The following is a 230,686-nucleotide window of genomic DNA, read 5'->3' as shown; positions in this document are numbered from 1 at the left end:
AGCCGATCCTAAACGTGTGTTTGACCGTGATGCTATTCGCGCCTTAAGAAAGTGGAAGTACAAGCCAAAAATTGTCGATGGTAAAGCCATTCGTCAGCCAGGCATGACTGTACAGCTTGATTTCAGTCTTAATAAAGACGGAGGTAGATAATGCGCAAAGTTAACCAAATTGCTAGCGTACTAATACTCTCTCTTTGTGGTGGCGCATTTGTGTCATCCAGCGCGTTTGCTGCTGCAAATTGTGAAATTGATAAACGTCAGTCTAAAGCCGTCGGCGAAAGTGTCGGTAAAAAGGTGCAGAAGTCTTTTGAGGCTTACACTAATGGTGAACTGGATAACGCCATAGGCCTTTTGCTTGAAGTCAATCCTAAAGGCGGTTTTGACAAAGCCTATGTCGATCGTATGCTTGGCAACTTTTATGCCGAAAAAGGTCAGATGAAAACTGCAGTTAAGTACCTTAAAACTGCTGTAGAAGCTGATATTTTAGGTGGTGTAGACCACGCAGGTACCATGCGTCTTTATGCTGATTTATTACTTCAAGAGAAGCAGTTTAAAGAATCTATTCCTTACTACTATAAGTGGATGGAATTTACCTGTAAGTCAGATGCACAGACTTATCGTCGTATCGGTATTGCCTATAGCGAGCTTAAGGATTGGAACAAGGTGCTGCAGGTTGCAGATAAAGGATTATCTTTATCTACTGAGCCTGATAAAAGCCTTTACCAAATGAAATTAACTGCATACTTCAATCAAAAGAAGTATAAAGATGCAGTTAAGGTTCTTGAGGTTATGGTGCCCTTGTTCCAAGACGATAAACGCCTTTGGGTTCAGCTAGCTCAGTTTTATCTGATGACAGAAGACTATGATAAAGCCTTAGCGACCTATGACTTATCTTATAAGAATGGTTTCCTTGAGACTGACAGTAACATTACGCGGTTATCGCAGTTATTGGCGCAAAAAGGATCACCTTATAAAGCAGCAGTCATTTATGAGAAGCATATGAAATCAGGTTTAATTAAAGAATCTGAAAAAACACTTTCGACTCTGGCCGGTTTTTTCCAGAATGCGAAAGAGTTTAAACAAGCTGCTCATTATTATGGTAAAGCTGCTGTTTTAGGCCGCGATGGTGAATTATACTTAAAGCAAGGTCGTTTATTATCTTTAGATGAGAATTACTCTGCAGCCATTCCAGCACTTAAAAAGGCATTGGATGCGGGTCTTAAGCACCCTGGTGAAGCGCAATTTGAATTGGCATTGGCTTATTTGAGTCAAAAGAAATACAAAGCTGCATACCAGAGAGCCGTTCTTGCTGCTAAAGACAAGAAAACTGAACGTAGTGCCAACAGCTATATTGCTTATATAAAAGAGAAAGCTCGGATATATAACATATCTTTGTGATCTTGATATAAGCGTTTATGTCGAAATAACAAAGCCCCTGAAAAGGGGCTTTTTTGTTTTACGGGTTCAGATAGATTGAATAATCTGATAGTAAAGCTCTCATACTATATCTAGCTTAATGGAGCTGGAGTAAGGCGTGCCGTGTGTCTTGGCTGTTTTCTAATTCCATTGATAATTGTTCAACATTTTTGAACAGGGTTTCTATTTTTTTATCCTGAGTTGGGGTGCATATCCCTGCAGCTAACTTGTAATTTATGGTGAAATTATGGTCTCTACCATGCTTAATCATAAACTCATCGATTTGTTTAGCTATTCTCTCTAGCACAACTTGGGTTCCTTCACTGTCTACATTAAACAAACCTAAGGCAAAATGAGTCGTGTCTATCCTTGCCAAGAGATCAGTTGTCCTTAATAATGCTTGTTGTATTTGATGAGTAAACAATTCGAGTAAATGATCTTGTTTTATAGTTTCATGTATATGTGGGCACAAAAATAACAATGCCAATGTTTGATTATCTCTTTGGTGACGATGCCATTCTCGATTAAATACCTCCATAAAATAAGTTTGATTGTAAACACCTGTCTCAGGATCTCTAAAACCTGAGTTACGAAATGAATAGATCATAGCGATACTCCCATTAGCGTTCAGATCTAAGTATAGAAACGATTTTGCAAAGGAAGAAAATAATAATGAAAAAAGCCGTAATTGCTTTGACTATTGCCAGCTTGTTTAACGTCCAGGCCTGCTCAAAAGCCCCTGAAAACAATCCGACTTTGGCGGCCGAATCGTCTCAAGCGCAAGCTGAAATATCAAGCTCTGCTCAGTACCAAGCCTTAGCTGATAGCTTCTTTAAAGACTATTTAGCACTCGAGCCAATCTACGCCACTTTTGTGGGGGTTAATGACCACAACAGTGAATTCGGCGGCGATTTAACTGAGGCATACCTTAAGGCGCGTCACGAGCTGAATACGCGCTATCTGGCTAAGGCTATGGACATAGATGTGGCAACACTGCCCGATGATCTGAAACTAAGTCATGATATGTTTGTGTACGACAGAAAAATTGAATTAGTGAATGAAACCTTTCCTGAGCGTTTTATTCCTATAAATCAGTTCTACAGTAACCTTATCACTATGATCCAGTTGGGGAGTGGCGAAAGTGCACAACCATTTGCCACAGTTGAAGATTATCAAAATTGGTTGTCGCGCCTCGAAGGGTTTGTTGAGTGGATAGCATTGGCTCAGCAGCGGATGAATGAAGCCATCGCCAGTAAGGTGGTGTTGCCGAAAGTACTGGTCGATAGGATCATTCCACAGCTTGATTCGCAATTGGTTAATGATGCAAAACAAAGCCTATATTATGCACCAATCAATCAACTGCCTGTTGAATTTACCGCAGAAGACAAAGCCAAATTAACTGCCGATTTTCAGGCCATGATCAACGGCAAGTTATTGCCGGCTTTGACTGGGCTGCGTGATTATTTCAAGACCACCTATTCTGCCAATGCGCGTGCCAGCGATGGTTGGTGGGGACTGCCTAACGGAAAAGCTTGGTATCAGCATTTAGCCAACAAACACACCACGACGACTATGCCAGTGGAAGAAATCCATCAGATGGGCCTTAGTGAAGTGGCACGAATTTTAACTGAAATGGATAAAGTACGTGAACAAGTCGGCTTTAAAGGCGATTTAGCCGCATTCTTCAACGAATTATCTTCTAACGACAAATTCTTTTTTAGTGACAGACAAGACCTAGTTGACGGTTATATGGGGCTTAAAGACAAAATTAATGCCGTTTTGCCGGCGTATTTTAATGTCATGCCAAAAGCGGATTATGTGGTCAAGCCAGTTGAAGATTTTCGTGAGAAATCGGCCGCGGGCGCCTCTTATGAATCACCAGCTGTAGATGGCTCGCGCCCTGGGGTGTTTTATATCAACACTTACAATTTAAAGGCACAACCTAAATGGGGCATGACGACACTGTCATTGCATGAAGCCGCGCCAGGGCACCATTTTCAAATAGCTATCAAGCAAGAGTTGGAATCTGTACCTGAATTCCAACGTTTTCAAGGTTACACGGCATTTGAGGAAGGCTGGGCACTTTATGCCGAGTACTTAGGCATGGAAATGGGGCTGTTTAGCGATCCTTATCAGTACTTTGGTAAGCTTTCTGACGAAATGCTTCGTGCCATGCGTTTAGTAGTGGACACGGGTCTTCATGCTAAGGGGTGGAGCCGTGAGCAAGCAATTCAATATATGAAAGACAATTCCCCAATGGCTGAAACTGACATAGTGGCAGAAGTCGAGCGTTATATGGCAATCCCCGGTCAGGCGCTTTCTTACAAGGTAGGTCAGCTCACCATACTAAAATTAAGAGCTGAAGCCGAAGCTAAGCTTGGCGAAAAATTTGATATTAAAGCTTTTCACGACCAAATTTTGACTAGCGGTTCATTGCCCATGGCTGTTATGGAGCAGAAAGTCGGTCGGTGGGTGAAAGCCGAATTAGCTAAGTAAGCTCAATAGTATAAGTACACTGGTCGTAGTGGCCATATAAAAATATTTTTTATCAGTAATATTGTTAGGAGTAAAACATGGTTCAAGCAACGGCGCGTCATCTTTTAGTGAGCACTCAGGTTGAGTGTGAAGACTTAAAGCAACAAATTATTGCGGGTGCAGATTTTGCACAAATTGCTCGTGAGCATTCATCTTGTCCATCGGCTGCCGAGGGCGGTAACTTGGGCTCATTCGGTCCTGGCATGATGGTGCAAGAATTTGATGCGGTTGTCTTTAGTGCTCCACTAAACGAAGTGCAAGGCCCTGTAAAAACTCAATTTGGCTACCACTTATTAGAAGTGACTCAAAGAGGCTAATACAGCTAAGGCGAATATAAAATGGCAGCCTTGGCTGCCATTTTTTATTCACTAAGGAGTGAAGATGATAGCGCTTTATTCAGAACGGTTAAGATTAAGAAGCCTAACCTCATCGGATTGGGCGAATTTCCTTGCCATTAACCAAGATAGCGAAATCAACATTTTTGTACGCCAGGTGGAATCAAGTGAGGAAATAAGAACTAAGTTTGAACAAAGACTCTTGCCTTGGGTATTTGAGTCTGGGGCTTGGTTAACCTTAGTGATTGAAGAACTGAGTACTGGTGAATTTGTTGGCTTCAGCGGTTTTCATTGTGTTGATTTGATGCTTAAACGCGCTGAAGTGGGTTATTTATTGTCGTCAAAGTATCAAGGTAAAGGCTACGCCACTGAAGCGCTGCAGTGTGTTATAGACTGGGGAGCGCTTGCCTTTGATATACACAAGTATATTGGATTTTGTGATGTCAGAAATACTGGCTCTGCCAACGTGATGATTAAGTGCGGTTTTAAGCAAGAAGGTCTATTAAGAGAGAATAGCAAAATCGGTGAGTCATGGTCAGATGATTTTTTTTTGGGTTATTGGTTAAAGAGAGAGTTTAGCATTTGCTTATCAGAATAGTCATGAGAACCCTCGAGTCCTGTGAAGGCTGTTAAACAGACAGACTTTAGTTCGACTTTCGACTGTAAAAAGTGGCTTTAGCTCTATATTATCTGCGGTATTTATCACATAATAGGAAACACAATTGAAAACTATTATCGTTACCAGTTGATAATTTGATCTAGCCAGTATTCATAGAATTTAAGTTAAGCTAGAATCACACCGTTTTTTTACACACTGCATGCAAGGTAACAGCTTGATGAAACTCAGTGAACTTAGCCCAGGCGATCAAGCTATCATAGCTCAGATTGGTCAGTTAATCCTGCCACAAACCGTGAAACGTAAATTATTGTCTATGGGGATCACGCCCAACACTAAATTTTCTATGGTACGCCGTGCCCCTATGGGCACAGGTGTAGAACTAGATTTACGTGGCACTAAACTGTGTATGCGCCAAGAATTAGCAGATATTATCGAGGTAGTAGTAACTCATGACTAAGCAATTTCATTGCGTTACTGTTGGTAACCCTAATGCAGGAAAATCGACACTGTTTAATGCCCTTACAGGCTCGAACCAACAAGTAGGTAATTGGGCTGGCGTCACTGTTGAGAAGAAAACAGGGACCTTTACATTAGACGATACCCAAGTTTTTTTGACTGACTTGCCTGGCATTTACGACTTGCTCCCTGCGGGTAACAATTGCGACTGTTCTTTAGATGAGCAGATTGCTCAGCAGTTTCTTGCCAATGATCGTATCGATGGCATTATAAATCTTGTCGATGCGACCAATATTGAACGCCACCTTTATCTTACCATTCAGCTGCGAGAGCTTGGCCTGCCTATGGTGCTGGTGCTGAATAAAATTGATGCCGCGAATAAACTCGGCATTGAAATTGATATCGCAGCGATGGAGACCGTTCTTGGCTGCCCTGTGATAGCTGTGTGTTCTCGTGAGCAAGAAGATGTCCGCTTAGTACAGGCTCAAGTATCTCACTTATTAACAGCGACCGTAGCTGTAAAACCACTCATGCTTAATTATGCATCGAGCATAGAAGCTGCCATCAGCCAACTTCAGGTTCATGATAATAGCTTAAATCGTGGCCGCGCTTTAGCCCTACTTGCCAGTGGTCAGGATAGCTGTCGTCCGGTGAGCATTGATGAGAAAAATGGTGATTCGAATACACTCAATCGTAGCCAAGATCAGTGTGGTACTAAGACGAGTGCTCATGATAGTGACTTGGAAATCTCGCTGGCCACCACACGTTTTGATTTTGTTGAGACGGTTTTTGAGCAAGCGGTAAAACGTGGCACAGTACTTAGGTTGAGCGATAAACTCGATAACCTTGCTCTGCATCCCATTTTGGGCATTCCAGTATTCCTATTTATCATGTATTTGATGTTTATGTTCAGCATCAATGTGGGCAGTGCCTTTATTGATTTCTTCGATATCAGCGCGGGCGCTATTTTTGTCGATCACTTCGGTGCACTGCTTAGCAGCATGGGCTCTCCCGATTGGCTAGTGACGATTCTAGCTGGCGGCCTCGGGCAAGGAGTACAAACTGTTGCGACCTTTATTCCTGTCATTGCGGCCTTATTCTTAGCTTTGTCTGTGTTAGAGGCTTCAGGTTACCTTTCAAGAGCGGCGTTTGTTGTGGATGGTTTGATGCGCCGCATCGGACTTCCTGGTAAAGCGTTCGTTCCCATGATAGTCGGATTTGGCTGCTCCGTACCTGCGATTATGGCTACACGCACCTTAGGCAGTGAGCGTGAGCGGATTGTCACAGGTATGATGGCGCCTTTCATGTCTTGTGGTGCCCGCTTACCTGTGTACGCCTTGTTTGCTGCCGCATTCTTTCCTGAATCGGGTCAAAACCTTGTATTTTTGCTGTATATCATAGGTATTTTCGCCGCTATTGGTACAGGTTTGCTGCTGCGTAGTACGGTATTACCTGGCACCAGCAGCGCCGTCGTAATGGAGCTACCCAGCTATGAACTTCCTAAGATAAAGGCTGTATTGGCTCGCACGGCGAAGCGGACTAAGAGTTTTATTTTAGGTGCAGGTAAGACGATTGTGCTAGTAGTGACTTTCCTTAATTTCATCAATGCAATAGGTCTTGATGGCAGCTTCGGTCATGAAGACAGCCAAGCCTCATTATTGAGTGTGGCAAGTCAAAAGGTGACGCCTTTATTTGCCCCCATGGGGATTGAGCAAGATAATTGGCCTGCAACCGTTGGGATCATCACAGGTATTTTTGCTAAAGAAGCCGTGGTTGGTACCTTAAACAGTTTATACAGCCCAGTGGGCGGCCAAGATACAGAGTTGACTCCATTGGGAGAAAGCTTTGCAGAAGCGCTAGCGACTATTCCTGTGAACTTATTTGGTATCGCCCCTGATGACCCTTTATCCATGTCAGTGGGTAACGTAGAAAGCATTGATCTTGCAGCTGAAGAGCAGGGCGTTGATAAGTCCACCTTTAGCGCGCTACAAGCAGGATTTAGCGGTCAGCTTGCAGCATTCTCATATCTACTGTTTATCTTGCTCTATACCCCTTGTGTGGCGGCTATGGGTGCATTGGTGAATGAGTTTGGTGTTAAGTGGGCTAGGTTTGCGGCATTATGGACCTTTGCACTGGCATACGGCACAGCAACAGTGGTGTATCAAGGTGCAACCTTTACTGAACATCCAATGCAGTCTTCGGCGTGGATAGGCTTCTTTATGCTGGCGTTACTGGTGTTTTATTTCTGGCTTAAACGTCAAGGCAAAAAAGCACAACAGATTATTCCGGGTATTAGAATCGTCACAGAGTAGGTTTATCGGCCCATAGAATCTAATAAACCCAGCATTTGCTGGGTTTATTTTTGTGATTTCTGTAACTTTTCAAGCTGATCAGTTGTAACTCTAGTTGATCTGTAGGATCATCTGTATCTTAAAAATTTTGCCATCTTAAGCTAAGAGGAATTCCATGAGCCATATGGACAGCGAAGTACGTCCAAGTAACTTCATTCGTAATATCATAGACGAAGACCTAGAAAGTGGTAAGCACACTCAAGTCCAGACTCGTTTTCCGCCAGAGCCTAATGGTTATTTGCATATAGGCCATGCTAAGTCTATTTGTTTGAACTTCGGCATTGCTAAAGATTATCAAGGTCAATGTAATTTACGTTTTGATGATACTAACCCTGAGAAAGAAGACATAGATTATGTGAATTCTATCCAGCAGGATGTGTCTTGGCTTGGTTTCCAATGGAGTGGTGATGTTCGTTACTCATCAAACTATTTCGATCAACTGCACGCCTATGCGGTGGAGTTGATTGAAAAAGGCCTAGCTTACGTGTGTTTCTTAAACGGCGAACAGACCCGTGAATATCGTGGCACGCTTAAAGAGCCGGGCAAGAATAGTCCTTACCGTGACACTCCGGCCGCTGAAAACTTAGCCTTATTTGAAAAAATGCGTAAGGGCGAGTTTAAAGAAGGTGAGTGCGCCCTGCGCGCTAAAATCGATATGGCATCACCTTTTATGTGCATGCGCGATCCGATTATTTATCGTATTCGCTTTGCTCACCATCATCAAACTGGTGATAAGTGGTGTATTTATCCTATGTACGACTTTACTCATTGTATTTCTGATGCAATTGAAAACATCACTCATTCAATCTGCACCTTGGAATTCCAAGACAACCGCAGACTCTACGATTGGGTATTAGACAATTTAAACGACTTCCAAGCACCTAACCGTACCCGCCAGTACGAGTTTTCTCGTTTAAATCTTGAATATACCTTGATGTCTAAGCGTAAACTTAACGATTTAGTCACACGTAAGTTAGTGACAGGTTGGGACGATCCACGTATGCCAACCATCGCAGGCCTTCGCCGCCGTGGTTATACCGCGGCCTCGATCCGTGAATTTTGTTTGCGCATAGGCGTGACCAAGCAAGATAACTTAGTCGAAGTGGGTATGTTAGATGCCTGTATTCGTGAAGAATTAAATGAATATGCGCCGCGTGCTATGGCTGTACTCAGACCGATTAAGGTCATCATTGAGAACTACCCCAACGCGACGCCTGAAATCATTAACGCTGCTGTACATCCAAATAAAGAAGACATGGGTACTCGTCAATTAGCCTTTGGCCGTGAACTCTTTATTGATGCAGAAGACTTTAAAGAAGAAGCCAATAAGCAGTTTAAACGTTTAGTCATGGGCAAAGAAGTACGTCTTCGTAATGCTTATGTGATTAAAGCCGAACGTTGTGATAAAGATGAGCAAGGCAATGTGACCACCATCTACTGTACGTATGATGCCGACACCTTGGGCAAAAATCCTGCAGATGGTCGTAAAGTGAAAGGCGTTATCCATTGGGTTGAAGCCAGCACAGCTGTTGCGGCAGAGTTTCGTTTGTATGACAGGTTATTTACTGAGACAAATCCAGCCGTGTTTGAGACTGTGGATGAAGTGCTTAATCCTAACTCATTAGTGGTGCTTCATGGGGTTGCTGAAGCTAACCTTAAGCATGCTAAAGCTGAACAAGCCTATCAGTTCGAACGGGAAGGTTACTTCTGCGCCGACAGTAAGGATTCAAGTTCGGATCGTTTAGTGTTTAACTTGACTGTGCCGCTACGGGATTCTTTCGCGTAGAGAGACTGTCAGTGTAAAAAGAAAAGGCGCCCTAGGCGCCTTTTTTGTTGAGATTTTTTTAACGTCTAGTTTCTTACTTGGGCCAGATAATTGTTTTATTGCAGCATAGGACCAAAGCCTAGGCTCCATAGGATCACACTCGAGCCCATCAAGGCAACAAGCAGAACAAGGCCTGCGGTAACCACAGAACTTGCGTAAATAAAGCCCTTCTCTTCTGGAATATTCATGATGATTGGCACCCCTGCATAGAGCAGATACACAGAGTAAGAAACGCCAACTAAACCAATAAGCATGATAAACCAGAGCACCGGATATAAAGCGGCAAACCCAACCATAAACAGCGGTGTCGCCGTGTAGGCTGCGAGCTCAAGTGCTTGTGTGTAAGTGGGGTTAGCATCGAAAGTATGGGCCATCCAGTAAGCAAGGTAAGCTAAGGCAAACACGCCGCCTAAGAGGCCAAAATACATGCCGACTGACATGAACATGGCACTTTGACTGGTCAGAAATAATAGTTCACCGACACCAGGATTCCAACCTATGTATACCGTGGCGATATAAGCGCATATTGCGGGAATAAGTGCGATAAGCAGTACATGGCTTAAGCTACTTTTAACCGCTTCGTGATTTTTTTCAATTGTATGCCACTCTTCTTTTGGATGAGTGTAGAGTCCCATTAAGTGATTCAATATCATTATAATTATCCTTTTTTAGCGTGAAACACTAAGCTCGACAATTGCTGTATAGAAATTTACAGCTTGTAAATCAATCACCCAATTTGGCCCTACGCATACTTAACTGTCTAAGTAATCACCTCATCCCAATTTGAAGTGTATCCAATTCAGGGGATTGTTATAGTTTATATATTGAACAAAAAAATAACTTCGTCAAGTACTAATAAATGAGATGTTGCTTTTATGTGAGTAAATAGGCTTAAGAAGGGCCTGTTTTTGAGGTTGTTTTTGTCTGACTTTCAGTTTATTTTGCCCAAAACCGCTTATTTGTTATATTTTTGCCTACAGAACTTACTGTTCTGAAAGTTTTGTGTAACTTGGCTGGGGTCTCAACCTTAAGCTTGTTATAATCGCCGCGAGTTAACCGATTGAACATTTTTTGGAGTATGTCAGTTCCGCAGAGAACAAAGTAAAGACAGCTCCTGTGCCCTACATAACACTGACTATGGAGTTAATATGGAAGTTCATGAATACGAAAGCGCTTATTACCAAGTGAAAGATGATGTGTTAGCGTCTTTACCAGCAAATGAAGAATAAGCAGAGTGAACGAGCATTAGCTCAATAAAATAAAAAAGCAGCTTAATTAAGCTGCTTTTTTATTAGTGTAATTTAGGCTTATTCCTAACCTTGCGTTTTGCCTTTTTCCGGCAAAATATCCACGATAATCCACGATTTACCGCGTTTATGCAGTCTAATGGTCCTGTCGTCAATCCAATGTTTCCCGCCTTTTAGTCCGACCATTTTTATGATTACAGTAACGTCATCGGTAAATTTTCGAAAAAAGTCGATATCTATTTCATCGATGGACATGGTGACGTCCGTCATCGACAGGCCTAATACATGACGTTGCACAGAGGCCGCAATATAATAATGTTCTAGTAATTCTTGCAGATCGGCATCTACGTATTGTTTGGCTTTTTGCACGTCACGGTCAACGTAAATGGCGGTGAAAAAACCCAGTGAGACGGCTTCTGGGGAGAGTTGAACCTCTTCGACTTGCTCGCAAGCTTGCAGCAAAAAAAACAATATGATGATAATTCTGTACATAGATATGTTCTTATTTAAATGAGCAGATTGGGATTGGGTTCCGTTCAACCTCAAGGTTTTTTTGCAGTTGTTACGGGCTAAATTGACCTAAGCCAATGGTGTCACTGTGTTAGTATCCAGATTTCCACAGGCTATAGCAAGTTATGCCCACGAAATACGAGCTCTTTTGCATATAATGTTTGCACTTAAGTATTAAATCGATCATTTGTAGATTGACTTAAGATACAATTAATGACATACATGGATGAAGGCAAGGTAGACACCTTAAGCCTTGGCTCTGAATGGCTAATGTTATCCACAGAATCTGTGGACAAGTGTGTTGAATACTAATAACAACTTATCTAAGTTGATGTTATCTCTTTGATTTATTTTTTGGTTAATTTTTACCACCCCAAGTTTCCGCACAATTTATCTACCCATTTTTAATCAGTAAACTGTATTCCTTGTCCTAATAGAAGCATCATCTCAGCATTTAAAAAAAGCACTGCAATGCAGTGCTTTTTGATGTCATCAGAAATATTTTTAAAGTGTATTTTTCCGGTAAAAATGAGCAACTCTAGGGCTATGTTTAGGTTAATTTTTAGATAATGGCTTGACGTCCAAGACTAATTTAGCTTCATTTTGCGCCGCTTGAATGGCTGTTAAGGCGATAGTGTAGACAATGTCATCCACTAATGCGCCCCGTGATAAGTCATTCACAGGTTTTCGCATGCCCTGAAGCATAGGGCCTATGCTAATTAAATCTGCACTACGTTGCACCGCTTTATAGGTGGTATTGCCTGTATTCAAGTCTGGGAATACAAATACCGTGGCTTTACCTGCTACGGGGCTGTCTGGTGCTTTAGACCGCGCCACATTTGGCATCACGGCGGCATCATATTGCAGTGGGCCATCGATAATTAAATCTGGGCGTTTCTCTTTTGCAATCCGGGTGGCTTCACGGACTTTATCCACATCTGAGCCTGTGCCTGAATTACCCGTTGAATAACTTATCATGGCAACTCTAGGCTCAATACCGAAGGCTTTGGCGGATTCTGCCGATTGTATGGCGATATCGGCAAGTTGCTCGGCATTGGGATCGGGATTAATGGCACAATCACCGTAAACCAAAACTTGATCTGGCATCAACATAAAGAAGATGGAAGACACTAAGCTCGAACCTGGCGCCGTTTTAATTAACTGCAGTGGTGGGCGAATAGTGTTTGCAGTGGTATTGATGGCGCCAGAGACGATACCGTCAACTTCATCTTGCGCTAGCATCATGGTGCCGAGCACCATATTGTCTTCTAATTGCTCCTTGGCGACCACCTCAGTTAGCCCTTTGCCTTTACGCAGTTGCAGCATAGGTGCCACGTAGTTATCTCGAACGTTTATGGGATCGATTATCTCTATCCCATCACCTAAGATTAAATCCTGCAATGAGGCTAAACGCTCAATTTCTTCTTTGTTACCCAAGAGCACACATTTGGCAATGCCGCGTTCGGCGCAAATAGAGGCGGCCTTGATGGTTCTAGGTTCTTCACCTTCAGGCAGTACTATGGTCTTTTTCGCGGCTCTGGCAAGTTCTGTCAGCTTGTAGCGGAAGGCTGGCGGTGACAGTCTGTGCTCACGAGGCGAATCTTGGGTGACACTTTCTATCCAATTTTGATCTATGTGGCTGGCGACAAACTCCTGCACTTTCTCGATGCGAACGGCGTCATCCACTGGGACTTCATGATCAAAACGCTGAATGTTTAATGAAGTTTGCCAAGTGTTGGTATCGATAAGAAACACTGGCAGGCCAGTTTCAAAGGCTTGCTCGCATAACTTCATGATTTCGGGCTCGGGCTGATAGCCTCCAGTGAGCAATAAAGCACCGACTTTGACACCATTCATAGCTGCAAGGCAGGCAGACACTATCACATCGGAGCGATCCCCAGAGGTCACCAGTAAGGAGTTGGTTTTAATGTGAGTCACCATATTGGGGATACTTCGGGCACAGAAGGTGACTTTACGCATACGGCGTGTGTCCATTTCACCGGCATTGATGATGCGGGCATTTAAATGCTTAGCCAGATCTGAGGCCCGTGGCGACACCAGATCTAGGTTGTATGGCACGCTACCTAAAATACGCAGTGGGCTCTTACCTGGTAGCTGAAACATACCGGCTGTATCGGAATGCTTCACTCCTTGATGATCAAAGACTTCTGATAAATCGGGTCTGGCACGGCCTTCTTCATCTACTGGCGCCCCTATCTTGTTGATGATGGCGCCAATTAAGCGCTTATTCTTATTACCCCCCCATGAGTTATAGGCAATCTCCAAGCGATTCATTAGGCCGTTGGCCGTATCATTGCCTGGGGTTGCGATAAACACCACATCGGCATCCAGGGCTTTGGCAATTTCATAGTTAATATCATCAGAAAAAGGGTGTGAGCGCGTCGGCACTAGCCCTTCAATGACTATGATTTCCGTGTTACTGGCACACTCTGCGGCCCTTGCAATAATTTGCTCCATCAATACATCGGTTTGCTCGGCGCGAATTAAATTTTCAGCATGATGCATGGAGAAAGGTTCAAGGGGATTCACCGAGGGGGATTGGCTCAAAATGGTGGTTGAGCGTTCGGGACCTTTATCGCCAGTGCGTATTTGGGCTATGGGCTTAAAGAACTGTACCTTAACCCCTTTACGTTCCAAGGCGCGAACCATACCTAAGCTTAAGGAGGTTAAACCCACTCCTGTGCCTGTTGGGATCAGCATAATATTACGTGACATGAAAACCTCTATTGCTTAATTTTGACTGTTAAAATTGACCGTTTGCGTCAATGGATCACAGATGATGTTTACCAGCCAAATATTTATGCCGTGACTAATTTCATGGCATCTTCTGCGATAACCCATTCTTCATTGGTGGGGATCACTATGGCCAAAGGACTGCCCGTTTTACTGATTATGCCTTGCTTGCCAAAACGGGCGGCTTTGTTTAATTCACTATCGACGCTGAAATTAAAAATACCCAATAAATTAAGCACTTTTTCACGAATAAGATCTGAATTCTCACCAATCCCACCGGTAAAAATCACCGCATCTAAACGGCCCAATGGCACAGTATAAGCGGCAATGTACTTGGCTAAACGGTAGCAGAAGATTTCCAGCGCTAAGGTGGCGCCTTTGTGGCCATCTTGATAGCCTTGTTCAATACCGCGGCAATCGTTGGTGAGCTCTGAAATCCCCAACAAGCCACTTTGTTTATTGAGCAAGTTATTGACTTCATCTAAGGTGTAGCCAAGTTGTTTAACAAGATGATAGATGATAGATGGGTCAAGATCGCCGCAGCGAGTGCCCATGACTAAACCCTCAAGTGGGGTTAAGCCCATAGACGTGTCTACGCTCTTGCCGCCTTTGATGGCAGTGACTGAGGCGCCATTGCCTAAGTGGGCGCAGATAACATTGGTGTCACTAATGTCTTTACCCATTATTTTGGCGGCTTCACGGCTAACGTATAAGTGACTGGTGCCATGCATGCCATAACGGCGAATACCATGCTCGCGATAAAGCTTGTATGGCAGGGCGTACACATAGGCTTTTTCTGGCATGCTTTGATGAAATGCGGTATCGAACACGGCCACTTGAGGCAGTGTCGGGAAGGAGGCCATGGCGGCGCGAATACCAATCAAGTGAGCAGGGTTATGCAGCGGCGCCAGTGACGCGCAATCTTCGATGCCTTGGATAACGTCATCATTGATAATAACCGAGCGGGTAAATTTCTCACCGCCATGGACGATACGATGACCGATGGCATGGATTTTTGCTGCAAGCTCAGGCTGAGCCGCGAGGATTTTATTAACGATAAACTCCACCGCTTCTCTGTGTGCAGTAAAGGCGCCGAGTCTTGCCTCTGATTTTTCACCGTTAAACTTCCATTTAATCCGCGAGTCTTCTAAGCCAAAACACTCAGCAAGGCCTGAGATATGGTCGTCACCAGTTAGGGCATCGATGACAGCAAATTTTAATGATGAGCTGCCGCAATTAAGCACGAGTACTAATTTATCTGACATATTTACGCCTTCTGAAATAGATAGTTTAAAATTGAAAATCATTGATTAATTTATAAAAGAATTCTTATTCATTGCTCCACAAACCTGTCCTTGTCCCTCTTGCCTTAGCTTGAGCATTTGGGGCTATTCCTAGAGCTATGCTATTGTAATGCTATGGTTCGCAACTAGGGTGACCTTGATTGAGTCTTTCTTCCCTTAAGCTGTTAGGCGATGGTCGCCGTTACATGAAAACTTGGCCCCTGGTCAAACAATTGGGGTTTTACTTCCCCGAATACCGTGTGGTAAAAGCCACACAATTAGCACTGAACATCTTGCCGTTACTTGCTGTTTTAATTGCATGTTCCCAAGTCTACCTTCTTGGTTGGGATTTCCTGCCTCAAGCCATCGCTATGCTACTGTTTATCATTAGTTTACCTATTCAGGGTTTACTCTGGCTAGGTTGGCGTGCTCGTCATCCACTGCCATTAAGCTTATTCGATTGGGGCAATCAACTGAGTGATAAACTCATCGCCATGGGCATTGCCTGTAAACCCTTGGGCGCTAAAGCCTGTTATCTGGACATGGCTCAAATCCTGAAATTGGCGTTTGAACGCTTAGATAGTCATTACTGGGAACAATTATAAATCAGCTTATGCTTAACTGAGGCTAAATTTACCTAAGTCATGACTTGATACTGACTAATAACTGGCATTAATTCCTCGCGCGTTAAAGACACCGCAGATCCTTTCCATGGTCTCCTTACTTGGCGGACTGACATGGGATAAGCTGTAGCTTTCCCCAAATGCTTGCCATTTATGGGCACCTAGCTGGTGGTAAGGCAGTAACTCTACTTTTTCAACATTCGTCATGGGCTTGATAAAGTCAGCCAATGCGATGGCTGAGGCTTCATCGGCGGTAAAACCATCGATAACCACGTAGCGGATCCAGGTTTTTTGGCCGCGTTTAGCTAAATATTGAGCAAACTCTAAGGTGCGCTGGTTACTTACCTTAGTTAGCGCTATGTGTTTATCATCAAACATTTGCTTGATATCCAGCAGCACTAAGTCTGTGTTATCCAGCAATTCGTCGATGATTGGGATGTATTTACGCACAAAACCATTGGTGTCTAAGCAAGTATGGATGTGATTGTCTTTACAGGCTTTAAATAATTCAGCCACAAATTCAGCTTGCAGTATGGCTTCGCCGCCGCTTGCGGTAACACCGCCGTTACTGGCGTCTAAAAATGGCTTGTAGTCGATGATTTTGGCCATAAGTTCAGCCACGGAGACTCGGGTTCCACCGTCCAGATCCCAGCTGTCGCGATTGTGACAATATTGGCAGCGCATCAGGCAACCTTGCATAAAGGCAATAAAGCGTATGCCTGGCCCATCGACTGTGCCAAAGGACTCGGTTGAATGTATTCGACCTAATGTCATATTGAAGGTGTTCCCACAGATTAAAACAAAGCGCTGCACTCAATGAAAAGCCGCACTTAATGAAAAGTGCAGCTCATTTTAACAGTTTCTACAAGCCTTGGGTGAAGGTTCGAGTGACTACATCTTGTTGCTGCTCTGTGGTTAATGAATTAAACCTCACCGCATAGCCAGACACGCGAATGGTAAGCTGAGGGTACTTGTCAGGATGAGCAATAGCATCGACTAGCATTTCTCGGTTCATCACATTGACGTTTAAGTGTTGCCCACCTTCACGACTGGGGCCACTGCTAAAGTAGCCATCCATCAAGGCGGCTAAGTTGACACTGCGGCCAGCATCATCTTTTCCTAAGGCATTGGGTACGATTGAGAAGGTATAAGAAATACCATCTTGAGCGTGAGCAAAAGGCAGTTTTGCAACCGATGTTAGTGAGGCAATGGCTCCATTCTCATCTCGGCCATGCATAGGGTTCGCCCCTGGGGCAAAAGGCGCGCCTGAGCGGCGACCATCTGGCGTATTGCCGGTTTTTTTACCATAAACGACGTTTGAGGTGATGGTTAAAATTGACTGGGTTGGTATGGCATTGCGATACATTTTCTTATCACGAATTTTCGCCATAAAACGTTCAACTAAGTCACACGCTATGTCATCGACTCTGGCATCGTTATTACCAAATTTTGGATAATCCCCTTGAATATCAAAATCGATGGCGATGCCGTTCTCATCACGAATGGGCTTCACTTGGGCATATTTTATAGCCGATAAGGAGTCAGCTGCGATGGACAAACCTGCGATACCGCATGCCATGGTGCGGCGCACATCCCTGTCGTGAAGTGCCATTAATGCCGCTTCATAAGCGTATTTATCGTGCATGTAGTGGATTGAGTTCAGTGCTGTGACATATTGAGTGGCTAACCACTCCATTAAGTTGTCTAAGCGGGTCATCACATCATCGAAATCGAGCACATCTGTTGAGATAGGTGCCGTTTTTGGCGCCACTTGAATGTTAAGTTTTTCATCCACGCCGCCGTTAATGGCATATAGCATGGTCTTGGCTAAGTTTGCTCGCGCGCCGAAAAATTGCATATGTTTACCCACTATCATAGGGCTTACACAGCAGGCGATAGCATAATCATCTGAGTCGAAATCAGGACGCATGAGATCATCGTTTTCATATTGAATTGAGCTAGTGTCAATCGACACCTTAGCGCAATAGTTTTTGAAAGCCTGTGGCAGTTTTTTCGACCAAAGTACGGTGATGTTTGGCTCAGGGCTTGGGCCCATGTTGTACAAGCTATGCAGGAAACGAAAGCTTGATTTGGTCACAAGGGTTCGGCCATCAAGTCCCATGCCGCCGATTGATTCGGTTGCCCAAATTGGATCGCCAGAGAATAGCTCATCGTATTCAGGGGTGCGTAAGAAGCGCACCATACGCAGTTTCATCACGAAATGATCAAGCATTTCTTGAGCTTGTTGCTCTGTAATGATGCCGTTTTTAAGATCGCGCTCGATGAAAATATCGAGGAAACTTGAGGTGCGCCCTAATGACATGGCAGCACCATTTTGGCTCTTAACCGCAGCTAAATAACCGAAATAGGTCCACTGAATGGCCTGTTGCGCGGTTACCGCTGGCACTGAAATATCGAAACCGTAAGTGCTTGCCATCTGCTTCATTTGTGCAAGCGCACGGTACTGCTCAGAGATTTCTTCCCTTAATTGAATCACTGCAGATAAGTCTTCACCTGCTTCAAACTGTGCTTGTAAGGAGGTGAATTGGCCGAGCTTGTCTTGCATCAAGTAGTCGATACCGTAAAGCGCGATACGGCGGTAATCACCAATAATACGACCACGGCCATAAGCATCGGGTAGACCGGTTAATACCCCGGATTTCCGACAGGCCATGATTTCAGGGGTGTAGACATCGAATACTCCCTGATTGTGGGTTTTGCGAAGTTCGGAATAGATATAGTTGATATCAGTATTGAGCTCACGGCCATAGGCTTTGCATGAGCTTTCAACCATGCGAATGCCGCCATTAGGTAGCATGGCACGTTTAAGTGGCGCTTCGGTTTGCAAGCCGACTATGGTCTCTAAATCTTGATTAATGTAGCCCGCAGCATGGGAGGTAATGGTGGATACCTTATCGGTATCAAAATCCACCGGAGCATGGGTTGAATTTTCAAGCTTAATGCCTTCCATGACCTGGTCCCATAACTGGGTGGTGGCCTCGGTAGCATCGGCTAAAAATTCATCATTGCCTTCATAGGGAGTGTAGTTTTGCTGTATGAAGTCGCGGACATTGACTTGAGTCTTCCAATTGCCGGCACTAAAACCTTCCCATGCCTTGGCGAATACTGTGGTGTTGTCTGTCATCTGCTAACCCTCTGGTTGATTTACAGCGGATGCCTAGTCATTTCAATGGACTGAAACTGAACATGAGGCAAACCGTAAAGTTTTAGAATACTGTTGCCTAGGGCGTGTCACTAGGCAGGTGAGTGCGGCTACTCTTAAAGTTAATCTTTATTGGTAAGACCAATTAACCATGAAAAAATATTAGCATAACTAGAGAAGGCTGACACGAGGAAACGTTTAGCGATAGCCGACTAAACCTTGAAACTGTTAACTGGCTAGCAAAATGGTGAAAAAGCGTAAATAAAGCAGCGTAAAAACACAGTGTAAACGAGGAAAAATTTGCGCTAAATAAAAAAGCAGCGAAACCCAAAAAGTTTCACTGCTTTTCCAAAGTAATATTGATTTATAGCAACGCTGGAATACCTTCTATCATGCCAACCGCCAGCATGGCTGCAAGGCAAGTGATAAAAGCAAGTCCAGGGAACACTATGCGATCGGCAAAAGAAAGGCTTTTAGGTCTTTCCTTATCGCCGATTAAGCCATTGTTATCCAAAAGCATAGTCAAAGCCCAAGCGAGCACGGGGTTGGCAACGAAGGCGGCAAATATACAAATACCGGCGGCTTGGCTGCTGGTGGTGTCTTTCACCATTTGCAGCCCAGCTTCAAGTAATGGCAGAAATACCCCAACCAGGAGCGCGATTGACATGACAGGGCGCCACACTGTGACATCCATAGGGTAGCCTATGATGGCAACGATAATGCATAAGCCACCTAAGAGTATGGCGCCCGCGGGGATAGGGCGCTTAGCGATGGCTGCTGGGATCATATAGGTCCCCCAGGAAGAGGTAACATTACCGCCGCCAACAGCGGTGCCGACGATTTGTCTGATTGAACAAGTCGTCATAGTATCATCAACATCCATCAGCACTTTCTCAGCCCCTTTGGGGTAGTTAAGCTCTTGGAAAATACGGTGCCCCAAGAAGTCCGGTGACCACATGGCCACGGCTAAAATGGCAAAGGGCAGAGAGGCAATAAAGTGGGCGGCATTGGGTAAGCCTAGCATCCAACCTTGCTCGGTTGAGCCCCACCAATAGACAGGATTGAGATTTGGGATCCCTGGCGCCGTGGTGAATTGCAAATCAAGCCCGGCGCCAAGCGCAAATGCTAATGCGATAGCTGTGACAGAGCAAAGTGGGATAGCAAGCCAGCGTTTACCGTATTTGGCCAGCGCCGCATAGAGAATGACATTCACTAGCAAGATGGCAAAGGCCACGTACCCTAAGGAGTAATCTAGGCTGTGTTTAGTTTGCAAACCACCGGCCCAATCAAACAAAGAGCTTATTTGACTCTTGGCCCCCATAAAGCCCAGAAAGACCAATAAACCGCCGGCGACCCCACTGCTGGTGAGATTAACAAGTTTAGATCCCCCTTTAAAATAGCTAAGGATAAGCCCGAATATACCTATTAATATGGCCAGTGCTAATGGATGAGCCCCCGCAAGGGCTATGGTGCCAATAAGCGGGATCATAGGGCCATGGTTGCCACCTAAGTTAGCCCTAGGGTTAATAAAGCCTGAGCTAATAATGCAAAACAGCAGTGCTGGAATGAGCATTTCCACTCGGACAATTTGAATGGCGAATTCGGCGCCTAAGTTAACATGTTGCCATTTCTCGCTAAGGCCCGCCGCCCATGCGGCCATCACGGCCGAGTACATCACAGTGATCCCTATGGTGCCAGCAATAGCGGGGACTAGATCTTCCCACTCGAAGCGAAAATCACGCCCAGGAAGGTTTATGCCCCAGCGCCGTGGTTGCATGATTTTTAGCTCGTGCTCTAAATAATCCTTGCGGCTGACAAACTCACGGGCGGGTCGATGAAGTTCATTGTAACTTGGGGTTGCAGTCACATTTTCTGAATTACTGATGGTATCTGACATTGTTTCTCATTCTCCGAGAAGAAGATGTAATGCCATCATTATGATAATGATGGTGTTTTCCATTAATCAAACCTCGACCATCCTGGTACTTGTTGTTTTAGGGACTATTCATTAGTTTGCATAGGCGAATAGGAGCCTTGGTGGCTAAACATTGCCCTGCGCTTATTGGTAAGACCAATTTACCTGAGAATGTTAGCATAGTGATGTGAGTGACTCATAAAGGGGAACGCTAAAAATGCGGCAAAGATCGCTAAATTGAACGCGAGTTAACAGCTTTGCTGTTACAACCTAGACGATTGCATGAATTGCTGGTGGATTTAAGCTTGATCTAATGATTGAAGGGAAGGTGTTGTTGCAATAAGAGAAGCCAAAGGATATGTCATTAAGGCATAAAAAAAACAGCCCTATAAAAGGGCTGTTTGTGGGAGAACATTACATAAAAAAATATTAGAATTTCTGTGTGTAAGTCGCGGTAAATGTACGGCCATAAAGGTTATACAGTGATGAATCATATTCTAAGTCAGAATCAAGCACAGGATCTTGATTAGTTAAGTTACGAATACCTAAGCCAAATTTACCATCCCAAGATGTATGGTAGCCATAGCTAACATCGAAGGTCGTTTGTGACGATAAATTGCCAACTTGTGAGAAGTCAGTTGGGTTCGTTTTTTCACTTTGGCCGTCAATATACTGAGTTAACAATGACGCTGAGTGATCGCCATAGCTCCAGTCTAACACCCAAGTAAAGCGTATTTCTGGCTTGCCGTTACGACCAATCTTGTCGTTTACAGGACCGTCAAAATATTCTTCATCGTCATATGACAGCACATACGTTAAGTCATAGCTGGTGCCAAACTCACCAATTGCAGTTTCAAATCCACTGTAGGTGATGTTGAAATCTATACCTGTCGTATCGAAACCTGTGCCATTGGCCTTAGGTGTAGTAGCCGATAATAGTTTGCCGTTAGGGTTATTATTAACACGTTTAATTTCACCACGGCTTAAGTTGCCGTAACCGACTTTTTGCTCTTCTTTTAATAAAGAGTCTAAAGACACGAAGGTGATGACGTTATCGATACTTAGGTTGTAATACTCAACCTTAGTGCTTAGGTTATCTGTGATATCCCAAATAACACCTAAGTTATAAAAATCTGATGTTTCAGGCTCTAACTCTGAGTTAGCTTGGCGTGTAACGTCATACTGCTTTGCTTTACAGTCAGCAACTGCAGTACCCAACACATCACAGTATGAGTAATCAGTTGCCATATCAGCACTCAGAGCATCGGCTGCTAGCAAGTCAGACAGTGATGGAGCGCGAAAGCCTTGTCCCCAAGAGGCACGAACAACAACATCTTCAAGAGCTTGATATCTGATGGCTACCTTTGGCGTAGTAGCAGAACCGAAGTCAGAGTATTTGTCATAACGGTAAGCAAAGTTAAGTTCTACATCTTCGCTTACTGGCACGATAGATTCAGCAAATACCGCATACACATCGCGATCGCCTTGTGAGCCATTGCCAGAGGAGCCAATAACGTCACCGGCTGCAGTTTGCGCGTCAACCTTGGCGTCATACTTATACTGTGAAGCTTCGGTGCCTAAGTACCAAGATACAGCACCAGCTGGAAGCTCTAAATATTCGAAGTTTAAGCCTGCGTTGATACTCTGGAACTTCATAATATCTTGTTTAAGTGTGTTGTGAGCTATGTCTGCAATAACTGATTGTGAGTTACCCTCTGGTCCAAAGTTGAATATACCGTCCTTTACATATTGTTCAACCGTTGGACGGTGCACATAACCAGTACCTGAGTTAGTGTTTTCAGCAAGGTTGTAGTGATAGGTCACATCCCAGCCAAAATCATCGTGAGAACCGACGAGTGCTAGCTGAATATCAGTGCTGTAATCAGTCGTGTTTCCGTCACGAGTGCCGACATCGGTGAAACGGTAGTATGCCTTGCCCGCATTTGGGTTTTTAGAGACGCCGGTTAAGTTACCTGCAGCATCAAAGTTTTGAATGTCTAGTTGATTTGCTGCCACATTAAACCAGCCTGCTGCCGGCGCGTAGCGACCAAAGGTCTCATTACGTGAGAATAGGCCTTGACCTTGGAATACCACTTCATCTGACAATTCATATTCAGAGTTTACGTAGCCCGCTGTATAGGTGCGAGAAGCATGATCGGCGGCTTCTGAAGTGTAGTCATAGCCACATACACGGTCTCCACCCCCAGCATCATACACATGACCAGCGCCAACCATCTTAGGGTTATTACAAGCCGCCATAGGGCTAAATTGGCCCGTTTTTCCGTCTAAGAAATTACGGGCATATTTTGAAACACCAGTAGCATCATCAAACTTAGGCGCTAAAACATTAGATGAACTCGTGAACCAACGATCGCGCTGGTAAATGATTTCACGGTTTAAATGCTCGAACGAGAAGGTCATGCTGCCTTTATCACCAGTCAAACCGCCAACGATGTGAGTCTTCCACTCTTCACCACCACCTTGCACCGGGTCGGTCGCAGTAGTAGACACTTCAACACCATCAAAGTTTTTCTTAGTGATGATGTTAACCACACCTGCTACCGCATCAGAGCCATAAACGGCAGATGCACCATCGGTAAGTACTTCGATGCGCTCGATAGCAGCAGTAGGGATAGTGTTTAAGTTAACCGCGGTACCACCAAGTGTCGGTGAACCTGGCATACGCTTACCGTTTAATAAGACTAAAGTACGATCAGAACCTGCGCCACGTAAGTTAATTGTTGCTTGTGACTGCTGGGCACTGCCAGAGTTTTCAGAGGTCGAACCGAAGGTGTTTAGGTTGCTGCGACGCAGTACGTCCGCCATGCTGAGCTCACCGGTTTTTTCGATAGCCGATGCATCGATAGTGGTGACTGGAGATGAACCTTCCATATCGGTACGCTTGATACGTGAACCTGTCACTTCGATACGTTCTACTTTAGCTTGGTCATCGGCAGCTGTGGCGACAGAGGCTGATAATGCCGCAGTTGCAGCACCACCAATTAGCGCAAAGCGAACCGCTTTGGCTAATATTGAATTAGTTTGCATTTCATAACTCCCAGAAAAATCTATATATTGTTATACGGTAATATCATTATGATTTTTACGTCATAGAATTACTCGGACAGGGATATAACCACAGGGGTAGAATGAAAGGCAATAAGGTGGCAGTTAGTTGATTTAAAACATGATTTAACATAAATGTACTACTTGCGTATCATGTAATAAACAATCTTACTATGTAAGGTGCTTGATTGTTTGCGATTTGTTTCGTTTGTTGATGTTTATATTTGTAACGGTAGAATGATTGTGTTTTTATTCACGTTGATAACCAATAAATACATGAAATTTGTTGATTTAGTGTTTCTAAAAAAAAGGTGATTATTTTTCACTTTAGGTCTGACTGTCGAGAAATCGAGCTATGTTCTTCCTATACCCGCAGAATCAACACCATATACCGTCTCGGGGCTTAACGTTTATTGAGAGCTTAAGAGAGATGTTACTTACCCTAATTTCACTTTAATTTGGCTGTATGACTCTATGATAGCATTCAGTGCTGCTTGGCTGTGGCTTTGCAAAGTCACAGAGCCCGTACACATTTGTTGGGTAAATTCATGTCCCCTGCCATCTAAAGCTGCACTATGGCGCAGCATGTTGCGGTAATGGGTTAAGGTGCGGTTAAGGTATGCTTGGGATATGTTGATGTCTTGTTGCCAAAGTTTGTCACCTTGGGCCGAAAGCTCAGTGCTTGACTGACTTGACACATAAATCAGCTCATAGAAACGCCGATTTTCAACAATCAGTTGCTCATCCACTAAGCCCAAATTTAATGCTTTTAATCCTTGTCTTAGCTCAAATTGATGATGCACAGGGCAAAGCAGAAAATCTAACGCTTGCTGTGGGTATGCCAAGCGTATCGCTTGAACCAGTTTGAGGGTCAAGGCGCCGCCAACACCGGCAATAATAATCAACTGACGACTGTTATCTGTGATGATTGGCAGTTGGCTTACATCCATGCAGTGAACTTGCCAGCTAATGCCGTGGTCTGAGTCAGGCTCTTTATTGCGGGAGGCTTGCTTGCTCTGAGGAAAAAAGCGCTGTAGTTTATCCTCGACTTCCTGCATTAGGCTGGGAATAATGTCGACAAAATGCACGCTTGTTTGCAAAGAAGCATGGGTTTGTAAAGGTGCATAGGTTTGCGACGGGGGAGCCGCCTCAGTGGCCAGTGAAAGTGTCTGTAGCTCAGTCAACAAGGCCGCCCCTAATAGACCGTGATCGCAGCAGCAATCCCAAATATGTCGATAAGGATGCTGGATCATGCGTTGCAAACTGGTAAGTCTGTGGCTAAGTTTCAATGTTTCATACCTGTAAAGAGCCCTAAAAAAGTCCTAAACCAAGTTTTAAATCAAGTCGTTAACGCTGGTTTGTAACGTATCTACTCAAGATTAAGGAAAACCTATGCTGGCATCAATCATAGCGCGATTATTTCGCTTCAAGACTGCCTTGATACTCTTTTCTTTTGCCGCTTTATGCTGGCTGGCCGTTAATTTTATCGGTAGCACAGTCGATAGCCAAGGAATATTACATGAGCCATTCTTTTTAGTGCCCATAGGTTGGCTGTTTATCTTTGCAGGCTTGTTCGCTGCATTAGGTGCTAGCCTAAGAAAATTGATGACAGGCTAGAATAAAAAACATTAACAACAGACACGAATAATAAATAACAAATAACAAATAACAATTAATGAAATAAGGATTTTTAGTGAATAAGTCACCCTTGCGCCGTTTTGCGCCTAGTTTAATGGCCTCTTTGGCACTGAGTTCCGCTTTAGTTTTCGCCCATACGGATAAGGCTGAGTTTTTAGATTTCAGCAATCTCACCCAATATCGTCAAGATGTTAAAACCTTAGCGAGCGATGCTTTCGAAGGCCGTGCACCTTTGTCAAAAGGGGAGACCTTGACCTTAGATTTCTTGGTGAACGCCTTTAAAGAGATGGGGCTGGCACCAGGTTTTGGCGACAGTTATTTACAAGCCGTACCTATGGCCAAGATAACGGCTAAACAAGATATGCAGCTAACGATAGGGGCACTTAAGTTTACCCATGGCAAAGATTTTACCGCAAGAAGCCAGCAAATAAAGCCACATATTGCACTTAATAACAGTGAGGTGGTGTTTGTCGGTTACGGCATTAATGCGCCAGAGTTTGGCTGGAATGACTATGCCGGCATAGATGTTAAAGGTAAAACAGTCATCATGCTGGTGAATGACCCAGGCTTTGCCACTCAAGATAACAAGCGCTTTAAAGGCAATGCCATGACCTATTATGGCCGCTGGACCTACAAATACGAGGAGGCTGCTCGCCAAGGCGCTGCAGCAGTATTTATCGTCCATGAAACCGCGCCAGCGGGCTATGGTTGGGGTGTGGTTGAAAACTCTAACACTGGCAGTAAATTTACCTTAGTGGATGACAATAACAACCTAAGTCAAATAGCGGTGATGGGCTGGTTACAACACAAGGCTACTCAACAAATTTTCGCAACGGCAGGGCTTGATTTCGACAGCCTTAAACTCAGTACTCATAAAGCAGGTTTTAAGACGGTTGATCTTAATCTCAGCGCTAAACTTAATCTAGACAACAGCATAGAAATGGCCAAGTCTCATAATGTGCTTGCTCTACTGCCTGGCGCGACTGAGTTCGACGGCAAGCGCAATCCACAGCAAGATGAACTGGTGGTGATGCATGCTCATTGGGATCATTTAGGCAGTAAGACCCATCAAGATGGCAGCCAAGAAATCTTCAATGGCGCGGTGGATAATGCCTCAGGCACAGCGGGTGTATTGGCCCTAGCCAGAGCTTTTAAAGCCAAAGCTAGCGTCACGCCATTTAAGCGCTCGATACTCTTTAGTGCTTTTACAGCAGAAGAAACCGGCTTGATTGGCGCCCAGTATTTTGCCCAGAACCCTAGCGTACCCACTAAAAATATTGCCGCATTTTTGAATATTGATGGCATGAACGTTAACGATGGCGTTAGCTACATATTACAATACGGGCAAGGGGTATCTGAGCTGGAGGATTATCTAGAGGATGCCGCTAAGGCGCAGCAACGCACGGTTAAAGCCGATCCTCTGCCACAAAATGGATTAATGTTTCGCTCAGATCATTTTGCACTGGCCCAAGAAGGGGTGCCGGGATTACTGTTTATGAGCCTAGGGGACACAGATCCAAATTATATCGACGCTAAGTATCATAAAGAGGCCGATGATTATGATGCCAATTGGTCGCTAGGAGGCGTGAGTCAGGACTTAAGTTTGATAGGCAGCATATTAGCGCGGCTTGCTAACAACAGCGATTGGCCTAAGTGGCTCGAAGATTCAGATTTTAAAACCCGCCGAAGTGAAGACAATAGATAGCTAGTACTATTACTTAGGGTATAAGTTGCCATCAAAGGCTAACTAGGTTAAATTGCACTGTAATTACATACAGTGCTTTTTTTTGGGTAAACTATAATGCGACTCTACATTGCCGAGAAACCAAGCCTTGGGCGGGCCATCGCCGATGTGCTGCCAAAGCCCCATAAGAAAGGCGATGGTTTTATTACCGCCGCCAATGGTGACTGCGTGTCTTGGTGTATTGGCCATCTATTAGAGCAAGCGGAGCCAGATGCCTATGATGTGGCGTTTAAATCCTGGAAATTGGAGCACTTGCCCATTATCCCAACCCAGTGGCAGCTAAAACCTAAATCATCGACCCGCAGTCAATTAAGCGTGCTTAAAAAGTTAGTTAAACAAGCCACTCACTTAGTAAATGCGGGAGATCCAGACCGAGAAGGTCAGCTGCTGGTGGATGAAGTGATTGCCTATCTTGGGGTCAAGGGGGATAAGCTCAATCAAGTGCAGCGGTTGCTTATCAGTGACTTAAACCCGCAAGCTGTACAGCGAGCGCTAAATCAACTCAAGAGTAATCGAGATTTTATTCCGCTGTCCACCTCGGCCCTTGCCCGCAGCCGCGCCGATTGGCTCTATGGCATGAACATGACTCGGGCCTACACAATTCAAGGCAAGAAAGTGGGTTATCAAGGCGTGCTCTCGGTGGGGCGAGTGCAGACGCCTCTGCTTGGGTTAGTGGTTAGGCGAGATGAAGAAATTGAGGCTTTTGTGCCTAAGCCTTTCTATGAAGTGTTAGCCCATTTATTAACTGATAAGCAGCAAGGCTTTACCGCTAAATGGCAACCAAGCGCGGCCTGCGAGCCCTATCAAGATGAAGAAGGCCGAGTGTTAGTGAAGGGCTTAGGGCAGAATGTAGTGGAGCGCATCAGCGGCCAGCCCGCTCAAGTCACAGGGCTTGTGGCTCAAGATAAGCGTCAGGCGGCGCCCTTGCCTTATAGTTTGTCTTCCTTGCAAATCGATGCTGCCAAGCGTTTTGGCTTAAGCGCTAAAGAGGTGCTAGATACTTGCCAGAGCCTGTATGAACGGCATAAATTGATTACCTATCCGCGCTCAGATAGCCGCCATTTACCTGTGGAGCAATTCTCACTTGCCCCAAGTGTGATTAACGCTGTCATTAAGGGGGCGCCAACGCTGATTAGTCACACCGATGCGCCTAACCCTAAGCTTAAATCTAAAGCCTGGGATGATAGTAAAGTTGAAGCCCATCACGCTATTATCCCTACAGAGAAAATCGCACACTTATCGGCCTTGAGCATGAATGAAGCGCGGCTGTATCAGCACATCGCTCGTCAATATTTGGCGCAGTTTTATCCTGCTTACCAATACGCAGAAACCCAGGTTGAAGTCACGATTGCTGGCGGGATATTTACCACTAAGGCAAGGCAGAACAAGTCGTTGGGATGGAAGAGCTTATTTAGCAACAATAACAAAATTGTGGAACATAACACTGAAAATAATCAAGAGGGAGAGCCAGAGTCTCAAACCTTGCCCGCACTCAAAAAAGGTCAATGGCTCAACTGCGAACGAGGAGAACTGCTTGAGAAAATGACCCAAGCACCGAAGCATTTTAGCGATGCAAGTTTACTTAGCGCCATGACGGGCATTGGCCGTTTTGTCACTAATGTAGAGATAAAAAAAATCTTAAAAGACACCGACGGTATAGGCACTGAAGCCACACGAGCTGGGATTATCGAATTATTATTTAAGCGCGGTTATTTATTACGCCAAGGTAAGTCTATCTTGGCTACGCCAGTGGGCCGGGGGCTGATAAATAGCCTGCCAATGAGTGCGACCACCCCAGATATGACAGCATTGTGGGAGGCAAGCCTTGATAAAATTAGCCATAAGACCATGCGCTACCAAGCGTTCATGGCGCCACTGATCCAGCAGCTTAGCGAGCTCATAGGACAAGCGGCGAGCGAGTTACCCAGGGCCTTGCAAGGGCTTGCAAGTCCATCAAAGGGTAAAGGTTTCCCTAAGAAAAAATCGGCTTACTCGACTAAATCAAGCGGGAAATACAAGGCGAAAAATGCCAAAGCGGGCACGGTAGCAAAGAAAAAATCATAGCGTCTTCAATTGACCGTCTTAAGGTACACAGGGCGTAAAAGCGTGTCTTCTGGCATCTGGGTAGCCACAGAAGCTAGGCTTCTTGGGCTAAAAACTCGATAATTTGCTGCATATCCAGCTCAAAGTCATCGGCCCTAACACATTTGACGATTTGCTCGTCAGCGGCAGAAGATAAGTCAACATCAAGGCCTTTTTCAAATAACTTAGGATCGAGGCGATAGAAGGGACGGACGTTAGGACGGATTGGGTCGGCAATATTATGGCTTTCCACTATGGCAAGGCGGTTAGAATCTAGCTGTACCACGGCGCCCACAGGGTAGACACCCATGCATTTAATAAACTTGTCCACCAAATCTATATCGAGTTCATTGTTTTCTGCCAGCTTTCGCAATATGCCAAAGCATTTTACTTGAGGGTAACCTTGCTTATAACAGCGGGTGGCAGTAAGGGCATCGAAGATATCACAGATACTACTCATGCGGCCATAAAGGGAGATTTTGTCGCCTTTTAAGCCTAAAGGATAACCTTTGCCATTGAGTTTTTCATGATGCTGGCCAGCAACCTCCATACTGATGGCACTGATCCCAGGGGTTTTTCTCATTATGCTGACTGAATGACGAGCATGAGATTTCATCACAAAAAATTCATCGTCAGTGAGTTTGCCCGGCTTGTTGAGGATATTGTCCGGCACCATTATTTTACCGACATCATGTAAAAATGCCCCGATAGCCAATTGATTCACTATATCCCTGTCAATTTTTAAATATAAGGCAAACATGGTCATCAAGATGGACACTGATACTGAGTGCTCTAACAGGTATTCATCTTTATTGCGGATATTGAGCACGCAAGCGAGGGCATTAGGATTATTAAAAATAAGATCCGTTGATTCTGAGGTGATCTTACACACAGACTCCATCTCTAGCGGTAAACCACGCTGAGCATTGTGAAATAATTTGGCTTGTATCGCCTTAGATTCAGCGAATACTTGTTTTGCTTTAATGACCTCTTGATTGAATTGGTACTTAGTTCTAACGGAGGCTGCTTTTGGCTTAACACTTTCTGAGGAGGTTTTAGTGCCTTTCTTTGTTGTTACTGAAGGGGTTGCTACTGAAGGGGAGGGAGTCGTCGCGTTTTGATCCGCTACAATGCGAGTTTTACTGGCATCGATTAGCACCTTTTCGACGGATTTACTTTTCAAGGCATCGATAATACGCTCATTATCTAGCCATCCCTGTTTTGCTAAACGAAATTTATTTTTAGGGACTGTGATTTCGATAATATACATGCCGACACGAACGTCAGAAATATCATGTTCAACAAGCATAATAATGGATTTCCTTAAAGATAAAAAAGGTCCTGTTCAGCATCTTCATCTTGAGTTAAGCATGGAACTAAGCATGGAGCTGAGAATAGATGCACATATGTTGGCTTTAATGACCAGCGGCGCAGAACGAGAAAAAAATTAATGATTTCGCCAATCGATAGATTATGACCAATTAAAATACTCGAAACAAATCATTTTTATGAATCAAGTATTGAGCATTGAATGTAATGACTAGAGCCGTTGAGTTTTGGAGTTGTATTTAGCCCTCATATTTGACGTTAACATAGATCTTACTGTTAGTTTTTCAGGGCTGTTAATCCTAGGTTTTAATGTTCAATTTTTCCGCTCAGATAGGCGAAGTTTGGTGTTTTTCTCGGGTTTTCGTTCCGTTTATTTTTGCCTTGTCATTAGATCATAAATGGCAATTGCTTTTCCCTAAACTCAGCGTATGATGCGCGAAAATTTAGCTTACTTGGAGCCTCCATTGAGGATCGCTATTCTATCTCAAGGCCCGCAACTCTATTCCACTAAACGTCTGGTGGAAGCCGCACAGGCACGGGGTCATGATGTTCACATTATCAATCCGTTAAAGTGTTACATGAACATTAATATGCGCCAACCTAGCATTCATATTGCCGGTAAAGAATTGCCGCAATTTGATGCCGTCATTCCGCGCATTGGAGCCTCTATCACTTTTTACGGTTCGGCCGTGCTACGCCAATTTGAGATGATGGGTGTGTATACCATCAATGATTCAGTGGGCATTTCTCGCTCACGAGATAAGCTGCGCTCGATGCAACTATTGTCCCGCAAGGGCATAGGCTTACCTATCACAGGGTTCGCCAATAAACCCAGCGACATCCCCGATCTTATCGACATGGTTGGCGGCGCGCCCTTAGTGGTTAAATTGCTCGAAGGCACCCAAGGGATAGGGGTGGTGCTCGCTGAAACCCGCAAGGCGGCAGAAAGCGTGCTTGAAGCCTTTATGGGCCTTAAAGCCAATATTATGGTGCAGGAATACATAAAAGAAGCCAATGGTGCCGATATCCGCTGCTTTGTCTTAGGCGATAAGGTTATAGCAGCCATGAAACGCCAAGCTAAGGCCGGTGAATTTAGATCTAATCTGCACCGCGGCGGCACTGCGACCTTAGTAAAATTATCCCCAGAGGAGCGCACCACAGCGATTCGTGCGGCTAAAACCATGGGGCTAAGTTTGGCTGGGGTTGATTTATTACGCTCAAACCATGGCCCTGTGGTGATGGAGGTGAACTCATCTCCAGGTCTTGAAGGGATTGAAGCGGCAACGCAAAAAGATGTGGCCAATGCCATTATCGAATTTATCGAAAAAAATGCTAATAAAGCCAAGAGCTAGTTAATTCAATACGAGTTTGGCCATAGTAAGTGTTCAGCGGGAAGGGGAAGCGCCCCCTGCTCGAGATTAACTTTCAGTCCAACGCACTATTATCGAGTTAAGCCACACGAGAATGTGGCTGATTTGTGGCTGGTGACAGTTTTATATTGCCGTGAGGGGATATTTTGCGCATTATCCCCCCATGAAAGTAGCTAACTTGTTTATTTATTGTTCCCATGTCGACTGAAAATATATTTAAGCCCCAGCAACAGCGCAGCCAAGATACTCAGCGTAAGTTAATGGCCGCGCTGCATTTGTGCCTAAAAGATAAATTTTTTGAGCACATCAGCATTAAAGAACTTGCCGATCATGCTGGGGTCTCGGTAGGCACTTTTTATCGGCGTTTTAAAGATAAAGAATCGTTATTGCCTCTGCTATACCAAGATTTTGGCAATGAGTTAAACTTGTGGGTCACTGAGCTTGAAAGCCGCAAATTTACCAGTTTAAGGCAGGCACTTATTTGTATCAGCCAGGAGACGCAGCAGTTCTTGGTGTCCAAAAAATGCGTGTTTCGCACCTTGCATTTAAATTCGCGCTTGCGCTCGGAAATCTTAGTGGCCGACAAGGTGGTGGACCGCAAGCAAGTCTATCGCCGTTTGGCGACGATATTTGTTAACGCCAATCAAGGGCCTGCTAATTTATATGGCCAAGAGCTGTCTGAAGCGCTGCAGTTAGCCTTGCTTAAAGCCGATACCGCTGTGTATATCATGGTCAACACCTTGCTCGATAAAGTGCTATATCCAGAATTAACTCCAGCCATCGCCTGTGAGCTGGATGCTGAAGCCTTCAGTGGTGAACTTTCAACGGTATTGCTGGCCTACCTTCAAGTGAAAACTGTTGCTATACCGAGTTAACTCCATTAATTTATTGTAAATTTTTATATGCATTAGGTGCCTTTTTGCGGCATTGAAGGGATGGGGTAATGCGGTTATCTAGGATGTTTTCACTCTTAGGCCCAGGTATTGTCTGGGCTGCCACCAGTATTGGTGTATCTCATATAGTCCAGGCGACTCGCGCTGGCGCCGATTTTGGTTTTGCGTTGCTCGGCTTTATTATTCTGGCCCACGTTATCAAATACCCCTTCTTCCTGTTTGGCCCTAAATACGCGGGGTTAACCGGCAAAAGTTTACTCGATGGCTACAAATCTGTGGGCAATTGGGCCTTTTATTTGTTTTTAATACTCACCTTTATCACCATGTTCTTCATTCAATCTGGAGTCACAATCGTGACCTCAGCCCTCGCCATGAACCTCTTCGGCGACTTTTTATCCTTATCTCAATGGGCGGCGCTCATTCTCATTGTGGTGGGGGCCGTGCTGCTGATTGGCCATTACAAAACCCTAAATGTGCTGCTTAAATGGATGATGCTGGTGTTAGCTGTGTGTAGCTTGATTGCCTGGTTTGCAGCCATTGGCCGTTTAGGATTTATGCCTACCGCACAAGGGCCCAGCATAGTGCTGACATCGGCGGCGAGTATCGCTTTTATTGTGGCGCTTATAGGCTGGATGCCCACCGCCATCGAAGTGTCTGTGTGGCACTCCTTATGGGTGTTGTCTAAAAAGCAGCAGGCAGGCGCATTGCATGCGAAACGGGCTGTGGCAGATTTTAATATCGGTTATGGCACCAGTTTTATTCTGGCAATGGTGTTTTTGTGGCTAGGCGCCTTGTTGATGTTTGGCCAAGGCCAAGGTTTTGCCGACTCAGCCGCCGCTTTTGCGGGGCAGCTCGTGGGCATTTACAGTGCAGCGCTCGGTGAATGGAGCTGGGTATTAATGGCGCTGGTGACCTTTGTGGCATTATTTTCAACCACCTTTGCCGTGGCGGACGGATTTCCACAAGTGTGGAAGCGGGCGTTAAGTCTCGTATTAGGCGAGGCCCATCCTCAAGTTGAAACTCGTGCCAATTGGGCCTATTTGATTACCTTAGTGTTATTGTCGTTAGGCAGTTGGTGGATCATTGAGTTTTTTACCGCCGACATTAAAGGCTTATTAGATTTTGTCACCACAGTGTCATTTGTGAGTGCCCCCTTATACGCTTGGCTTAATTACCGAGTCATGATGGGGGCTGACATCGACGATGAGCACAAACCCCAAGGAGTATTTAAAGTCTATACCTTGACGTGCCTAAGCCTTCTTACAGTATTTAGTGTGTTTTATTTGTGGTGGACATTTTTAGCTTGATGATTAGCTTGGGCCATCAAGCAAGGCCGCCGGTATCAAATCAGTCAATAGTGAGTTATAAGGAAATAGCATGAAAATTAACGGTACTTGTCATTGTGGTGAGCTGGCTTTTGAAGCCGAAATCGATGCAGAAAAAGTGCTTGTTTGTCACTGCGATGATTGCCAGATGCTGTCCGGGAGTGCTTTTCGCTCCGTGGTGATGTCCAAACCTGATGGGCTCATGTTTACTCAAGGCACGCCCAAGGAATACATTAAAACCGCCCAAAGTGGTAACCTACGGGCACAGGGGTTTTGTGGCAATTGTGGCTCAGCCATTTACGCTACCTCGGTAGGCGAGGGCGCAAAAATCTACGGCATTCGCTTGGGGACAGTTGCACAGCGAAATACCTTGGTGCCAAAATTTCAGATTTGGTGCAGTTCGGCGCAGCCTTGGCTCAACCAACTGGCTAGTCTGCCTGCATTCCCAGCAGGACCCAATGTGGATCATAATAAAGTTTGATCATTGCTAGCAATTTTATCCAAAAGTTAGATGATGGATGTCCAAACAATAACATCCATATTAAAAAGCCAGTTCGGCATCTGATATGAATGGATTAACGAATGCCGTGATAGCAAGGATGCTATGGAACTGCCGTGCCTCTCGCTCATAAGCATAATCACCCAAGGTGATTATTCATCACCGTTTGGATTAACGTGGCAGGGTTCCACTCCCCCATTAAAAAATGTGGCCACCCACAATAAATAGCATGATATAGCTCCATCTACTAAACTCTATAAAGTTGTAAATGTTGGAGTTTGCTATGCCACGCCCTAGAAGAACTCAGATCAGTGTCGAAGACACTCCTTTCTATAGTTGTTGCAGTCGCGTTGTTCGTCGCGCATTCCTCTGTGGCGATGATCAGTACTCGGGACAAAATTATGACCATCGTCGTGGCTGGATCGAATCGCGACTGTTTGAACTCGAAGCCGTTTTTGCAATCGATGTGGCCGCCTTTGCAGTGATGTCTAACCACCTTCATGTGGTGTTACGCATTGATATTGAAATCGCAAATCGCTGGACAGATCGAGAAGTGCTCGAGCAGTGGCACAAACTATTTAACCTCAACTCGGGTTAAGAGATGAATAAATGGTGTTGAAACAGCCTAAATTCAACATCTAGCACTCAAACTTGAACTTTGCACTGATAACAAGGCGAGTTTACGCGCCAATAGCTAGCCTATTGCAAGTGAACTCAACGCAGTTAGCGGTGCAAAGAGCTGTTTGATATACATTTATTATCCCGAGCTGAGGTTATTTAATGGTGATGAAATAACCCAGAAATTTGTTAAAGGTGAAGTCGTTGAAGCGCATGAAGTGCTCAGATTAAAGCACTCCATCGCCACTTATCGAAGCAGACTGTGCGACATCAGCTGGTTCATGCGCTGTCTTAATGAGCCGATTGCACGGCAAGCAAATCAAGAAGATAGCTGTACAGGCCGCTTCTGGGAAGGCCGCTTTAAATCGCAGGCCCTGCTAGATGAGGCCGCAGTGTTAGCCTGTATGGCCTATGTCGATCTCAATCCAATTAGGGCCAAGATGGCAAGCACCCCTGAGCAATCAGACCACACCAGCATCCAGCTGCGCATTAGGGCTGCATTAAAAGGCGAACAACCTAATAACTTGCTGCCGTTTATTGGCAATGAACGGCAATTTCAGCCCAAAGGTATTACGTTTGCATTGAAGGATTATCTTGAACTGGTTGATGATACTGGACGTATTATTCGCAATGACAAGCGCGGTTCAGTCAGTGCTAACAGCGCTAAGTTACTCACGAGATTGAATATCTCTCAAGAAAATTGGCTCAAACTCACCACTGAATTTGGCAAGCTATTTCACGGACCAGTGGGCACGCTTCAAGAGTTGACCAGCTATTGCGAGCATCTAGAAAAGCGTCGACGACATTTCGCCAGTTGTTGTCAGCACTTAAAAGCTGGCTAATCTAAAATTACTTGTAATAACAATGTTTCTAAATCAGCTTAACTCTTTAATGAGTTGGGCTATTGTGGCTAAAAATCACTGTTTTTGAAGGAAATCCGCCGATTTAGCCAATTCGCTTCCATAAACTCCAGCGATATCGACTTTCTTGCAACACACTCTCACAATCTCGCTTGAGCACATGTCGAAAATGCATTATGTTATTGTTTTATAATGGCTGGCCAGATTTTTGTGCTCACAATCTCGCTTGAGCACATGTCGAAAATGCATTATGTTATTGTTTTATAATGGCTGGCCAGATTTTTGTGATTGTTTTATAATGGCTGGCCAGATTTTTGTGAACAGACATTGACGAAGGTGAGCATATGCCACGCCCTAGAAGAAGTCAGGTGAGTGTGGAAGACACTCCTATGTACCATTGTTGTAGTCGCGTTGTTCGCCGTGCTTTTCTCTGCGGCGATGATATGTTTTCTGGTAAAAATTACGACCACAGACGTGCTTGGGTAGAAGCTCAACTGCTTAAATTAGCGGAGATTTTCGCTATTGATGTGGCAGCTTTTGCAGTGATGAATAATCATTTGCATGTTGTGCTCAGTATCGACATCTATCAAGCTAACAGCTGGTCTGATGTTGAGGTAATAAACCATTGGCATCAGTTGTTTAAGGGTACTGATACAACCAAAAAATTTGCTCAGGGTGAAACGCTTGAAGATTATGAACAGTTGCAGCTTAGCCACACAGTTGCTTTATATCGCAGCCGATTAAGCGATATTTCTTGGTTCATGCGATGTCTAAATGAGCCAATAGCACGGCAAGCAAATCAAGAGGATAGCTGCACGGGCCGTTTCTGGGAAGGCCGCTTTAAGTCGCAAGCCCTGCTTGATGAAGCTGCTGTGCTTGCCTGCATGGCTTATGTGGAGCTCAATCCCATAAGAGCCAAGATGGCAGACACGCCGGAGCTGTCAGACCATACCAGTATTCAACTGCGCATCAGGGCAGCTTTGAAAGGAGAACAACCCGGTAATTTACTGCCTTTCATTGGCAATGAACGCAACCATCAACCCAAGGGTATAGCGTTTTCGCTGCAAGATTATCTTGAGCTGGTTGATGATACTGGACGTATTATTCGCAATGACAAGCGCGGTTCAGTCAGTGCTAACAGCGCTAAGTTACTCACGAGATTGAATATCTCTCAAGAAAATTGGCTCAAACTCACCACTGAATTTGGCAAGCTATTTCACGGACCAGTGGGCACGCTTCAAGAGTTGACCAGCTATTGCGAGCATCTAGAAAAGCGTCGACGACATTTCGCCAGTTGTTGTCAGCACTTAAAAGCTGGCTAATCTAAAATTACTTGTAATAACAATGTTTCTAAATCAGCTTAACTCTTTAATGAGTTGGGCTATTGTGGCTAAAAATCACTGTTTTTGAAGGAAATCCGCCGATTTAGCCAATTCGCTTCCATAAACTCCTGCGATATCGGCTTTCTAGCGACAAACCCTCACAATCTCGCTTGAGCACATGTCGAAAATGCATTATGTTATTGTTTTATAATGGCTGGCCAGATTTCTTTTGATGGGCCAGATTTCTTTTGCTGGCCAGATTTCTTTTGCCAGATTTCTTTTTTGGCCAGATTTCTTTTTTCTAGCCGCATGCTTAAAGTCATATAAATGTGGGAAATTGAATTGCACTTAAAATCTAACAAGAAGCTGATGTATGTAGCACCACTATATTACACACCAGCGGGTGTATTTTTTATACTACTATTACCGGCCTTATTTGAATATAAAGAAGGAGAATATATATTCAGTGATTTCATTCCATTCTTCATCATTTGTACTTTTCTGATACTCATTCATTTAGCTATACATTTTTTTATACTAGTTCCTATTGGGAAATGCGATATCACAATAGACAGGACAGGTATTTGTAGCGATAAAATTAAGTGTAAGAGTTTTGCAGGGTATATCGACTGGAAAAGTATTGAAAGCGTTTACATTTTTACCCTAGGAAGAGGCCCAAACTATATTTACCTATATTTGAACTCAGGTTACAGCACTCAAAAAATAAGGATTCCTTTCGACTTTGTTACTGAGTCCACACGAGAAATAGAAGAGTACATTGCTCAATATGCAAAATTGAGACGAAATTATCTATAAGCGCTAATAATTACGATAAGAAATAACGTGATTGAGCCTGCTGGGCAAGAGTGCGAACGTTTATTGACCAATGCAAGCTGGTAGTTGACCTAAAGGCCTGCATATGAACAGACTCTACCTTTTTCAAAAAATTTACGGTGGCCCCATTGTTAAATGTTGGGTGTAGTCTTTTGAGTTAAAAGGTTACGCTAATACTAAAAAGGTGAACCATGGCGCTTCACTAGGAGAAAGGCGAGAAGACCGTCCATCCCATGGCAGCTCTCTGGCATCTGAACCATAAGGATGGTAAATGTCATTATGATGTCTGGAACATCATTGACCATGCCATCGCGGCATTTGTGAGTCCCTTCACATCAGACGGGATGTTCGAGCCCTCAGGGATGGCTCTTGATCTCACAAGAAGTCGGCGTGTCGTAGAGCGAATGCCATGGCAAGCCTGTATGCAGAAATTTCAGTGGCAGGTTTATGGGTCTTGAACTCACAGAAGTTGGCGTGTCGACGAGACTTTTTATGAAAGAAATAGACCATGACAAGCCAGTATGCAGGAATGTCAGCGACTGGATTTTCAGACAAGTTCAGTGGAAATTTTCTAGCTCATATGTCCAAAAACGAGTTTGAATTGGATACAGGGGAAGGGCTTATCGGTTATTAACGTCGCATCACTTTTGAATAGGGATTACCCAAAAGTGGTTGTGGGTTTAGTGATGCAGTGCTCTGTTGGTGGCGGGGTGATGGTTAATACTTTCAACCCTTTAGGTGATTCAAACCTGTGCCACACGCCTTGAGGCACGACTAATAACTCGCCTGGCATCAATCTGTTTTTATGCTCAATACCACCTTTAAGCAACACTAAGGTGGTTTCGCCTTCAATGACTTGCACGAGTTCATCTCCCGCGGGATGGCGCTCCCACTCACTGAACCCCGAATAGTGGCTGAGGTAAATGGCACTGCTATCGAAATCACTAAGTTTGATAAATGCGTCCTTCATGGCTTCAGTGGAAGAGACAGGTGTGCGATTTTCAAAGCCGTTAATCTTGGTGAATTCTTGCTCGATGGATATTGCTGCAGACTTGGTCACTGATGACTCCCTGTAATAAAGCGTTTAGCAAGGGGGCGCGTTACTGCGCTGGCCTGCTAAACGGTTTCCGTGCTTTCAAGATGACTTAAGTCATTGATTCGAATAATCCTATATCTATTAAGCAGATGAAGTAAAGCGCCATCGACCCAGTAGAGACTATTTTTTGATGCTTAATTCATGCTTTCAAATCCACTTCAAGCCATCTCTTTAATCAATACGGCGGCTAATGTTAGCGTAAATTGCCCCCGCTTGGTGGGATAACACTAGGCATTGACAGTTAAATTACGTATAATCCGCGCGAATTTTTTAATCTTGAACTTGCTCACATTAAGGAAGCTAGTTATGGCGATCGAACGCACATTTTCTATTATCAAGCCAGATGCAGTTGCTAAAAACCACATTGGCGCTATCTACAACCGTTTTGAATCAGCGGGTCTTAAGATCATCGCTTCTAAAATGGTTCACCTGACTAAAGAACAAGCTGAAGGCTTCTACGCTGAACACAGCGCACGTCCTTTCTTCGGCGCGCTAGTGTCTTTCATGACTTCAGGTCCAGTAATGGTTCAAGTGTTAGAAGGCGAAAACGCTGTTCTAGCTAACCGTGAAATCATGGGTGCAACTAACCCAGCTGAAGCGGCTCGTGGCACTTTACGTGGTGACTACGCAGCGAGCATCGACGAAAACGCAGTTCACGGTTCTGATGCACTTGAATCAGCAGCTCGTGAAATTGCTTACTTCTTCAGCGCTGATGAAGTGTGCCCACGCACACGTTAATCTGCATAGATTGAAGATAAAAAGGAGCCCTAGGCTCCTTTTTTTGTTGCTTGCTTGTAGCTGTCAGTTGCTTAATGTCTACCGTCTACCGTCTACCGTCTACCGTCTACCGTCTACCGTCTACCGTCTACCGTCTACCGTCTGTTCATTCATCTATCAGTGATCTAGGCGCAGCTCTTGCCTGTGCTGGCGATGATATTTGTTATCGCAATGATTGCAGCGCTGCGCAGTGGGATCTTGGCTTAATCGTGCGGCCTCAATTTGGGTTTCACAATCGGCGCACAGGCCATAAAGCCCCAACTCCAGCTGACAATAGGCCGCATCTAGTTGCATAAGACGCTGACACAGTGAGTGATGGCCAAGTTGCTGCGCTGTCATCCATTCAATGAGCTCACTCAGGCTGCGGGTTATGAAATTATCTCGTGGCTGACTGTCTAACTGACGTTCCCATTGAGTGTTAGCTATGTCTTCGAATAAGTCTTCGAATATGTCTTCGAATGTGTCATTGAATAAGTCATCGAACTCCTGTCTTAACGAGGCTTCGAGTTGCAATAATCTGCTGTGTCTATCTTGATTGCTCACAAAGGCGTCCTAAGTTAATGATCTTAGTGTCAGTTTATGGCGTTCATAGTTTAACGCCATGACAAAGATCAAAACTTAGTGGCTTTTCTGGCCATCATTGAGGTAGGGAGCTGGCCAACTGCAATTGAGCCTTAGCTTCATGGGGTGGCGAGCAATGCCCTGTGTGCCTTATCGAGCACGGCGCGGATTTCATCCGTGGTTTTAAATACCCTAAGTTCACGAAACAGTGCATCGGCCTCTGGATATTGACGATTTAAATAGCAAAACCACTGTTTGATTCGCGCGGGATAATAATCTGATTTGCGGCCATTGAGCTCAAGCTCTGAATAGCTCATCAATAGGGATAAGGTCTGTTCCCAAGTGTAAGGCGCAGCGCCTGTTTTTATGGTATCAGCAAGGTTAGGCAGTGAGATGGCGCCGCGGCCAATCATCACGCTATCGCAACCTGTGACTTCAATGCAGCGCCGCGCATCTTCAGCGCTCCAAATTTCGCCATTGGCTATCACAGGTATAGGCAAGCGTTGACGGACTTCTGTGATGTATTCCCAATAGGCAGGTGGCTTGTAGCCATCAGTTTTACTGCGGGCATGTATAGCAAGTTCGGTAGCGCCAGCCTCATAAACGGCCAGTGCGTTTTCCATGAATAAGGATTTATCTTCATAGCCTAAGCGAATTTTGGCGGTGACAGGGTGTTCACTGGACACAGCTTGGCGCATGGCTTTGACTATGTCGTGCACTTTATCAGGGCATTGCAATAATACCGCGCCGCCTTTACTGCGGTTGACCATTTTTGCTGGGCAGCCAAAGTTAGCATCGACACCATTTGAGCCAAGTTCAATGGCACGAACGGCATTTTCGGCCATGCATTGTGGCTCTTGACCTAATAGTTGCACCCGAACTGGGGTGCCATTGGCTGTCATGCCTTGCTGATGTAACTCAGGACACAGCTTGAGAAACACTTTTTCAGGTAGCAGTTGATCCACCACACGGACAAATTCGGTAACCAATAAATCATAAGGGTTAATTTTCGACAAGATGTCACGCATCAAAGGGTCAACAACCCCCTCCATAGGGGCTAAAATTACACGCACTGGCATACTACCTAACAACAAAAAGTGGCGTATTTTAACGTCTTTGTGGTTTAAGTTATATGGATCTGAAAAAATTATATTTGTAACGATTATGTAAATAATCATAAAAATCAGTTTGATAGTTTAATTAAATCCACTAGACTTATTTTCGAGCCTTTTCGCCTAAGGGTTATTTTTTGAAAATAAAGTGACTAAACGCAAATTTATTGAAATAAAAGTGATTGCGCTTAGGTCTTATAAGGCAAGCCAGCAACAAACATAGTGTTGGTCCCTATTATTAGAACAAAAGGAAGATAATTATGAACTCAATCAAACAAACCAGTGTTGCTGTTGCTTTAGGTGCTGTTGTTATGACTGCGGGTTTTTCTGCTGCAGTAGAAGCTAACCCATTTGGTTTTGAGCAATTAACCGCTGGCTATCAGTTAGATGGCGGTGAAGGTAAGTGTGGCGAAGGCAAGTGCGGTGAAGGCAAAATGGCCGAGAAAGCCAAAGAAGGCAAATGCGGCGAAGGCAAGTGCGGTGCTGACAAAATGGCCGACAAAGCGAAAGAAGGCAAATGTGGCGAAGGCAAGTGTGGTGCTGACAAAATGGCAGACAAGGCCAAAGAAGGCAAATGCGGTGCGGATAAAGCCAAAGAAGGTAAATGTGGCGGAAATCAATAATTTATCTCTAAGATAGATGACTGCCACAGCTTGAGGAGCACATAGCCTCAAGTAACAGTGTAAACATAAGGCCTGATTTTCAGGCCTTATTTGTTAAATGTGTTGCGTACAGCATGGAGGGCTTTGATGCCGTCAAACAAGATAAAGCGTTCGTCATCCATGGTTGGCTTGGGGCTAAGGCGAGAAATGTTGACAGAGTTTTGCACTCATAGCCCAAAAGAAATTGAATTTTTTGAAGTGGCTCCAGAAAACTGGATGACCTTAGGCGGTAAGTATGGCCGTCAGTTTCGACACTTAACTGAGCAGCATCCTTTTTTTTGCCATGGTTTATCTTTATCCATCGGCAGTCCTGCAGCGCTGGATGTCGACTTTGTTAAAAGGGTAAAGGCCTTTCTCGATAGCCACAAGATAGACATCTACTCAGAGCATTTAAGTTACTGCTCAGGCACGGGTCATATGTATGATTTAATGCCCATCCCCTTTACTGAAGAAGCTGTCAAGCACGTTAGCCAGCGCATTAAACAGGTTGAAGATATTCTTGAACGGCCCTTTATTCTAGAAAACGTGTCTTTTTATGCCGCCCCTGGGGCGCAGATGAGCGAGCAAGCGTTTGTTAATGCCGTGCTCAGTGAGGCCGATTGCAAATTGCTGCTTGATGTGAATAACATCTATGTGAATGCCATTAATCATCACTACGATGCCAGTGAATTTTTGGCCGCTATGCCCACAGATCGCATCGCCTATCTGCATATAGCCGGACATTACCAAGAAGACGTGGACTTGATGATTGATACTCATGGGGCGGATATTATCGACCCAGTGTGGGCATTATTGCAGGACTGTTATCGACTTCATGGGGTGCATCCCACCTTGCTTGAGCGTGATTTCAACATACCTAAAACCCCTGTGCTGCTTCAAGAAATCAATAAAATACATGAATATCAGACACAGGCTTTAGCCCAGTTTAATAGTGCTCAGCCAAGGAGTGGTCAATGATGTTTAAGCAAGTTCAACAAGACTTTATGGATTATATTCGCGATCCCAATCAGCCCCTACCCAAAGGGATTGAGCCAAGGCGAATGAAAATATACCGTGATTTATTTTTCAATAACCTAGATGGGTTTGTCTCTAGCGCGTTTCCTGTGCTCAAGAGCTTGTATGCTAGCGATGACTGGCAGCTGTTAGTGCAAGCGTTTTTTGTGAACCATGACTGTCAAAGCCCCATCTTTATGGACATCGCGGCTGAATTTCTGCAATTCTTGCAAACTGAGTATCAAACCAAGGAAAGTGACCCTGGCTTTATGCTTGAGCTGGCTCACTATGAATGGCTAGAACTGGTTGTGGCAGTCGCACAAGAAGATGAACAGCTGATGACCTTGAGTCAAGATGAAGTTAAAACGGCAAAGATGTGCTTAAATTCCACTGCCAGAGTGGCCCAATATCACTTCGATGTGCAGCATATTAGTGTTGATTATCAACCTGTTGAACCCACACCTCAGGGGCAGTTTTTCTGTGTTTATCGTGATAACGCCGATGAGGTGGCCTTTTTACAATTAAGTCCCCTAAGCGCCCAAGTGCTGGCCTACCTTGAGCAGTCACAGCAATCTACATTGCTTGAACTTTGCCATTGGTTAGCAGGCCTGTACCCAAATATGGCCACAGAACAGCTTAATCAGGGGGCTTTTGGCTTGTTGGCACAATTAGCGGATAAAGGCATAGTCAAAACCAGAGCCTAAATCTGCGTGTCGATAGAAGGTATTTAAAGGGCTAGGCTTGACCTTGATTTAGTGCTCACTCATTAAGCGTCGGCAAAATTATAGTTTCCATTATCAGGTGAAATGTCTACAATGACGGCCAAAATGTGATCCAGCTCAGCTTTTGACTAGCTATCGGCGCTAATCACTACACCAACATTGTCATCTGCGTTAAGGAAATATCATGGGCGAGCCCTTTAAAGATCCGTATAACATATTGCATTTTATTGGTTTTATTTTGGTTTTGCTATTGCCAACCTTACCAGCTTCTTTATCATGGCTTAAGTTTGCCGGCTTGATTTAAGCCCGCAATACAGCGAGTTATGCTAATCATCAACCACTCGTCAGAGTGGTTTTTGTTTTTAGCCCTTTTTTAGACGTTAAAGAGGTGGTGCTGTGGCATTAAAGCGTGGCTTTTTCCTACTCATTGGCTTAAGCAGCCTATTGCTTGGTTTGTTAGGCATAGTATTGCCTCTGTTGCCGACCGTGCCCTTTATCTTGCTTTCGGCTTATTGTTTTGCTCGCTCAAATGACAGGCTTCATGCTTGGTTAATGGCTCATCCTTGGTTTTCAAAAGCCTTGCTCGATTGGCAAACCCATAGATCCATGGAGTCAAGGCTTAAACGCCGTGCGGCGTTAATGACCTGCATCAGTTTTTTGATAAGTATTCTTGTGGTCAGTCAGCTGTGGCTTAAAATCATGTTAGCGTGCATGTTGACAGGATTACTGATTTTTTTGTGGCAGATCCCAGATTCTACAGCTCAAGCAAGAGAATAAGCACAAGATCCAAGCGAGTCTACTGCAGTACAGTTGCAACTCTTGCCAAACCCGCTTAAGATCCATCTGAATCAAGCCTGCATTTGGCTGTGATATCGAGTCCACCTAGGTGGGCTTTTTTATTCACGTCATTTTGTAAGCCCACCTAAGTTTTATAATTGAGTTACCTATGACTATGACCATGAATAAAGACAGCTTGGCCCTGATTAAACAGAGCATAAAAACCATTGCGGATTACCCAAAACCGGGCATCATGTTTCGTGATGTGACTAGCCTGTTGGAAGATGCCAGTGCATACCAAGCCACCATCGCATTATTTGTAGAAAAGTATCAGGGAATGGGATTCACCAAAGTCGTGGGAACTGAAGCCCGTGGCTTTTTATTTGGCGCGCCACTGGCGTTAGAGCTAGGCATAGGGTTTGTTCCTGTGCGTAAGCCTGGCAAATTGCCTAGAAAAACAATCGCCCAATCTTATGAGTTGGAATATGGCATGGATACCTTAGAAATCCATGTTGATGCTATCAAGCCTGAAGACAAGGTATTGGTCGTTGATGACTTATTAGCCACAGGTGGCACCATTGAAGCGACAGTGAAACTCATTCGGCAGCTTGGTGGTCAAGTAGAACACGCCGCATTTGTGATTTCTTTACCTGATATTGGCGGTGAGAAGCGGTTAGCAGGCCTGGGTCTTGATGTGTTTGCTTTGTGCGAGTTTGAAGGCGAATAAGCAAACATAAACCGTAAATGGAGAGATAGCCTGTCACAGTGTGGCGTGCTATCTTGGCGTTTACGGTGCAGCAAGACTTAATCGAGTTTTGCACGTAAGATACAGTAAGTGTTGGCTTTTTTGTGACTTAGGGGAGTGTTATGTCTTATCAGGTGTTAGCTCGAAAATGGCGCCCAGCCAAGTTCGAACAGATGGTGGGACAGTCCCATGTATTATTGGCATTAACTAATGCCCTAAGTCAGCAAAGGTTGCATCATGCGTATTTGTTTACTGGGACCCGAGGGGTGGGAAAAACCAGTTTAGCCCGGCTGTTTGCCAAGGGACTAAACTGCGAGACTGGCGTCACTGCGAGCCCTTGTGGAACCTGTTCCAGTTGTGTTGAAATTGCTCAAGGTCGATTTGTCGATCTGATTGAAGTGGACGCCGCCTCCCGCACTAAAGTCGATGACACCCGAGAACTGCTGGACAATGTGCAATACAAGCCTGCCAGAGGGCGCTTTAAGGTCTACCTTATTGATGAAGTGCACATGTTATCTCGTAGCAGTTTTAACGCCCTGCTTAAAACCTTAGAAGAGCCACCAGAGCACGTTAAATTTTTGCTGGCGACAACGGATCCACAGAAATTGCCTGTGACTGTGTTGTCTCGGTGTTTGCAATTTAATCTTAAAAGCTTATCTCAGGATGAAATCTCTCAGCAGCTGGAGTTTATTCTTGGCCAAGAGCAACTTCCTTTCGAATCCCAAGCGCTGACATTATTGGCAAAAGCGGCCAATGGCAGTATGCGTGATGCCTTGAGTTTAACCGATCAAGCCATCGCATTTGGAAGCGGTCAAGTGATGCTTACTCAAGTGCAGACCATGCTCGGCAGCATAGATGAGCGTCAAGTGATAGGTTTACTTAAGAGCTTATGTGATGCCGATATCGCCCATTTGATGCAAACCACGGCGCAAGTCTTGTCTTTTGGCGCCGATGCCGATGAAGTGCTGCGCAGCCTGCTTGAATTATTGCACCAGATAACCTTAAGCCAATTCGCCCCAGCCGCGGCGCAGCATTCACTCTATAGTGAACAAATTTTAGCATTCGCAAAGCAGCTTAAGCCTGAGCAAGTGCAGTTGTATTACCAAATTTTATTGACTGGCAGAAAGGAGCTGGCGTTTGCGCCTGATCCAAAATCCGGTCTTGAAATGGCGCTGCTTAGGGCGGTTGCCTTCGTGCCAGAAAAAACCGTTAACCGTTGGGTTGTGGACGATACAGCCACACTCGAACTCCCCAATGGCACAAGTAAGGCGGCAGCCAAAACAAAACCTGAGCCAGACGTGAAGTTGAGCGCTGAAACGACTGAGGTGACTGAAGCGACTGAAACCCTTGCTGTTTTAGGCACGCCTGTAGCACAGACAATAACGGCAGAGGTGGCATCCCTTGAAGTAAAGGATACACCCAGTGACACTGAGCAAGTCATCGAAGATGATGAAGGTGCACCATTAAAGGCACTAACAGCCGAACAAGACGTGCTACTCAGCCAAGCTGCTAGCATGGGATTTGAGCCGCAAAACAGCAATGATGACAGTCCATCATCAGATGTTGTCGTTAATGATACTTCATCAGCTCAAGCTAACGATGATGCCAGTGTGACTGATGAGTACGCAGATTACATGCACTATGGCTTTGATGAGCAAGTGTCAGAGGCGCACCCTGACGCCTATCTACAAGAGCCGACCTTAGATAGCCATTCAGCAGAAGAAAGCCTGTTAGTCGCAGAGGGTGTATCTGTCGATGGAGCGGCATTATCTAGCTCAGCCGTTTTAAATCCAGAGGTAAGCCAAGAGGCGTTGACACTTGCAGTGTCAGATGAAGCATTAGCCCCTGTGGTTGATGACATTTTAGATGCCGTGCTTGCCAGTCGTGATGCGTTAATCGCAGATGTGAGTGCGATTAATCTTGCCAATAATGCTGAGCCAAATGCTGGCAGCATTAAGGTAGGTGTTGCAAAAAAGCCACTGGGGGCTCCTCAAGCTAGCACCCAGGTAGAAAGTGTAAGGCCGCAGGCTGAAACTGAAGCTCAGAATCATGCACCACAAGCATTAGTGACTCAGGAAGCGCCTCTGTTAGACAAAGTGTCCACAGATGCTGATAGGCCGCCATGGGTGGCAGCAAGTGATGGGTCATCACAGTTTGACCCACTAAAACTTGCCCAAGATACGCCATTGTCCCATGCTCAAGATAATAGGGTGAGCAGTGTAGGGATGGAAGACAAGACCACATTGGACTCAATACTTCCAGTCATTGAAGCACTGCCGGCTATCGAAGCAGAAGCGCAAGGGACAGGGTATGCTGAGAAAATGCTTGATACAGCCATGCCTGCTAAATTAATGTCCGATGTAGCAGATGATGATTCTGGCATTGACGCTCAGCTGATTTCAGAGCATCAGATAAGCGGTCATGAGATGGATTTGCATTGGTATAAAATGATGGCAGAAGTTAAAATTGGCGGGCGAATAAGACAGCTTGCCGTTAACTCTGTCTGCCAAGGCTTAGCGTCACCTTTCCCTTTATTGCTAAAGCCAGATCAAAAACATTTAGGCGCGGATGTGGCGGTAAAACAGCTGGAAGCGGCGCTGAGTGAATACTTGCAACAAGATGTCAGTATTGCCGTCAATGTGGGATATGATGAACACAGAGAAACGCCGCTGGAATTGCGAAAGCGATTTCATCAAGAGTTATTGCAACAAGCAAAACAGCGTTTAATCGGCAGTAACAAGGTACAATGGCTACTTAGCCAATTGGACGCCCAGCTTCAAGAAGACAGCTTAGTCTACCCAGCTGAGCAGTTACAGCAAGTTGGACAGCGGATCACATTTCAGCAGCAAGACGCAGACAGTGTGCAAAAATTTGCCTCAATTGCCTGACGCGGATTGCCTATTTGATTTATTTTAGTAAGATTAGCGCCACTTTGGCGACAGGCTAACCCCTTAATTAGAGAGAGACGATTATGTTTGGTGGAAAAGGCGGAATGGGCAACTTGATGAAACAAGCCCAAATGATGCAGGATAAAATGGCTAAAATGCAGGAAGAAATTGCCCGCATGGAAATCACTGGCGAAGCCGGCGCTGGCCTTGTTAAAGTCACCATGACAGGTTCGCATTCAGTTCGTAAAGTCGAAATCGATCCTAGCCTGATGGAAGACGACAAAGAAATGCTCGAAGACTTGATTGCTGCTGCCTGTAATGATGCATCACGTCGTATTGAAGAAAATCAAAAGAATAAAATGGCTGAAGTTACTGGTGGCATGCAATTACCACCAGGTATGAAAATGCCGTTCTAAGTCGTGCGTGATGGGGTTGCGGTTTATGTGAACTGCAATTGTGATAAAGAAGCTCAAGCCTTGCTTGGGCTTTTTTGTTGCCAGTAATTAACTGATGTGTGGTTGTTTATTGGACAACTTCTTGCTCGCATTTCATTCAATTGTTTTAAATTCAAGTGGCGATAAAAATTCACTCGAGGTGTTTAGCCGTTAGCGTGTGCGAGATCTCTTACACGATTTGTGAGCATTGGCGCTATTGTTTGCAGCCAAACTTATAGTGTTAATAACTAAGTCATTAATTTTCCTTTATTATTTTATGATTCATGGTTAATAAGTTACTTTTTTTGTGTTTATTTTCATAATATCTTTTTTAGGTGCATGTTCCCTAGGAGGAAGCTGGCATATGATTAACACATCCAAGGAACAGGATGAACGGAAATAGGAAGGGCTCAAGGCAGAGCATACTCAAGGTAGAGTAAAAAGTAGGACGACTCAAGGTAGAGTCACTTGATCAGGATGATTGAGTACAAGGACGAAAACGGATAGCCCCAAGGAAGACTTAACGTCAGGGGATGCAAAGGAAGGCCAGTGAAGACATGATGTCTCACTTAAGGATTAAGATTGTCATGGATGATATAGGACACGCTTAAGGACAGAGCAGGCTCAGTAAAGGAATTGCTGAGATAAAGGACGGTATCTTAGATGATACAGGGAACACAAGGATGCTAAGGACAGGTGCCAAGGATGCAAGTTAGACGCATGGACGGTGCAGGGAGCACAAGAATAGCAGGATTGCTTAACAAAGAATAAGAGGCCACGAATTATTTCGTGGCCTTTCTTTTTGGTTTTTTTCGGATTATTGAAAATATTTCTGCAAAGATGCCAAGTCACAGAACTGGTTAAGCGTTAGCCATCACAGCACACCCATATTGATTTGGGCATCATGATAGGTTATTGAAAATTAGAATTTAATTTTTTTATCAGCGCTTTATTTTATTTCATCTAACCTAGATGAGTCTTTTTATTCGGCGGCTTTCTTTATCTATTCGGGGATGAATGTCATGAGATTTATGTGTTTCCACCCTGAAGCCTAATTTCAATACTCGCTCAATAGCATGCAATTGTTTAGAATGTACGGCTAAGTGTCTTTCCCACTAGCCATTGCTATTCGGGAGCTAATAAACGAGGTAGACTGTTTTTCTGCCTGGGAGCGTAAATGCAATTGTTCGTTAAAGATTTAACTGTTATTGATTTCTCTTATTTATGCCCAATTCGTGGCATGGTCGGAGAGAGTTGGATTGTCGATGTGATGCTTGAAGGCGGACTTGACGATCAAAACATGGTGTTAGATTTTGCCAAAGTAAAACGGACCATTAAAAACACCATAGACGATGTCGCCGATCACCGTTTATTGATCCCAACTGCCTGCAGTGAAGTACGTTGGCAGCAACAAGGAGACAGAGTATGGATGGATTTTTCCTGCCAAAAAGGTGACATTCATTTAGCCTGTCCATCCCAAGCGTTTGCGCTTATTCCTACCGAAGTGATTGATTTCGATAGTGTGAACTCTTTCTTGCAAAAAGCCTTAAGAGAAGCCTTGCCAGACAATGTTCAAGGCATCAATTTGACCCTGCGTAACGAAGTGCTAGATACGCCTTATTATCATTACAGTCATGGACTTAGAAAGCATGATGGTAATTGCCAACGTATCGCACATGGCCATAGAAGCCCAATTACTGTGTTCGAGAATGGCGTAGCAGAGCCTAAGTGGGATGAATATTGGGCCGAACGTTGGCACGATATTTATCTTGGCACAGAAGAAGATCTTGTGGATGTCACAGATCTTGAACTCTCTCAGCAGAGTCATGCTAACGATGAAACGCATTATGGTTTTCACTATATAGCCCCTCAGGGTGACTTCCAATTGGCTATGCCTAAAGGCCTGTGTGAGATCATTCCCCATGACACAACGGTAGAATTATTGGCAGAATTTATGGCCAACACATTGGCCAATAAAGTTCCTGATAGCCATTTCAAAGTGATTGCTTATGAAGGCATAGGTAAAGGGGCCATAGCTCAAAAAGGTGTGCAGCGAGACGCTTAACTGTCGTCTGTTTTAATGTTAAAGCTTTCTTGCTCAATTTGAGAAGAAAGCTTTTTTGCTATTTGCATTTCAATAAAGGGAGAAGATGATGATAAAAAAGATGTTTTTTAGTGTGTTTTTGGGCTTATGTTTTAGTGCCAGCAGTGCAGCACAAGTCAGCTTACAGGGTAAATTTGAACAAGGCGCCTTGGTGAGAGGTCAAGTGCCAAGCGGCACTCAAGTTAAATTAAACGCCCAAGCGGTTAAGGTGACTCCTAATGGTCAATTTGCCATAGGGTTTGATCGCGATGCTAAACCCGAGCAACGCTTAGCGTTAATTTATCCCGACGGGCTAACTGAAATTAAACCCCTTAAGATCAGTGCCAGAAAATATCAAATTCAAAGCGTGAAAGGCATAAGCAACAGCATAATGAAGCCCGATCCTAAGGCGGTGGCACGGGCCGCGCAAGACGCTAAACAAACACAGGCTGCAAGGGACAGATTTACCGAGAGCCAAGCATTTTTAAGTGAGTTCATTTGGCCGTTAACCGGTAGAATCTCAGGGGTTTATGGCAGTCAGCGTATATACAATGATGAGCCGGGTAACCCACATTTTGGGGTGGATGTCGCAGCGCCCACGGGGACTGTGGTGGTGGCGCCTGCTGACGGCGAGATTTCCTTAGCGGTTGCCGATATGTTCTATTCAGGTGGCACCATGATCATAGATCATGGCTATGGCGTCAGTTCGAGTTTTCTTCATTTGAGCAAACTCTATGTAAAGCCAGGCGATAAGGTAAAACAGGGACAAGCTGTGGCAGAAGTCGGCGCCACAGGGCGAGTCACTGGACCACACTTAGATTGGCGACTTAATTGGTTCCATATGCGCCTCGATCCCGTCAGCATAGTGCCCCCTATGGAAAGTGTGTTAGCGGCTCAAAAAAAGGCTAAAGCGAACTAAATCTGTTAATACTCCCAAAGGCAGGCCCACAGGGCCATTATTGCTCGCTAGCTATGATGGCCCTAATATGATGGGTATGCAGTTTTACGCAAATATTATCTCGTTTAAAGGCGATGGTTGGATTAGCGAGTCGCTCTTTATCCCCTTTAGGTGAGCTCATCTTTACCTCAATATTGCTGTCACCCGCTAGGATTTTATTGAGGCTTGAAAAGCGGCTGGTGAGCGCTAAGGCGAGCTCATCACAGCTTTTGGCCTCGCAATTAAAGACTAACTCCACATGCTCCCAACCTTCATTTGGATAGACCTTATCGGAAGGATAGGGCAGCTCCACGCAATCAATGGCATGCTCGCCTAAGATCAAAGGCTTATCTAAAGCGATGATCACTATGGGGCGACCATTAATGATGTTTTTAGAGATGATTTGGCCCTGCTGACAGAAGGCTTGTTCTAATTGCTGCGCCGTTTCTAGGCTGTTGACTCTAAGTGCGACATGATCGCACTCAAGTTCGGCCTGACTTAAGCCCAGTGTATCGATAAAGCCTAAAATTTGTTGGCTAAATTCATTCCAACTGCTGTTTAGGTGCTCAAATGTAATGCTCATATAGTGCGACTTTTTCTGTGATTTCTACTTCAATAAACTGAATTGATATGTTTTATGGCCAGATTTCAATAGGCGTGCCGGGTTCTATCATGCGCCACAATTCATCCATTTCTTTGTTAGTAACCGCAATACAGCCATTGGTCCAATTGTATTTTTGCGCCTCTTCTGGGGGCAAGGTCGATTTTGGATTTTCGCCGTGGATCATTATCATGCCGCCAGGGCTTATACCTAGGGCATCCGCTCTGAGTTTGTCTTCTTCATTGGGGTAGGAGATATGAATGGATTTATAAAAGGCGCTGTCAGATTTTTTGTAGTCGAGGAAATAGCGTCCCTGAGGGGTACGTTGATCGCCCTCTTTGAGTTTGTGGCCATTAGGGGCATCACCCATGGCGATAAGATAACTTTTAATTGTCTTTCCATCACGTATGATAGACATTCTTGACGCCGACTTATTGACGACAACTAAGTCTACCTTACTGGTTTTAGTGATAAAATGTTGGTTCGATGATGCTTGCACTTGTGATGATGCGAGTACGACTAACAATGAAACGGATAACAGCAGCGCAGACACTTGCACTGAAACCTTAGCAACACCCATGAACACTCCCACTGATATAACGTACCTTGTCCTAAGCAGTAACTTGGCACGACATTATTATTGTTATCTTATAGAGGGCTGATAATACCTTAGTTCATTGTTAATGTAGAATAGCTTAGCAAGATTTTTAATCGTCAATACCGCCGTATTCGCGGCTTGAACAGGCGAAAATAACAATATGACTGCAAAGGAACGAGTATGAAGCCCGAATTAGCATCAACGGCAGACACAAGACAGCACTTAAGGGCCATCATCTTTGGTACTGAAACCCGCTGGGGTCGGTATTTTGATATCAGTCTAATCGTCTGTATTTTGCTGAGCGTGTCACTGATATTCATTGATACCATAGACAGTGTTCACCAAGAGTATGGTGGCCTTATCCGCATTGGTGAGTGGTTTTTTACTGTGCTATTCACCTTAGAATACAGTTTGCGCTTGTATTGCTCTGAAAATCGCTTCTCATACGCCAAAAGTTTTTATGGTTTGGTGGATTTTATTTCAATTCTACCCAGTTATTTGGGCTTGTTCATCCCTGGGGCCAATGCTGCCTTAGCCATTAGGGTGCTCAGATTATTTCGTATATTCAGGGTACTTAAGTTGCTACGTTATCTGGCTGAAGGCAATTTATTACTGAAAGCCATGATGCAGTCGAGCCGCAAAGTGTTTCTGTTTTTCTTTTCGGTCAGCCTTATCATCATGGTGCTAAGTGTGGTGATGTATGTGATCGAAGGGCCACACAATGGTTTCACATCTATCCCTAAGTCCATGTATTGGACTGTGGTCACTATTACTACAGTCGGCTATGGGGATATTACCCCTCAGACACCATTAGGGCAGGGAATTGCCGCCTTGACCATGCTGATAGGCTATTCGATCATCGCCATTCCTACGGGAATATTAACCGCTGAAATTTCCCATGAAATGGTTAAAATGCGCGACTTAAGAAAATGCAGTAACTGTGGTAAAACAGGTCACGATAATGAAGCTAAATTTTGCACTCAATGCGGCAGTGAATTGGAAACCTTGTGATCCTTTGCTGGTGTATTAAGAATTTTCAAGGTATTCAATGACAAGCGCTAAATTTGTAGAAGGCAGTATTTTTCGCCATATTTGGGTCATGAGCTCGACGGCGGCTATCGGTATTTCGGCGATTTTTTTAGTGGATTTACTGGATATTTTCTTCCTGAGCTTATTGGGTGAGCAAGAGCTTGCCGCCGCTGTAGGTTATGCGGGCACCATCTCTTTTTTCACTACCTCCATCGGCATAGGATTATCCATCGCTTTGGGCGCATTAGTGTCTAAAGCCATTGGCGCAAAAGATGTGGCTTTGGCAAAACGATTATTATTGAATTGCGCCATAGTGAGCTTTGCCATCAGTGTATTAGTGGCGCTGCTCGTGGGCTTGTTCATCCCTGAACTCTTGGCCTTAGTTGGTGCCAGTGGCCACACGGCTGAGTTGGCTCAAGGCTACTTGTACATACTTATCCCTTCGTTACCTTTGATTTGCCTTGCAATGGCCCTCGGCGGGGCTTTACGGGCAGTAGGGGATGCTAAGCTCTCTATGATGTCGACCTTAGCGGGTGGCGGCGTAAACGCGGTACTAGACCCTATTTTTATTTTCCTATTCGCCATGGGCATCGAAGGCGCAGCACTGGCTTCTGTATTGGCGCGCTTAACTGTGCTTATCATTTCGGCCCACGGGGTGATGGTTAAGCATAAACTCACCAGTGACATCAACTTAACGACATTAAGAGCCGATTTACCGACCATTTTTGCCATTGCTTTACCTGCCATGATGACCAATGTTGCCACACCGATAGGTAATGCTGTGGTCACACGGGCGATTGCCGACTATGGTGACAGTTACGTGGCCGGTTGGGCGGTATTAGGGCGGTTAATCCCGGTCACTTTTGGCATGGTTTTCGCGCTTTCCGGTGCCATAGGCCCCATAGTGGGTCAAAATTTTGGGGCTCAGTCATTCGATAGGGTGCGCGACAGCCTAACCAAGGCGATACAGTTTTGCATCTGCTATGTGTTAGTGATGTCTCTAGTCTTGTTCTTAATTAAGGACTTCATTATTAGTGCATTCGATATGCAAGGCGATGGTGCGGCATTGATCCTTTTCTATTGCCAATACATGGCGATATTTTTTATCTTTGCCGGCATTTTATTTGTCGCCAATGCCTCGTTTAATAATCTGGGCAAAGCCAAGTATTCCACGCTATTTAATGTGGGCAAAGCCACCTTAGGCACCATACCTTTTGTGTACTTCGGTGCTCAATACGGCGGGGTGTTCGGTGTACTGATAGGCCAGGCGATAGGATCCGTGTTGTTTGGGATTGTCGGCCTGTGGGTGGCTTACAAGTTAGTTGATAATATTGAAAAAAATACCACAATCAACGACGCTTCATTAAGTTTAACTCAGCGAGCTGCGCTTAACACTGAGCCGGAGTTTGAGACTGCGCCAATGAGCTCGGCAGAGTTGCCGCTTTCATCATCTTGTGCTCAGTTAGCGCAACTTAATGAACCTCAGTTATGTGAGCAAATAAGTGAAGCAGCGGATGAAGACACAGAGACAAGCATTAAAAAAGCCTAAGCATGAATGCTTAGGCTTTATTCTTAGTCTTTAATCTTGGTCTTTAGATCATAAAGAGCTTGAATTAGGCTTTTTCGTCAGTAGCGTCTTGAACGCTGTCTGAACTGGCTGTGTTTTGCTCAGCTTCTTGAGCTAGGGCTAACTTTTCACGCTCAGCCTTAGAAATGTATTTTGGCTTTTGGGTCTTCTGCGGATTAGATGGCTCAACCTTGTTCGATCTTGCCTTGGCACGCTTCGCCAATTTCTTAATCATCTCTTGCTTTCTATTCATGTGATTTATTTACTTTTTCAAAGATTAACTGGGACTAAACAACAGCTTATCAAAACGGTGAATAGCCATACATCATCACAGTGTTTCTGTGGCTCGTTTGGCAGTACATCGCAATTGGACATTATGACCCTAAGTTTAGCCTATAGTCGGCTCAGCACATAGCATTTATCGCTGAGTGGCACTCACTGGGTACTTTTTCCGGTCGGCGTCATTGGCGCCTTCTTTACACTCACCGCGAATTTCTGCACGGTCAAAGTCGATAAAACGATTGAGTTCATGATAGCCTTCTCGGCAAAATCCTGACATCTCTAATGTCTTTTCTAATCCCAGCTCAACTTGCCTTACCCATAACTCACGCTCGGCTTGGGCATTTTTTTGCGCGATAACATAGTCGCGATAATCCTCCTGGCTGCGGCCAAAAGGTCTGTCTTGTGCTAAGCGCTCTTCCAAAGGGATGAGTGATGGGTTGGTAAGTCTTGCTTTGTAGGTAAATAACTTAAGCCCATCTTCTAAGATTTCAGCTTGTAAACGGTCACGAAATTTACCCACGTAATCATCGGGGTCAACACTGTTAAAGGCGCACCCTGTGGTACTCAAGATGGCAATGGCTAGGACGGCAATTACAGTGAGCTTCATGGTGCCAAGTCTCAGCTTCGATGACACTAAGCTGTTGTTTGGTTTCAGATCAAAGCCCATGTCAACGTTCATGTCAAAGTCCATCGTTGGGTTAATTGATTTCGGCGAAAAATACTGATTTAACACGTTGAAGTCCCACAAATAAAATATGCGTTAGCATACCTTATGTTAGCGTCATCTTGCTAGGGACAAGATGCCCTTGATGAGAGGGTAGCATGAGAGGTTAAGTTTTGAATTTGAACCAGAAATAAGAGGCGTTGACATTAACGCCTCTCATTGTGATTGAACCTAGATTTTGCGCTGGTAATTCTGCTAGTTATCCCCCAATAGTGCTGTCATCATCTTTTGGCCTATTTCTACATGGTGTTGCATCATAGAGAATTGCTTGGTCACGCCATAAGGCCCAAAAGCATACACAGGAACAGGCGCAGCGGTATGAGTGCCTGTGCCCCAAACTGTGTTTTGCTCTTTTGCCAAGGCGCGGCCAATCAAGTTACCGTGAGTTTCATCACCATAGACATAGAACTCTTTAAAATCATTCACTTTTGGAAATTGCGCCGCCGATAAATAATTGTGGCCTGCGACGTAGTAGTCATTATTTTCTCGCACGCCTACAGCTGAAGCTTGTTCTGCAGTCACTTTAAATGCACTGTATTCGTTAATGGCATCGGCCCATTGTTGACCCGTTGAGTTGTCAAAATTCCAACTCGCGTCGACCCTGTCCATCATTTTATAAAAAGTACCGCTTTGGGCATAGAGTTTATCCAGGTGAGACAGCGCGCCAAAGTTAAAGTTGGGTTGGTAGTCGCGGCCTTGCATGCCATCACCACTGAGACTTTGGGCTTCGGGTAAATTGTTGCGTGAATAACTAAAGCCAAAGCTGCCCGTTTCATGATCGGCGGTGACGATAACTAAGGTATCTTCGCGATTCTTCACCCATTCATAGACCGCATCTACCGCTTCATCAAATCTGAGTAACTCGTGCAGCATCCAACCTGTGTCATTAAGGTGGCCAGCCCAATCGATTTGACCGCCTTCAATCATCAAGAAGAAGCCGTCTTCATCTTTAGATAAAATATCCAAGGCTTTGAGTGTCATCTCTCGAAGCGAAGGCTCGGTGCAGCTGTTGTCTTTACGACAAGCCGTGTAAGCAATGGCATCGCTCATGCCAGAGTTTGCGAATAAGCCTAATAACTTAGTGCCTTGTGCAGCACTAAGCTGTTTATTATCAAAGGCTAAGCTATAACCATGCTGCTCTTTAGCTTCTAATAGCAGGTTGCGTCCATCGCTACGTTTAGATTTCTTGTATACATTCGCTGGGGCTCCAAGGGCCTGCATGGCTTGCTGAGCCTGGGTATTGCTACTGATATCAGCGGGTAAAAATACCCGTGCGCCGCCTGAAAGCATCACATCCACATTATTTGAGGCGATGAGTTCTTCTGCAATTTGTGCTTCCAATGAACGGTGGGGCTGATGGGCGGCGAAGGCTGCAGGCGTTGCATGAGTGATACGGGTATCGCTGACTAAGCCTGTCGCTTTACCTTTTTCTTTGGCTTTCTCTAAAATGGTAGCGACAATATTGCCATCGCTATCTAGGCCTATCATTTCTGAACCCGATGCTTTACCGGTCGCTAACTGAGTGGCTGAGCAAGCCGAATCCACCACTAAACTGCCGTTATCACCGTAAGGTGCGTTAAGGGATAAACCAAGCTGACCCATTTCGCCCAATTTTGATAACGCCGTTTTGCCGCCTTGGCTCTTATAGATAGAATTTGGTGCGCGGCGGGCATATTCTTCTAACAAACCCACTTGTTGCGCGCCCATGCCATCGCCTATCATCAAAATGACGTTTTTGACTTGAGTGACTTCAATCGCAGACATTTCCTTGATGACTTCAACTTCTTTGACCACTTCGACGGTTTTAGTGTCACTATTACATGCTGTTAATAGGCAAGATGAAATGGCAACAGCGAGCAGGCTTTTATGTGTCATGAAGATCCCTTTAGTATTGATGTCGCGTTCCTTGTCGGTATGGCAAGGTCGGTATTTAAGTGGCTAAGATTATGATAGCTATATGTTAATCACTGAATTGATGCGACATAGAATAGAAATATAAAATGACAGTTCAATGAAGCCACTATTGCAGTTTTATGATCTGAAAGCGGGTAACGCAGAATATTTATGCACCTAATTGCTAAATGTTAATCGTTGAATGTTAAGTGCTATAAGTTAGACGGCTAATAAAAAGGGAGGAGGTTAGATGGCCTGTGGTGATTGTCAGCAATCTATTTTTTGGGAAAAACTTGGCCGCTGCACTCAGTGCATGTGGCAGTTAAGCGTGTTTTCAGTATTAGGCTGGAGTGCTTGGGGTTACTTTTATCGTGAAACTCCAACACAGGTTGAATCTATTGCATTGCTGTTTTTCTGCGTTGCCGCCAGCGGACTACTGCTCGCGCATCTGATCAAATACTGCTACTTAGCGCTCATCTCAAAGCAGTCATAAGCTAGCAATAGCTTTTCAGTAACAACATTGCGGGAGCCGGATTTGAAATAACTGCGACGACCTTCGACTCTTGTTTATAAAGAACTGAGTCCGACTAGCTATTGAGTTTCTGATTTTGCTACGAATATAAAAGAAGGGGTATATCTTTCGTTAATTGGTTGCGGGAGCCGGATTTGAAAGGACATCGACGACCTTCGACTCTTTGCGAATAGAGAGTTGAGCCCGATGAGCTGTGATATTTTTATATAAATTGGGAATTAATTTAAAAGGCAGTAGCGTAGGATATTTGAAATTATGTCGTTTTAATTTGGTTGCGGGAGCCAGATTTGAACTAACATCGCCGACCTTCGACTCTTTGTAAATAGAGAGTTGAGCCCGACGATCTATGATGTTTTTTTAATGTTTAACTTTGAGAATGTCTTTAGAGAAAGTACTTGAGTTTGTTGCTGTTAATTTGGTTGCGGGAGCCGGATTTGAAAGCACAGCGATGACCTTCGACTCTTTACTAATAAAGAGTTGAGCCCGACTAGCTATGATGTTTTTCTGTTAGGTTTTGAGGTTTTGAGGTTTTGAGGTTTTGAGGTTTTGAAAGGTATTTTTGTTTTAATTTGCCTGCGGGAGCCAGATTTGAACTAACATCGGCGACCTTCGACTCTTGTTTATAAAGAACTGAGCCCGACGATCTATGGCATTTTCTGTACGTAGGATATTTGAATTGATTTTGTTTTAATTTGGTTGCGGGAGCCGGATTTGAAATAACAGTGACGACCTTCGACTCTTTGTTAATAGAGAGTTGAGTCCGACGAGCTATCTTTCTGCTTCATCACATGTCCAAATAACGTTTTAATTGGTTGCGGGAGCCGGATTTGAAAGCACAGCGATGACCTTCGACTCATTGCGAATAGAGAGTTGAGTCCGACGAGCTATCTTTCTGCTTCATCACATGTCCAAATAACGTTTTAATTGGTTGCGGGAGCCGGATTTGAAATAACTGCGACGACCTTCGACTCTTTGCGAATAGAGAGTTGAGCCCGACGAGCTGTGATGTTTTTGATTTTGCTACGAATATAAAAGAAGGGGTATATCTTTCGTTAATTGGTTGCGGGAGCTGGATTTGAAAGCACAGCGATGACCTTCGACTATTTGGAAATAGAGAGTTGAGCCCGACTAGCTATAATGTTTTTCTGTTAGGTTTTGAAGGTTTTGAAGGTTTTGAAAGGTATTTTTGTTTTAATTGGTTGCGGGAGCCGGATTTGAAAGCACAGCGATGACCTTCGACTCATTGCGAATAGAGAGCTGAGCCCGATGAGCTGTGATATTTTTATATAAACTGGGAATTAAATTAAAAGGCAGTAGCGTAGGATATTTGAAATTATGTCGTTTTAATTGGTTGCGGGAGCCGGATTTGAACCGACGACCTTCGGGTTATGAGCCCGACGAGCTACCATACTGCTCCATCCCGCGTCCGAATTAAACGCTTTATTGCATTGTTGCATTGTTGCTTTTTCAAATAACGTTTTAATTGGTTGCGGGAGCCGGATTTGAACCGACGACCTTCGGGTTATGAGCCCGACGAGCTACCATACTGCTCCATCCCGCGTCCGAATTAAATTTGTAAGTCTGTAAAAAAAAAAGCTTGTGTAAAGTGGTTGCGGGAGCCGGATTTGAACCGACGACCTTCGGGTTATGAGCCCGACGAGCTACCATACTGCTCCATCCCGCGTCCGATTTTTACTGATAAAACCGTTACAGCTTCATCGACAAACATTTAACACTGACTTACAACACTTTGAAACTTAAACAAGAGATGGTTGCGGGAGCCGGATTTGAACCGACGACCTTCGGGTTATGAGCCCGACGAGCTACCATACTGCTCCATCCCGCGTCCGTCTTGTCTCTCAAAGCGGGGCAGACTATAACCATGTCATTAGTCCATTGCAAGCAATAAATGGTAACTAAGTTTCAGTTGCTGGATTTGTAATCGTATTGAGCCTGTATCGCGACTAGCAGACGCTTGAAGTGGATATTTGCTCAGGTTTTGCAAGTTAAGCCAAGATTATAACCTGATTTAAAAAAGCCTTACGTAGGGCTAAAGTCGTACTAAAGTTGAATTAAAATTACATCCCTAAGCTAATACCGAACTTAATCAGTATTGAGACTTGATAACGAATGCCATGATGGAGCAAAGATTCAACGTCCTTTTTAGCTGACTAACCTGTGGTTGTCCAATAAAAAACCAGTCGAAGATACGACTGGTTTTTTGTCTCAAACCTTAAGCCACTGGCTCCCTGAGTAAAATAATCACTCTAGGTCGCTCATGGTTAGTGCCTATGCATTATTTACTGTAGCTGATGTGCTGGTGGAAGCGCAAAATCATGTCCACTCGCTCTCTATCTAAATTCAGCGAGCTGGTGAAGCTTTGCAGGGCTTCTTCAACTTGATTCATGAAGCGGCCATAACCTTCATCGGTAACATCGCTTTTACTGGCGACTATGGCGAACTTGATTGAATCCACTAACTTGCTGCTATCCCAATGCGTGATGGGGGCCGGCGCCTCAGCGTTTGGATCGAAACCTATCATCTGAGATTCGGCTGTGGTCTGCAGTTTTTCATACTTACTGTTACGCACTAAAGGCGTTAACCCATTGGCGACCATGGCAACGCGGCTTAACTGCTTCGATTGCGCCGCATCAATGAATGCCTGGCTAATGGATTGATATAGATTGCCGTAGTCAGCATCTTGCGCCGCTTTGAACTGGGATAAAATCTGACGGTTTACAGGCATGCTGATAGTGACGTAGCAAAGTGCGCTGTGATTATCCGGCAGATTACACTCTCTGGCATGATAACGGCTGTCGATGGCTCTGAGTTTGTAACCATAGGTTTCTTTGTTGCCTTTGGCTTTAGCAAAAAAGTCATAGGACAAGTGCTGATGGTCTCGCACTTTAATCGGTACATTTTGCACCGGTAGCAAAGGTTTCAGCTGTTCAACAAAGTGCTGTACTTTAGCGTGGAATGCGGCTGAATTAACGCGAATGTCACCGCCCGTTGCAAGAAACACCACTCTAAACTTGCGCGCGGTGAAATCTGGTGTGGTGTGCAGTTGACGGGCTTCATGGTAAGCCGGATTGTAGAAAATCCTTAATTGCTCAGACGTTGGGAAACAATAGCTTTCACTGTGATAACGAACCACAGGCAGCTTATCATTAGCAATCACATGCACATTAATTAACTCATGTTCATCGGCAAGTTTAAAAACGATCTGACTTAAGGCTTCATAGCAACTTGGCGCATCCGGAAACGCCGCCAAGATTGCTTCGGTCAGGGGGAAACCGACTGTGATGTACTGGTTTTTACGTGCTGTAGTGGGTATGTAAACTTTCTTTTGACGACTGACTGACATGGTATTCCCTTATTATTCCTAGGAGTCTTGTGAATATTCTTGTTTTTGGCTTAACTTGCGATATCCCTACCAATAGTTAAGCGAAAGTTAGCTATTAGTTAAGCACTATCTTGTATAGGCTTATCTTAATCTAAATTGAGATAATTAAAATGCCCTAAATGGCAAATTCGCTAACTAGCTCACTATTCTATCTCACTAATTTAATGCGGTTTCAATCCATGGCTTCATCCATTGGCTGATTAAGGGCTGCGCCTTAGCATTGGGGTGAATGCCATCTCTTTGCATTAATTCCCTGTCTGGCGCTATTTGTGACATAAAAAACGGCGCTAAGGTGAGTGAATGCTCTTGAGCCAGTTGATGATAAACCTGATTAAAGGCTTTACTGTATCTAGGGCCGTAATTGGGCGGCACCCTAATTTCGGTTAATAGGACTTTGGCGCTATTTTCTTGAGCAAGCTCAACGATTTTTGTAAGATTTGATTTCAGCTGTGCGGGGGGGAACCCTCTGAGCCCATCATTACCACCGAGTTCAATCAGCACTAAGTCAATCTTGCTAGACGCCAGTAAACTCGGGAGTCTACGTAGGGCGCCCGCTGTGGTTTCACCACTGACAGAACCGTTGATCAGTGTATGTTGGCTTAAGTCCTGTTGTAACAATTGTACCCAACCTTGATGTTCATCTATGCCATATCCTGCACTTAAGCTATCACCTAAGACCAAAATCGTGGCAGCATAGCTGGGCGAACATAAGATAATCAGCATAAACGTTGCCTTAAGCAAACGTTTGAGCCAAGAAGAGAAAAAGGAACCTATGTCGACTAATACTGCTACTGCGTCAAATACCAATGCCATTTCCGTCACTGACCTCAATAAAACTGTGGTGACCCAAGAAGGGGAGCTCACTATCCTCAACGGCATTTCAATGGATGTCAAGCAAGGTGACAGTGTGGCCATATTAGGCCCCTCAGGTTCGGGTAAATCTACCTTGCTGGGATTACTGGCAGCCCTAGACACGCCAACGAGTGGTGAAATCTTTCTCGATGGTGTGGCCTTATCAAAACTTGACGAAGAGCAAAAGGCCGCGCTGCGTAAGCAAAAAGTGAGCTTTATTTTTCAATCCTTTATGTTAGTCGACACCTTAACGGCTCTTGAGAATGTCATGCTCCCAGCCGAGCTTGCAGGCGTTGTTGATGCCAAACAAAAAGCCCAAAACATGCTAGAAAGGGTAGGGCTCTCCCATAGATTAAGTCACCTTCCTAAACAGTTGTCTGGCGGCGAACAGCAAAGAGTTGCCATAGCAAGGGCCTTTATTTGTGAACCCAAGGTGTTATTTGCCGATGAGCCCACGGGCAATTTAGACAAGGCCAATGGCGATAAAATTGCCGATATGTTGTTTGAGCTAAACCAAGAAAGCGACACCACCTTAGTGTTAGTGACCCATGATTTAGCCTTGGCTAAACGCTGTCAGCGACAATTCTTGATGGACAACGGGGTGCTAACCGAAGCGGTGGCAGAAGGTCTGCCTAAAACCTTGGCCCCTCATTGCGAAGAGGTGAGCTAATGGAGTTTCAGCTAGCCTGGCGATTTTTTAAACGTGAGTTAACACAAGGGCAACTGCTGCTTATTGTATTAGCCATCACCTTGGCAGTGCTGTCGGTCACAGGGCTTGCGCGGGTGAGCGAGCGCTTACAAGTGGCCATCAATGGTGAAGCGGCAACCTTTATCGCCGCCGACAGAATTATTGACTCTCCCATAGCTCTTGATAACAAAATACTCGACATCGCCGCTAAACTCGGCTTGGCCCATGTGACCAATATGCAATTTAATTCCATGGTGTATGCCGGAGATAAATTTCAGTTAGTGACCATTAAAGCGGTGGGGCCCGCTTATCCGTTAAAGGGCGTGATTGAGCTGGCTTCTGGTGAAACTAAGGCCTTGCCACAATCGGGGGAGGCTTGGTTTGAGAATCGCCTTGGCGCGCTGCTTGAGAACCCGAAGTCAATTGAATTGGGTAATAGCGAACTTAAATTAACAGGCGAAATCAGTCGCTTACCCGATGGTGGCTTTAACCCCTTCGCCTCAGCCCCTGTGCTCTTGATTGCCCTTGAGGATGTTGATGCCACTGGGATTATTCAGCCGGGTAGCCGGGTGAGCTATTTGTATCAATTTACCGGTACGGCTTCGGCACTCAAGCAGTTTGAGGCAGAGGCAAAGCCCCTACTCAATAATAGCCAGCGCTGGGTTGATGTGCAGTCGGGAGACTCCCCCATAGCTTCTGCGGTGAAAAAAGCCGAGCGTTTTCTATTGCTTGCCAGTTTGTTAGGCATTGCCTTGGCCTGCGCCGCCATCGGGATTGCCGCCCAGCGTTATTGCCAAAGGCATTATGATGTGGTGGCCATGCTAAAAACCTTTGGCGCCTCGGCTAAGCAAATTCGACGCCTATTTGGTATACACCTATTATTAGTGACAGGGCTAGGAATTGGTCTAGGTCTAGTGGGGGGCTTGCTGCTGGATTTAGGCTTGACGGCCTTTTTACCCGCCGAAATTGCGGCCTATTCACCGCCTTACAGCCGTCCTATTCTCTTGGGCGTCAGCACTGGGCTTATCAGCGCCTTTATGTTCTCGGCCTATCCATTAATGCGTTTATTGGCCATTCCCCCCCTTAGGGTACTGCAGCGCCAGCTTGAAGGGCTGCAATTGGGTATGTGGCTGCATTTACTGCTGAGCTTAACCGCCATGGCATTACTGGGCTACCTCTATTCAGGCAGTATCCCTTTGACCTTAACTGTGGTCTTTACTGTGCTATTACTGGGCACGCTATTAAGCCTGCTTGGCTTTGCCATGATCCGCATGGGCCATAGTGTGGGGATGAAAACCACTAATCCACTGCAGTTGGCATTAGCAGGTCTTAGGCGCAGAGCCAGACAAAATGCGCTGCAACTGGTGGGCTTTAGCAGTGCACTTGTGCTGCTGTTGACTATATTGGCGCTGCGCCAAGACTTACTTAATGAGTGGCAAAAACAGCTGCCGGACAACGCCCCTAATTATTTCTTGGTTAACATAGCCCCAGAAGATGCTAAACCGCTTAATGATTTTATGAATGTTAACCAGATTGCTGCGACAGACATTTACCCTGTGATCCGTGGCCGCTTAACCCATGTGAATGATGAAGAGTTGATTTCCGACGAGCAGCAAAAACAGGGTGAGGCAGGCAGAGTCGGTATTTCAAGGGAGCTTAATCTCACCTATAGGGACAGTTTGCCTCCTAACAATAGCATCACAGCAGGGACCTTTAATCAGCGCGATGATGAGGTTTCGGTGGAGACGAAAGTTGCTGAACGCTTAGGACTTAACCTTAACGATACATTGACATTCACCATAGACAATCAGCTGGTTAAGGTGAAGGTTGCAAGCTTTAGAAAGGTGCAGTGGGAGACCCTGCAACCTAACTTCTTTATGATTTTCACCCCCAAGGCACTCGCCGATTTTTCCTATACCTCGATGGCAAGTTTTCATCTAGACGATGACAAACTTAAACAAGCGGGCAGTGAGCTGAGTGACAATGATGTGGTGCTGCAACTGATTAAACGCTTCCCAACCGTGTCTGTCATAGATGTGGGCGCCATGGTGGGGCAGTTAAGACAAATTATCGAGCAAGTGTCGTTATCTTTATCCTTAGTGCTGGCACTGGTGCTACTCGCCAGCGCCTTAGTACTGATAGCCCAAACTGAAGCCGGTATGGCCATGCGCCAGCGAGAGCTTGCTGTGCTGCGAACCTTTGGCGCATCGGGTTGGCTTTTGCGTTCGGCTACCGGGCTTGAGTTTGCCTTGCTTGGCGCCATCGCTGGTTTACTCGCCGTGATAGTGGCGGAATTTGCACTCTATATGCTGAAAACTCAAGTGTTTGAATTAGTGGTGTATATGCATTGGCCTTGGTGGGCAATAGCCCCATTAATGGGCGCCTTGATCGTGGCGTTTCTCGGGGTGTGGCGCTGTCGTCAGCTGCTTAATCAGTCCTGCGGCGAGTTATTAAAAGCCGGTTGATGGAAGCATTTTTCACTATTTTACTTCTACTTTGACATGACAGAATAAACTCCTTGTTACCCTTAACAAGGGGTTTTTAACTGCTAGCTGTGTCAATAAATCTGTCTAGCTTTATGCCTAACTCTATGCCTAAATGTAGAATGATTATTTATCGCTAGTGTAGGCGCCACTGGCATAATGTAATTCATAGCTGTGGCTATAAATTTCTAGGATATTGCCAAAGGGATCTTCCATGTAGATCATGCGGTATGGCTTCTCACCAGGGTAATAATAACGTGGCGCTTTCATGCGTTTTTTCCCCCCTGCGGCAACAATTTTTTCCGCCAATTCTTCAACGTTTGGATCTTGCACGCAGAAGTGGAAAATCCCCGTCTTCCAATATTCGAAATTATCTTTTGGGTTTTCTTGGTTAGTAAATTGAAATAACTCCACCCCAATGCGATCACCCGTTGATAGGTGAGCGATACGAAATGATCCCCAACCTACACCGAATACATCGGTACACATCTCGCCAATGGGACTCTCATCTTCAACAATTTCAGTGGGCTGCATAATTAAATACCAACCCAATACTTCAGTATAAAATTTAACTGCGGCCTCTAAATCCGGTACGGAAATACCAATGTGGGAAAAACTGCGTGGATAGGTCTGACTCATAATAACCTCGATAACATTTAGGTGAAGGTTGACTCATTCTGTTGCTTTAGCCTGAGTCGATGTAGCCAGTGTATGAGATCAAGCACCTTAAGTTAAATTATCAAAATAACTCATAATGATAATTTAAAATTATGATCATGCTGTTATGCTAATCATCCGTAATCCATAGTCATTTACCCCATTCGGAGGCCATCATGTTGAATCAGCAGTGGTTAACCACCTTTATCAAGTTGGTGGAGCTAGGTCACTTTACCCATACCGCCGAGCAGCTGTTTATGACTCAGTCTGGCGTCAGTCAGCAGATAAAGAAGCTCGAGCAACAAGCTGGCGCGCCATTGCTTAATCGTATCGGTAAGGGGTTTGAGCTCACGCAGGCAGGGATGGCATTATTGGCCCATGCACAAGCCTTAGTGCAACAACAAGCAGAGTTGCTGGCAAGCTTTCATCAGGACAATGCCTATAGCGGCGAATGCAAACTTGCCTGCTCAGGCTCGCTGGCCATGCTGATTTATCCAAAGTTAATCGATCGCCAGCTGCAATATCCAGAACTTAAGATGTCATTAGAAGCGGCGCCTAATCAGCGTATTATCGACAGAGTATTAGATAACAGTATCGATGTGGGCATTATTACCCAGGAGTTTGCTCACCCTGAGCTGAGTTTACGTTTGCTGGGCTCGCAGCGACTTTGTTTAGTGCTGCCAAACGTGTGGGAAGGCCGTTTACCTCGGCTCATTGAGTACAATTTTCTGACAGAGCTTGGAATGATAGATCATCCCGACGGGATGCATTATTGGCAGCATTTTGTGGAATGTCATTTCCCGCAGCATCTACCCCAGGCTAGCAAGATCAAGCGCTTGAGTTACGTAAATCAATTAAGTCAGATCCTATTGCCTGTGGCCAAAGGACTCGGTTTTGCTGTACTGCCTGAATTTGCGATAAAACAAGTGAGTGCGCGGGACGGCGTATTAGAGGGGTTATTCAGAGTGCCGGATGCGAGTTTATCGGCACATGTGGCCAGTGAGTCCTTGTATCTTATCCAAAAACGTCACCGGCCCCTGGCGCTGCGCTATCAAGAGATAATCACATTGATTAAGGGCTTAATCAGTTAATGGTGAACCGTTAACCAGTGATGCCATTTAAGCGACTTAACATCATTTAGACTTAGACACTGAATACCTGATAGAGAATCGCCAAGGCAACGCTGGTAAATAGCAGGCCCACTAAGGTGTCAATAAGTGGTGTTAGCCGAATAAGCTGTTGTTTAATTTTATCTTTAGTCAAGATGATGGCAAGAAAACTAAACCAGATTAATGACAAAATAAGCAATAACAGCACTAGCCCCAGCTTAGTACTTTGGCTCACCTCTGGTGTGACTAGGGCAGAGAATAAGGTCATAAAAAACACTAAGGCTTTAGGGTTGAGTAAATTGGTGTAAAGCCCTTTTAAAAATCCTTGCTGGTTAGTCAGCACTAATGTCGCAGTCTCTTGCGTTTTATTATTAACCCCTTGCTGCTCAATGGCTTGATTTTCAATGGGCGCTTCAGTAAATCCTTGATTGTTCATTGTCATAGACGCTGTTGTTTGAGCTAGGGCGGCATGACTTATTCGCTTCGCATTTAGGCTCTGCAGTACAGATTTTAATGCGCCAATACCCATCCAACCTAGGTAAGATGCCCCCACAAGTTGCACGATTAAATAGGCATAATGAGAACTTTGAATAAGTAAGCTCACGCCCGTAAGGCTCAGTAAGGTATGGGCTAATATGGCGACAGAAATCCCCGCGGCGCAGGCGAGGGCAACACTTCTGCATTGTTGGCTGGCAAGCTTGACCACTATGGCAAAATCAGGACCTGGGCTTACAAGCGCGACTAAGTGAATGATGCCTATGGTCCAAAGCAAAGATAAATCCATGAATCCTACTCACAATTTAAACAGTATAAGTCACCTCATTCTGCTCAGCTTTTAAGGGTTATGCCAGTAAAATTTTTGGTGTTTTCAACAAACCTTTAATCAGGGTAAATATCCTTAAGCGCCTGTTCAAGTTGACCGTATTTAAAATTAAATCCGGCTTCTAAGGCGCGTTTTGGCAATACGTATTGCCCTTGAGTCATCAGCTGCGCCATTTCGCCGAACAGTATATTCAAGGCCCATGTGGGCATGGTGAGGTTTGCAGGACGATTAACCGCCTGACCTAAGGCTTGAGAAAACGCTTTGTTGCTCACAGGATTGGGGCTGGTGGCATTGAAAATACCGTGCACGGCAGGGTTTTTTATCATGAAATGAATAAGCTTGATTAAGTCGTCTAAATGGATCCAACTCATGCCTTGCTCGCCATTGCCGATTGGGCCACCTAAACCGAGGTGAAAAGGCATGACCATCTTTTTCAGTGCACCGCCATGCTGACCAAGTACTATGCCGGTTCTTAAGACACACACCCGAGTCTTATCTGATTGCGCCTGAATGGCAAGCCCTTCCCAGGTCGAGCAGACTTGGTGGCTAAATTCATTTTTAGGCGGGGTATGCTCATCGACCATTTCATCGCCATGATCACCATAAAAACCCACGGCAGAGGCACTAATAAAGCAGCTTGGCGGGGTTTTACTGTCTTGAATAAGGGCGGTGATTTTAGCTGTGATGTCCCAGCGGCTATGACAAATCTCGTGCTTTTGCTTATCGCTCCAGCGTTTGGCAATAATGGGCTCACCGGCTAAATTAATAACAAGATCAAAGCCATTGAGATGGGTTAAGCCCTGTAGACTGTCGATATACTCATGACCATTTCCCAGTCGCTTGCTGGTTTTACGTTTGTTTCTTGTCACTATGGTCAAGTGGTGGCTTTTAAGAGAGGCCACCAACGCTTGACCGATAAAACCGCTACCACCGGTAATGAGTATATTCATAGTATTTTGCTACTCCGCCTAGAGATTTTCCTAAGGTTTTGACCCGTTAACTATAGGCAGAATTTAGTGCAAAGCGCCATTATTGTGGTTTTTACTGTGGTTTTTGGTAGCACAACTCCATGGATACCGAATCGGCAAAGCGCAGCGCGTGGGGCTTATCGATTTCGACACTAGCAAATTCGACCCAGGGATGCTCACTGGCGATGGCCAAGGTTTGATTGGTGAGGTTTTCTAATAATGAAAAACGATTATCTTCGATTAAGCTAATGATTTTCTTTGTAATGGTGCGATAATTAAGCGCATCGGCGACATTATCGCTATTGCGTGCCTTGATGGCGCAATAATGGATCACCACATTGACTATGATGTCTTGCTTATTTTGAATTTCATCTTCTTTAATGCCGATAAATGTGCGTAATCTCAGATTTTTAATGCGTATAATGGCGGTTTCTGGTTTCATAGTCGCTGGGTTATTCCGTCTTTTAATTACAAGTTTTTCTTAGCCTAACAATAATCGAAAGGATTTCCTATATGGACAAGTTAACTTCCTCATCCATGGCATTAAGAACCACGGTGATTTTAGCCGCCTTGGTTGTCATCTTAGCGGGGATAAAAGCGGCCAGTCCCATAGTGGTGCCTTTCGTGTTGTCGGCATTTCTAGCGGTGATTTGTAACCCCGCCATCGTATTAATGACCCGTTGCCGTTTGCCGAAATGGCTGGCGGTGATGCTGCTGATGGCTTTTATTGTCTTGATGGGACTGTGGCTGACCAGTTTAGTGGGCCGTTCTGTGAATGAATTTTCGACCCAAATCCCAGTATATCGTCAGCAGTTAATCGAGCAGTTTTCTTGGATAATTGAGCGCTTGCAAGGTTTTAATATTCAAATTTCTCAGCAAAAAGTACTGGATTATTTCGACCCAGGGATGGCGCTGTCCATGACCACGAACATGCTTTCCGGTGTGGGCAATGTGATGGCTAACCTGTTCCTTATTATCCTCACCATAGTCTTTATGTTGTTTGAGGCGCAATCCTTGCCGAAGAAAGTCCATCTGGCGATGGACGATCCAGACATGCGCCTAAAGCAGATTGACCGTTTCTTGCAGTCGGTTAATCAATACATGGTGATCAAAACCTTAGTGAGTCTTGCCACGGCGTTTATTGTGGGCTTAGGCTTGAGCATAATAGGGGTGGATTATGCGCTGCTGTGGGCAGTGCTAGCGTTCCTGTTTAATTACATTCCCAATATCGGCTCCATTATTGCCGCCATTCCCGCAGTACTCTTAGCATTAATTCAATTGGGCCCAGCGGCGGCAGGCGGCACGGCGTTGCTGTATTTAGGCACTAACATGGTGATGGGCAATGTGGTCGAGCCTAAATTTATGGGTAAGGGCTTAGGCCTGTCGACCTTAGTGGTGTTCTTGTCGTTGATTTTCTGGGGTTGGCTCTTGGGCTCTGTGGGCATGCTATTGTCTGTGCCCTTAACCATGATAGTAAAAATTGGCCTAGAATCGAGCAAGGGCGGCAGCTGGCTGGCGATATTGTTGGCGGATGACGCTGAGCTCGATATGGGTAATGAGGTTCAATCCCCTCCAGCGCTCACCAGTGGATTAAATGCTGAATTAGCGGATGAGTCAGGCAGAGAGTCATTGGATGATGAAGGCACTGCTTTAGGAATAGACAAAGCCACAGACTCAGACTCAGACAATAAAGCCACAACAGATGAAGCCACAGAAGCCAAATCACAACCATAAAATCAAACACGTAAATCAAACAAGTAAGCCAAACACGTAAACCACACAAGTTAAACGATAGTTTATACAGTAATCAATTGAAAAATAGAGTAATAATGAATAACAAACCCTTGTTACCCCTGCATCAAACGAGCGAGTTAGGCGCAGATATTTGCCGTATTTTCCATGGCCGAGGCGGCCTGCATCCAGGTTTTGAGCACTTGTGCCTGGATTGGTACAACCCAGTGCTGCTGCTCACTAGCTTTAAGGTCTTAAGTGACGATGAACTGGCAAGCCTAGTGGCTCAGATTGAGGCATTCTGGGGGCAGTGCGTTCGCGCCCATGCGCTTAATTTGGTGTATCAATACCGCAGTGGCGGCGAGACTGTGACTGAGCTGCTGCGCGGCGCAGTGCCTGAGCAACACTATGTAAGCGAAAACGGCGCTAAGTTTGTTATCCACTTGCTTAAAGGGCAAAACCACGGCTTGTTTTTAGACATGGCTAACGGCAGAACCTGGGTTAAAGCTCATGCCAAGCATAAGAAAGTGCTCAATCTTTTCGCTTATACCTGCGGCTTTTCTGTGATGGCCTTGCAGGGCGGCGCCGATGAAGTGGTCAATATCGACATGAGCAAAGGGGCTTTGAGTATAGGCAAGCAGAATCATCTGCTTAATGGCCTGGGCTCGGGGGCACGCTTTTTAGGTCATGATATTTTCAAATCTTGGGGCAAGCTCACTAAGCTTGGCCCCTATGAGATGATCATCGCCGATCCACCCAGTAACCAGAAGGGCAGCTTCGTAGCCACCAAAGATTATGTGCGTTTACTGCGCCGTTTACCTGAATTACTCGCCCCAGGCGGGGATTTACTCTTGTGCCTCAATGCCCCAGAGCTAGGCTGTGATTTCCTGATGGCACAGGTGGCCGAAACCGCGCCCGAGCTTAACTACCTTGAGCGCCTCGCTAACCCTAGCGTGTTTGCCGATATAGACGAACAGAAGTCATTGAAAGTGCTGCGTTACACCAAAGCGGGTTGATCTCTGACTCAAGCCGTTCCAGCGAAGCGCTGGAACGGCAAGCTTTGCTTTATTTCACAGACTCTACAGCTTCATAAGCGCTAAAATGTCTTAATGATGAGTAGTATTGTACCTATTCAGCAATGAGAACAGTCTCGCTCAGATGTTCACGCTACGACACGCAGCACTTCTTTTGAATAACAAGGTCCTTGGCTCTTGATTTGAACAAAAGTCGGCCATCCCGTCTGATGTGAAAGGAATCACAAATGCCACGATGGCATGGTCAATGATGTTCCCTACATCATAATGACATTTACCATATCCTTATGGGTCAGACGCCAGAGAGTGGCCATGGGATGGACGGTCGTCTCGCAAACTCTCAGGACACCTTCTTAGCATTCGTGCAATCTGTTAGCTCTTAAAATCTAGTCCAATGCCTATGTTAAACCTAACAGTACACTCCCAGGTTGCACCCATTACCCTCGAAGTTGCCGAAATACGATGATTAAAATACCGTGCAACTATCAGGGCCACTCTCATCCATCCGTGGATTGCATGGCATTCAGGCATCCTGCCTATCAGAAATGGTTAAGGCTCGTTGGGCACAGGGGCGAATAAAAATCTACGATTTTTAGCTTATGAGCGAGAGATAGGGTCAATGATGTTCCTGACATCACAATGACATTTCCCATATCCTTATGGGTCAGATACCGAACTGGAATGCTTTACATGGATGTAAAGCGTGCCGTCGAGCCGTTAGGTATTTTTATATTAGTTGAGGCATCTCGAAATCAAGAGTACTTCGCGGGCGGCACAGGGGACCCTCGCAATAGATAGTAAGAGGGGAGAATGCTGTTGTTTTCCCCTCTTGGCCACTCTTATATATGAGCTGGGGGGAGTGGAACCCTGCGTCTTTGTTCCAAACGGTGAATAATCACCTTTGGTGATTGTGCTTATGAGCGAGAGGCTAGGATGCCGAACTGGATTTTTAATATGGATGTTATTGTTTGGACATTCATTATCTCACTTTGGGGGCATAAATGAGTTAACTCGAACATACAGGCTTTCCATGACCCATTTGTTTAACTAAAAGTCTCGTCGACACGCCAACTTCTGTGAGTTCAAGACCCATAAACCTGTCACTGAAATTTTTGCATACAGGTTTGCCATGGCATTCACTCGTCGACACGCCGTAAACTCGTCCATGAGGGCTCGAACATCCCGTCCATGGGATGGACGGTCTTCTCGCAAACACTCATGGTTCACCTTTTTAGCATTAGTGTAACTAGTTGACTTAAAAGGCAACACTCAAAATTTAACAATGGGTGCCACCGTTAAATTCTGAAAGGCAACACTCAAAATTTAACAATGGGTGCCACCGTTAAATTACCACCGTTAAATTCTGTTAAATTCTCTCAAGCTGCTTTATGCGGGTAAGTTGAAGGTCTCTGAGCGCTGGGCTCACCCTGTACAGAATTATGAACACCCTCACGAGTTGTTTCACGCTAAATTCAAGTGCCACAAGGGCCCTTGATTATTACTGCTTAGTGTTAATTGTGGATATTCGCTCATGAATGCTCGCCAGCTTATTTTTAGCCTCTGCCGCGCACTCATTTATATTACTTAAAACTGTCGTTAATTTCTCAGTTAAACCGTCTATGTTTTTCCAACCAGAAAATGTCGTTTTAACCGACGTAGCTTCCTTCTCAGAGCAAGCTGTTATAACGTTATATACAAACCACTGGGCATCAGCTTCGGGAATTCGCTTTAGTATTCTGTCTTTATTTTTTACGAAATACTGTGCGACAAAATCGCTTAGCGCTGGTTGAAAAGATGGGTACTGAAAGCGATAGTCAATAGTCAATTCTTTAGTCGCATCACTCAACAAGAATTCATAAAACTGTTCCACTTGATGCTTTTTATTTGTATAACCTAACGCATCTAGAACGCTTTCTTTATAAGAAGTGTCCCCTTTGAAAAATAAATCTAATAATGCTTTATACTCGCTATCGGTTGCATTGGCTGCAAGCACTCTTAGAATTTCTAGGCGATGCTTTGCGTCTTGAAGCTTGTTTTCATTTAATTGCTTTTTAGCCAGAGTAATAACAGCCTCATTATCTAAATAGACTCCATAAAATTCTATCCAAAACCCTCCGTTATCCTGGTCTAAAATATCATTCCATTGAATATCCTTTGGTAGTTGGCTCGTTAGGAAATTAGCGTAATCTAAGCGTAAATCTTCGGGAACAAATTCGACAAACGAATAGATAAGACTGTATAAAGCTTGTTCAGATTCGATGCTGTCTCTGGGCAATGTATTCAAGGTATGTATTAACGTATCAACGTATTTCATATAGTCAATGCGCCCAGACTTAGCTAAACCTTCGTTGTTTTCCATGAAGGATAAGCGCTCTGCATCATTGAGTACGTTTATCGGAAAAGGGTTATTGCCTGATTCGTCTATGTGCCTGAAATACCCCACGCCGTTAGCACCTATGAAGACACTCGCATCTCCTGTAACTCCATCAAGACGCATTTCTTCACTATTTAAAATAACAGTCTGATTGGATACTGATTTTCCATCCCATATTTTTAATGACAGTGGTACTGTCCAGCGCTTAACGTCATCAAAGTAGTTTTCTTGCTTTAGGTAAAGCGCATTTTCTTTTTTGTAAATTGTAATGAGTGGGTAAGCTGATTGATTCAAGAATGAATCGAACATGTTTGAAACATAGACGAATTCGCTAAAGTAATGAGTAAATTGTTCAAGTGATGTGTTGCCGCCCTTTAGGTCTTGCGCATATAGCCGAATTCGTTTTTTGAATTCTGGCTCACCTGTAGCCTGCTCAAGCATTTGTAGAACAGAAAACCCCTTGGTGTAAACCAACTGACCTATAGACTCATTTTCGCCTTTATGCTTAACAAAATAGCGCAGAGTAGTTTGATTATTATTGTCATCAGCAAACGCCTCAGATTGAGGTGTGTATGTGCATTGTGCTGTTTCGGGATAGTGAGCCTGAACCACTTTGGCAGCAAACATTTCGCTGAACGACTCATTCATCCAATACTCGTTATACCATTGCATCGTAATATCGTTACCAAACCACATGTGCGCAATTTCATGGGCGATTAATTTTCGAAACTCACACAAATCAGAACTACTAGGATTGTTGGGTGGCAATTCGCTGGGGTTGAGCGTGATAAGGCCGACATTTTCCATAGCTGCGCCACCAGACGGTGAAATGAAAAAATCTAACTTGTCATAAGACAAAGGGTATTTAAGATAATCAGAAATGTAGTTCACACTATTATTTATCAGCGCAGACATGTCATCATTAATCGAATAAACCAGACCTTTGGGTGCATAAATTGTCGAATTTAGCGCAGTTTTTTGCAGAACATTCTCGTCAAACTCTCCCACCGCCAGCGCTAATACATCTGAATACATTTTTTCTGTTTTAGTAAATTGAATCACTTTTTTGTCGCCATCAACCTTGCTTGATTCAGGGTGAGTGTTATGCAGCGCATCAAGATGCGCTGGAATAGTAAGTGTGAACTGGAATTCGGCCTTTTTACTCGGATCATCAAAGCTAGGAAAAACTGTTCGGGCTTCCATCGGCTGAAATTGTGAATGGATATAGGCTGATTCAACATTTTTTCGTTGAACAAACAAACCTGTTGAATGCTCTGAAAATTGGCCTTGATAAGTAATTTTAAGACTTACTTTACCTGATATTTCATCGGCAAGTATGTGACGCACAATATCGTATTCATCGGGATTAGCAATTTGGAGTGACGAGGGCTTACCATTGACCGTTAGTACAACCGATTCAATAACAAGATTGTGGCTGTGGTATGAGACAACATTAGTCGGTGATTTAATGTTTAACGATAAATTTGTTTCCCCACTGAATATGACTTTATTAGGGTCAAGCGTTAACGCTACAGATTGCTCCAGCAACGTTATATCTGGCGGTAATCGATACTCTTGTGCATCAATAGACAAGCACGAAAGTGAGAAAAATAAAGTGGCAATACGGATGATACCAACAAGCCTGATTGTTAGTGACTTAGTTATATTAAAATTCAAATTTATTAGTTCCATTATTATAGAAATTTAATACGAATATCACATTGAAAAATGGGGGGTAACCACCCCCATTCTGACCCAGCGTAGATTTTTCGATGGTGTATATACCGAGAATAAATATGGTAAAACGTGTTTAGATGAGAAATATATCTGTCTCTCATCTGAGTATAGGGAAAATAAAGCATATTCCTGTTCTATGCAACGGGTACTGTTTTTATTAATTTTATGTGCTTCGAGCGTTCAACCACCATTCAACAAAAGATTGCTTGTTGCGCAAGCTTCTCAAATAATTTCGAACAGCGTAAGACGGTTTTGGCCGAGAAGCAGGCAGCTGGAATATGTTGTTATATGACTGGTGAGCTCAATTGAGTCATTCACCTAAAAGGTTTTGGGGCAGAAACAAGTTAGCTGAAACTTTGCCATACTGTCTCAAAATTAAGTGTCCGATGGAATTAGACCAAAACAAAGCGTCATGATCCACCTTTTCGGTTTTTGTGTGCCCTTTAGCCTTAAAAGATTACCAACCTGACTTTAGCGATCGATAAGCATCCACCGCGATCAGATTTAACACGTTTTTGGACAAAAGCGTGTTTTGGGGGTTAATTTTAGCAAGTATTTAAGACGTCCAAACTTCGTTTGGATTAACGTCGTGGGTCTTCAACCCACACCCGACCAATAGGGAAAGTTCAACAGCAAACCCTCCCTCTTGGAGCTCCCTCCGTGCCACCCCGACGAAGTTGTTCTTCCTCATATTCAAGTAAAAATACCTAACGGCACGACAGTACGTCCATGTACTAACGCGCCTTAACCATCATCCCTGATGGTTACACGGTATTTTTACGTGAATATTTCGGCAACTTCGAGGGGAGTTGATGCAACCTGTGAGTGTACTGTTAAGGTTAGCATAGCTATGGTTCTAGATTTTTAAGAGCGAGAAGATCACACCTAAATATATAAGGTGAGCCATGAGTATTTGCGAGCCGACCGTCCGCCCCATGGACGGGGCGGCCGAGCATCCAAGGACGGACTTGCTGCGTGTCGGTGAGCGAATGCTATGGTAAGCCTGTATGCGGGACTTCAGTGACCGACGTTTGATGCTTAACGATTTAGCACCAATTATCTGACACGTTTTTGGACAAAAATGTGTCAGCACTTAATAATCATGCACATGCAGAAACAAGCAGGTTGTAGATCTTATTGGCAACACAGCCGCTAATGACAGGCTGTCGGACTAAATCATTTGAGACGTTAGCCCAATGGCCGACTTCACCTTGCCATTACTCAAATACTCAAATACTCAATTACTCAATTGCTTAGTCCATAATCGAGGCTTGTTTACATAGCCTTGAGTGCATCAAGGCTTACAAAGACCAAGGACAGCAGCATCAAACTGGGTAGCTGTTTGGGTTTGTAGTTGAGGCTCAATACCACAAGTAGCGCTGCAAGGGTGCACAGTCCCATGTAGATCACACTGCCGTAGGCTACACCCTGAGTGTTGATACACACAGCATAACCTAGACATAAGCTGCCCCAAGCTAAAAGACGTAATCCATTAGACCATAGTGGTTTAATAGGCCTAGCGAATACGTCTCTAAAATTGCCAAACATGGCAAGGGCGAAGCAGCAAAACGTCAAGTAGCAGGCAAAGAATAGGCTTAACATGTTACTGACCTCCTTGGGCGGCGGTGCTGATGTTCACATCTTTACTCGACGTATTTTGGGCGTTTATTTTATTTACATTGCGCATTTTCTTAGTGTTGTTGACCGTTGCTGCGGCTTTGTTGTGGCATTTGATTGCTGCAAAACCTAGTGCGAGAGCGAAAATGAGGCTCATCAGATCGAAACCTACTAACACCCATTGCCCGGTGGCGATATTATCGAAAAGGTGTTGGCTTGAGGTAAAACCATTGAGTAGTGGCAACATGGCAAAGGCCAGTGCAGCCAAGGCAAATATAGCGCGCCACATGTGAAGCCCTGTGCTAATCAGGGCGCACAAGCCAACCATGGCGAGGCTGATAAAAAAGCTATCAACTTCTAATTGCGCTCGGCCTTCAAGCTGCGGGGCAAGTAAGCGATTCGCATAGAAAAAAGCAGCTGTGCCAAGGGGCAGGCCGGCTATAAAGGTTAAGTTTAACCCTTCAACTAAGCGCAGCCCTAAGCTGGCTTTTTGGCCTTGGGCCATGTTCTTAGCTTGTTTCTGGCGGATTTTCACTGCCCAAAGCACAGTACCTGTGGCTATCATGGCGCAGCCCATCAGGCCGAAAATAAAGAATATTATTCGAAGTACGGGCTCAGAGAAGCGCGCGGTATGCAGCGCCATAAAGGTGTCATGGGTCGCCTTGCTGCCTGACACTTCCTCTAGTGGCTGGCTAATGAGCTCACCAGTAAAGGGATTGAGAACCCAAGGAATACGCTTATCTGTGACTTCTTCGGCAAGATCGGCGTAAACGTTAACTTTGGCATCTGGGCTTTGGGGCTGGCTTATGACTATTTGCTTGATGGGCTTATGGGCTAAGTGTCGCTCAATCGATGGCAATAGCTCGCTTAATACATAACTTTGGTCCACTTGTTGACGGTTAAGCTGCGCTGAATTTACATCTTCTGAGCCTAAGTTTATTGGCTCAAAGGTTTGCACTTGCTCGCTGGCGGCTTGGCTTCTGAATGCTCGCACTTTCTCATTGCTATCTTTGCCATCGAAGGCTGTCATTATTCCCCAAGGCATAAACATCATCATAAAGGTCACAAGGCCGGTGTAGGTGATCATCAAGTGATAAGGCAGTGCCAGTACGGCGGTGACATTATGACCATCGAGCCAAGAGCGCGGCCCTTTGTTGGCCCTAAAGCTAAAGAAGTCTTTAAAGATACGTTTATGGATAACAATACCGCTGAGCAGCGCCAACAGCATAAATAAGCTGCACAGACCCACCAGCCAGCGGGCGGCAATCACAGGGAGATAGTGTAAGTCGAAATGTAAACGGTAGAAGAAATCACCACCACGGGAGCTGCGCTTATCAGCGATGACAGTCTGATTGTCATCGCTAAGGACCTCCTCGATTAATGTTCCTCTTTGCCCAGGTTCTGGGGCGAGCTCCTGCCAGGCATAACTTAAGTAAGGATGGCGACTGCTTGGCAGAAAGATAAACCAGCTATCGGCATTGGCGGCTTTTTGTTGCAGCAATTGCTGCACTTTATCCAGTTGTGGCTTGAGGTTTTGCGGCGTTTGCTGCTGCAATACCCCTTGATGAAGCTCAGGCGCTGTCCAGATTGAAATATCATGGCGAAAATAGCTTAAGCTTCCTGCATAGAAAATAATTAATAACACCCAGCAAACTAACAGTCCAACCCAAGTGTGCAGCCAAGTCATGGAACGAAAAAAAGTGTCTTTCATAATTAATCTCTTAACCCGAATTGAGGTTAATGAACCTATCAAGGGAGCACTAAAGCATTGCTAACAGCCTATTAGCGATTATTTAGCCCTGAACTAACAGCGATGTACTAATAGCGATGAATTAGCAGCGCCAAAACAGAAAAGCTGCCACCAAGTAGCAATACAAGCGCCCAAGCAAGGGCGACGCGTTTAACGCTAAATACCCAGATGGCAAACAGGGCATAGATAATAAAGGCGCTCATCATTGCCACTAGGCTGCTGTCGGTGGCGGGCAGGGGCAATGCCACCGCCATGAGTGCACTCGCAGATGCCGCGACAAAATAACCACCAAAGAGCGCCGCCATGGTGCGCAGCAACAAAGATAATTGAGAAGAAAACAGCAGTTGCCGCCATGAAATAGACATCAATGACACAGAGCAGGACCTAAGGCTAAAAATGACAAGCCAATATTCTACAGCAATAACATTAATTGAGAACTGTTTTTATTCGTATTCATTTTGTTGGGCGCACTTTTATTACAGATGTGCTCGCTTGGGGGGGCATGTGGTACTTTGCTTTGGCTTATCAAGATTTAAAAGAAAGAATAAAGAAAAAAACGCCAGTCTCATTATGACTTGAGACTGGCGTTGGGTTGTTTTCTAAAACTTGGCTTTGAGCTGATCCTGAGCTAATTGTTAACTTAGCCCGCGCAGAGGCAGGCTTGCACAGTTAACGGCCGAGTTGCTGGCTTATCACATCGCTCAAGTATTCAGTGAAGTCATGACCATGATTTTGCAGCATCTTAGGGAACATGGATATAGGCGTTAACCCAGGGAAGGTATTGATTTCATTTAGTAATATTTCATCATCTTGAGTTAAGAAAAAATCAATGCGAGATAAATGACGCAGCTTCATGCCTTTAAATGCCTTGATGGCATAGTCTTGGATCTGCAGGCATAATTTTGGCGATAAATTGCTGGCGACCACATCGGTGCGCGCCTTGGAGTCTTTGGCGTATTTTTCATCGAAACTATAAAACTTATTGGTGTCACAGATGATTTCACCGGGCAAGGTGGCGATGATGTCGCCCTGATATTCATATACTGCCACTTCAAGCTCACGGGCTTTAATGGTCTTCTCTACCACCACATAAGGCGCATAGCCGAAGGCCTCTTCCAGTACCTTGGCGATATTGTCACGTACATCGACCTTGTAGCAGCCCACAGATGAGCCTTGAGAGGCGGCTTTGATAAACACTGAGCCCCAAGTGTCGAAGGCGGCTTGGGTTTGGGCAATGGCTTCTTGGTCAAATTGATGCAAGAAAATGTACGGAGTATTGGGTACACCTAAGGCACTGAACCACATCTTGGCGGTGATCTTATTGAAACAATTACTTGAGGCTTCAGACTCACAGCCAAAATAGGGCAGTTGAATTAAGTTGAAGTAAGACTGTATGTCGCCAGTTTCACCGGGAAAACCATGAATACAGGGGATAACATAATCCACCGCCCAAGGTGCGATACTGGGGTCTTCGAAGCGGATCTCGCGACGATTGGTGAGGGAGCATAAGTTGCCGTCTTGAGTGTGATATCGACCCTGTTTATCTAAGGTGAGTGTAAGCACAGAAAATTGGTCAGATTTGGCTAAGGAAGTTTCAAAAAAACGCGCCGACATCAATGAAATATCGTGTTCTGCGCCGCCGCCACCACAAAGTAGCAACACATTAATCTTAGCCATGATAACTCCTAAAAAGTAAAAACTAGGGCCAGAAAAAGCCAAGCTTGGGCCCCTAAAAAAGTGTGCCTATGATAATGAGCCTATGGCAGCTAAAGCAATAGCGCCGCGCTAAGTTTTAAACAATTATCCTGAGTACTGTTGTAAGGGGTTAATAAACCGTCATTCATCCCATAAGCGACGCGCAAGTCCCGATGCCCTTAAGGTCACTTGACGGCTGGCTCGCTCAAACACTGGCTGGCTTCCCAAGCAATAAAATTGTGCTTTAGCGCGGGTTATCGCGGTATAGAGCAGTTCTTTGGTCAGCAATTGCCATTGGGCTGTACTGGGCTTTGGCGGCAGCACAAAACTCACCTTGGCAAATTCGCTGCCCTGACTCTTATGCACTGTCATGGCATAACAGGTATCGTGACTTGGCAGGCGCGCGGGCTGAACTTTAAGCACGCTGCCATCGGCCTTGATAAAGTGTGCCATCAAGCGAGTGGGTTGATCTTTGTCTTGTAAAATCAGCCCGATATCGCCATTGAAAAGCCCTAAATTGTAGTCGTTACTGGCAATAATAATGGGCCTTCCAAGATAGAACTCTTGTTTGGGGTCAATAAGTTTGCGCTGTTTTAGCGCTTGGGTCAGGGCAGCATTAATGCCATCGACACCAAATTCACCGGCGCGCATGGCGCATAAAATCCGGTATTGATTAAAGCTGTCGATAATGGTCTTGGGGCTATGAAGCGCACTGGCATCAGTTATCTCAAATTGGCGCTTATTGTCTGCAATTAAGCTTAGATAATCACCATAGGCAGACACGGATAGTGCCAGCAAGGCGTCTTTTCCTTGAGCTGAATTTGAGTCAGCTTGATGCTCAAACCAGTTAAGCTCCTGATGTTGTTGCTGCCACACTTGTCTGATGGCCTTAATATCGGCGTGATTCACCGCTGCGGCTAAAAGACCAATGCCGGCATCGCCTTTAAATCTGTGGCTGTGAAACAAGATGCACAAGCTATCCCCAAGTCTGGCTTGTGGATGAATATATCTTGTCAGTTTTTCCCCTGTTAATGCCTCAAGCAATAGAGCTTGTTCATGAGAATAACGCATCTGCCATTGCGCCGCACTCGAGGCTGGCGCCTTAAGTCCTGCGCAAATATCCGCTAACACGGCGCCGGCTTCCACTGAGGCCAATTGGTCTTGATCCCCAAGTAAAATCAGCCGCGCATCTTTAGGTAGGGCACTTAACAATTTGTGCATCATAGGTAAATCCACCATGGAGGCTTCATCCACCACCAATAAATCTAACCTCAGGGGATTATGCTCATCATGCCTAAACTTGTGGGAATTAGGGATAACCCCCAATAAACGGTGCAGGGTCGAGGCCTCTTCTGGAATAAGGCTAAGTGAGGCGATTAACTGCTTAAGGGCTAACAGACTGCTAGAGTCTGGGTTCACATTCTCAGTTTGGATGTCAGCGACCGTTTGGTTTTCAGCGCCGGTTTGGTTTTCAACAACAGTATGGTCAAAGTCTAGGCTCATCTGCCCTTGAGCCTGTTTCTTTGGCGGTGAACTTTGCGTTGACGACGTTGAAGCAAGAGGGCTTTCAGCCTGCTTAAGTTGCAAGGAAAGTTGCTGGGAAAGCTGGGCGCAAAGAAAGTCATGCAGCTTAGCTTTCGAGTCTTTAATGGATTCACTGAGGCGCGCCGCCGCCTTTCCAGTCGGAGCCACTAATTTGATGTTCATTGCTGACTGAGTTTGCAATAACAGTAGCAACTTAGTCACGGTAGTGGTTTTACCTGTACCAGGGCCGCCAGTGATGACAGCTAAGGCCTTGGTGAGCGCGGTGGCGGTGGCGACTTTTTGCCAGTCTATCTGCGCATTTTCAGCGGCGGGGAACAGGCAATCCAGTTGCTGACGCACTTGATTAAGCGTGCCTGCATCAAACGCATTGCTAGTCGCTATGAGTTCGGTTTGTGCTAATCGATTGAGTTTATGGGCAACGTGGGTCTCAAAAAAGTGATACTTATTTAAGTACAGGCAGCCTGTATCTAAGATTAGCGGGGTATTGTCGCCGGCTTGGCCTACCGCGCTAAATTGACTGAGTTGATGTTCAAGCTCAGTTAAGCTTAAGTTAATGCTGCAAGAGGCGGGAGCGCGGTAGCACTCTTCCATCATAGGGTTAGCTAAGTCAATTTGCGACAGCACTAAGCAGCTGTGCTGATTTGATAACTGCCTACTTAACAGCGCGCAGATGAGCATAAATAGCTCAGCTTCTGAGCTGTGGTTATCCAAACCTTCAATATCACAAAGGGACAAGGCAAAGTGCCTGTCAAGCGGCGTGAGTAAACGCAGCTCTTGCCAATATTTAAGCCGCTCTCTTAAGCTTGGCGCTATTTGAGCCTGAGCAGTTTGGCTCAGTGCAGTCCGCCCTAATGCTATCGGCGTCAGCGCTATCATTGGCGGCGTTTTTTGCTTGGTCATAGAGTTGAGCCCTTAAGGGGTTTTGCTACCTTAGTTTCACTGCTTGACACGCTTTGACTTTCAATTTTACCTTCAATTTTTCCTTCGCCGTCACTAAAGAGGCTATCCAGAGCCTTGATTAAGTCTAGCGATGGCCGATTAAAGAAAACTCCCGTGCCTACGTGTGTTGGGCTCATGCCGCGCAAAAACAAATAAAAACAGCCGCCTATGTGGGTGTCATAGTCATAACTTGGCAAGCGCAATTTAAGGTATCTGTGCAGTGCTAAGGTGTAGATGATGTACTGCAAATGATATTGATGCTCATCCATGGCCTTGGCCATATTGGCCATTTGATAATCCTCAAGGCTATTGCCCAAATGATTAGACTTGTAATCGGCGATAAAGAATTGCCCTTGATATTCAAAGGTTAAATCGATAAAACCTTTGAGCATGCCCCGTAAGGTATCAAAGCTTAACTGCGCCTGATAACCATGGGATTGAAGCAGCTTATTGAGGGCAAGGCTACCAAGGGCCGAAATCGGCAGGTAAAACTCCATTTCCACCTTGATTTTAGAAGGATTAAGCTCGGATAAGCTAAAACGCCTTTGCTGCTGACTTGCTGCAAACTGGGTATTTCGTGGTGTTTGCTCAGGGATCAGTAGCGGCGTAGTCACTATCTCTTGATACCATGTGGTCAGTGGCTCAAGCCAAAGCTCTGCATCAAAGCCATAGTGCACCATGGCATCCCTAATCGCATCACTCAGCTGGCTTTGATACTGGCTAAAGTCAAAGCTTTCTAACACTAAGTGCATAAAACTACCGGCATTGGCGCCGCGCTCGAAGCTGAATCTATCTAGCGGTGCAGGTTCATCCAGTGGCACAGGTTCATCCAACGGCACTGGTCCATCTAGGGGCTCTGGCTCATCTAGGGGCGCAGGCGTTAGTGCCTTGTCAGCTAAATGCTCTGGCAAGATCTCATGAGCCTCTTGCTCAATAAAGTGTAGCGTGAGCTCGTCGGTGAATTCTTCATCATCGGCGCCTGGGCTCACTTTTTCGTGGGCTTGATGCTTAACTAAACCTGAGTAACTGCCCACACGCCAAGGGGTTTGATAACCGCGAGTTAATGTTTTAGGGGCTAAGTGATGGTCATTATCGTCATTATTTTTTAACACTTGGGTGTCAGGATTTTCACTCACTAAGCTTACTTCGATGGCAGGAATATCAGCCGTTATTGCCTGCACCGCCCCTTGAATAAAACTAAAGTCGACTTTTTTATCCTTGGCGCCAAGTAGATAGCCTATGCCAGTTTCTGCCAATTGGCTGCTAACGCCGCCTTTGAGTTGGCGGCATTGATTGGCTATGTACAAATAGCAGCGAAACACAGGCCGAGTCAGCGCGACATATAATAGGCGTAGGTCTTCGGCTAAATGGGCTTGCTGATAGCTTTCAAGGCCTTCATCTGTGTCGTGAATATCCCAAATCAATTGACCCTCTTTATGATAAAGAATGGGACTGGGACGACGATTCCCGCCTCTGGCTAAACTCACAAATGGCACAAAGCACACTGGGTATTCTAGGCCCTTACTCTTATGAATCGTGACGATTTGCACTAGGTTTTGCTCACTTTCAAGCCTTAATTGCTGCTCATCTGTGGTATTAGCGGCAATCAGTTGTTGCTCAAACCAATTGATAAGGGCAGCGCTGCCATCAAGCTCAGTGGCTTTTTGTTGCAGTAATTCACACAGATGGCGAAAATCTGTCAGCCTGCGCTCCCCTGAGGCCAGCTCTGATGGCTGAGTTTCATCTTGCTCGGTATCAAACTCAGTTGCCGATGTTGACTGAGGCGCGGCGCTATTGTTGTGTGAATCGTTCTGTGAATTGTTAGCTGAGCCTTTGGCTAAAAAATCTTTCGTTGAGCCTTTGGCTAAAAATCGTGGGATCAAACCACTCCAATTGGCCAGTGCCAACAGGGCGGGCATCACCCCTTGGCGTTGCCACAATTGGTGCCAATGATAAAATTGGCTGAGCAGTGTCTGACGACTGTCTTCATCCTGATTAAAACTGTGAATTTGCAGCGCATCATAGCCCATCAATTCGGTGGCAAGGCCGGCTCTGAGTAAGCGCTCATCCTTGGGGTTGGCTAATGCCCGCAGCAGTAGCAGTAATTCCCGCGCCTCTAAGGTGTCGAACACGCTATCGCGGCTTAAAAACACCGCGCCTATCTGACGAGCATTAAGGGCGGCTTTAATCACAGCCGCTTCATTCCTGTCACGAACCAGTACCGCGATATCTTTAGCTTTCAAGGGGCGCGGCGGCTTATTGGACTCGCTTAACTGACATTCACCTTGCTGGGCTTGTGTCAATAATTGACGGATTTCACTGGCTGCATCGGCGGCTAAGTGCTGCCTTGCTTGGGTCTTGTTAAGCCCAAATTCAGCGTCTTCGGCCAGCAGCTTTATTTGCAGCGCAGCCTTTGATATCTGAGCGCCAATCAGTTGTTTCTCTGCCGCCGAGCTAGGGGTTTTTACACTATCAAAAGGGATCGCCTGATTGATAAAGGGATCCTTATGTTGGGCAAATAAGCGGTTCACCCCGAGCACCAGATTTTCACTGGAGCGAAAGTTAGTGGCCAAGTTGTAATGGGCTGGGGTCTGGTTTCTTGCCTGAATATAAGTGTGAATATCGGCGCCGCGAAAGGCATAAATCGCCTGTTTGGGATCGCCAATCATCAATAAACTTAAGCCCGTCGCTGTGTTCGGTGCTTGTAACTGTTCTTGGCTTGGACTTGACGCCTTGCCATACACTTTGCTGAAAATGTTAAATTGCAGCGGATCGGTATCTTGGAATTCATCGATAAGCGCCACAGGGAAGCGCTGGCCAATGGCGCTTGCCAAGGTATCAGGGTTGGCATCTAAGGCGCTGGCAAGATTTGACAATAAATCATCGGGGGCCATCAAGTTGCGTTGATGTTTTTGTGCCATAAAGCGCTGTTTAATGCCTTCTTTGGCGCGCAGTAAAAACGCCGGAATAAAGTTGTTTATCAGGGCGTTAATCTGATCGAAATGAGCCAGTAACGGCGCCTCAGCAGCACTGGGGACAACCCCACCTTTGTTGAGTTTAAGTTCTGATAACGCCAAACTGCTCAACGCTTTAGTGCTTGGCAATCCATAGTCAGCACTGGCCCAGTGGCTTAATTCATCAAACATTTGTCCAAGCTTGGGGTAGCCATCGCTTTGCTTACCAAAGCGGGTGCCGTTTAGGGGCAAGCTGTGGAGCAAGGCCAAGGTGTTTTCCTGCTCGCTTTGCCACAATAGTTTGAGCCGTGAAAGGCTGGTGGTTAAGTCTTGAGTTAAGGTGCTAAACGCCGGAATAATCCCTAAGGTCTTGGCTTCATTTGGCCCAAGTAACGGACGTAATTTACTGGCTAAGGTATCGGGTTCACCAAACTGTTTGGCAATAATTTCGGCTAAATAGGGGGGCAAGGGATAACAGGTTTCTCGCCAGAAATCTCGCACACTGTGGTGCAAAAATTCGCTGTCATCTAAGGTGAATTCAGACTCAAACAGCAATGAAGATTCAAACGCTAAATCCGCCAAAATCCGCTGACAAAAACCATGAATAGTAAAAATAGCCGCTTCATCTAAGGATTTAAGGGCTAAATCCAGCCGTTTTAAGGCAATTTGGCGCTCAGACTCTGGAAACGCCTGCTTTAAGGCATTGACAAATTCATCCTCTACGGCCACCCCAAGGAAGCATTTAAACGCCACTTGGATGCGTTTTCGGATCCTATCCCTGAGCTCTTGGGTGGCGGCATTGGTGAAGGTCACCACGAGAATTTGCTCACAGCTCAGTGGTGGCAGCTCACCATGGCCAAGTAGCAGTCTTAGGTAAAGCCCTGAAATAGTATAGGTTTTACCGGTTCCGGCACTGGCTTCGATAAGGCTTGAGCCTAAAAATGGCAGGGTTAATGCGTCCAGTGGGCTGCGGGTTGGGCTAATGCTAGTGCCCTTGCTTAAATCTGTTTGGCAAGCTTTTGCTTGTTTAACTTCTGCTAGCGCTATTTCAGTTTGTTTTAGCTCAGTCATGGCGCTCCCCCTTGCTTGTAACGGCATCGTCCGCTGTTCTGCCAACATTCTGGTTTACTGGGCTCTGGTTTACTGCGCTCTGGTCTACTGGGCTTTGGTTTACTGCTAACTGGTTTACTGGGATCTGTTCTGCAGCGCTCTTTTCTACTTCGCCCATGTTAACCTCGCTATGGCCCACCGCTGCCTGACTGACAAAATCTTCTAACTCACTGAGTTTGCCCTTGTGATACAGGCTCAGCATGGGGCTCAATAATGTGGTGGCTATTGCGCCAAAGCCAGACTCGGTGAAATCATCAGGAAAGCGAAACAGCCTGTGGTTATGGGGCTCAAAACCTTCCCCTAGCTGATTTTGCTCATCTCGCCACAGTTTTTGCGCGGCGATTAATTTTTCTTGATGACTACCTGGTGCTTCCACATAGGCAAAGGCGGTGCGAGGCATAAAGCACAATGGCCGCGTTTGCCCTTGAATATAAGCCAAAATAAAGGCCTTAAGTTGCGCTGTTGCATGGGCTGGCGTTATTGGTGCAAAGCTATGAAATTGCGCCATATCCAGTAAATAACTGGTCTGCTGCTGACCACTGGCATTGAGGCATAAATGCCTTAGGTATACCCTTACCAAATCACGGCCATGGGCGGCGCCGGGTCGATAATTTATCAGGCCCTTGGGCAAGATATCGTCGATGCGCCCAAGTAGGGTGAGTTTAAGTGGCGCTTGAGCGGCGTTGTGAGCGAGCTCTGGGCTGTTTATTAGTGCAGGCTCAAGGCTAATTTCACTCAGCTCAAGGCTGTTAGCCAGAATTTGCCCGGGGCTGAAGCTAAATTCCAGTTCAAGATTAAGGCTTCTTGGCTCACATTGCTCGCCCCGCATAAATTGCACCCTGCCAATCAGCGGCGCCATGTCCCTTTGGTACTGACTCAGTAATAGCTCATCAAAGGGTGCCATGGGTAAACTGCCCGCGGCTTTTAGTGCTTGGGTAAGGCTTGCTTCAGGCGTTTTCTTCCTATCATCGCCATTGTTATCAAGGTCACTGGTATCAAGGTCAGGTGCTAATATTTTATCTAACAGTTTCGCCTGTAACAGGTAGCGCTCCAGCGCATTCAGGCTAAAAGGCTCATCATTGTCATCGGCTTGAATGTCTAAGGATAAATCGACTTTTAGGCTGCGATTAAAGAAAAACTGGCTGGGATTTCTGAAAAATCTCAGTAGGGCAGATAGCTCAAGCTCAGCATCCGTTGCTGCAAATACCGCTCTTTCCTCCAAATCACTGTGCCATTGCGGCCACAGGCTGTCTGCTAATATTGACTGAGGCAGGCTTTGGTTTGGCCCTAAAAAACGCCCAGAACTATTCATAACCCAAGTGTTAACTGAGGTTTCAGCAGAGGCTGAACCGGATGCCGCAGCTGAGGCTGGCGCAGTGGTTGTTTTATTAGCTGGCGTGCTCGGCGGGCACCACTGGCTGTGATAACTCTGCTGCAGGGCAATGCCTAGGGCTTGATTGTCTCTAAACAGCTTAGGATCGAAAGGCTGTAACGGCTGCGCCTGAATAAGCCGTGCGAGCAGGGCATCATCACAAGGTTTGCTCAAGGCAAGGATTTGTTCTTCATCAAGTTTGCTGAGCTGCTCTTTCATCTCTGGGGTTAGGTAGCAAAGCTGACAATATTCAATTAACTCAGACACTAACATCGAAGGGATACGTTCGCTATTATCCCGTTCACTCTGGCCGATATAACTGATGTACAGCTGCTCTCGGGCAGAGAGTAGGGCTTCGAGAAATAAGTATCTGTCATCGGCGCGGCGCGAGCGGTCACCTTTTTTAGCGCCAAAATGCGCCATTAAATCAAAGCCCACCGGGTGTTGCACCCTAGGATAGTCGCCGTCATTCATGCCCAGCAAACACACCATGTTAAAGGGGATTGAGCGCATGGGCATTAAGGTACAAAAATTGACGCTACCCGCAAGGTAGCGCTGACCCACGCGAGACTCGCTTAAGCGTTGGTTAAACCAGATTTTAAGCACTTCAATATCCAGCATGCCTTGATGGCCGGCGCCGTTTAACTCCTCGCTTAATTTAGCGATAGCTTCATTAATGGCTTGAATTTCTTCCCGTTCATCGTCATCGGCCTCGAAAATATCTTGTAGCAAGGTTTGCAGCTCAAACAGGCGCGAAGAAGTGGTGCAGGGGGCGGCAAACAGGGCGCGATAATCATCTAAGGTTTCAAGGAAATTCATTAGCTTGCCAAGGGCTTGGGCTGATTGGCCCTCAAGACCTGGCACTAATAAGGTGTCTTGATACAGGGGCGCTCCATCATGAAAAGCGTAGCCAAGGATTAACCTTCGAATGCCAAAAGCCCAAGAGTTTTGCTCAAAAGCCGGCAGGTTTAAGGCGGCGCGGCTGTGCTCATCTCGGCCCCAACGGACATTGGCCTCATCTAGCCAGAGGCGAATTTGACTCAGCTCATCACCGCTGAGTTTAAAGCGCCTCAAAATGGCGGGGACTTCTAAAATCCCCATGATTTCAGTTAAGGCAAAGCGACTCTGATTGATGTTTAGCAAGCTTAAAAAACTATTGATAAGTGGTGACTCTGCCGCAGCGCCGCGATCGGCGATGGCATAGGGAATATAACTATTGCCTTGTTGGCGGGCGCCATCAATCCCAGACGCTTCAGCATTGGCTGTGCCAAACACGGCGTCAATATAGGGGGCGTAGGCGGCCACATCTGGCATCATGACAACTATGTCTTTGGGATGCAGCTGCGGGCAGCGGCTCAGCATAGCCAATAAATGATTGTGTAACGTTTCAACTTCCCTTAAGGGACTGTGACAGGTGCGGATGGTGATTGAGTCATCGTCTGGCTGTAATAAGCGGCGATTAGGAATATTGTTATACAGCGCAGCATCTGGGCCTAGGCTCACGCCTAAGGTTTCCATTTGCAGAATGTCATACTGCACCCCATGAAGTAACTTAGCGTTTTGAGGGGTATTTACTGGGACAGCATCATTTTCATCGTCTGAATGTAGATTAATATCCCAAGGTTTGACATAACAGTCATAGCCAAAATCTGTGTGCTCGCTTGGCAAGGCGAGCATCAGATCCAGTAACTCACGGCCAAGCTTACCGTTATTGGCAAGCAGCGGGTTACCCACCTCAAGGCTTGACTCCCAATCCTGTGCTAGCTGTTTTTTATCTGCGTATTGCAGTGCCATGCGGGCGCGGGTTTTGGGGTCTATGATATCCCCCCAATAATGCTCGCAAGGGCTTAAGGCTAACATCACCACTGGAATACGCCCTGCCAGCTGATGCAGTATTTCTAAGGTTTGTGGCGGCATGGAGGAAATGCCAAACACGAATAGCCTTTGGGGCAGGTTGGCGACAGAGCTTTGCTCATCGGCTAAGGCTTCAAGCAATGATTCATGTAAGTTTGCCCTGTGATAGGGACTGGCGCCCAGTTCATCGCGGTTATAGTCGATAAGTGCGCGCCACAATTTGGGCTGCCATAACTGGCTGTCATCGAGTTTGAGTTTATTATCTAATGAAGTCAGTGGTTTGTTTTGCTCCCAAGCTAAGATCCACTCGGGGCGATAGACCAAATATTGGTCAAAGATATCTGCGATGCGGCTGCATAGTTGATAGCGCTTGATGGCATCTTGCGCGGCAGATAAAACAATGGCTTGGGATCTTGAGTCAGGCGCTGCAGCGGCTTGATCTGGTTTTATTTCAGTGGCTAATTCAGGAGCTAACTCAGGGGCTAGCTCAGTGGCCAACTCAGTAGTTAAATAATTCGCCAAAGGGGCAAAGTCAGCATCGTCCAGTAGGCGCGGCAATAAGTCCATCAACTTCCAGGTCATGGCAGGTTTTGTGAAGGCGTTATCCTTGGGGACGTCGGGCAGCAGGGTGTGGCAAAGTTGCCAAATAAAACTTGAGGGCAGCGGAAATTCAAGGGCGGCAGCTATGCCATTGTGGCGAGCGACTTCGAGCCTAAGCCAAGTGGACATGCCCGGGCTTTGCACTAGCACATGCTCACTGGCCAGCAGGTTTGTCTCATCTAATGGGGTTGCCAGCAGTTTGGCTAATTGTTCAGATAATACTTCCATCTGATTGGATTGAATTAACGTGAGCATGGTGCATCCAGTTAGCCGAAAACTTAAGTTGGCTTTATTCTATGTGGTTGACTTATAAGGTTCAATCTTAAAGGCGTGATAACCCGTATTAATGGAGAGGTTAGTTAACTAAAAGCCCAAATCTTAGCTTGCGGTACAAGGCGTGGAAGCGTTTTTGCTTAAGTCTGTGCTGTTTTGGCGGCAAGTCTTGATATTTAAGCGCAATATAAAGCTCACTGAAACCGGCAAACTGTTTGGCAAGTTTGGGGCTGAATTGAATTAGCTTAGGGGCAATTTCTGCGGCAAAGCGCTGGGGCGGTGCCATCGGCGTAATAGGAGTCATCGGCGTAATAGGAGCCATTGGCGCAATAGGTGCCAATGGCGCTTGGGAATTAACTTGAGCTTTAGTCTCGACAAGTCCTTTGTTAATCAGCCGCTGACAAATACTGAGGTAGCGTCGATTAAGCTTATCCTCAAAGGAGAAATGCAATAATCCGGCAGAATAAGCGATGAGAAGCAAGATGATGCTACTTAGCCCTAAGATAATCATCGCCAGCTGACTTAGGCTGATATCACCAAAAAGCTTGTCTAACACTTGCTGCTTTTTAGTCTCATCAAAGCCTAAGACCCACAGACTCCAGTAATAATCTAGACTTGCAAGCTTGTACCTGAGCTCATTAAGCCAAGGCGTGTGCTTAAAGCGTAGGCTGGTAAACAGTGTGTCCGATAAGTAGCTAGAGGCGCCATCAAAACTTGCATCAAAACCATCGAGAATGCGCTCAGGGGCTATCATGGCAGTGGGATCAAAACGCTGCCAACCTTGGCCCTCTAGCCAGACTTCGGCCCAAGCATGAGCCATGTATTGATACACACTGTAATAACCCGCCTCGGGATTATATTCGCCGCCTTGATAGCCTGTCACTACGCGGGCGGGAAGTCCTGTCGCCCTTGCCATATAAACCAGCGCCGAGGCGTAATGGGCGCAAAACCCCGCTTTATTGTTAAACAGAAAATCATCCACTTGCTGCTTGCCAAGGGAGGGCGGTGACAAGGTATAGAAGAAGGCTTGGCGATTAAAATAACCCATCATGGCGGCGAGTCTGTCCTTAGGCTCGGGGTAGTTGCGTTTAAACTGCGCCGCTAAGGCTAAGGTTTGTGGATTTAATCCTTTAGGCAATTGCAGGCTGATGGAGGCGATGGTTTTAGATAATTCTCTGTCCATCACGGCATTGGGGTAGGACACCACAGCATAACTAAAGCGCTGGGTGATGTCGTTTAAGGCATAGAGACGATGATCCGGTAGCATGGTGAGTTTAGGATCGTCACTGGTGGCGACATCTAAGCCATAGAGCCATTTTTGATAACTGGGCTCACTGATGATGTTATAGGCTATTGATTTGTTATTCTGTCCTTGAAGATCAGGCGTTGGCTGGGTGGGTTTCACTTGCCTGACTAAGGTTTGTATGGCTTGCATACTGGGGTGTTGCCGCCAAGTTTCACCGTCATATTCATCTAACACTAAGGTGCGCCAATACAAATCCTGATTGGCTAGTCGGCCTTGGGACTTGCTATCAAAACCCACCCTAAAGGCCAGTTCAGCCGAGCGGGTAAGTTTACTAATATCCCCAAACGCCATTTCGTTACTCAGGCCGGTTCTGGCATTGTCCATACTGGGCATTAGCCACAAGGGGGGCAATCTTGGAAATACCACGAACAGTATTAATGCCAGTGGCAAGCTTTGAGCTAGCAGCTTAAGACTGAACTTGAACTGAGAAAGATTGAGCAGGCTAGATTTGGTTCTAGTCATTCTTACATTGTCGCGGCTCTCGGGGAGGCTTTCCATCGCTGGCTGACTTTGCTCTTGATACAGGCTGATAAGCACGCAAGTGTTGATGGTGCTCACTAACAGCAAGTGCAAGGTATTGAGGATTGAGTTGTATTCTAACAGGCTAAAGCCAATCAGGAAGTAGCCCACTAGCACTAAGACTTTAACGTCGCGGACTTGCCGCATCTCTATGTATTTAAGTGCATAACCCAGCAGTAATAGGTTGACCAGTGCATTGAGGGCGCCAATCTGACTGGCGACCAAGGCTAAGGTGGTGGCGGCGCCAATGGCGAGCGAGGTTACCAGAAGTTTAGGCGGCGCTGCAACGCGTCCAAAATAAATCCCCACTCGCCATAAAAAGCAAATGGCGCAAATGCCTATGCTCCAAGGCATGATTTTATCAAACAGTGGACTCAAGATGGCAAGATTGGTCAGCAGTAGCCAGAACAGGGTGGATCTGCCGATGTGGCTGTCAAAATTATCCTGCATTCTTCACGCCCTTTTTAGCAATATTGCGCAGCTTTTTCATGAAGGTATCGGCGGCGCTGCTTAAACTTGCGTGAGATGTTGAGCTCGATGGCACTGAGTTTTTTGCTTGTGGCTGAAAATCCTGTGTTTGAAGCCCCTTAGTTTGACCCCTTTCTGTTTGAAATAGGGCTATGGCTTGCTGACACGCGATTCTGTGTTTATCACCTGTGTCTTGTTTGATGGTGTGATTGTTATCCAGCACTAGGCCAAAAACTTGCTGGCGCTGGCTTAGTTCATCCACTTGCCAGGCGAGCTTACTGAGCCTGTCTTCGAAGTCTTGTCCTGGGATTTGTGCCAGCAGCAGCCAAAGTGGTTTGCCTTGAGGTTGAGAAAAGGTTTTGGTCAATAACCCCTTACCTTGAGCCCATTGTTTCCATGCCACTTGTTTTAAGGATTCTCCTGGCACATAGGCTCTCAGTTCATTAAATTCATTGATCCCAGCGCGTTGCTGGCCATGCTCATCTTCTTTTGCCTCTTTCTCTGCAGCACTTAAGATTATTTCATCGTGTTTTGGCTTGGCAAAAATGATTTGTTGTAAATCTAAATCCACATAAGACCAAGTGCGGCATAAGCCTAGGGGAAAGTATGATTCAACTGTGATTCGACCTGGAATTAAGCGGCCACGGCGGCTGTTATCATAGGGGACATAAGCGAGCTTCTCACTGCGTACTTGTTTAATTCTGACATGATGTTGCCCTGCAAAACGCAGGCAAATTTGTTGATGTCGGCTAGCATCCTTTAACCATGTGTGCCCCCCGGCATCGACAGCATGATTAGCGGCGGAACTCATATTAAGTTGGCTACTCTGATGGCTGAGCTCCACGGCAAAGCTTGCGGTGTCACCCGCGTAGATCTGCGGATTTTTTTTGGCGCTTAATCTAAGGCCTGCCAAATTTTTGTAACTGTAAATGATGCAGGTTTGAAATAGGCTTGCCAGTAGTAGACTCAGGCCGATGATGAGGTTGTTTTGGTAGTTAGTGCCAAATAAATACAGCAATAAAATAAGCCCAATCCAGGCTAAACCAAAGGCGCTGGGCAGAATAAAAATACTTTTGTGGCTTAAAGTAAATTGGCGACTGGCAGGAATGCGTTTTGCCAGCCACGTCTGCCAGCGAAGGCGTAAACCCAGGGGAATAAGGCGCTGTAAAAAATGCGGCCGTGGCTGGGCTAATCCATCAAAAGCAGCGGCTTGTGTCTGTTTCATATGCCCTCCATCATCAGTGAGTCAAAATCGCTGAATGAAGCTTTTTACGGCTTAACTTATGGGATTGACGCTAGCAAGAATTATATCGGCTAAGGTTTGGCCGACGGCTAAGTGGCTGGTGCGAATTCTATGCTCGGCCACAGCGCTAAACACAGCTTGAATGTCTTCTGGGAGCAGATAATGGCGTTCATCGATATACGCCCAAGCTTTGGCTGCCTGCAGCAAGGCGAGGCTGGCTCTTGGGGACAAACCTGCGGCATCGGCATGTTGACGAGAATAATCGACTAAAGCAATCAAGTAGTTAAGCAGCGCATCCGAAGCACTCACCTTACGGACCTCAGATTGCAGCATTTGCAATTCATCAGGGCTGATACAAGGACGTAAGTCTTGGGTTTTTAGTGCTTGGCCTTTCAGCATGTTGAGCTGGGCATCATGACTTGGGTAACCTAAGGAAATGCGCATCATAAATCTGTCTAACTGGGATTCAGGCAAAGGGAAGGTCCCCGATTGCTCGGTGGGATTTTGGGTTGCCACCACAAAGAAGGGCACGGGCAGCGCATGAGTCACACCATCTAAGGTGATTTGTTGCTCGGCCATGGCTTCAAGTAAGGCACTTTGGGTCTTGGGACTGGCACGGTTGATTTCATCGGCCAACAACATTTGGTTAAACACAGGTCCTTTGTGGAACACAAACTGATTTTTCGCTTTATCGAAAATGGACACGCCTAAGATGTCGGCCGGCAGCATGTCACTGGTAAATTGAATGCGCTGATAGCTCATGCCTAAGGTGTTAGCCAGGGCTTGAGATAGGCTGGTTTTTCCCATGCCGGGCAAGTCTTCGATGAGTAAGTGGCCACGGGCCAAGATACAGGCTAATGCCAGTTTGATTTGCTCGGGTTTACCCAATAATACCTGCTCGAGTTGGGATAATACCTGTGACACCTTGCCTCTTAAGGAGTGCATTGAGGTCTGGCTATCCTGCTGGGATTGAGTTGTCATCTGTGGCGTCACGGCAAACCCCTATTGTGTGTTTTTCGATGAAAAAGGGCATTCTCATGCCCTTAAATAATGATTAATCCTTCGCTTTTTCCCTAGGGTGCATATTGGTTATTATTCTTACACTTAGCTTAGGCTAATAAGCAAAGTCACGCTCATAGGTGGTGAACATGCTGGCATTTGGCGAATGAGACTGTTGGTAGATCATGCGGTAGCTCAATACCGCCTGAACATATTCGCGAGTTTCGGTATAAGGTATGGTTTCAATAAAACTCATCACATCTAATTGGCCTTTTGAATCTGCTAACCAGCGTTTTACCCTGTGAGGCCCGGCGTTATATGCCGCGGTTGCCAGCACCCTGTTGCCGTTAAATTGTTTTAAAATTTGGCTGTAATAGGCACTGCCTAACATGATGTTATTGTCGGCGCGATACAGGTCATTAGGTTGATTATAGAGTAAACGGTATTTACGAGCGGTTTCTTTGGCTGTCGCTGGCATTAATTGCATCATGCCGCGGGCACCGACACCGGATGTGGCAAAGCGATAAAAAGCACTCTCACGACGAGAAATTGCACGAATTTCATCGATATTAACCCCAAAATGTTTGCTGGCTTTTGCAAATGACTTTTGTGCGGCGAGGGGGAAGCGTAAATTGAGCGCGTTCCACTGTTGCCCTTGAATGCTAGCCTCGACACTGAAGTTGTACCAGCCGTTTTCTAGTGCCAATAAGCCGTACTCTGCCTTAGTCTGATTATCATGGCGGCGAAGCAGATAAATCCATTCGGTGCGTGCATCATGGGGACGCTTAATGGCTAACAGCTCACTCACCCTTGCAAGGCCAGAGTCTTGGTTGAGTTTGGTTTTCATGTTAGAGGAAAATGCCAGGCCATCATCATTCATGCTCAAGGGAGCGTTGAGAGATTGCGCCGCATAGAAGCCATAGAAATTACGTTCTTGGCTTAAGATATTGGCTTGGGTTTGGGCCAATGCAGCGTCTGTTTTGCCTGTGATACGTATTTGCCAATATTGCCAGCGTGGATCGGCCTTGCCTTCAGGGCTTAATAGGTTTAAATATTTCGCCACAGTCGCATCATCTTTTTCACCTATGGCCCAACGCATACGCATGCCAAAAAGTTCATCAGATTTAAGCTTAGGCAGCATACTATCGATATGACTGCGCTGTTTTTCAACTTTAAAAATCAAGGCGCGGCGTACCAAGTAATGATTCAAGCTAGCGTCTTGTTCAGGGCCAAAGCGGTGAAGTTTGTGGTACTTTTTATACAAGCTGATGGCTTGATTTATATTGGATAAGGCGAGTTTTCTTAACCCAGCTTCAACAATATCACCGTAGATGGCGGCATTATTACTGAACCTTTGGGTGTGCCTTAAGCTGTTGGGATCTTTATAAACCGAGACTAATAGGTTGGCTTCGGTTTTATGGCGGGTAATTTTTTGCGCTAAATAGCTCACTAAGCCATGTTGGCCAGCATTAAAGCTGAGCAGCATACGGGACCAGATCATGGTTTGGCTGCGATGGCCTGCTTGAGTCCAAAGCGCAAATAATGGATCGCACTCGTTTGGACGAGACTTGCCATAGAGCCAGAGTTCATCGGTTGCTTCAAAGGCCGTTTTTTTGTCCCCTTGATGGTATAAGGCAAGGTTGAAGTAGCATTGTAGGCGGACATCATTGGGCCTGTCAGGGGAGATGACAAGAAAATCACGCCACCTTTGGGCTTTACCTGCTGTGAGTAAATAACGATAACGGGCCGAATTGTACAGCGGGCTGCCTTTATATTTTTCTATTTCAATTAAGGCGTTTTTACCAGGCAACTTGAGGGTATCGGCCATGGTGGCGTTGTAATCTAAATACATCGCCAGTGGGTAGTCATTGAGTTTGGCTCTTAAGGTGCGATATTGGCCGTATTGTTTGTTTTCTAGTGCGCGGCTGGCATCCAAATAGGTTTGTTGATCTTGAGTGTAAGCACTCAAGCTTTGAGAGAAAAAAATTAGCGCCATGCTGGCAGCTGTTAAACAAGATGTAACGAGTGTGTTGCGCATTTAATCGAGAATCTCCGCCTCAGTATGCTGTTGTAATGTTTACTTTATTCAAGTTTAACGGCTTATTTGTTTGATTTTTATTTCCCTCAATTTATGCTTACCGCGCTGAGCTTTGCGTGCTGCGAATGAGGCTCTTGGTCTTGGCTGTCATCTTCAGTATCGCTTTCATCATCTAAGTGATCGCTCAGCGCTAAATTGACTTTGTGTTTATCCAGTTGTTTACTGGTATCGACTCCCAGCTTCTGCATTAAATGGGCTTGCCTCACTAAGTTCCCTTTGCCAGAAGACAGTTTACCCATGGCACTTTGGTAACTTTTTTCGGCGCCTTCTAAGGCACGGCCCACTTTGTCCATATCTTCAATAAAACCGCAGAATTTATCGTACATTTTGGCGGCCTGTTTGGCGATGGTTTGGGCGTTTTGATTTTGGTATTCATAACGCCAAATGTTGTTGATGGTTCTAAGGGCCACCAGTAAATTGGTTGGACTCACCAGCATGATATTCTGCTCCAAGGCAAAATTGATTATGCTAGGATCATGCTCTATGGCTAATAAAAATGCGGGCTCGATGGGAATAAACATCAACACATAGTCTAGGCTCTTAAGACCATGCAGCTTGTGATAATCCTTCTGACTTAAGCCTTTAATATGTTGCCTGATGGAAATGACATGCTCTTTCAGTGCTTGCTGTTTGTGGCTCTCATCACTGCTATTAAAATAGCGCTCATAAGCGATGAGCGACATTTTAGCATCGATAACCACATCTTTTTGTTCCGGCAGATGCACTATCACATCGGGTTTGAAGCGTTTGCCGTTGTCATCTTTTAACTCTTGCTGAGTTTGGTACTCGTGACCTTCTCGTAGGCCACTCTCTTGCAGTACTCGTTCAAGAATAACTTCGCCCCAATTACCTTGTTGCTTGTTGTCACCTTTAAGTGCATTGGTTAAGTTGACGGCATCTTGGCTCATTTTCATGTTGAGTTCATGCAAATGAGTTAGCTGGTGTTTTAAGGCGCTGCGCTCAGATTGCTCATGAGTATAAGATTCATTGATCTGCTGCCTGAATCCTTCAAGCTGTTGTTTTAGTGGCCCAAGTACACTGTCTATTTGACTGACATTTTGCTGTTTAAAATTTTCGCTGCGCTCTTCAAAGATGCGATTGGCTAAGTTTTCAAACTGGACGGTTAACCTAGCTTCGGCGGTTTCAAGCAGGCGAATTTTATCCTGCAGTGCTTCTTGCTCGGTGCGGCTCTTAATTAAGATCGTTTGCTGCATGGCATTGGACTTAGATAAGGCCAATTGGGATTCCATCAATTTGCGCTGAGTGTCGCTCAATTGAGTTTCAAGGCTGGTGGCACGCTCGGCCTGCGCCTCGACTTTTGATACTTGGGCAATGAGTACTTCAATCTTTGACTGGGCATGTTTTATCATGTCGTCTTTGTCATCGATAAGATCTTGCTGGTGGGCGGTGACGGCGGCGGCAGCATCACTGACTTGCTTATTAATGAGCTCCTGTGCGGCTTTGACTTGTTCCCAGCGCTGGCGGGTGAGCCTCTGATTTAATAAAGCGCCTATGAGTAACGAAAGGAACGCAATGGCGAAAAGAATAATGATTTGGGGCAAAGACAAGGCTGTCAGTTGAGGGGAAAAAGGCATGACGGTAACCAGTTGCAAGTAATGGCCTAGAGTCGCATGAGCGGCAGTTTGCTGCAAGTATGAGGCGATGAATTTCAAGGGCAATTGCTCAGCGAATGAGCAAAATAGCCTAATGTGATGGTTATTAGGTTCAAAAATCGCGGTTTTTTATCTGAAGCTGCAATATTTATCGGTTTTCCCGTGTCTACTCAATTATCACTATGGGTGTTACGCCTGGGCGACTAAGCGCTGTTGTTGGCAGCATAAAGCATTTAACAGAGGTTTTTTTATGAGTCAGAAGCCATCATTTATTCGAGGGATAAAAAAAACCGCGACTTGGGCGTTACCGGACAATCAAGTCACGCCTGAAGCTGTTTTTAATGACAGGCGTACTATTATTAAAGCTTTAGGTTTCGGTGGGTTAGGGGCGTTGGGGGCCAGTCTGTCACCTTCGGCACAAGCGGGACTTTTCGATGTGTTTTCTGATAAGCCCAAGGCTGAGTTTATTCGCCGTCCTCTTGATTTTTCTCGTCCACACGCTTTTATGCTAGAGACTGAGTTAACCCCTGAAGATAAAGTGACTCGGCATAATAATTTTTATGAATTTGGCACCAGTAAACAAGATCCCTTTGAGAATGCACAGCAGTTTAAGGTCGAGCCTTGGACCTTAACCTTAGATGGTCTTGTGGATAAGCCCATGACCTTAGACTTTGACGATTTAACCCAGTTATTTCCGTTGGAAGAGCGTACCTATCGACTGCGCTGTGTAGAGGCTTGGTCCATGGTTATCCCTTGGGTCGGGTTTAGTCTGGCGTATTTGTTGGCTAAGGTGGGGGTGAAAGGCAGTGCGACCCATGTGGCCTTTGAAACCTTGTACGATCCCAAGCAAATGCCAGGGCAGAAGAACCGACTCATGGGGGGCGGTATTCATTACCCTTATGTTGAAGGGCTCACCTTAGCTGAGGCTATGAATCCACTGTCATTGATTGCCGTTGGCCTTTATGGCAAAACATTACCGCCACAAAATGGCGCGCCTATTCGTTTGGTGGTGCCTTGGAAGTACGGCTTTAAGAGCATTAAATCCATTTCACGTATTCGGCTGCTGGATAGGGAACCGCCCACCAGTTGGAATCAATTAGCTGCAAATGAATACGGTTTTTACGCTAACGTGAACCCGAATGTGGATCACCCTCGCTGGTCTCAGGCCAGTGAGCGCAGCATAGGTGAGGGCGGATTGTTTTCAGCCAAACGCATAGCCACTCAAATGTTTAATGGTTATGGCGATGAAGTCGCGCATTTGTACAAAGGCATGGATTTAAGGGCGTTTTACTAATGCGCTTAACCCAAGCTGGCCTGTTCTGGCTCAAAGTCCTCTTGCACCTGTTGTGCATATTGCCTTTAGTATATTTAGTCTTGTTGGTGTCATCCGATAACGCTGGCGGCGATCCTGTGCAGTACATCATTCATTTCACAGGTATGGGCGCCATTAATGTCTTGGTGGCGACCTTGTTAGTATCGCCTTTTGCGAAGCGCCTTAAACAGGGGTTATTACTGCAGACCCGGCGTTTATTGGGGCTCTATGTGCTTGGTTATGCTTTGCTGCACTTGAGTGCATTTATCAGTTTAGATTTATTGTTCGCCTGGGGATTATTGTTTGAGGAAATAGTAAAGCGGCCTTATATCTTAGTGGGAGCAAGCTGTTTAATCATTTTGCTTATGCTTGGGTTGACGTCCTTTCATCGCGTGAAGCGCACCATGGGCAAACGCTGGCAGGCGTTGCATAACTGGGTCTACCTTGCGGCTATACTCGCGCCGGTGCATTTTTATTGGTCGGTAAAGTCGGAGATTATTGAACCTGGCATCTATTTGCTAATTTTTACTGGGCTCTTGCTGCTGCGCCGTCATATTTTGATGAAACGTTTAGGCTTTTTGCAGCAAAGGTAATTGGTATTTCTCAAACAGCTTTATGACGGATGTTTGATGCAGCGGCTTGATAATATAGCCTTTTGCTCCAGCCTCAATGGCTTGGCGAACGGTATTTTTGTTCTTGTTACCTGTGAGCATGATAATGGGGGTCTGCTTGTTTAAGTTTGCCGTTGTCCTTATTTGGTCGAGGATATACAGGCCATTAGTGTCTGGGAGATTGATGTCCATTAAAATGAGATCGTATTCTCGATTGCTCAAGCAGGCAAAGGCGCTTCGTCCTGTATCGGCGCTATCAAATTCAAGCTTGTAATTGCCCAATAGTACTTTGGTTAAGTGCAAGCTAATTTCATCATCTTCGATCACCAATACCTTAGGGGTTTTATCCTGAGCCGCTGGAGATGGCTTAGCTTGTACCGCAGCTGTAATTAAGGGGGAGCTAACCGTGGGCTTAGCTGCAGCAGTAGCCGTTTGGGTCGGCGTAGGGCTTGGCTGTGCGGAGGCTGACGCTGCAGGGAGTACAGGTTTAGTGTTGATAATCGCGGTGTCAGGAAGTTCTGTCTCATCAGAGAACAGCATGTTTTCTGCGCTGAAACTGCTTTGGGCGTCGCTGACGACTTGTTCCAATAATTGCATCGCTTTATTTTGAATTTTAAGCAGTTCGGGGCGAATTTCATCGGACTTGATTGCTGATAAGGTTTTCTTCAGCATGTCCATATCAAGCTTAACGGTTTGGTGTTTCTGGATCCTGTCCGCCGCCGCATCCAAGGCTTTATCTATTTGACTTAAGCTATCCTCGAAGTCTTTCCTCATTGATTCCTTGCGCTCTATGCCCTTGGCAATGATTTCTTTGGCGGCATCATTGTAGTTTTCTCGGTATTTTAAGAAATCAGTTTTCTGGGCGGAGCCTTCCGTAAGGCCCACTTTTTTGAGCAAATGCTGGCAGATAACCACAGGACGGTGCAACTCATACAAGGGCCTGGCGACGAGATAATCATCGATGATACCGTTGGTGTAGGCTTCAAAGGCATCTTTTTCATCGTGTCTTGAAATGACAGCCACCACACAGTGCTCACAAATCTTACCGTTTTGGGCGTCATCTAAGGCTTGGTAGTAAGTAGCTAAAGATTCTTGCAGGGTTTCGCAAGAGACGAAAATGACTTTAGGGGCGAGATCCCTTAAGGCTTCACTGATGGCGCGGATTTTCTCAACCACTAAGACTTTGGAGAAATTACGCGAGATGATATTGATCAATAGGGCATCATTATCCCTAGATTGAGTGAACATAAGAATATGTGTAACCAGACTACTTTTGGCCATATTAACCTTTCCTTGCCACTAGGTATGCCATTAGCCGTTCAATTTCATGTTCAACACTGTGTCCCATCCGCTCTACCTCGTCTAAATCTATCGGGTTGTTACTGGTCAAGGTTTCGAGCTTTTGGCATGCATCACTTAAGTCTTGGGCACCGATATACAAGGCGCTGCTTTTTATTGTGTGTACCGAAGAGTGAACGCTGACAAAATCATGCTCGATAAAAGCTTGCTTTAAGGCCTGATGACGCTGCTCTAGATTACCAAAGAATTGCACTAAAAAGTCATCTATTTCTTCATCACTAATATCGCCAACAAATTTATAGATGACATTAATGTCCATGGGAGGAGTGCTATCTTGGGTTTTGGCAGTTTGTGCATCAAGTTTTAATGCTTGAGCTGTGTCTCTGGAGGCCGCTTTTGCTCTAGGATCATCACTTTTTATCAGGTATTCGTTGGTAAAGTCTTCCTCATCTTCCTCATTGAAGGTGTCGATGAAGATATCATCCCTGTCGGTAAAGTCATGGGCTAAACCGTCTAAATTGTTTGATACGTCGTCATTTTCATTGTGTTCTTCTAAGAATAAATTCAAATCACAAAGGTATTTTTGCAACACAGGTAAGGACAAAGGTTTAATGAAAATCTGATTCACCCCGGCTTTATTGCACGCCTCTTGGCATTCAGAGGACTTATCGGCGGTGAGCACTATCACTTGTGTGCGGATGCGAAACTCTGTTTCTTCGATGTAGCGTAACGTTTGGGTGAGCTCGGCGCCGCTTAAATGGGGCATCTGATAATCAGAGATGATTAAATTATAGTTGTGCTGCTGAAACTGAATGATGGCTTTTTCAGGGTCGTCGCAGAAGGTCGCTTGCACCCCGATGGAGGCCAGTTGATGTTCCAGCACAAAGATATTGTCGGCATTATCCTCAACTACTAAGGCATTGATCCTATTTAAATTACTGGTCTCACGATTTTTTTGTGAGTCCTGTTTCTTATCCGGTTGGGTGTTTTTCACTAGCTCTAGCAATTGCTCTAACCTTAAGGGCATTAAGGATATTTGCATTAGACTGGTTTGATTGGCACTTAAATCCCCATCTTGAATGAGCAAGGCTTTACGTTGAGGCATGGCGTGTAAATGTTGGAACAGATTATTATTCTTAAGCAGACTATTGCAGAACTTTAGATCGGCCTGATTCGGGTCAAACAGTATCACAGCATCCGGGTCGGCAAGTTCGAGCAGGGTATAAGAGGATACATAATGCAGATTAAATCCAAGTCCATCAGCATAGCGCTGTAAGGTATAAGATAATTTAGGGTGGTTAGTGTAAATATTAAGATCGGAACGGCTCAAATCCTTAAGTGGATGCTGTTGGCTTATCTGAGTCTTTTGGGAGTTGGTGAAGGGGATCTTAACGATGAAGTAAAAGGTCGCGCCATGGTTTAATTCACTTTCAACTTTTAATTCTGATTGCATCAAGCGGCAAATTTTCTGACATATGCTAAGCCCAAGGCCAGTACCGCCAAATTTTCTAAAGGTTTCATCATCGGCTTGCACAAAGCCTTGGAATATTTTTTGCTGCTGCTCTGGGGTTAAGCCTATGCCATTATCACACACTGAAAATTTAAGTGTTTGAGAGGTTGCCGTGCTGCTAAGCGCCTCGAGTTTAAGTAACACCGAGGGATGCTCAGAGGTATTAAACTTAATTGCATTGCTGATGAGGTTATGCAGTATTTGGGTGATGCGCACATCATCATAATGCAGCAGTTTTTCAAGCTTAGGATCCACAAAAAGCTCTAACCATATACCCCTTTGCTGGGCCTGCACCGCAAAGGTTGACATCACATCTTCACACAAGAGTCTTAAGTCCGCATCCACCGCTGAGAGATTAACTTTATCAGCTTCAAATTTTGTGTAGTCCAGCACATCATTAAGTAAGTTCAATAGATGGTTTGCACTGCGACTGGCCACTTGTAAGTGCTTATTGTCCTGATAACGTTCATCTCTGAGGGTGAGCTCAAGTAGGCCGATAATGGCATTGAGTGGCGTGCGAATTTCATGGCCCATGGCGGCCATAAATTGACTTTTCGCGGTACTGACTTCTACTGATTTAAGCCAAGTTTTTTCCAATTTATCATGTAGTTGAGTAATATTGCTCTCATCGAGTAGCAGGCAAATTCGCTCATTGGCATCGGTAAATCTGTCTCTGTACTCTAATGTCAAACCATCAATATTGGTATAGCTAAAATTAATCAGTTGATTTTTGATGAACTTATGTTCAAACCAGCGCGTTAACACCTGTGCCTTACGTGGATTTGATTTGTATTCTTCATCTAAAATTTGGCCAACAAAATCAACCGCCTCCATGCCTATGACCTTGTCTGCTTGCAAGTAAGGGAAGTGCTGGAATACTTGTTGATTACACAGGACGATTTGATTATTGCTGTTAATGATAATTAAGGCTTCGGATAATTGGTTTACCGCATTAAGCAAGTAACGGTATTGCAGCAATACACTGTCAGTTTGAATAGCGCCTTTGCTTAAGGGGTGCCATATGGCCAGCCAATGTTGCTGCCCGAGTAAATCAATGGACTCGATACATAAAAATATCGCCTGCTCTTCATGGGGCAAGGTAAGTTCAATGCTTTGTTTGGATGCCAGTTGCTGAAATGCCGCTGCAATTTTTTTGTTATTTTCATCGGAAAACAAGGCGTCAAATTGTGCTTGCCCCGGCTGGGCTTTAGCAAGCAGGGGATGGTTGGTTTTGACGAGATTAAACTCAGCGTCCAGTAAAGCGTAATGATTATAATCATGCAGGACAGCAGCTTTGGCCGGGACTGTGGTCTTAGGCCTTTTGATGGCATGACAACAAACCAAGACCTCCTCATGCTCCAAGGCAATAAGGGATAAGCTGATGCGGTAATTATCAGTGTATAAGGAGCTGGTTTTATGGCCTAAAGAGAGAAAAGGCTGCAAGTGGTCGATAATTTGCTGTTTTTGAGCCACAAGCTCGTCGTGTTCTTCAAACAGCGCATTCTGTGCTAGACAGAGGCCTTGCCGGGAAAGCAATAAGCTTGGACTATTGATATGAGCGATTTCATTAATCAATCTGGGCAATTCCTGTTAATCGTATTACTAATAAAAATAGCAGTCTTTTTAAATATTTCCGTAGATGTTGAACAAAATATATCGCAATAACATTAACTTTGAATATTCAATGTTTCATTTCCCTGTCGTTTAAATGTCATTTTAAGCTGATTAACTTAAGTGACATAAAAGCCAATCGAGTAGTAATGGTCGGTAACTGCCAAAACAAACAAAGGGAGGGTGACTCGATGAATATAGCAATAAGTACAACGTTTTTGCATAAAGTTAATATAAAAGGGCTGATATATGGTCATGTTAAGGCACTGACATTAGCCTGTGTAGTGTTGATGTCAGCTGTGGCTACCGCTGATACGGATGTGTATTTTACCAATAATTCAGCGAAACAGATGAATATTAGCATCAGTCACAGCGGCAGTGATCAACTCATAAAAGGGCTGGAGTGGTTTCAACATGCTGATGTCATAGGTCCTTGGGAAACCAAGATGCTCTTGAGCGTTAATCGCTGGGAAGGGGTCAAGTCTGGGCATGATTATCACTTTACCACTAGCCTAACGGATAGTCAGGGGGAGGTTGTTGAACTGCACCAAGAAATTCAAGGTCATTGGTATAATTCTACCTTAAAGCATGGCTTGAGTTATGACGGTCAAGAATTGGAATGGCATCAAGACAGAGATATTCATCGATACCAGCAAGTGACGAGTGTAGATGACGCCAGTGGTTCATCCATGATGACCACAGAGTTTGCACTGAAATCCAGCAGCACCGCAAGATATGATGATCTTTACTATGCGCTGACCCCTCAGCCAGCGTTAGCCACAGATCCAATCGCCAACAATAGTTTAACCGTGATGACTTACAATATTTGGGCCTTACCTGTGATTGCTTCTCACATCAATGAGCGTTTGGCGCTGTTACCGCAAAAAATGCGTGGTCATGATGTCTTAATGCTTCAGGAAGTCTTTGCTCCTGGCCGTGGTGCGTTCTTGCGGGCATTGGCACAAGAGTACCCTTATCAGACCCGAATGTTAGATAAGTCTGGCGTCAATATTTATGATGGCGGTGTGATGATAGTGAGCCGCTATCCCATAGTGGCGCAGGCGCAGTTTGTTTATCCCGATTGCAGTGGCACAGACTGTTTTGCCGATAAAGGCATCAATTATGCGCAAGTTATCAAACAAGGTGAGGCTTATCATGTTTTTGCGACTCACACAGCTTCATTTGATACCGATGTGGCTAGAAGCAACCGCCAGAAGCAGTTCAAGCAAATGCGTGAATTCGCACATTCATTAGCGATACCCGCAGATGAAACCGTGATCTATGGTGGTGATTTTAATGTCAATAAACGCAAGTTTGAGGACGATTATCAGCAAATGTTCGCCAATTTGAAAGCAAAGCAACCCAGCTATTCAGGTTACATAGAATCTACCTTTGACCCCCGTATCAATGAGTTTGCAGGTACGCCTTTGTCTGGCGGTGAGAATGTTGAATATCTGGACTATATCGTTATCAGTGATGAGTATGCCCAGACTCAAAGCAATGACAATGATGTTAAGGTGCCCCGCAGTTCTGCCGCCAGCTTATGGCAGAAGTGGAACTTATCGGATCATTTCCCAGTTGTTAGCATTGTCGCGCCATTGACGCAACCGGGGCGTTAATCGGCGGGTTATATCGCATAAACAGCTGAATGATGACTGAGCCAGCTCAATTAAAGTATTAATTAAAGGTGCGGTGATTATTGCCGCACCCTTGAGCCTAAATGCAGTTATCAAAAGTGCTGCATCAAGAAGTGCTGTCATTCAAAGCGTCGCCATCAGATGTTCAAGTGTGAGATAGGAGGGTGAAATGAAACACAGGCTGACATTAAGCTTATTGGCGATGGGTTTTATTGTAATGGCCGTAATGGGGCTTATAGAGGTGATATCGCCTAATATTGCGGTGAGTGAAGCGGCGGTTCACATTGTGCTTGATGCTACTAGTGTGCAAGAGGAGGACCTTGTGATGACGCCTGCAAAGGCGGTCCTCAATACAGTCGTCACAGCGCCCACACAAGCGGTCCATGGCTGGTTAGATGAGCCATTCATCACCAGGATAGCCCAGTATAAAGGTCAAACGTTACAGCAGGCATTGAGTGATTTTTGGCGTTTGTGCCAACAAGAGGATGATTGTGATGCACGCTTGCAAGCACTGAGTCAGCATCTGACTCGTGAGCGTTTGGAATTATTGCGCACTTACCCGCCTAAGCTCGCCCAGATCCAAGCCTTGTTGGGGGATGAATTAATGCCTCAAGATATCCCTTTAGCGGATAAAGTGGCTCGAATACAAGCCTTGCATGCACAAGTCTGGGGGGAGGACGCGAGCTTGTTGTATTTTGATGAGTATCAAGGTTATCAATTTCATTTGAATGCTCAGGCGCTTGTGGATATTCAGGATCCACTAACCTTAGTGCAAGCGCTGACAGCTTTAGTACAAGATGCGTCAGCCGGCAATGAGGGTGTCCGTGATGGACAAGACAGAAACACACATCGCCATGATGGAAGTGATAGCAAGAATACCCTGAGTATAACGCGATATGAAACTGCTTTAGGCTTGATCCCTCTAGGGCTCAGTGAAGCAGATCACCAGCAGGTGGCGGCGGCATTAGCTGAGCAGTTTTTAAATGTATCTCAGCAGCATGAGATAAAGCGTCGTCAGCAGCAAGTGATGAGTCAGCAGCATCAGGTACAAGATTACCAACAGGGGTTAATGGCCTTATATACTCAGCTTGAAATGCAAAGAGCGTCAGAACTTGCCCATTTATCGCCAGAGGCGTGGCAAGATTACAGCAAGCAGCAAAAGACTCAATTCAGGACACACTTTTTTAACGGCCTTGTTAATAATGCCCCTTAACACAGACCTATTTCCGAATGGGAAGAAAAGGCAAACCTCAATGAAAAAGGCGCTCGAGATGAGCGTCTTAGGCTGACTTAGATTTTGATGTTCACTTTTTTATAAAAATCGTTGTTAGAAAAATCCTAGCGGATTGACATCATAACTGATGAGTAAGTTTTTGGTGTTTTGATAATGGTTGAGCATCATTTTATGATTTTCTCGGCCAATGCCCGATTTTTTATAGCCACCAAAAGCGGCATGAGCTGGGTAAGCATGGTAGCAATTTATCCACACTCGACCCGCTTGAATGCCGCGACCCATACGCTGGGCGCGGTTCATGTCTCGAGTCCACAGGCCAGCTCCTAGGCCATACTCTGTGTCATTAGCAATGGCGAGTGCCTCAGCCTCATCTTTAAAGGTGGTGACGGCAATAACAGGGCCAAAAATTTCTTCTTGGAATACCCGCATCTTGTTATGACCTTTTAAAATAGTCGGGTTAATGTAGAACCCTTGGGCCTGGCTGCCGCTTTGTTGCAAAGGATCCCCGCCAATCAGCACTTGGGCGCCTTCATTTTTGCCTATTGCTAAGTAGCTTAAGATTTTATCAAACTGTTCTTTTGAAGCTTGTGCCCCAACTTGGGTGTCAGTATCCAGTGGATCCCCTTGCTTGATGGTTTTCGCCCTTTGGATGACTTTTTCAATAAATTTATCATAGATGCTCTCTTGCACTAGCACCCTTGAAGGGCAAGTACAAACCTCACCTTGATTGAAAAAGGCCAGTAGCATGCCTTCGATGGCTTTATCTAGGTAGCTGTCTTCGTGTTCGAGTACATCGGCAAAATAGATATTGGGTGACTTACCGCCCAGTTCAACTGTAGACGGAATTAACGACTCTGCCGCGCATTTGAGTACGTGCTGACCCACAGCTGTAGAACCCGTAAAGGCCAATTTAGCGATGCGCTTGCTGGTGGCTAGGGCTTGGCCTGCTTCTGTGCCATAACCATTAACGACATTTAACACCCCCGCTGGCAATATATCTTCGATAAGTTCCAGCAAGACTAAGATGGATGCTGGGGTCTGTTCGGCAGGTTTTAATACGATGCAGTTACCGGCAGCAAGGGCAGGGGCTATCTTCCAAGCGGCCATCAATAGCGGGAAATTCCACGGAATGATCTGCCCGACGACCCCTAGTGGCTCAGGGAAATGATACGCAACGGTATTCATATCAAGCTCAGCGGCGCTGCCTTCTTGGGCGCGGATAGCGGCAGCAAAATAACGGAAATGATCGACAAACAGCGGTAAATCGGCATTTAAGGTTTCGCGCACGGCTTTGCCATTTTCCCAGGTTTCAGCCACCGCTAAGTATTCAATGTTTTGCTCGACCCTGTCGGCAATTTTAAGCAGTAGATTTGAGCGTTCGGTAACGCTGGTTTTACCCCAAGTGGCAAAGGCTGTGTGGGCTGCATCCAGTGCCAGCTCGATATCGCGGCCATCAGAGCGGGGCACTTGGCAGAAAAATTCGCCATTAACTGGCGAGCCATTATCAAAATACTTGCCGCCAACGGGAGGCTGCCACTTTCCGCCAATAAAATTATTGTAGAGTGGCTTGAAATTCATTTTGGCACCGTCTGTGCCGGGTTGTGAATAGATCATAAAAATTCCTTGTTGTTGTGGCTATTTTTATTGTGTTGGGCTTGTTAGGATTACAAGGACTATGTGTTACAAGGACTAAGCCAAGTTGGCCTTTGTTTTTAAAATTATTCAATTATCTGATAAATAATAACTTTAATTAGGATAGGTGTTTGAGCCTGTAAGTCTTACTTACTGCTCTGTGGTTACACTGTTCAGCAATGGCACGCTTGTGTGTGCCAAAATGGAGCATAGGTATGACAGCTAAAACACCGTCTTTGCTGCAAGGAAGTTCTCATTGGCTAACCGATTCTTGGCAAAGAAGCAGCTTGGCTGGCTTAGAGCAGACTCATCTCCCTGAATATCACAAGCTCGACCCTGTGAGTCTGCAGCAAAAACAAGCCGATCACTCTGTGCTTATTCGCTTAGTGGAAACCCAAGCCTTGCCGCTGTTTTATCAAGTCATGGCCCACAGCCAAAGCCGCCTTATTCTGTCAGCTAGTGATGGTTATGTGCTTAAGCATTGGGGGCTGTCGAAATACTCAGACAAGCTTGCGAATATCGCCTTAGATGAAGGAGTGAGTTGGTTAGAAGAAAACCAAGGCACCAATGCCATAGGCACAGCGCTTAAGGCGAGGCAGTTGGTGTCTGTGATTGGCGAACAGCACTTTTTTGCCAAGCACAGATTCATGAGCTGTACGGCTAGCCCGATATTTTCTCCCTCCGGCGAATTAATTGCGGCGCTAGATATTACCAGCGAACAACAAGTGCACAGTCAGCAAACCTTATTGTTGATTTCAAGTTTGGCCCAACTCATAGAAACCGCCTTATTATGCCAGCTCCCTGATAGCCATTATCGGGTAGACTTAGCCACCCAGCCGCATTTGTTTGGCTCCTTGTGGCAAGGGATAGCAGTGGCTGACAGTCAAGGTAAATTATTGGGTTTTAACCCCATGGCGAAGCATTTATTGCAGAGCATGCAAGTGGGGGACTCTCTGACTCAGCACATTGGCGATCGTTGGCAGCGAGAGCGGCATTCACAGCACAAGATGCTGCACCTTAAAACTCAGCAAGTAGAAAAACAGCCACTCAAAAAGTCAGCCCCTTCGCAGACAGCAAATAAACTCGGGCTTAAATTTAAAGACCCTCAATTAGAACAAGCCTGGCAACAGGCCAATAAAGTGTTAACTCGTCAAATCCCATTACTTATTTGCGGCGAAACTGGAGTGGGCAAAGAGCATTTTGTTAAACAACTTCACAGTCAGAGTGACCGTCACGCTAAGCCCTTAGTTGCGATAAACTGCGCGGCGATTCCTCACGACTTAGTGGAGGCTGAATTGTTTGGCTATCAAGCTGGCGCTTACACCGGCGCCAACAAGCAAGGGTTTATGGGGAAAATTCGACAAGCCCATGAAGGTTTCTTATTTCTCGATGAGATTGGTGATATGCCATTGATGGTACAAACTCGGTTACTGCGGGTTTTGCAGGAACGTGAAGTGGTGCCCATTGGTTCCAACAAGGCTATCCCTGTGGATATTCAATTGGTGGCCGCAAGTCATGGCGATCTATTGTCAAAAGTGGCAAGTGGTGAATTTAGACAAGACTTGTTTTATCGCTTAAATGGCTTACAGATAAGATTACCCGCCCTAAGAGACAGGCAAGATAAGCTGAGGATCATTGAGAAGCTTCATGGTAAATACCGTCTGGGTGAGCAAGGCATGTGTCCGCAACTGCTTGGGCTTTTGTTAGCTTATTCTTGGCCTGGTAACCTCAGGGAGCTGGATAATATGATGCAAGTGGCGTGTTTGATGGCAGAAGGTGAGCGACAACTCACGTTTGATAAATTACCTTCGCAGATCCAAGTTCAGTTGCAGACGTGTGCCACTGCGGTGAAACAGCATGGATTTTCGCCTGTTATAGAAACAAGTCATACCGAGCTTAAGCCCAAGTGCCGCCAGAATTTAGCTCAGCAGGTAGAGGCAGAAATCATGGCGGCATTTCTAGACGCAGACTCCAATGTCAGTCAGTGCGCTAAAAATTTGGGCATTAGCCGCAACAGCTTGTATCGTAAACTGAGAAAGCTTGGGGTGAGATGACACCAACCCGTACAGGATGGATCATGCTTGAAAATTTCAGATACAAAAAAGCCCCGTGATTGGCATAATGTCAATCACGGGGCTTTTTCATTAAATGTGGTCGGGATAACAGGATTTGAACCTGTGATCTCTTGTCCCCCAGACAAGCGCCTTACCGGACTAGGCCATATCCCGAAATGTCATTGAGATAAAGGGGGGTGTTCTCAACGAGCAAGCACTTTATCAATTGGATGTTATTGGCGCAAGCACTTAGTTACCTAGACAGTGTCAATTGCTTACTATCTAATCGCTACTTGAGCGAGTGAGACAAATTTTTCTTAACTCATTCTGATCATAAGCTTATTGATTATACAAGCGCCGGCCTTCTCGCATGACTTGCACCAGTTCCGGGGCACTCATTTTCTTGTCTAAGCGTTTGCTGAACTGACTGTCATAAATACGGTACTTGCCGTACCTGTCTAGCACAGTGATCTCATTCTTTTGGTAGATAGCAAATATTTGGCTGTCACCAATATACACCCAGGTTTCCTTGCTGGGTTCCAGCAAACCGCGGCCTGCGCTGTAGTCGGCCATGGGATTATCACAACCCAGCACTTGCGTCATTAAGGTCGGTACTATGCCGTAATGACTGGTGCGATACTTTACTTTACTAGCAGGAGTGTCGGGTCTGTGAATAATTAGCGGTACCCTGACATTGGCAGGAGATAAGTCCCGCTTAACCGCATCGCTATTGGTGTTGAATATCTGTCCATGGGTGCCTGTGATGAGCACTATGGTGTCGTTATCCACTTGAGACAGCAATTGCTTAAGTTGTTGGTCGATAAAATGTAACGACTGACGATATTGATTAAACAATACCTTCTCTGCAGGTTTTAACTCGAAGGGCGGCTTGACGGTTTCTATGCCCAAAAAGCCGATAGGGGTATCATAATCTTTTGGCGCCGTGAGATTGACCAAGGCAAACCAAGGTGCGCCGGTATCATCCGCTTGCTGTTTTTGCCACAGAGCAAAGTTAGTGACTGTGGCAAGATCGGCGGCAGCCCCGCCATCAAGGCGTGAGCTGGCATTCATGTCAAACCCATCAAACATGCTATTCATCAGGGCATTTTGACGATTGAATTCGGGTATAAATAACCCAAGCTCATAGCCAGATTTTAATAATTCATCGGTTATCACAGGGCGCTTATTGTGGAATTCTTGGCGGTCACTGTAGTTGGCCTGCAGGCCATAAAGCAATGAAAACATGCCTGTTTTAAACTGATTTCCACCACTGTAGTGCTTACTGAAAAATTGATTTTGCTGTTGATATTGAGATAAAAACGGCATGGTTTTGTCATCAATCATATCCGCTCTTAGGCTGTCTATGCTGATGAGTAATATGTTGCTGGCAGTTTGAGCACTGCATTGCAGTGGTGCTATGGGATAAGTTAATTTAGCACTGCCCGAGGTGAGCTTATTGTTTAACAGGGCATCAATATCTTTAGTGCCTTCAATGCCGTGACTCTCCATAAAGCTGCGTGCAGTGGCGGGATAGGAAAGTGGGTAAGCATCATCGAAGCGAGTAATGTCAGTGATATCGGCCGCATCGGCCCAGATGTGAATTAAGTGACTGGAAATAAAACACAGGCCAATAAACAACACCACTTTATTACCAAATTGTTTCTTTTGAATTTTCTCTATGCGCTTCCAAATAAAATTAGCCGCAGTTAACTCGATGATCACTATGCCTATGGGGGTCACTATATAAGAGGTGCCATGGAGCAAGGCATTGAGATCGGCCCAGGCTAAATCGAAGGCAAAGGGACTTAAATGAATGCCGTAGTCATCATAAATGATGGTGTCATAGAGCAAGATACACAGACCTAAACTGGCGACAAGGGCGCCTAGGCCTCGCAAAATTTTCGAATAGGGTAGCAATAAGGTCACAGGGAACAAGAAAACTAAATAGACGATAAACGCGAGAAAGCTAAATTGGCCTAAGGTGCTGATGACTAAATAACCCCAGCCTAGCAAGGTTTCTGGATAACCTAGGCTGGATAAATAGCGCGCGCCCACTATCATGGCCAGTAAGCCATTGAAGAAGGCGAACCAGTGGCCCCAATTGATAAGCCGAGATACTTTATCGCGACTCATTTGCTCTCTACGCTCGCTCATACTAGCTCGTTTTCCTGTCATTAATCGCTAATGGTGATCTGATACGGGCAAGATCATCAAGGATGAATATCTACTTTACTGATTTTACTAAGGCTTTTGCAAATTGTTCTGCCACGGCTTGACGCGATTCGCTAGGCACCTTGTTTTCTAACAGGTGAGTCACACAGTTGCCTAGCACCATTAAACTGAGGTCTGTGGGGGCTTGATGCTTGGCTAAAACTGCCAGTAGCTCACTGATTAATGCTTCAACTTGGGTATTAGTGTATTTTGATTGGATAGCCATAATTAAAAAATGTTCACAATGAAATGAATTAGCGGCATATAATAACGGATTTCCACCAGTATCACTATCAGGGCTTATGAGTATTAATATAGAACAAGCAATTATTCACGAGATTTCTCAGGATAGTCAGGGTCAACTTCGTTGTCGTCTGCGTCCTCAACCCTTGCTGAACAGTCAAGCCGTTGAAGCCATGCTGGAGGAATTACATCAAACTTACTCCGGTAAAGCAGGGAAGGGCTTTGGCTTTTTTGGCACCCATGGCGAAGACGGTGAGGCAAATCCCGCCTTTGCCGATGGTCTAAGTCAATATCGCAGTGGCGATTTGGGCTTTGTGGAGTTTACTGGCGTGGCCAGCAAACTGCTGCAAGAAGAGCTGGCAAAGTATGATTTTAGTCAAGGCGGTTTCTTGCTGATGTCATGTTACACCAGCATGACTAGCGATTATTTATTTGTGGCTCTACTCAGCGCTAAGTCATCGATGACAGTGCTTGATGATATGGAGCTGTCACAGAATAACCATTTAGATCTGAATAATATTCAGCTGGCAGCCCGTATTGACTTGACCGAATGGCAAGCGGATAAAGACTCTCGCAAATACATCTCCTTCATTCGTGGCCGTGCTGGACGTAAAGTCGCTGATTTCTTTTTAGATTTCATGGGCTGTGTCGAGGGCGTAAATATCAAGGCACAAAATAAAACCTTGATGCACGCGGTGGAAGATTTTGTCTCTGGCAGTGAACTCACTAAAGATGAGCGCCAACAATGCCGTGACAAAGTATTTGATTACTGCAGTGAACGCGCCGAAGTAGGGGCTGACATCGAGCTTAAAGATTTAGCCGATGAATTGGCTGACTCTGGCATGGATTCCTTCTATGATTTTGCAAGCTCGGGCACCTATGAGCTCGATGAAGAGTTTCCCGCGGACAAAGCCAGTTTACGCCAACTTAAGAAATTCTCTGGCACAGGTGGCGGCGTGACCTTAAGTTTTGACGGCGGTCATTTAGGTGAGCGGGTGATTTACGACCCGATTTCAGACACCCTATTGATAAAAGGCGTGCCAGCCAATTTAAAAGATCAGTTAGACAGACGCTTAAAAGGCTAGTGAGTTAAATAATACAGTACAAGTTAAGATACTTTTTTGTCGTTAGTTGTTATGGATAAACGCCTGTAAGGGCGTTTTTTATTTCATTACATTTTCCTCTAAAATCGGGATGTTTTTACTGTTCATTCCCTATTAATTGAGTAAACTAGCGCCAAAATTGACCTATTATGGGTTGAAACCGCTTTAAGGCTGCTTGGGGGGCATATGATCACTGCATATAGCTATCAGAATCGTCAACTTACTATTACTGAATTAACGGTAGATCATGTTTTGCCCAAGGACATGATTTGGCTCGATCTCTATAAACCCGATGAGAAAGAGCGTGAGTGGTTAAGTCACATTTCGGTGGAAGAAGTGCCCGATGAAGATGACATTAATGAAATTGAAGCGTCGGCACGTTTTTACCAAAACAACGATGGCTTGCACATTAACTCCTTATTCCCCCAACGTGTGGGACAAGACGTACGCGCCGTTAACGTGTCATTTAATTTGCGCGAAAGTTTTTTATTAACCATCAGGGAAGAAGATGTTGGTCTTATTCGTTTATTGCGTAATTACCTGCGTCTTGGCCGTTTAGAGATCAGTACTCCTCAAGGGCTATTGATTGAGTTATTCAATCTTAAAGTCGACTACTTATCTGATTTGATTGAAGATGTTTATACAGTTCTTGATAATGTTAGCCAGCAAGTCTTTGAAAATGATGAATTGGACCGGGTGTTTAAGTTGATTACGCTGCAGGAAGACTCCAACGGAAAAATTCGCTTAAGTCTATTGGATACTCAGCGTTCACTGCGTTACATGCAGCGTTATTACCGTGAGCAGCTTAGTGATGCCAACATGAAAGATTTACGTGAAATGCTGTCAGACATCGAATCTTTAATGCCACACAGCCAGTTTATTTTCGATAAATTAAATTTTTTGCTCGATGCCGCCATGGGCTTTAGTGGCTTACAGCAGAATAAAATCATCAAGATATTCTCGGTTGCCGCTGTGGTATTTATGCCGCCAACCTTGATAGCCAGTAGTTATGGAATGAACTTTGGCGGTATGCCTGAGCTCACTTGGCAGTTCGGTTATCCGATGGCAATAGTGATGATGCTCGCAAGTGCGGCCGGCACTTATTTGTTCTTCAAACAAAAAGGCTGGCTCTAGTCCTAGGCGCTAATACTAGGCGCTTATATCAAGGTTTGTTAGCACAAGCGCACAGTTCATATTGCTGGTGCGCTCAAACTGAGCCCCTGCTCGATGATGGCCAGTTAACTGTTATGGTTAACTTTCACTGCCAAGACCGTAGCTGACTTTCTCTCTTGGATTTAAGTATTTAAAGATGTTCTCTGGCAGGGCGGCAGGGGGAAGGCAGCGGACAATTTTGATGCCTTCTTGCTCTAAATCTATAATCGGTGCCTGATCTTTAGGAACTTGGGGATCGTAAACCATGATCCTCGGGAATAAAATATTCTTCAAGTTGACTGACATCACTAAGCCAAACTGACCTGATGAAAGCTCGATAATGCAACCTGGAGGATAAATGCCTAAGGTCTTAATCATCCTGCCAACATACTCTTTATTTAACTTCTTAGTGTAATTTTTATACAAAAAACTTAAGGCAGCAAAAGGGGTCTTACCCTTAGTTTGCATGTTGCCATTACACAGATTATCGTATTCATTAACCACAGCAATCAGTTGCGATAAATTATCCAGTTTATCGGCTTTTAATCCTTGAGGTGAGCCTGAACCATCGAGAAATTCATGGTGATTGGCAATTAAGGGCTCCGCCGCGGCCGGGAAATTATCAGCAAGTTTCAAGAAGTTAATGCTCATTAAAGGGTGCTGTTTAATGAAGTTAACTTCAGGAACGCTCAAAGGGGTACGCTTATTTAAGATGTTGCTGGGAATTTTCAGTTTACCCACATCGTGAAATAACGCCCCAATGCCAATCAACTCTATTTCTTCTCTGGACCAGCCTAAGCCCTTGCCTAATAACATGCATAATACTGAGACGTTAAGTGAGTGGTGATAAATACCTTCTTCGGGTTTGGCATCCCCCATTAAATGCAGTACTAGATTATCTGAATTGAGCAGCAAGTCGGTTAAATTATGAATGAGCTCTTTGGCATCATTGACGGCGTTTAATGGGCGGCTGCCTAATTTTGACACCACAGATCGCATCATGGCGACTGAGCGGTCAAATTGTTTTTCTGTCTTGTTAATGCTCCTGCGCATTTGTTGCTGTTTATCTATGCTGTCTTGCTTTTTTACTTCCATTTCATTTTTAAGCAGCATCATCTCATCAGTATCACTCGCATCGACCATATCATCGAGATCTATGCTGTCACCTTGAATGGCATCTAAGGCGAGGGGCTGAGTGTCACTTTTCTCTGGATTGAAGAAAACTTCAGTGATGCCTAAGTGCCTGATAAGCTCGATTTGAGCAGCATCTTTAATCTTAAAGCTACTAAAAAGAAAAGGATGATCTTTCCAAGAAACTGGCAGGCTAATATGAGTGCCGACTTGAAGTTGATCCACTGAAATTTTATGATTTTTTGTCATAGATCCATATATTCATTAAGCTGTTGCTAAAAAGTTATTATTATCAACAAATCTGCAATAACAAGGCTTTACATTGCTTATGCTACCGTGGCAGCATGTTAGCATTCCTCTTAGAAAAAATAATTAATTTATATGGATTTTATTGAAGTCTACCCTAATGCCATGAGTGATGATTTATGTGACCGTTTGATCAAGGCATTTGAACAGCATCCCAGTGTCGCGCCTGGGCGCACAGGTAATGGCGTGGATCTTGAGAAAAAAATCAGCCAAGATTTAATGCTAGACTCACACCCAGAACTCGCTGAATTAAAAAATGAACTGTTAGCCACCACACTCAAGCACAGTGTAGCCTATTTCAAGCAGTATTCTCTGGCGATGATGGGGGCGGTTTCGGTGGCGGTGGCCGATGAAAATGGCCAAGCGGTCACCTTAACCCCAGCAAATTTTGATGCCTTAGGTGAGCCAAGGGCTGAGGCGATTGTTAAGTATCTCTTTAGAAGTGGCACAGTTAATGTGCAGCGATATGAGCAAGGTAAGGGGGGATATCCCCATTGGCATTCAGAACAGTTTCCACAGCAAGGTCATAATGAGGCTTTGCACCGGGTTGTGTTATATATGTTTTACCTTAATGATGTGACAGCAGGTGGCGAAACCGAGTTTTTCTATCAAGAGCGTAAAATTTCACCCAAAAAAGGCACTATGGTGATAGCGCCAGCGGGCTTTACTCACAGTCACAGAGGCAATATTCCTTTAAGTGGTGATAAATATATCGCCACATCTTGGGTCATGTTTAATCGCGCCGAGCAGTTATATAACTTGTCTTAAGTGTTTGATGATGGATGAATAAAAAAGACGCCGAGGCGTCTTTTTTATTGTCTGCTAACTGTCGTACAGGTTTATTAGTCCAAGTTAGCTAATGGCTTAGTTGGTTTTCTTAGGGTGCATGACTTGCTCTTCAAAGCTTTTAGCGGCTTTTCCTGCCTGAGAATCATCAAAAATAGCTTGGTTAAATTCACCTTCAGATTTGGCAATAATCAAAGTAGCAACAGTATCCCCCGTGACATTTACTGCGGTGCGCAGCATGTCCAATAACCTGTCTACACCGATAATGAGTGCGATGCCTTCGACAGGCAAACCCACTTGATTGAGCACCATGGCAAGCATGATAAGACCTACACCTGGCACTCCCGCTGTGCCTATGGATGCCAAAGTCGCAGTCACAACCACAGTGGCATAATCTAAAAGACTTAACTCGATACCAAAGACTTGAGCGATAAAGACGGTGGCGACACCTTGCATGATAGCAGTGCCGTCCATGTTTAATGTGGCGCCTAAGGGTAAGGTAAAGGAGGCAATCTTATTGTCAACGCCCATCCTATGTTCGCTGGTTTCTATGGTGACAGGCAGAGTGGCATTAGAGCTTGCCGTGCTAAAGGCAAATAATTGCACGTCGCGCATTTTGCGCAAAAACATCAGTGGATTTAAGCCTGAAAAAAGTTTGAGCAAACTTGGGTAGACAATTAGCGCCTGCAGCAGTAATACCAATACCACGAGGAAAAAATATTTAAGCACACTGCCAAAGGTTTCTAAGCCTAAAGTTAGGCTTAGCTTGGCCATTAATGCAAATACACCGTAAGGCGCTAGCTGCATTATAAGGGTGACCACACGCATGATAACGTCATTGAGGTCATTAAATAACGCGGCCACTCGTACTCCGCGCTCGCCAATATGTGAAATAGCAAAACCAAAAATTACCGCAAAAATGATGATCTGCAGCATATTGCCTTCACTCAAAGCCTGCATTGGATTTGTTGGAACAATATTTATGATCACTTCAGCAAGGCTGGGGGCTTCTTTGACCACATATTCCATCTGGCTTGATGCCAGTGACGCGTTGCCTGGATGAATTAAAATCGCAGCCGCTATGGCAAGGGTTAACGCAATTGCTGTGGTAAATAAATAAAACGCTATGGTTTTACCGCCTAAACGGCCGAGTTTTGACGGGTCACTCAGTGAACAAGTACCACAAACCAACGAAATAAACACCAGTGGCACCACTAACATTTTCAAGCTAGCAATAAAAATAGTGCCAACAACATGTAAGAAACCCTCGGTAATGTAGTCTTGAACCCATTCACTGCCAGGAAAAATATTGCGTAATAAAAGACCAATAATGACACCGGCCCCCATACCTATGAGTATTTTACTTGTCAGTCCAAGTTTGTTTATTTTTATCACTCTGAGTCCTTTTTTTATTTTTAATTTTGAGTCATGCCTATAATTCACTGAAGCCTAGCAGTAAAGCTAAGCTGATGAAATGGACAATAAAGCTAAACTTCTGATATTTATTCAAGATAAATACAGGAAGTTGTAGAAAAGTTACATGAAATTTGTGTAATGTTAACCTATATATAATGAAGTATCGTTTTTTGAGTATTAAAAATACAACAAGGAGCCTGACAAATGAAGTCAGCTTATAACGTTTATTTAGCGCTTTTATTTTCATTGTTAATGTCAGCCTGCGGTGGTGGGGGTAGCATTACTGACTCCGGGGATGGCGGCAACGTTACTCCTCCAGTCACCAGCGTCGTATTATCTTCAAATATCGCCGATGTGACGGCGACAACTCCAGCCACAATTACCGCAACCGTATCTCACTCGGTAAACGGGCCCATTAGTGGTGAATTTATCACCTTCAGTTTAAAAGACCCACTATCAGGTACTTTCGATCCAGTATCGGGCACGGCGCGAACTAATGCGCAGGGCATTGCAACGATTAAGTTGTCTACGGCCGATAAAGCGGGTGCCAGCTTAGTCACGGCTGCACTGGAATCGGGCGAGTTCGGTACAGTCGCAGTGAGCATGAAAGGCGATGGTGGGCAAGCCGCAGGTGGTGCCCAAGTTGATTTAGTCTTAACGGATGCCGCAGGTCAAGCGATACAGTCTATCACCACATTAACGCCTGGTAAGCTCACGGCGACAGTAAGCGGCCTAACTAAGCCTGCTATTGTGACTTTTGCTAGCCCAATCGGTGATTTACCTATTAAAACAGCAGTGACCAATGCTCAGGGTAAAGCCAGTGTCGATATTTATGCCGGCAGTTCTTTAGGTGCGGGAGAAGTTACGGCATCTCTGTCAACCGGTGAAATCGGTAAAGCGATTGTAGTGGTAGGCGCCACCAATGTGGTAATGGGAAGCGGCAGCCCCTTTGTATCGGGTAAAGCGGCGGTGAGTGTCGTGGATTTAACTGCTGGCGGCACGGCGACTATTTCTGTGCTTATTCAAGATGATAAAGGTAATCCTTACACTCAGCCAGTGGATGTCAATTTTTCATCTACCTGTGCCACAAAAAGTCCAGCTCAGGCGACCATCAGCTCGCCAGTCTCTTCGGTTAATGGTGTGGCGACCACCACCTATTTAGCCCAGGGCTGTGTTGGTGCAGATCAAATTAACGTGACCGCTAATGCGGGTGGCATCAACCTTTCGGCCAGTGGCAGCTTAAACGTGTTACAGGCAAGTGTTGGCAGTATCGTGTTTATTTCAGCGCAGCCGCAAAACATCAGTATCTTAGGCACAGGGGGCACTGAGTCTTCTGTGGTTAAATTCAAAGTGCTGGATAAGAACAGCAATGTGGTCAGTAACCAAAGCGTCAGTTTTTCTCTTAATACCACAGTGGGCGGCATCAGTTTAGATCCTGTTGTCGCCACGACCAATAGCGAAGGCATAGTGCAAACCGTGGTGCGCACGGGTACGGTAGCAACGTCAGTGCGAGTCACTGGTACTGTGGATGGCTCGTCACCTTTGATTTCAAGCCAATCAAGCCAGTTAATTGTTTCGACCGGTATTCCAGATCAAGACAGTTTCTCGCTTTCGGCTGAGTTTTTAAATGCCGAAGGCTGGGAACAGGAAAATACTGTGGTTAAAGTCACGGCTCGCCTCGCCGATGCCTTTAATAACCCGGTACCGAATGGCACTACAGTGTCTTTCACCACTGAAGGCGGGGCGATTCAAGATGCCTGCCAAACAGTGAATGGCGCCTGTAGCGTCAATTGGACCAGTCAGCAACCCAGACCCGAAGGTGAAGTGATCATAGATGGCACGGGTGCCATGATACGTAACCCAAGTGCGGTACTAAGCTATGATGCTTCTGTGGGGCGCTATGGCAATATTTATGGCCAACGTTATGGTGGCCGCGCAACGATTACGGCTACCGCCATTGGTGAAGAGTCCTTCCCTGATCTTAATGGTAACGGCCGCTTCGATGCTTCTGAATTAAATGCCTTTTTGACTGAAAAAGATGTCAGTGGTAGACCCTTCGACCTAGCCGATGCCTTTACTGATTACAATGAAGATGGCTTGTTTAATCCTCAGCAAACCGGCGGACAAATAGGCGGTAATTTAGAGGAGTTGGTGGATTTTAATACTAATGGGGTATTTGATGCCGCAGACAGTAAATATAACGGGGTACTCTGTGCTCAAACAGCACATGCAGGTTGTGCCGATGGAGTGAGTGATTCACAGTCATTGTATGTTAGAGCGAGTCTAGTGATGGTGATGTCGGGTAGCACGGCCTACGCAACGAAGGGCAGTGATATTCTCATCTACGACCATACAGGTATCCATTCTGGCGGCAACATTACCATATTAGGTAAAGGTGCTGCTTCGGTATTGTTTACAATTTCGGATTTACATAATCAACAGATGCCTGCAGGCTCTAAAGTCAGGTTTAAAACCAGTGCCGGTTCTGTAGTCAGTTCACCTGAGCTAATTTGGCCAAGTTCAAATTATAATGGTGGTCGTGAATTCAGTGCGACCCTTAAAGGGGAGGATGAGCCAAATTCTGGGGTCTTTATTGTCGAAGTCGAGGCTCCAAATGGCTTAGTGACTCAGGTCGTATCCATTGCTGTAAGTATTATCTAATCGATATCTTGATAACAAACAATAAGGGCGCCAATTGGCGCCCTTACTTTTTCCATTATGTACTTAGTATGAGTTATTTTTGGAACTGATACACGCTGCCAAGCTTCAATATTTGGGTCAGTTCATCCAGCGCTGTGCGTGATTCAACAATCAACTGAGGGTCGGCTAAGTCTTTCACCGATAAGCTGTCGCGGTAATGTTTCTCAACCCAAGTATTTAATCGGCCAAAGAGAGCGTCGTTCATCAAGGTGTCTTGATTCACTGCGGCTAATTCTTGGTCGTTCAATGCCACCCTAAGGCGCAGACACGCAGGGCCGCCACCATTTTGCATACTTTGCTTCACGTCATAATAACGCACTTGCTTGATAGGTGTGCCTAAGGTCACAAGCTCATTGAGGTAGGCAAATACTGCGAGATTTTCCTGGCAATCCGTCGGTGCGATTATGGTCATTTCGCCACTTGGTAGCGTGATGATTTGGGTGTTGAATAAGTAACTTTTCACCGCATCATCGATGGACACTTGTGAGGTGGCCACTTTCACAAAATGCATGTCTGCATTCATTTTTCGGCGAATTTCATCAAACTTAGCGTCAGTATTTAAGAAGGCTTGCTCGTGATAAAAGAGCACATTTTGGTTACCCACTGAAATCACGTCGTTATGGAACACACCTTGATCGATAACGTCAGGGTTTTGCTGCATAAACACTGTGCTTTCATCTTCTAATTGATGCAAGCGTGCTATGGCTTGTGAGGCTTCTAAGGTTTGACGGGCTGGGTATTTTTTCGGTTTAGGCGCGTTAGGATTGGTAGCCTCCTGACCATAAACAAACAACTCAACCCCAGAATGACCGTATTCACCACACAAACGAGTGTGGTTTGCCGCCCCCTCATCACCAAAATGAGCATGTTCTGGCAAATGTGCGTGATGTTGGAAGAAATGGGGATCTTTAAAGGTTGCCTTTAAAATGTTGGCCGTGGTGATGGGCTCGATACTGCGGTGCAACTTATCCACTAAATTTGCAGGCGTGAAGTGCACCTTGCCATCTCGAGTATCAGCACTGGGTGACACAGTGGCGGCATTGGCCGTCCACATGCTTGATGCACTGCAACAGGCGTTGAGTAATGCAGGAGCCTGCTTAGCGGCTTTTTGGATAACTTCGGCATCAGAGCCTGAAAAACCAATTCGACGTAATGTGTAGAGGTCTGGGCGCTCCTGTGGGGCTAATACCCCTTGAGTCATACCCAAATCCGCCAAGGCTTTGGCTTTTTGCAGGCCTTGCTTCGCCGCTGCTTTAGGGTTGGCGGTTTGGGCCGCGTTACTATAAGAGGCCACGTTGCCAAAGGATAAGCCTGCGTAGTTATGAGTCGGGCCGACGAGGCCGTCGAAATTAGCTTCAAAGTGCTTCATTATTTATCCTATTAAAGAGGGCGTTAGTTATTGTCAATTTAACCCAATTTGATGCAATCATTACCGGTGAAGCTTGGATTGTTGAATGTCACTATTTTAAGGTTAAATCTTTTCATTTGCCTGCCAGTATACCTGTGGTTTTAAAGGGCACAAGTTTGGCCTAACAGGACTAAAAAGGGAAAAAGTGATTAAAAATGCAAGAGTTTGCTTAAGGGCTAGCCAATTGTGAGATTTTAGCCTAATAAAACGCAAGATTATTTTTTGATTTATTTATATTGTTCAAAAATTGACTCTATAAGCACATAAAAACGGTATTAACTTGAAACTATCGCCGCAACACTCTATATATGGAAACAATTTTCTATCTGTTTGAGACTTTTGGCGCAAATAAAACTATGGGTAAATCGCTAGTTATTGTCGAATCGCCGGCCAAGGCCAAGACTATTAATAAATATCTTGGTAAAGAATTCATCGTAAAGTCCAGTGTGGGTCACATACGTGATCTGCCGACTTCATCCACCTCTGACGGCAGTGCCAGCACCAAAACTGCCGCCGAAGTCAGAAAAATGTCACCCGAAGAGAAAGCCAAATATAAGCTTATCCGCGATAAGCAGGCGCTGGTCTCTCGCATGGGCATCAACCCAGAAAAAGGCTGGGCTGCAAAATACCAAATCTTGCCTGGCAAGGAAAAGGTCGTCAAAGAGCTTAAAGCGTTAGCCGAGTCTGCTGACCAAATATATCTCGCAACCGATTTGGACCGTGAAGGGGAAGCCATCGCCTGGCATTTACAGGAGATCATAGGTGGTGATGCTTCACGGTATCAAAGAGTTGTGTTTAACGAGATCACTAAAAGTGCTATCCAAGATGCCTTTAGTCAGCCGTCAAGTTTAGATACCAATATGGTTAACGCTCAACAGGCGCGTCGATTCCTCGACCGCGTTGTGGGCTTTATGGTGTCACCACTCTTGTGGAAAAAAGTGGCTCGTGGCTTGTCTGCCGGGCGAGTACAATCGGTTGCCGTGCGCTTAGTGGTTGAAAGAGAAAGCGAAATCAAAGCATTTGTGCCTGAGGAATTCTGGGACATCAATGCCGAGCTGAATACTGCCGCGAGCCAAGTACTTAAAATGCAAGTGGCCAAGTACCAAGGCGAAAGCTTTAACCCCATTAACAAGGCGCAAGCTGAACAGGCGGTTGAACGATTAACCAATGCCAGCTATTCAGTGAGCGCACGGGAAGATAAAGCCACCTCCAGCAAACCGTCGGCGCCTTATATCACGTCTACCTTGCAACAAGCGGCCAGTACGCGTTTGGGCTTTGGGGTGAAAAAGACCATGATGATGGCCCAGCGCTTGTACGAAGCGGGCCACATTACCTATATGCGTACCGACTCGACCAACTTGAGTCAGGAAGCGGTGGAAAATGTCCGCGAGATGATAGCGGCTGATTTTGGCACTAAGTACCTTCCTGCCGATCCTATCCGCTATGGCAGCAAAGAAGGCGCACAAGAGGCTCACGAAGCCATACGGCCCTCAAACGTGCAAGTGCAGTCGGCAAGCTTAACTGACATGGAGCGTGATGCTCAGCGTCTGTATGAGCTGATTTGGCGCCAATTTGTGGCCTGTCAGATGACACCTGCCCAATATGATGCTACCCGTCTTACGGTTAAAGCCGGCGACTATGAGCTTAAAGCCAGCGGCCGTACCTTAAGGTTCGATGGTTGGACTCGTGCTCAGCCACCTATGGGTAAGAAGAACGAAGAAGACAACACCTTACCCCATGTGGACAAAGGCGAGTCACTGACACTTAACACCTTAGCGCCTAAACAGCACTTTACTAAGCCGCCAGCACGTTATGGTGAAGCCTCATTAGTCAAAGAGCTTGAAAAGCGCGGCATTGGTCGTCCATCGACCTATGCGACGATTATTTCAACCATTCAAGACAGGGGCTACGTTAAAGTCGAAAACCGCCGTTTCTTCGCCGAGAAAATGGGTGAAATCGTCAGTGACCGTCTGGTTGGCAGCTTTAAGGAACTGATGAGCTACGATTTCACCGCCAGCATGGAGCAAACCTTAGATGATGTTGCTCAAGGCAAGCTGGAATGGAAACAAGTTCTCGATGGCTTCTACGGTGATTTTACTAAGCAGTTAGAAAAAGCGGAGCTAGACCCAGAAGACGGTGGCATGCACCTCAATCAAATGGTGCTCACCGAGGCGATTAGCTGCCCAACCTGTGATCGTCCCATGGGCATTCGTACTGGCACAACTGGGGTGTTCTTAGGATGTTCAGGTTACGCCTTGCCGCCAAAAGAGCGCTGCAAAACCACGATGAACTTAACCCCAGGGGAAGAAGCGGTCAGCGATGCTGAAGATGCTGAAACCGATGCGCTGCGTGCTAAGCATCGCTGTGGTAAGTGCGGTACCGCCATGGACAGTTACTTGATTGACGAAAAGCGTAAGCTGCATGTCTGCGGTAATAACCCAAGTTGTGATGGTTATGAAGTCGAAGCGGGTCAGTTTAAAATTAAGGGTTATGAAGGCCCATTAATTGAATGCGATCGTTGTGGTAATGACATGGAGCTTAAAAATGGCCGTTTCGGTAAATATTTTGGTTGTACCAACAGCGAATGTAAAAATACCCGCAAGCTGCTAAGAAGCGGTGAAGCTGCGCCGCCAAAAGAAGATCCTATCTTCTTACCTGAGCTTAAGTGCACTAAATCCGATGCTCACTTTGTGCTACGTGATGGCGCTGCGGGGATATTTATGGCCGCCAGTACCTTCCCTAAGTCTCGGGAAACACGAGCGCCTTTAGTGGAGGAGTTGGTTAAGTATCGCGAGCTACTTTGGCCTAAATACCAGTATCTTGCCGATGCGCCGGTTGAAGATGATGACGGTAATAAAGCCGCAGTGAAGTTTAGCCGTAAGACCAAAGAGCAATACGTGGCCACTGAGGTTGACGGTAAGGCAACGGGTTGGACTGCTAAGTATCATGGCGGTAAATGGTTGGTTGAACAAACCAAGAAAAAAGCCAAGAGTTAGTTTTTGAGCTTATCAATAGAAAACGCTACTTAATGTAGCGTTTTTTTTTATTTATTTTTCAGTGTTACTGACTGAAAAATCACACTTTAGTTACTAAGACTTCCATCAACTACACTTTTGGCTAGTGGAAAACTGAGCCTTAAGTTGTTAGTTTGACTGTGATGCTCGAATTGAGGTGAAAGCTATGCAGTTTGCATGGGCTCAAATCGAGTTAAGTTAGCCAGTTTTACCCAAGACATTAAGACAGTGATCCGTATTCACTAGCAGAACCCCTTTGGCAACAGGCATAGTTTTTCATTTGTAGTAGTTCCTTATGAAAAATCGAACCCTGTAACTTAAGGATTTCCTAGGCTGAATAGATAGTTAGGATAGTGCTTTAATGAAGGGTAATAACCGGGCTAACAGAATAGCTAGTGCACTTATAGCTTAACTAAGATTGAGTGCACTCGAGGCTAAGTTCATTTACGCTAGCGCAACTATCTTAACTGGACGGAACCTAAGTGTACTCGTTTTAAAACAATCACATGGAGTGTAATTGATGTTTAAAATCGTAAATTGGATGCTGGTTTCGCGTTCGCAGCTACTCACTGATTTATTGGAGTGCCGCTGGCCGCAAGAATTTTTAATCAAACTCACTCATGCAAGCCCAGGGAATTTGGCTGACAAACTCGACAGCCACCTGGTGAGTGTGGTGGTATTTGATTTAGCGACGGTGGATCTGCAACAAAGTTATCAGTTGCAGCGCCTTATCGAGCGAGAATACAGCAGTATAAAAACTGTGTTTTTGAATTTTCCTCGACAAATCGACGCGAAATTTTTGATCCATCCAGCAACCAGTGTCGGGGTGTTTTATCTAGACTCTGGCATAAGCGAAATAAGCAGCGGTTTGAATGACATTTTAAAAGGCCGCAGTGTGATGCCTTTTGAACTGCATCAGTCCATGCTTCATGATGATACTGAGGATGAAACCGATAGCCTCACCATTAGGGAGCGTGAAGTGTTGCAAGCCCTGCTGTCAGGCAGTACTAATTTGGATATTGCCAACCAGTTATTTGTGAGTGAAAGTACAATCAAAACTCACTTGTATCGTGCATTTAGGAAAATTGGGGTTTCAAGCCGTGGTCAAGCCATCGCTTGGGCCCAGACTCATATGCATGAAGTGAGGTGTTGATTTAGCCTATTGGCGTTAATGGTTACTTGTTAATTGTTAATGGTTAATAGCAATGACACCCAAAAATGCCAGCAAACTTATTTGCTGGCATTTTTTATGGCTCTCAATAACCAATAATATAAAAGGATAGTTAATTAAGTTTCTTATCAGTAGCTTAACCATATTTTTGCCGCATCTGGGTCGCTAATGCGCAGCGCCACAGTATCCAGCATGGGGGCTTGAAGCGTCAGTTGACCTTGCATCAACACATCGCGTCTAAACCAATGCAAGGTGAGGCGCTCACCCAGTTGATGATCTTGAAGCTGACGTTCAAATTCAGCGGTGACTTTTAATGCGTCACAACTAATAAGTACATCGCCCGCGCTGAGTCCTGCATCATGGGCGGGGCTACCTTGGGTGACGCTGATAATGGTCAATCCTGAGGCTTCAGCTTTAAATTTGGCACCAAAGCCAATCTTATAGCCTCTAGGCTTGCCATCATTCAGGCTGTCACCGAGGTCATTGCCGCCTTCACTGGCGCGCAGCGTCATCTCAATTCCGACTTTGGCCAGTAACGCTTCAAGGGGTAAATCTTCAGTGTTGTCTAAATAGCTGAATAGCTCATCACAGTTGCGCCCAAGGAGCTGCTCAATAATCGCCTTATGTGAGTTTTCATCTGTGCCTACGCCGGTTAAGCCATGGTGTTGCCATAATTGCTGCATCAGATTATCCAGTGAGTACTTACCTTTAGATTCGATGCGCAGGGTTAAATCCAGCATAAGGGCAAATAGCGCGCCTTTGGTGTAGTAACTCACAATGGCATTGGCAGCATTTTCATCTTGTTTATAAAACTTGGTCCAAGCATTAAAGCTTGATGCTTTTAAGCTTTGTTTAAAGCGCCCCTGACCACGGTAAACTCGGGTCATGGTGGCACTCAGTAGCTCTAGATAACTGCTGGCATCTATGCAGCCTGCGCGATAGGTTATAAAGTCATCAAAATAGGAGGTAATACCCTCATAGGCCCACAGTTGATTGGTGTAGCTTTCTTGGCTTAAGTCGAAGGGAATAAACTCCTTAGGCAAGATGCGCTTGACGTTCCAACTGTGGAAATACTCGTGACTGCAAAGGGACAGATAGGTGCGATAATCTTTATTCACTTTAGCATCGAGACTTTGGGGAAGATCTTTGCGTGAGCACATTAATGCTGTCGATGCCTTGTGTTCGAGGCCGCCAAAACCATTATCAAGCACGCGTGTCATAAACACATAGCGCTCAAAGGGCGCTTGGCCACCAAAAAGGTTTATTTGGTATTCACAAATGGTTTTGAGATCTTGACACAATCTTGCCATATTAACCCGGCTTGCACCGCTTAATACCACATCGTGGTGCACGCCACAGGCATCAAATTGTCCTATGATGAGTTCACCCATCTCCACCGGATGATCAATTAAATCTTGATAATTCTCGGCGCTAAAATCGCCAAAGCCAAATTCATCACCGCTCATGCGTTTAAGGCTGGTGGCAAGTTGCCAGTGTTGCAGTAACGCGTCTTGAGGTTTGGCTATGGTGACTGTGCTCGGGTTATCCTCAGTCCCTGTAACACTTAGAAATACACTGCTGCCATTGAAAAAACCATGACTCATATCAAGGTGAGCCGAGCGTACCGATAAATCCCAAGCATAGACTTGATAGCTTAGGGTTAACTTAGGACTGGTATTGGCGGCGCGCCAGCGCTGTTTATCCAGTTGAGTCAACGCAATGACTTGGTTGTTTTCATCCAACGCGCTAATGTCTATTATATTTCTGGCAAAGTCTCTTATCATATAACTGCCAGGCAGCCAGGCAGGCAAGCTAAACTCTTGGGCCTTCTGGGCATTGTCTAAAGTGAGAGTGACGTGAAAAAGATGCGCCTTAGGATCGAGAGGGACAATATGATAATGCATGAAAGAATCCAAAGTAGGGGCTTAAAGATGAGCCGCCAGAAATAATGTGAAGCTACATGCTGCCAAAAATGCACCGCTTAGGCAATGCTAACAGAATGCTGGGGTTAGAATTATCCATAACTGCCACAGACTTTATGTATATAATCATAGCTATTGCTATTCTTAACCAGAGGAGCCAAGTGATGGCCGAAGAAACCTTATTTAGTAAAATTATTCGCCGTGAAATTCCTGCCGATATTTTATATCAAGATGAATTAGTCACGGCGTTTCGCGATATCCAGCCTAAAGCCCCGACCCATATTTTGATTATTCCAAATCACTTGATCCCAACGACCAATGATGTGAAGTCATCGGATGAATTGGCTTTGGGGCGTATGATTACCGTGGCGGCCAAGTTAGCCTCTGAAGCGGGCATTGCAAAAGACGGCTACCGACTCATTATGAATTGCAATCAGCATGGCGGCCAAGAGGTGTACCACATTCATATGCATTTAGTGGGCGGTAAGCCCTTGGGTCCTATGTTGTCTGTGTAGTTCAGTGAAACAATGACATTAAAAAGTATGACAAGGTGAACCAAGTGTTATGCCAAATACCATGAAGATAAACAGTGAATTTTTCCCATTAACTGAGCTTGCGACTCGATTCGTCGCCCAGCTTGCACAGTGTCGCCGCTTAGGCATCAAGGTTCATGAGGCAAGTGAGCACCATGTGTTACTCGAGCTGCCCTACAGCCAAGATATTATCGGTTACCCAGATACTGGGGTTATCCATGGCGGCGTCATCACCACTTTAATCGATACCGGCTGTGGCACCGCTGTGGTGTGCGCTATTTTGAAGAAATTTCAATCATTAGAGATTTCACCCACCTTAGACTTACGGGTGGATTACATGAAACCTGCCGAGCCGAACAAATCTGTGTTCGCTTTTGCCGAGTGTTATAAGTTGTCATCAAGCGTTGCCTTTACCCGCGCCATCGCTTATCAAGACAGCATAGATGAGCCCATAGCCCATGCCGTTGGCTCTTTTATGCGTATTAGCCCCGAAATGGTGGGTGAGACTTTTAGGCAAGCATTAATGGGCAATTTAACCGAGGTCAGATCACCTGAGGAAAAGGCTGATGAGTAGTGACTTGGATGTTCAAGACGTAGTAAAGCGCGCCATAGAATTGAATGATTACAGTTATTTATTGGCCAAAGTGCCTTATTCGCAATTTATTGGCATGGCGGTTGAGCGCTTTGGTGATGAAATGGTGTTTAAATTACCCGCTAAAGACGACAATATCGGCAACCCTATTTTACCCGCCATTCATGGGGGCGTGATTGCAGGTTTTATGGAAATGTCGGCCATAGTGCAGTTAATGGTGTTTATGCAGGCGAAGAAAGTGCCTAAAATTGTCGATTTCTCCATCGATTACTTAAGAGCGGGTCTGCACCAAGACACTTTTGCCGAGTGTAAAATTACCCGTCAAGGGCGGCGTGTTGCCAATGTGAGCATCAATTGTTGGCAGACTAACCGTAAACAACTTATCGCCACCGCCAGAGCCCACTTTCTAGTTGAATAGTTAAGTCGAATAGCTTAGTTGAATAGTTTAGTTGAATCGTGACATCGTTTGGATGAGTGCAATTTTTTTTGGCGGTTAAATAGATTAGCCGTTAAATAGGTTAGCGGTGAAATAGGGAGATAATGAGATGAACACAAGATTGACATCAAGTTTGCTGCTCACAGGCTGTTTGGTCTTAGGGGCATGGGTTACGGGGTGTGCAAATAACACCGCCGGCATAAGCGCTGCCTCAAGTGGAGATAGCCGAGTAGACTCCAGCGCAGTTTCTCGTCAGGTTAAAATCGATCAACTGATGAGTCGCCGCCAAGGGGATTTACTTCAAGGCAGCGCCGTATTAGTGAGTCAAAAAAGCACAGATATCAGGCTGCAGTACAAGTTTACTTGGTTTGATATCGACGGTATTAGCCGAGATGATGAGTCTAATAGTTGGCAAGCCTTGACCCTGCATGGCAAAGCGCATAAACAAGTGCAAGGACTCGCGCCTAACCCACAAGCGGTCAGTTTTGAGATTTATGTTAGAGAAAGTCACTCAAACTAAAGATAAAAGTGGCTTAATTGTGACAAGTAACTGTGTCGCACTTAAGTCTGATGGTTTATAATCCCTCGCGCCAAGGGGTGTTAGGGCTAGTTGCTCTGACTGAGATATCGTTTGATAAACCCTTAGAACCTGATCCGGCTAATACCGGCGTAGGAATGGGCTTATTATTCGCGCACTTCTTAATCGCTTATCCATGCCGGATCTCAAACTATACATTTGAGGTCCTATGTCAGCTCCAACTTGTTTATCCTTACCCGTAAAATCTACCCTAACGCTTGCCATCATGGCCGCATTGACTGTGCCTGCCGTTGCCACTACCGCAGACATTGAACGCCGTGCCCTCGATGGTGACAAGATGGAAGTCATAGTGGTCAATGCCGATTTCAGTGGCATTAATCTCGACAAGATGCCGTCTAGTGTCACAGTCATCGACGCCCAGCAGCTTGAAGATGAAGGGGCGCAGCATTTTGAAGATGTGCTAAATAGCATCGCCAATTTTAATTGGTCTGGCGGCAGCTCTCGTCCTAAATATTTTCAAATCCGCGGCGTCGGTGAGCAAGAAGACTATAAAGGCGCGCCTAATTCATCCGTCGGTTTTATTATGGATGACATAGATTTATCCGGCCTTGGCAGTATTGCTAGCATGTATGACATGCAGCAAGTCGAAGTGCTTCGTGGCCCTCAAGGCACACAATACGGTGCTAATGCACTGGCGGGCCTTATTTACCTTAAAAGTAATGATCCGAGTCAAGAGTCAGAGCAGGGCATGGAGGTGAGCGTCGGTGATGATAACCTCACCACTTTTGCAGGTTTTAGCTCAGGGCCAGTTTCAGACTCAGGTAAACTCTTGTACCGCATCTCCGTTGAGAAACACAATCAAGACGGCTTTAAAGATAATCTTTATCTTGGCCGCGCTGACACCAATGAGCGTGATGAATTCAATACTCGCGCCAAACTGCGCTGGTACGCCACCGATACGCTGCAATTAGATTTAACCTTATTGCATGCTAATTTTGATAATGGCTATGATGCATGGACATTGGATAACAATGGCCGTCAGACTTTAACTGACTTACCGGGCACAGATAATCAGCAAACCACAGGGGCAGGCTTTAAGGCCATCTACAGCGGCGCCGAACAGTTTGAACTTACCTCGCTAACGTCCTTCGCCAGTACTGACCATCAGCATGCCTATGACGGTGACTGGGCGAATGACAGCTATTGGTCCTCAAAGCAATGTGCTGTTTGGGATGAGGATTGGACAATGTCCCTTGGCAGTTTACCCTGTGTTTATAATGCCACTTGGGATAAAAAAGCGGAGCGCGACACGTTAACTCAAGAATTTCGATTGGCTTCCAAAGAGAGCGGAAAAATATTCTTTGATTCAACTAGCTGGCTAATTGGTGTGTATGGCAGGCAACTTAAGGAAGATAACTCACTTATCGATTATGCTCGCTATAGCAATGGTCAAGTAAATCCAAGTGTTAAAGAAAGAACTAAATATTTAGACTCTCAATACGATGCTTCAAACTTCGCTATTTTTGGCCAACTAGATAGTGAATTAGAACATGGCTATTTATTGTCTGCAGGATTAAGAATTGAGCGTCGAAATAGTGATTATAGCGATACAAATGGCGATGACTTTAACCCTTCAGAAACCATGTGGGGGGGACACCTTTCATTATCAAAATCAATAAATAGCCAGCATACTGCCTATACTCGACTAGCCAAAGGTTATAAGTCAGGTGGCTTTAATATGTCATTAACTGAGGATTTTGCAGATAAAAGGTCCTATGATGCAGAGACTTTAAATAACCTTGAAATAGGTTTGAAATCATCGTGGTTAGATGGGGACTTAGTCACAAATACTGCACTATTTTATATGACTAGAGATGATCAACAAGTCTCAACTTCACTGCAAAATCCAAATGATAAATCTGATTTTATTATGTTCACTGATAATGCTGGCAAGTCTAATAACTACGGTATGGAATTTGATTTTGATTGGTATGCCACAAATAAAGTGAAGTTCTATGGAAGCTTGGGTTGGTTGAATGCAAAATACGATGAATATCAATATGCTGTAAGCGAAACAGAAAAAGCCAATTTAAATGGACGTGATTTAGCCCATTCACCTAAGCTGACCTACAGTGCAGGCATGACCTATCTGGCCGATACGGGCTGGTTTGTTAACCTAAATGCCAGCGGTAAGAGTGAGTTTTATTATTCAGACAGCAATGAATCAACCTCAGAGCCTTATGTCATTATGAATGCCAGAGTGGGCTATGAGACCCAGACATGGTCGGCGTATCTGTGGGGGCGTAACTTGTTCGATGAAGAATATGGTGTTAGGGGCTTCTACTTTGGCAACGAGCCAGATAGTGATTGGGCCGATAAGCAGTATCTTCGCTTCGGCGACCCGCGCCAGCTGGGGTTGACTTTATCTGTTAAATTTATGTAATCACTGGAGTAGGCACCTTTGGGTGCCTACTCTATGTTTGGTTTATCAGCCAAACCCAAAGGAGCGACAATGAAGCTTACAGTTGAAATCAGCATGTACCCATTGAAAGAGAATTATATAGAGCCCATTCAATGGTTTATTGAAAGGCTAGATGCCTACCCAAGCATAGAGCGAGTCACTAATGCCATGGCCACTCAAGTCTGTGGTGAGTACAGTGACGTGATGGCCATGCTCGCCATCGAGATGCAGTCTGCTCACCAAACCTGGGGTAAAGCTGTGTTCGTGTGTAAGTTTATCTGTGATGAGTTAGATCTCAGTCATCAACAGTGACTTGAGTCGATAAGACAGTTGTACGAGGAGAGTCCCCGTGTTTGAAGCCATAAATGTCGCCATATCAGAAGTGTCCATGATGACCTACTGGGAGTTGTTCGCGGTTATTTTGGCCGTGGTTTATTTGCTACTCGCCATGAAGACCAATATCTGGTGTTGGCTTGCCGCTTTCGTCAGTACCGCTATTTATACCGTGCTGTTTTGGAAAGTGTCCTTGTTGATGGAGTCAGTGCTGAATATTTATTACATGGGCATGGCACTGTATGGATATTGGCTCTGGCAGCAAGATGGCCAACCCATACCCACACAGCAAGGGGTGCCATCGAAGAATATCCAGTCCTCAAGCCAACTTGGCCCTATGGTGTTAAGTTGGTCACTTAATGCACACTTAATCCTTATCAGTATTACAGCCTTGATTTCCCTCGGGGTGGGTTACTTGATGGCTAATTACACCCAGGCCTCGTTTCCTTATTTGGATGCGGCAACGACTTGTTTTGCCGTGATGACCACCTACTTGGTTGCCAAAAAAGTGTTAGAGAACTGGCTGTATTGGATAGTGATTGATTTAGTGTCTATGTATTTGTATTTCCAAAAGGGCTTAATGTTAACCACGGGCCTATTTATGGCTTATGTGTTAATGGCCGGCATGGGATATGTTATGTGGCGTAAGCGTCTGGAAAGTCAGACGCAACATACTGGCGAATTGGCAGTCCGTTAATTATGACCCATCAATGGCAAACGCCGAGTGCGTTATTAGGCCAAGCCTTGTTGTCGTCCTTGCCTGAGTGGTTACAGCAGGCGTTGGCGGACATCGATGCCAAAGCCATGTTGCTGTCTGAAGGATTAAGTAATGCCAACTATCGCCTTTGCTGCCCACAAGGTGATTGGGTGCTTAGGGATAATCGCCCCCAAAGTCTTTGGTGCAATCGAGAGCAGGAGTTGGCTAATTGGCGTCTTGCTGAGGCGGCAGGATTAGCGCCGGCACTCATCTGGCACAGTGATGACAAGCGTGTTTATTTAAGCTGTTTTGTGGCGCAAATTCGGCCTTGGTCGAGTGTGATGAGTCATGAGAATAACAGCCTGTGTATTGAGCCTCCATTAACTGAAAGCGGGCCTTTAGATAATGTCACAGCACTTGAAGTTTTCGATGAGGCAACACCTGTCTCACTATTATTGAATTTGTTGCGGCCATTGAGTCAGCTTACTGTCCCCGATGTTGCCTTAACCCCAAGAGCCCAATGGCAAGAATATTTAGCGCGATTGACCGAGCTTGCCCGCGCGATGCCGAGCTCTCCCTCTAGCGTAAATAGTCAGTCAAATTTGACATCACCGAAGAAAACACACCTCTCTAGCCAATGGCACAGCGCCTTTACTCAACTGAGCAGCTTAGCGACTGAAATTGAACGCTGGTTAGTGCAACTGGAGTCTTGTTTGGTGGCTGATCAGTATTGTCATCGCGATCTTAATCCCACTAATTTACTCTTGGTGGGGGATAAATTACAGTGCATCGATTTTGAGTACGCTACTGCCAGTCATCCCTTGTTTGAATTAGCGAGCGTTATCACCAGCCATAAACTCACTCCTAAGCAACGAGATTCCTTGATTGAGCAATATCTGGCGTTTAACCCCAATGTGAAACCATCAGGGGTTGAGGCTATGCCTGCGGCAATCAATTGCTACTGGCTCTGCTGCGCCGCTTGGGCGTTACTCATGGCTGCAGAGCAAGATGAGGAGTGTCAAACGCAATACTTAGCCTACTTCAAACAATATCTACAACTCATTACAATTTAGCCTAAGCTAATAAAGGCTACAGGCTTGCGATGTTATTTTTGTGTTATATGATGACGCAAGTTGTTGACCTTATTCTAGGATGTTCATCTTGCTAAAAAAAACCATAACATGGCTAAGTGTGCTTTTGCTGCTGACGGCGTGCTCCACCAAAATGAGCTATTACTTTCTCGATTGGGCCATAGAGTGGGAAGTTGAAGAGTATGTGACCCTCAATAAGCCTCAGCAGAAGCAATTCGATGGCATGTTGGAGAAATTTTTAATTTGGCACAGGCAAGTTGAATTGCCAAAATACAGCAGTCAATTGAATGAACTCTTAACCCAATTACAGCAAGGTACACTGACTCCTTCGCAGTGGGTGACCCAAGTGCAGCAGGCTAAGGCCCATTGGTTCCGCATTTTCCATTATTTGTTGCCCGACCTTATCCCGTTAATTGCTTCTTTGAGTGATGAGCAAGTCAAAGGCATCATGAAACAGCTAAGAAAAGAAGAGCGAGAACTCAGTGATGAGTATGCGGGTAAAACAAACGCACAATTGCTTGATGAATCCAATGAACGCTTATTCGAGCAGGCCGATGATTGGCTAGGCAGTGTGACTCAAGAGCAGAAGGCATTGATTGAAACTCGCAATAGCCAGCGTCTAGCCACCTTAGACATGTGGCTCGAATATCGTCACGAATGGCTTAGGCAATTTGAACAGGCACTCAATCAGCGTGATAACGCCCATTTACTCACTATGCGACTAACCAAGCTGATGACTCAGCCAGATGACCTAAAGTCGGCAAGCTATCAGCAGAATATTGATCAAAACGCTGAAAACTTTGGTTCACTTATCGTTGAACTCAGTCATACTTTGAATGATAAGCAGCGAAAAAGATTCAATAAAAAGCTTAATTCACTGATAGTAGACCTTAATGAGCTCAGCCTTGACTAAGCCTTGACTAGACCTTGAACCGTTCTTGGCTCAATATTGGCTATGTTTGAACTGAGTCTTTTTTCCATAGCCAAACTCAAGCTAATTCAGGCCATAATCAACCCCCCAGTTTGCTTAATGATCTTATGATGTTGGTTCTGTGATGAAAGAAAATTCAGCTTCATTGGGTCTAATTAGCAAGATAAATGAATAAGGGCATCAAGATGCAGTTGTTAGTTGGGTTTTATACAGGCTTTTTAGCCATGCTTAAATCAGTAGAAGGCTTGGCACCACTGGCATTACGCTTGTACTTAGCGCCAGTGTTGATGCAGGCCGGTTACAATAAAATCAGTCACTTTGACGATACTGCGGCCTGGTTTGGTAATTCAGAATGGGGTTTAGGCTTACCTATGCCTGAGTTGATGGCGGCATTAGCCTCGGGCACCGAGCTTGTGGGCGGTGCGCTCTTGTTGTTGGGACTTGCGACACGCTTTGTGGCTGTACCTATGATGGTGACCATGTTGGTTGCCGCCTTTGCTGTGCATTGGCCAAATGGCTGGCTTGCGATTGCAGATGGCAGCTCTTGGCTTGCCAATGACAGGGTATTAGAGGCCGGCGAAAAGCTTGCGGCGGCAAAGAGTCTGTTGCAGCAACACGGTAATTATGAATGGTTAACCAGTTCAGGTAATCTGGTGATTTTAAATAATGGCATCGAATTTGCCATCACTTACTTCATTATGTTATTAGCGTTATTGATGCTTGGTGGAGGACGTTACACTAGCCTAGATTACGTTATCGCTAAGCGTTATCTCTAGCAGGATTTCCTCAAGCTATGTAAATATCCCACCCTAACGGTGGGATATTTGTTAGTATTTGGCATCATTTTTAGAGGATAGTTATTGTGGATGCAAAGCAACTTCTGTTAACCCGTCAGTCCAGCCCCCGCCTTATGGCCCCCGCCCCGAACGAGCAAGAATTAACATTTATTCTGGATGCGGGCGCAAGAGTGCCTGATCACGGCAGTTTAACCCCTTGGGAGTTTATTATTGCCGTCGATGAGGGCCTAGAACGACTTAGCGCTATCTTTGTTGCTGCTGCGACAGCCAATGGTGCCGATGACGCTGCCATAGCTAAAGCAGGCATGACCTCTGCACGAGCGCCTATGGTGATAACTGTGGTGGCAAAATGCCAACAACACGCCAAAGTGCCTATCATAGAGCAACAGTTAGCCGCAGGTTGTGCCACTATGGCCATGCAGCAAGCGGCTTTTAGTTTAGGTTTAGGCGCTGTGTGGCGCACTGGGGATCTGGCTTTTAGTCAGCAAGTTCATCAAGCGTTAGGGTTAGGGGAGTTAGATCAAATCGTTGGATTTCTCTATATCGGCACGCCGACAGTGACAGCACCTATCAAGGCACTAAAGCCCGGCAAGCAATTTAGCCGCTATATTTAATTTCTGTATGTAGACACAAGATTTAGCATTTAAGGGGCCTTAAGCCCCTTTCTATTAAGCGCTACGCATACGGGATTAATATCAATTAAGACTGACTCAATCGTATTGCTCTAATGGCAGCAGGCTTTGATACAAATAATAGCCCAGTGGGCCGAAGCACAAACTGAAAAATCCCCAAGAGTATCGTCTCAGTTGATTGAGCTCACCCTGGGTAGAAGTGATGGCGCGGTAGCAAAATAGCAGATGCAGTATTAAGAGTGACAATAGCATCAGTGCCAATGTCAAATCCGTATTATTCATGTCTTTCTTCCTTGGGTGACGTACTTCCTGAAACTCTAGCATAAGTGAAATATTAGCATTTATGCATGAAAATGCTAAAAATCCATCTAATTGATGATGTAAGTTACGTTATAGATGACTGAATTAAAAGATAATAAATGAGTTTCATATAACGTTTGTTTATAATATAGCTCCTTTGGTTATTATTTGGCTTAAACGTCTAGCATATCACTGGCATTAATGATTTATTGAGTGGAAAAGTTACGCATGTTCGGCGGTTGATATCGCGCTCGAGTTGAGCGCTATACGTGGATGAGAGGGATAACCGCCAATGTGATCTATTCTGCTTGATGGTATCTTGCAAACGCGCGGTCAAGATCGGCAATCAAATCCTGTGGGTCTTCAAGACCCACATGTAATCTGAGTAAAGGTTTGCTCTTATCCCAAGCAGTGGCAGTCCGAATTTTATCTATCCCAGGCACAGATAGAATAAGGCTTTCAAATCCCCCCCAAGAAAAGCCCATTTTAAAGTGCTGCATACCTTCTACAAAGGCTTTTAGGGCTTGAGGGGTACCTTGCTTTAATACGAACGAGAATAAGCCGTTCGCGCCGCTAAAATCACGTTTAAAAAACTCATGTCCTGGGCAAGTATCAAACATGGGGTGGCGGATATGATCGACTTCGGCTCTCGCCTGTATCCAAAGCGCGACTTCGAGGGCATTCTTCTCATGTTGCGCCATGCGCACCCCTAAGGTCCGCAGTCCTCTTGCCGCCAAATAAACATCGTCAGGGGAGGTGGTTTGGCCCATAAGGTAACTTTGCTCTCTTAATTTTGGCCAGTGTTTCTCATTGGCAGTGGCCGTGCCCAGCATCACATCGGAATGTCCCACGATATATTTGGTTGCCGCTTGGATAGAAACATCCACACCCATATCAAACGGGCGACAATTGATGGGCGAGGCCCAAGTGTTATCAAGTAGGGTGATGATGCCATGTTGTTGTGCTATTTGGCATATGTTGGGAACATCTTGAACTTCCATAGTGATAGAACCTGGGGATTCTAAAAATATCACCTTGGTATTGGGTTGAATAAGCTCGCTAATGCCGGCGCCTATCATGGGATCATAGTAGCTGGTTGAAATACCGAACCCAGCCAACAGGTTATCACACAAGGCACGGGTGGGTTCATAGGCACTATCAACCATAAGTAAGTGGTCGCCACTCTTAAGAAAGGACAGTAATGCTGCGCTAATGGCCGCCGCACCCGAAGGGTATAGCGCAGTACCAACACCACCTTCAAGCTCGCTGATGGCTTGCTGGAACGCAAAATGAGTACTCGTGCCGCGTCTGCCATAGAAGAGTGTGCCATTGGTTTTATTTTTGATGGCAAACTGCATTTCATCTAAGGTGTCAAACACCACAGTGGATGCCCTGACCACAGGGGGATTAATCACCCCCTGAGTAAATTTTTTATCGCGGCCTGCACTCACAATCTGAGTGGCTAGTTTGGGGGGGAATTCTTTCATCTTGGCATCTTTGTATAAGTATAATTTATTGATACTAACAGCTAGATTGCGTAAGTGAAGACTTAAGCAGACTAAGTTGAAAAACTCTCTCGTTCATGTCATGTCGTATGCGCCATAAACAAAGAGGCCTCAAAGAACTTATCTTAAGGCCACTGTTTACCTATCCACATTTTCGTATTTAGCGGGTATGGACTTAAGGTTGAGATTAGCCAGACATGGGCATTACGCGATTACGGCCAAGGTGTTTGGCTTGATAGAGTAACTTATCTGTGGCTTCAATAAACTCAGCTACACTTTGGCCTGGCTGCCATTCACTGACACCAAAGGAGGCCGTAATAGCGTCTATCTTAGTGTCGTTGCGTCTGTCTTTTAGGGTCAGTTTTTCGATGGCGCGGCGCAGTCCATCGGCTAACTGACGAGCCACCCTAAGTTGGCTCTTAGGTATGATGATGGCAAATTCTTCACCGCCAAAGCGATACAATTTAGTCCCGTCGCGACAACCTTCTTGCACCCGTTTAGCCACGGTTTTTAGTACCATGTCACCGAGTTGATGACCATAATTGTCATTAAAGGCTTTAAAATGGTCAATATCTAACAATACCAGGCAGTTACCAGCAGTCTTTTGGGCGACAATAGCGCGAATATCTTCATCAAATGCACGGCGATTGAGCACATTGGTGAGCGCATCGAACAACATGTCCTTTTCTGTCTCTGCAAGTTTTACTTTTAAGGTATCTATCTCAGATTGTGCCTTAAGTAACTGCTGGGAAAAATTGACAGCACTAGAGCGAATACTGGTGGACTCCTTGACTATGCTTCGCACCACACCAATCACTTGCTCTAAGGAGAAGCCTTGGCTTTCTAACTCGTTTAGTTTATTGAAATCTTTTTCGATGCGACTCTGAAATGACACAGTATCTTGATTGGTGTCTTTTAGTGATTGTGATAGATCACACACCATGGCATCTAAGCTCTGACGCATAGTGCGTACATCAAGTTCGACAGGATCGGACACATGCTTGCGATATAATAACTCGCTGCTGACAGGAGAATAACTAATATTCTGCTGTATCAAGTTATCAAGCTCTTGATTCAAGGCCGGGTTTTGTTCCCCTACATAGGCATACCACAAGGCATAATTAGTGGGGGTGGTAGGGATTTTATACTTGAGCATCAAGGGGACGGCTTTTTTCAGGTTTAATGCGGCCGTTTGTAATAGATCGTTTGACATGTTTTCCTCACCGATAACGGGACTGTCAATTGTTAGCTGTCGTTGATGTTAGCATTTTTGAAATAAAATGCTTAATAATACGGTACCCAAACAAGAGCAATATCCTTAAATATAGCAAGAGTGTTAACTTGGTTGAGTTATTTCTGCACAATAAACCTGAGTGTTAAATCTATGTATGAGTACTTTAGAAACGATAACCGACTGAAAAAACTGGGCCAGTGAAGCTGTAATCGATACTGTAATCTGACACTTTAAAGCTTTGGTTGTTCTGAGTGCTTGTTTCTGCAATATCCACATCGACGCGATAATAATTGTAAGCTAGATTTAAGAACCAGTTATCGGAAATTTTGGCCTCTACGCCAATTTTTATGTCCTTAAGTGAGCCTTTCACGTCTTTATATTTAATCGAGAAATATTGCGCATGGAACATGAGTTGCCAGTTGGGATAAAATTCATAATTGGCATAAACGCCGATATTGGGCAGTGGCGCCGTGAAGTTTTCATCAATAACCTGTGGGTTGGCAATCGCATTGTCACATAGCTCAGCACTTGAGTTATCAGGGACACAAATGCCTATGGTTCCTTCAAATTCAGTTTTCACAAACATGGTATGCAAACCCAAAGTCGCGCCAATACTGTAATGGGTTCCTTGCCAAATATCATAGCCGTAACCTAAGCGCATGATGTCAACATCTAAGGTTGTTTGCAGCTTACCGCCTGCTTTCACATCATAATCAACCCCATCGAGGCGAATTTGAAAAGCTTTCTCTAGGGATGGGGTTTGTGCTGTCCGGTGCAGTTGTTTCCAATCGATATACAGGTGATGGCGTTCATTAAAATCGTAAGTGAACTCGAAGTAAGGTAAGAACTGTTTCTCATCGAGCAGTAAGTCATCTTCGAAACTTAAGGGGAAATTACCGCCCTTAGTGTCAGAGACTAAAATGTTGGAGTCTGAGTTGGCGTAAAAAAGCCCTAAATTAAGCTTATATTCCTCTGCTTGAGCCAATGAAGCGCTTATAACTAAGGTGAGTAATCCTAACGAGCATTTTCTAAGCATGTGTTCCTCGGATCATTATTATTATTTTTGATAAACGACAACGGGCAGCACTAAGACGCGAATAGAAAGAAATTCATAGCCACACTGAAACAAACCAAAGCAGAGCAAAATAGACAGATGCAATACCAGTTTAAAGGATAGCGTAATACATACATTTTTTTGCAAAAGTGTTGTTTTTCTTCATTATCCTCAATTAGCTAAGCCAAAAAGCACTAAGTTTACTCATCATAAGTAAGACTAAATGACTAGTTTAAGGTAAACACTATGCATTACTTGTTGGTTTTTTGTAAACAAAAATTTCAGTTAAATCATAAAAAATGCATTAGTATGGCAATTTGTGCAGCATTGATGGCGAATTTGAACTGAACAACTAGCTGAGGGCTTGTTGATGTCATTAAGCTGAATACTTAGGCGCTGTGAGGTAGAAACGAAACATGAGCGCAATAGCGCTCATGTGATAGGGGGAAATGTTAGCCGTCCTTAAAGTTTCACTCTACTGTAGTCTTTGACGGCTGCAGCCAAATGTGAACGGTTATTGGCAAAGGTGCTACGGGTGTTTAGTCTGCCTCAGGCTCTTCATCACTGGCGCTATCATCGTCGATGTCATCAAATTCGATATCCACTTCTACAGCGGCTTTGGCACTTGGAGCGTGAACCGTGCCTACTACAGCGTAAAACGGCTTGCCCTTGGCTAGCTTGACGTATTTGGCCCACAATAATTCAAACTGAGTCGTTGGGGTTATGTTGCCCTGTGCCGCTTGAATGAATTGGTCTTCATCTGGGGTGCAGGCAAGCTGTTTACCTTCGACTAAATTTTTCATGGCATGGCCATGAAGTTCAAGTAATTCAGCTTCTTTGCTGGTAAAGTCTCCGCAGCGTTTAAAACCTTTCGGAAAATTAGCATCATCATAGAAGCGTTTAGTAGACACAAAGCTCATCCCAGTATTCGCTGCGATTGCTTCACTACCTAGAGTTGGGGTAAATGATTGCTGAGTCATGGTCGGCACCTTCTAGAATATAAAATACAATGGTTTGCAACTGGAGTATTGGCTAGTATTCTCGATTTTAAAATCAAAATATTTTGTCTTTGATGGTAAAGAAAATTTATGGATACGGATTTATTAAAAACCTTTTTAGAAGTTTCTCGAACCCGGCATTTTGGCAAGGCTGCTGAAAACCTTTATCTGACTCGAAGCGCAGTCAGCTTTAGAGTTAAACAGTTAGAGGGAATACTCGGGGTTGAGTTATTCGAGCGTTTACGTAATAACATTCACCCGACTCCTGCAGGTGAGCGATTATTAGGACACGCCGAAGCTGTGCTTACGGCGTGGGAGCGGGCTAAGCAAGATATTTCCTTAAGTCAAAATCATACTACTCAGCTCACTTTAGCTGCGGGTCATAATATTTGGGATGCCTATCTGCAGCAACATCTGCAGCCTTTGCATTTAGGCTTGCCGGGCGCGGCCTTAAGGGCTGAAATCTTAACCAGCACAATAATGACCCGGCAATTAATTGAGCGCACATTAGATATAGCCATTACCTTTGAGCCACCTAAACTCGATGAGGTGGAAATCGTGCAGTTAGCTCAAATTGAGTTAAGTTTAGTGTCAGATAAGCCGCATGCTTCATTACAAGAGGCTCAGCAACAGGCTTATATTAAAGTTGATTGGGGCACTGCCTTTAATATCATGCATGCCCAAGAGTTTTCGCTACTGCCTGTACCTGTGCTGCATACGAGTTCAGCGCGAATTGCATTGGATTTTTTACTTAACAATGGCGGCAGTGCATTTTTGCCAAATGCGTTGATTATTCAAGCGTTATCGGACAAAAAACTGAATTTAGTTCAAGGGGTGCAAAGTATTAAACGTACCCTTTATGCCGCCTATCTTGGTAAAAGTGAGCGCTTGCTGCAGATAGAGCAAGCTATCAGGTTACTGTCGAATTAAGTGATTAATGAGTAAATGTATTCAGCTTCGTGTCTAGGCCAAGCTAAAAAAAATTGAACAATCGCGGCGCTAAGATGAGGCACCAAATTGTGGCGCAAAGTATTAGGCTGAGCATGACGGCGGCAGAGGCGATATCTTTAGCTTGACCGCTCAAAGGATGGATTTCTTCACCCACCCTGTCAACCACAGCTTCGATGGCAGAATTTAACAGCTCAACTATCAGTACGATAAACAGCCCGAGGATCAGTAATATGCGCTCAACATAGGTGACATCGAGCCAAAGTACGAGGGGCAGTGCAATAGCCATGAGTACTAATTCTTGTCTAAAGGCGGCTTCATTGCGATAGGCTAAGGTGAGGCCGTTTAAAGAAAATCCTGTGGCGCGAATAATACGCTTAATTCCATGATTGTTTTTTGGTTTCATTTTGTCATATCTGTTTTTATTATGTGGCTAGAGTGTATCATTTTTGCCGTCATAAGCACTACGTCAGCATAAGCTGGGGCCTGTATTCAGTATGGTGATGTCAATAGCCATATCCAAATATACATGTACAGTGCCAGTCAACGAGAGATAAGGAATGTGATGATCAATCGAATTTTATTTGTCTGCATGGGTAATATTTGCCGTTCCCCCACAGCAGAAGCCATCTTTAGGGCGAAAATACTTAAGTATCAGTTAGCCACAGTAATAGATTCTGCGGGCACCATAGGCTTTCATCAAGGCCATGGACCCGATAAGCGTAGTGTGGAAGCAGGGGAGAAGCGCGGTTTAGACTTTACCGCTATGCAGGCACGGCAAGTGAGCGTTGAGGATTTTGAGCACTTCGATCTGATTTTGGCGGCAGACAGGTCAAATTTAATTGAACTTAAGGCAATGTGCCCAGCATACTTACAGCATAAATTGCAGCTGATGTTATCGTTCGCAGAACTTGGTATCGAAGAAGTGCCTGATCCTTACTATGGTGATGGAGAAGGTTTTGAGCGGGTGCTTGATTTGCTGGAAGCGAGTTTAGATGTGTTAGCACAACAAATTCAGCGACAACAAGCACAACTGACTAATATCGAATAACAATGCCTAAAAAGCAAATAGCCCAAGGCATAATGACCTTAGGCTATTGTTGGCTGAGAAAACCCGCTCAGCTCAATTTCAGTTTTTCTGCAACTTGAGTTTAATCGTTATGACGCTTTCCAGAGCGTTTTAATCGCTCCAACTCAATTTTTTGTTGCTTGATGGCTTCTTTTTCGGCTAATACTCGGGCCACTTCAACCTTTTCAATTTCCACCATAGCAGGGGTTTCCAAGGTCAATAACCCAATTTGACCTGAGCGATACTCATGCAGCAGTAATTCAGACACCTTGTGGTAATCAATACGCCCACCGGGTCTGAGTGCACCTCGTGAACGACCTATGGCTTCAAGCAGAGCCATATCATCCTTAGGTAACTCTTTAAGTTTATAACGCTCACAAATAGCGTCTGGATAGGCTTTTAGGAAGTAAGCCGCAGCGAACAGTGCCACGTCTTCATATTCCATGGCGGTGTCTTTGATGGCGCCAGTGACGGCTAAACGGTAACTGCTAGCTTCGTTATCCACTTTGGGCCACAAAATACCTGGGGTATCGGAAAGGACTATGCCATTACGCAAATTAATGCGTTGCTGGTTTTTAGTGACCGCCGGCTCGTTACCAGTTTTAGCGATAACACGTCCAGCTAATGTATTGATAATAGTAGATTTACCGACGTTAGGAATGCCCATTATCATGGTGCGAATGTCTTTTTCTGTGATATCTCGGTGTGGCACGAGTTTACGGCAAATATCGGGAATACGCTTAACCATGCCTGGTTGCAGCGTGGTGATGGCAGAGGCTTTAACCCCTTGCTCTTGCTCAAGGTATTCAATCCATTGGGCTGTGATTTCGGGATCCGCTAAATCGGCTTTATTAAGCAACTTGATACAAGGTTTATCGCCCCTGAGCTGTGCAATCATAGGATTTTCACTGCTGTATGGGATACGTGCATCAAGCACCTCGATCACTAAATCGACTTGAGGCATGGCCTCTTCGATTTCTTTGCGAGCCTTATGCATGTGCCCTGGGTACCACTGAATTGCCATGATTTGTGCCTTTTTACCGCGCTGTTTACCGCGAAATATAACAAAAGCGCTATTCTACCTTGTTATTGGATGAATTGTTATGGCGTTTTGCCATAAAAAAAGCGCCCTAAGGCGCTTTTTAATCAATAAAAAAGATTGCTGATATTACTTAGATGACACCAAGTTCACGTAATCTTTCCATCAAGTAGCTGTCTGCTGTATAGCGGTCAGACAAGACAACTTCTGGATTAGGGTGTAAAAACAATGGTAAAGAAATCCGTGATTTGGTTTTGTCCGTGCCTTCAGGGTTGATCACCCTGTGGGATGTTGACGGGAAATAACCCGCAGACGCTTCTTGCAACATGTCACCGATATTGATGATAATGCTGCCAAAATCACTGGGCACATCTAACCAAGTACCGTCTTTCGCTTTCACTTGAAGACCAGGTTCATTGGCCGCAGGCAAGACAGTGATAAGGTTAATGTCTTCATGGGCTGCTGCGCGAATGGCACCCATTTCCTCATTGCCTTTCATCGGTGGATAATGCAAGACCCTGAGCAAGGTTTTTTCACTGTCTTTGATCATCTCTGGCAAGGGGATGGAGAATTTTTTCGCCACATCGCTAGGGGAAAACTTCTCAATCCAACCTAATAATTCCGCGGCAAACGCATTGGCTTGTGCATAATATTCATTAATGTTGGCCTTTAATGAAGCTGGAACTCGGCCGTTAGGGTAAATATGGTAATATTCTTTGATATCTTTAACCGTATTACCTTTGGCTGTTTCAGAAATAGAGGCAGGAAAGAAGCCATCTTGAGTTTCTGGTTTAAATAAAAACTCATTTTTTTCATCAGATTGGAAGAATTCATACCATTCTTGATAAATGGCTTCAACCAACTCTTTTTTAATTGGGTGGTTTGATAACACCCCAAAACCTGTCTCACGTAAAGAGGCCACAAAGCGCTCGGCACTGTCTGGCGCTAAATAATCAATTGTTTCTAATTTCATTATATTCTACTTATTTTATTTTTAACCCGAGATGATTTTAACCTCGCAGTAGGTTAGGGGCAATTTTTTGAGACGATTAACGGTCAATATTTTTAAGCTGACATTAATTAACAACGTGTTGTTGACACTTATGGTAGAAAAAAGGCCGTTTACATTGTTAATCGTTAATGATTTATTAAAGTCTCGCCCAAGTAACTGGAGCAAAACCCATGCAAAAACTGACAGAGTTTGAACAATACGTGATAGAGCAAAAAGGCACTGAGCGGCCGTTTAGTGGTGAATATGTTAATCACAATGCTAAAGGCGTGTATTTATGCAAAAAATGCCTTGCTCCCTTATACAAGAGTGAACATAAATTTAATGCCCATTGCGGTTGGCCCGCCTTTGATGATGAATTGCCAGGCGCCGTTAACCGCCATGTGGATGCCGATGGTCGCCGGGTTGAAATCACCTGTGCCCAGTGTGATGGACATCTTGGCCATGTGTTTGAAGGAGAGCAGTTAACGGCGAATAATATTCGTCACTGCGTTAATTCTGTCTCCATGGTGTTTCAGCCAATTGACGACACAAATGCCGTATCAAATACTGAGCTCGCGACCTTTGGTGCCGGATGCTTTTGGTGTGTCGAGGCAATATTTGCCGCCCTTAAGGGGGTTGTCGAGGTCAAATCTGGTTACAGCGGCGGTGATGCTCATGATGCAAATTATGATGCTGTGTGCCAAGGGACGACGAGTCATGCTGAAGTGGTGCAGATAACATACTCTCCAGCCTTGATTGATTTTGAAAGCCTGCTTGAAGTGCTGTTTGCCAGTCACGATCCCACCACACTTAATCAACAGGGTAACGATAAAGGCCCTCAATATCGCTCGGTAATTTTTTGCCACAACAGCGCTCAGGTTGACGCCGCCAATCAGATGATTAGTCAATTAACTCAAACCCAAGTTTGGCCTAAACCCATAGTGACCCAAGTGGTTGCATTTGAGCATTTTTATCCGGCAGAGCACTACCATGATGACTATTTTGCTAAACATGGCGAGCAGCCCTATTGCCAAATGGTGGTGAAACCTAAACTCGACAAATTCAAGCAGCAATTTGCCGATAAACTCAAAGGCTAATGGCTGAGTACGACTAGTGACTGTTTTCTGTATCGTTCAGAAGCGGACAAAGCAGAGCATAAAAAAGGGCGACTTAAGATAAGTCGCCCTGAAGTTAATAAGCTAAAGCCTTATGAATCTAGTTTATCATCGGCCACTTTGTAGTGAGGATCTTCAATTTGGTTTACTTCCACTAAGTCGCGGGCCTTGTGTAGCAAGGCTTTACAATCTTGACTTAAGTGACGTAAGTGCAGACGCTTGCCTGCGGCCACATAACGCTCCGCTAGCGTGTCTATGGCATCGAGTGCTGAGTGATCGGCAACTCGAGAATTTTGAAAATCAACGATAATATCTTGTGGATCGTCTGCGGCATCAAACAAGTCTAGGAAGTTTGCCACTGAGCCAAAGAACAGTGGCCCATTTAAGCGATACACTTTCCAGCCATTAGCATCGATACTTTTCTCAACATTGATGTGTTTCGCGTGTTCCCATGCAAACACCAGCGCTGAAACGATGACGCCAACAAATACCGCAAAGGCTAAGTCGGTAAACACAGTCACTGTGGTCACAAGTATGATGACAAACGCGTCGTGCTTAGGCACCTTGTTCATCACATTAAAGCTTGCCCATTCAAACGTACCCAGCACCACGATGAACATCACGCCCACCAATGCGGCCAGAGGAATGATTTCAATAAAGGCTGAGCCGAATAAGATGAACGCCAGTAAGGCTATGGCAGCCGTTATCCCAGATAAACGGCCGCGGCCACCTGAGTTAATGTTGATCATCGACTGACCAATCATGGCACAGCCGCCCATGGCTCCGAAGAAACCGCTGGTGATGTTACCTACGCCTTGTCCAACACATTCTTTGTTACCACGGCCACGGCTATTGGTCATCTCATCGATAACCGTTAACGTCAGAAGCGATTCGATTAAGCCGACTGCCGCTAAAATACAAGCATAAGGCAAGATAATATAGAAGGTTTCAAAATTAAACGGCACGCTTGGGATGGCAAAGGATGGCAAGTTGCCTGCAATGGTCGCACTGTCATTTCCGCTCATTGTTTTTAGGAAATCAAGTACATTGCGGGTATCTAAATCCATGCCAACCACTATGGCGGTGACAGTTAAAATAGCCACTAACGATGAGGGTATGGCGGTGGTTAACTTAGGCAGAAAGTGAATAATCGCCATGGTAAGCGCCACTAAGCCTAACATTAGCATTAATGGCTCCTGAGCCATCCATACCATGTTGCCGGCCGCGTCTTTGACTTTAAACTGGCCAAGTTGGGCTAAGAAAATCACAATCGCGAGGCCATTCACAAAGCCTATCATGACTGGGTAGGGCACGATGCGAATAAACTTACCTAGCTTAAACACGCCGGCGCTTATTTGGATTATCCCGGCTAAGACCACGGCAGCGAATAAATATTGCACTCCGTGTTCCACCACTAAAGACACCATGACCACGGCCATAGCGCCGGTAGCGCCAGAAATCATCCCAGGACGTCCACCAATAACGGCGGTGATTAATCCCATAATAAAGGCGGCGTACAGGCCGACCATGGGCTCCACGTGAGCCACGAACGCAAAAGCTACGGCTTCTGGAATAAGGGCCAGTGCCACAGTCAGGCCTGATAAAATATCAGCCTTATGGCTACTGGTTTTATGACGGAGAAGATCGAACATTGAACCTCTGTATTTTTACTTGGGCATGTTTTCCATGCGTTAATGGAATGTCGCAGTGAACCGATTGAATGCTCAATCTAGTCTAGCTGACAAACAAGTGCTTTTTGATAATCTTTCGCTACTGCAATAAATAAAAAAGCCACGCTAGTTAGCATGGCTCTTTGATGCCAACTGCAAGTTACGGTCTGTGCATACCCGATGATGCACTATTACCTAATTTACTCTTAGGTGTTGCGTCTTCGGTAGCTGTATTGTCGTATTCACGGCCCTTTGGCGTATCCTGCTGTGATCTTTCATGAACAACAGGTTTAGTCATATCTGAACTGACCATAGTACCGAAGCGGCTGCCGCCAGTAGGCTTAGCAGCGGCACTGCTTACCGTACTTGCTTCTGTGCTTGAAGGTGCCAGAGCTGGAGCAACTTGCGCCACGGCTTTACGCGCAGGAATCGCAGGCTTAGCCATAGGTGCCGAGGCATTAGAGGCCTCTTTCGTCGCTTTAATAGCTTCATCAGTGTTATTGGTTTCAGTGACAACTGCTGGTTCTGCGGTCGCAGTTACTTCAGCCTTAACTTCAGCCTTAACTTCAGTGGCGACTTCAATAGACGCATCTGTATTAGCCTGAGTTTCAGCTGGCGTCGTTGCTTCAACTTTAGCTTCAACTTTCTCTTCTGCTACTGGGCTTGCTACAGTGTCGACATCCTGAGTCTTTACTTCAGCGTTCGCTGTCTCAGTCACTGTTTCAGTGGCAGCTTCTGCTTTGTCATTGATCTCGATGTTGTTTGCTGCATTGCTTACTTCAGCCTGCTCAACAGCGCTTGGTGCAGCTTGCTGGGCTTCACCATTGAGCTTTTGGGCAGCAATGGCATTTTGTTCGTCATTGAGCTGCTTTTCAAGCTCATCAACCGATGAGAATACCGCGCCTTGGCTGGTATCATCTTCATCACGGCGACGGCGTTGGCCTGCTGCGCGAAGATGACGTGGGCTACGACGGCTACGGCGTTGACCATCACGGCCTTCTTTAGCGTCATCATCTTGCTCAGCATTGACATCTACAGCTTGCTTAGGTTCAACCGTTCCAGCATCGCTCGCTGGGATTTCAGCAGTCGCTACCGAAGGAGCTGAAGCTTCATCACTTGACTCACTGGTGACTTGCTCGGCTTTCTCTTTACGAGGTTGACGGCGAGTACGTGAGTTTCTGCTTTCTGAATCATCGCTTTTCTTGGCGCTGGCAGACTGGTCAAGGTGTGAACCCTTGTCTGTATCTTGCGTAGGCGTCGGCTCTACTTGTGCAGCTGGAGTGTTAAGCGCTGCATCGGTTTTGACAGCTTCTGCAGTGTCAGTCGATGTTAGATCAGCATCTTGAGTCACTTGCTCGTTTTCAATACGCACCTTGCGACGCATATTGCGGCGTTGACGACGCTCACGGGCTGCTTCTTGCTTAGGGGTTTTCTCAGTTTTAACTTCAACGCTTTCAACGGCTTCTTGAACAGGCTGCTCTTGCTTAAGTGCCTTGTCAGTGCGGCTATCGTTACGATTATCAGTTCTTGCTGGGCGCTTGTCGTCTGCATCACGAACGTTACGTTCTTTATCAGTCTTCTTATTGCGGCCACGAGTGTCTTTGTTCTTATCAGCATCGTTACGGTTGCGGCTGTCGCTATCATTGCGGCTGCGACGGTTGTCGTTGCGGCTATCACTGCGACCATCACTGCGGCGAGGACGAGTGTTATTGGCAGGACGGCTTTCGCTTGCGGTGCTTTTAGTTTCAGCTTTGGGCTCCGCGCTCTTGCTTGGTGAGCTAAACAGGGCGCTAATGCCGGCTATGATGCGGGTAACTAAACCCGGTTGAGTGCTTTGAACTACTGGGGTTGCTTTTACAGGGGCATCAGGGGCTTTTTGCGGTGCAGCAAACCCTTTAAGTGCAGGTTGCGGCGCAGCTGCGCGTTCAAGTTTACGTGGTTCATAAAGCTTGGATAGCGGGGCTTCAACACGCTTATAGCTAGATTCTGTCATTTCGTCATCAGTTCTGTGACGCACAACGCGGTAATCTGGCGTTTTCATGTGTTCATCAGGGATGATGTACACTTCAACACCGTGACGCTCTTCTGTGATGCGAATAGCTTTGCGCTTCTCATTTAATAAGAAGGCGGCCACATCAACAGGCACTATGGCTTCTATCTGAGACGTGTTTTCTTTGATGGCTTCTTCTTCCATCAAACGTAAAATCGATAATGCCAGAGACTCAGTACTACGAACCGTACCTTGACCATGACAGCGTGGACAAATGTGTGCTGCCGATTCCTCAAGAGAAGGGCGCAGACGCTGACGCGACATTTCCATTAAGCCAAAACGTGAAATGCGGCCAAGTTGCACGCGAGCACGATCATGATGCACAGCATCACGCATGCGGTTTTCAACTTCACGCTGGTGTCTAACTGGGGTCATATCGATAAAATCGATAACCACTAGGCCACCTAAGTCGCGTAGACGTAATTGACGGGCAATTTCATCGGCAGCTTCTAGGTTGGTGTTAAGTGCTGTTTCTTCGATATCGCCGCCTTTAGTGGCGCGGGCCGAGTTGATATCGATAGAGGTCAAGGCTTCAGTTGGGTCAATGACGATTGAGCCGCCCGATGGCAGGCGCACTTCACGTTGGAATGCAGATTCAATCTGAGATTCGATTTGGAAGTGAGTAAATAGTGGCACTTCTGATTCATAAAGCTTTACGCGCTCAACGAAATCAGGACGCACTAAACCTATGTGTTGTTTTGCTTCTTCAAAAATACGGGGATGATCGATAAGGATTTCGCCCACATCACGGCGTAAGTAGTCGCGAATAGCGCGAACTATGACGTTACTTTCTTGATGAATAAGGAAAGGAGCATTCTGTGATTGGGATGCTTCTTGAATAGCATCCCAATGATGTTGAAGTACTTTTAAGTCCCACTTAAGCTCATTGGCTTCTTTGCCAACGCCGGCGGTGCGCACGATAAGGCCCATGCCGTTTGGCACTTCAAGATCAGCCATGGCTTCTTTAAGCTCGGTACGCTCATCACCTTCGATACGACGAGATATGCCGCCAGCACGAGGGTTGTTAGGCATTAATACCAAATAAGAACCCGCTAAACTGATAAAGGTGGTAAGTGCCGCACCTTTATTACCGCGCTCTTCTTTATCGATTTGAACGATAACTTGTTGACCTTCCTGCACCACTTCTTTGATGTTAGGACGACCTTGGAATGAATAACCTTTTGGGAAATATTCGCGGGCAATTTCTTTGAGGGGCAAGAAACCGTGACGGTCAGCGCCATAGTCCACAAAAGCCGCTTCTAGAGAGGGTTCTACACGGGTAATTTTACCTTTGTAGATGTTTGATTTTTTCTGTTCGTGACCTGGGCTTTCAATATCCAAATCATACAGTTGTTGCCCATCAACTAGGGCTACGCGCAACTCTTCAGATTGAGTTGCATTGATTAACATACGTTTCATGATGACATCATTCTTCTAAATAAGGTCATCAAACATCGCGAGTCGTTGCATAACGGGCCTGAATTTTCACGCACATCGCCTCACGGCGAGTATTCAGGCAATTTAGGTGCGCATCACTGTAAGACGCATCGCTGCGTGTCGCATCCTATTTATGGCTTATTTTCTAATGATTACAAAAACAAGGAATTCGTTGTAAAACATCAACCAACCCCATAAATTATGTCATTTACATCCGTTAATGCCCAAGTCGAGTCGGTTTGTTTGATAACAAGCTAAAATATCGTTCGAATTTGGGGGTGGAGACGGCCAAAAGCATCTTGGGTGTTAAGTGAGGGTTTAGGTTTAATTGTCGAAACGTTTTTGTCGTTTTTTATCTATATACAATTTGCAAATCAATGATTTGCGACCTTAATCATCACGGGATGTTGTGGATTGGTCTCCCGTTGAATGAGTGCTTATGAACACTTTATGCACTGCTTATCCTCATTCACTGGGGAAATATAGCAACATTAATCTTATTGAGCAATCAAAAGCCGACATTCTTATTGTACCCACAGCCAGTTAACTTGTTGTACAATAGCGCGGTAATCACTATATGGCGCCTTATGAATACTGAAACTCCCACACAAGTTCAATTGGTCACAATTGATGAAGATCACTTCGAGCAACGCATCGATAACTATTTAATCACAGCCCTTAAAGGCGTTCCTAAAAGCATGATTTATCGTATCGTGCGTAAGGGCGAAGTGCGAGTGAATAAAAAGCGCATCAAGCCGGAATATAAGTTACAGATCGGTGATGTTGTGCGAATTCCGCCCGTCAGAATGGCTGAAAAAGATTATCGCACGGCGCCCTCGGCGAACTTATCCCGAGTGTCTGTGCTTGAAACCCGCATTATCCACGAGGATAAGCATTTAATCGTGCTAAATAAGCCTGCAGGTATCGCAGTCCATGGTGGCAGTGGCATAGACTTTGGCGTTATCGAAGGTTTGCGCTCACTGCGGCCACAACAGAAATTCTTAGAATTAGTGCATCGTCTGGATAAAGACACTTCCGGGGTGTTATTGGTGGCTAAGAAACGCAGTGCCCTGAAACATTTACACGATCAGTTGCGCAATAAAACCATGCAAAAAGACTATTTGGCTTTAGTACGCGGCGAATGGCAGGCAAAAGATAAATCCATCAAGGCACCGTTACTTAAAATCACCTTAGCCTCAGGTGAGCGTATTGTGCGAGTGAACGCCGAAGGTAAAGCCTCCGAAACGCGTTTTCGCATTATGCAGCGTTATGATGGCTGCACCTTAGTGAAAGCGAGCCCTGTGACTGGCCGTACCCATCAAATTCGTGTTCATTGCCAGTTTGCAGGTCATGCCATTGCTTGTGATGATAAGTACAGCGAGCAATCCTTTGATGACAGTATGCGTGTTCACGGCTTAAACCGCTTATTTCTTCACGCCGCCGAGCTTAAATTTATTCACCCAGAGAATGATGAAGTCATGCAAGTGCAGGCGCCGTTAGATGAGAATCTAAGCCAAACCCTAGAAAAGCTTAAAAGGGTTTAGCATGAATAGCAGGCAATACGATTTAGTGATTTTCGACTGGGATGGCACCTTGATGGACTCAGTGGCCAAAATCGTTACTAGTTTGCAGTCTGTGGCTCAAGAGTTGAATATCCCCATTCCCACAGAAGAGGCGGTGCGGGATATTATCGGTTTATCCATGCAGCAGGTATTGCCTATCTTGTTTGCAGGTCATCAAAGCTTGTTTGATGACATTTTAACGAGTTATAAAAAGCATTATTTAGCCCTTGAAGCTGTGCCCAGTCCATTATTTTATGGCGTAGAAGATTTACTTAAGCAGTTAACAGCTGCTGGGGTCACTTTAGCTATTGCGACAGGGAAGGGGCGGGGTGGCCTTGAACGCGTGCTTGGCGTTACCGGCATAGGCCACTACTTTGCAGCAAGTCGCACCGCCGATGAGGCAAAGAGTAAGCCCCATCCGCAAATGTTGCAGTCGTTGCTGGCTGAGTTCGATATCCCTGCCCAGAGGGCTGTGATGATTGGTGATTCAGTACTAGATTTAACCATGGCCAATCATGCGGGCATGCATTGCATTGGCGTGAGTTATGGTGCCCATAAAGAGGGAAAATTGCTTAGCCAGTCTCCCAAAGCGGTAGTGCACTGCGCCAGCCAAATATTGGCGCATTTATAGGTCGTGCTAATAAAACACCCTTCTACTCAAACAGTGCCTTCGACTGTTAGCTATTCCTTACCATCTTATCTGCTTGTTATTGTGTACTTGCTCTAACCTTTATCATTTAACTGAGCACTGTTAACTGAGCACTGTCTCACCGTGCTCGGCTAACATATCGATCAGTGCTATTAGAGGCAGGCCTATTAAGGTATTGGGATCGTCGCCTTCTAAGCGCTCAAATAAGGCAATGCCTAACCCTTCACTCTTAAAACTGCCTGCGCAGTACAGGGGCAGCTCTGTTTCCACGTAATACGTTATTTGAGCTAGGCTCAGGGTTCTAAAATGCACAGTGAAAGGTACTATTTCACAAGTCATTTTATGGCTGTGGCTATTATAAACAGCAAGGCCAGTATAAAAGGTGATGGCTTTTCCCGAAGCTTGCTGAAGCTGGTTGATAGCATTGGCCTGAGTTAAGGGTTTGCCGATAATAGCCCCGTCAATAACCGCCACTTGATCTGAGCCAATCACTAAGGCTTCTGCGGCTGTGTGAAGGTTACTGAGCCCAAGTTCTGCTAAATAACGTTCAGCACCGGCTATGGCTTTCGCTTGAGCAAGCCTCACCACTAATGCTTGCGCGGTTTCATCTGCCAGTGGCGTTTCATCCACTTCAGGGCTTACACAAGTAAAATTTGGCGTCAGTTTTTGTAATAATTGCTGCCTGTAGGGAGAAGTGGAAGCGAGGATCAGCGTAGTTTTCATTTTTTAATCTTATGTTTGTTGAGCGACGCCAGTATTTTACCCACTTCTTTGGTTCAAAAGCAGTATTTTTAAGCGCTATTGGCTTGTGCTCATGGGCATGCTTGGGTAAAATTTCACTTCGGTCAATTAAATGTTGGTGTTTAAAGAAGAGCCAGCTCGACATTAATCTGTAATTTGCAATGTCTTAAGCTAAATTTTCTTTGACTCTAACCTTTTCAAACTATAATATGCGCGCCTTATGCAAACAGTAAAGATACCGGTTTCAATCGATCCTATACGTTCAGCTAGCAGTCATCTGCGCTTTAACGGCATAGTGCCAAGCAAAAATGTAAAAAGATTGAATGAATTATGTGCCGGCGACTGTTCCGATGTGACAGTGTCGTTGGAATGTGATGTCGATTTACAGGGGATAGTCTACCTTCGCGGGAAGGCTGTGACGGAGCTCACTCTGATATGTCAACGTTGCATGACACTATATACCACTGAGGTTACGGTCGAGTTTTGTTTGAGTCCTTGTAAGGACCAGGCGAAAATCGATGAGCTCCCGGATGCGTATGATCCAATTGAGTGTAATGAGATTGGTGAAGTACGTCTGCATCAATTGATTGAAGATGAATTGATAGTCGCTATGCCTATTATCCCAATGCATGAAGATTCTGAATGCCATTTGGGAGCGAAAGACATAGCTGTAGGCGCGATCGACCCCGCTCATGAGGAGCGTCCAAATCCGTTTGCAGTGTTAGAAAAACTGAAGAGCAAGTAATCTAGGAGACAGGTCCAATGGCTGTACAACAGAATAAAAAATCACGTTCAAAGCGCGGCATGCGCCGTTCACACGATGCATTGAGCACAGCTCAATTATCTGTAGACGCAACTAGCGGTGAATTACATCTACGTCACAACGTGACTGCAGATGGTTTCTACCGCGGCAAAAAGGTTATCAACAAGTAATTGTTGATTAACCGATGACGACGGATCTGACGCTTGCGTTAGATGCAATGGGGGGCGATCACGGCCCCCACGTCACTGTGCCTGCAGCCCTGCAGGCACTGAAATTTCACTCTCAGCTAAAAATCATTTTGGTCGGCGACAAGACCGAAATTGAACGACATCTACAGCATAGCGCTGGCATTTTTCTATCCCGCATTCAAATTATTCATACCACTGAAGTTGTTAACATGTGTGACAGGCCTGTTTTAGCCCTGCGCACCAAGAAAAACAGCTCAATGCGTCTTGCCTTAGAGTTAGTCCGCGACGGTAAAGCACAAGCTTGCGTCAGTGCGGGTAACACAGGTGCCTTGATGGCCATGGCTAAAGTCTTATTAAAAACCTTGCCTGGCGTCGACAGGCCTGCGTTAGTCAGTAGTTTGCCATCTATGACAGGTAGACCCGTATACTTACTCGATTTAGGCGCCAATGTTTCCTGTGATTCTGAGGCGTTATTCCAGTTTGCCGTGATGGGCTCTGTGCTATATGAGGTTGTACATAAGACCTCGCGCCCTAAAGTTGCGTTGCTGAATGTTGGGGTGGAGGAAGTCAAAGGTAACGATCAAGTTCAGCAGGCAGCTCAACTTTTGCATCATACAGAACAAGTTAATTACACCGGCTTTGTGGAAGGTGATGAGATCTACACAGGCAATGTCGATGTCATCGTCTGTGACGGCTTTGTGGGCAATATCACCCTGAAAACCTCGGAAGGCATCGCAAAATTATTGGTCAGCGAATTAAAACGTGGACTAAATCAAGGATTATTTGTTCGTTTTCTCTCCAAACTCATCGCTCCCCGTATACATGCAGTACTCAGCAAGATGAACCCCGACCACTATAATGGTGCAAGTCTGATAGGATTGCGCGGAATCGTGGTGAAGAGTCACGGCAATGCCGATGAAGCCGCTTACTTACAAGCTGTTAATCTTGCCGTGACAGAAGCCAAACGTCGTCTTCCTGAAATGATTAAAGATCGTTTGGAGTCGATTCTTTTAGACATCAATAGCTGATCCCAAATATGCATACAAAAATTCTCGGAACAGGCAGTTATCTTCCTGTGCAAGTGCGTAGCAATCTTGATCTAGAAAAAATGGTTGATACCAATGACCAATGGATTGTTGAACGAACGGGTATCTCTGAGCGCCGTATCGCGGCCGCTGACGAGTCGGTTTCAACCATGGGTTATCAGGCTGCATTAAAAGCCTTAGAGATGGCAGGTATCGAAGCCAGTGAACTGGATATGATTGTCTGTGGCACCACAAGTGCGACTAATGCTTTTCCTGCCGCGGCCTGTGAAATTCAAGCGCTGCTCGGGGTGAACACTATCCCAGCATTTGATATAGCCGCCGCTTGCTCAGGCTTCGTTTATGCGTTATCTGTTGCTGATCAATTCGTAAAAACGGGTGCAGCTAAAAAAGTGTTAGTGATAGGTGCAGACGTATTATCACGCCTGTGTGCCCCAGAAGACAGAAGCACGATTATTTTATTTGGCGATGGCGCTGGCGCCGCTGTGATTGGCGCCAGCACTGAACCTGGCATTATAGCGACTCACATCTATGCCGATGGCCGCCAGGCCGATCTATTAAAATGCGCTTTCCCGCCTCGTTTAGGGGAGTCAACAGCTGCCATGGGCTTTATGACCATGAAAGGCAATGACGTTTTTAAAGTCGCCGTTACTCAATTATCCCATGTAGTGACTGAAACCTTGCGACTCAATAATGTCGATAAATCAGACATTGATTGGTTAGTGCCTCATCAAGCGAATTTCAGGATCATTAATGCCACAGCGAAAAAGCTCAACATGAGTTTAGATAAAGTGGTATTAACCTTGGCAAAACACGGCAATACTTCAGCGGCCTCAGTGCCTATCGCTTTGGACGAAGCCGTGCGTGATGGCCGAATTCAACGTGGTCAATTATTGTTACTAGAAGCCTTTGGAGCTGGATTTGCCTGGGGCAGTGCCTTAGTACGTTTCTAGTTATTAGTGCGTTTCTAATTGAATTTGTTAGGTATTTTGTTAAGTAAGTTTTAGTCGTTAACTGTGTTCATTAGGTTGTGGCCTAGGGGAATAGCGAGTAAAACATCGATTAAATAAACACTGAGTAATTAAAGGTAACAAAATGGAAAATTTTGCGTTTGTGTTTCCGGGCCAGGGGTCTCAGGTCGTAGGAATGTTAGCGGATTTGGCTCAAGTACAGCCAATAGTCACTAGTACATTTACTGAAGCCAGTGAAGCCTTAGGTTATGATCTATGGGCGCTTATCCAAGCGGGTCCGGCTGAGACATTAAATGAAACAGATAAGACTCAGCCTGCACTCTTGGCTGCCAGCGTCGCCATTTGGCGTGCCTTTATCGCCACAGGTAAGCCACAGCCCTCAGTGCTTGCGGGCCACAGTTTAGGTGAATACTCTGCGTTAGTCTGTGCAGGGGTTATTGATTTTAAAGACGCGGTTAAGTTAGTAGAGCTTCGCGGCCAACTGATGCAGCAAGCTGTTCCAGCGGGTACTGGCGCCATGTATGCCATCATAGGGTTAGAAGACGAGGCCATTGCTAAAGCCTGTATCGATGCGGCGCAAGGCGCTGTTGTGAGTCCAGTGAATTTTAATAGTCCAGGTCAAGTGGTGATAGCTGGCGAAAAAGATGCCGTTGAGCGCGCCGCTGCTGCATGTAAGGCTGCTGGCGCTAAAATGACTGTGGCATTACCTGTAAGCGTGCCATCGCACTGCGCCTTAATGAAACCTGCAGCAGACAAATTAGCCGAAGCACTTCAGAGCATCACCTTTAATGAGCCAGCTATCAAGGTTATCAATAATGTGGATGTCGCCATGCCTACCCAAGGCGACGATATAAAAGATGCCCTAGTGCGTCAGCTTTATTGTCCAGTGCGTTGGAGTGAGACTGTTGAATTGATGGCATCTCAAGGCATTGATCAATTAGTTGAATGCGGCCCAGGTAAAGTACTGACAGGCTTAACAAAAAGAATTAATAAATCTGTTTCCGCTCAAGCGGTCAATGATGCGGCTTCATTTGCGGCATTAACTGAATAAGGAGTTCCAATGAGCTTTAGCATTAATTTAGAGGGCAAAGTTGCCCTAGTGACAGGCGCTAGCCGTGGTATTGGCCGCGCGATCGCTGAAACCTTAGTTGATGCAGGTGCTGTGGTTATCGGCACTGCAACCAGCGACAAAGGCGCGGCAGCAATTCAAGATTATTTAGGTGCAAAAGGCTTTGGCTTAGTGCTTAATGTCACAGATACTCAATCAGTTACAGATTTATTTGCCCAAATTAAAGAAAAAGCTGGCGATGTTGATATTCTCGTGAATAATGCGGGTATCACTCGTGACAATTTATTGATGCGAATGAAAGATGAAGAGTGGCAGGATATTATCGACACTAACCTGACGTCGCTTTTCAAGCTGTCTAAGCCTGTGATGCGAACCATGATGAAAAAGCGTTTTGGCCGGATCATCAGTATCGGTTCTGTCGTGGGCACCATGGGCAACGCTGGCCAAGTTAATTACTCGGCGGCTAAGGCTGGATTAATTGGATTTACTAAATCTCTTGCAAGAGAGGTTGCATCACGTCAAATAACGGTTAATGCAGTTGCACCAGGTTTTATTCAGACAGATATGACAGATGAGCTGACTCCTGAGCAGCAACAAGCTATCATGTCGCAAGTTCCGATGGAACGTTTAGGGCAAGCGCAAGAAATTGCCAACGCAGTATTGTTTTTGGCCTCGGATTCAGCTGCTTATATCACAGGTGAGACATTACATGTGAATGGCGGCATGTACATGGTTTAAGAGCGATGGTAGATTAACTACCTTTAATTGAGTCTCGATCCAGTTCTATTCATTGCTTATTGTCGTGGTTAGACCACAAAAACTAAGCTTGCATTGTCAGCTGGATCGAATAAACTACTCGCAATCTTACGCAAGTGCGTAATTTGAATAGGAAAGAAACTAATGAGCAACATCGAAGAACGTGTAAAGAAAATCATCATTGAACAACTAGGCGTTAAAGAAGAAGACGTTAAATCAGCGGCATCTTTCGTTGACGATTTAGGCGCAGATTCTCTAGACACAGTTGAATTGGTAATGGCTCTAGAAGAAGAGTTTGATACCGAGATCCCTGATGAAGAAGCGGAAAAGATCACTACTGTTCAAGCAGCGATCGATTACGTTTCTAAGAATCAGTAATCTAGATATTACAAAAACAGGCGGCATTTATGCCGCCTGTTTTTGTTTCTGCTATTGCGCTTAAGCCAAATAGCCACAGCCGCTTTAGCAAACCCTCACACACCGTTTATCCTGTCTCAATTCCCAGCCTGAACCTCTATGCCTTATTTCAGACTCACTCGGAATAAACGGTCAAATATAAACTCGTTTTGTTAAGCATAACAATGAAGGTGAATACTATGACTAAACGTCGCGTTGTGATCACAGGCTTAGGCTTAGTGACCCCGGTTGGTAATGATGTGGAGTCTTCTTGGAAGGCCTTATTGGCAGGGCAGAGCGGTATCGCCCCCATCACCAAGTTTGATGCTACTGAATTTGGCACTCGTTTTAGCGGTTCGGTTAAAGATTTTGATGTCGAACAGTACCTGACGAAGAAAGATGCCCGTAAGATGGATTTATTTATCCAATACGGTATGGCTGCTGGCATCCAAGCCTTGAAAGATTCAGGCTTAGATATGACCCAAGAAAATCCTGCCCGCGTAGGCACAGCTATCGGGGCTGGTATGGGCGGCATGTGGCTGATTGAGCAAGGCCATTCGGCGCTACTTAATGGCGGCCCGCGCAAGGTGTCACCATTTTTTGTCCCTAGTACCATTATTAATATGATAGCCGGTCATTTATCTATCATGTACGGCATGACAGGCCCCAATTTTGCAGTGACCACAGCTTGTACCACAGGCGTGCATAATATCGGTTTTGCAGCCCGCACCATTGCTTACGGTGATGCGGATGTGATGCTTGCTGGCGGCGCAGAAGATGTCACCAGTCCTTTGGGTGTCGCAGGGTTTAACGCCGCTAAGGCGTTATCCACTCGCAATGAGAACCCACAGGCAGCAAGTCGTCCATGGGATAAAGACAGAGACGGTTTTGTCATCGGTGATGGCGCGGGTGTCATGGTCATGGAAGAATATGAACACGCTAAGGCCCGCGGCGCTAAAATTTACGGCGAGCTGATTGGTTTTGGCATGAGTGGTGATGCGTTCCATATGACATCACCGCCAGCAGATGGTGCTGGGGCGGCTGCCGCTATGGTCAATGCCATTAATGATGGTCAGATAGCTAAGGAGCTTGTGGGCTATATCAACGCACACGGCACGTCGACGCCTGCTGGGGATAAGGCCGAAGCGGCGGCAGTTAAAGCCGTGTTTGAAGCGCATGCCTATAAGTTATTGGTGAGTTCGACTAAATCGATGACAGGTCACCTATTAGGTGCAGCAGGTGCCGTTGAAGCGATTATCACTTTGCTGGCATTGAGGGATCAACAGGTCCCGCCCACCATCAATTTGGACAACCCAGATGAAGGCTGCGATCTGGATTTTGTTGCCCATACTTCACGTGCTCACAGTTTCGATTATGCATTATGTAACTCATTTGGTTTTGGCGGCACTAACGGCTCTTTGCTGTTTAAACGCTGGGAAGATTAATCAGAAAGTGACACTGGCTTACAGTGACACTGGCTTGAGAATAAACCCGTGATATGCATAAAAAAAGCACCTTAGGTGCTTTTTTTATGCCAAAATTACCCCGTCAATACGATACGCATAGCCCTTGGGAGCAATAAGCGATGGCAGGAAAAGACAGAGCGTTAACCTTGAGATTTTTAGCCGAGCCTGCGGATGTGAATTTTGGCGGCAAGGTTCACGGCGGCGCCGTGATGAAATGGATTGACTTAGCAGCCTACGCTTGTGCTGCAGGCTGGAGCGGTAAATACTGCATAACAGTGTACGCTGGTGGCATTCGCTTTGTGCAACCTATCCATGTGGGTAATATTGTTGAAGTCAATGCAAAGGTAATTTATACCGGCACCACCTCTATGCACGTGGCGCTGGATGTGAGAGCAGGCGATCCTAAAGACAGTGAACGTCATCTAACCACACATTGTATTGTTATCATGGTGGCGGTGGATGACGGTGGAAAGCCCAGTGAAGTGCCTGAGTGGATCCCCGTCGATGGCGAAGATATAAAACTCAGGGATTCAGCACTTAGGCTGATGGACATGCGTAAGCGTATTGGCGCTGAAATGGAAGCTCATGTAAAACCTGCGGGTTAGAATAATTAGAGGATGATATGGCGAAGGTTGCATTTATTGGTTTAGGTGTCATGGGGTTTCCTATGGCAGGGCACTTAGTTAAGCAAGGTCATCAAGTGACCGTTTTTAATCGTAGCCCGCAGCGCGCTGCAGATTGGGTTAAACAATATGGCGGCTTAAGTGCTGCAAGCCCTAAGCTTGCGGCTATGGGGCAGGAGATAGTCTTCACTTGTGTGGGCAACGATGACGATTTACGTCAAGTGGTGCTGGGTGATGATGGCGCTTTAGCCGGTATGAACGCTGGCAGTATTTTGGTTGACCATACTACGGCTTCTGCCGATGTGGCCCGTGAAATTGGCGCTGTTTTAAAGGCCCAGGATATAGGTTTTCTCGATGCGCCCATCTCTGGTGGTCAAGCCGGGGCCGAAAATGGCGCATTAACTGTGATGATGGGGGGGGAGCTTTCTCAGTTTGAACAAGTCAAACCTGTGATCGCCGCTTACAGTCGCTGCGCCGAATTGCTCGGTGACGTGGGGGCGGGTCAATTAACTAAGATGGTTAATCAAATTTGCATCGCAGGTGTGGTGCAAGGCTTAGCTGAAGGCTTGCATTTTGCTAAAAGCGCTGGGCTTGATGGCATTAAAGTGGTTGAAGTGATTAGTAAAGGTGCAGCCCAAAGCTGGCAAATGGAAAATCGCTATCAAACCATGTGGCAGGGTAAATACGATTTTGGTTTCGCCATCGATTGGATGCGTAAAGATTTAGGCATAGCCCTTGATGAAGCCCGCCGCAATGGCAGTCAATTGCCCTTAACCGCCTTAGTGGATCAATTCTATGCCGATGTGCAAGGGATGAAAGGGAATCGCTGGGATACCTCAAGCCTTTTGGCACGACTCGAAAAAAATCGTTAATTTTGACTTAAGATGATTTCAGCTTGAGCTAGAGACCTGCTTAAAAAACAACAAGGACAGCCTAGGCTGTCCTTGTTCATTTGGGAGCATCGAAACTGTTAGATTTGCGGCTCAACCACTATGTGCTCAAGTTCGACAGCAGCAACGGCATGGAGAGCATCCATGGTGGCGCTGACTAAGCTAATTTTACCTTTTGATGACTCAACCAATACCGCACGCTTGATGTCGCTAAATTGCTTGTCGTGACGCATTAGGTTAGACAAGGCCATTTGCATGGGCAACATAGACGGATTAAAGGCGGCATTTTCGGCATAACGACCACAGTAAGTTTTACCGTCTTTGGTTTCTAATACCACGGCTGCATAACTTTGGGTGTAGGGAGCGTAACTTAATCCCGCCTGATCTAGGGCTTCGATGATCATGGGATCATCTGAATTAAGTGCAAGCTCTACTTCACTTTTCGACAGTAATGGCGTGGTCACATTCAGATCGCTTGGCCCGAAGGCGTAAGGCAAATAGTGGCTCAGTGGTTTAATTTCTTGCTGCGGCAGATGAATTCGTACCAAGCTGCCTTCAACCAATTCATTCATAAATTGACGGCAATGGCCGCAAGGGCTGAAGTTAACTACGATATCCACTATCTTAGTCTCGCCCGAGAGCCATGCATGACTGATGGCGCTCTGCTCAGCATGCACTGAGTGAAATAGGGCTTCATTGGGTAATTCTAAATTGGCTCCCATGTAGATATCACCGCTGCTTCCCTTGGCTATGGCACCCACATAAAATTCACTGATGCTGGGATTGGCTAAAGATGCTGCTATCGGCAGCAGAGCCAGCAGTAAATCGGCTTCAGCCAAACCACTGGCTTTTTTAAGCTCAGCGACTTGATGGGCATCGATATGACCACAAAACTCTTGTTGCAGTAACGGGATTAGCGCATTGGCTAACGGTTTGGGTAATTGGGTTATGCTGTTAATAAAGCGATTTTGCATTTCCCTGTTCCTTAATAGTAATTGGCTTAAACTAAAAATAACAAAAATTAAACTAAAGTGCTTGTAAATACTGACAAAGTGCTCTTAATAATTTCTGTTTGTGTTCATCTTGTGCGCTAGCTTCCAATAAATTCTCTAGTTTGATTACATAATCAGCATCGGCAAGTCTAGATTGGCAAAATTCCCGCCAGCGCACTGATTCGTCATGATCAAGTAATTCTGGGTAATTGCGGCCGCGGTAGCGAAATAACATTTCAGCAATGCGATTATCATCAAATTTAAGGTCCAATGCGGCTAAATTCTGCGGTTGAGTCTGACGTATGATGTCCATTTTTGCTTTATCCGCGTGACTAAAGAATCCACCGCCATAGAGCATGAGATCCGGATCGCTATGGTTAAACTCTTTCGTTTGCTCAAACACGCCAACTAATTTCTCTCTGAGTTCTGGGTGCTGTTTAAGACGTTTGTATTGCTCGCGGGCAAAAGCTTTATCGAAATTAAGCCTTGAGGTTAGGTCATCATCGAGTAGCTTGGGTGAAGCAATAAAAGGGCACTTATTAAGATGAATTTGCTTTAACGGGATTGGCAATTCATCAGGGGCTAAGTCCGCTCTTGAAGTGTACATGCGCGCCGCTATCTCTTCCGCTGACAATTCCAGTAAAGGGCTAATATCCATGGCCAAATTAACGCACAATACGGCATTTTTATTGGTGGGATGATAAGCCATAGGGGCAATCAAAGTGGTACAGGCATTCAGGGCGCTAATTTTAGAGCTCACGTGCACCAAAGGCTGCATCTTAAGCACATCGATTTGCGCCGCTACAGCTTGTTTACGGCGTAAACTAAAATAGTAGTCATACAGCTTAGGTTGTACTTGTTTAATCAATTTAGCCATGGCGATGGTGGCATACACATCAGACATCGCATCGTGAGCTTTCTCATGACTGAGACCATTGGCTTGGGTTAACAGCTCTAATTTAAAGCTGACAGTGCCATCTTCTTTACGGGGCCAATTTATACCATCGGGTCTAAAGGCATAACAAGCACGCACTAAATCAATAATGTCCCAACGGGAATTACCGTTTTGCCATTCTCTGGCGTAAGGATCGATAAAGTTACGGTAAAAACCATAGCGGCTGACTTCATCATCAAAGCGCAGCGAGTTATAACCCACGACACAGGTATTCTCTTGACTGAAAAGGGCATTAATGCGGCCCATAAATTCAGTTTCAGGTATGCCTTTCATATTGGCCAATTGTGGCGTGATACCTGTGATTAAAATGGCTTCGGGTGATGGCAGGTAATCTGTGGCTAATTTGCAGTAGAAGGTTTCTGGCTCACCTATGATGTTTAAATCAAGATCGGTTCGGATACCGGCAAACTGAGAAGGCCTGTCTTTAGCAGGATTGGCGCCAAATGTTTCATAATCGTGCCAAAACAGGGTCGGCTGAAGAGCTGTTGTCATAAATAACTAACCAAATGAAGCGAATGAGGCAATATTAGCACTTATCGAGTTTAAAGTAGAACTAAGCCTCAAGGGGATAAAGCTGTATAATAGCCCCGCTTATGGCGAATACACCATTAATTGCCAGTCTTAGCGTAGTGATTGAGTACTGTTATTGAGTCTCAATGTTAAATGACACCCTTTGAATAAAAGTGAATGAGATGCAATACCTTTGTCCCCTGTGTGCTGGCGAATTAACTAAAGTCACTAAAACTTGGTCCTGCTTGAAAGGGCATCAATTCGATTGCGCCAAAGAAGGTTATGTCAATCTCTTGCCAGTGCAAAAAAAGAATTCAAAAGATCCAGGCGATAACAAGGAAATGATGCAGGCTCGCCGGGAGTTTCTCAATAAAGGTTATTATCAATCATTAAGTGATGCGGTGAATGCACTGGCTTTGCGTTATAAACCAAAGGCAAAGCAAATCTTGGATTTGGGCTGCGGCGAAGGCTACTACTCGAGCCGGTTATTTGCCGCGCTTAATCAAGACCTGCAAGAGCGCAATCTCGATGAGGGACCATGCTGTCAATTGCAAGGTTTGGATATTTCCAAAACCGCTATCCGTTATGCGGCTAAGCGCTATCCACAGATGTCTTTCTGTGTGGCCAGTGCCTATGAAATGCCTTTTGCTGCGGCTAGCGTGGATCTTGCGTTAAGAATTTATGCCCCTTCTAAAGCGGAAGAATTAGCGCGTGTCATAGCCGGCAATGGCATCTTGATCACTGTCTCCCCTGGCCCTATGCATCATTTTGCCATCAAAGAAATGATTTATGAGTATCCAAAGCCTCATCAGGACAGGGTGGATAGCATAGAAGGCTTTGAGTGTATCGATACCCAACGTTTAGAATCTCAGATGAGCTTAGATAATGCTGTTGATATTGTTCACTTTTTAAATATGACCCCCTACTCATGGAAATTAACCCAAGAGAAAAAAGCACAACTTGCCAATGAGGGCCTACGTTGTGAACTTGATTTCCATATTGCTGTGTATCGGCGCATTGCCCTTGCTTAACCCAGCAGCTTAATTCAGTTGCTGAAAATGGAAGCTTTCGACTGCCCTAAGGTATTGAACTTCACTGTTCACAAAATAAAACAATCATCGAGGGTGGTCATACCATTAGTCAAGTTATCAATAAGCTAACAGATTAAAGGCTCACACAGTCAACTTAGCTGTCGACTAGGAATAAAAAGTGAAGTTAATCCTGTTGTTTGTTGACATCCCGATTAAATGCTTTATAGTTTATCAGGCTTGAAAGTTGGGCTTATATTTATGTGTTTCAATACGACCAGTTTCGTCCTGTGAACATAAGTAATACCGGCATTTTCCAGCTCTACGCCGTTAAGGCTTTAATTATTTTTTTACAGGATTCATATTATGTCTCAAGTTACTGGTGTTGTTAAGTGGTTCAACTCTGATAAAGGTTTTGGATTTATCGAGCAAGAGTCTGGCCCAGATGTATTCGTACATTTCCGCGCTATCAACTCTGACGGTTTCAAGACTCTTGACGAAGGTCAAAAAGTGTCTTTCACTGTGACTCAAGGTCAAAAAGGTCCTCAAGCTGAGAACGTTTCAGTAGTTGGCTAATAATACCTAGCCCAGCGCTAAGTATTGAAAATAGGCTGCAACTTAGGTTGTGGCTTTTTTTTTGCTTAAAATTTACTACAAATACGATCAGCGGATTAATTTTCTCAATCCTTCCTAGCGACTATCTCGCTAGTTACGGTCAAACCCCGCGAATTTCCGGTTATTTATCTTGGTTACGATTATCTTAAGTCCAAAAAAATAGGCGACCTGAGTCACCTATTTGAATTTGCTTAGCACTGTTTAACAGAACACATCTGCTTCAAAGCCACCTAAGTTTACGCGAACAAGGTATCTTCCAAGCTTCTGCCTTTTAACAGCATCTTGTATTGCCAGCCCTGTGTGCTGAAAAGGGAGAATAAGGCTTGCTCTAGGTCAACATTTGCAGCCGCTTGATAGCTGATAAGCAGTTGCTCTTCCTTATTGGTCACATCAAGCACAGAGGGGAGGGCCTTGATGGCGCTAACAAGTGCAGGGTAGTCGGCTTGTTTCATCACTAGGGTAAGATAAGCACTGCCGTCTTGTTGGGCTAAGGAGACTGATTGCGCTAATCTTCCTTGTTCTAGATAGACAATTTGGTCGCACAATTTTTCAAGCTCTTCCAAGTTATGGGAGCTAATAACAAACTGAGTGTTAATGGATTGGGATTTTACTATCTGGCGAATGAGCCTTGCATTGACGGGGTCGAGTCCTGCCGTTGGCTCATCCAGTAAGACTAATTTAGGCTCACCAATTAAGGCCTGAGCGATAGCGACCCGCTTACCCATACCATGACTCAGACTCTTAGGTTTAAGCTTGGCAGAACTGCTTAAATCGACTAATGCCAGCACTCTTAAGGCTTCTTCTTTGGCCGCCATTTTAGGCATGCCTTGCAAACGTGCAAAAAAGCTCAGTTGTTCTAACACAGTTAAATTGGGATCTAACGCCGCATCTTGTGGCAGCGCCGAGACAAGTCCCAGTAACTCTGAGCTCCCAGCTTTGTGCCCCATGATGCGAATATCACCTTCACTAGGTAAAATATAGCCGCACAATAAGCTAAATAGGGTGGTTTTACCTGCACCATTTGGGCCAACAAGACCAATAGGAGCCCCTGCACTTAAGGACAATGACACTTTATCTAGGGCTAATTTATCACCGTAGTGCTTAGAGACTTGTTGGCATTCTATCAGCATCATAATGAGCTCCTTTGCATATAAAGCCTTCCGATGAATAAGATGATTAAGGTTTGCAGTAAAGGAATGGGGGCGAACAGTAAAGCAGCAGTGCCTTGGGTGTTCATCATGCTAATGATCTGCGAGCCGGGAAGGGCCCATTGTAAGAAATCAACACTGGGGAACTGGCTATTAATCACGGCAATGCAAATAGACACTAAGGCCCACAGAATGACGGCGAAAATAGTGGCTTGCCGTGCAGATTTTGCATATAGAGAGAAAAGTGCCATCACAGCAGTGTAAGGTAACAGCACGATAACAATATTCAGCAATACATAAAAACCTGTGCTGATGGCCTCCAGCCACAAACTTGGATCACGGCTTAATGCCAAGGCAATCGTTGCTAAGACAGTAAAACAAATGAGCGCGAGCTGGATCAACATCTGCCCGAGAAAACGGCCAAAAAATAGCGAATCACGACTGACCCTTAAGCTGTAAAATCTAAAAGTCCCTCTGTGTTTATCTGAGCTAAATTGGTCGGCACTGATAAAAATACTGAACATGGGGAACAGATACAAACCGGCACACCAAAACACAGCAAATTCCGCCACGGGCCACATAAACAATTGATCCAGTGCATTGGGACCAAACACAGCCAGAGTCAGCTGTTTAAAGCTTGGGTCGAGCAAGAAGAAGGTGGCCTCCTTGATGGGGTAAAGCAGAATAAGTCCCCAGATCAATATAAATGCCAACAAGGCGACTAAACCTTGGCCTTGGGTAAAGCGCTTACTGACTTCATTGAGTGCAATTAACCAGATGTGTTTAAGCCCGGAGGGCTTGCGGGATAACGCCATTGTTGTTTCCTTAAGTTTGTGCCTAGTACATTACAAGGCAGTGAGACTTGGCTTAGCCGAATTGCCAGATGCCTAGCTTGCCTTATGTATTGCTCAATAAACCCAGTAGCTTGGCCTCTAAAGATGCCACTTGTTGTTCGAGCTGATTAATTCTGCCTTCAAGCTGGGTGAACCTCTCATCAGATTCGTAAGAATTGTCCACATTTGTTCTGCTGCTGAGATGAGGTGTTTGTGGAGGGCGCTGATGCTGTGTGTCAGCGGCCAAGGTCAAAGCCTCACTTACGCCATGGCTGAAGAGTTCGATGTAACGATGTTCACGTTTATTGGGCTCCCTTGCCAACATAGCAACATGAGGCTTATCTGACTGAGACAAGCTATACAGGCAATGTTCAACTTCACTGACATGGGAAAATTCATGCAGTCTTTGACTGCGACTCTTGAGCTCCCCAGGCGTTTGTGGGCCTCTGAGTAGCAACAAGCAGATTAATGAAAGCTCTGCACTGGAGAATTGCAGTTCACTGAACTCGGTATTGCAGAATCTGTGCTTGTATTTAACGACTCTACTACCAAAGCCAGATTGTTCACTGACTAAGCGCTTCTTGGCTAATTCATCAAGGCTTGCTTGAACTTGGCTTTCTGTGAGACTCATTACCGGTTCACGGCTGCTTTTTTGGTTACAGGCAAGCGTGAGGGCATTAAGTGAAAGCGGGTATTGATCTGGGGTCGTGACTTCCTTTTCTAACAGGCAGCCTATGACTCTTGCTTCAAATTCAGTGAGTTCCATCATACATCTCAAAAGAAAACAGGCTTCCATTTATAACAGAAGCCTGTGACTGAATACACTCTCACTGAGTTAAAACAGGGTTTATTTGCTCGAACGCAAGCCGTCGGCATCTATACTGAGCTGTCCGGCTTTGAATAAACCGCCGATAGCACGTTTAAATGCTTTCTTACTCATGCCTAACTGTTCATAGATCACTTCTGCATCTGTCTTATCGGTTAGGGGTAAGAAACCACCGGCACGATGCAGCTTATTGATAATGGTTTCAGAGTGTTTATCGAAGGACTGCTGGGCACCTTTTTGTAAAATTAAATCAATTTTACCGTCGCTGCGCACTTGTTTAACAAAGCCGTTGATCTTTTGCCCGAAGCTGAGTCTTTGGAATACTTCATTCTGAAACAACACGCCCCAATGCTGGTGATTGACTATGGCTTTAAAGCCTAAGTCAGTCGTGCCGCCGATATAGAGTTCAACTTCTTCGCCAGCTTGATATTCGGCAGGGGTTTTATCGAGGAATTTATCGACTTTTGATGAAGCAACAATGCGCTCATCGGCCTGGTTCGCATAGACATACACTAAGTAAGAGCGGCCAACTTCAATCTCTCTGTGCTGTTCACCGAAAGGCAATAATAAGTCTTTGTCTAAGCCCCAATCGAGAAACGCGCCATAAGAGCTGGTTGCTACCGCTTTAAGGTAGGCAAACTCACCCACTTGAGCCAGTGGTGTTTGGGTAGTGGCGATAACTATGTCTTCAGAGTCTAAATACAAGAACACGTTTAAAATGTCACCCACAGCGCAACCTTTAGGGACAAACTTCTTAGGCAAGAGCACTTGACCGAGCTCCTGTGCATTAAGATACACACCAAAGCTGACTTCTTTTACCACTTCAAGTGGGTAGTTCTTTCCAATCTGTATCATCTGTGACTCTGTTTCGCTTATAAAAGTAAAAATCGCCCTGATTATATACTCAATTGTGTCGATTGTAACTTTCCAGGGCCCTTTGCCTAGTATAAAAAATACAATGGATTAAAAGTTCATTAATTAAAGGTGAATTGAATGAAAAAACATCATACATATGACTCTGTGATGCCTTATGGCAGTTAAGGCCGAGAGCGATTGTTGGTTATGGAGGCGCTAACGATGTGCCTAAGCACGGCTAACAGGATTTTTTTAACCAGATCAAAGCTTCTTACTTGCAATCAGCAGCCGCTCGCGGTTTAATTGCGCCGATCGCTGATTGTAATTATTATTGCCAGCAATTTTGAGTGTTATGCTCTGCCAGCAAGGATCGGCAAACAGCGTGGTTAACGATGCAAATCAGACTTGGGAGACGATTCAGGTAGAATGTACATAAATACCCTTTTTATAGTGTTTGTTCACCCTTTCAAATCTGTCTATCTCGTTTGCCTCTTTACGCTGCAGCCACAGAGTTATTGCAAGTTTTATCTGTTTGACTCATTCGATGTTATCGCGGATCGCGCTATACTAACGCCTGTTTCTGGAGTTTTTAGTGTGCGGGTTAGTTTTAAATGAAAAGTTCACAGGCCTGAGTTCAAGCCATTAATTTGGGTCTTTTTTAAGCGGCGACGATAGCGATATCAGCCGGCGGTGAACCAAGGTATAAAAACAGTGCTTTGGTATGGTTTATTACAGCAGTCAAATCCGCCGAGTCGGCCGCTGCTCAATATTAATATTATGGGAATTTATATATGAATGATTGGACAATCGAAGATGCCCGCGCAGGCTACAATGTGACTCATTGGAGCCAAGGCTTTTACGGTATCGGTGAAGCTGGCGAGGTGACAGTATCGCCCGATCCATTAAACCCATCCAACAAGGTCGCCTTAGATACACTGGCACAAGATTTGGTCCAAGCAGGTATTGCCTTACCTGTATTAGTGCGTTTCCCGCAAATTTTGCACCACAGAGTCGAAAGCCTGTGTGATGCATTTAACCAGGCCATTCAAAAATACGAGTATCAAAACGATTACTTATTGGTGTACCCCATCAAGGTAAACCAACAGAAAACGGTAGTTGAAGAAATTCTAGCCAGCCAAGTCTCTAAAGAAGTACCTCAGCTGGGTTTAGAAGCAGGCAGTAAGCCTGAATTGATGGCGGTACTCGCCATGGCACAAAAAGCCAGCTCAGTAATCGTCTGTAATGGTTACAAAGATAAAGAATACGTTCGTTTAGCCTTAATTGGTGAAAAGCTAGGCCATAAAGTTTACATCGTACTTGAGAAGATGTCTGAGCTTAAAATGGTGCTTGAAGAAGCCCGTGAGCTTGGCGTCACTCCCCGTCTTGGTTTACGCACCCGTCTTGCATTCCAAGGCAAAGGTAAATGGCAAGCCAGTGGCGGCGAAAAATCTAAGTTTGGCCTTTCTGCAGCCCAAGTGCTTAAAGTAGTTGATGAGCTGAAAGAAGCCAACATGTTGGAGTCTTTACAGTTATTGCATTTCCACTTAGGTTCTCAAATTGCCAACATTCGTGATATTCGCCAAGGTGTGAGTGAAGCGGGCCGTTTCTATTGTGAGTTACGTCAACTGGGTGCCAGCATTAACTGTTTCGATGTCGGCGGCGGCTTAGCGGTTGACTATGATGGCACTCGCAGTCAAAGCAATAACTCGATGAACTACGGTTTAACCGAGTACGCCAATAATATCGTTAACGTGTTAACGGATTTGTGTAACGAATACGAGCAGCCAATGCCACGTATTATTTCTGAATCTGGTCGTCACTTGACTGCGCACCACGCAGTGTTAATCACTGACGTGATTGGCACTGAAGCCTATATGCCTGAAAATATTCAAGCACCAGCCGAAGATGCGCCGCAACTATTACATAACATGTGGCAGTCTTGGACAGAGATCAGCGGTCGTCACGATCAACGTGCAATTATTGAAATTTATCACGATAGCCAAAGCGATATCGCCGAAGCGCATTCTTTGTTTGCCGTCGGGCAATTAAGCCTGATGGATAGAGCCTGGGCTGAGCAAACCAACTTACGTGTCTGTCATGAAGTAAAAGGTTTGCTAAGCAATAACAACCGTTACCACAGACCGGTGATTGATGAATTAAACGAAAAATTAGCTGACAAGCTATTCGTTAACTTCTCATTATTCCAGTCATTGCCAGATGCATGGGGTATCGACCAAGTATTCCCAGTATTGCCACTGACTTGCCTTGATAAAGCGCCAGAGCGCCGTGCAGTAATGCTAGATATCACTTGTGACTCCGACGGTATTGTCGATCAATACGTAGATGGTCAAGGTATCGAGACGACATTGCCAGTACCCGCATGGGATCCTGCTAACCCGTACCTGATTGGCTTCTTCATGGTGGGTGCATACCAAGAAATCTTGGGCGACATGCATAACCTCTTTGGTGACACTAATTCGGCTGTGGTATTTGTTGAAGATAACGGTAAAGCACGAATTGAGTCGACGTTAGACGGTGACACTGTGGCTGACGTTCTGCGTTACGTTAACTTAGATGCTGATGAGTTTATGCATACCTATGAAGAATTAGTTGAACAGCACATTGTTGAAGACGAACGTGCTTCAATTTTAGAAGAGTTACAACTTGGACTTAAAGGTTACACTTACTTAGAAGATTTCTAAGTAAAGGTGTCTTAGTGTAAACCGGCTGTAATGGCTGACAATAAAAACCGGGGTAACCCGGTTTTTTTATGCCTTGCGCGTTAACATTTCAAAGGGTGCTTGCTATGCTCCCGCTGAATGACCAGATAATTAATACGATTGGTATTAGTCTTTTGTTGGAGTTTGTGTGAGCTTATGAGCTTATTTTTTGAAGGCGCCGAAAAAAAACTTGAAGTGGTGGTCAGTGAAACTGGGCCGAACCTTAGGCATCTTGGGATGGATTTTTGGCAGGCCCTAGTGGCCAGCGCCGATGCGGATATCCTCTCTCAGGTGAGTAATGATTATCTGGATAGCTATATCTTGAGCGAATCCAGTTTGTTTGTGTGGGATAATAAACTGGTGATGCTTACCTGCGGCGGTACTCGCTTAGTAGATGCGCTGCTGCACTTTATTCAATGCATAGGTGTCGATGTCATAAGTTTTGTGAGTTTTCAGCGTAAAAATGAGTTTATTGCCGCGCTACAACCCAGCACATTTGCCGAAGATATCGCACTTATACGTCAGCACATCACAGGCAAAGCCTATCGTATCGGTCACTTAGACAGTCATCATCATTACCTATTTCATAGCCCCAAGCCTTATCCCAAGGCGCAGAAAGAGATAACCTGTGAGCTATTGATGTATCACATCAGTGGCGATATCGCCGATTATTTACGCTCAGAGGCACAAGAGGCTGCGGTCATTCGGCAGAAGCTACAGCTCTCAACCTTGTTTGCCGACTTTATCTTGGACGACCACCTCTTTAGCCCCTTTGGTTATTCGGTCAATGGCATCAAAGACGACAAGTACTTCACCATACACATCAGCCCCCAAGAACAAAGCGCCTATGTGAGCATAGAAACCAACCTAGATCTGGCTCACTATCGGGTTCCAGTGTTCGCTAATTTGTTAGCGCGGCTAAAACCCAGCAGTTGGGACATCATAGGGTTTAATTTAGCCCATGAAGAAAAGGAGTTTCATGCACATTTATGCTTAGGGAGTTGTTCAATTACCACTTCCCTAGGGTATAATATTCACTTCAGCCACTATCAACAGTCTTGTAAAGAAGTGCTGATCCCTGAATTCATGTAATTGTCGGCAATTGCCATCCTGGAGAGTTTATGACCACCATCGCAGAAAAACCTGATTATTCGCTATATTCCAATGCGTTTGGTTATTTGCGCCAACCCCTAAATTTCAAACCTACAGAATCCGATGCAAACGTGGTTGTGATAGGTTTACCTTTTGATTTGGCAACCACAGGACGTTCTGGTGGTCGTATGGGACCTGAAGCCATTCGCCGTGCATCGGTGAATTTGGCCTGGGAAGATACTCGCTGGCCTTGGGATTTTAGCCTTAATCAGTGCATCAAGATTGTTGATGCCGGTGACTTAGTGTTTAACTGTGGCGATCAAGAAGATTTCACCACACGTTTAGAAGCCTTCGCCACTCGCGTATTGGATGCGGACAAAGGGCTATTAAGCTTTGGTGGCGATCACTTTGTGACCTTGCCGTTATTGCGCGCTCACCAGAAGAAATTCGGTAAAATGGCGCTGCTGCATTTCGATGCCCATACAGACACTTATAGCGAAGGTAGCAAGTACGATCATGGCACCATGTTCTATCATGCACCTCGCGAAGGCTTAATCGACCTAGATCATTCAATGCAAATTGGTATTCGTACCGATTACACCAAAGAAGGTCATGGTTTTGAAGTCATAGATGCGGCCATGGCCAATGACTTGACGCCTGAGCAAATCGTTGAAAAAGTGCGCGCCCGTATTGGCGATATGCCGTTATACGTGACCTTTGATATTGACTGCTTAGATCCGGCTTTCGCACCAGGAACTGGTACGCCAGTATGCGGCGGATTAACCACAGATAAAGCCATGAAGATTATTCGTGGCCTACGTGGATTAAATATCGTCGGCATGGACGTAGTCGAAGTGGCGCCTTCTTATGACAGTGCCGACATCACAGCCCTTGCTGGGGCGAGCCTAGGTCTTGAAATGCTGCACGTGTGGGCCGATGCCCATGGCTTCGTGAAGAAGTAACTTACACTAAGGTGAGCTCAGTCAAGATCAAGTAAAGCCAACCTTTTGTGTTGGCTTTTTTATTGCTACTATGCCAGTTAATTAGGATTGGTATTAGATTTTAAGGATTAACATGAGTGACTTAAGTGATATTCGCCGCGAATATACTAAGGGCGGTTTACGCCGTAAAGACTTGCCAGACAATCCTATGGCGCTGTTTGAAACTTGGATGACTCAGGCTAAAGAGGCCAACTTAAGCGATCCTACCGCCATGTGCGTGGCCACTGTGGATGAAAATGGCCAACCGTTTCAGCGCATTGTGTTATTAAAGCGTTTTGATGACACAGGGTTTGTGTTTTTCACTAACCTTGAGAGTCGCAAAGCCAAGCAAATAGCCATTAATAAGCAGATAAGCCTGTTGTTCCCTTGGCACCCTTTAGAGCGTCAAGTGGCAGTGTTAGGCGAGGCCGAACCTTTGTCTATGATGGAGGTGGCTAAGTATTTTATCAGTCGCCCAAAAGACAGCCAAATAGCGGCCTGGGTATCGAAACAATCCAGTAAAATCACCGCGAGACAAGCCCTCGAAGGCAAGTTTAATGAGATGAAAGCTAAATTTGCTCAAGGTGAAGTGCCCATTCCTAAGTTTTGGGGCGGCTTTTTAGTGCGGCCTAAAAGCATAGAGTTTTGGCAGGGCGGTGAGCACAGGCTTCACGACAGATTCATTTACACTAAAGCCGCCAGTGAATGGCAGATAGACAGATTGGCGCCATAATTTATGAGTGAAGAGACGAGTCGTGCCAAAATTTGGGTGGATGCCGATGCCTGCCCTAATCCGGTGAAAGACATGTTATTTCGCGCCGCCGAGCGCAAACAGGTTAAGGTCATTTGTGTGGCTAACCAACTTATTAGGGTGCCAGTATCCCCGTTTATCTCAGCCATCAGAGTGAGTGCAGGGTTTGATGAGGCGGATAATTATATTGTTGAGCAAGTCAAAGTCGGCGATCTGGTGATCACAGCTGATATTCCCTTGGCAGGAGATGCCATCAATAATGGCGCTATCGCACTCAATCCAAGGGGTACCTTGTACACGGAACAAAATATCCGCCAGACATTAACCATGCGTGATTTTATGGAAGAGCTTCGCAGCAGCGGCGTGCAGCTCGATGGCCCTAACAGTTTTTCCCAGGCTGATAAGCACGCATTTGCCCAAGCATTGGATAAATGGTTACAAAAATTAGCCTAGCGGGTAATTTCATATTACTCTACTGCTTAAGTATTAATTGATATAAGGCGCGCGCGATGAAAAACGCATTGAAACATGGACGGATACAAAGATTTATCAACCCTTTGCTGACATTGAGTCTGTTAACTTTCGCTGCTGTGAGCGCTGGGGTACACGCTGAAAATTGGCAGGTTAATGCTGGTCACTCCAACATCAGCTTTGTATCTACCAAGAAGGTCGACATCGCCGAAGTGCACAGGTTTAAACAGCTGCAGGGCAGCCTTAGCGAACAAGGCCAGTTGGCATTAGTGGTAGATTTAGCCAGTGTCGATACTGGCATTAGCATTCGCGATGAACGCATGGCAAGCCTGCTGTTTGAAGTGGCTAAGTTTCCTAAGCTTGAACTTACAGCTCAGGTGAACCCTAAATTAATCGATGACTTGCCCTTAGGGGCAACCTTAGTCACACAAGTGGCGGTGAAAATTCACCTTCATGGATTAGAGCAAACTAAGGATATCGATGTGCTGGTGGCCAAATTAACCCCTAGCAAGCTTGTGGTCACTAGCATGAAACCTGTGATTGTGATGGCAGATGAATTTAATCTCGGAGCAGGGGTTAATAAATTACGGGATATCGCCGGCCTGAGTAGCAGTAGCATTAGCATGTCAGTGCCAGTTTCATTTGTGCTAACCCTGTCGCAGAAAGTATCAAATAAGTAGTAACATCAATAGCATAACGCGATTTTAGAGGCGAAAATGGTTACAGATAAAGACGGGTATTTACATCTCATTCAATACCTTACTGAGCACCTTGGCTTGTTTGAGTCACCGGATCCTCAAGATGCTATGTCAGATACCGTACTTGAGCTATTTGAAGAGCAATTGGCCGCGCAGATCATCATGGTTTGTGGTCAAAATCCGGAACTGTCATTTGAACAACGTAATATGGTGATCCGCGAAGTGGATGCGATAATTAGCGATCTTGAAGAGATTTTAGCTAAGGTCGCCAACCATAGGGCGACGGCATCTCAGAGTATTTTTGTCAGTGAGTTTTCAGGGCTAATAAAAAATCTTTTTGATCAAGAAATTGATCATTTATTGAGGTAGAATTCGTCCATCACAGTCCTGCTTGAGCAGGAGCTGATGATGAGTGAGTTATCAAATACATTGCCCAAGTGCATTTCACTTGGGCCTATTTTTTTCGTTATAGGGTTAGTCATGTTTAAAAGCGTGTTGATTAGTACGGTTTTATTTGCGTTTTCCTTTGTCTCACTTGCAGGAGATAAAGTCATTTTACGCCAATCTGAGATGATGACCATTGAACCCAAGGGCCTGAGTTATCATGCTCGTATGGACACTGGCGCGGAAAATTCATCCTTGCATGCCACAGAGTTAGAGATTATTGGTGGCAGCGCCAAGAAAATGAAAAAAAACATAGGGAAAACTATCGCCTTCACCACTGAGAACGAACAGGGTGAAAAGAAGCGCATGGAAGCCAAAATTGTTGATACCTCCACAGTGAGCAACTCCCAAGGCACAGAAACCCGTTACATAGTTCAATTGCCTATTCGTTTTGAAGGCAAGACCCACAAGGTGGATGTCAATTTACGCGACCGCAGTGCGATGGAGTATAAATTACTCATTGGCAGAAGCTTTTTAAAGAAAGGCTATGTTATTGACGTTTCGAAGAAAAAGCTGATTGGTGAACAGGCTAAAATCAATGTGAAAGAAGCCGGTTTAGTGTTTAACACCCGTATTGATTCTGGTGCAGTACAGACCTCACTACATGCCATAGATATTCACATCGAAGATGAAGATAAGGTCAATATGAAAAATAATATTGGCAAAAAAATCACCTTCACCACAGTGAATGAAAAAAATAAGCGCAAGACGATTAAAACCTATGTCTATGGCACTTCATATATCCGCAACGCCCAAGGGGATGAAACCCGCTATACGGTTATGTTAAATCTAGGCCAAAAGGGCAGTGAGCATTTGGTCAGGGTCAACCTAAGAGACAGAACTAAAATGGGTTATAAATTGCTTATTGGGCGGAATTGGCTTCAGGGTCGTTATTTAGTGGATGTCACTAAATAGCGCTAGCAAGCAATAGAACTTGGATTCTTTATGTTTAAATGGTCACCTATGGTGGCCATTTTTGTTTTTAACCCTATTTTAGTCACCCATAGTGATGAACTAGGTAATAAAGTTGTATGTTTGTTAATTTTTTTGTTGCCATTTTTTGGTAACAATTTAAAGTTACGCTCCTGTCTGGACTGAGACCAAACCCTGTAAAAAAAGGGGCACCAATTGTTTGGTTAGCAAGGCTCAGAATAGGCAACTTATAATAATATGGGGACACACCAATGATAAGTAAAACCAGCCTAGCTGTGCTGACGGCAACGGCGATTTCATCGCTCAGTCATGCAGCAGATAATCCAATCATCACAGAATATGTGGAAGGCAGCAGTAATAATAAAGCCATTGAGCTTTACAATCCTTCTGCTGCAAGTATCGATTTAAGTCAGTATCAGCTTAAATTCTTTTTTAATGGCAGTACCACGGCCGGCAGTACAATCGCGCTGGCGGGCACGTTAAATCCTGGCGCGACCTATGTCATCGCCGATGATGATGCCAGCCCAGAAATTTTGGCTAAAGCCAATTTAGCCAGCAATGCCAGCTTCTTCAATGGCGACGATGCTATTGTGTTATATAAGCAGCAGCAAGTGATTGATTCCTTAGGACAAGTGGGTGTGGACCCAGGTTCTGAGTGGGGTAGCGGAGACCTATCGACTCAAGACAACACCATAAGAAGAAAGACCAACGCACTGACTCCCGATACTGTGATAGATGATGCGGTTAGCTTAGATAATTGGCTGGGTTTTGCCAAAGATGACATCAGTGATTTAGGCCTGTTTGCTGCAGGACCTGGGGAGCCAGACCCGACCGAACCTGTTGAATTCGCCTGTAATGAACCGGCGTCAGCCATACACCTTATTCAAGGGACCACAAACACAAGCCCATTAAACGGCCAAACCTTAGATGTTGAAGCTGTGGTGGTGAGTAATCAAGAAGCGGGCCTTAAAGGGCTGTTTCTGCAAATGCCTGATGGACAAGTCGATGCAGACTCACTCACTTCTGAAGGTGTATTTGTCTATACCGGCAATGCCCCTATGGGTTATTTAGCCGGTGACAGTATACGCATTCGTGCCAAAGTCAGTGAGTATCAAGGTACCACTCAATTAACTCAAGTCACTCACCATAGCTTATGTGCAGCAGGTCAGCCTCTACCTACTGCCGCTGAAATAACCTTGCCAGTGAACGATATCGCTGAGCTTGAACGTTTTGAAGGCATGGCGGTGCACTTCAGTCAGCCTTTGGTGGTGAATGAAGTTTATAACCTTGGCCGTTATGGCGAAATCAGTTTAGGCAGCAGCCGTCATTTTATCGGTACCCAAGTGGCCGCCCCGGGCGCGGATGCGCTAGCAGTTACTGCGGCTAACTTACGCGATAGCATATTGCTCGATGATGGCCTAACGGCGCAAAATCCCGATCCTATTCGTTACCCAGCGCCTGAGCTTAGCGCCAGTAACAGCGTGCGAGTCGGTGATTTAGCCACAGACTTAGCCGGTGTGATGCACTATGGTTTCGGTAAATACCGCATTATGCCCACAGGAACTGTCAACTTTGTTGCCAATAATCCTCGTACCTTGGCACCAGACGCAGTAGATGCTGACATGAAAGTGGCAAGCTTCAACGTGCTTAACTACTTTAATGGTGATGGCATAGGTGGCGGTTTCCCAACGGACAGGGGCGCTGACTCTGCCAGTGAATTTGCTCGTCAAAAAGCCAAGATAGTTAGCGCTATGCAGGCTATCGATGCCGATGTTTATGGTTTAATGGAAATCGAGAATGACGGCTTTGGAAGCAACAGCGCCATCGCTGACTTGGTTAATGGGCTAAACAGTGCCATAGGTGAACCAAGATACCAATACATAGCGCTTGATGGCCCAGGCATAGGCACAGATGCCATCACTGTTGGCATGGTCTATCGCGGCGATAAAGTCACCCCAGAAGGGGCGGCGCAGGTATTAACCAGTGCTAACTCACCTTTAGATGATAATGGCCAAGTGTTATTTAATGACACTAAAAACCGCCCTATGCTAACGCAAAATTTTGTCCATCAAGCTAGCGGTGAACAATTTGTGGTTGCGGTAAACCATTTGAAATCCAAAGGCAGTAGCTGTGATGCCTTAGGGGATCCGGATCTTAATGATGGTCAAGCCAACTGTAATGTGACTCGTACTCGCGCGGCAACGGCGGTAGCCCAGTGGTTAAATACTGTCTACCCTGAGCAGCAAGTGTTAGTGATTGGTGACTTGAATGCTTACGCAAAAGAAGATCCTATTACGGCATTGGAACAGGGCGGCTTTAGCGAATTGTTCCAGCATTTAGGTCACAGCAATGCCTATTCTTATGTGTTCTCAGGAGAATCGGGTCAGCTGGATCATGCATTAGCCAGTGCTTCACTGCTTGATAATGTGGTGGCGGCTCAAGAATGGCACATCAATACCGATGAGCCCACTATTCTTGATTACAACGAAGAGTACAAGTCGGCAGCGCAAATCGCCAATCTGTATCAAGGGGATGCGTACCGTTCATCAGATCACGACCCTGTGATAGTCAGCCTTAATTTTGCTCCGGCCAATGTGGCGCCTGTTGCAAGCTTTGGCTACCAAGCCAATGCAGGTCAGCTGAGCTTCACCTCCACATCTACCGATAGCGACGGCGAAATCGTCAGTTACCAGTGGGACTTAGGTGATGGCAGTGTGGCTCAAGGTCAAACCTTAGTACATGAGTATCAGCAAAGTGGCAATTATGCTGTGACCTTAACCGTGACAGATAACGGCGGCTTAAGCCACAGTATGACCCAGAGCATTGAGGTCAGCGTTGCACCGCAAAATGCGCTGCCAATTGCGCAAATTTACCACTTAAGACTGTGGGTGTTTGACTTGTTTTTCTCCTTCAGTTACGACACTGATGGTTACATCAAGCAGCACAAATGGCGCTTTAGCAATGGTCAAACCATGAAAGGCTTTTCTGCCATTCAGCGTAACCGCCGCGTCACGAGTGTTGAATTGACTGTGACGGATAACGAAGGCGGCGAGGGCAGTACCAGCCTGACTTATCGTTAATCCATTTTTAATGTGAAACACACAAAAGGCTTACCTAGGTAAGCCTTTTTTATTGTAAAAATACACTGGTATGACTGGCCATCTCGCAAAGCTGTAAGCATGAAATTTGAGATTAAGTGCGCATGCATAAAATCTTGTTTACTTAGAGTTATCTATCTGCCTTTGTAAAAAGAGCGTGCTGCTTGCTGTATTTGATGACTGTGATTTAAAGCCATTTTTCTTTAACACTGCTATGGAGGCGTGGTTATCAGCTTCAACGCCAGCGATAAGTGTGTGTATGTTTGGCTGCAGGCTTGCCCAAGTGATGATTGCAGCAATAAGCTCACTGCCATAACCTTGGCCCCAGCAGGACTCCTGCAATAGATAACCGATATGCATTGCTGAATTTTCATCGGTAACATGCGAGAGAAATACGAGTCCCACCAGTCTGTCGTCTGGCTTAAGTCTAATGCCATAAAAACCGCCTTCATTGCCCCTTTGTTGATACCAGCTTTTGGTCGCAGTTATGCTATTTAGCTCAAGCCATTCAGAGGGTAAATAGGCTGTGGCTGCTGGTGTGAGTAGTGCCATGACCTCTGCTATCATGGCATTTTCTTTATCTGGGTCTTGAGTCACGCTCTGTGCTTGAAAATGATCAAATTTTGGCATGGGGCTAATATTCAAGCGCTGGCTTGAAAATGCAGTTTCAAACAAACTCGATGTAGGTAAACTGCTTTTTGTCGTCATGGTATTAGCCCCTGATTTACTGTTGATATCGGCGTTAAATCCTTAAGTTGATAACTGTTTACATCGCCCAATTAGAATGGCAATTATTCAACCAAATTGTTTTCTGGTGCGTTGATATCATGATTTTTGGATTGCCTAAACTCCATGGTCATTTGATAACCTTTAATAGCAGGGACGGCTAATGCATTTAAGCATAGCTGTGCCAGCATGATTAAGGTTGCTGTGGCTAGCGCATCGAGAAACCAGACTATGATAATTGCGCCTTGACCTAGATTATCAGTCATCGACCCTGACATAAAAGCAAGATCGGGCAGGGTATGCAGCCCAGTGAGCCCATGGAGTGTCAGAGCGGCCCAAAAACCAAAGCAAAATGGGCAGCGCCATGCCTCGTAAAGATAAGCCAAGGGTTTAGGTAAATGTTTGATAATAGTATTAAACCAATTTCCCCAATCTGGTAGTTTTTCCCAGATAAGTATATGAAGTGATAGACCAAGTAAGGCTAAGGTTAGGTTCATGTTGTTTTCCAAAGTGTTGATTAATAGGTTTGTATTCGTTGATTACAGCTGTTGTTAACTGTATCGATATCGGCGGCTTTTAGCTTAACATCCAGCTTTGAAACCGCTGATGATCACGGCTTCAACCTCGTTCATTCGATACTCTCGGCTGTTAACGCCAGAAAATTGGGCTTCTGCCAAAGTGCGCTTAATGACTTCCACCAGTTTCAGCTCTGCCATGCTAGGTGCTGGCTCTTTTGCGACCTCTTCAACTGAGTCTTGCTCATTGTTGGCGGGTAAAGACGGGCAAGCTTGAGCCGCGTATTCGGGCATCTCATCCCAGATATCATCGATAATGACAAATTTCCCCAGAGGCTTAAGCACCCTTAACACTTCATTTAGGCCAGCTTTGACGTCCGTCCAATGGTGAAAACTATTAACGGCGAGCACCAGATCTAGGCTGTCATTTTCAAGGGGAATGGCTTCGGCGCCCGCGTGAATAAAGCGAATACGCTGAACATCTGTATCTGTCGTTACGCTCGTCACGAGTGTTGCCATAGGTGTCAGCTTGGTGGCGATTTCAAGCATTTTCGCTGTTGGGTCTATGCCAATCACTTGTCCAAGCTTAAGCGTTTTAGCAATAGCTCTGACGGCTGCACCACTACCACAGCCTATGTCCAAGACTTTATCAGTGTTCTTTAAATGGCACAGTTCTGGGACTTTTTGATGCAGCGGCAGTTCACCCCATTTGGACACATAGTCTAAGGTGTGCTGTTCATTCCAAGCGCCCATTGGGCAAGTATCTCTTGTCTGTTGATCTGTGTTCATAGTCGTTAGCTTTTAATTGGTTAGGTAAGCTAACTATCTTGGTTTTTGGTTAGGTAGTCAAACTATATTTATGTATTTATAACGTAGCGGTCATAAAACAAACTAATAAGTGCGAGTTATCCATCTGATAAATAATAAGTAATTTAACATTCGTTTAGGAAAGAAAAATTTCTGCTGTGAGGCTTTGACTTAGCTCCTTGGCGTGTTAGTTTGCTAAGCTAACTAATACCTAGTACCTTGATGGCAATTACGATACGGCGATAATTATGACGATGGATTTACACACCTCACTGATCAAACTACAGCGAATATTGTCGCAAACTTGGGGTAATCAGGTTCAGGACAAGCAGCAAGAGGTACTGAGCGCCAGTGAATTTGAATATCTTCATTATGTGCATGTTGCAGAGAGTGCCCATGTGCATGAAGATCCTATAGATGACACAGATGTTGGACACGACTCCAGCAGTCATATGTCGGCGATAGCGGCGGAAATGCAGGTGCAAAAATCATCGGCGAGTTTAATGGTCAATAAACTTGAGAAACGAGGGCTTATCGAACGTGTCACTTGCCAATTCGATGCAAGGGCGCAACATATCTTGTTTACAGATAAGGGCCGAGAGTTATATTTGTCTACCGAGGCGAGGGTGTACCTAAGTCTAGCGGCATCTTTTAAGAATAAGCTTGATGCAGATGAGTACCAACAACTTGAAGGCTTGTTGAGCAAAGCCTGCAGTAAGCTAGACTAGTGTTAAATGAAGCATTTGTGATTAGTTGCGTGCTTACCATCTCTCCATAAATGAGCTAGATATTTATTAAATTTGCTCAATGTCTCAATGTTAAGATCAAAATTTTTCTCAACGAATTGCGGTAAATTGTGCCGAGACCAGCTTCCAGTCTGCCCCTATTTTTGATGCAACCCAGGTGCCTCGCATCGCAAAATGTCTTTGATCTCCTTGGGGAAGTGTCATTGAATAAGCCAGCTTTCCTAAAATAACTGCGGTGTCGCCGTAAATGCGTATTTTCGGCTCCTCAAAAGCCACAACGGGCCCAGGACGTTTGTGTTCCGGCGCATAAAACTCAAGCATCTTGGCTCTCGGATCGACTTCGCCTGCCGGTGACACTTCCATATAACTTTCATCGGTAATCGAGGTTAATGTGCCTGAATCAAACTGGGTTTGCGCATCCACATGTTGGTTAACCAGATGCAGTAACCTAGATTCAGTTTCCTTGCTGCCCGCATACGCCATTGACATGCCCCCCCAAGATAAGATGATCACCACTAGTGATAACAATGTTTTCATGTATCTGTTCTCCCTGTTTAAATCGCTACTTTGACCATCTGGATGTGTAACATTAGCCAGCCTTAGGGCACTCTTCACTGGTCTTCAGGCTAATGATGCACTGCAGCGCCGGCAGTTTGTTGATTGCGACGCTATCAAGTTAGTGACATCTAGACTCGCCCTTAGGCGGTCACAAAGTCAATATTACGGGCTAAATCGGCCTCGGCTTGAGCTTCATTTCCTAAGGCTTTAAATATTTCGGCCCGATTTTCATAATGAGAAGGGTTATTTGGCTCCAATTCAATGGCCCTATTCATGTCCCGCAAGGCTGCGTCATATTGTTCACGCTCATAATGGATCACAGCGCGATTAACCCTAGCGGTTGCAGAATCACCCGTTAGGGATATGGCGCGGGAATAATCCGCAAACGCCTTATCCTGCTCATCGAATCCAGAGAAAACATCCCCTCTGACAAGGTAAACATCTTGCTGATGCGGCGACAATTCCAAGCTGTGGGCGAAACATTCTAGCGCTGCAGGCCATTGCTCCAAAAATACATGGCACATCCCCTTATTGGAATACACTTCAGAGTAGGGTGCACTGTATTTGATGGCCGACTCATACATGCCGATGGCTTGCTGATATCGACCTAAGCGCTGCAATAAATTGCCTATCTCGTTGTAATATTCTGAGTAGTAGGGATCCATTTCCACGGCTTCATTGTAAAATTTCAGCGCGGCCTCAGTTTCACCTAATAGGGTGTAGACTTGAGCAGAATTGTACAGCAGTACGGAGCGGTGTAATTTATGGGCTTCATCCCCAAGCCGTTCAGTGAGGAAGTTAAAACCTTCGGAGCAAAGTTGGAGGGCTTCTTCACTGCGTCCCTGTCGCACCCTCAGAAAGGCAAGTCCGTTATCAATAAACACACTTAAGAAATCATGCTCCAAATCGCTGACCTTGCCTTGTGCCGTGGCAATCTCTTGTTTAGATAGCATGATATGTTGTTGGGCTTTTTCTAGGTCTTGCTGTTTCAGATAACGCAAATAAACCATGGACAATAAATAATGCATTCTGGCTTTTAGGCTGGGCTGCGTCAGATAGGGCTGTGCGTATTTCAATATAACCGCCAGCGCTTCATGTTCTCGGCCTGTGGTGACCATGCCTTGGAAAATATTGCCGAGGTATGACCAACGCGTGATTTGATCGTCTCCCACGAGTTGCTCAAGATAGGGCAGGACTTTATCGACGAAGCTTGCGGACTCATGGTAGTAGCCGTAATGGTTATATAAGCACAGCGCACGAATGGCGACTTTAGCGACTGAGAGTGGATCCCCTGTCTGCTCAAAATGTGCCAGCATGGATGAGAAACTATTCTCCCAGCTCATCATGTCATTGGTTGAAATAAGCTGTTCGTACAATGTTGCATCGAAGGCGGGCATTTCTCGGATCAATGGCTCAGCTTGCGCTGATAAGGTATCGATAGGGTGAACTGGGTTTAAAGCCATTCCCAGTTGTGCCAGATCAAACGGCAAGGTTTCACCATCAGTCAGCACTAGGATATCTATGTCGGTAACCCTTCGAGCCAATTCAAGGAAGAAGCGGCTCGCCAAATAATTCGCATCAGAAAAATTGCCAACCACTATGCGCCATTTCTGCTGAGCTCCAGCAGAGGCTTTCCACTGCTTCACAATCTCCACGAGACTGTTCACCATACGATAGGCTCTGTCCAAGGGAAAATTTCTGGTTTTTTCAGCGCCAGAGGCCGTATCTGTCAGACACGCATATTTCAACCCTATCTGCTCTCTATGTTCAGCAAGCACCATATAAAGCGCGTAGTTATGTTTATCCAGTAATTCGTCACTGTCTTGGTCATTCAGGTGGAGCCAGGCCTGTTCAACCAACTCCGACACACCACTCCACACACCGTGGCGGTTAAAATCTGCATTTAATTCAAATGCGCGTTCCACAGCTTGAAACCCTGCCTCTCGTTGACGCTGAGCGTCTGAAGCTTGGATATGAAAATACTTATTATTATCATTAGGTTGTAACATTTCGATTCCTTTTTAGAAAGTTAAACCGGCCGCGAAGCCACAGCAGCATACCGCCGCCGAAGACCAAAAGTGAGCAGAGGAAGAAGGCGATAAGATCAACCTTGGTCCAGAAGGGAACTTGTGCGCCATCGCCCACGGCTTGCCACGCATCACGGGCGTATTGTGTCAGCGCCGGTACGATAATAAGCACAAGGAAAATCATTGCGGCGATACGACCCAATAACCAAATGGTTGAAAATAACCGCATTGTCTTTAATTGACGCTTGTCTATGGCTGAGGGCAGGGGGGCACCAACACGGCCCAAACTCAAGCGGAACAAGCAAGCACTCAGATAGGTTCTGGCCTGTTGATCTAAATTGGGGTTATCTGTGTAGTTAGACAGTATGTAATACACATCTGTCCTTAAGAAGATATTGAATTGCCAGGTAATGGTGATGAGTATTTGCAATGTGAGCGCCTGAAGTATTTGAACCCAGACCCCCTGAACGCCATAGGATGACAAAATAGCCAAGATGATCACTATGGATGAAACACTGAACAAATCGACCAACATACCCGCCATTAATGGTAAATAACGCTGTGATTTGGGTTTTCCATAGATGCCGGAGAGATCGCACTCAGCAACTATGATCCACAATCTATTGCCTATGCCTAATTTAGGTTCTAACCCTAGGCGTGCCCCAGCAATCATGTGGCCACATTCATGCATCATGGAAACGACAGCAAACAAAAACAACAGGGATAGGAAAAATAGGGTAAAGTTTTCTGTTATATAAAGCGCACTTAGGTTGATCCTGGCTTGAGGCTCTGTAACGTAAAGGTAAGCGGCGCAAGTTATCACCAAGCAGTAAATCAGCACTGCAGGCCATGAAAAGAACAGGCTGGCCCCTTTTGCACTCATTTGGAAAACCCAACGTTTATCTGTTTCAGCCGACAGTTTTGAGTGTGCCGCGATTGCGGATTCGGCGTCCGTTTTATTTTTATGAAGAAACTCAACTTCCAATAAAAACTCAACAAATGATCCCACATCTATGTCTTCAGCGAATTCATCTAAGCAGGTTTGTTTTATTTGAATTAGCGAATGTCCCTCTCTTAGTCCTTCGATGACACGCACGCCTTCTACAGGAAGCTGATAAAATTCATCTAATTCTGTGTTGCCAACAAGATATTCTTTTCCCTGAGGCTGAATACTGAGAGGTACTAAGTGATATTCATCGATATTTGTCATTTTTATACCCAGAGATTTTGGGATGATGGGAAATCATAATGCTAAAGGCGAGCTTACTGACACAGAGATATGCCAGTAAGCCACTGAACATTCAAGATATTGCTGGAACGTTCAGTTAACCGACTATACTGGGAAAGGCCAGCATTCCCAGATTGGGTATAGTGCAACAGCAGTAGTCTTCAGTTTTTGAACTTTAACCGCATTGATCTTTTTCATTGTATTATCTCCATATAAATTTAGGTTAAGACATCATTTTCGTTTAGTTTAAAAAGCAACCAAGGAAACATGTCGAAAGCAAACCTATAACAGTTCGTTAACATTAACAATGTGACCAGCTCAAAAATCAATCAATAGTTTTATGCCCTAGCTTTCCATGGGAAACCTAAGTTAAAACTAGGCATTCGATCTAGTTAGAGCGTGATGAGGAATTCGAAAGCACAATAAACCATTAACTATCAACAGGTTAATTTTTTGTGAGGATTAAGCACGAACTGACTACTGTGAGCATTTAGAAAGTATCGACGACATTTATCGCGTTGAGAGCCGCACTTTAAAAATTCGCAGCCCTTGCGTCCTATGCTTGAAAGCAAAATCATCTTAACCTGGGTCTTCACTCAGGTATTGAAAGCGAACTAGCTTATCAATGCCGTTATGGTTTTCAAAAAAGAGTGCAATACTCTCAGACGCGCCGCCACCCAAAATATAAATAGGATTATCTTGCTCTGAAAGTTGACACAATTCAGGGATATCTGAAGGATTAAATGGATTGTGGCAGTTATAATTTTTCGCAAGGTCGTAATTTGACCAATATGTTAATTCTGTCGCTAGACTAAATTTTTTTTGCTCTGTTGTGGGTGCTGGCACTGGCGATTTGCCTTCTTCATAATCCCAACCTTTATTGTCGATAGAGACGGTAAATTCGATTACATCATTGAGTTTAGACAATGGCAGAGGGGTTAATTCGCCAAGTGTAGTGCCATTTCCTCGGTCATATCGTAAATATTCAAAGGCGATGGGGCCGGAGGCAAGATCATCGAGTTTTGCTTTAAGTTTGAGCCGACGGGCAATTTCCTGCGCTATCTCTATCCGGCTAGGACTCGTGGTTTCAGCTTCAATGACGTTATTTGAGAACTTGGGACCCGATTGTTCGAAGGCTAAATCAACAAGGGTTTTACCGTCTCGATGAACCATTAATCGACCAATGCTGGGGCTTTCTGGAAACTCAAATACGTGATACTCGTATTTACCATTATTAAAAGTGTAGCTAGCAAGATTTGCGCTGCCATCATATTCAACGCTACCGTGATAGAGGACCATGTCGGGTTCGTCATCTTGGAATTTATGTCCAGGCCATACGGCATAGCGATAACCTGCGTCGCCCATGTCATCAATGCGGACATTAAAACGCGCCGAGTTCCAACTGAGAATAGGGCGGCGGTATTGTGCAAGACTGGGGTGCAGTTTTGACTGTTCAAGTTTATAAGCATCAATTAACGCACGTTTTTTGGCATCGGTTTTCTTCGCAACATACTTAAGTAATCCGTCCTCGGTACCCCAAACTTGACCGTTATCCAGCATTACGCCGCGCCAGCCCACAGTTTCCCAGTCTATCAATGAAGAGTTTGCTATTTTATCGATTATCGCTTCATCAAACACTAGGTCAAACCGATTGAGCATATCTTGCTCATTAATAATAGGTTGCAAAGGTTTTGGCAGCATAAAGGGGTAGGCAATGACGGCGGCTATTTTGGTTTTGTCACGAGATTTAAACGCGCTAATTACAGCAGCAAAGTTTGCGATGACAGGGTTTACTGGATTCACAGCATCGCTGGATGCATTGTCTATTCCGGTTGGAGCGTCTATCGGCGATTCCAGATGCAAAGCTGGCTCTATATTTACAGCCGTAGTGCTTAGATCAACAGTTGCAGGAGACGTCACGCCTAATAACAGCAAGATGGATACAGATTTAACAAACAACATAAAGTTCAACTTCTTATCATTAATAGCGGATGCACTGATTAGGCATATTTACAAATCAGTTATGTGTAATTGGATTACCTTATGACATTAAGAACAATTAGGGGAATGAAAATTATACGTTTTTTTTCAGCTGTGGTGATAGTAATTGAATGAAGCGGTAATAACATCACTTAATGAGTTTCCCGGTATAGTTAATGTTCGATTTGTTTAGACGTGTTAACATGATGAGCAATCAGAACCCTCCATTAATTTGTGTTCGCACAAAAACATTAGTAGATTATTCAGGTTGATCCTCCCTATTAATGAATTAGTAAGCTCTGGCTCTGGGATGTTGAATTCAGATTGAAAAAAAAGGAAGTTGAATGATTGTTGTCAAAAATATTTTAACGGGGTTTTTTATTGTTGCTGCAATGTTAATTACACCTAACGCGTTTGGCATTAATAGTTCGTTTACTTCAGGGAATGTTGCTTCCTCTTGGGTTAGTGGCCTGACAGTAAGAGATAGTGAAGGAAAGCCGATTACTAAACTTGCCGAGTATGAAAGCGTGTTATATCTAGGCCAACATTCAACCGTCAAAGAATCAATAGTTATCAGAGGCACTAAGTTCAATGATTTTAGATACTTTATTAAAACTAGATCTGGTCAGGAAGGCTGGGTGTTCGGAGGTGGTCTAAAAAAATCGATATTAACTGATTCAAAATATAAAAATATGGCTAACTCATGCTTTTTTGCCAACGCCCACAATGACGGCCCTTTGCTCTTATCAACAGAAAAACAAAAGAACATAGATGGAGCTGTGATTTATAAATATATAGAATCATTGAAAAACAAGCCACTCGTATATAAAAAAACCATCTTTGAATCTGCTTGCGTGGGAACACTTGAGGAAAAGTGTTTCGTAAACAACATTCTAGAGCGAGAACATGAAAGTGGAAGCGAGTTGTTTTTATTTAATAAATTTGCACCATTTTTAGGTATTGAAAATGGGATGGATAAACAGAGTGTTTATAAAATACTCGGAAATCCCAGCGAGTACAATGACAAATTATCGGTTTATACTTTTTCATTTTTACTAAAAAGTGAAGATTACCAGGTCTGGGTTAGTTTTAAAATTAAATTTTATTTCGACAATCTAGATAACCTAGAATCAATGGTTGTTTGGTACTTCTTTAATGAGGACTGTTAGTCTAAATCGCCAAGATATTGATGCGAACCCATCTAGTAATAAATACTTTCGATAAGGTTTTCATAAATCTTCAATTGAAGGTTTTTTAAATTGAAAGTTTTCACCTAATTATGGTTAAGGTATTAATTTTTATGGGAATGGTTAGTGTTTTAGAATTTGTTGGGAAAAATGTCGGCTTACCTGTAGAGCTTAAAGTTACTTTGGGTATTTTTATGTTGGCATCTTGGTTTTTTGGCCTTCTCTGGTTATTATCATTTTTACTTAAAGGCGTAAATTTTATAAAAATGCCATACGTTTTATATTCAAATTTATGCTTACTCCCGAATTCAGATAATAACTGCGACACTCTTAATTGAGGCGTAGAAGAAGCCAACTGCTGAAAGTGGTAGGCTTTATCTCGCCAAAGAAAAAAGAGTATCACTATGAGTTATCAGCAGTTGACTGAGGGAAGAAGATATCAGATTTCAGTCCTTTTAGACCAGGGTATTTCGATAGCTTTGATTGCAAAAGCTATCAATTGTCATCGTGCGACTGTCTATCGAGAACTAAAACGTTGTCATGCCCTGCAGGGTTATTGCCCTGACAGCGCTCAAGCCAGTGCGTGTAAGATGCGGCGTCATTCAGCCAAATATACCATCCCCGATACAAGAATAAACTTCGTCCGCTTCCTACTGCAACATGATTGGAGCCCAGAGCAGATTTCACGGGTGTTATCGGGCATGAACCAAGCTGTTAGTCATGAATGGATTTACCGCTTTGTGGCAAGGAATAAACGTCAAGGCGGCAAGCTATATCGCCATCTACGGCAAGGTCATAAGCGCTATCGCAGAGGTAAAAAAGAGAAAGCGCCAGCGATTAAAAATGGTACCTCTATCGACTCTAGACCTGCCATTGTTGATACTCGCGAACGTTTCGGTGATTGGGAAATCGATACCGTATTAGGCAAGCATGGGACAGGTTCAATAGTGACAATTTTAGAGCGAAAGACCCGTTTTTATTTAATAAAGAAAGTGGCCTCAAAATCTGCTGAAGATGTGACTAAAGCGACTATCGAATTATTGATGCCCTATAAGCAATATGTGCACACTATAACTGCCGATAATGGTCGTGAATTCGCTCATCATGAAGTCATAGCCAACGCGTTAGACACAACATTTTACTTTGCTCATCCGTATAGTTCTTGGGAACGTGGCGCCAATGAAAATGCCAACGGTTTATTAAGGCAGTATGTAAAAAAAGGGACTGACTTAAGGACAGTAAGCGACGCCATCATCTTATTTGCCCAGAACAGGATTAATTACAGACCTAAGAAATGTTTGAAGTTTAAGCAGCCAGCTGTTGTGTTTAAACAATTAGCCGCTTAATTTGGTGAGTGTCGCACTTCGGAGTTGAATTCGGGCTAACTTCTATCGCGCTTGTTTTATTGTCTTTATATGAGCTTGGCATGAATGCTGTTCTCTATGTTCTCCCTTTTATCATTTTTGAGCTTACTCCATTACCTGCATTTTTTTGTATTTTTCAAGTAATATTTTATTTAAAATCAAGGGTGAAACACACATCTTCATAACAATCTCCACCAGAGTGACAAAAGAGCCACTAAGTAATAGGTTGGCTACTTTGGCTACACGCTCAAACCAGTTTGTTGTTGTAAACTGAACGCGCTGATGACTACGTCTAACGGCGGCAATTTAATGGAGGCATCCATTGCAAGATGTTGAAAGGCAGTTGCACAAAATTATTTGCAGGTGCCATTTTTATGCGGTATCGCTATCTTTATAGTCACCAATAGAGTCTTTGATAAGCTCTTGTGCAATAGTCTTTTCTGCCGCTGTTCGCGCCTCTACCACGAGTACAACTTGCCCATTTTTAATTGCATCTTCAATTAATGCTGAAAAAGGCTTCTTATTTTCAGCTGCACCTATGCTGGCACCCACCACGCCACCAATACTGGCACCCCAACCGAGTAGTACTAGCGGTGCAATTAAGGGGCTGGCCACAAATAAAGTAACATTGGTCGCGATCAGAGCAACTTCGATTAACGCACCAATACCTGTTCCCACTCCAGCACCAATAGTGCCATCCACCAATATATCTTTTAAAACTTCATTGTTACCTTCGGTAGGTTTATGAGTAAGTGCAGGAGAATGATGTGTGTAAATTTTAACGCGTTCGGGTGGCAGTCCATTTTCAATCAGTTTTGTAAAAACATCATCTGCTTCTTGGTTATGTTCAAAAAAGCCCGATACATAATGGGTGTAATGATTCATGAGACTTCCCCAATAAAGTGACCCGCTTTAAACGGTAGAAGTTTCAGTCTACGATGAATGTTTCCTGTCGTCTGTGTGCAGCCGTACATAAGCGCAATGTCCTTTAACTTCACCCAAAAGCCAATGGGTTCGGGGTGGAAGACCCAGACTGAAAAATCCTTGTTTATAAATAATAAAGCCTTTGCTTTAGCTTGAGTGCAAGTATAAAGTTCATATATATTATTGTTTTATAAGGTTTCCAGGGGTTAACGATTTAATGGTCTCATTATTTCCAATGGCATAAAAAGCAATTTCTAGAAGCCAGGATTGGCAAATCACTTAATGTAAGGATGCAATTGAATGTACCGCATTGGCACTCTTTTTATCTGCTTGATTATTACGGCTTGCTCTTCGACCAAGGTTCATCTGTATACCCATTATTTGTCTGATGAACAAGTTGCAGCGATCAGTGCCAAACTGGAAGCCAGTCATTTTGAAGTGCAGACCAATACCTTGTCTTTCCCACAGACGGTTGAAGAGTCCACAGTGATTTATTCTCCATTAATTCAAGACAAGTCGAGTATAGAAAGACTAACCCAAGCATTGGCTGAGCTAGATTGGAAGGTATCAAGCGTGCAACCCTTTGTTAAAGGTAATCATTGGTACAAGCAGGATAGCGTCGGTTTGTTATTGATCCCAGAGGGTATAAAACAACAAGGTGAAATAGCCAGCCAAGACTTAGCTCATGAGTATGTCAGTAGAGATTGTGATGCTTCGCAGTTGAATTCAGGGGTAAAAATTCAATTAAATCGAGATAACACTTATCAGATGGTCTTTACTCAGGACACAGCAGAAAGCACAGATCACCTCAAAGGATTTTGGAAAATAACCAGTTACCCTTATATGGAACTATCATCACAAAATGAGCGCTGGTGGTTTTATTTTGAAATCGAACAAAAACTAGAAACAGACAAGGTGAGCAATATAGACATCATCGAGCTAAAACCTGCAGATAAGTATAAATTCTTTCCAGATTGCCGCTTTGTTTTTGGCATCAGAGTGTAATCAAAAACGTATCCGTAAACTTGGTAAGCGATTTCACGGCCCAGTGGCCACACTTCAAGAACTCACCCTCTATTGTGAGCATCTAGAGAAATGGCTACGACACTTTGCCAATTCCCCATTTGTCAGGACAGTTGCTAGCACTTAAAAGCGGGATAATCTAAAACTCCTTTTAATAACAATTTACTCGAAAACAGTTTATCCATCCGATGGTTGGGCTATGGTGCTTAAAAAGCACTATTGAACAATGAAATCAGCCCATCTAGCCAATCAGCTTCCATAAATTCATTTCACATCCGCCTTCCAGAAGTGACCCATAATTGTTCTGAAGCCAATGCCAAAAATGCTTTATGCTATTGTTTTATAATGGCTGGCCGTATTTATTTGCATGATTGGAGTACAGGCTAGCTAAGGTATTTACTCATCTACAAGCGTGTATCACTTATTACTGAGATTTAGAAATTGTTATATTTTTGTTTTGTTTAATAAAAATAAAAGTGCTAGGTTTTGCGTGTGCCGAGCAGTAATTATATTTATATCGTATAGGCATGCACATAACCTCATTGGCTCTTAAGAAAATTAATGCGAAATGTTTGTAATAAAACAAATTTAATGGAAATATTCAATTCATATTAAGGAACAATCATGAGAAAAAGCGCAAACCTGAGTATATTAGCATTATCCTGTTTAACCGGATTAGGAGCAGTTTCATTTTTTACAGAAGCTGCTATTCCTAATACTATCCCCAAACTTTCTATGGTAGAACACGCAGCACCGGATCTTGATTCACTTAAAAATGATGTGATTAATGAACCCTCATTTATTAATTCATTATTCTTATTGGGCCATCATCTTGGTTACGCTTGGGCGGGAGGTACGGCTTCCCAGTACGTAGGTCAAGATATCGACGTTAGGCGAGAGTCCAGCAATGAGTATAGTCTTAAAGCCCGCTATAACGGCAATGATCCTTATGCGGGTGGCTACCGAGCCAGTGAACGTTTGAAGGTTAATCTACAAAATATACATTTTGTGACTAACCCCCAAGACTTACAGCTAGGTAGCCCTCAGGTGTATGATCGTGAAGCGATTTATACTGCTCCCGTCGTCATTTACAACTGGGGTGAAACTGAAGATACAGGCGTTGCGACCTTAAATTATGATTACACCACCAGCTGGGCTAAGACGGATAATTTCTCATTTTCTGAGACAATCGGCGTGACCAATAAATACGAGGTCGGGATCCCAGGCTTAGGCGGGGCCGCGGCAGAAATCCGTGCCGAGTTCTCCGCGACCCAAGGCTGGAGTGAAACTGATGGAAACAGTACCTCGATTTCGGCCCAAGCTCAGTATAGGGCTCTTATGCCACCTCGCAGTAAGCGTTATGTATCCATCACCTTATTTAAGCAAAAGGCTGATGTCCCATATACCTCACGTTTATTTATGATGTACGATATAAAATATGAAAACTTCTTAAGGTGGGGCGGTAATGCACATATTGACCATCCAACAAACAGACCTAACTTTCCTTATACTTTCGGTGGAGCCAATGCGAATAATCTTAATGGTCCGGAAGCGTTAGTCGACCAATACCTTCATCAGGATATTAATGGCTATGGAGTATGGGATTGGCCAGCGGCAATTAATTCAGCCCAATCTAAAAATAATTTTGAATGGCAATTAGCCAGTATTATACGAAAACATGGCGCGCCTATTAGTGGCAAGTTTACCGCAATAGATTCTAGTCAATTTAATGTTGATGCCAGTGAATCATTCCCGTTGACGGCTGAAGATATTGCAAACCGCCCGTTAATTGAGAAAAATTTGGCCCCTAACAGGTCAGTCGCGGTTAACAGAATGGTGCCTGATAGCAACATTCAAATTGAAGTCGGGGATATTGAAAATAATGATATCGATGGTCTAATAAAAAGGGTAAGTATTTCTAAATCAGGCGATGTTATGTTGAATAATTAATATGCATCATGGATGAAAAGTTAACCTTATACCTTAAGAGCTTTATCGAGACATATATGGATACCTCTATTGCAAGATATTTACGCTAGCCTTTAAACCAGCTAGTTATATAAATGCCGAGCCAGTATGAGGATGTTTAATGGTACTTCCTAATCGTTAACATAATTTATACGGATGACTAAGACAGCCATATACCTTCCATAAAATAGCCCGCTAGTGCGTGCTATTTTTTTATGCTTGTTCTAGCCTCTGGGCGAAATGAGGCCACGACCTCATAGAACTCAGGCTAATGTTGAAATTCTTGTTTAACATCAGATCATTGTACCACTGCTGTAATCGTGAAGTGCGCCGTGCCCTCTCTGTTTATTAAGAATGTGTGATGATGCATTTAGTTATTGAGTTAGCCGGGTACAAACGATGCTCATCCTAGCCGTTTATGTGACATTTCTTGGTTCATGCGCTGCCCCAATGAGCCCATTTCACAGCCCAGTGGGCGTACTTCAAGAGCTTACCAGCTATTGTGAGCATCTAGAAAAACGGCGACGACACTTTGCCAGTTCCCCATCTGTCAGGACAGTTGCCAGCACTTAAAAGGGGGCTAATCTCAAACCCCTTTTAACAGCAATTCCTTTCAAGTCACCCTAACAATTCAATGGGTTGGGGGAGTGTGGCTAAAAATCCTTGTTTTTGAATGAAATCAGTTCATTTAGTCAACCAGCTTACGTAAACTCATCTCATTTTGAACTTTCGCTGCGAAATGCCTAAATCTAGTTTGAGCGTATGGCGAAAGTGCAGTATGTTATTGTTTTACAATGGCTGGGCAGATTTATTGTTGTCAATGGCTGTTGACTAGCACAATGGAGTCCAAACTTTGTTTGGAACAAAATCGCAGGGTTCCACTCTGCACTGGCCAAGAGGGAAGGTTCAACAGCAAATCCTCCCTCTTGGATCTCCCTCCGTGCCGCCCGCGAAGTTGTTGCTCCTCATATTCACATAAAAATACCTAACGGCTCGACAGCACATCCATGTGCCCTACGAGCCTTAACCATCATCCCTGATGGCTTCACGGTATTTTTATGCGAATATTTCGGCAACTTCGAGGATATTGGGTGCAACCTGTGAGTGTGGTGCTAAATTGGAAGGATTAGTCCGATTAACTGTGTCGATAATGACTATGTTGCTGAATTTGTTATGTTAATTAATGCGCCAGTGGGTACACTTCAAGAACTTACCCGCTATTGTGAGCATCTAGAAAAACGAAGGCGACACTTCGCCAGTTGCTGTCAGCACTTAAAAGCCAGCTAGGTTTAAACGCCTTTTTTCACAATTCAAAGTCAAACCACCTTACTCATTCAATGAGTTGGGCTATTGTGGCTAAAAATCACTGTTTATCCTGAATTAAACCCCGAAATCCGCCGATTTAGCCAATCCGTTTCCGTAAACTCCTGCGATATTGGTTTTCTTGCAAGAAAAACCGACGTTCTAGCTTGAGCAAATGTTGAAAGTGCATTATGTTATTGTTTTACAATGGTTGGCTAGATTTGTTTGGCAAGCCCTATAGAGATTCTTTTTTTTAACCAATTATTAGCTTTGAAAAATAGAAATAACAGGGTTAGGAATACTGTCTTCGGCCTATGCTAACGGCGTTATGAGCTTATCGACCACCAAGGATAGATAATGAAAAATTTTTACTTTATAGCCATCCTGGTAGCTCTTTCTGCAATAGCTAATGCCTCTGAAATTAAAACACTATTTAGTACACCAGAAACTTCGATTAAAGTAGAGACATTTTGTAGTGAAAAGCACTGGAGAAGCCCAATGTTAGTTTCTCCATGTATCGATAGACAGTTTGAAGCAATTTCTGCGATTGAAAGTTTCCACCTAAGGAATTACTCTGATACAGCTATCGATCATCCAGTAAATAGGATATTAATTAACTCAGTCAAAGAAAGCTCTGTAGTAGTTGATGGTAAGCCGTGGGTTGATTGGGTAATGGCAAAAATACGATTCAAGCGTGGGATGCAAGATTGGCTTCGGGCCCAAGGAAAGTCAGATACTCAAGTGGATTACGGGTTGTGAGTCATAAGAAATCTAGCCGACCATCGCAAATAGCATGATTTCGCTTCTCCTACTAAACTAAAAAAAGTTGATGATGTTGGAGCGTCTTGTTTACCTATTTATTGCCGCGCCTTCGTAGAACTCAAATCAGTATCGAGCTTATTGTTTAACATCAGACCCTATTATCACTGCGGTAGTCGAGTCGTATGACGTGCCTGCTTGTGTGGTGATGATGATTATTCGGGACCATCGCCGTGGTTGGCTAGGAAAACAGCTAAAAATAACTGTTTTCGAGTAGACTCCGTCTATATTAGCCAATCAGCTTTTATAGATTCATGACACATCGGCTTTCTAGCGACAAATCCTCACAATCCTGCTTGAGCACATCTCGAAAGTGCATTAGGCTATTGTTTTACAACGGCTGGCCGGATTTATTTTAAAATTTCTCTTAAAAATGGAAATTCGAGAATACAAGATGAATTAATTTTATTACGAATATCATCATCACTATCACTATGTTTTGCCAAGCAAAGATAATACTTAATGTTTTCATGGATAGCATAGATGAGCCATTCGCCAGTCGTTTTTTGTTCTTCTCTACGCCTCTGTAGATTACCTGTAACGAGATCATTCACTATATGATGAACATCCTCTGCAGTTACATATTGTTCTTCACCACTTTTTTTAGCATCCATTATTCTTTGCTCGAAATAAGGAATACTGTAGTTATTTAGAGCATTCTTAACATTTTGAGCTAATCCAGAAATGCTAACATCCATGTAATGTTTATGCCAAAGTCCTTTAAGCGGAGGTCTTTTAAATTCAGATTGCTCTTTAGTGTGGCTCTGGCGGATCCCCTCATAATTTAGGTCTGCCAGCGGTATGAACCAGTTTGATATATTCGTTTAATGCCCAGTAAATTATCGATGCTTTTAGTGTGTATTTTGGCCTTCGCCGCACTTCTTTTCCTAATCTTACAACGGATAATACAGCGCGATATTTGATGCTGTTAGCTTGGAAATCCTTCTGCCAGCCAAGATGCCTCGCGGCTATGCCTATACACCACAACAGTATTTCTGCCAGCATAGCGATAAGCAACAATACATCATATCGCTTTGGACACCGACTGCGACTTTGCCTCAATCCCATGCCATATTGTGGGCTTTTTAAATCCCGAAAGGTTTCTTCAATTTGCATGCGTTTAGCATATAGCTCAACCACTTTTGCTGGATTGAAGTATTCAGGCGGTAAGTTGGTCGCCAGCAGCCACGGCTCCTTACTGCCTAAGCGATAACTCTTTTGTGCGGTGTGGTTTCGGCCCGTTTTTGAAGAGCGCTTATCTTTACGTAATTTGGACTTAGCCTTAAATAGATGTAAATGGCAGCTTAGCGGTGATTTACGTGCAAGCTGAACATTACCTATGTATTTAGCGGTTGAGTTTGCTTTTGAGTAGAGTGATTTATTTGAATGCCAAGTGGTTTGCCCGTGGTGCATAAAGCTTACATCGCCTCGCACTCTGCCAAGCCAGAACCAGCCATAGCGCTCAACTTCCCTAAACCAGGTATTGCGATAGCCTGCATCGGTGACAATCAGAGGACAACAACCTTGAGGTAAAACGTTGGCAAGTTCAGCGAGAAAAGCATTATGGCTGCGAGGTGCGTTGTAGTCCTCAAACAAGAAAGTCCGTTCATACAGAGTCACAGAGCGACCTTGAACGCTGATGGATGCGCGTAGCGTCATTATTCGAAGCTGTTCACGGACATCAGACCAATCGACGAGAATAATAGGCATAGGGTTTGCGCCACAAAGATAGCGAGCATGCCACTGATATATTGTTATTTTATCTTGAGCTAAGTGATAATTACCTAAGAGTCGGTCAATACGTTTAATGTTGTGTTTAGCTGCCACGGAGCCCGTAATATTACGACCAAGCTGAGTAAGTGATAGTTGATTACCATCGAGGAGTGACTCAGTGGCAACCATCAGAGAATTAAGTCGTTTTTGGTGTATTTGAGGGCATTGTTTTTTGATTAAATCGTGTAAGATATGGATATCACGCATGGTGTTAGATCTAGTAGGTTTTTGGCGAAATTGATTAGATCAGATAGCACCATGCGTGTCTACTAAATTGAAAATAAAAGCAATTATCAGGGGATTCCCTAGAGTGTGGCTTTCAGGTTCAGTTCCCTCAAGAAATTTCACTTCATGCATGACAGCATCAAGATTTATAACACTATTTTCAAATCCAAAGAATAAATCTAACAAAAACGATATGCCATATCGATTTCCTAACATTTTTTCGATTCGAATCATTGCTTTGAAATCATTGATTTGTTTATACATCTCAGGGGATTCATCTTGAACTTTATCTAAGAAAATCTTCTTCAAATTTATTTCTTTGTTCTCGCAAACGTTTTCCATATAGATCCATGATGATTACAGCCGTTTACGTGTCCACGTTTAACGACTCGTTAAGTGCCTAAAACTCATTCCAAAATGTATCAAATTCTTTAAGAAACTCGAGTTTCGTGTTTGACTTTAAACCATACACAAAGACATTATTTTTCAATTTGACAGATATTACATATAAGTTATCAGGTTGTGATTCTAGTTGTAATTTAGTTTTACAAGGACCGCTTGTAAAAGGTACAACTTGAATATTTAACTCAATAATACCCTGTACTTGACCTTTTTCTGCCAAATCATTGATCACCCAAGCTAGCGCAGCTTTTTCATCAATTCTTGCGGGATTGAACTTTTTAATAATCGCATTTACTTTTTTGCCAATTGCTGTCCAAGCATCCAAGTTTTTATTAATTTTTTCACCAAGTAAAAAAGCACCAACAAGTGAAGTACCTGCAATAGCTTTCCAGTCTATGCTATTGAATAATTCAACTAAAATACTTGGACAATCTGCACCATGCCCAATATTTGAATAATGAACATTAAGATCTTCATCTATCACTTGAATTAATGAATTTTTTATTTCATTCGAGAATACAGCCTCATCCCACTTTTTTGTATCATAATATGGGTCACTAAATATTAGTTGCATTTTAAACTCCAAACCTGAGCCGGCACTTAACGTTTTAGTATTTATACGTTGCGCTGTTTGCGAGGCATAAATTGGTTGTTGGACTTGGTCGCTGCCACATCCAACGTGAATTGGTATGCTTGATGCTATAGGAATTTGCTTTTCTTGGGTAGTAGCATTTTATACTGCTATAAGGCTAATTGTTTGTTCTGATTACACCTTTTAAGCTAGTTTTTACCTCGTACCATCATCTTTATCGCCCTGTTATCTTCCTACTACGATCATTCATCTTGATTTTTCTACGTGGTGATGTGCGCTATCGTCTCATCTAATTTGGTATTAATAAAATACGATGATGGACTTAAAAAGAACCGATCTTATTAATAATTATTTTAATCAATACCTTGAGTGTAGACGTGGATTAGTGGAGTGCTAGTCTTGAAATTAAAAAGGTTACGCAAATGCTAAAAAGGTGAACCATGGAAATTTGCGAGACGACCGTCCATCCCATGGACGGGATGTTCGAGCCCTCAGGGATGACTCTGGTTTAAATCAAAAGCGCCGCGTGTCGGAGACTTATTGTGAAGTAAAAAGGGCATGGCAAGCCTGTATGGCGGGATTTAACGGTAATCGCTCTAGTTCTATGTTCGGCTTTAGCTAAATATATTGTTTAATATCGACAGAATAAATAATGCTGGATTACGGATTACGGATTACGGATTACGGATTACGGATTACGGATTACGGATTACGGATTACGGATTACACACAGCCATATTCTTCCCAACAAAAAAGCCCGCAGTGCGGGCTTTTTGTGTTTTACGCTTTCTCTAGAACCTAGGTTCTGCCATTAGCAGGCCTTAAAATGTCATTTCTGGCACATGGGCTGGGACCACAAGTTTGCCGGCGGTCTTGGCGATGATCTCATCAACCGACACCCCTGGGGCGCGCTCTAGCAGATGGAAGGCGCCGTCTTTGATTTCCATAAAGGCTAAATCTGTCATGACTCGTTTGATGCAGCCAAAACCGGTTAAGGGCAGCTCGCACTTTGGCAGTAGTTTTGAATTGCCGTGTTTGTCGGCGTGCATCATGGTGACAATAATATTGTCAGCGCCGGCGACTAAATCCATGGCGCCACCCATGCCCTTGATGAGCTTGCCTGGGATCATCCATGAGGCGATAGAGCCATCGACGTCCACTTCAAAGGCGCCAAGCACAGTTAAATCCACATGACCGCCACGGATCATGGCAAAGCTTTCTGCCGATGAGAAGAATGACGCGCCCGCGACCGCAGTCACGGTTTGCTTACCAGCGTTAATCAGGTCAGCATCGATTGTTTCTTCGGTTGGAAACTCGCCCATGCCTAATAGGCCGTTTTCAGACTGCAGCATGACTTCCATGCCAGCTGGAATGTAATTGGCCACGAGGGTGGGGATGCCTATGCCAAGGTTGACGTAAAAGCCGTCTTGCAATTCTCTGGCAACGCGCTGGGCCAGTTGTTCTCTTGTTAGTGCCATGATGTGCTCCCTTATTTCGCTGCTGTAGCTGCTTTGACTGTGCGCTGCTCGATGCGTTTCTCAAAGCTTGCCTTGATGACGCGATCCACATAAATACCTGGGGTATGAATATGGTTGGGGTCAAGCTCACCAGGTTCTACGATTTCTTCTACTTCCACTACGGTGATTTTACCCGCTGTGGCCATCATAGGGTTAAAGTTAGCGGCAGTATTGCGAAATACTAGGTTACCCATGGTATCGGCTTTCCAAGCGCGCACTAAGGCGAAATCTGCGGTTAACGACTCTTCTAGCACATAATGACGGCCCTTGATTTCGCGGGTCTCTTTGCCATCGGCGATAGGGGTGCCGTAACCTGTGGCAGTGAAAAAGGCGGGGATGCCAGCACCGCCGGCACGAATTTTCTCGGCCAAAGTGCCCTGTGGGGTCAAGATGACGTTGAGCTCACCGGATAGCATTTGCTTCTCGAAGGTGGCGTTCTCACCCACGTAGGAGGCGATCATAGTATTGATTTGGCGCTGCTGTAGCAGTAAACCTAGGCCGAAATCATCCACGCCAGCATTGTTTGAAATGGCGGTTAAGCCTTTCACGCCAAGCTTAACCATGTGGTTAATTAATCCCTCTGGGATACCGCACAGGCCAAAGCCACCGACCATAATCGTCATGTCGTCAGATAAGCCTTTGAGGGCTTCATCGTAGCTGTGGACGACTTTATTGAATCCTGCCATCTTGTTGTCCTTAATCGTTATTTTGATATTGGATAGGTTCTAGGTTCTAGGTTCTAGGGCCTAGGAACTCGATTTATCGTAATCTGTAAACGCTGTTTATCCCAGCGCGTTAGCCACTTTTGAGGCGCTCATGCGGCCTAAAGCCTGACTGATATTCTTGCCAGCCTGAATAAGCTTAGTTAAGTCTATGCCTGTGTCTATGCCCATGCCGTGGAGCATATAGATGAGATCTTCGCTGGCCAAGTTGCCAGAGGCGCCTTTAGCGTAGGGGCAACCCCCAAGACCTGCAACCGATGAGTCAAATACGCTTATTCCTGTGGGCAGGCAAGCTTGAATATTGGCAAGGGCCTGACCATAAGTGTCATGAAAATGCAGCGCTAATTTGTCTATGGGCACAAGTTCTGCCACGGTTTCCAGCATTCTACGGGCATTATTGGCTGTGCCAATGCCTATGGTGTCACCCAGAGATATTTCATAACAGCCCATTTTGTAAAGGATTTCAGACACGCGGGCCACTTCCGAGGCCTTTATCTCACCTTTATAGGGGCAGCCGAGCACACAGGACACATAACCGCGCACGGCGATATTCCTCTGTTTTGCCATATCCATCAAGGGGATAAAGCGCTCGATAGACTCCTCGATGGAGCAGTTAATGTTCTTCTGGCTAAAGCTTTGAGAGGCGGCACCAAATATTGCCACCTCATCGGCACCTGCTGCAATCGCAAGTTCGAGCCCCTTAAGGTTTGGGGTCAAGGCGCTGTATACCACGCCTTGCTGACGCTTAATGCCATGAAGCACAGCACTAGAGTCCGCCATTTGTGGCACCCATTTAGGCGACACAAAACTTGCCGCCTCGATGCGCTTAACGCCAGCGTCTGCCAGCTGCTCAATCAAGGCAATTTTCGCCTCGGTTGGCACGCTGACTTCATTTTGCAAGCCATCGCGGGCGCCCACCTCGAAGATACTGACGTTAGTTGGCAACATCTACGCCTCCTCGCCCTTAGCGTCTGCAGTGTCAGCGACCGCTAGCGGCTCGACTTCAAGCAGCTGCGCACCGTCTGTGACTAGTTCGCCGCTTTGGAAATAAAACGCTGTCACTTTGCCATCAAAAGGCGCTTCTGAACGGGTGATGTATTCCATCTAGGCCTCCTTGTTGTTAGCGTTTACTATGTCGACAGCTAGCGGCTCGACTTCAAGCAGCTGAGCACCGTCTGTGACTAACTCGCCGCTTTGGAAATAAAACGCCGTCACTGTGCCATCAAAAGGCGCTTCTATGGTGTATTCCATCTTCATGGCTTCCATCACCAATAAGCCTTGGCCAGCGGTAACGCTAGCGCCAACATCCACTAAATGAGTCACTACAGTGCCATTCATCGGTGCTTTAAGTTTATCAGCACTGTTAACTTGCTCTTCAGCAATTTGAGCCAATACCGCCTTGAAATGATAGCTTCCAGAGGACAAGAACAAGGTGAAATCATCCCCTTGATGGCTTACCGGGATTTTAGACTTATGGCCGTTGATTTCCGCCAATAACAAATCATCCCTTAGCTCGCCACTGAGGTTAAGCACTTGCTCGTCTAAGGTATATTCGTTAACTAAGGTTAATTGATAACCATCACCTTGAGCCACAAGCAATAAGTTGTGCAGCGGCTGCAGGCTTTCTTTGCTGTCAGGGTCTTTGGTTTCATCAGATAATAACGCCACATGATGAATGCTGTCGCTATTGAGCCTAAAGCCGCTCATTTGTCCCCAAGGAGAGTGAGGGTCTTGACTATTAATTGCCAAGGCTTTTGCCGCTTGCTTGCGGGATAGCACTTGATACAGCCCTGCTAACGCTAACGCGGTTTGGGCTTCGCTGGAGGCGCTGCCAATCAGGGCATCACCGTAGCGTTCGATAAAGTCTGTGCTAAAGTCGGCGGCGGCAAAGGCGGGGTGCTCGGCGATATTGGCCAAGAACTCTATGTTGTGCCTAAGGCCACTTATCTGATAGGACTCAAGGGCATGTACCAGGCGCTGCAGGGCGCGGGGGCGCGAGTCATCCCATACGATGAGCTTGGCTATCATGGGGTCATAGAAGTTACTGATGACATCGTTCTCACGTATGCCTGAATCTATACGCACATGCTGGTTTTGTTCAGGTTCACGCAAAAAGTTTAATTTGCCGCTGGCGGGCAGAAAATCATTCTGCGGATCTTCAGCGTAAATACGCACTTCAAAAGAGTGGCCGTGAATGCGCACTTCTTGCTGTGTTAGGGGTAATTCATCGCCACTGGCGACCATCAGCTGCCACTTAACTAAGTCTTGCCCGGTAACCATTTCTGTCACTGGATGCTCAACCTGTAAGCGGGTGTTCATTTCCATAAAGTAGAAGCTGCTGCTCTCATCGGTGGCTAGGGTATCGAGCAAAAACTCAACTGTGCCCGCACCCACATAATCTATGGCTTTAGCTGCGGCGACCGCGGCTTGACCCATTTGTGCGCGAAGGGCGTCGGATAAACCCGGCGCTGGGGCTTCTTCCACCACTTTTTGATGGCGGCGCTGAATAGAGCAGTCTCGATCTGACAGGTAAATCGCGTTGCCATGGGTGTCGGCAAACACTTGCACTTCAACGTGCCTAGGTTGGCGCAGGTAGCGCTCCATTAACAGCTTGTCGTTACCAAATGAAGAGGTGGCTTCACGGCGGGCAGATTTCACCGCCGCTAATATTTCACCTTCATTTTCAACGATACGCATGCCTTTACCGCCGCCGCCGTAGGCCGCCTTGATAAGCAGTGGAAAGCCGATAAGTTTGGCTTGTTGTACTAGGTTGTCATCGGTTTGGTCATCGCCATGGTAGCCTGGCACTAACGGCACATTGGCCTTACCCATGATTTCTTTTGCTGCGCTTTTACTGCCCATGGCTTCGATGGCTTCACTGCCAGGGCCCACGAAGGCAATGCCATTTTGCTCACACTTGCGGGCAAATTCGGCGTTTTCAGACAAGAAACCATAGCCTGGGTGAATGGCACCGGCGCCGGCTTTCTTGGCGATGTCGATAATAAGATCGGCTTTTAAATAGGAATCTGCCGGTGCACTGCCGCCTAAATAGAAAGATTCATCGGCCATGGCCACGTGACGAGCGTCTTTGTCGGCATCCGAATACAAGGCAATGGTGCGCACACCCATACTTTTTGCGGTTTTGATGATGCGACAGGCGATTTCACCGCGGTTGGCGATAAGTAACTTAGTAAACATTATTGAGCTCCTTTGGCTGGCGTTGCAGCTTGGGACCAGTTAGGTTGACGCTTGTCGAAGAAGGCATTTAAGCCTTCTTGGCCTTCGGTGGATACACGAATGCGGGCGATTTTCTCGCTAGTGTAGGCAAGGGTTGCCTCATCGATAACGCCGTCTTCAAGGCGTGAGACTAAGGTTTTAACCCAGGCCATGCCTTGGGGGCTGTTGGCTTTAAAGGCGTCGATAAAGGGTTTGGCGGCGGCGTCTAAATCATCATTAATCTCGTGAATGACCTGATGAGTGAGGGCGCTTTGGGCATCGAAGCGCTCGGCGGTGAGCATGTAGCGTCTTGCTTGGCGATTGCCCATGGCGCGCACCACATAAGGGCTGATGACGGCAGGCAGTAAGCCGAGTTTGACTTCACTTAAGCAGAAGCTTGCGCGACTATTACTGATGGCGATATCGCAGCAGCAAATTAAGCCTAAGGCGCCGCCAAAGGCCGCCCCTTGCACTAAGGCAAGACTAGGTTTTGGAAACTTGTCTAACAGATGCATCAGCTTTGCCAGCTCATTGGCATCATTAAGGTTTTGCTCAAAATCCATCTGGGCTTGCTTGCGCATCCAGTTAAGATCGGCCCCAGCACTGAAATTTTTGCCATTAGCCCGCAGCACCAAGACTTGGCACTGTGGGTCTGCGGCAAAGGCTTCAATGGCGGTTATCATCTGGGCAATCATGACTTCATCGAAGGCATTGTGTACATCGGGGCGATTGAGTATTAGCTCGCCCACGCCCTCATTAAGGTTCGATTGTACATATGAAGGCTGTTGATTATTATTCATTTTTTTATCCCTATCCTATCCCGAACATAGTGGCACAGCGGCGCAATTACATGCGGAACACACCAAAACGGGTGTCTTCAATGGGTGCATTAAGCGCTGCCGACAGGGCAAGGCCGACTACATCACGGGTTTGGGCTGGGTCGATAATGCCATCGTCCCACAGGCGCGCACTGGCATGATAAGGATGACCTTCTTTATCGTACTGGGCCACAATCGGCGCCCTAAAGGCTTGTTCTTCTTCCTTGGACCAGTCTTGACCCTTACGGGCGAGACCATCGCGGCGCACTGTGGCTAACACGCCTGCGGCTTGCTCGCCGCCCATCACAGAAATGCGCGCATTGGGCCACATCCACATCATAGTGGGCTCGAACGCGCGGCCACACATGCCGTAGTTACCCGCGCCATAGCTGCCGCCGATGATCACAGTAAACTTAGGCACATTGGCACAAGAAACCGCGGTCACCATCTTGGCGCCGTGCTTGGCAATGCCTTCGTGTTCGTACTTTTTACCCACCATAAAGCCGGTGATATTTTGCAGGAAGAGCAAAGGGATTTTGCGTTGACAACAGAGTTCAATAAAGTGGGCGCCTTTTTGCGCCGACTCAGAGAACAAGATGCCGTTGTTGGCTACGATGCCGACGGGATAGCCGTGGATACGGGCAAAGCCGCACACTAAGGTTGCACCATAGTTGGCTTTAAATTCATCAAAGTCTGAATCATCGACGATACGAGCGATAACTTCTCTGACATCGAAGGGCTTTTTAAGATCTGTGCCGACTATGCCGTAGAGCTCGCTGATGTCAAATTTAGGTGGCTGAACTGGGCTTAGCAGACAAGTAATTTTCTTTTGATGATTAAGGCGGGTCACGGCGCGACGAGCAAGCTCTAAGGCGTGATCATCATTCTGGGCTAAATGGTCGGCAACCCCAGAGATTTTAGTGTGCACTTCGGCGCCGCCAAGCTCTTCTGCGCTGACTTCCTCGCCTGTGGCGGCTTTTACCAGCGGCGGACCTGCTAAGAATATGGTGCCTTGCTCTTTAACGATAATGGACTCGTCCGCCATGGCCGGCACATAAGCGCCACCTGCGGTACAAAGGCCCATCACCACGGCAATTTGCGGTATGCCCTTGGCTGACATTTGCGCTTGGTTATAAAAGATGCGGCCGAAATGATCTCTATCTGGAAACACTTCATCCTGGCGTGGTAAGTTAGCACCGCCTGAGTCCACTAAATAGATACAAGGCAAGTGGCAACGGCTGGCAATGTCTTGGGCGCGTAAATGCTTTTTCACCGTAATGGGGTAGTAAGTGCCGCCTTTGACTGTAGCATCGTTGGCGATGATCATGCACTCGACGCCGCTGACGCGGCCAATGCCTGCGATAATGCCCGCCGCTGGTACGTCTTCATCGTAGACTTCATATGCGGCAAATTGGGATAATTCTAAGAAAGGTGAGCCTGGGTCGAGCAGTTTTTCTACTCGTTGGCGCGGCAGTAATTTACCACGGGATAAATGACGCTCCAGGGCCACAGGGCCGCCACCTTGTTCAATTTTAGTGAGTTTTTGTTTGAGATCGTCGACCAATAACGCCATATCATCATACTTGGCTTTAAATTCGTCGCTGCGGGCATTAATTCGGCTGCTCAGTTGCGTCACGATAATATCCTTAATGAAGCAAATAAAAGGGCGAGGGCAGAGCCTCGCCATACAGAAGTGGGCTACTTAGATTCGTTGAACAGTTCACGGCCAATGAGCATGCGGCGGATTTCTGAGGTGCCAGCGCCAATTTCATACAATTTAGCATCGCGAAGCAGTCGCCCTGTGGCGTACTCGTTAACGTAACCGTTACCGCCAAGTAGCTGTATGGCATCTAAGGCCATTTTGGTAGCAAGCTCAGCGCTATAAAGGATAGCGCCTGCGGCATCTTTACGTGTGGTTTCGCCGCGATCGCATGAGCGAGCCACGTTATACACGTAAGAGCGGGCGGCATTCATGCCAGTGTACATGTCGGCAAGTTTGCCTTGAACCAACTGGAACTCACCGATGGATTTGCCAAATTGCTCACGCTCATGGATGTAAGGCACTACGATATCCATACAGGCCGCCATGATCCCAAGTGGGCCACCAGATAACACCACGCGCTCGTAATCTAGGCCACTCATCAACACTTTTACGCCGTTGTTTAGGCCACCTAGAATGTTCTCTTCAGGCACTTCACAATCTTCAAATACTAGCTCACAGGTGTTAGAACCGCGCATGCCTAATTTGTCTAGCTTTTGCGCCTGAGTGAAACCCTTTGAGCCACGCTCGACGATAAAGGCGGTAATACCGTGGGCGCCTTTGCTGATATCCGTCTTGGCATAAATCACATAAGTGTGGGCATCTGGGCCATTGGTTATCCACATTTTATTGCCGTTAAGTATGTAACGGTCGCCCACTTTACGGGCGTTAAGTTTCATGGAGACCACGTCAGAGCCCGCATTTGGCTCACTCATGGCCAGTGCGCCAATGTGCTCACCGCTGACCAATTTTGGCAGGTACTTGGCCCTTTGGGCGTCGTTACCGTTACGATTGATTTGGTTAACACATAAATTAGAGTGGGCGCCGTAGCTTAGGCCAATGGAGGCCGAGGCGCGGGAGATTTCTTCCATGGCAATCACGTGAGCTAAATAACCCATGTTGGCGCCGCCAAATTCTTCTGGCACAGTCACGCCTAATAGGCCCATGTCACCTAGCACTGGCCATAACTGATTGGGGAAGGCATTGTCTATATCCACTTGGGCGGCAATGGGGGCGATTTCCTTGGCGGCAAAGCCTTGGACTGCATCACGCAGCATGTCGATATCTTCGCCCAGACCAAAGTTAAGACTAGTGTAAAGTGCGCTCATAATTATGTGTCCTGTTGATTAGCTATTCTTATAATTTAGGGTGACGGCTCTGTTGAGGGTCACTTTGATGATTAACATCAGCGTGTGGCATTTAATAAGCCATTCTTGCCTTGGTTTCGCCTCCCACTGTGTGGCCCAAATTGAGGCGAAACTGAGCTTAAGCTGATGTTAATTCATGTTTAAATGGGTTATTTTAATGCGCTATGTTAATGCGCTAGTGTTATGCTTTTTTCAACTCGTTTTGCTCAAGGGCTGCGCGGCATTGCTGCTCGGCTGAATTGAGCTCCATTAACACCACTTTTATGTCATCCATCTGCTGCTGTAGGGCAGATTTTTTGTCATTGACTAAATCGAGCATGGTATTAAGCTGAGCCGTGCTGCTCTTATCGGCATCATAGAGTTCGAACAGCCTGCGAGTTTCTGCCAAAGAAAAGCCTAAACGCTTTCCGCGCAGAATAAGCTTTAAGCGTACCCTGTCTTTTAGACTGTAAACCCGAGTCTGGCCGCGACGCTTTGGCTTTATTAGGCCTTGGTCTTCATAGAAACGAATACTTCGTGTCGTGATATCGAATTCTTTCGATAAATCACTAATTGAATACGTGGATTGTGGATTGTGTAATGTGCTCATGGGCCACCTAAAAAACGTCTTTCATTGCAAGATATATGAAGTTTACGTAAAGGTAAAGTTTGTGGCCGTTTTTGCCGCAATAACTTGGCTAACCTCAGTGTTAAATTCTGTTTCCACTTTGGGGTTATTTCAGTTATCTAGCTGTAAGTTAAGTGATTAACTGTAAAAACTATTGCGGTAGGAGTGGTTTGCTGAAAATTAAACGCTCGCTTGAATATGTGCTTGATAAGTCACTGGCTTTCCCTGGTGATTCTTCATAGGCATTGCGCGTGTTTGCTACCTAGCGGTTTTCCTACTGGCGTTATCGGTTGCGTTTGTCGCTGGCGCGTCTGCCAGCACTTTCTTCTCGGCGATTGGTTTGGCCGTCGGATCCAAACAAATCTTGGCTCAAACCAAAGTCGTTACGCCTGCCAGCCTCTTCATCTCGTCTATCGTCAAAATGTAAGTAACGGCATTGGCAGTCACTCGCTTGACAATTTTCAAGGGGAAGCATGGGCGCTTCATCGGACAGGTAGCGCTTCTTAGCCAGTTTTCGAGCGGCGATACAACAATCGGGCAGGGTTTCTACACTCACGCTGTGGTAGGGATTCTGGGCATGATGATGCTTGGGCTTATGATGGCGTTGTTGAGTACGATTTTTCCTGTGCTGATAAAAAAATAAGCCGAGGATAGCCAATAAAAGCAAAACAAAAATCAGCATAGTAGCGCCCGTGACATCGAGAGTAATAAATGAATTCTAGACTAAAACCCCTTGATTGAGATAAAAGTGTGTCAGTTGCGGTTTTGCCAGAATGACGAGTCAGGTTAATAAAAGGATGGGCGGGCTCTAGTTGTTATCTGATTATCATCAGCGAGAGAACTAAGCAGCCAACTGAACAGGGGGAAATATGCCTGCTCAGCCAGTCTTTAGCCTTGATTAAGAGAATTTAGCTTAGAGAATAAGCTTAAATAAACAGTCGATTAGAATTGGGTGGGATCGATATTAAGCACGATTTTACCCACAGCTAACTGATTTTCGCTGCGTTCATGGGCCAGTTTGACTTGCTCCCAAGGGAAGATACTGTCTATCTTTACTCGCAGTTGCCCTTGCTCAATCAGCTCCTTTAAGATGACAAGCTCTTGCTGACTCGGCTTGACCCACATGCGGATAAATTCTATTCCTAATGCACTAGCCTCAGCATGGGGGATTTCATCGAACGTTGAGACTAAGCGGCCGCCTGATTTTAAGGTCTTAAGGGAGCGAGGCAAGATGTCATTGCCTCCCATGGCGGCGAACACTAAATCTACGTCAGTGGCTTTATCCTCGAATGATTCATTGCGATAATCGATAAATTCATCGGCGCCCAGGCTCAGTACTAAATCGCGTTTGCGGCTGGATGCCGTGGCGATAACCTCTGCTCCCGCCTGTTTAGCCATTTGCACCGCGAATTGCCCCACAGCACCTGAGGCATTGTGAATAAGCACCCGTTGTCCGGCTTGAAGCTTACCTTCGGTCATTAAGCCTTGCCAAGCCGTTAAGGCAGCCAGTGGCACTGCGGCACTGCTGGCCATGTCTAGATTGTTGGGCTTAACGCTGACAAAGTCGGCATCGACGGTTAAGAACTCGGCATAGGCCCCTTGGCCTGCAATAGGGGCGAAGGTGAAAACCTTATCGCCCACTGCAAACTGGCTCACATCCTTGCCAATCTCGGCAATTTCCCCAGCGGCGTCCCAACCCAATATTAATGGCAGCTGATGCATGTCGCTGTCTTTGAACATGCCGTTTCTGACATGAAAATCCACTGGATTAATCCCAGCTGCGGCAACCTTTATCAACACTTGTTGTGGCGCGATTTGAGGTTTTGGCAACTCACCATAAATAAGCTGCTCTTTGTCACCGTATTGCTTGATGTAAATGGCTTTCATGTTATTTCCTTCTGGGCCTATGGGCTTAGATTTAAACCATAGGCAGAGTATTGCTGCTATTTCACATAGGTTCTAATTGATGTTTTATATGTGATACATTGATTAATATGATGTATTGGGGCAAGGATGAGCGCGGGGATGAGTAAGTTAGATTTAAATTTATTGGTGATATTCGATGCCATCATGAAAGAGCAATCCATCAGCGCTGCGGCCGAGCAATTAGCCATGACTCAGCCCTCAGTCTCTAATGCCGTCGCTAGGATGCGTCACAATTGGAAAGATCCGTTATTCATTAAACAAGGACGCGGCATTAAGCCTTCACCCTTCGCCCTTGCGCTTTGGCAGCAGGTGGCTTCGCCCCTTGAGCAAATTCGCTCGGCGGTGTCATCAAAGACTTTTAATGCCGCCCACAGTGAGCGTACCTTTCGCATCGCCATTACCGATGGCACATCGGGATTATTTTGGCCTGCCCTGAGGCGCCATTTAGAGCGACATGCCCCCAAGATAAATCTGCACGCCGTGCCTTATAAACTCGATGGCGAAGCCCTATTGGTGAATGCAGAGGTGGATTTGGTGCTGGATTATTATGAAAACCGCCATCCACAGATCCTGAGCCAACATTTATTCGATAACCAGTTTGTCTGCGTGATGGCAAAAGCCCATGCCTTAAGCGAAAAAACGCTGACCTTGGATGACTTTGCGGCAGCAGAGCATTTATTGGTCTCCCTTTCTGGTGATGCCAGTGGCACAGTGGATAGAAAACTCGCTCAACTTGGCCATAGTCGGCGAATTGCCATGACAGTCAATAGTTTTGCCAGTGCAAAAACCTTGATAGAAGAGAGCAGGTTAATCAGCACTTTGCCTTATTCCATCATAGCGAGCTGGCAATCTCTGGATAAACTTACAGTGAAAACCTTGCCTTTCACTGTGCCTAGCGTGCCCATCAGCATGGCATGGCACAGCAGAAATGACGCCTCCATTAGCCTGCGCTGGCTCAGGGAGGCAATAGTCGACATAGTGAAGACACAGCCACAACGCTTTAACAATGAAAACTAAGGAAGCACAATTTTTTGGCTGACTCTTGCCGGTAAACTTTATCCACTTAAGCCTAGGTCAGAAAAACTTTGGTCCCATGGACGTTGGGCCTAAACCTTGGCCGATTAGCCACTGGATCTTAAGTTTATGGCTGTTTCTATTAGTTTGCTGCAGCAGATAACTGCAGCAGGAGCGAGAGTTTAAGTTGATAAATTACCCAAAAATCCCTATAGTATCGCGGCTTATTTTTTCCCTCGGTTTAGCCCTCTGTGAATGGCTAGGCTTGACATGTTTTACATGACGTACACAACTCGATTTGGAATTTCATCTTGATTACTACAGCTAACATTACCATGCAGTTTGGCGCTAAGCCGCTGTTTGAAAACATCTCAGTTAAATTTGGTGGCGGCAATCGCTACGGCCTTATCGGTGCCAATGGTTGTGGTAAATCCACATTCATGAAAATTTTGACCGGTGATTTAGAGCCATCGAGCGGTAATGTGTCGTTAGATGTTAATGAGCGCATGGGTAAGTTGAACCAGGATCAGTTCGCCTATGAGAAATTTTCCGTGGTCGATACCGTGATCATGGGCCACAGAGAGTTGTGGAAAGTGAAGCAGGAGCGTGACCGCATCTATTCTTTGCCAGAAATGACCGAAGAAGACGGCATCAAGGTCTCCGAGCTTGAAATGGAATTTGCCGAGATGGACGGTTATACCGCAGAATCTCGCGCTGGCGACTTATTGCTAGGTGTAGGTATAGGCACAGAGCAGCATTTCGGCTTAATGAGTCAAATCGCGCCAGGTTTTAAGCTACGTGTATTGCTAGCCCAAGCCTTGTTCTCAGATCCAGACTTGTTATTGCTCGATGAGCCAACCAACAACTTGGACATAGACACCATACGTTGGTTGCAAGATATGCTAAACCAACGTAACAGCACCATGGTTATCATCTCTCACGATAGGTATTTCCTTAACTCTGTGTGTACACACATGGCAGATTTGGATTACGGTGAGCTGCGTGTTTATCCTGGTAACTATGATGAATACATGATGGCTGCTACTCAAGCACGTGAGCGTCTACAGTCAGATAATGCCAAGAAAAAAGCACAAATTGCTGAGCTGCAAACCTTCGTCGCCCGCTTCTCGGCTAATGCGTCTAAGGCGAAACAAGCCACGTCTCGCGCCAAGCAAATCGATAAGATTAAGCTTGACGATATCAAGGCTTCAAGCCGGGTGAACCCCTTTATCCGTTTCGAGCAGGAAAAGAAACTATTCCGTAATGCGTTAATCGTTGAAAATCTCGCTAAAGGCTATGATAAGCCCTTGTTCAGTAACCTAAACCTGATGGTTGAAGTGGGTGAACGTATTGCTATTCTTGGTGAAAACGGCGTGGGTAAAACTACCTTAATGCGTACTTTAGTGCATGATATTCCTCAGGATGAAGGCACTATTCAGTGGTCAGAAAATGCCAATATTGGCTATTACGCACAGGATCATGAAGCGGATTTTGCTAACGACATGACCCTATTCGATTGGATGAGCCAGTGGCGCAAGCCAGAAGATGATGACCAGTCAGTGCGCGCTATTTTAGGTCGCATGTTGTTCGGCTCGGATGACATTAAAAAATCAGTGACTGTGCTTTCTGGTGGTGAAAAGGGCCGTATGTATTTCGGTAAACTTATCATGCAAAAAGCCAACATCTTGATGCTCGATGAACCCACCAACCACATGGACATGGAATCAATCGAGTCATTGAACAATGCGCTGGAAATGTATGAAGGCACCTTGATGTTCGTCTCCCACGACAGGGCATTCGTATCATCCTTGGCAACACGTATCCTAGAAGTGACGGCTAACGGCGTGAACGACTTCAAAGGCACTTATGATGAGTTCCTGCGCAGTAAAGGCATTGACGCTTAAATCATTTTTGTTGTGATAGTAAAAACCCGCTAATCCAGCGGGTTTTTTTATGGCGTAAATTTAATATCTATACTTACGCTGCAAAACTAATAGAATTGTATAATAGTAAGACCTCTATGAACCTAGGTAGCCACTGGGTCAGTTTTTGAAAATCGCTTTTTAATCTGAACACTTAAGATTCCCTGCAGCGTATAAAAGCTCTGCTAAACTCAAATTACCTTGAATTCGAGTGTGGTGAGTGAGATGACGTTGAATTTTCAAAATTTTAAAATCCGCCATTTATTAATTTTAATTATTAGCTTTGCGTTAATCTTTTTAGCGGCATCCACTACGCTTCTCAATCGGTCGCTATTTTTTGCTTCTGCAGAGAAAAGCATTGAAGAGGAACTTCTGCCTAATCAGCTTGCAAAAATTGAAGCGCAAATCCGCTATCAGCTCAGTACACCCATTGAACTTTCAAAAGCCATGAGCCAAAACACTTTCATCTTAGATTGGGTTATGGCACAGGAACCCGCGGCTCAACAACAGCAAGTGATTGATTATTTAGCTCATGTGCAGAAAGAAAATAAAGCCGGTGTGGTTTATTGGGTATCAAACGTCAGTAACCAATATTTGACCAATAACGGCGTATACAAAACCATGAGCCAAAGTGACGAGAAAGACGCTTGGTTTTACCGTTTTTTAAGCGGCAATAAAACCTTTGAGATCTCCTTCGATTTTGCCGCTAATGGTGTCGATTTGACGGCTTATGTTAACTACAGAGTGAAATACAATGGCAGAGACTTAGGGGTTGTCGGCATTGGTTATAGCGTCAATGAGTTAAGCAAAAACATTCTCAATAATAAGGTGGGCGAAACCGGTTATGTGTTTATTACTAATGATGCCGGCGACATCATTATTCATCCTACATTGAATCAATTAGAGAGCAAAAAACTTCGTCAAAACAAAGGCTTTACCGACATTGCCGATAGCTTGTTAAAGCCTGATGCCAGTTATAGCTTTAATGAAACCAAGCTAAAGGGGGAGAATGTCTATGTGGCGAGTGTGGGGATCCCTGAGCTTAACTGGAAGATTTTGGGGGTGCTGCCTAGCGAAGAGCCCATGGCCAGTATTCGTTCCACCTTGCTTAAAAGCAGCGCCTTAAACTTAGTGATAGTGATTTTCTTTATTTTAGTCATGGTCAATCTTGCCAGCCGTATTACCTTGCCCATCACAGAAATTGGTGAGCGCTTGATGACAATGGCAAAAGCGGGCGGCGATTTAACCCATCAGCTTAATCAAGACAGGCGTGATGAACTGGGCACCTTAGCCCAAGGATTTAATGCCATCATCAGCAAGGTGCGCTCCATCATGGTGGACATCAAGACATTAGAAGATCAGATGACCCACTCGTTCAATGATATGCGCCATATGTCCTCAGAAATTAATAACTGCGTCAGCGCTCAGCAGCAGGAGTCAGATTCTGTGGCAGCGGCGGCTACACAAATGACCCACAGCATACAGTCAGTGAGTGATTTAGCCAATGAATCGGCCGCAAACACTGAGATGACTCAGCAGAAGATAATCCAAGTCAATCAAGGGGTGCTTGAGTGTAATCAATTGATGCAATCCTTACATGTGAGTAATGAAAGCACTCAAGAAAAAATCTCTCAGCTGGCGGCGCAAACCTTGACCATTAGTTCAGTGGTGGATGTGATCAGCAGTATTTCTGAACAAACCAATTTGCTGGCATTAAATGCCGCCATTGAAGCGGCTCGGGCCGGTGAACAAGGCCGTGGTTTTGCCGTGGTTGCCGATGAAGTGCGTACCTTGGCGGCACGGACGCAAAAGTCCACTCAAGAGATTAAGTCTGTTATCGATAATTTGCAGGCTCAATCGAAAGAAACTGTGTCTGCCATGCATAAAAATACTGAGCTTGCCTCTGCAGGGCTTGAAAAAACCAGCGTAGCCAGTGAAGCGTTAAAGCAAGTGGTGTTGGACATAGGCAATATTACTAATCAAAACACCCAAGTGGCAGTGGCAACACAGGAGCAATCCAATGTGATTGGTGAGCTTAATTCCAATATCAATCGCATTGCTGATATGTCGCGTATGATTGCCGATTTCTCCACTCAAACCCAAAGCTCAGTACAGCAATTAGATACTCAAAAACGCAATCTCACTCAATTGGTTGGGCAATTTAAAACGTAAGTAATCAAAGCTGTGCTGATTACTGTCTAGGTCTGAATAAACCGAGCACTTTGCTCGGTTTTTATCTGTTTTACAATGTGTTAACATTGGCACGAAACAATAAACAAGGATGGTAATTTCAATGTCAGTCAGCAGTTATTTTAGCCTTAATCAGAAGGCATGGGATGAGAGGGCCAAAGTCCACTTTGACTCGCAGTTTTATGACGTAAATGGATTTATGCAAGGCCAGAGTTCACTCACTGAGATAGAGTCGAGTGAATTGACTGAAATTGAAGTCAAAGGCAAAAAAATGCTTCACCTGCAATGCCACTTTGGCTTAGACAGTTTGTCTTGGGCGCGCTTAGGTGCCAAGGTGACGGGCGTTGATTTTTCAGAGCCTGCCATAAATAAGGCCCGCGAGTTAAATCATGCCTTAAACTTAGATGCGTGTTTTATTTGTAGCGATGTCTACAGTTTTGGTGAGCAGGCCAAAGCCGAGTTTGATATTGTGTTTACCTCATTTGGCACTATTTGCTGGCTACCTTGCATAGATACTTGGGCCGAAGTGATTGCCGATAGTTTGAAAAGTGGCGGCTGTTTTTATATGGCTGAATTTCATCCCATTCGTGATTTATTGGATGGCGAAAGCTATTTTTATGCCCCAGCGCCCTTTGTGTGTGATGAAGGCACCTATACAGAGAATTGTGATGGCAAACAAGCCAGCATGGCGTCATGGTCCCACCCATTAAGCCGAGTGATCACCGCATTGATCAATGCCGGTATCAAGATAGATATGGTGAATGAATTTCCCTTCAGTCCCTTCGATTGTTTCGATGGTTTAGAGGAGCGAGAGCCTAAGCGATTTTCCCAGTTGGTTGGCGAGAACCCTTTACCTCTGGTATACAGTATCAAAGGGACTAAAAATTAATTAAATCAGTCTATTCAATCTTGTAATTATCAATGTGAAAAAACCTTAGCAGGAGAGTGCCATGATTGCCGTTATATTTGAAGTTGTCCCCACAGTAGAAGGCAAGAGTGAGTACTTGCATGTGGCTCAAGAAATGCGTAAATACTTGGAAGGGCGTAAAGGTTTGATTTCCATTGAGCGTTTTCAGAGCTTAACCGATGATGGCAAAGTATTAAGTCTGTCATTTTGGGAGGATATTGACTCTATTACTCATTGGCGCAACCAGATGGCCCACAGTATTGCGGCTGAATCAGGGATTATTCCTTTGATGTTTAAATCCTACCGCATACGTATAGCAGAAGTGTTTCAGGATCACAGTGAAATGCTAGAGCAGGAAGCGTAACGGGATATACTCATCTGTGCACAATCCAAGCAGTCACTTTTTAGTGACTGCTTTTTTATGTCTATTTGATTTTAACTGTGACCTAAGTCGAGAGTCTTTAATATCAAGCTTGTGAAGCTTCACAGTGCATGATTCACTCATTCAATGGGTATCACTCTCGGTTGATTGAGGTTAAGTCATTTGAACTTTCAGTATTTTATTATTGCTAAAGCCTTGCATGTGTTAGCCATAGTGTTTTGGATTGGCGGGGTGGCTTTTGTGACGACAGTGCTGATACCTGCCCTTAGGCGCGATGCCGATGCAGACCAGAGATTAACTCAGTTTGAGCGCTTAGAGGGCTGCTTTAGCACTCAAGCTAAGCTGTCCACCTTAGTTGCAGGGGCTTCTGGTTTTTATATGCTCCATGTTATGAATGCTTGGTCACGTTTGCTTGAGCCTAGCCAGTGGTGGCTGCATCTGATGATCTTCGTCTGGACATTGTTTAGCTTAGTCTTGTTTGTGCTTGAGCCATTATTTTTACATCGCTGGTTCCACACACAGGCGATACAAAACAGTCGGCGTACCTTTAAGGTATTGCAGCTCATGCACCTTGTTTTACTGAGTTTGAGCCTAGCAGCCCTGTTTGCAGGCATGATAGCTGCCCATGGCTATCAATTCTGATATTTAGCCTGTAAGACCCTAATAAGGGCCTTAGGAATAAAGTTAATTAAATCAGATGCCAACATGCTGTAAGGGCTAAGCGCTAGTGCGGCGATATCCCCAGCTAAACCATGTAAATAGACCCCTAAACACGCTGCATTTAAGGGAGAAACCCCTTGGGCGCAAAATCCCGTTATCATTCCGGTTAACACATCCCCCGTACCCGCTTTGGCCAACGCACTGTTGCCGGTAGGATTAATAAACACGCGCTTTCCATCGGTTATTACAGTATTGGCCCCTTTTAGTACCACTATGGCGTTAAATTGCAGGGCTGCTTGCTGTGCATATTTCACTCTATCGGCTTGAATATGGGCGACTGAGACCGCTAACAGGCGTGATAATTCCTTGGGGTGAGGGGTTAGTAGGCAGTTTTCCGGCAGGGTTAAGGGTTTACGTGAGAGAAAATTAAGCCCATCGGCATCTAACACTATGGGGAGGGTTTCTTGTTGTAGGCCATGGAGGAGGGCACAGAAAAAAGCATAATTATCAGTGTGCGCTTCATCTGCCACTCTTGCTGTCTGGGCTATCCTGCCAAGGCCTGAACCTATGCTCATGCTACACAGCTTGGTATTCACTCGTTTAAGCTGTGACAAAATCTGCGCCGCGCTTTCGCTGGGCAAAAAATCATTTGCAGCCTCATGGACGCTTGGCAAAGGCAAGAACACCAGATCTGGGCTTTGGGCAGCCACTCGCTGGCAAACCAAAAGGCTGCTGGCTAACGTCACATAACCCGCCCCTACGCGCAGGGCTGAGATACTTGAAAGGTATGCAGCGCCAGGATAATTGATGGAACCTGCCACATTGAAAACATGACCAAAACTTGCCTTATGGCTTTGTTCTGAGCGGGTTGGCAACATGGCTGCGATGGCATTTAGCGCCAGGATTTGCATCATGACTCCTTATGGATGGTTCAAAAGGCAGGTGTTAAGGACTGGTGCTAAGGGTCAATTCTGCTATTAACCATAGTGCTTCAAGTATGGCCTAACCAATATTATTAAGGGTCATATTTGTGAATTAAACAGGGTTTAATTATTGCAAATTCAAAAAAATAACCCTTTGTTATGGCTGAATGATTTTTACCTTCTACACTTGGTGTTATCTAATACATTGAGGGAATTGGTATGCTAAAAACTATTCGATTTTGTATCTGTTTGTTTGGATCTGTGTTTGCATCTATGGGCTTAATGGCCGATGAATTGACTATCGGGGTTGAGACCACAGAGTATTATCCTCAATATCAATATGAGAATGGAAACTACCAAGGTTTTGCTCGCGACGTTATTGATTTGTTCGCCAGTAAAAATGGCCATAGCGTCAGTTACAAAGCCTACCCAATAAAAAGACTCTTGAGTGTTTATTTAGCGGGTGAAGTGGACCTTAAGTACCCAGATAATGCCTTCTGGGCATCGGATGCCAAGGCTGCACACAAAGTCGTCTATAGCGACCCTGTGGTTAATTTTATTGATGGTACCTTAGTATTGCCTGCCAATAAGGGGAAAGGCATTGGGGATAAGTTTCGCCTTGGCACCATAGCGGGTTTTACCCCATTTGATTACTTAGATAAAATTGGCGCCGGAAGCGTTAAGGTAACTGAAAACAATAACTTAGATGCACTTGTTAAGCAGGTAGAAAGTGGCCGTGTCGAGGGGGCTTATTTCAACGTGGCGGTAGCCATGTATCATTTGCGGGAAGTCATGAAAAAACCTGAATTGATGGTGTTCGATGCTTCTTTGCCTCACACCCGCAGCGCCTATGCGATTTCAAGTATTAAAAGGCCGGATATCGTCGAGCAGTTTAACGCATTTTTGAAATCAAGCAGCGCTGAAATTCAAGCCTTGAAAGATAAATATCAGGTGGAAGCTGGGATAAACTAGGTCAGCAAATCACTAAGCGTGAATGACACACCAAGCAGGGCTTGCTTTACTTAGTTAAAGCAAGCCCTCTGTCATTTTTAGCGCTATTTGTGACACTCACTCAAGAGTTTAATAAAAAAATCACTGCCTTTTTTATTGGCAAAAGCCATGTTGCGCAGAGGGATCGATTCAGGATCATGATAACTGGCTAAAGCTTGTTCCATGCTGGACTCTCGAATGATATGCAATGTGGGGTAGGGAGAGCGATTAGTGAAGTTTGCCGGACTGTCTTGGGGTTCATCTTCAAAGCAATAATCAGGATGAAAGCTTGCCAGCTGATAAACACCTTCATAGGCATTATCCAATAGCGCATCATTGGCAGAATCAAGCAGATCTAAGTAGTCATAAAACCCTTCAAAACCCCGCGCAAGTATGACTAAACTGGTTTCCATATCAGGGTTTTCATCTAGAAATTGGCATTCTTTAATGAGCGCCGCCAGTACTTGCTTACGCTTAGTTTCTTCTACCACTAGATAGCGAATACTGCCCCGTTCAACTTCTTTGCGAGCAAAAGGGCAGAGGTTATATTTCATGATGACATTGCTAACCCAGTTAGATGTGGCGCTTATCATCTGTTGATGTTCTTGCTGCTGTTGATCCATTACCTTTATCTCAAAATTGGCTTGTTTGGGGCAAATTCTGCCCTGGGTGATTTGGGTGTTTAGCATTCAAGACTCAAGCCCCTATCATAGGCAAGATGGAGGCGACTAGCAGTAACGCCATGGTAATATTGAATATTTTTTGTTGACGCTGGTTTTTTAATAATCGCTTGAGTGCCACACCAAAAGTGAGCCACACCATGGCGCAAGGAAAGGCGACACATAAGAACACAGTCGCTATGGTCAAGACTTGTGGTGTCATATCCGCCGTTTGTACGGTAAAGGTGGCAATGGCACCGACCGCCATGATCCATCCCTTAGGATTCACCCATTGAAACGCCGCCGCCTGAATAAAACTAAAGGGTTGGCTCAATTGTTTCCCTTCCATCTTGTTACTGCTTCTGGCGATTAACCAAGACAAATACAGCAGATAACTCACCCCCAGTACTTTAATGATGAGGTGCAATACCGGGTAGGCTTGAAACACTGAGCTCAGACCCAGTCCTATGGCTAAAACCATGCAAGGGAAACCTAAACATATACCAGCTAAATGAGGTAATGAAGGCTTGATGCCAAAATTCACCCCTGAAGTCATCAACATGATGTTGTTTGGCCCTGGGGTTATGCCAGATGAAAAGGCAAACAAGGTGATGGCGAGTATTAACTCCATAACGGGATCCTGAGTCTTAATGAGAGGCGTATTCTACTGGCAGATTTACTGCTATGGCTAGACATATTGTGGCTGAACACAGAGAAACAGGGTCAATAGCATGACGGTAATGATCCTTAAGGGCCTCAGGCTTATTTGAGGTAGCTTTTAAGGATTTGTATCACTTGTTCCACTTCGCCCTGGCGTTCACTTTCGCTAATGGATGCATCACCTAAGTGTTCCCTGATGTGGCTTTCTAGCACCTGCGTCATCAGGCCATTGGTGGCGCCGCGTATGGCTGCGATTTGCTGCAATACTTGGCTGCAGTCGGGCTGAGTTTCAAGCAGTTTCTCCAGTGCTTCGGCTTGACCCTTGATGCGTCGAACCCGAGTCAGGATTTTTTTATTGTCTTTATGTATGTGTGACATGAGAATATTGATCTTATCTATACTGGGGTATAGTATAGTTTAATGGTATCCACACACTCAATCAAGCTCAATATCTATGAATACAAGTAAAGTTAATCCAGCATCTACTGCGCACAGTCATCATTACCTTAGTGAAACCAAGGGAAAAGAGTCTAAGGTGCTAATCGTGTTTTTTATTACCTTGGTCACCATGTTTGCCGAGATTGGGGTTGGCACTTGGTCAGGCTCCATGGCCTTGCTGGCCGATGGTTGGCATATGGGCACCCATGCGGCAGCATTTGCAATCACCATGTTCGTCTACGCCTATGCGAGAAAGCACAGCCATAACAGCTTGTTCAGTTTCGGCACGGGCAAAGTGAATTATTTGGGAGGATTTGCCAGTGCAGTGGCGCTGTTGATCGTGGCGTTATTGATGATAGTAGAGTCCTTGCATCGTTTATGGTCTCCAGAAAGCATCGCCTTTGATGAAGCCTTGGTGGTGGCCTTTATTGGTTTAGGTGTGAACGTTATTTCTGTGTTTGTACTGCACGATGAGCATCACCATCATGCTGACGAACATCACGAACATCACGAACATCACGAACATCACGAACATCACGAACATCACGAACATCACGAACATCACCATCATGCTGACGAACATCACGAACATCACGAACATCATGAACATTCTCACCATGGGCATGAACACAAAGATCACAAT

At 45.1% G+C, this 230,686-nt stretch carries 189 protein-coding genes, 5 tRNA genes, 3 pseudogenes and 1 riboswitch (2 of these 198 only partly in view); of the genes and pseudogenes, 101 read left to right on the top strand and 96 right to left on the bottom strand.

Annotation, left to right across the window (positions count from 1 at the left end; genetic code table 11):
- Both SDEN_RS12565 and SDEN_RS12560 read left to right on the top strand, forming a co-directional pair.
- A protein-coding gene (locus SDEN_RS12565; protein ID WP_011496852.1) for an energy transducer TonB crosses the window boundary here: on the top strand, positions 1 to 151 show its end. The gene continues 473 nt to the left of window position 1, outside the view; the window shows 151 of its 624 coding nt (coding positions 474-624); the start codon falls outside the window, past its left edge; it ends in the stop codon at positions 149 to 151.
- Complete coding sequence (locus SDEN_RS12560; protein ID WP_011496851.1) at positions 151 to 1,398, top strand: tetratricopeptide repeat protein; 1,248 nt, start codon at positions 151 to 153, stop codon at positions 1,396 to 1,398. Before SDEN_RS12565 ends, SDEN_RS12560 begins: the two co-directional genes overlap by 1 nt.
- A gap of 115 nt (positions 1,399 to 1,513) precedes the next feature.
- Here the strand turns inward: SDEN_RS12560 and SDEN_RS12555 are convergent, their stop codons facing one another.
- Entirely contained in the window at positions 1,514 to 2,023 is a 510-nt protein-coding gene (locus SDEN_RS12555; protein WP_011496850.1) for a diguanylate cyclase domain-containing protein, read from the bottom strand.
- 65 nt (positions 2,024 to 2,088) lie between these two features.
- On the opposite strand from SDEN_RS12555, the gene SDEN_RS12550 reads away from it, so the two are divergent.
- The 6 genes from SDEN_RS12550 (at position 2,089) to glnS (ending at position 9,498) form a co-directional block, all read left to right on the top strand.
- Positions 2,089 to 3,912 carry a DUF885 domain-containing protein gene (locus SDEN_RS12550; RefSeq protein ID WP_011496849.1) on the top strand — a complete coding sequence of 608 codons (1,824 nt, stop codon included), beginning with the start codon at positions 2,089 to 2,091 and terminating at the stop codon, positions 3,910 to 3,912.
- Between the two features lie 77 nt (positions 3,913 to 3,989).
- Positions 3,990 to 4,268: a peptidylprolyl isomerase gene (locus tag SDEN_RS12545; protein ID WP_011496848.1), complete on the top strand. Its 279-nt coding sequence runs from the start codon at positions 3,990 to 3,992 to the stop codon at positions 4,266 to 4,268.
- A 64-nt stretch (positions 4,269 to 4,332) separates the two neighbouring features.
- Complete coding sequence (locus tag SDEN_RS12540; RefSeq protein ID WP_011496847.1) at positions 4,333 to 4,884, top strand: GNAT family N-acetyltransferase; 552 nt, start codon at positions 4,333 to 4,335, stop codon at positions 4,882 to 4,884.
- A gap of 238 nt (positions 4,885 to 5,122) precedes the next feature.
- A complete protein-coding gene (locus SDEN_RS12535) occupies positions 5,123 to 5,362 on the top strand; it encodes a FeoA family protein (protein ID WP_011496846.1) in 240 nt (79 codons plus the stop codon).
- Positions 5,355 to 7,673, top strand: coding sequence for a Fe(2+) transporter permease subunit FeoB (gene feoB, locus SDEN_RS12530; RefSeq protein ID WP_011496845.1), 2,319 nt, complete (start codon positions 5,355 to 5,357; stop codon positions 7,671 to 7,673). Before SDEN_RS12535 ends, feoB begins: the two co-directional genes overlap by 8 nt.
- Before the next feature lie 154 nt (positions 7,674 to 7,827).
- Positions 7,828 to 9,498, top strand: coding sequence for a glutamine--tRNA ligase (gene glnS, locus SDEN_RS12525; RefSeq protein WP_011496844.1), 1,671 nt, complete (start codon positions 7,828 to 7,830; stop codon positions 9,496 to 9,498).
- A 95-nt stretch (positions 9,499 to 9,593) separates the two neighbouring features.
- On the opposite strand, the gene SDEN_RS12520 is transcribed toward glnS, so the two are convergent.
- The 4 genes from SDEN_RS12520 to ackA form a co-directional block, all read right to left on the bottom strand.
- Positions 9,594 to 10,190: a Yip1 family protein gene (locus tag SDEN_RS12520; RefSeq protein WP_011496843.1), complete on the bottom strand. Its 597-nt coding sequence runs from the start codon at positions 10,188 to 10,190 to the stop codon at positions 9,594 to 9,596.
- A gap of 660 nt (positions 10,191 to 10,850) precedes the next feature.
- Positions 10,851 to 11,276 carry a hypothetical protein gene (locus SDEN_RS12515; protein ID WP_011496842.1) on the bottom strand — a complete coding sequence of 142 codons (426 nt, stop codon included), beginning with the start codon at positions 11,274 to 11,276 and terminating at the stop codon, positions 10,851 to 10,853.
- 573 nt (positions 11,277 to 11,849) lie between these two features.
- On the bottom strand, positions 11,850 to 14,030 hold the full coding sequence (pta, locus tag SDEN_RS12510; protein ID WP_011496841.1) for a phosphate acetyltransferase: 2,181 nt from the start codon (positions 14,028 to 14,030) through the stop codon (positions 11,850 to 11,852).
- A gap of 83 nt (positions 14,031 to 14,113) precedes the next feature.
- Positions 14,114 to 15,313: an acetate kinase gene (ackA, locus tag SDEN_RS12505; protein WP_041405799.1), complete on the bottom strand. Its 1,200-nt coding sequence runs from the start codon at positions 15,311 to 15,313 to the stop codon at positions 14,114 to 14,116.
- A 179-nt stretch (positions 15,314 to 15,492) separates the two neighbouring features.
- Between ackA and yfbV the strand changes: the two genes are divergently transcribed.
- Positions 15,493 to 15,936 (top strand): terminus macrodomain insulation protein YfbV, encoded by a 444-nt coding sequence (yfbV, locus tag SDEN_RS12500; RefSeq protein ID WP_011496839.1) that lies wholly within the window; start codon positions 15,493 to 15,495, stop codon positions 15,934 to 15,936.
- A 54-nt stretch (positions 15,937 to 15,990) separates the two neighbouring features.
- On the opposite strand, the gene pflA is transcribed toward yfbV, so the two are convergent.
- From pflA to SDEN_RS12475, 5 genes are all read right to left on the bottom strand, one after another.
- Entirely contained in the window at positions 15,991 to 16,728 is a 738-nt protein-coding gene (gene pflA, locus SDEN_RS12495) for a pyruvate formate lyase 1-activating protein (protein ID WP_011496838.1), read from the bottom strand.
- Positions 16,729 to 16,816: 88 nt separating this feature from the next.
- The gene (pflB, locus tag SDEN_RS12490) at positions 16,817 to 19,099 is read right to left on the bottom strand and encodes a formate C-acetyltransferase (protein ID WP_011496837.1); all 2,283 of its coding nucleotides are present in this window, start codon (positions 19,097 to 19,099) and stop codon (positions 16,817 to 16,819) included.
- A 382-nt stretch (positions 19,100 to 19,481) separates the two neighbouring features.
- Positions 19,482 to 21,014 carry a DUF3360 family protein gene (locus SDEN_RS12485; protein WP_011496836.1) on the bottom strand — a complete coding sequence of 511 codons (1,533 nt, stop codon included), beginning with the start codon at positions 21,012 to 21,014 and terminating at the stop codon, positions 19,482 to 19,484.
- Between the two features lie 447 nt (positions 21,015 to 21,461).
- Entirely contained in the window at positions 21,462 to 24,080 is a 2,619-nt protein-coding gene (locus SDEN_RS12480) for a TonB-dependent receptor plug domain-containing protein (protein ID WP_011496835.1), read from the bottom strand.
- 455 nt (positions 24,081 to 24,535) lie between these two features.
- Positions 24,536 to 25,351: a tRNA (adenine(22)-N(1))-methyltransferase TrmK gene (locus SDEN_RS12475; RefSeq protein ID WP_232279965.1), complete on the bottom strand. Its 816-nt coding sequence runs from the start codon at positions 25,349 to 25,351 to the stop codon at positions 24,536 to 24,538.
- A 139-nt stretch (positions 25,352 to 25,490) separates the two neighbouring features.
- Here SDEN_RS12475 and SDEN_RS12470 point away from each other — a divergent pair, with 139 nt between their 5' ends.
- The 3 genes from SDEN_RS12470 to SDEN_RS12460 all read left to right on the top strand — a co-directional run bounded on the left by SDEN_RS12470 (position 25,491) and on the right by SDEN_RS12460 (position 29,544).
- A complete protein-coding gene (locus SDEN_RS12470) occupies positions 25,491 to 25,715 on the top strand; it encodes a DUF3955 domain-containing protein (protein ID WP_011496833.1) in 225 nt (74 codons plus the stop codon).
- Between the two features lie 115 nt (positions 25,716 to 25,830).
- Positions 25,831 to 27,441 carry a M28 family metallopeptidase gene (locus SDEN_RS12465; protein ID WP_049763098.1) on the top strand — a complete coding sequence of 537 codons (1,611 nt, stop codon included), beginning with the start codon at positions 25,831 to 25,833 and terminating at the stop codon, positions 27,439 to 27,441.
- A gap of 96 nt (positions 27,442 to 27,537) precedes the next feature.
- The gene (locus tag SDEN_RS12460) at positions 27,538 to 29,544 is read left to right on the top strand and encodes a DNA topoisomerase III (protein ID WP_011496831.1); all 2,007 of its coding nucleotides are present in this window, start codon (positions 27,538 to 27,540) and stop codon (positions 29,542 to 29,544) included.
- A 73-nt stretch (positions 29,545 to 29,617) separates the two neighbouring features.
- On the opposite strand, the gene SDEN_RS12455 is transcribed toward SDEN_RS12460, so the two are convergent.
- Positions 29,618 to 30,871 carry an HD-GYP domain-containing protein gene (locus tag SDEN_RS12455; protein ID WP_011496830.1) on the bottom strand — a complete coding sequence of 418 codons (1,254 nt, stop codon included), beginning with the start codon at positions 30,869 to 30,871 and terminating at the stop codon, positions 29,618 to 29,620.
- Between the two features lie 4 nt (positions 30,872 to 30,875).
- On the opposite strand from SDEN_RS12455, the gene SDEN_RS20545 reads away from it, so the two are divergent.
- The 8 genes and pseudogenes from SDEN_RS20545 (at position 30,876) to SDEN_RS12420 (ending at position 37,778) form a co-directional block, all read left to right on the top strand.
- Positions 30,876 to 31,013, top strand: coding sequence for a hypothetical protein (locus SDEN_RS20545; protein WP_157599857.1), 138 nt, complete (start codon positions 30,876 to 30,878; stop codon positions 31,011 to 31,013).
- A gap of 342 nt (positions 31,014 to 31,355) precedes the next feature.
- Positions 31,356 to 32,243, top strand: coding sequence for a 30S ribosomal protein S6--L-glutamate ligase (rimK, locus tag SDEN_RS12450; RefSeq protein ID WP_041406327.1), 888 nt, complete (start codon positions 31,356 to 31,358; stop codon positions 32,241 to 32,243).
- A gap of 215 nt (positions 32,244 to 32,458) precedes the next feature.
- A complete protein-coding gene (locus tag SDEN_RS12445; RefSeq protein ID WP_011496828.1) occupies positions 32,459 to 33,136 on the top strand; it encodes a TetR/AcrR family transcriptional regulator in 678 nt (225 codons plus the stop codon).
- A gap of 68 nt (positions 33,137 to 33,204) precedes the next feature.
- Positions 33,205 to 34,461 (top strand): NRAMP family divalent metal transporter, encoded by a 1,257-nt coding sequence (locus SDEN_RS12440; protein WP_011496827.1) that lies wholly within the window; start codon positions 33,205 to 33,207, stop codon positions 34,459 to 34,461.
- A 70-nt stretch (positions 34,462 to 34,531) separates the two neighbouring features.
- The gene (locus SDEN_RS12435; RefSeq protein ID WP_011496826.1) at positions 34,532 to 34,960 is read left to right on the top strand and encodes a GFA family protein; all 429 of its coding nucleotides are present in this window, start codon (positions 34,532 to 34,534) and stop codon (positions 34,958 to 34,960) included.
- 301 nt (positions 34,961 to 35,261) lie between these two features.
- Positions 35,262 to 35,552, top strand: a pseudogene (locus tag SDEN_RS12430) (transposase); the annotation flags it as partial.
- Between the two features lie 199 nt (positions 35,553 to 35,751).
- Positions 35,752 to 36,438 (top strand): annotated as a pseudogene (locus tag SDEN_RS12425) (hypothetical protein); the annotation flags it as partial.
- A 362-nt stretch (positions 36,439 to 36,800) separates the two neighbouring features.
- The gene (locus SDEN_RS12420) at positions 36,801 to 37,778 is read left to right on the top strand and encodes a hypothetical protein (RefSeq protein WP_011496823.1); all 978 of its coding nucleotides are present in this window, start codon (positions 36,801 to 36,803) and stop codon (positions 37,776 to 37,778) included.
- 1,492 nt (positions 37,779 to 39,270) lie between these two features.
- On the opposite strand, the gene SDEN_RS12405 is transcribed toward SDEN_RS12420, so the two are convergent.
- Positions 39,271 to 39,672: a cupin domain-containing protein gene (locus tag SDEN_RS12405; RefSeq protein WP_011496822.1), complete on the bottom strand. Its 402-nt coding sequence runs from the start codon at positions 39,670 to 39,672 to the stop codon at positions 39,271 to 39,273.
- Positions 39,673 to 40,014: 342 nt separating this feature from the next.
- On the opposite strand from SDEN_RS12405, the gene ndk reads away from it, so the two are divergent.
- Complete coding sequence (gene ndk, locus SDEN_RS12400) at positions 40,015 to 40,446, top strand: nucleoside-diphosphate kinase (protein ID WP_011496821.1); 432 nt, start codon at positions 40,015 to 40,017, stop codon at positions 40,444 to 40,446.
- 156 nt (positions 40,447 to 40,602) lie between these two features.
- Here the strand turns inward: ndk and SDEN_RS12395 are convergent, their stop codons facing one another.
- Together SDEN_RS12395 and SDEN_RS12390 are read right to left on the bottom strand one after the other, a co-directional pair.
- Entirely contained in the window at positions 40,603 to 41,028 is a 426-nt protein-coding gene (locus SDEN_RS12395; RefSeq protein ID WP_011496820.1) for a TraR/DksA C4-type zinc finger protein, read from the bottom strand.
- A 137-nt stretch (positions 41,029 to 41,165) separates the two neighbouring features.
- Positions 41,166 to 42,119, bottom strand: a complete 954-nt coding sequence (locus tag SDEN_RS12390; protein WP_041406322.1) for a tRNA-dihydrouridine synthase — start codon at positions 42,117 to 42,119, stop codon at positions 41,166 to 41,168.
- Between the two features lie 299 nt (positions 42,120 to 42,418).
- Between SDEN_RS12390 and SDEN_RS12385 the strand changes: the two genes are divergently transcribed.
- The 9 genes from SDEN_RS12385 (at position 42,419) to SDEN_RS12345 (ending at position 52,381) form a co-directional block, all read left to right on the top strand.
- Positions 42,419 to 42,781, top strand: coding sequence for an HvfA family oxazolone/thioamide-modified RiPP metallophore (locus tag SDEN_RS12385; RefSeq protein ID WP_011496818.1), 363 nt, complete (start codon positions 42,419 to 42,421; stop codon positions 42,779 to 42,781).
- Between the two features lie 126 nt (positions 42,782 to 42,907).
- The gene (locus tag SDEN_RS12380) at positions 42,908 to 43,777 is read left to right on the top strand and encodes an HvfB family MNIO-type RiPP peptide maturase (protein ID WP_011496817.1); all 870 of its coding nucleotides are present in this window, start codon (positions 42,908 to 42,910) and stop codon (positions 43,775 to 43,777) included.
- Complete coding sequence (locus SDEN_RS12375) at positions 43,774 to 44,517, top strand: HvfC family RiPP maturation protein (RefSeq protein ID WP_011496816.1); 744 nt, start codon at positions 43,774 to 43,776, stop codon at positions 44,515 to 44,517. Before SDEN_RS12380 ends, SDEN_RS12375 begins: the two co-directional genes overlap by 4 nt.
- A gap of 414 nt (positions 44,518 to 44,931) precedes the next feature.
- On the top strand, positions 44,932 to 45,312 hold the full coding sequence (locus SDEN_RS12370) for a YbaN family protein (RefSeq protein WP_011496814.1): 381 nt from the start codon (positions 44,932 to 44,934) through the stop codon (positions 45,310 to 45,312).
- 175 nt (positions 45,313 to 45,487) lie between these two features.
- Positions 45,488 to 46,039 (top strand): adenine phosphoribosyltransferase, encoded by a 552-nt coding sequence (gene apt, locus SDEN_RS12365; protein ID WP_198134650.1) that lies wholly within the window; start codon positions 45,488 to 45,490, stop codon positions 46,037 to 46,039.
- Positions 46,040 to 46,179: 140 nt separating this feature from the next.
- Positions 46,180 to 48,945 carry a DNA polymerase III subunit gamma/tau gene (gene dnaX / locus SDEN_RS12360; RefSeq protein ID WP_011496812.1) on the top strand — a complete coding sequence of 922 codons (2,766 nt, stop codon included), beginning with the start codon at positions 46,180 to 46,182 and terminating at the stop codon, positions 48,943 to 48,945.
- Positions 48,946 to 49,028: 83 nt separating this feature from the next.
- On the top strand, positions 49,029 to 49,361 hold the full coding sequence (locus tag SDEN_RS12355; RefSeq protein ID WP_011496811.1) for a YbaB/EbfC family nucleoid-associated protein: 333 nt from the start codon (positions 49,029 to 49,031) through the stop codon (positions 49,359 to 49,361).
- Positions 49,362 to 50,556: 1,195 nt separating this feature from the next.
- On the top strand, positions 50,557 to 51,444 hold the full coding sequence (locus tag SDEN_RS12350; protein ID WP_011496810.1) for a 6-carboxytetrahydropterin synthase: 888 nt from the start codon (positions 50,557 to 50,559) through the stop codon (positions 51,442 to 51,444).
- 85 nt (positions 51,445 to 51,529) lie between these two features.
- Positions 51,530 to 52,381: a M23 family metallopeptidase gene (locus SDEN_RS12345; RefSeq protein WP_041405795.1), complete on the top strand. Its 852-nt coding sequence runs from the start codon at positions 51,530 to 51,532 to the stop codon at positions 52,379 to 52,381.
- 37 nt (positions 52,382 to 52,418) lie between these two features.
- Here the strand turns inward: SDEN_RS12345 and SDEN_RS12340 are convergent, their stop codons facing one another.
- Positions 52,419 to 52,982, bottom strand: coding sequence for a VOC family protein (locus SDEN_RS12340; protein ID WP_011496808.1), 564 nt, complete (start codon positions 52,980 to 52,982; stop codon positions 52,419 to 52,421).
- Between the two features lie 52 nt (positions 52,983 to 53,034).
- Complete coding sequence (locus SDEN_RS12335) at positions 53,035 to 53,580, bottom strand: L,D-transpeptidase family protein (protein WP_011496807.1); 546 nt, start codon at positions 53,578 to 53,580, stop codon at positions 53,035 to 53,037.
- Between the two features lie 198 nt (positions 53,581 to 53,778).
- Here SDEN_RS12335 and SDEN_RS12330 point away from each other — a divergent pair, with 198 nt between their 5' ends.
- Both SDEN_RS12330 and SDEN_RS12325 read left to right on the top strand, forming a co-directional pair.
- Positions 53,779 to 54,609 carry an ion transporter gene (locus SDEN_RS12330; protein ID WP_011496806.1) on the top strand — a complete coding sequence of 277 codons (831 nt, stop codon included), beginning with the start codon at positions 53,779 to 53,781 and terminating at the stop codon, positions 54,607 to 54,609.
- Positions 54,610 to 54,646: 37 nt separating this feature from the next.
- Entirely contained in the window at positions 54,647 to 56,176 is a 1,530-nt protein-coding gene (locus SDEN_RS12325; protein ID WP_011496805.1) for an MATE family efflux transporter, read from the top strand.
- A gap of 64 nt (positions 56,177 to 56,240) precedes the next feature.
- Here the strand turns inward: SDEN_RS12325 and SDEN_RS12320 are convergent, their stop codons facing one another.
- The 3 genes from SDEN_RS12320 to SDEN_RS12310 form a co-directional block, all read right to left on the bottom strand.
- Entirely contained in the window at positions 56,241 to 56,447 is a 207-nt protein-coding gene (locus tag SDEN_RS12320; RefSeq protein ID WP_011496804.1) for a DUF2986 domain-containing protein, read from the bottom strand.
- Between the two features lie 165 nt (positions 56,448 to 56,612).
- The gene (locus SDEN_RS12315; RefSeq protein WP_049763039.1) at positions 56,613 to 57,155 is read right to left on the bottom strand and encodes a hypothetical protein; all 543 of its coding nucleotides are present in this window, start codon (positions 57,153 to 57,155) and stop codon (positions 56,613 to 56,615) included.
- A gap of 240 nt (positions 57,156 to 57,395) precedes the next feature.
- Complete coding sequence (locus SDEN_RS12310; protein ID WP_011496802.1) at positions 57,396 to 59,075, bottom strand: alkaline phosphatase; 1,680 nt, start codon at positions 59,073 to 59,075, stop codon at positions 57,396 to 57,398.
- A 268-nt stretch (positions 59,076 to 59,343) separates the two neighbouring features.
- On the opposite strand from SDEN_RS12310, the gene SDEN_RS12305 reads away from it, so the two are divergent.
- Positions 59,344 to 59,586 (top strand): DUF3624 domain-containing protein, encoded by a 243-nt coding sequence (locus SDEN_RS12305; RefSeq protein WP_011496801.1) that lies wholly within the window; start codon positions 59,344 to 59,346, stop codon positions 59,584 to 59,586.
- 1,387 nt (positions 59,587 to 60,973) lie between these two features.
- On the opposite strand, the gene SDEN_RS12300 is transcribed toward SDEN_RS12305, so the two are convergent.
- The 6 genes from SDEN_RS12300 to SDEN_RS12275 form a co-directional block, all read right to left on the bottom strand.
- Positions 60,974 to 61,050 (bottom strand) — tRNA-Met (locus tag SDEN_RS12300).
- A gap of 59 nt (positions 61,051 to 61,109) precedes the next feature.
- Positions 61,110 to 61,186 (bottom strand) — tRNA-Met (locus SDEN_RS12295).
- Positions 61,187 to 61,232: 46 nt separating this feature from the next.
- A tRNA-Met gene (locus SDEN_RS12290) sits at positions 61,233 to 61,309 on the bottom strand.
- An 85-nt stretch (positions 61,310 to 61,394) separates the two neighbouring features.
- Positions 61,395 to 61,471: transfer RNA gene (locus SDEN_RS12285), tRNA-Met, on the bottom strand.
- A 450-nt stretch (positions 61,472 to 61,921) separates the two neighbouring features.
- Positions 61,922 to 62,989, bottom strand: coding sequence for a DUF3083 family protein (locus tag SDEN_RS12280; RefSeq protein WP_011496800.1), 1,068 nt, complete (start codon positions 62,987 to 62,989; stop codon positions 61,922 to 61,924).
- A gap of 195 nt (positions 62,990 to 63,184) precedes the next feature.
- Positions 63,185 to 63,751, bottom strand: a complete 567-nt coding sequence (locus tag SDEN_RS12275; RefSeq protein WP_011496799.1) for an arylesterase — start codon at positions 63,749 to 63,751, stop codon at positions 63,185 to 63,187.
- Between the two features lie 49 nt (positions 63,752 to 63,800).
- On the opposite strand from SDEN_RS12275, the gene SDEN_RS12270 reads away from it, so the two are divergent.
- Together SDEN_RS12270 and SDEN_RS12265 are read left to right on the top strand one after the other, a co-directional pair.
- Entirely contained in the window at positions 63,801 to 64,550 is a 750-nt protein-coding gene (locus SDEN_RS12270) for an ABC transporter ATP-binding protein (RefSeq protein ID WP_011496798.1), read from the top strand.
- On the top strand, positions 64,550 to 67,033 hold the full coding sequence (locus tag SDEN_RS12265; RefSeq protein WP_011496797.1) for an ABC transporter permease: 2,484 nt from the start codon (positions 64,550 to 64,552) through the stop codon (positions 67,031 to 67,033). The genes SDEN_RS12270 and SDEN_RS12265 overlap by 1 nt, the downstream gene beginning before the upstream one ends.
- 144 nt (positions 67,034 to 67,177) lie before the next feature.
- Here SDEN_RS12265 and SDEN_RS12260 read toward each other — a convergent pair whose 3' ends face one another.
- The gene (locus SDEN_RS12260; protein WP_011496796.1) at positions 67,178 to 67,690 is read right to left on the bottom strand and encodes a lactoylglutathione lyase family protein; all 513 of its coding nucleotides are present in this window, start codon (positions 67,688 to 67,690) and stop codon (positions 67,178 to 67,180) included.
- A gap of 194 nt (positions 67,691 to 67,884) precedes the next feature.
- Between SDEN_RS12260 and SDEN_RS12255 the strand changes: the two genes are divergently transcribed.
- Positions 67,885 to 68,799, top strand: a complete 915-nt coding sequence (locus SDEN_RS12255; RefSeq protein ID WP_011496795.1) for a LysR family transcriptional regulator — start codon at positions 67,885 to 67,887, stop codon at positions 68,797 to 68,799.
- Between the two features lie 52 nt (positions 68,800 to 68,851).
- Here the strand turns inward: SDEN_RS12255 and SDEN_RS12250 are convergent, their stop codons facing one another.
- From SDEN_RS12250 to folX, 3 genes are all read right to left on the bottom strand, one after another.
- On the bottom strand, positions 68,852 to 69,601 hold the full coding sequence (locus SDEN_RS12250; protein WP_011496794.1) for a LysE family translocator: 750 nt from the start codon (positions 69,599 to 69,601) through the stop codon (positions 68,852 to 68,854).
- A 95-nt stretch (positions 69,602 to 69,696) separates the two neighbouring features.
- A complete protein-coding gene (locus SDEN_RS12245) occupies positions 69,697 to 70,590 on the bottom strand; it encodes a TIGR01777 family oxidoreductase (RefSeq protein ID WP_011496793.1) in 894 nt (297 codons plus the stop codon).
- 91 nt (positions 70,591 to 70,681) lie between these two features.
- On the bottom strand, positions 70,682 to 71,050 hold the full coding sequence (folX, locus tag SDEN_RS12240; RefSeq protein ID WP_011496792.1) for a dihydroneopterin triphosphate 2'-epimerase: 369 nt from the start codon (positions 71,048 to 71,050) through the stop codon (positions 70,682 to 70,684).
- Between the two features lie 71 nt (positions 71,051 to 71,121).
- Here folX and SDEN_RS12235 point away from each other — a divergent pair, with 71 nt between their 5' ends.
- Both SDEN_RS12235 and SDEN_RS12230 read left to right on the top strand, forming a co-directional pair.
- Complete coding sequence (locus SDEN_RS12235; RefSeq protein ID WP_011496791.1) at positions 71,122 to 72,342, top strand: AI-2E family transporter; 1,221 nt, start codon at positions 71,122 to 71,124, stop codon at positions 72,340 to 72,342.
- A gap of 95 nt (positions 72,343 to 72,437) precedes the next feature.
- Positions 72,438 to 73,355 carry a class I SAM-dependent methyltransferase gene (locus SDEN_RS12230; RefSeq protein WP_011496790.1) on the top strand — a complete coding sequence of 306 codons (918 nt, stop codon included), beginning with the start codon at positions 72,438 to 72,440 and terminating at the stop codon, positions 73,353 to 73,355.
- Positions 73,356 to 74,871: 1,516 nt separating this feature from the next.
- Here SDEN_RS12230 and SDEN_RS12225 read toward each other — a convergent pair.
- From SDEN_RS12225 to rmuC, 13 genes are all read right to left on the bottom strand, one after another.
- The gene (locus tag SDEN_RS12225) at positions 74,872 to 77,424 is read right to left on the bottom strand and encodes a M1 family metallopeptidase (RefSeq protein ID WP_041405794.1); all 2,553 of its coding nucleotides are present in this window, start codon (positions 77,422 to 77,424) and stop codon (positions 74,872 to 74,874) included.
- A 1,335-nt stretch (positions 77,425 to 78,759) separates the two neighbouring features.
- Positions 78,760 to 79,086, bottom strand: a complete 327-nt coding sequence (locus tag SDEN_RS12220) for a DUF3325 domain-containing protein (RefSeq protein ID WP_011496788.1) — start codon at positions 79,084 to 79,086, stop codon at positions 78,760 to 78,762.
- A 1-nt stretch (position 79,087) separates the two neighbouring features.
- The gene (locus SDEN_RS12215) at positions 79,088 to 80,812 is read right to left on the bottom strand and encodes a PepSY-associated TM helix domain-containing protein (RefSeq protein ID WP_011496787.1); all 1,725 of its coding nucleotides are present in this window, start codon (positions 80,810 to 80,812) and stop codon (positions 79,088 to 79,090) included.
- A gap of 107 nt (positions 80,813 to 80,919) precedes the next feature.
- The gene (locus tag SDEN_RS12210; RefSeq protein ID WP_049763036.1) at positions 80,920 to 81,216 is read right to left on the bottom strand and encodes a hypothetical protein; all 297 of its coding nucleotides are present in this window, start codon (positions 81,214 to 81,216) and stop codon (positions 80,920 to 80,922) included.
- Positions 81,217 to 81,520: 304 nt separating this feature from the next.
- On the bottom strand, positions 81,521 to 82,528 hold the full coding sequence (locus tag SDEN_RS12205; protein WP_011496785.1) for a D-alanine--D-alanine ligase: 1,008 nt from the start codon (positions 82,526 to 82,528) through the stop codon (positions 81,521 to 81,523).
- Between the two features lie 159 nt (positions 82,529 to 82,687).
- Positions 82,688 to 84,991: an exodeoxyribonuclease V subunit alpha gene (gene recD / locus SDEN_RS12200; RefSeq protein ID WP_011496784.1), complete on the bottom strand. Its 2,304-nt coding sequence runs from the start codon at positions 84,989 to 84,991 to the stop codon at positions 82,688 to 82,690.
- Positions 84,988 to 89,055, bottom strand: a complete 4,068-nt coding sequence (locus SDEN_RS19875) for a UvrD-helicase domain-containing protein (protein ID WP_011496783.1) — start codon at positions 89,053 to 89,055, stop codon at positions 84,988 to 84,990. Before SDEN_RS19875 ends, recD begins: the two co-directional genes overlap by 4 nt.
- The gene (gene recC / locus SDEN_RS12190; protein WP_011496782.1) at positions 89,048 to 93,175 is read right to left on the bottom strand and encodes an exodeoxyribonuclease V subunit gamma; all 4,128 of its coding nucleotides are present in this window, start codon (positions 93,173 to 93,175) and stop codon (positions 89,048 to 89,050) included. Before recC ends, SDEN_RS19875 begins: the two co-directional genes overlap by 8 nt.
- A 100-nt stretch (positions 93,176 to 93,275) precedes the next feature.
- Positions 93,276 to 95,468 (bottom strand): transglutaminaseTgpA domain-containing protein, encoded by a 2,193-nt coding sequence (locus SDEN_RS12185; protein WP_011496781.1) that lies wholly within the window; start codon positions 95,466 to 95,468, stop codon positions 93,276 to 93,278.
- Positions 95,458 to 96,711 carry a DUF58 domain-containing protein gene (locus SDEN_RS12180; protein ID WP_011496780.1) on the bottom strand — a complete coding sequence of 418 codons (1,254 nt, stop codon included), beginning with the start codon at positions 96,709 to 96,711 and terminating at the stop codon, positions 95,458 to 95,460. The genes SDEN_RS12185 and SDEN_RS12180 overlap by 11 nt, the downstream gene beginning before the upstream one ends.
- A 51-nt stretch (positions 96,712 to 96,762) precedes the next feature.
- A complete protein-coding gene (locus SDEN_RS12175) occupies positions 96,763 to 97,674 on the bottom strand; it encodes an AAA family ATPase (RefSeq protein ID WP_041405793.1) in 912 nt (303 codons plus the stop codon).
- 169 nt (positions 97,675 to 97,843) lie between these two features.
- Positions 97,844 to 99,766 carry a transglycosylase SLT domain-containing protein gene (locus SDEN_RS12170; protein WP_011496778.1) on the bottom strand — a complete coding sequence of 641 codons (1,923 nt, stop codon included), beginning with the start codon at positions 99,764 to 99,766 and terminating at the stop codon, positions 97,844 to 97,846.
- A gap of 86 nt (positions 99,767 to 99,852) precedes the next feature.
- Positions 99,853 to 101,421, bottom strand: a complete 1,569-nt coding sequence (rmuC, locus tag SDEN_RS12165) for a DNA recombination protein RmuC (RefSeq protein ID WP_011496777.1) — start codon at positions 101,419 to 101,421, stop codon at positions 99,853 to 99,855.
- 268 nt (positions 101,422 to 101,689) lie between these two features.
- Here rmuC and msrP point away from each other — a divergent pair, with 268 nt between their 5' ends.
- A complete protein-coding gene (gene msrP, locus SDEN_RS12160; RefSeq protein WP_011496776.1) occupies positions 101,690 to 102,733 on the top strand; it encodes a protein-methionine-sulfoxide reductase catalytic subunit MsrP in 1,044 nt (347 codons plus the stop codon).
- Positions 102,733 to 103,344 carry a protein-methionine-sulfoxide reductase heme-binding subunit MsrQ gene (gene msrQ / locus SDEN_RS12155; protein WP_011496775.1) on the top strand — a complete coding sequence of 204 codons (612 nt, stop codon included), beginning with the start codon at positions 102,733 to 102,735 and terminating at the stop codon, positions 103,342 to 103,344. The genes msrP and msrQ overlap by 1 nt, the downstream gene beginning before the upstream one ends.
- Here the strand turns inward: msrQ and SDEN_RS12150 are convergent.
- Positions 103,321 to 104,643, bottom strand: a complete 1,323-nt coding sequence (locus tag SDEN_RS12150; RefSeq protein ID WP_011496774.1) for a response regulator — start codon at positions 104,641 to 104,643, stop codon at positions 103,321 to 103,323. The genes msrQ and SDEN_RS12150 overlap by 24 nt on opposite strands.
- A gap of 1 nt (position 104,644) precedes the next feature.
- Positions 104,645 to 107,746 (bottom strand): hybrid sensor histidine kinase/response regulator, encoded by a 3,102-nt coding sequence (locus SDEN_RS12145; RefSeq protein ID WP_011496773.1) that lies wholly within the window; start codon positions 107,744 to 107,746, stop codon positions 104,645 to 104,647.
- 227 nt (positions 107,747 to 107,973) lie between these two features.
- Here SDEN_RS12145 and SDEN_RS12140 point away from each other — a divergent pair, with 227 nt between their 5' ends.
- Both SDEN_RS12140 and SDEN_RS12135 read left to right on the top strand, forming a co-directional pair.
- The gene (locus SDEN_RS12140; protein WP_011496772.1) at positions 107,974 to 109,401 is read left to right on the top strand and encodes a sphingomyelin phosphodiesterase; all 1,428 of its coding nucleotides are present in this window, start codon (positions 107,974 to 107,976) and stop codon (positions 109,399 to 109,401) included.
- Between the two features lie 187 nt (positions 109,402 to 109,588).
- On the top strand, positions 109,589 to 110,632 hold the full coding sequence (locus SDEN_RS12135) for a hypothetical protein (protein ID WP_011496771.1): 1,044 nt from the start codon (positions 109,589 to 109,591) through the stop codon (positions 110,630 to 110,632).
- A 114-nt stretch (positions 110,633 to 110,746) separates the two neighbouring features.
- Here the strand turns inward: SDEN_RS12135 and SDEN_RS12130 are convergent, their stop codons facing one another.
- The gene (locus SDEN_RS12130) at positions 110,747 to 112,267 is read right to left on the bottom strand and encodes an acetaldehyde dehydrogenase ExaC (protein WP_011496770.1); all 1,521 of its coding nucleotides are present in this window, start codon (positions 112,265 to 112,267) and stop codon (positions 110,747 to 110,749) included.
- Between the two features lie 233 nt (positions 112,268 to 112,500).
- Between SDEN_RS12130 and SDEN_RS12125 the strand changes: the two genes are divergently transcribed.
- A complete protein-coding gene (locus SDEN_RS12125; RefSeq protein ID WP_011496769.1) occupies positions 112,501 to 114,339 on the top strand; it encodes a sigma-54-dependent Fis family transcriptional regulator in 1,839 nt (612 codons plus the stop codon).
- A gap of 97 nt (positions 114,340 to 114,436) precedes the next feature.
- Here the strand turns inward: SDEN_RS12125 and SDEN_RS12120 are convergent.
- From SDEN_RS12120 to SDEN_RS12110, 3 genes are all read right to left on the bottom strand, one after another.
- A tRNA-Pro gene (locus tag SDEN_RS12120) sits at positions 114,437 to 114,513 on the bottom strand.
- Between the two features lie 165 nt (positions 114,514 to 114,678).
- A complete protein-coding gene (locus SDEN_RS12115) occupies positions 114,679 to 116,493 on the bottom strand; it encodes a DUF3413 domain-containing protein (RefSeq protein WP_011496768.1) in 1,815 nt (604 codons plus the stop codon).
- A 70-nt stretch (positions 116,494 to 116,563) separates the two neighbouring features.
- A complete protein-coding gene (locus SDEN_RS12110) occupies positions 116,564 to 116,776 on the bottom strand; it encodes a YejL family protein (protein WP_011496767.1) in 213 nt (70 codons plus the stop codon).
- A gap of 76 nt (positions 116,777 to 116,852) precedes the next feature.
- Here SDEN_RS12110 and yejK point away from each other — a divergent pair, with 76 nt between their 5' ends.
- Complete coding sequence (gene yejK / locus SDEN_RS12105) at positions 116,853 to 117,878, top strand: nucleoid-associated protein YejK (RefSeq protein WP_011496766.1); 1,026 nt, start codon at positions 116,853 to 116,855, stop codon at positions 117,876 to 117,878.
- Between the two features lie 204 nt (positions 117,879 to 118,082).
- Positions 118,083 to 119,030 carry a magnesium/cobalt transporter CorA gene (gene corA / locus SDEN_RS12100; RefSeq protein WP_011496765.1) on the top strand — a complete coding sequence of 316 codons (948 nt, stop codon included), beginning with the start codon at positions 118,083 to 118,085 and terminating at the stop codon, positions 119,028 to 119,030.
- A 117-nt stretch (positions 119,031 to 119,147) separates the two neighbouring features.
- Here the strand turns inward: corA and SDEN_RS12095 are convergent, their stop codons facing one another.
- The gene (locus tag SDEN_RS12095; protein WP_011496764.1) at positions 119,148 to 120,428 is read right to left on the bottom strand and encodes an HD-GYP domain-containing protein; all 1,281 of its coding nucleotides are present in this window, start codon (positions 120,426 to 120,428) and stop codon (positions 119,148 to 119,150) included.
- A 132-nt stretch (positions 120,429 to 120,560) separates the two neighbouring features.
- Here SDEN_RS12095 and SDEN_RS12090 point away from each other — a divergent pair, with 132 nt between their 5' ends.
- Positions 120,561 to 121,253: a 2OG-Fe(II) oxygenase gene (locus tag SDEN_RS12090; RefSeq protein ID WP_011496763.1), complete on the top strand. Its 693-nt coding sequence runs from the start codon at positions 120,561 to 120,563 to the stop codon at positions 121,251 to 121,253.
- Positions 121,254 to 121,349: 96 nt separating this feature from the next.
- Here the strand turns inward: SDEN_RS12090 and SDEN_RS12085 are convergent, their stop codons facing one another.
- Positions 121,350 to 122,666: a dicarboxylate/amino acid:cation symporter gene (locus tag SDEN_RS12085; RefSeq protein WP_011496762.1), complete on the bottom strand. Its 1,317-nt coding sequence runs from the start codon at positions 122,664 to 122,666 to the stop codon at positions 121,350 to 121,352.
- Between the two features lie 225 nt (positions 122,667 to 122,891).
- On the opposite strand from SDEN_RS12085, the gene SDEN_RS12080 reads away from it, so the two are divergent.
- Positions 122,892 to 125,348 (top strand): hypothetical protein, encoded by a 2,457-nt coding sequence (locus tag SDEN_RS12080; RefSeq protein ID WP_011496761.1) that lies wholly within the window; start codon positions 122,892 to 122,894, stop codon positions 125,346 to 125,348.
- A gap of 73 nt (positions 125,349 to 125,421) precedes the next feature.
- On the opposite strand, the gene astB is transcribed toward SDEN_RS12080, so the two are convergent.
- Positions 125,422 to 126,756, bottom strand: a complete 1,335-nt coding sequence (astB, locus tag SDEN_RS12075) for an N-succinylarginine dihydrolase (RefSeq protein ID WP_011496760.1) — start codon at positions 126,754 to 126,756, stop codon at positions 125,422 to 125,424.
- Between the two features lie 395 nt (positions 126,757 to 127,151).
- On the opposite strand from astB, the gene topA reads away from it, so the two are divergent.
- Positions 127,152 to 129,791: a type I DNA topoisomerase gene (gene topA, locus SDEN_RS12070; protein WP_041405792.1), complete on the top strand. Its 2,640-nt coding sequence runs from the start codon at positions 127,152 to 127,154 to the stop codon at positions 129,789 to 129,791.
- Between the two features lie 538 nt (positions 129,792 to 130,329).
- On the top strand, positions 130,330 to 130,962 hold the full coding sequence (locus tag SDEN_RS12065) for a response regulator transcription factor (RefSeq protein ID WP_011496758.1): 633 nt from the start codon (positions 130,330 to 130,332) through the stop codon (positions 130,960 to 130,962).
- Between the two features lie 146 nt (positions 130,963 to 131,108).
- Here SDEN_RS12065 and SDEN_RS12060 read toward each other — a convergent pair whose 3' ends face one another.
- Positions 131,109 to 132,884 carry a M61 family metallopeptidase gene (locus SDEN_RS12060; protein WP_011496757.1) on the bottom strand — a complete coding sequence of 592 codons (1,776 nt, stop codon included), beginning with the start codon at positions 132,882 to 132,884 and terminating at the stop codon, positions 131,109 to 131,111.
- Positions 132,885 to 133,066: 182 nt separating this feature from the next.
- Between SDEN_RS12060 and hinT the strand changes: the two genes are divergently transcribed.
- The 11 genes from hinT (at position 133,067) to SDEN_RS12005 (ending at position 141,925) form a co-directional block, all read left to right on the top strand.
- Positions 133,067 to 133,417, top strand: coding sequence for a purine nucleoside phosphoramidase (hinT, locus tag SDEN_RS12055; protein WP_041406304.1), 351 nt, complete (start codon positions 133,067 to 133,069; stop codon positions 133,415 to 133,417).
- A gap of 61 nt (positions 133,418 to 133,478) precedes the next feature.
- Positions 133,479 to 134,009, top strand: a complete 531-nt coding sequence (locus SDEN_RS12050; RefSeq protein ID WP_041406302.1) for a PaaI family thioesterase — start codon at positions 133,479 to 133,481, stop codon at positions 134,007 to 134,009.
- Entirely contained in the window at positions 134,002 to 134,445 is a 444-nt protein-coding gene (locus tag SDEN_RS12045; protein WP_011496754.1) for a PaaI family thioesterase, read from the top strand. Before SDEN_RS12050 ends, SDEN_RS12045 begins: the two co-directional genes overlap by 8 nt.
- A gap of 127 nt (positions 134,446 to 134,572) precedes the next feature.
- Complete coding sequence (locus SDEN_RS12040; protein ID WP_011496753.1) at positions 134,573 to 134,983, top strand: YcfL family protein; 411 nt, start codon at positions 134,573 to 134,575, stop codon at positions 134,981 to 134,983.
- 63 nt (positions 134,984 to 135,046) lie between these two features.
- Positions 135,047 to 135,156, top strand: a riboswitch (TPP riboswitch).
- A 53-nt stretch (positions 135,157 to 135,209) separates the two neighbouring features.
- Complete coding sequence (locus tag SDEN_RS12035) at positions 135,210 to 137,444, top strand: TonB-dependent receptor (protein ID WP_011496752.1); 2,235 nt, start codon at positions 135,210 to 135,212, stop codon at positions 137,442 to 137,444.
- 69 nt (positions 137,445 to 137,513) lie between these two features.
- Positions 137,514 to 137,774, top strand: coding sequence for a hypothetical protein (locus tag SDEN_RS12030; protein WP_041405791.1), 261 nt, complete (start codon positions 137,514 to 137,516; stop codon positions 137,772 to 137,774).
- Between the two features lie 76 nt (positions 137,775 to 137,850).
- Positions 137,851 to 138,492, top strand: coding sequence for a nicotinamide riboside transporter PnuC (gene pnuC / locus SDEN_RS12025; RefSeq protein WP_049763095.1), 642 nt, complete (start codon positions 137,851 to 137,853; stop codon positions 138,490 to 138,492).
- A gap of 2 nt (positions 138,493 to 138,494) precedes the next feature.
- Positions 138,495 to 139,565 carry a phosphotransferase gene (locus SDEN_RS12020; RefSeq protein ID WP_011496749.1) on the top strand — a complete coding sequence of 357 codons (1,071 nt, stop codon included), beginning with the start codon at positions 138,495 to 138,497 and terminating at the stop codon, positions 139,563 to 139,565.
- A gap of 79 nt (positions 139,566 to 139,644) precedes the next feature.
- Entirely contained in the window at positions 139,645 to 140,496 is an 852-nt protein-coding gene (locus SDEN_RS12015) for a DUF6279 family lipoprotein (RefSeq protein WP_011496748.1), read from the top strand.
- 203 nt (positions 140,497 to 140,699) lie between these two features.
- Positions 140,700 to 141,290, top strand: a complete 591-nt coding sequence (locus tag SDEN_RS12010) for an HvfX family Cu-binding RiPP maturation protein (protein WP_011496747.1) — start codon at positions 140,700 to 140,702, stop codon at positions 141,288 to 141,290.
- A gap of 86 nt (positions 141,291 to 141,376) precedes the next feature.
- The gene (locus SDEN_RS12005; RefSeq protein WP_011496746.1) at positions 141,377 to 141,925 is read left to right on the top strand and encodes an NAD(P)H nitroreductase; all 549 of its coding nucleotides are present in this window, start codon (positions 141,377 to 141,379) and stop codon (positions 141,923 to 141,925) included.
- Between the two features lie 96 nt (positions 141,926 to 142,021).
- Here the strand turns inward: SDEN_RS12005 and SDEN_RS12000 are convergent, their stop codons facing one another.
- The 5 genes from SDEN_RS12000 to SDEN_RS11980 all read right to left on the bottom strand — a co-directional run bounded on the left by SDEN_RS12000 (position 142,022) and on the right by SDEN_RS11980 (position 147,016).
- Positions 142,022 to 142,225 carry a hypothetical protein gene (locus SDEN_RS12000; RefSeq protein WP_041405790.1) on the bottom strand — a complete coding sequence of 68 codons (204 nt, stop codon included), beginning with the start codon at positions 142,223 to 142,225 and terminating at the stop codon, positions 142,022 to 142,024.
- A 317-nt stretch (positions 142,226 to 142,542) separates the two neighbouring features.
- Complete coding sequence (locus tag SDEN_RS11995) at positions 142,543 to 143,730, bottom strand: cystathionine beta-lyase (RefSeq protein WP_011496744.1); 1,188 nt, start codon at positions 143,728 to 143,730, stop codon at positions 142,543 to 142,545.
- Between the two features lie 205 nt (positions 143,731 to 143,935).
- Positions 143,936 to 144,961 (bottom strand): GGDEF domain-containing protein, encoded by a 1,026-nt coding sequence (locus SDEN_RS11990; protein WP_011496743.1) that lies wholly within the window; start codon positions 144,959 to 144,961, stop codon positions 143,936 to 143,938.
- A gap of 184 nt (positions 144,962 to 145,145) precedes the next feature.
- On the bottom strand, positions 145,146 to 146,018 hold the full coding sequence (locus tag SDEN_RS11985; protein WP_011496742.1) for an outer membrane beta-barrel protein: 873 nt from the start codon (positions 146,016 to 146,018) through the stop codon (positions 145,146 to 145,148).
- Positions 146,019 to 146,575: 557 nt separating this feature from the next.
- Positions 146,576 to 147,016, bottom strand: coding sequence for a DUF413 domain-containing protein (locus tag SDEN_RS11980; RefSeq protein ID WP_011496741.1), 441 nt, complete (start codon positions 147,014 to 147,016; stop codon positions 146,576 to 146,578).
- Positions 147,017 to 147,124: 108 nt separating this feature from the next.
- On the opposite strand from SDEN_RS11980, the gene hdfR reads away from it, so the two are divergent.
- Positions 147,125 to 147,964, top strand: coding sequence for an HTH-type transcriptional regulator HdfR (hdfR, locus tag SDEN_RS11975; protein WP_011496740.1), 840 nt, complete (start codon positions 147,125 to 147,127; stop codon positions 147,962 to 147,964).
- A 43-nt stretch (positions 147,965 to 148,007) separates the two neighbouring features.
- Here hdfR and SDEN_RS11970 read toward each other — a convergent pair whose 3' ends face one another.
- Complete coding sequence (locus SDEN_RS11970) at positions 148,008 to 148,388, bottom strand: diacylglycerol kinase (protein ID WP_011496739.1); 381 nt, start codon at positions 148,386 to 148,388, stop codon at positions 148,008 to 148,010.
- 159 nt (positions 148,389 to 148,547) lie between these two features.
- On the opposite strand from SDEN_RS11970, the gene SDEN_RS11965 reads away from it, so the two are divergent.
- Complete coding sequence (locus SDEN_RS11965; RefSeq protein WP_011496738.1) at positions 148,548 to 149,033, top strand: low molecular weight protein-tyrosine-phosphatase; 486 nt, start codon at positions 148,548 to 148,550, stop codon at positions 149,031 to 149,033.
- Positions 149,034 to 149,133: 100 nt separating this feature from the next.
- On the opposite strand, the gene ylqF is transcribed toward SDEN_RS11965, so the two are convergent.
- Together ylqF and SDEN_RS11955 are read right to left on the bottom strand one after the other, a co-directional pair.
- Complete coding sequence (gene ylqF / locus SDEN_RS11960; protein ID WP_011496737.1) at positions 149,134 to 150,075, bottom strand: ribosome biogenesis GTPase YlqF; 942 nt, start codon at positions 150,073 to 150,075, stop codon at positions 149,134 to 149,136.
- A gap of 148 nt (positions 150,076 to 150,223) precedes the next feature.
- Complete coding sequence (locus SDEN_RS11955; protein ID WP_011496736.1) at positions 150,224 to 151,063, bottom strand: 2OG-Fe(II) oxygenase family protein; 840 nt, start codon at positions 151,061 to 151,063, stop codon at positions 150,224 to 150,226.
- Between the two features lie 209 nt (positions 151,064 to 151,272).
- Here SDEN_RS11955 and SDEN_RS11950 point away from each other — a divergent pair, with 209 nt between their 5' ends.
- Positions 151,273 to 152,178, top strand: a complete 906-nt coding sequence (locus tag SDEN_RS11950) for a bifunctional methionine sulfoxide reductase B/A protein (RefSeq protein WP_011496735.1) — start codon at positions 151,273 to 151,275, stop codon at positions 152,176 to 152,178.
- A gap of 110 nt (positions 152,179 to 152,288) precedes the next feature.
- Here the strand turns inward: SDEN_RS11950 and SDEN_RS11945 are convergent, their stop codons facing one another.
- Together SDEN_RS11945 and rne are read right to left on the bottom strand one after the other, a co-directional pair.
- Positions 152,289 to 153,848, bottom strand: a complete 1,560-nt coding sequence (locus SDEN_RS11945) for a SulP family inorganic anion transporter (RefSeq protein WP_011496734.1) — start codon at positions 153,846 to 153,848, stop codon at positions 152,289 to 152,291.
- 178 nt (positions 153,849 to 154,026) lie between these two features.
- Positions 154,027 to 157,335, bottom strand: a complete 3,309-nt coding sequence (gene rne, locus SDEN_RS11940; RefSeq protein ID WP_011496733.1) for a ribonuclease E — start codon at positions 157,333 to 157,335, stop codon at positions 154,027 to 154,029.
- Between the two features lie 605 nt (positions 157,336 to 157,940).
- On the opposite strand from rne, the gene rluC reads away from it, so the two are divergent.
- Positions 157,941 to 158,897, top strand: coding sequence for a 23S rRNA pseudouridine(955/2504/2580) synthase RluC (rluC, locus tag SDEN_RS11935; RefSeq protein ID WP_011496732.1), 957 nt, complete (start codon positions 157,941 to 157,943; stop codon positions 158,895 to 158,897).
- A gap of 1 nt (position 158,898) precedes the next feature.
- Positions 158,899 to 159,546, top strand: a complete 648-nt coding sequence (locus tag SDEN_RS11930) for an HAD family hydrolase (RefSeq protein WP_011496731.1) — start codon at positions 158,899 to 158,901, stop codon at positions 159,544 to 159,546.
- A 120-nt stretch (positions 159,547 to 159,666) separates the two neighbouring features.
- On the opposite strand, the gene SDEN_RS11925 is transcribed toward SDEN_RS11930, so the two are convergent.
- On the bottom strand, positions 159,667 to 160,287 hold the full coding sequence (locus SDEN_RS11925) for a Maf family protein (protein WP_011496730.1): 621 nt from the start codon (positions 160,285 to 160,287) through the stop codon (positions 159,667 to 159,669).
- 238 nt (positions 160,288 to 160,525) lie between these two features.
- On the opposite strand from SDEN_RS11925, the gene yceD reads away from it, so the two are divergent.
- The 10 genes from yceD to SDEN_RS11875 all read left to right on the top strand — a co-directional run bounded on the left by yceD (position 160,526) and on the right by SDEN_RS11875 (position 168,452).
- Positions 160,526 to 161,050: a 23S rRNA accumulation protein YceD gene (gene yceD / locus SDEN_RS11920; protein WP_011496729.1), complete on the top strand. Its 525-nt coding sequence runs from the start codon at positions 160,526 to 160,528 to the stop codon at positions 161,048 to 161,050.
- Positions 161,051 to 161,067: 17 nt separating this feature from the next.
- Positions 161,068 to 161,238: a 50S ribosomal protein L32 gene (gene rpmF / locus SDEN_RS11915; protein ID WP_011496728.1), complete on the top strand. Its 171-nt coding sequence runs from the start codon at positions 161,068 to 161,070 to the stop codon at positions 161,236 to 161,238.
- A gap of 14 nt (positions 161,239 to 161,252) precedes the next feature.
- On the top strand, positions 161,253 to 162,284 hold the full coding sequence (gene plsX / locus SDEN_RS11910; protein ID WP_011496727.1) for a phosphate acyltransferase PlsX: 1,032 nt from the start codon (positions 161,253 to 161,255) through the stop codon (positions 162,282 to 162,284).
- Positions 162,285 to 162,292: 8 nt separating this feature from the next.
- Positions 162,293 to 163,252 (top strand): beta-ketoacyl-ACP synthase III, encoded by a 960-nt coding sequence (locus SDEN_RS11905; RefSeq protein WP_011496726.1) that lies wholly within the window; start codon positions 162,293 to 162,295, stop codon positions 163,250 to 163,252.
- 142 nt (positions 163,253 to 163,394) lie between these two features.
- The gene (fabD, locus tag SDEN_RS11900) at positions 163,395 to 164,321 is read left to right on the top strand and encodes an ACP S-malonyltransferase (RefSeq protein ID WP_011496725.1); all 927 of its coding nucleotides are present in this window, start codon (positions 163,395 to 163,397) and stop codon (positions 164,319 to 164,321) included.
- A 21-nt stretch (positions 164,322 to 164,342) separates the two neighbouring features.
- Positions 164,343 to 165,077, top strand: coding sequence for a 3-oxoacyl-ACP reductase FabG (gene fabG / locus SDEN_RS11895; protein WP_198134649.1), 735 nt, complete (start codon positions 164,343 to 164,345; stop codon positions 165,075 to 165,077).
- A 162-nt stretch (positions 165,078 to 165,239) separates the two neighbouring features.
- Positions 165,240 to 165,473 carry an acyl carrier protein gene (gene acpP / locus SDEN_RS11890; RefSeq protein WP_011496723.1) on the top strand — a complete coding sequence of 78 codons (234 nt, stop codon included), beginning with the start codon at positions 165,240 to 165,242 and terminating at the stop codon, positions 165,471 to 165,473.
- 218 nt (positions 165,474 to 165,691) lie between these two features.
- Positions 165,692 to 166,936, top strand: coding sequence for a beta-ketoacyl-ACP synthase II (fabF, locus tag SDEN_RS11885; protein ID WP_011496722.1), 1,245 nt, complete (start codon positions 165,692 to 165,694; stop codon positions 166,934 to 166,936).
- 140 nt (positions 166,937 to 167,076) lie between these two features.
- Entirely contained in the window at positions 167,077 to 167,562 is a 486-nt protein-coding gene (locus SDEN_RS11880) for an acyl-CoA thioesterase (RefSeq protein WP_011496721.1), read from the top strand.
- Between the two features lie 17 nt (positions 167,563 to 167,579).
- The gene (locus SDEN_RS11875; RefSeq protein WP_011496720.1) at positions 167,580 to 168,452 is read left to right on the top strand and encodes an NAD(P)-dependent oxidoreductase; all 873 of its coding nucleotides are present in this window, start codon (positions 167,580 to 167,582) and stop codon (positions 168,450 to 168,452) included.
- A gap of 98 nt (positions 168,453 to 168,550) precedes the next feature.
- Here SDEN_RS11875 and cdd read toward each other — a convergent pair whose 3' ends face one another.
- Positions 168,551 to 169,444 (bottom strand): cytidine deaminase, encoded by an 894-nt coding sequence (gene cdd, locus SDEN_RS11870; RefSeq protein ID WP_011496719.1) that lies wholly within the window; start codon positions 169,442 to 169,444, stop codon positions 168,551 to 168,553.
- 52 nt (positions 169,445 to 169,496) lie between these two features.
- On the bottom strand, positions 169,497 to 170,909 hold the full coding sequence (sbcB, locus tag SDEN_RS11865; protein ID WP_011496718.1) for an exodeoxyribonuclease I: 1,413 nt from the start codon (positions 170,907 to 170,909) through the stop codon (positions 169,497 to 169,499).
- 200 nt (positions 170,910 to 171,109) lie between these two features.
- On the opposite strand from sbcB, the gene rlmA reads away from it, so the two are divergent.
- Positions 171,110 to 171,958, top strand: a complete 849-nt coding sequence (gene rlmA, locus SDEN_RS11860; protein ID WP_011496717.1) for a 23S rRNA (guanine(745)-N(1))-methyltransferase — start codon at positions 171,110 to 171,112, stop codon at positions 171,956 to 171,958.
- A 363-nt stretch (positions 171,959 to 172,321) separates the two neighbouring features.
- The gene (locus SDEN_RS11855; protein WP_011496716.1) at positions 172,322 to 172,531 is read left to right on the top strand and encodes a cold-shock protein; all 210 of its coding nucleotides are present in this window, start codon (positions 172,322 to 172,324) and stop codon (positions 172,529 to 172,531) included.
- Positions 172,532 to 172,806: 275 nt separating this feature from the next.
- Here SDEN_RS11855 and SDEN_RS11850 read toward each other — a convergent pair whose 3' ends face one another.
- The 4 genes from SDEN_RS11850 to SDEN_RS11835 form a co-directional block, all read right to left on the bottom strand.
- On the bottom strand, positions 172,807 to 173,703 hold the full coding sequence (locus SDEN_RS11850; RefSeq protein ID WP_011496715.1) for an ABC transporter ATP-binding protein: 897 nt from the start codon (positions 173,701 to 173,703) through the stop codon (positions 172,807 to 172,809).
- Positions 173,700 to 174,533 carry an ABC transporter permease gene (locus tag SDEN_RS11845; RefSeq protein WP_011496714.1) on the bottom strand — a complete coding sequence of 278 codons (834 nt, stop codon included), beginning with the start codon at positions 174,531 to 174,533 and terminating at the stop codon, positions 173,700 to 173,702. Before SDEN_RS11845 ends, SDEN_RS11850 begins: the two co-directional genes overlap by 4 nt.
- 82 nt (positions 174,534 to 174,615) lie before the next feature.
- On the bottom strand, positions 174,616 to 175,317 hold the full coding sequence (locus SDEN_RS11840; RefSeq protein WP_041405789.1) for a YceH family protein: 702 nt from the start codon (positions 175,315 to 175,317) through the stop codon (positions 174,616 to 174,618).
- 81 nt (positions 175,318 to 175,398) lie between these two features.
- Positions 175,399 to 176,232: a CvfB family protein gene (locus tag SDEN_RS11835; protein ID WP_011496712.1), complete on the bottom strand. Its 834-nt coding sequence runs from the start codon at positions 176,230 to 176,232 to the stop codon at positions 175,399 to 175,401.
- A 791-nt stretch (positions 176,233 to 177,023) separates the two neighbouring features.
- Between SDEN_RS11835 and speA the strand changes: the two genes are divergently transcribed.
- From speA to SDEN_RS11790, 9 genes are all read left to right on the top strand, one after another.
- Complete coding sequence (gene speA / locus SDEN_RS11830) at positions 177,024 to 178,934, top strand: biosynthetic arginine decarboxylase (protein ID WP_011496711.1); 1,911 nt, start codon at positions 177,024 to 177,026, stop codon at positions 178,932 to 178,934.
- A gap of 174 nt (positions 178,935 to 179,108) precedes the next feature.
- Positions 179,109 to 180,044, top strand: a complete 936-nt coding sequence (locus tag SDEN_RS11825; protein WP_011496710.1) for an adenosylmethionine decarboxylase — start codon at positions 179,109 to 179,111, stop codon at positions 180,042 to 180,044.
- 29 nt (positions 180,045 to 180,073) lie between these two features.
- A complete protein-coding gene (gene speB / locus SDEN_RS11820) occupies positions 180,074 to 181,006 on the top strand; it encodes an agmatinase (RefSeq protein WP_011496709.1) in 933 nt (310 codons plus the stop codon).
- Positions 181,007 to 181,118: 112 nt separating this feature from the next.
- Positions 181,119 to 181,757, top strand: a complete 639-nt coding sequence (gene pdxH / locus SDEN_RS11815) for a pyridoxamine 5'-phosphate oxidase (protein WP_011496708.1) — start codon at positions 181,119 to 181,121, stop codon at positions 181,755 to 181,757.
- A 3-nt stretch (positions 181,758 to 181,760) separates the two neighbouring features.
- A complete protein-coding gene (locus tag SDEN_RS11810; RefSeq protein WP_011496707.1) occupies positions 181,761 to 182,228 on the top strand; it encodes a YaiI/YqxD family protein in 468 nt (155 codons plus the stop codon).
- Positions 182,229 to 182,284: 56 nt separating this feature from the next.
- Positions 182,285 to 182,926 (top strand): YceI family protein, encoded by a 642-nt coding sequence (locus SDEN_RS11805; protein WP_011496706.1) that lies wholly within the window; start codon positions 182,285 to 182,287, stop codon positions 182,924 to 182,926.
- A 36-nt stretch (positions 182,927 to 182,962) separates the two neighbouring features.
- Positions 182,963 to 183,313, top strand: coding sequence for a DUF3802 family protein (locus tag SDEN_RS11800; protein ID WP_011496705.1), 351 nt, complete (start codon positions 182,963 to 182,965; stop codon positions 183,311 to 183,313).
- 111 nt (positions 183,314 to 183,424) lie between these two features.
- Positions 183,425 to 184,303, top strand: a complete 879-nt coding sequence (locus SDEN_RS11795; RefSeq protein ID WP_041406296.1) for a RimK/LysX family protein — start codon at positions 183,425 to 183,427, stop codon at positions 184,301 to 184,303.
- Positions 184,304 to 184,572: 269 nt separating this feature from the next.
- Positions 184,573 to 187,401, top strand: a complete 2,829-nt coding sequence (locus SDEN_RS11790; protein ID WP_011496703.1) for an ExeM/NucH family extracellular endonuclease — start codon at positions 184,573 to 184,575, stop codon at positions 187,399 to 187,401.
- 138 nt (positions 187,402 to 187,539) lie between these two features.
- Here SDEN_RS11790 and SDEN_RS19870 read toward each other — a convergent pair whose 3' ends face one another.
- From SDEN_RS19870 to SDEN_RS11775, 3 genes are all read right to left on the bottom strand, one after another.
- Entirely contained in the window at positions 187,540 to 188,127 is a 588-nt protein-coding gene (locus SDEN_RS19870; RefSeq protein ID WP_011496702.1) for a GNAT family N-acetyltransferase, read from the bottom strand.
- Between the two features lie 83 nt (positions 188,128 to 188,210).
- On the bottom strand, positions 188,211 to 188,642 hold the full coding sequence (locus tag SDEN_RS11780; protein ID WP_011496701.1) for a hypothetical protein: 432 nt from the start codon (positions 188,640 to 188,642) through the stop codon (positions 188,211 to 188,213).
- Between the two features lie 84 nt (positions 188,643 to 188,726).
- The gene (locus SDEN_RS11775; RefSeq protein ID WP_011496700.1) at positions 188,727 to 189,449 is read right to left on the bottom strand and encodes a class I SAM-dependent methyltransferase; all 723 of its coding nucleotides are present in this window, start codon (positions 189,447 to 189,449) and stop codon (positions 188,727 to 188,729) included.
- Between the two features lie 266 nt (positions 189,450 to 189,715).
- Here SDEN_RS11775 and SDEN_RS19865 point away from each other — a divergent pair, with 266 nt between their 5' ends.
- Positions 189,716 to 190,195, top strand: a complete 480-nt coding sequence (locus tag SDEN_RS19865; protein ID WP_011496699.1) for a MarR family winged helix-turn-helix transcriptional regulator — start codon at positions 189,716 to 189,718, stop codon at positions 190,193 to 190,195.
- A 108-nt stretch (positions 190,196 to 190,303) separates the two neighbouring features.
- Here the strand turns inward: SDEN_RS19865 and SDEN_RS11765 are convergent, their stop codons facing one another.
- From SDEN_RS11765 to SDEN_RS19860, 4 genes are all read right to left on the bottom strand, one after another.
- Positions 190,304 to 190,750 (bottom strand): nuclear transport factor 2 family protein, encoded by a 447-nt coding sequence (locus SDEN_RS11765; protein ID WP_011496698.1) that lies wholly within the window; start codon positions 190,748 to 190,750, stop codon positions 190,304 to 190,306.
- 161 nt (positions 190,751 to 190,911) lie between these two features.
- Entirely contained in the window at positions 190,912 to 192,780 is a 1,869-nt protein-coding gene (locus SDEN_RS11760) for a tetratricopeptide repeat protein (protein WP_011496697.1), read from the bottom strand.
- Positions 192,767 to 194,008 (bottom strand): hypothetical protein, encoded by a 1,242-nt coding sequence (locus SDEN_RS11755; protein WP_011496696.1) that lies wholly within the window; start codon positions 194,006 to 194,008, stop codon positions 192,767 to 192,769. The genes SDEN_RS11760 and SDEN_RS11755 overlap by 14 nt, the downstream gene beginning before the upstream one ends.
- Positions 194,009 to 194,605: 597 nt before the next feature.
- Positions 194,606 to 195,988 carry a hypothetical protein gene (locus SDEN_RS19860; RefSeq protein ID WP_011496695.1) on the bottom strand — a complete coding sequence of 461 codons (1,383 nt, stop codon included), beginning with the start codon at positions 195,986 to 195,988 and terminating at the stop codon, positions 194,606 to 194,608.
- 362 nt (positions 195,989 to 196,350) lie between these two features.
- Here SDEN_RS19860 and SDEN_RS11745 point away from each other — a divergent pair, with 362 nt between their 5' ends.
- Both SDEN_RS11745 and SDEN_RS11735 read left to right on the top strand, forming a co-directional pair.
- Positions 196,351 to 197,175: a hypothetical protein gene (locus tag SDEN_RS11745; RefSeq protein WP_011496694.1), complete on the top strand. Its 825-nt coding sequence runs from the start codon at positions 196,351 to 196,353 to the stop codon at positions 197,173 to 197,175.
- A 422-nt stretch (positions 197,176 to 197,597) separates the two neighbouring features.
- Positions 197,598 to 198,539: an IS30-like element ISSde3 family transposase gene (locus SDEN_RS11735; RefSeq protein ID WP_011494504.1), complete on the top strand. Its 942-nt coding sequence runs from the start codon at positions 197,598 to 197,600 to the stop codon at positions 198,537 to 198,539.
- 390 nt (positions 198,540 to 198,929) lie between these two features.
- On the opposite strand, the gene SDEN_RS11730 is transcribed toward SDEN_RS11735, so the two are convergent.
- The gene (locus SDEN_RS11730) at positions 198,930 to 199,442 is read right to left on the bottom strand and encodes a hypothetical protein (protein WP_011496693.1); all 513 of its coding nucleotides are present in this window, start codon (positions 199,440 to 199,442) and stop codon (positions 198,930 to 198,932) included.
- A gap of 339 nt (positions 199,443 to 199,781) precedes the next feature.
- Here SDEN_RS11730 and SDEN_RS11725 point away from each other — a divergent pair, with 339 nt between their 5' ends.
- From SDEN_RS11725 to SDEN_RS11715, 4 genes and pseudogenes are all read left to right on the top strand, one after another.
- Positions 199,782 to 200,486, top strand: a complete 705-nt coding sequence (locus SDEN_RS11725; RefSeq protein WP_011496692.1) for a hypothetical protein — start codon at positions 199,782 to 199,784, stop codon at positions 200,484 to 200,486.
- 642 nt (positions 200,487 to 201,128) lie between these two features.
- Positions 201,129 to 202,454 carry an aerolysin family beta-barrel pore-forming toxin gene (locus SDEN_RS11720; protein ID WP_011496690.1) on the top strand — a complete coding sequence of 442 codons (1,326 nt, stop codon included), beginning with the start codon at positions 201,129 to 201,131 and terminating at the stop codon, positions 202,452 to 202,454.
- A gap of 1,200 nt (positions 202,455 to 203,654) precedes the next feature.
- Positions 203,655 to 203,759 (top strand): annotated as a pseudogene (locus SDEN_RS21045) (transposase); the annotation flags it as partial.
- Positions 203,760 to 204,131: 372 nt separating this feature from the next.
- A complete protein-coding gene (locus SDEN_RS11715) occupies positions 204,132 to 204,533 on the top strand; it encodes a hypothetical protein (RefSeq protein ID WP_041405787.1) in 402 nt (133 codons plus the stop codon).
- 410 nt (positions 204,534 to 204,943) lie between these two features.
- Here the strand turns inward: SDEN_RS11715 and SDEN_RS11710 are convergent, their stop codons facing one another.
- From SDEN_RS11710 to SDEN_RS11640, 15 genes are all read right to left on the bottom strand, one after another.
- On the bottom strand, positions 204,944 to 205,291 hold the full coding sequence (locus SDEN_RS11710; protein ID WP_011496687.1) for a hypothetical protein: 348 nt from the start codon (positions 205,289 to 205,291) through the stop codon (positions 204,944 to 204,946).
- A 79-nt stretch (positions 205,292 to 205,370) separates the two neighbouring features.
- Positions 205,371 to 206,573, bottom strand: coding sequence for an IS4-like element ISSde1 family transposase (locus tag SDEN_RS11705; RefSeq protein WP_011495916.1), 1,203 nt, complete (start codon positions 206,571 to 206,573; stop codon positions 205,371 to 205,373).
- A 39-nt stretch (positions 206,574 to 206,612) separates the two neighbouring features.
- The gene (locus SDEN_RS11700) at positions 206,613 to 206,933 is read right to left on the bottom strand and encodes a hypothetical protein (protein WP_041405786.1); all 321 of its coding nucleotides are present in this window, start codon (positions 206,931 to 206,933) and stop codon (positions 206,613 to 206,615) included.
- A 58-nt stretch (positions 206,934 to 206,991) separates the two neighbouring features.
- Positions 206,992 to 207,567, bottom strand: coding sequence for a hypothetical protein (locus SDEN_RS11695; RefSeq protein ID WP_011496686.1), 576 nt, complete (start codon positions 207,565 to 207,567; stop codon positions 206,992 to 206,994).
- Positions 207,568 to 208,406: 839 nt separating this feature from the next.
- Positions 208,407 to 209,063, bottom strand: coding sequence for a 3-oxoacid CoA-transferase subunit B (locus tag SDEN_RS11690; protein ID WP_011496685.1), 657 nt, complete (start codon positions 209,061 to 209,063; stop codon positions 208,407 to 208,409).
- A gap of 11 nt (positions 209,064 to 209,074) precedes the next feature.
- Entirely contained in the window at positions 209,075 to 209,788 is a 714-nt protein-coding gene (locus SDEN_RS11685; protein WP_011496684.1) for a CoA transferase subunit A, read from the bottom strand.
- A 96-nt stretch (positions 209,789 to 209,884) separates the two neighbouring features.
- Positions 209,885 to 210,772: a hydroxymethylglutaryl-CoA lyase gene (locus SDEN_RS11680; RefSeq protein ID WP_011496683.1), complete on the bottom strand. Its 888-nt coding sequence runs from the start codon at positions 210,770 to 210,772 to the stop codon at positions 209,885 to 209,887.
- Positions 210,773 to 210,928: a hypothetical protein gene (locus tag SDEN_RS11675; RefSeq protein WP_011496682.1), complete on the bottom strand. Its 156-nt coding sequence runs from the start codon at positions 210,926 to 210,928 to the stop codon at positions 210,773 to 210,775.
- Positions 210,929 to 213,022 (bottom strand): acetyl/propionyl/methylcrotonyl-CoA carboxylase subunit alpha, encoded by a 2,094-nt coding sequence (locus SDEN_RS11670; protein ID WP_011496681.1) that lies wholly within the window; start codon positions 213,020 to 213,022, stop codon positions 210,929 to 210,931.
- Entirely contained in the window at positions 213,022 to 213,840 is an 819-nt protein-coding gene (locus tag SDEN_RS11665; protein ID WP_011496680.1) for an enoyl-CoA hydratase-related protein, read from the bottom strand. The genes SDEN_RS11670 and SDEN_RS11665 overlap by 1 nt, the downstream gene beginning before the upstream one ends.
- A 46-nt stretch (positions 213,841 to 213,886) precedes the next feature.
- Positions 213,887 to 215,494 (bottom strand): carboxyl transferase domain-containing protein, encoded by a 1,608-nt coding sequence (locus SDEN_RS11660; RefSeq protein WP_041405785.1) that lies wholly within the window; start codon positions 215,492 to 215,494, stop codon positions 213,887 to 213,889.
- Between the two features lie 62 nt (positions 215,495 to 215,556).
- Complete coding sequence (locus SDEN_RS11655) at positions 215,557 to 216,726, bottom strand: isovaleryl-CoA dehydrogenase (protein WP_011496678.1); 1,170 nt, start codon at positions 216,724 to 216,726, stop codon at positions 215,557 to 215,559.
- A gap of 220 nt (positions 216,727 to 216,946) precedes the next feature.
- Positions 216,947 to 217,354 carry a MerR family transcriptional regulator gene (locus tag SDEN_RS11650; protein WP_011496677.1) on the bottom strand — a complete coding sequence of 136 codons (408 nt, stop codon included), beginning with the start codon at positions 217,352 to 217,354 and terminating at the stop codon, positions 216,947 to 216,949.
- A gap of 301 nt (positions 217,355 to 217,655) precedes the next feature.
- Positions 217,656 to 218,054 carry a hypothetical protein gene (locus tag SDEN_RS11645; protein ID WP_011496676.1) on the bottom strand — a complete coding sequence of 133 codons (399 nt, stop codon included), beginning with the start codon at positions 218,052 to 218,054 and terminating at the stop codon, positions 217,656 to 217,658.
- 260 nt (positions 218,055 to 218,314) lie between these two features.
- A complete protein-coding gene (locus tag SDEN_RS11640; RefSeq protein ID WP_011496675.1) occupies positions 218,315 to 219,259 on the bottom strand; it encodes an NADP-dependent oxidoreductase in 945 nt (314 codons plus the stop codon).
- A gap of 138 nt (positions 219,260 to 219,397) precedes the next feature.
- On the opposite strand from SDEN_RS11640, the gene SDEN_RS11635 reads away from it, so the two are divergent.
- The 6 genes from SDEN_RS11635 to SDEN_RS11610 all read left to right on the top strand — a co-directional run bounded on the left by SDEN_RS11635 (position 219,398) and on the right by SDEN_RS11610 (position 226,355).
- Positions 219,398 to 220,315 (top strand): LysR family transcriptional regulator, encoded by a 918-nt coding sequence (locus SDEN_RS11635; protein ID WP_041405784.1) that lies wholly within the window; start codon positions 219,398 to 219,400, stop codon positions 220,313 to 220,315.
- Positions 220,316 to 220,623: 308 nt separating this feature from the next.
- A complete protein-coding gene (locus tag SDEN_RS11630) occupies positions 220,624 to 222,216 on the top strand; it encodes an ABC-F family ATPase (protein WP_083759652.1) in 1,593 nt (530 codons plus the stop codon).
- A 243-nt stretch (positions 222,217 to 222,459) separates the two neighbouring features.
- Positions 222,460 to 224,406 carry a methyl-accepting chemotaxis protein gene (locus SDEN_RS11625; RefSeq protein ID WP_011496672.1) on the top strand — a complete coding sequence of 649 codons (1,947 nt, stop codon included), beginning with the start codon at positions 222,460 to 222,462 and terminating at the stop codon, positions 224,404 to 224,406.
- Between the two features lie 121 nt (positions 224,407 to 224,527).
- Positions 224,528 to 225,313 (top strand): class I SAM-dependent methyltransferase, encoded by a 786-nt coding sequence (locus SDEN_RS11620; protein ID WP_011496671.1) that lies wholly within the window; start codon positions 224,528 to 224,530, stop codon positions 225,311 to 225,313.
- Between the two features lie 61 nt (positions 225,314 to 225,374).
- Positions 225,375 to 225,695 (top strand): antibiotic biosynthesis monooxygenase family protein, encoded by a 321-nt coding sequence (locus SDEN_RS11615; RefSeq protein WP_011496670.1) that lies wholly within the window; start codon positions 225,375 to 225,377, stop codon positions 225,693 to 225,695.
- Positions 225,696 to 225,875: 180 nt separating this feature from the next.
- The gene (locus SDEN_RS11610; RefSeq protein WP_011496669.1) at positions 225,876 to 226,355 is read left to right on the top strand and encodes a hypothetical protein; all 480 of its coding nucleotides are present in this window, start codon (positions 225,876 to 225,878) and stop codon (positions 226,353 to 226,355) included.
- Here SDEN_RS11610 and SDEN_RS11605 read toward each other — a convergent pair.
- Entirely contained in the window at positions 226,346 to 227,287 is a 942-nt protein-coding gene (locus SDEN_RS11605) for an NAD(P)H-hydrate dehydratase (RefSeq protein WP_232279889.1), read from the bottom strand. The genes SDEN_RS11610 and SDEN_RS11605 overlap by 10 nt on opposite strands.
- Before the next feature lie 228 nt (positions 227,288 to 227,515).
- Here SDEN_RS11605 and SDEN_RS11600 point away from each other — a divergent pair, with 228 nt between their 5' ends.
- Positions 227,516 to 228,268, top strand: coding sequence for a substrate-binding periplasmic protein (locus tag SDEN_RS11600; RefSeq protein WP_011496667.1), 753 nt, complete (start codon positions 227,516 to 227,518; stop codon positions 228,266 to 228,268).
- A gap of 83 nt (positions 228,269 to 228,351) precedes the next feature.
- Here SDEN_RS11600 and SDEN_RS11595 read toward each other — a convergent pair whose 3' ends face one another.
- From SDEN_RS11595 to SDEN_RS11585, 3 genes are all read right to left on the bottom strand, one after another.
- Positions 228,352 to 228,909 carry a DUF1415 domain-containing protein gene (locus tag SDEN_RS11595; RefSeq protein WP_041406287.1) on the bottom strand — a complete coding sequence of 186 codons (558 nt, stop codon included), beginning with the start codon at positions 228,907 to 228,909 and terminating at the stop codon, positions 228,352 to 228,354.
- Positions 228,910 to 228,982: 73 nt separating this feature from the next.
- A complete protein-coding gene (locus SDEN_RS11590; RefSeq protein ID WP_011496665.1) occupies positions 228,983 to 229,576 on the bottom strand; it encodes a LysE family translocator in 594 nt (197 codons plus the stop codon).
- Between the two features lie 131 nt (positions 229,577 to 229,707).
- On the bottom strand, positions 229,708 to 229,983 hold the full coding sequence (locus SDEN_RS11585; RefSeq protein ID WP_011496664.1) for a metal/formaldehyde-sensitive transcriptional repressor: 276 nt from the start codon (positions 229,981 to 229,983) through the stop codon (positions 229,708 to 229,710).
- A gap of 76 nt (positions 229,984 to 230,059) precedes the next feature.
- Here SDEN_RS11585 and SDEN_RS11580 point away from each other — a divergent pair, with 76 nt between their 5' ends.
- Positions 230,060 to 230,686 carry the 5' portion of a cation diffusion facilitator family transporter gene (locus SDEN_RS11580; RefSeq protein WP_011496663.1) on the top strand. The gene runs 414 nt beyond the window's last position, so 627 of the gene's 1,041 nt are visible here — the first part of the coding sequence; its start codon is at positions 230,060 to 230,062; the stop codon falls past the right edge of the window.

It is taken from the genome of Shewanella denitrificans OS217 (assembly GCF_000013765.1).
Taxonomy (GTDB): domain Bacteria; phylum Pseudomonadota; class Gammaproteobacteria; order Enterobacterales; family Shewanellaceae; genus Shewanella; species Shewanella denitrificans.
The sequence above is the reverse complement of the archived record's forward strand: the minus strand, read 5'-3'. Positions and strand labels throughout refer to the sequence as shown.

What these genes read in the sequence shown, in the direction of transcription:
- SDEN_RS12560 (WP_011496851.1), top strand. Translation starts at nt 151, where the DNA reads ATGCGCAAAGTTAACCAAATTGCTAGCGTACTAATACTCTCTCTTTGT.
- SDEN_RS12555 (WP_011496850.1), bottom strand. Translation starts at nt 2,023, where the DNA reads ATGATCTATTCATTTCGTAACTCAGGTTTTAGAGATCCTGAGACAGGT.
- SDEN_RS12550 (WP_011496849.1), top strand. Translation starts at nt 2,089, where the DNA reads ATGAAAAAAGCCGTAATTGCTTTGACTATTGCCAGCTTGTTTAACGTC.
- SDEN_RS12545 (WP_011496848.1), top strand. Translation starts at nt 3,990, where the DNA reads ATGGTTCAAGCAACGGCGCGTCATCTTTTAGTGAGCACTCAGGTTGAG.
- SDEN_RS12540 (WP_011496847.1), top strand. Translation starts at nt 4,333, where the DNA reads ATGATAGCGCTTTATTCAGAACGGTTAAGATTAAGAAGCCTAACCTCA.
- SDEN_RS12535 (WP_011496846.1), top strand. Translation starts at nt 5,123, where the DNA reads ATGAAACTCAGTGAACTTAGCCCAGGCGATCAAGCTATCATAGCTCAG.
- feoB (WP_011496845.1), top strand. Translation starts at nt 5,355, where the DNA reads ATGACTAAGCAATTTCATTGCGTTACTGTTGGTAACCCTAATGCAGGA.
- glnS (WP_011496844.1), top strand. Translation starts at nt 7,828, where the DNA reads ATGAGCCATATGGACAGCGAAGTACGTCCAAGTAACTTCATTCGTAAT.
- SDEN_RS12520 (WP_011496843.1), bottom strand. Translation starts at nt 10,190, where the DNA reads ATGATATTGAATCACTTAATGGGACTCTACACTCATCCAAAAGAAGAG.
- SDEN_RS12515 (WP_011496842.1), bottom strand. Translation starts at nt 11,276, where the DNA reads ATGTACAGAATTATCATCATATTGTTTTTTTTGCTGCAAGCTTGCGAG.
- pta (WP_011496841.1), bottom strand. Translation starts at nt 14,030, where the DNA reads ATGTCACGTAATATTATGCTGATCCCAACAGGCACAGGAGTGGGTTTA.
- ackA (WP_041405799.1), bottom strand. Translation starts at nt 15,313, where the DNA reads ATGTCAGATAAATTAGTACTCGTGCTTAATTGCGGCAGCTCATCATTA.
- pflA (WP_011496838.1), bottom strand. Translation starts at nt 16,728, where the DNA reads ATGACATTAGGTCGAATACATTCAACCGAGTCCTTTGGCACAGTCGAT.
- pflB (WP_011496837.1), bottom strand. Translation starts at nt 19,099, where the DNA reads ATGACAGACAACACCACAGTATTCGCCAAGGCATGGGAAGGTTTTAGT.
- SDEN_RS12485 (WP_011496836.1), bottom strand. Translation starts at nt 21,014, where the DNA reads ATGTCAGATACCATCAGTAATTCAGAAAATGTGACTGCAACCCCAAGT.
- SDEN_RS12480 (WP_011496835.1), bottom strand. Translation starts at nt 24,080, where the DNA reads ATGCAAACTAATTCAATATTAGCCAAAGCGGTTCGCTTTGCGCTAATT.
- SDEN_RS12475 (WP_232279965.1), bottom strand. Translation starts at nt 25,351, where the DNA reads ATGATCCAGCATCCTTATCGACATATTTGGGATTGCTGCTGCGATCAC.
- SDEN_RS12470 (WP_011496833.1), top strand. Translation starts at nt 25,491, where the DNA reads ATGCTGGCATCAATCATAGCGCGATTATTTCGCTTCAAGACTGCCTTG.
- SDEN_RS12465 (WP_049763098.1), top strand. Translation starts at nt 25,831, where the DNA reads ATGGCCTCTTTGGCACTGAGTTCCGCTTTAGTTTTCGCCCATACGGAT.
- SDEN_RS12460 (WP_011496831.1), top strand. Translation starts at nt 27,538, where the DNA reads ATGCGACTCTACATTGCCGAGAAACCAAGCCTTGGGCGGGCCATCGCC.
- SDEN_RS12455 (WP_011496830.1), bottom strand. Translation starts at nt 30,871, where the DNA reads ATGCTTGTTGAACATGATATTTCTGACGTTCGTGTCGGCATGTATATT.
- SDEN_RS20545 (WP_157599857.1), top strand. Translation starts at nt 30,876, where the DNA reads ATGGATTTCCTTAAAGATAAAAAAGGTCCTGTTCAGCATCTTCATCTT.
- SDEN_RS12445 (WP_011496828.1), top strand. Translation starts at nt 32,459, where the DNA reads ATGTCGACTGAAAATATATTTAAGCCCCAGCAACAGCGCAGCCAAGAT.
- SDEN_RS12440 (WP_011496827.1), top strand. Translation starts at nt 33,205, where the DNA reads ATGCGGTTATCTAGGATGTTTTCACTCTTAGGCCCAGGTATTGTCTGG.
- SDEN_RS12435 (WP_011496826.1), top strand. Translation starts at nt 34,532, where the DNA reads ATGAAAATTAACGGTACTTGTCATTGTGGTGAGCTGGCTTTTGAAGCC.
- SDEN_RS12420 (WP_011496823.1), top strand. Translation starts at nt 36,801, where the DNA reads ATGCCACGCCCTAGAAGAAGTCAGGTGAGTGTGGAAGACACTCCTATG.
- ndk (WP_011496821.1), top strand. Translation starts at nt 40,015, where the DNA reads ATGGCGATCGAACGCACATTTTCTATTATCAAGCCAGATGCAGTTGCT.
- SDEN_RS12385 (WP_011496818.1), top strand. Translation starts at nt 42,419, where the DNA reads ATGAACTCAATCAAACAAACCAGTGTTGCTGTTGCTTTAGGTGCTGTT.
- SDEN_RS12380 (WP_011496817.1), top strand. Translation starts at nt 42,908, where the DNA reads ATGCCGTCAAACAAGATAAAGCGTTCGTCATCCATGGTTGGCTTGGGG.
- SDEN_RS12375 (WP_011496816.1), top strand. Translation starts at nt 43,774, where the DNA reads ATGATGTTTAAGCAAGTTCAACAAGACTTTATGGATTATATTCGCGAT.
- apt (WP_198134650.1), top strand. Translation starts at nt 45,488, where the DNA reads ATGACCATGAATAAAGACAGCTTGGCCCTGATTAAACAGAGCATAAAA.
- dnaX (WP_011496812.1), top strand. Translation starts at nt 46,180, where the DNA reads ATGTCTTATCAGGTGTTAGCTCGAAAATGGCGCCCAGCCAAGTTCGAA.
- SDEN_RS12355 (WP_011496811.1), top strand. Translation starts at nt 49,029, where the DNA reads ATGTTTGGTGGAAAAGGCGGAATGGGCAACTTGATGAAACAAGCCCAA.
- SDEN_RS12350 (WP_011496810.1), top strand. Translation starts at nt 50,557, where the DNA reads ATGCAATTGTTCGTTAAAGATTTAACTGTTATTGATTTCTCTTATTTA.
- SDEN_RS12345 (WP_041405795.1), top strand. Translation starts at nt 51,530, where the DNA reads ATGATGATAAAAAAGATGTTTTTTAGTGTGTTTTTGGGCTTATGTTTT.
- SDEN_RS12340 (WP_011496808.1), bottom strand. Translation starts at nt 52,982, where the DNA reads ATGAGCATTACATTTGAGCACCTAAACAGCAGTTGGAATGAATTTAGC.
- SDEN_RS12335 (WP_011496807.1), bottom strand. Translation starts at nt 53,580, where the DNA reads ATGGGTGTTGCTAAGGTTTCAGTGCAAGTGTCTGCGCTGCTGTTATCC.
- SDEN_RS12330 (WP_011496806.1), top strand. Translation starts at nt 53,779, where the DNA reads ATGAAGCCCGAATTAGCATCAACGGCAGACACAAGACAGCACTTAAGG.
- SDEN_RS12325 (WP_011496805.1), top strand. Translation starts at nt 54,647, where the DNA reads ATGACAAGCGCTAAATTTGTAGAAGGCAGTATTTTTCGCCATATTTGG.
- SDEN_RS12320 (WP_011496804.1), bottom strand. Translation starts at nt 56,447, where the DNA reads ATGAATAGAAAGCAAGAGATGATTAAGAAATTGGCGAAGCGTGCCAAG.
- SDEN_RS12315 (WP_049763039.1), bottom strand. Translation starts at nt 57,155, where the DNA reads ATGAACGTTGACATGGGCTTTGATCTGAAACCAAACAACAGCTTAGTG.
- SDEN_RS12310 (WP_011496802.1), bottom strand. Translation starts at nt 59,075, where the DNA reads ATGACACATAAAAGCCTGCTCGCTGTTGCCATTTCATCTTGCCTATTA.
- SDEN_RS12305 (WP_011496801.1), top strand. Translation starts at nt 59,344, where the DNA reads ATGGCCTGTGGTGATTGTCAGCAATCTATTTTTTGGGAAAAACTTGGC.
- SDEN_RS12280 (WP_011496800.1), bottom strand. Translation starts at nt 62,989, where the DNA reads ATGTCAGTCAGTCGTCAAAAGAAAGTTTACATACCCACTACAGCACGT.
- SDEN_RS12275 (WP_011496799.1), bottom strand. Translation starts at nt 63,751, where the DNA reads ATGCTGATTATCTTATGTTCGCCCAGCTATGCTGCCACGATTTTGGTC.
- SDEN_RS12270 (WP_011496798.1), top strand. Translation starts at nt 63,801, where the DNA reads ATGTCGACTAATACTGCTACTGCGTCAAATACCAATGCCATTTCCGTC.
- SDEN_RS12265 (WP_011496797.1), top strand. Translation starts at nt 64,550, where the DNA reads ATGGAGTTTCAGCTAGCCTGGCGATTTTTTAAACGTGAGTTAACACAA.
- SDEN_RS12260 (WP_011496796.1), bottom strand. Translation starts at nt 67,690, where the DNA reads ATGAGTCAGACCTATCCACGCAGTTTTTCCCACATTGGTATTTCCGTA.
- SDEN_RS12255 (WP_011496795.1), top strand. Translation starts at nt 67,885, where the DNA reads ATGTTGAATCAGCAGTGGTTAACCACCTTTATCAAGTTGGTGGAGCTA.
- SDEN_RS12250 (WP_011496794.1), bottom strand. Translation starts at nt 69,601, where the DNA reads ATGGATTTATCTTTGCTTTGGACCATAGGCATCATTCACTTAGTCGCG.
- SDEN_RS12245 (WP_011496793.1), bottom strand. Translation starts at nt 70,590, where the DNA reads ATGAATATACTCATTACCGGTGGTAGCGGTTTTATCGGTCAAGCGTTG.
- folX (WP_011496792.1), bottom strand. Translation starts at nt 71,050, where the DNA reads ATGAAACCAGAAACCGCCATTATACGCATTAAAAATCTGAGATTACGC.
- SDEN_RS12235 (WP_011496791.1), top strand. Translation starts at nt 71,122, where the DNA reads ATGGACAAGTTAACTTCCTCATCCATGGCATTAAGAACCACGGTGATT.
- SDEN_RS12230 (WP_011496790.1), top strand. Translation starts at nt 72,438, where the DNA reads ATGAATAACAAACCCTTGTTACCCCTGCATCAAACGAGCGAGTTAGGC.
- SDEN_RS12220 (WP_011496788.1), bottom strand. Translation starts at nt 79,086, where the DNA reads ATGTTAAGCCTATTCTTTGCCTGCTACTTGACGTTTTGCTGCTTCGCC.
- SDEN_RS12215 (WP_011496787.1), bottom strand. Translation starts at nt 80,812, where the DNA reads ATGAAAGACACTTTTTTTCGTTCCATGACTTGGCTGCACACTTGGGTT.
- SDEN_RS12210 (WP_049763036.1), bottom strand. Translation starts at nt 81,216, where the DNA reads ATGTCTATTTCATGGCGGCAACTGCTGTTTTCTTCTCAATTATCTTTG.
- SDEN_RS12205 (WP_011496785.1), bottom strand. Translation starts at nt 82,528, where the DNA reads ATGGCTAAGATTAATGTGTTGCTACTTTGTGGTGGCGGCGGCGCAGAA.
- recD (WP_011496784.1), bottom strand. Translation starts at nt 84,991, where the DNA reads ATGACCAAGCAAAAAACGCCGCCAATGATAGCGCTGACGCCGATAGCA.
- SDEN_RS19875 (WP_011496783.1), bottom strand. Translation starts at nt 89,055, where the DNA reads ATGACTGAGCTAAAACAAACTGAAATAGCGCTAGCAGAAGTTAAACAA.
- recC (WP_011496782.1), bottom strand. Translation starts at nt 93,175, where the DNA reads ATGCTCACGTTAATTCAATCCAATCAGATGGAAGTATTATCTGAACAA.
- SDEN_RS12185 (WP_011496781.1), bottom strand. Translation starts at nt 95,468, where the DNA reads ATGCAGGATAATTTTGACAGCCACATCGGCAGATCCACCCTGTTCTGG.
- SDEN_RS12180 (WP_011496780.1), bottom strand. Translation starts at nt 96,711, where the DNA reads ATGAAACAGACACAAGCCGCTGCTTTTGATGGATTAGCCCAGCCACGG.
- SDEN_RS12175 (WP_041405793.1), bottom strand. Translation starts at nt 97,674, where the DNA reads ATGCACTCCTTAAGAGGCAAGGTGTCACAGGTATTATCCCAACTCGAG.
- SDEN_RS12170 (WP_011496778.1), bottom strand. Translation starts at nt 99,766, where the DNA reads ATGCGCAACACACTCGTTACATCTTGTTTAACAGCTGCCAGCATGGCG.
- rmuC (WP_011496777.1), bottom strand. Translation starts at nt 101,421, where the DNA reads ATGCCTTTTTCCCCTCAACTGACAGCCTTGTCTTTGCCCCAAATCATT.
- msrP (WP_011496776.1), top strand. Translation starts at nt 101,690, where the DNA reads ATGAGTCAGAAGCCATCATTTATTCGAGGGATAAAAAAAACCGCGACT.
- msrQ (WP_011496775.1), top strand. Translation starts at nt 102,733, where the DNA reads ATGCGCTTAACCCAAGCTGGCCTGTTCTGGCTCAAAGTCCTCTTGCAC.
- SDEN_RS12150 (WP_011496774.1), bottom strand. Translation starts at nt 104,643, where the DNA reads ATGGCCAAAAGTAGTCTGGTTACACATATTCTTATGTTCACTCAATCT.
- SDEN_RS12140 (WP_011496772.1), top strand. Translation starts at nt 107,974, where the DNA reads ATGAATATAGCAATAAGTACAACGTTTTTGCATAAAGTTAATATAAAA.
- SDEN_RS12135 (WP_011496771.1), top strand. Translation starts at nt 109,589, where the DNA reads ATGAAACACAGGCTGACATTAAGCTTATTGGCGATGGGTTTTATTGTA.
- SDEN_RS12130 (WP_011496770.1), bottom strand. Translation starts at nt 112,267, where the DNA reads ATGATCTATTCACAACCCGGCACAGACGGTGCCAAAATGAATTTCAAG.
- SDEN_RS12125 (WP_011496769.1), top strand. Translation starts at nt 112,501, where the DNA reads ATGACAGCTAAAACACCGTCTTTGCTGCAAGGAAGTTCTCATTGGCTA.
- SDEN_RS12115 (WP_011496768.1), bottom strand. Translation starts at nt 116,493, where the DNA reads ATGAGCGAGCGTAGAGAGCAAATGAGTCGCGATAAAGTATCTCGGCTT.
- SDEN_RS12110 (WP_011496767.1), bottom strand. Translation starts at nt 116,776, where the DNA reads ATGGCTATCCAATCAAAATACACTAATACCCAAGTTGAAGCATTAATC.
- yejK (WP_011496766.1), top strand. Translation starts at nt 116,853, where the DNA reads ATGAGTATTAATATAGAACAAGCAATTATTCACGAGATTTCTCAGGAT.
- corA (WP_011496765.1), top strand. Translation starts at nt 118,083, where the DNA reads ATGATCACTGCATATAGCTATCAGAATCGTCAACTTACTATTACTGAA.
- SDEN_RS12095 (WP_011496764.1), bottom strand. Translation starts at nt 120,428, where the DNA reads ATGACAAAAAATCATAAAATTTCAGTGGATCAACTTCAAGTCGGCACT.
- SDEN_RS12090 (WP_011496763.1), top strand. Translation starts at nt 120,561, where the DNA reads ATGGATTTTATTGAAGTCTACCCTAATGCCATGAGTGATGATTTATGT.
- SDEN_RS12080 (WP_011496761.1), top strand. Translation starts at nt 122,892, where the DNA reads ATGAAGTCAGCTTATAACGTTTATTTAGCGCTTTTATTTTCATTGTTA.
- astB (WP_011496760.1), bottom strand. Translation starts at nt 126,756, where the DNA reads ATGAAGCACTTTGAAGCTAATTTCGACGGCCTCGTCGGCCCGACTCAT.
- topA (WP_041405792.1), top strand. Translation starts at nt 127,152, where the DNA reads ATGGGTAAATCGCTAGTTATTGTCGAATCGCCGGCCAAGGCCAAGACT.
- SDEN_RS12065 (WP_011496758.1), top strand. Translation starts at nt 130,330, where the DNA reads ATGTTTAAAATCGTAAATTGGATGCTGGTTTCGCGTTCGCAGCTACTC.
- SDEN_RS12060 (WP_011496757.1), bottom strand. Translation starts at nt 132,884, where the DNA reads ATGCATTATCATATTGTCCCTCTCGATCCTAAGGCGCATCTTTTTCAC.
- hinT (WP_041406304.1), top strand. Translation starts at nt 133,067, where the DNA reads ATGGCCGAAGAAACCTTATTTAGTAAAATTATTCGCCGTGAAATTCCT.
- SDEN_RS12050 (WP_041406302.1), top strand. Translation starts at nt 133,479, where the DNA reads ATGAAGATAAACAGTGAATTTTTCCCATTAACTGAGCTTGCGACTCGA.
- SDEN_RS12045 (WP_011496754.1), top strand. Translation starts at nt 134,002, where the DNA reads ATGAGTAGTGACTTGGATGTTCAAGACGTAGTAAAGCGCGCCATAGAA.
- SDEN_RS12040 (WP_011496753.1), top strand. Translation starts at nt 134,573, where the DNA reads ATGAACACAAGATTGACATCAAGTTTGCTGCTCACAGGCTGTTTGGTC.
- SDEN_RS12035 (WP_011496752.1), top strand. Translation starts at nt 135,210, where the DNA reads ATGTCAGCTCCAACTTGTTTATCCTTACCCGTAAAATCTACCCTAACG.
- SDEN_RS12030 (WP_041405791.1), top strand. Translation starts at nt 137,514, where the DNA reads ATGAAGCTTACAGTTGAAATCAGCATGTACCCATTGAAAGAGAATTAT.
- pnuC (WP_049763095.1), top strand. Translation starts at nt 137,851, where the DNA reads ATGATGACCTACTGGGAGTTGTTCGCGGTTATTTTGGCCGTGGTTTAT.
- SDEN_RS12020 (WP_011496749.1), top strand. Translation starts at nt 138,495, where the DNA reads ATGACCCATCAATGGCAAACGCCGAGTGCGTTATTAGGCCAAGCCTTG.
- SDEN_RS12015 (WP_011496748.1), top strand. Translation starts at nt 139,645, where the DNA reads ATGTTCATCTTGCTAAAAAAAACCATAACATGGCTAAGTGTGCTTTTG.
- SDEN_RS12010 (WP_011496747.1), top strand. Translation starts at nt 140,700, where the DNA reads ATGCAGTTGTTAGTTGGGTTTTATACAGGCTTTTTAGCCATGCTTAAA.
- SDEN_RS12000 (WP_041405790.1), bottom strand. Translation starts at nt 142,225, where the DNA reads ATGAATAATACGGATTTGACATTGGCACTGATGCTATTGTCACTCTTA.
- SDEN_RS11995 (WP_011496744.1), bottom strand. Translation starts at nt 143,730, where the DNA reads ATGAAAGAATTCCCCCCCAAACTAGCCACTCAGATTGTGAGTGCAGGC.
- SDEN_RS11990 (WP_011496743.1), bottom strand. Translation starts at nt 144,961, where the DNA reads ATGTCAAACGATCTATTACAAACGGCCGCATTAAACCTGAAAAAAGCC.
- SDEN_RS11985 (WP_011496742.1), bottom strand. Translation starts at nt 146,018, where the DNA reads ATGCTTAGAAAATGCTCGTTAGGATTACTCACCTTAGTTATAAGCGCT.
- SDEN_RS11980 (WP_011496741.1), bottom strand. Translation starts at nt 147,016, where the DNA reads ATGACTCAGCAATCATTTACCCCAACTCTAGGTAGTGAAGCAATCGCA.
- hdfR (WP_011496740.1), top strand. Translation starts at nt 147,125, where the DNA reads ATGGATACGGATTTATTAAAAACCTTTTTAGAAGTTTCTCGAACCCGG.
- SDEN_RS11970 (WP_011496739.1), bottom strand. Translation starts at nt 148,388, where the DNA reads ATGAAACCAAAAAACAATCATGGAATTAAGCGTATTATTCGCGCCACA.
- SDEN_RS11965 (WP_011496738.1), top strand. Translation starts at nt 148,548, where the DNA reads ATGATCAATCGAATTTTATTTGTCTGCATGGGTAATATTTGCCGTTCC.
- ylqF (WP_011496737.1), bottom strand. Translation starts at nt 150,075, where the DNA reads ATGGCAATTCAGTGGTACCCAGGGCACATGCATAAGGCTCGCAAAGAA.
- SDEN_RS11955 (WP_011496736.1), bottom strand. Translation starts at nt 151,063, where the DNA reads ATGAAATTAGAAACAATTGATTATTTAGCGCCAGACAGTGCCGAGCGC.
- SDEN_RS11950 (WP_011496735.1), top strand. Translation starts at nt 151,273, where the DNA reads ATGCAAAAACTGACAGAGTTTGAACAATACGTGATAGAGCAAAAAGGC.
- SDEN_RS11945 (WP_011496734.1), bottom strand. Translation starts at nt 153,848, where the DNA reads ATGTTCGATCTTCTCCGTCATAAAACCAGTAGCCATAAGGCTGATATT.
- rne (WP_011496733.1), bottom strand. Translation starts at nt 157,335, where the DNA reads ATGAAACGTATGTTAATCAATGCAACTCAATCTGAAGAGTTGCGCGTA.
- rluC (WP_011496732.1), top strand. Translation starts at nt 157,941, where the DNA reads ATGAATACTGAAACTCCCACACAAGTTCAATTGGTCACAATTGATGAA.
- SDEN_RS11930 (WP_011496731.1), top strand. Translation starts at nt 158,899, where the DNA reads ATGAATAGCAGGCAATACGATTTAGTGATTTTCGACTGGGATGGCACC.
- SDEN_RS11925 (WP_011496730.1), bottom strand. Translation starts at nt 160,287, where the DNA reads ATGAAAACTACGCTGATCCTCGCTTCCACTTCTCCCTACAGGCAGCAA.
- yceD (WP_011496729.1), top strand. Translation starts at nt 160,526, where the DNA reads ATGCAAACAGTAAAGATACCGGTTTCAATCGATCCTATACGTTCAGCT.
- rpmF (WP_011496728.1), top strand. Translation starts at nt 161,068, where the DNA reads ATGGCTGTACAACAGAATAAAAAATCACGTTCAAAGCGCGGCATGCGC.
- plsX (WP_011496727.1), top strand. Translation starts at nt 161,253, where the DNA reads ATGACGACGGATCTGACGCTTGCGTTAGATGCAATGGGGGGCGATCAC.
- SDEN_RS11905 (WP_011496726.1), top strand. Translation starts at nt 162,293, where the DNA reads ATGCATACAAAAATTCTCGGAACAGGCAGTTATCTTCCTGTGCAAGTG.
- fabD (WP_011496725.1), top strand. Translation starts at nt 163,395, where the DNA reads ATGGAAAATTTTGCGTTTGTGTTTCCGGGCCAGGGGTCTCAGGTCGTA.
- acpP (WP_011496723.1), top strand. Translation starts at nt 165,240, where the DNA reads ATGAGCAACATCGAAGAACGTGTAAAGAAAATCATCATTGAACAACTA.
- fabF (WP_011496722.1), top strand. Translation starts at nt 165,692, where the DNA reads ATGACTAAACGTCGCGTTGTGATCACAGGCTTAGGCTTAGTGACCCCG.
- SDEN_RS11880 (WP_011496721.1), top strand. Translation starts at nt 167,077, where the DNA reads ATGGCAGGAAAAGACAGAGCGTTAACCTTGAGATTTTTAGCCGAGCCT.
- SDEN_RS11875 (WP_011496720.1), top strand. Translation starts at nt 167,580, where the DNA reads ATGGCGAAGGTTGCATTTATTGGTTTAGGTGTCATGGGGTTTCCTATG.
- cdd (WP_011496719.1), bottom strand. Translation starts at nt 169,444, where the DNA reads ATGCAAAATCGCTTTATTAACAGCATAACCCAATTACCCAAACCGTTA.
- sbcB (WP_011496718.1), bottom strand. Translation starts at nt 170,909, where the DNA reads ATGACAACAGCTCTTCAGCCGACCCTGTTTTGGCACGATTATGAAACA.
- rlmA (WP_011496717.1), top strand. Translation starts at nt 171,110, where the DNA reads ATGCAATACCTTTGTCCCCTGTGTGCTGGCGAATTAACTAAAGTCACT.
- SDEN_RS11855 (WP_011496716.1), top strand. Translation starts at nt 172,322, where the DNA reads ATGTCTCAAGTTACTGGTGTTGTTAAGTGGTTCAACTCTGATAAAGGT.
- SDEN_RS11850 (WP_011496715.1), bottom strand. Translation starts at nt 173,703, where the DNA reads ATGATGCTGATAGAATGCCAACAAGTCTCTAAGCACTACGGTGATAAA.
- SDEN_RS11845 (WP_011496714.1), bottom strand. Translation starts at nt 174,533, where the DNA reads ATGGCGTTATCCCGCAAGCCCTCCGGGCTTAAACACATCTGGTTAATT.
- SDEN_RS11840 (WP_041405789.1), bottom strand. Translation starts at nt 175,317, where the DNA reads ATGGAACTCACTGAATTTGAAGCAAGAGTCATAGGCTGCCTGTTAGAA.
- SDEN_RS11835 (WP_011496712.1), bottom strand. Translation starts at nt 176,232, where the DNA reads ATGATACAGATTGGAAAGAACTACCCACTTGAAGTGGTAAAAGAAGTC.
- speA (WP_011496711.1), top strand. Translation starts at nt 177,024, where the DNA reads ATGAATGATTGGACAATCGAAGATGCCCGCGCAGGCTACAATGTGACT.
- SDEN_RS11825 (WP_011496710.1), top strand. Translation starts at nt 179,109, where the DNA reads ATGAGCTTATTTTTTGAAGGCGCCGAAAAAAAACTTGAAGTGGTGGTC.
- speB (WP_011496709.1), top strand. Translation starts at nt 180,074, where the DNA reads ATGACCACCATCGCAGAAAAACCTGATTATTCGCTATATTCCAATGCG.
- pdxH (WP_011496708.1), top strand. Translation starts at nt 181,119, where the DNA reads ATGAGTGACTTAAGTGATATTCGCCGCGAATATACTAAGGGCGGTTTA.
- SDEN_RS11810 (WP_011496707.1), top strand. Translation starts at nt 181,761, where the DNA reads ATGAGTGAAGAGACGAGTCGTGCCAAAATTTGGGTGGATGCCGATGCC.
- SDEN_RS11805 (WP_011496706.1), top strand. Translation starts at nt 182,285, where the DNA reads ATGAAAAACGCATTGAAACATGGACGGATACAAAGATTTATCAACCCT.
- SDEN_RS11800 (WP_011496705.1), top strand. Translation starts at nt 182,963, where the DNA reads ATGGTTACAGATAAAGACGGGTATTTACATCTCATTCAATACCTTACT.
- SDEN_RS11795 (WP_041406296.1), top strand. Translation starts at nt 183,425, where the DNA reads ATGTTTAAAAGCGTGTTGATTAGTACGGTTTTATTTGCGTTTTCCTTT.
- SDEN_RS11790 (WP_011496703.1), top strand. Translation starts at nt 184,573, where the DNA reads ATGATAAGTAAAACCAGCCTAGCTGTGCTGACGGCAACGGCGATTTCA.
- SDEN_RS19870 (WP_011496702.1), bottom strand. Translation starts at nt 188,127, where the DNA reads ATGACGACAAAAAGCAGTTTACCTACATCGAGTTTGTTTGAAACTGCA.
- SDEN_RS11780 (WP_011496701.1), bottom strand. Translation starts at nt 188,642, where the DNA reads ATGAACCTAACCTTAGCCTTACTTGGTCTATCACTTCATATACTTATC.
- SDEN_RS11775 (WP_011496700.1), bottom strand. Translation starts at nt 189,449, where the DNA reads ATGAACACAGATCAACAGACAAGAGATACTTGCCCAATGGGCGCTTGG.
- SDEN_RS19865 (WP_011496699.1), top strand. Translation starts at nt 189,716, where the DNA reads ATGACGATGGATTTACACACCTCACTGATCAAACTACAGCGAATATTG.
- SDEN_RS11765 (WP_011496698.1), bottom strand. Translation starts at nt 190,750, where the DNA reads ATGAAAACATTGTTATCACTAGTGGTGATCATCTTATCTTGGGGGGGC.
- SDEN_RS11760 (WP_011496697.1), bottom strand. Translation starts at nt 192,780, where the DNA reads ATGTTACAACCTAATGATAATAATAAGTATTTTCATATCCAAGCTTCA.
- SDEN_RS11755 (WP_011496696.1), bottom strand. Translation starts at nt 194,008, where the DNA reads ATGACAAATATCGATGAATATCACTTAGTACCTCTCAGTATTCAGCCT.
- SDEN_RS19860 (WP_011496695.1), bottom strand. Translation starts at nt 195,988, where the DNA reads ATGTTGTTTGTTAAATCTGTATCCATCTTGCTGTTATTAGGCGTGACG.
- SDEN_RS11745 (WP_011496694.1), top strand. Translation starts at nt 196,351, where the DNA reads ATGATTGTTGTCAAAAATATTTTAACGGGGTTTTTTATTGTTGCTGCA.
- SDEN_RS11735 (WP_011494504.1), top strand. Translation starts at nt 197,598, where the DNA reads ATGAGTTATCAGCAGTTGACTGAGGGAAGAAGATATCAGATTTCAGTC.
- SDEN_RS11730 (WP_011496693.1), bottom strand. Translation starts at nt 199,442, where the DNA reads ATGAATCATTACACCCATTATGTATCGGGCTTTTTTGAACATAACCAA.
- SDEN_RS11725 (WP_011496692.1), top strand. Translation starts at nt 199,782, where the DNA reads ATGTACCGCATTGGCACTCTTTTTATCTGCTTGATTATTACGGCTTGC.
- SDEN_RS11720 (WP_011496690.1), top strand. Translation starts at nt 201,129, where the DNA reads ATGAGAAAAAGCGCAAACCTGAGTATATTAGCATTATCCTGTTTAACC.
- SDEN_RS11715 (WP_041405787.1), top strand. Translation starts at nt 204,132, where the DNA reads ATGAAAAATTTTTACTTTATAGCCATCCTGGTAGCTCTTTCTGCAATA.
- SDEN_RS11710 (WP_011496687.1), bottom strand. Translation starts at nt 205,291, where the DNA reads ATGGATGTTAGCATTTCTGGATTAGCTCAAAATGTTAAGAATGCTCTA.
- SDEN_RS11705 (WP_011495916.1), bottom strand. Translation starts at nt 206,573, where the DNA reads ATGCGTGATATCCATATCTTACACGATTTAATCAAAAAACAATGCCCT.
- SDEN_RS11700 (WP_041405786.1), bottom strand. Translation starts at nt 206,933, where the DNA reads ATGGAAAACGTTTGCGAGAACAAAGAAATAAATTTGAAGAAGATTTTC.
- SDEN_RS11695 (WP_011496686.1), bottom strand. Translation starts at nt 207,567, where the DNA reads ATGCAACTAATATTTAGTGACCCATATTATGATACAAAAAAGTGGGAT.
- SDEN_RS11690 (WP_011496685.1), bottom strand. Translation starts at nt 209,063, where the DNA reads ATGGCACTAACAAGAGAACAACTGGCCCAGCGCGTTGCCAGAGAATTG.
- SDEN_RS11685 (WP_011496684.1), bottom strand. Translation starts at nt 209,788, where the DNA reads ATGGCAGGATTCAATAAAGTCGTCCACAGCTACGATGAAGCCCTCAAA.
- SDEN_RS11680 (WP_011496683.1), bottom strand. Translation starts at nt 210,772, where the DNA reads ATGTTGCCAACTAACGTCAGTATCTTCGAGGTGGGCGCCCGCGATGGC.
- SDEN_RS11675 (WP_011496682.1), bottom strand. Translation starts at nt 210,928, where the DNA reads ATGGAATACATCACCCGTTCAGAAGCGCCTTTTGATGGCAAAGTGACA.
- SDEN_RS11670 (WP_011496681.1), bottom strand. Translation starts at nt 213,022, where the DNA reads ATGTTTACTAAGTTACTTATCGCCAACCGCGGTGAAATCGCCTGTCGC.
- SDEN_RS11665 (WP_011496680.1), bottom strand. Translation starts at nt 213,840, where the DNA reads ATGAATAATAATCAACAGCCTTCATATGTACAATCGAACCTTAATGAG.
- SDEN_RS11655 (WP_011496678.1), bottom strand. Translation starts at nt 216,726, where the DNA reads ATGAGCGCACTTTACACTAGTCTTAACTTTGGTCTGGGCGAAGATATC.
- SDEN_RS11650 (WP_011496677.1), bottom strand. Translation starts at nt 217,354, where the DNA reads ATGAGCACATTACACAATCCACAATCCACGTATTCAATTAGTGATTTA.
- SDEN_RS11645 (WP_011496676.1), bottom strand. Translation starts at nt 218,054, where the DNA reads ATGCTGATTTTTGTTTTGCTTTTATTGGCTATCCTCGGCTTATTTTTT.
- SDEN_RS11640 (WP_011496675.1), bottom strand. Translation starts at nt 219,259, where the DNA reads ATGAAAGCCATTTACATCAAGCAATACGGTGACAAAGAGCAGCTTATT.
- SDEN_RS11635 (WP_041405784.1), top strand. Translation starts at nt 219,398, where the DNA reads ATGAGTAAGTTAGATTTAAATTTATTGGTGATATTCGATGCCATCATG.
- SDEN_RS11625 (WP_011496672.1), top strand. Translation starts at nt 222,460, where the DNA reads ATGACGTTGAATTTTCAAAATTTTAAAATCCGCCATTTATTAATTTTA.
- SDEN_RS11620 (WP_011496671.1), top strand. Translation starts at nt 224,528, where the DNA reads ATGTCAGTCAGCAGTTATTTTAGCCTTAATCAGAAGGCATGGGATGAG.
- SDEN_RS11615 (WP_011496670.1), top strand. Translation starts at nt 225,375, where the DNA reads ATGATTGCCGTTATATTTGAAGTTGTCCCCACAGTAGAAGGCAAGAGT.
- SDEN_RS11605 (WP_232279889.1), bottom strand. Translation starts at nt 227,287, where the DNA reads ATGATGCAAATCCTGGCGCTAAATGCCATCGCAGCCATGTTGCCAACC.
- SDEN_RS11600 (WP_011496667.1), top strand. Translation starts at nt 227,516, where the DNA reads ATGCTAAAAACTATTCGATTTTGTATCTGTTTGTTTGGATCTGTGTTT.
- SDEN_RS11595 (WP_041406287.1), bottom strand. Translation starts at nt 228,909, where the DNA reads ATGGATCAACAGCAGCAAGAACATCAACAGATGATAAGCGCCACATCT.
- SDEN_RS11590 (WP_011496665.1), bottom strand. Translation starts at nt 229,576, where the DNA reads ATGGAGTTAATACTCGCCATCACCTTGTTTGCCTTTTCATCTGGCATA.
- SDEN_RS11585 (WP_011496664.1), bottom strand. Translation starts at nt 229,983, where the DNA reads ATGTCACACATACATAAAGACAATAAAAAAATCCTGACTCGGGTTCGA.